Genomic DNA, 227,252 nt, shown 5'->3' with positions numbered 1-227,252 from the left:
GACGAGGAGGGCACGCGATGAACGCACCGCACAGCAAGAACTCTGGTGCGGTGGTCACGCGTCTGCACGACGTGGCGCTGCGGGCCAACGAGAAGTCCGGTGCCGTGAGCGGGCGGGGGTGCGCTCGCGGCACCGGGCGTCAGCACGCCGTGCACGCGGAGCGCCAGCCCCGCGTCGCCGTGTTCGACGCACTCCAGACCGGCCGGGGGACCACGGGGGACCTCCGCAACCGGGACGCGTACGGGGAGACGGGGGACCGGCCCGAGCAGACCGAGCGGGACGACGCCGAGGCGGCGTTCACCGCATACGTCCGCGAGCGCCGCGCCTCCCTGTACGCGACCGCCTACCACCTGACCGGCGACCGGTACGAGGCCGAGGACCTGCTGCAGAGCGCGCTGTTCTCCACCTACCGCGCCTGGCACCGGATCAGCGACAAGGCGGCCGTCGGCGGCTACCTCCGCCGCACCATGACCAACCTGCACATCAGCGCCTGGCGGCGCCGCAAGCTCAACGAGTACCCGACCGAGGAGCTGCCGGAGACGGCAGGCGACACGGACGCGATGCGCGGCACTGAACTCCGCGCCGTCCTGTGGCAGGCGCTCGCCCGGCTCCCCGAACTCCAGCGCACCATGCTGGTCCTGCGCTACTACGAGGGCCGCACGGACCCGGAGATCGCGGACATACTCGACATCAGTGTCGGCACGGTCAAGTCCAGCATCTGGCGCTCCCTGCGCCGGCTGCGCGACGACGAGGTCCTCAGCTTCGGCCGTGACCAGGAGGAGTCCTTCGGCGAACTCGTCGCGTGAAGGATCAGGCCCCGGGCAGCCGGGGCCGACGGGGGAAGAAGGCGGGCGGCCCACGGGGGACGTGGGGCAGCCCGAGGGGAAACGGGGCCGTTCACGATCGGGGGATCGGGGACGGGCCCTGACCAGGGGGGACACGGGGGACGCCAGGGCCGGGGGGCCTTGGCGGAACACGGGGGAACACGGGGGTCCGGGGGGATCACCGGAAGAGCGCGGGACCGGAGGGCCGGGGGGTCTGTCCGGTTCCGCGCTCGTCTTCTGCGGGCGGGGCGTCCTTTCGGGGGCGCCCCTTCTGTTTGCCCGCTCAGGCTTGGACCCGGTCCGTCAACAACTCCTCCCCGGCCCGGAACCGCTCCGTGCCGCCCTCTTCCCACGTGATCCTCACGAACAGGCCGCCCATCGCCCCGATGTCGGTCGTCGTCGCCCTGACCGTGCGCCACACGCCCGCGTAGCCGATCCGGTCGCCCGGGGCGACGAGGGCCGCCAGCTTGGTCGGGCTCGTGTCCGCGTCCTTGCTCACGTCCGGCCGCCGTTACGCAGGGCTGCCCCGCAACACGCTCATCGACTTCGGCCCGATGGAGCGCGACGAGGAGCCCCGCATCTTCACCCCTGAGCGGTTCGGGCGGCTCTTTGAGGACTTCCGCCACAGCGCCTGGCACTTGGAGATGCGCAAGCGCTACGCGGTGGACGAGGCCACGGACACCTACGCCCAGTTCGTCAGGGGCGAGGTGCCCACGTGGGACCTCGACACCCCGTGGAGCAGGGGTATTCGGGCCAAGACGGCGGACGGCGTGTACGTCGGGCGGGTGCGCATCGTGGACGACCCGGCGACCGAAGGGCAGCGGTATCTGCTCGCGCACGCGGAGAAGAACGCGGCCCTGGGCGAGGACGTCCGCACCATGTGGCGTGCGGACGCCGAGCGGGTCAACCTGCCGGACGAGGACTTCTGGATCTTCGACTCGCACATCGTCGCGGTGTGCCTCTTCGATCACGACGACCAGATGACGGGCGCCGAACTGATCACGGAACCTGCGCGGGTCAACCAGTACAACCGGCTGCGGGATGTGGCCCCGCACCACGCCACCCGGTTCAGGGAGTTCGTGGCGGAGCTGGCGGCGAAGGAGGAGTAGAGCGGGGATGTGCCGGTGAGTACCGACTACCAGCAGGCGCGCGAGGCGCTCGGGTCCGGCTCCGGGAGCTTCGGTTGTCCTGCCCGGACGGCCGGCTCACCGGCACCGAACCGGCGCGCAGGCTCGGGTGGCCCAACTTGAAGGTGTCGAAGTCGGAGTGGGGTAAGCAGACGGCAACCCGGGAGGACCTGCGGCAGTGGGCCGCCGCGTGCGGTCAGGCAGTACCGCGTCATTCTCTGGGAACCGGTCCTGCGTTCGCTGGTCTGTTCCCCCTCGGTACCGGCGGCCCAGCTCGACCGACTGAGCGGGGTTATCGGCATGGACGCTGTGGAACTCGGCATCGTCCCGCTCACCGCCTCGCTGAAGGCCCCGCCCGGCCTCGGGTTCTGGATCTACGACGACCGCCAACTGGTCACTGAGGCGTGGCACGCCGAACTGTGGCTCGACGACGCCGACAGCGTCGCCCTGCATCTGCGGACGTGGCGGGCCCTGCGCGAATCAGCCGTCCACGGCCCGGAAGCCCGCCGTCTCATCCGCACCGCCCGCCGCGCCTTGGATGTCGGCCAGGGGTACTGACCCGTGAGGTTGGGGACGCGGCTAGCGGGTCGCCTCCGAACCCGCGACCGGGCGGTCCCTCGCCCCCAGCGCGGTCACATGCCGCCCCGCCGCCGCTGCCGCAAGGCGGCACAGGGCCTCCTCCCGGGTGCAGGGGTGGGCGCCGAGGGCTGACTGGCGGGCGACGATGGCGCGCTCCGCGCGCATCAGGCGCCAGCCGCGGCGCAGCAGGACCGTCAGCGGCTTGCGGGCCTCGCGCAGGTCGCGGGCGAGGCGGCGGCGGAAGGTGACGGAGGGGCGGCCTCGCAGGCACAGGGCGTCGGCGAGGAGGCCGCGTTCGCGGCAGCGCTCGACCAGGTCGGCCGCGAAGATGCCCTCGGCGATGAAGAGCGGGGTGCGGTCGATGTCCAGGGTCGACTCGCCGACCCGGGCGCTGACCGCGATGTCGTAGACCGGGACCCGCGCGCGCCCCCGGCGGCAGAGCGCCTCGATGGCGTCCAGGGCCGCGTCGGAGTCCCAGGAGAGCGGGGAGTCCCAGTCGGTCTCGCCGGTCGCGGGGAGCAGGGGCAGCGTGGGGTCGCCGGCCTGCTTGTAGAAGTCGTCGAGTGCCAGCACCGGCAAGCCGGAGTGGGCGGCGAGCGAGGTCTTGCCGGAACCGGAAGGACCGGTCAGCAGGACCACGCGGGTCGGTATCGGACTGAGGCTGCTCACGGGAGAACAGTGTGGGGCATGCACCCGAAGGGTTCACCTTCCGGGGCGGGCTTTGGAACGCACGTCACGCCTCGACTACGCTGGGTGCCCGCACGCTCACGCATGTCCGCAACTCCCCCCAGGTGGCGCACCATGGCACGACACGCAGCACCCGCCCGCCCGACCGCCCCGCGCGCCCTGCTCCGCGCGGGCCTCACCCTCGGCGCCCTGGGCGCCGCGCTGACCGCCGGGGCGGGCGCCGCCCAGGCCGCCGAGCAGCAGCCGGGCGCCCAGGCGGCCGAGGCCCTGTCCGCCGTCACCGGCGCCGTCGGCATCACCGCCGGCACGCTGGACTCGGCGACGGCACACAGCCTGGGCCCGGTCAAGAACCTCCAGCTCAACCCGCTGGCGGGGACCGGGACCGACCCGCTGGACAACACCGTCGGCACCCAGGTCGCCGACTTCCGGCCGGTCTCCACCGAGGCGGTCACCGGGCCGCTCTCGGACGGCGGCTCGCTCACCGACCTGCCGCTGGTCGGCCAGGCCGCCGGGCTGCTGCCGGGCTGAGCCGGACGTACGCGGGCGGGCGGGGCGGGGTCGCACAGGACCCCGCCCCGCCCGCCCACGTACGCCGTGCGTCAGTACGCCGAGCCGGAGACGCCCAGCGAACCCGTCGGGTGCCAGACCGTCTTGGTCTCCAGGAACGGCGTCAGGCGGCGGGTGCCGGGGTCGGCGGCGAAGTCCTCGCCGTTGCCCTCGGCATCGGCCGGGCGCAGGACCCGCTTGAGGTTGTCGGCGGCGGCCCGCTCCAGCTCCACGGCGAGTTCGGCCGGGGCGCCGGTCAGGTCGATCGCGTTGACGTCCTGGTGGGCGGCGAGCGGGGCCGCCAGCTCCGCGGTGCGGCCGCTGAGGATGTTGACCGCGCCGCCGGGGACGTCCGAGGTGGCCAGGACCTCGCCGAGGGTCAGCGCGGGCAGCGGCCGCTCCTCGGAGGCGGTCACCACGGCGGTGCAGCCGGTGGCGAGCACCGGGGCGAGCACCGAGACCAGGCCGAGCAGCGAGGAGCGCTGCGGGGCGAGGACGGCGACGACTCCGGTCGGCTCGGGCGAGGAGAGGTTGAAGAAGGGGCCCGCGACCGGGTTGGCGCCGCCCGCGACCTGGGCGATCTTGTCGGTCCACCCGGCGTACCAGACCCAGCGGTCGACGGCAGCCGCCACCTGGGCGGCGGCCTTGGCGCGGGACAGGCCCTCCGCCTCGGCGACCTCGCGGGTGAACTGCTCCGCGCGCCCCTCCAGCATCTCCGCCACGCGGTACAGGACCTGGCCCCGGTTGTACGCGGTCGCGCCCGACCAGCCGCCGAACGCCTTGCGGGCGGCGACCACCGCGTCCCGGGCGTCCTTGCGGGAGCCCTGGGGGGCGTTGGCCAGCGGGCGGCCCTTGGAGTCGGTCACCTCGTACACCCGGCCGCTCTCGCTGCGGGGGAACTTCCCCCCGACGTACAGCTTGTAGGTCTTGAACACGGAGAGCCGCACCGACGGCTCCGGCTTATCGGACATCGAGGTACGCCTCCAGACCGTGCCGGCCGCCCTCGCGGCCGTGGCCCGACTCCTTGTAGCCGCCGAACGGCGACGTGGGGTCGAACTTGTTGAACGAGTTGGCCCACACCACGCCCGCGCGCAGCTTCTCGGCGACCGCGAGGATGCGTGAGCCCTTCTCCGACCAGATGCCGGCGGAGAGGCCGTACGGCGTGTTGTTGGCCTTGGCGACCGCCTCGGCCGGGGTGCGGAAGGTCAGCACCGACAGGACCGGGCCGAAGATCTCCTCGCGGGCGATCCGATGGGCCTGGGTGACCTGCGTGAAGACGGTCGGCGCGAACCAGTGGCCGGTGGACGGCAGCTCGCAGGGGGCGCTCCAGCGCTCGGCGCCCTCCGCCTCGCCCGCGTCGGTCAGCTCGGTGATCCGGGCCAGCTGCTCGGCGGAGTTGATCGCGCCGATGTCGGTGTTCTTGTCCAGCGGGTCCCCGAGGCGCAGCGTGGTCAGCCGCCGCTTGAGGGCGTCCACCACCTCCTCGGCCACCGACTCCTGCACCAGCAGGCGGGAGCCGGCGCAGCAGACCTGGCCCTGGTTGAAGAAGATGCCGTTGACGACGCCCTCGACGGCCTGGTCCAGCGGCGCGTCGTCGAAGACGATGTTGGCGCCCTTGCCGCCCAGCTCCAGGGTGAGCTTCTTGCGGGTGCCCGCGACCGTGCGGGCGATCTCCTTGCCGACGGCGGTCGAGCCGGTGAAGGCGACCTTGTCGACGTCCGGGTGGGCGGTCAGGGCCGCGCCCGCGTCGCCGTAGCCGGGGAGGATGTTGACGACGCCCTTGGGCAGGCCCGCGCTGCGGCAGATGTCGGCGAAGAAGAGCGCCGAGAGCGGCGTCGTCTCGGCCGGCTTCAGCACGACGGTGTTGCCCGCGGCCAGGGCCGGGGCGATCTTCCACGCCAGCATCAGCAGGGGGAAGTTCCACGGGATGACCTGCGCGGCCACGCCCAGCGGACGCGGGGCGGGGCCGAAACCGGCGTGCGCCAGCTTGTCCGCCCAGCCCGCGTAGTAGAAGAAGTGCGCGGCGACCAGCGGCAGGTCGCTGTCGCGGGTCTCCTTGATCGGCTTGCCGTTGTCCAGCGTCTCCAGGACGGCCAGTTCGCGGCTGCGCTCCTGGATGATCCGGGCGATCCGGAAGAGGTACTTGGCACGCTCGGCGCCGGGCAGCGCCGACCAGGGGCCGAACGCCCTGCGGGCCGCCCTGACGGCGCGGTCCACGTCCTCGGCGCCCGCGCGGGCCACCTCGGAGAGGACCTCCTCGGTCGACGGGGAGAGGGTCTTGAAGACCTGCCCGCCGGCCGCCTCGGTGAACTCGCCGTCGATGAAGAGCCCGTAGGAGGGGGCGATGTCCACCACCGCGCGGGACTCGGGCGCGGGCGCGTAGCGGAAGGGGCCGCCGAGGGCGTCCTCGGCCGCGCCGGTCGTCGTCTCGCTCATCTCGGCCATCTCAGTCCACCGTGACGTAGTCGGGGCCGGAGTAACGGCCGGTACGGAGCTTCTGGCGCTGCATCAGCAGGTCGCCGAGGAGGCTGGAGGCGCCGAAGCGGAACCAGTGGCTGTCCAGCCAGTCCGGGCCCGCCGTCTCGTTCACCAGCACCAGGAACTTCACGGCGTCCTTGGCCGTGCGGATGCCGCCCGCGGGCTTCACCCCGATCTGGACGCCGGTCCGGTCGCGGAAGTCGCGGACGGCCTGGAGCATCAGCAGGGTGTTGGCGGGGGTGGCGTTGACGCCCACCTTGCCGGTCGAGGTCTTGATGAAGTCGGCGCCGGCCAGCATCGCGAGCCACGAGGCGCGGCGGATGTTGTCGTACGTGGACAGCTCGCCGGTCTCGAAGATGACCTTCAGCCGGGCGTCGCCCGCGGCCTCCTTGACGGCGGTGATCTCCTCGTGGACCTTGCCGTAGTTCCCCGCGAGGAACGCGCCCCGGTCGATCACCATGTCGATCTCGTCGGCGCCCGCCGCGACCGCCTCGCGGGTGTCGGCCAGCTTCACGTCGAGCGCGACCCGCCCGGCAGGGAAGCCGGTCGCCACGGAGGCGACCTTCACCGGCGAACCGGCGACGGCGGCCTTGGCGGTGGCCACCATGTCGGGGTAGACGCAGACGGCCGCGACCTGGGGCGTCGAGCGGTCGGACGGATCGGGCAGGACGGCCTTGGCGCCGAGCGCCCGCACCTTCCCCGCCGTGTCCGACCCCTCCAGCGTGGTCAGATCGATCATGGAGACCGCCAGGTCCAGGGCGTACGCCTTGGCCGTGGTCTTGACGGACCTGGTCCCGAGCGCGGCGGCGCGGGCCTCCAGTCCTACCGGGTCGACGCCGGGCAGCCCGTGCAGGAACCGGCGGAGGCCGGTCTCCGTGGCGGTCACGTCGCCGAACTCACTCTTGAGTTCCTTCCTGGACATACTCACGCCGGTGAGCATATCTACGCGCGTAGGAAGGTGTACAGCCACGGGGGCCGGCAAACGGGGGCTCGGCCGCTCTCCCGGCGTGCGCGGGTGTGAGGAACAGGGCGCGCACGGGTGGCCGTACGGCGGGTGCGTGCGGGGCGTGGGGCAGAATCGCACTCATGAGCACCCCGCAGTCCTCCGCACCGGAGCCGAGAACCTACCGGTCCACCGCCTCCCTGGTGGCCGGCGCCCTGCTGCTGGCACTCGGCGCCTGGTTCGGCGTCGACGCGATCTGGCGCGGCAGCGGTCGCACCCCGTGGCTGGCCCTGTCCGCACTGGTGCTGCTGGTCCCGCTGGTCGTCGCCTACACGCTGCGCCCGGCCGTCCTCGCCGAGGAGGACCGGCTCACCGTCCGCAACCCCTTCCGCACCGTCACGCTGCCCTGGGCCGCCGTCGCCGAACTCCGGTCCGGCTTCACCAACGAGGTCCGCAGCGACGGCCGCACCTACCAGCTCTGGGCGCTCCCGGTCTCGCTCCGCGCCCGCAAGAAGGCCGCCCGCGCCCAGATGCGCGACGCCGTTGCCGACCCGCACGGCGCCACCCCGACCACCGTCTCCCAGCCCACCCGGAGCGACTCCGACCAGGCCGTGGAGGACCTGCGGGAGATCGCCGAACGGCGCGCCGCCGCGCCGAGCGCGCAGGGGCCGGCCGTGGTGCGCTGGGCGTACGAGATCATCGTGCCTGCCGTCGTGGGCGCGATCGCACTGGTGGTGCTGGTCGCCACCGGCTGAACCCGGATGGCCCGTACGCGCGTACCCACTGCGCCGCCCTCCCGGCCGGGAGGGCGGCGCAGTGGTGTTCAGAGCCCGGCGGCGGCGGCGAGGTCCGTCTCGACGGCGGCGAGCGTGCGGGCGGCGGCGGCCCGCGCCTCGGGCAGCCCCTCCGGACCGCCGACCGGCACGACCGCCTCCAGGTAGCACTTGAGCTTGGGCTCGGTGCCGCTCGGGCGGACCACGACGCGCGCCCCGTCCAGCGTGTACCGCAGGCCGTCGGTGGGCGGCAGCCCGGACGAGCCCGCGCTCAGGTCCTCGGTACGCACCACCGGCAGGCCGCCCAGGTGCTCCGGCGGAGCCGAGCGCAGCCGCTCCATGGCGCCGGCGATGACGCTCAGGTCGTCCACCCGCACGGAGAGCTGCGAGGTGGCGTGCACCCCGTGCAGGACCGCCAGTTCGTCCAGCAGGTCCAGCAGCGTCCGCCCGCTCTCCTTCAGCTCCGAGGCCAGCTCCGTCAGGAGCAGCGCAGCCGTGATGCCGTCCTTGTCGCGGACACCGGCCGGGTCGACGCAGTAGCCGAGCGCCTCCTCGTAGCCGTAGGCCAGCCCCTCGGCGCGGGAGATCCACTTGAAGCCGGTCAGCGTCTCCGTGTACCCGGCGCCCGCCGCCGCGGCGATCTTCGACAGCAGCGAGGAGGAGACGATCGAGGTGGCCAGGACCGCGCCCGCGGCGAGCCCCCGGCGGACCAGGTGGGCGGCGAGCAGCGCGCCCGTCTCGTCGCCCCGCAGCATCCGCCAGCCTCCCTCGGCCGAGGGGTCCGGGACGGCGGCGGCGAGCCGGTCGGCGTCCGGGTCGTTGGCGAGGACCAGGTCGGGGGAGTGGCGGCGGGCCGTGGCGAGCGCCAGGTCCATGGCGCCGGGCTCCTCCGGGTTGGGGAAGGCCACCGTGGGGAAGTCCGGGTCCGGCTCGGCCTGTTCGGCCACCGGCACCGGCGCCGGGAAGCCGGCCCGGGCGAAGGCGGCGGCCAGCGGGGCCGCGCCCACGCCGTGCAGGGCGGTGTGGACCGTCCTCGCCGTGCGGGCGGAGCCGGGGGCGAGGACACCGGCGGCCCGGTCCAGGTACGCCTCGACCACCGCCTCGTCGAGCACCGTGCCGCCGCCCTCGGTACGCGGTACGGAGTCCAGCGCGCCGACGGCCGCGATCCGGGCGGCGATCCGGGCGTCGGCGGGCTCCACGATCTGGCTGCCGTCGCCGAGGTAGACCTTGTAGCCGTTGTCCCGGGGCGGGTTGTGGCTGGCCGTGACCTCGACGCCCGCGACCGCGCCCAGGTGCCGGACGGCGAAGGCGAGGACCGGGGTGGGCAGCGGGCGCGGGAGCAGCAGGGCGGTGAGCCCCGCGCCCGCCATGACCTCGGCGGTGTCGCGGGCGAACCGCTCGGAGTTGTGCCGCGCGTCGTAGCCGATGACGACCGGGCCCGCCTCGGCCCGCCCGGTGTCGCGCAGGTAGGCGGCGAGCCCGGCGGCGGCCCGGATCACCACGGCCCGGTTCATCCGGGTGGGGCCCGCGCCGAGTTCCCCGCGCAGCCCCGCCGTGCCGAAGGTCAGCGTCCCCGCGAACCGCTCGGCCAGCGGCGCCGGGTCGCTCTCGGCGGCTCTGATCAGGGCGGCCAGTTCGGCGCGGGTCTCGGGGTCGGGGTCCTCGGCGAGCCAGGCGGCGGCCCGCCGGTTCAGGTCGTCGGACTGGGCGGACATGCGGTGCCTCTCTGCGGGCGGGACGGCGGGACGGCGGGCGTCGGGGAGGGCGCCCGGGACGCGGGCGGGGTCAGACCCGGCCGAGGACCTGGCGCAGGAGTGCTCCCATCCGGGTGGCGGAGTCGCGGCCGGCCTGGAGCACCTCCTCGTGGCTCAGCGGCTGGCCGGTCATCCCGGCGGCGAGGTTGGTGACCAGGGAGATGCCCAGCACCTCGGCGCCGGCCTCGCGGGCCGCGATGGCCTCCAGGGCGGTCGACATGCCGACCAGGTCGGCGCCGAGCGCACGGGCCATCCGGACCTCGGCGGGCGTCTCGTAGTGCGGCCCGGTGAACTGGGCGTAGACGCCCTCCTCCAGGCTCGGGTCGATCTCCTTGCACAGGGCGCGCAGCCGCGGCGAGTACAGGTCGGTCAGGTCGATGAAGTTGGCGCCGACGACCGGGGAGGAGGCGGTGAGGTTCAGGTGGTCGCTGATGAGGACCGGCTGGCCGGGGGCCATGCCCTCACGCAGGCCGCCGCAGCCGTTGGTCAGCACGATGGTCTTGCAGCCGGCGGCGACTGCCGTCCGCACCCCGTGCACGACCGCGGCGACGCCCCGGCCCTCGTAGAAGTGGGTGCGGCCGAGGAAGACCAGGGCCCGGCGGCCCTCGATGAGCTGGGAGCGGACGGTGCCGGCGTGGCCCTCGACGGCCGGGGGCGGGAAGCCGGGCAGCTCGGTGACGGGGAACTCGTGCTCCGCGGGGCCCAGCTGGTCGGCCGCGGGCAGCCAGCCCGAGCCCATCACCAGGGCGACGTCGTGGGTGTCGGCACCGGTCAGCGCGCGCAGCGTGGCGGCCGCGTCGTTCGCCGCGGTGTACGGGTCGCTGGGCAGGTGTCCGGGGATGGCAGATGCGTTCACGGGGGAGAGCGTAGCCGCTCGCTGCCTACGCGCGTAGACGGCAAGGGCGTTTCAGGTACGGACCAGCCGGTGGCCCGTCGCGGGTCAGCAGGGTCGTTTGCGCAGTTCCATCACGTAGTCGTGGGGGGCGCCGGCGGACTCGGCGGCGTCCGCGATCTCGCCGAGGTAGCGGGCGGAGGGCAGGCCGCCCTCGTAGCCGTTGAGGACGTAGACCCAGGCCGGTTCGGTGGCGTCCAGGGTGTCCACCCTCACCCGCATCCGGCGGTAGATGTCCAGGCCCACGCCCTCCCACCGGTCCATCGCGTCCTCGTCCATCGGCGCGATGTCGTACAGCGCCACGAAGACCTGCGAGCGGGGCGCCTCCACGATGGTGGCGAGCGCGCCTTCCCAGCCCAGGTGCTCGCCGCCGAACGTGAGCCGCCACCCGTTGAGCCAGCCGGTGGCGCGCAGCGGGGAGTGCGGGGCGCGGCGGGACATGAGCCGCGCGTCGAGGGTGCCGGCGTAGGCGGCGAAGAGCGACATGGTTCCGAGGGTACGGCAGGAGCGGCGGGCGTCCGGGTGTTACGGAAGCACAGCTCGCAGCGGCGCCGTACGCGCCGCACCCCGGACGGAGGGCCCCGGGGCGTGGCTCGTCCAGGCGTGCGGGACAATGGAGTACGTGACTCGGATCGTGATCATCGGTGGCGGACCTGGCGGCTACGAGGCGGCGCTGGTGGCCGCGCAACTCGGCGCGGAGGTGGCCGTCGTCGACTGCGACGGCCTGGGCGGGGCGTCGGTGCTGACCGACTGCGTCCCGTCCAAGACCCTCATCGCCACGGCCGAGGTGATGACGACCTTCGACTCCTCCTACGAGGAGCTGGGCATCATCGTCGCCGACGACACCCCGCACGCCGACTCACCCGCCCGGGTGGTCGGTGTCGACCTCGGCAAGGTCAACCGACGGGTGAAGCGGCTCGCGCTCGCCCAGTCCCACGACATCACCGCCTCGGTCACCCGGGCCGGCGCGCGGGTGCTGCGCGGTCGGGGCCGACTGGAGGGCCAGCAGGGGACCGACGGCTCGCGCACCGTCGTGGTGACCGCCGCCGACGGCACCGAGGAGCGGCTGACCGCCGACGCCGTGCTGCTGGCGACCGGCGGCCACCCGCGCGAGCTGCCCGACGCCCAGCCCGACGGCGAGCGCATCCTCAACTGGACCCAGGTCTACGACCTCGACGAGCTTCCCGAGGAGCTGATCGTGGTCGGCTCCGGCGTCACCGGCGCCGAGTTCGCCGGGGCGTACCAGGCACTCGGTTCCCGGGTCACGCTGGTCTCCAGCCGCGACCGGGTGCTGCCCGGCGAGGACCCGGACGCCGCCGCCGTCCTGGAGGACGTCTTCCGGCGCCGCGGCATGAACGTCATGGCCCGCTCCCGCGCCCAGTCCGCCAAGCGGGTCGGCGACCGCGTCGAGGTCACCCTCGCCGACGGCCGGGTCATCTCCGGCACCCACTGCCTGATGGCGGTCGGCGCCGTCCCCAACAGCCAGGGCATGGGCCTGGAGGAGGCGGGCGTACGCCTCAAGGAGTCCGGCCACATCTGGACCGACAAGGTCTCCCGCACCACCGCCCCCGGCGTCTACGCGGCCGGTGACGTGACCGGCGTCTTCGCCCTCGCCTCGGTCGCGGCCATGCAGGGCCGGATCGCCATGTACCACTTCCTGGGCGACGCGGTCGCGCCGCTCGACCTGAAGACGGTCTCCGGCAACATCTTCACCGACCCCGAGATCGCCACCGTCGGTTACACCCAGGCCGACGTGGACAAGGGCGTGATAGACGCCCGCGTCGTCAAGCTGCCGCTGCTGCGCAACCCGCGCGCCAAGATGCAGGGCATCCGGGACGGTTTCGTGAAGCTCTTCTGCCGTCCGGGCACCGGGATCGTGGTCGGCGGTGTCGTGGTGGCGCCGCGCGCCTCGGAACTGATCCACCCGATCTCCATCGCCGTGGACAACAACCTGACCGTCGAGCAGATCGCCAACACCTTCACGGTCTACCCCTCGCTCTCGGGTTCGATCGCCGAGGTGGCCCGTCAGCTGCACACCCGGAAGGTGACGTCCGGCTCCTGACACGGCGCGGCGCACGCCGCACCCCCTGGGCCCCGGCAGCCGCACCCGGCAGCCGGGGCCCAGGCGTATCGGGGGGAGCCGCGCAGGGCGGAGCCGGGGCGCGCGGGAGCGTTTCTGCTCAGTGGGCGGGGTCCGCGGGGCCTCGCGGGCGTTCCCGCAGGTGCTCCCGGGGCCGGCCAGTCGCATATACCACCTCGGCGGACCCGCTGCGAACAATTTCTGTTATCCGGCGCAAACTGCTGAAAGCAGACGGTCGTTGGCGTTACTGTCAGTTCTGTGTTCGCTGCAGAACGTCGCCAACTGATCCTTGAAATGGTGCGGGCCAACGGAGCTGTGTCGCTCCGGGAGCTCGCCCGCGTCGTCCAGACCTCCGAAGTGACCGTACGGCGGGACGTGCGGGCGCTGGAGGCGGAAGGACTCCTCGACCGCCGCCACGGCGGTGCCGTACTCCCGGGAGGTTTCACCCGCGAATCCGGGTTCCCGCAGAAATCCCACCTCGCCTCGGCGGAGAAGACCGCCATCGCCGACCTGGCCGCCGGGCTGGTCGGCGAGGGGGAGGCGGTGGTCGTCGGCGCCGGTACGACCACCCAGGAGCTGGCCCGCCGCCTCGCCCGGGTCCCCGGGCTGACCGTCGTCACCAACTCCCTGCTGGTCGCCCAGGCGCTCGCCCACGCCAACCGGGTGGAGGTCGTCATGACCGGTGGCACCCTGCGTGGCTCCAACTACGCCCTGGTCGGCAGCGGGGCCGAACAGTCCCTCCAAGGACTGCGGGTCTCCCGAGCCTTCCTCTCCGGCACCGGGCTGACCGCCGAACGCGGTCTGTCCACCTCCAACATGCTCTCCGCCAGCGTCGACCGGGCCCTGGTCCAGGCCGCCGCCGAAGTCGTCGTCCTCGCCGACCACACCAAGCTCGGCAGCGACACCATGTTCCAGACGGTCCCCACCGACCTCATCACCCGCCTGGTCACCGACGAGCCCCCGGCCCACGAGGAGCGCGCCGTCGGCGAACTCCAGGCCCTGGCCGACCAGGGGGTGCAGATCTCCTTGGCGGGCTCCCAGTCGCCGCCCGCCGAGGCGCCCCCGCCCCCGGCCGCCCCCGGCCGGGGCGGCGGCGGAGTGCGCCGCGAGACACCCCTGCCCGGCCAGCGCCGCACCGTCCACGGAGCGCCGCCCCCGGGCGGACCGCAGGTGCGCGGGGGCGCGGGGCCCGGCGTACTGGGGGAGCAGCAGCCGGGGGAGCGGGGGAGGATGGCGGACCTTCGGCGGAGGTGAGCGGTCGCGCGGCCCCGGGTCGGCCGGGGCCGGTCAGTCCGGGCGGATGCCGCGCAGGGTGAGGGAGAGCAGACGGTCGGCCAGCTCCGGCTCGTCCGGGGTGGCCTCGGCGGCCAGCGCGATGGCGTTGGTCAGCTGCAGCAGGTCGCCGATGGAGATGTCCTGGCGGACCGCCTCCGACTCCTGGGCGCGGGCCAGCAGGGCCGAACCGGCGTCCCGCATCGGGTCGCTGCACCGCGAGAGTTCCGAACCGGCCCCGCTTGAGGCCGACATGAGTGCTCCGGACAGGCCCTGATACTCACTCGCATGAGTGATCAGTGAACGGAGCCACTCGACCAGCGCCGCACACGGATGCTCCGCCTCCAGCAGTTCTCGCGCCCGCTCCAGCAGCTCTCCCACGGCGTCGGCGAAGACCGCGCTGAGCAGAGCCTCGCGGTGCGGGAAGTGGCGGTAGAGGGTGCCGATGCCGACGCCCGCGCGGCGGGCGATCTCCTCCAGCGAGGCGTCCGTGCCGTGCGCCGCGAAGGCGCGCCGGGCCTCGGTGAGCAGGCGCTCGCGATTGCGCCGCGCGTCGGCCCGCAGGGGACGCTGGTCCGTTTCGGTCGGCATGGGTTTCCCTCCCGGGGTGGGGCTGGGCCGCCCCTTGCTGCTCCTTCAGGATGCCACGGGGGCGGGGGCCGGGCCTTCGAGCGGGGCTGCCCGGAGCGCGGGCCGGGAGGGGCGCGTCAGGGCAGGAGGTCGTCGCTGCCGGACGGCTCGTCCCGCACCGTCAGCCCCGCCACCCACAAGGGCATCAGCAGGTGCACGGCCAGAACCGCGACGAGCACCGGCGCCGCGTACGCCGTGGCCGCCTCACCCTCGACCGCGCCGGCGATCAACAGACCGACGGTGGCGCCGGCCAGCACCAGGGCCATCACCCGGTGGGCGCGGGCCCGTACCCGGGCGCGTTCGGCGGATTGGCGTTCGTCCAACGCGCGTTCGCGCAGTTCGAGCAACCCCCGGGTGGCCCCGTTGATCGCCCCGGTCGCGATCATCCACGGCACCGACAGCACCGCCACGAGGCCGGCACCCCAGGGCGAGACCCCCTCCGCGCGCGTGGAGTAGGCCATCACCCCGCCGATGGCCAGGGTCAGCACCAGGTGTGCGGCGACCACGAGGCGTCGACGGGCGGCCGTGGCGTACAGCGGCAGCGCCCGCCGATCGTTCATGATCCGCGACATGGCGTGGTCGTAGCGGGTCAGCTCCGCCGACATGACGTCTTCCTCCCGTAGATCCGGTCCGTGCCCGGCCGGAACGGCCCCGAACGAGGGCCCCGCCCGCTCGGCGGGAGCCATGGCAAGCCTGTTGTGTACCTGCTCACTGATGTATAAGGACTACTACACATCGAACGGGTCCGACAAGTCTCGCTTCGCTCTTGGGGATTGGGGAGGAGAGAGCGGGAGTGTGGGGCGAGGGTGATGGTCTACCGGTTACGTGCCGGGCCGTGGGCCCCCGGGGAAGCCGCCGATGGCGAGAGGCGGGTGGGCGGGGGGTGAACCCCTCCGGGCCCTTCGGGGCTGAACCGCGGAGGACCTGGCTGCTCCAGCGGGACCAGAGCGGGAGTGGTCCGGCGCATGGATCTCGGACGAGCGAACGTGGGCGGTCCAGGCTTTGGCGGTCGGCGGTCAGTGTGGCCTGCTTGCGGCCCTGGAGACGAGAGCCTGAAATCGCGGGGTGTGCGGCGGAGTTCGGTACGTCTCCGACGGTTGCCGGTTCGGCTCTGCTCGGCCGGTGGCGCGTTGTTCCGGCGGGCGATCCGACGCGGAACGGGACTCCGGAACAGGACCAGGGAGGCGGCCTCGTCCGCCCGGGCGGGCAGCTTCCAGAGGCGGCCGGCCCGTGCGACGGCCCGGCGGATGGGCGGGACGGGCAGGAGTGGCGAGCCCAGGCGTGTATGGCACGCACCGGGCCGGCAGGGAGGGGGTCGTCGGCCGGTTCTCCTGTGGGCAGTGGCCGAGAGGCGGGGGAGGGAGTGCGCCACGGCACTGGAAGGGCCGGGCGGTACGGAGAACGGGCCCCGGCGAATGTGGCGCATTCCAGGGGCCCGTTCTCCGTGGCTGGAGATGGTCAGCCGGTCAGTCCTTGATCTCGCAGATGACGGCGCCAGAAGTGAGCGAGGCGCCGACCTCGGCGGCCAGGCCCTTGATGGTGCCGGAACGGTGGGCGTTCAGCGGCTGCTCCATCTTCATGGCCTCCAGGACGACGACGAGGTCGCCTTCCTTGACCTCCTGGCCCTCCTCCACCGCGATCTTGACGATCGTGCCCTGCATGGGGGAGGCGAGGCTGTCGCCGGAGGCGGCCGGGCCGGACTTCTTGGCGGCGCGGCGCTTCGGCTTGGCGCCGGCCGCGAGGCCGGTACGGGCCAGGGACATGCCCAGCGAGGACGGGAGGGAGACCTCCAGGCGCTTGCCGCCGACCTCCACCACGACCGTCTCGCGACCTGCCTCGTCCTCGGCGTCACCGTCGGCCGGGGCGTCGAACGGCTTGATCTCGTTGACGAACTCGGTCTCGATCCACCGGGTGTGGATGGTGAACGGCTCGCTGGACCCAGTGAGTTCGGGGGCGAAGGCCGGGTCGGCGACGACCGCCCGGTGGAACGGGATGGCCGTCGCCATGCCCTCCACGGTGAACTCCGCCAGCGCCCGGGCGGCGCGCTGGAGTGCCTGCTCGCGGGTGGCGCCGGTGACGATGAGCTTGGCCAGCAGGGAGTCCCAGGCCGGGCCGATCACGCTGCCCGACTCCACACCGGCGTCCAGGCGGACACCGGGGCCGGCCGGGGCGTCGAAGCGGGTGACGGTACCGGGCGCGGGCAGGAAGCCCCGGCCCGGGTCCTCGCCGTTGATACGGAACTCGAAGGAGTGGCCGCGCAGTACGGGGTCCCCGTAGCCCAGCTCCTCGCCGTCGGCGATCCGGAACATCTCGCGGACCAGGTCGATCCCCGCGACCTCCTCGGTGACCGGGTGCTCCACCTGCAGGCGGGTGTTGACCTCCAGGAAGGAGATCGTGCCGTCGTTGCCGACGAGGAACTCGACGGTGCCCGCGCCGACGTAACCGGCTTCCTTGAGGATGGCCTTGGACGCCGAGTACAGCTCCTCGACCTGGGCCTCGCTCAGGAAGGGGGCGGGGGCTTCCTCGACCAGCTTCTGGTGGCGGCGCTGGAGCGAGCAGTCACGGGTCGAGACGACGACGACGTTGCCGTGCTGGTCGGCCAGGCACTGCGTCTCGACGTGGCGCGGCTTGTCCAGGTAGCGCTCGACGAAGCACTCGCCCCGGCCGAAGGCCGCGACGGCCTCCCGCACGGCCGAGTCGTACAGCTCCGGCACCTCTTCCAGCGTGCGGGCCACCTTCAGTCCGCGCCCGCCACCGCCGAACGCCGCCTTGATCGCGATCGGCAGGCCGTGCTCCTCGGCGAAGGCCACCACCTCGTCGGAACCGGAGACCGGGTCCGGGGTACCGGCGACCAGGGGAGCTCCGGCGCGCTGCGCGATGTGACGGGCCGCCACCTTGTCGCCGAGGTCGCGGATGGCCTGCGGCGGGGGACCGATCCAGGTCAGCCCCGCGTCGATGACCGCCTGCGCGAACTCCGCGTTCTCGGAGAGGAAACCGTAGCCGGGGTGGATCGCGTCCGCGCCGGAGTCGGCGGCGGCCCGGAGCACCTTGGCGATGTCCAGATAGCTGGCCGCTGGCGTGTCACCGCCCAGGGCGAACGCCTCGTCGGCCGCGCGGACGTGCAGCGCGTCCCGGTCCGGGTCGGCGTAGACCGCTACGCTCTCGATCCCCGCGTCCCGGCAGGCCCTGGCAACGCGGACAGCGATTTCGCCTCGGTTGGCGATGAGCACCTTGCGCACGATGGCTCCCTCCTTGAAACAAGCTGAGTTTAGGGACTGCCCACACGGCTCCACGACCCGTCCCCAGAGGTGAGCTTGCCCACACGGAGTGTGATCCGAGGCTCACGAAGGTGGCTGCATCCCTTGTCGCACCAAGGTACGCGGGGAATCCCCCGGGGGCAGCAGGTCCTCGGTGTGGTCAAGGTCTCTGTGGTTGGACGCGTCCCGCACTCCAGGTTCTTTGTGGAATCCCTACGAAGGGCGTGGGATTTCTTTGCGGTCCGGCGAGTGTCGCCGGAGTCTTGTCCGGGGGTTTACCGGTAAGTAGCGTTCGCGCTGTCGCCGTACTGCGGGTAACCGTGTGCGGCGCCCCGTCGGCGCACCCAACCGGGCTGGCGCGCGGGCCGAGGTTCCGGTCGCCCGGCCGGACGGAGCAGGGGGTGGCGCGGTGGTGCGGAGAGTGGCGGCGATCGCGGCGGGAGTCGCGCTGATCGCGGAGGCGTTCGGCGTCTTCATGCTGTTGATGACGGTGGGCATCGTGGTGGAGAACCAGTCGATGTCCCTCGACGGGCTCGACCCGGCGCTGGTGTCCGACGGGGCGCTCGGCTTCGGAGTCTTCTCGGCGGTCCTCCTCGCCGGCTGCGGCCTGGTGCTGTTGCTCGCCGGAGGGCGTGACCGCGCACCGGCGCGCTTCGGCCGCGTCCTGCTCGTCATCGTCTCCGTCGTCCACGGCGTACTCGGAGCCCTCACGGTCGGCCTGGTCGGCTGGACGGCCTTCGCCGTACTGATGGCGGTGCTCGCGCTGATCGTGTTCACGCTGGTCGCCTACGGGGCCGGTGGCCGGTCGGAAGGGCCGGAGCCGGGGGAGGGCGCGCGCGAGGAGCAGGGCGAGGAGCGGACACAGGGTCAGGAGAGGGCCCAGGGAGAGGTGGGGTCGAAGCCTGTCGCCTAGGCGGGGGTGGGTGAGGCCGGTACGGGTTCCAGGGGGCACGAGGCTCCTCCTCTCTCTTCTCTCTGCTCGGCGTTTGCTGTCGTCTTGTCATCCCGGCCCGCCCTGGGGGCTCTTGTGGCCGCCGGGGCTTCGATTCGGGGCGGCCGATGCCCCGGCGGATGTCAGGGGCAGGTGCGCGCCAGAGGTCCGGCCGAGGGGGGCGAGGCTCTTCGCCGAGGCGCCGCGCGACCTGAACTCGTGTGCGAGGAAGTCTTGTCCGCTTCTCGCACCTTCTACGCTCCGTTGTCCGCATACCCCCCATTCGAGTGAACGGGGGCTTCAGGGCTGGGTGCTCGCACTCGCGATGATTACTCTCTGTAGTTGAAAGTGTGGCTCGCGACTCTGGAGGTTCGATGCGTGCATTCGTCCTGGCGGTGGTGACCGTCACCGCATCCCGGTACGCCGTTCTTCGACTTGCCGCTGGTGGCGTCGGCTTCGGGGGTGGTTGCTCCAGGCCGGACCACGCGCCCGGAAGCGCTTCGCCGGCGCACGAGGAGTCGCCGGACGCGGGGAGCTGGTCGGCCCGTAGTCACACCGGGCAACCAGCCGCCCGCCAGGCCGACTTCGCTCTGCACTCGGGAGGGCCGCCGCCGCCACGGGCGGCGGGGTGTACGCGTCCGCCCCGCGCACCGAGTCCTCAGGACCGAGGGCGGCGGGGCCGGGCCGAGCTACTCCCAGAAGTCGGTGATTGCCAGGCCGAGTTCGTCGAGGAGGCGGCGCAGCAGGGGCAGCGAGAGGCCGATGACGTTGCCGGGGTCGCCGTCGATACCGTCGATGAACGGCGCCGACCGGCCGTCCAGGGTGAACGCCCCGGCCACGTGCAGCGGTTCACCGCTCGCCACGTACGCGGCGATCTCCTCGTCGGAGGGTTCTCCGAAACGGACCGTGGTGGAGGCGGTGGCGGAGGCCCGGCGGCCGCTGGCCGTGTCGATGACGCAATGGCCGGTGCGCAGCACGCCGTTCCGCCCCCGCATCGCCTTCCAGCGGCCCGTGGCGTCCTCCGCGTCGACCGGCTTGCCGAGCGCCACCCCGTCCAGATCCAGCACCGAGTCGCAGCCGATCAGGACCGAACCCGCCGCCTCGGGTCTGGCCGCCACCGCGTCCGCCTTGGCCTCGGCGAGTACCAGCGCCAGCGCGCCTGGGGAATCGGCGGTCAGCGCGTCCTCGTCCACCCCGCTGACGATCACCTCGGGCACCAGCCCGGCCTGCCGCAGCAGGCCGAGGCGGGCGGGGGAGGCCGATGCCAGCACCACACGACGATTACTCATCCCCCGACCCTAACCGCCCGCCGACCGCCCTGCGGACCGGCCTCCGGGCGGGCCCGGGAAGGCGGGGCGCCCTGGTCAGCGCAGTCCCAGCACACACATCACGACCACCGCCGCCACCGCCAGCAGCACCCACGCGCGACGCAGCATCGCGTGCGCCTCGCGCGCGGCGCGGGGCACCTCTTCCTCACGTTCCATGGAGTCGGACCACAACATGAATCCGATCCTCCGCTCCGTACGCCGGAGGCGCTTGAGTACGGGTACTCAAGCGCCTCCCAGGCCACCGGCGGCCCCGGGCCCGTGCCCGCGCGGGGCAGCGGGGCCTACGACGGCCAGAACGTCCGCGCCCACGCGCGCGGGCCGGGCGCCGGCATCCGGGACCGGGCGATGCGCGCCGGGTCGGACCATCCCTCGGGCGTGCGCGGCCCCTCGTCGGAACCGCTCGCGGAGGCGGCCCGCGCCCGGACCACGGCGAGAGCGGCGGCCAGTTCCTCCGGCGTCGGGTTGCCCCGTACGACCTTGATCATCATCTCGGGCCTCCAGGCAGTGCCGAATCCGTCAGAGCGGGATGTTGCCGTGCTTCTTCGGCGGCAGGCTCTCCCGCTTGGTACGCAGTTGCCGCAGTCCCCGCACGATGTGGCTGCGGGTGTCGGACGGCATGATCACCGCGTCGATGTAGCCGCGCTCGGCCGCCGTGTAGGGGTTGAGCAGCGCCTCCTCGTACTCCTGGATCAGGCGCGCGCGGACTCCCTCCAGCCCGTCGGCGGGGGTCTGCGCCAGCGTGCGGCGGTGCAGGATGTTGACCGCGCCCTGCGCGCCCATCACGGCGATCTGCGCCGTCGGCCAGGCCAGGTTGAGGTCGGCTCCCAGGTGCTTGGAGCCCATCACGTCGTACGCCCCGCCGAACGCCTTGCGGGTGATCACGGTGATCAGCGGCACCGTCGCCTCGGCGTAGGCGTAGATCAGCTTGGCGCCGCGGCGGATGATGCCGGTGTGCTCCTGGTCGACGCCCGGCAGGAAGCCCGGCACGTCGACGAAGGTCAGGACCGGGATGTTGAAGGCGTCGCAGGTCCGTACGAAGCGGGCGGCCTTCTCACTCGCGTCGATGTCCAGGCAGCCGGCGAACTGCATCGGCTGGTTGGCGACGACGCCCACCGGGTGGCCCTCGACCCGGCCGAAGCCGGTGACGATGTTCGGCGCGAACAGGGCCTGCGTCTCCAGGAACTCCCCGTCGTCCACCACGTGCTCGATGACGCGCAGCATCTCGTACGGCTGGTTGGCGCTGTCCGGGACGATGACGTTCAGCTCGCGGTCCTCGTCGTTCACCTCCAGGTCGGCCTCCTCGGGGAAGACCGGGGCCTCGCTGAGGTTGTTCGACGGCAGGTAGGACAGCAGCGACTTGACGTACTCGATGGCGTCCTTCTCGTCGCCCGCCATGTGGTGCGCGACGCCCGAGGTGGCGTTGTGCGTCCGCGCACCGCCCAGCTCCTCGAAGCCGACGTCCTCACCGGTGACCGTCTTGATGACGTCCGGACCCGTGATGAACATGTGCGAGGTCTGGTCGACCATCACCGTGAAGTCGGTGATCGCCGGCGAGTACACCGCGCCGCCCGCGGCCGGGCCCACCACCAGGGAGATCTGCGGGATCACGCCGGAGGCATGGGTGTTGCGACGGAAGATCTCGCCGTACATGCCGAGGGCGCTCACGCCCTCCTGGATGCGTGCGCCGCCCGAGTCGTTGATACCGATGACCGGGCAGCCGTTCTTCAGCGCGAAGTCCATCACCTTGATGATCTTCTGCCCGAAGACCTCGCCGAGAGCCCCGCCGAAGACCGTGAAGTCCTGCGAGAAGACCGCCACCGGTCGGCCGTCGACCATGCCGTAGCCCGTCACGACGCCGTCCCCGTAGGGCCGGTTCGCCTCCAGGCCGAAGTTGGTGGAGCGGTGCCGGGCGAACTCGTCCAGCTCCACGAAGGAGCCCTCGTCGAGGAGGAGGTCGATGCGCTCACGCGCCGTCAGTTTGCCCTTGGCGTGCTGCTTCTCGACCGCACGCGCGGAACCGGCGTGAGTGGCCTCTTCGATCCGGCGCTGCAGGTCCGCGAGCTTGCCCGCGGTGGTGTGCAGCTCGGGGTTGGGCGGTGTGGTGGCGTTTTCCGGCGCGGACATCGGGATGCGGCTCCCTGCCTGGTCACGAGGGGTGGACGGTCGGTCTCCGGCACCGTGAGGGCGGCGGCCGGAGACCGGGACGGCGCAAGGCCGCTGAGCTACTGTGCCGTAGCGTATCGGCGCCGCTCCGCTTCGTCAGTGCGGTGTTTGCCACACACGTGTGCGCTTGCGCACGGAGTGAAGAGGGGCATTCCGGGGGAGACGACAGGGCCCGGCGGACGCTGTCGGTGTGCGGACACCGCCTCCCGGGAGCCCCCCACCGCGGGCCGGCTTGCGGGGTCGGCGTTGGCCAGGACCGCCCGGGGAGGGGCAGGCTGGGACCCATGACACCGACCGACCGCCCCGGGCGCCGAAACGGCCCCGCTCCCTGGTCCGACCTCAGCAGGCCGCCGCTGCACGAGTCCGCGCTGCGCCGCGCGCTCGTGCGGCCCGGCGGAATGTGGACCTCCCTCGACGTGGTCCAGGAGACCGGCTCCACCAACGCCGACCTCGCCGCCCGGGCCACGGAGCTGCCCGGGGGCACGGTCCTCGTGGCCGAGGAGCAGCTCGCCGGGCGCGGCCGGCTCGACCGCCGGTGGTCCGCTCCGGCGCGCTCCGGGATCTTCTTCTCGGTCCTGCTGCGCCCCACGGCTCCCGTCGAGAGGTGGGGCTGGCTGCCGCTGCTGACCGGCGTCGCCGTCGCTTCGGCCGTCTCCCGGATCGCGGGCGTCGACACCGGACTCAAGTGGCCCAACGACCTGATGGTCACCGTGGGCGACGAGGAGCGGAAGGCGGGCGGCATCCTCGCGGAGATGGCGGACGGCGGCATCGTGATCGGCGTCGGCGTCAACGTCAGCCTGCGCGCCGACGAGCTGCCCGTCCCCGCAGCCGGCTCGCTCGGCCTCGCGGGGGCCGCGGTCGCCGACCGGGACCCGCTGCTGCGCGCCGTACTGCGGTCGCTGGAGGAGTGGTACGGGCGTTGGCAGGAGGCGGACGGTGATGCCGTGGCCTGCGGGGTGCAGGCGGCCTACGCCGCGGGATGCGTGACCCTCGGCCGCGCCGTACGGGCAGAGCTGCCGGGCGGAGAGGCGCTCACCGGCGAGGCGGTCGCCCTCGACGGGGACGGGCGGCTGGTCCTCGCCACCGGGGACGGCGTGCAGCGTCCAGTGGGTGCCGGGGACATCGTCCACCTGCGGCCGGACGGTCCCCCGGAGGGCTCCCGTCAGGAGTGAGCCAGGGCACACTGCCGTATCGTTGGGCCCGGTCCACAGGCGACCGCCGCAGATCGGAAGGGCAGCTGGCAGTGACCGTCGACGACACGGGTTCCGGTACCGGGACGCCGCGCGGTCCCCACGGCCGGGACACCGGCGGCGGGGACGGGGCGTCCGACAGCGCTGCCCCTGACGGCGCCGCCCCCGACGGCTCCGCATCCGACAGCGCGGCCCCCGGTGGTGGGCACGGGTCAGGTTCCGGCGCCCCCGAGCGCGGTCTGCCCGATCTTCCCGACCGGCCCGAGCGCGGCGCGGAGCAGCAGGACGACGGCGGGCACGGCGAGCCCCGGCAGGACCCGCTGGCATTGCGTATCGAAGGGCTGATCCTCGGAGCGGAACGCCGGTACACGCCGTTCCAGGCCGCCCGGGCCGCCGGGGTCTCCATGGAGCTGGCCTCCCGCTTCTGGCGCGCCATGGGGTTCGCCGACATCGGGCAGGCCAAGGCGCTCACCGAGGCAGACGTCCTGGCGCTGCGGCGGCTGGCCGGTCTGGTCGAGGCGGGGCTGCTGAGCGAGGCGATGGCCGTCCAGGTGGCGCGGTCCACCGGGCAGACGACCGCGCGGCTGGCCGAGTGGCAGATCGACTCCTTCCTGGAAGGGCTCACCGAGCCGCCCGAGCCCGGGATGACGCGTACCGAGGTCACGTATCCGCTGATCGAGCTGCTCCTGCCCGAGCTGGAGGAGTTCCTCGTCTACGTGTGGCGACGGCAGCTGGCCGCCTCGACCGGGCGGGTCATCCAGGTGGCGGACGACGAGGAGATGGTCGACCGGCGGTTCGCCGTCGCCTTCGCGGACCTCGTCGGCTTCACCCGGCTGACCCGGCGGATGGAGGAGGAGGAACTCGGGGAGCTGGTCGAGGCGTTCGAGACCACCGCGGCCGACCTGGTCGCCGCACGCGGGGGGCGCCTGGTCAAGACCCTCGGGGACGAGGTGCTCTTCGCCGCGGACGACGCGGGGACGGCCGCCGAGATCGCCCTGTTGCTGATCGAGGCCATGGCGAACGACGGGAGCATGCCCGAACTGCGGGTGGGGATGACCTTCGGGACGATCACCACCCGGATGGGCGATGTGTTCGGGACGACCGTGAACCTCGCCTCCCGACTCACCTCCATAGCGCCCAAGAACGGGATTCTGGTGGACAGCGCGTTCGCGGCGGAGCTGGTGCGGACCGGGGAGGCGCCGGCCTCCGAGGCGGAGGCCGCGGCCGCGGAGGAGCCGGGGGAGTACCGGTTCGCCTTGCAGCCCATGCACCAGCGGCCGGTGCGAGGGCTGGGGTCGGTCGAGCCCTGGCTGCTCACTCGCCGGGACTGACCCTCGGAAGCGGTCGGGCCGCGGCTCCTTCCGCCTCGGCCTGCGGGCGGACCCGGTCCGGCGGTGCCGTGCCCGTCCCCCCGCGGGGTCGGCGGTGGCACCGAGCGTCGACCGGGCCCTGTCTGGCGTGCGGGGCCCCGACTAGGATCGGGGTAACGATCGTTAACCTCAGCCAGGAGCAGGCCATGCCGCAAACCGCAGAGCACCTCACGATCACCCGCCACGGCCACGTGGCGGAACTGGCCCTGAACCGCCCCGAGGCGATGAACGCCGTCTCCACCGACCTGGCGCGGCAACTGGCCGGCGCCTGCGAGGAACTGGCGCGCGACCGGGACGTGCGGGTCACCGTGCTGACCTCCACCCACCCCAAGGCGTTCTGCGTGGGAGCCGACCTGAAGGAGCGCAACCGCTTCACGGACGCCGATCTGGTCCGGCAGCGGCCCACGGCGAGGGCGGCGTACACGGGGGTGCTGGAGCTGCCGATGCCGACCATCGCGGCGGTGCACGGTTACGCCCTGGGGGGCGGGTACGAACTGGCGCTGGCCTGCGACCTGATCGTCGCCGACCCGACGGCGGTGGTGGGACTGCCCGAGGTCTCGGTGGGTGTGATCCCGGGCGGTGGCGGTACGCAGCTCCTGCCGCGCCGGGTGGGAGCGGCCCGAGCGGCGGAGTTGGTCTTCAGCGCCCGCCGGGTGGCGGGGGCGGAGGCGCTCGCCCTGGGGCTGGTCGACCGGCTGGCCGAGGAGGGGCAGGACCGCGCGGAGGCCCTGGAACTGGCGACGGCCATGGCCGCCCACTCCCCGGTCGGCCTGCGCAACGCCAAGCGCGCCCTGCGCCTCGGGCAGGGCCTGGACCTGCGGGCGGGCCTGGAGGTCGAGGACGCGGCCTGGCGCGCCACCGCCTTCTCCGGCGACCGCGCCGAAGGTGTCGCCGCGTTCAACGAGAAGCGCGCCCCGAAGTGGCCCGGCGAGTGACCGCACCCTCCGGCTCGCACGTGCCCAAAGCCGCCGTTCGCCGAGTCGTGGACTGACACCGCGCACCCCCGCCGCGCATACACGGCTCGGGTGTCCCCGTAGTCGACCGTCGGGGAAGAGCCCCCGGCCCTGAGGGGCCCGGGGAGTCCGCGCGGGTGACCGTGCGTGGGATGGGGGAGGGCCGGGGGCCGTGTTCCGTTCTGCGGTGTGCGGCCGGGCCTCGCAGGACGGCGCGTCGCGCGGAGCGGGGCGGGCGCGGGGTGGCCCTGGCAGGGCACAGCCCCCGGAAGGCGGCGGTCCGTCCGGTGAACGCCGTGGCCAGGGGCGCCACGGAGCCACCGCCGGGGCCGAGCGCCCGCCCGGCCCCGGGCGTCCCGGTCCCGCCCCGTAGCGCAGCAAAACGTCTCACCCGCTGCGATATGTCCCTAGCCTGGGGAGATGGGAGATGATCTCCGGCTCCGGGCCGTGGTGGGGCTGGCGCAGGCGATGGCGGCGGCTCAGGGGCCGCGGGAGGTGTGGCGGGGGGCAGCGCTCGGGGCCTGTCGGGCGCTCGGCGGGAGTTTCGCGGCGCTGTCGGTCTGGGAGCGGGAGCAGGGTCGGTTGCGGGTGCTGGTCAACGCGGGGCGGCTGGCGGCTGGGGAGGAGGAGTACCCGGAGGCGGAGACGTATCCGGTGCACCAGTTCCCGGAGATCACGGAGTTCCTGCACGAGCGGTGGGCGGGGGGCGGGGAGCCGGACGCCTGGGTGGAGACGGCCGACGGGCGGGCGGAGGGGCGGCCCGGCTACTGCCATCAGCGGGTCGCGGCCCTGCGGCGCCGGGGCCGGGGGTGTTGTGTGGTGGCGCCGATCGTGCTGCACGGGCATGCGTGGGGTGAGCTGTACGTGGCGCGGGAGCCGGGGGAGGTGGTGTTCGGCCGGGCCGACGCCGGCTTCGCGACGGTGCTGGCGGCGGTGGTGGCCGCCGGGATCGTGCAGTGCGAGCGGCTGGAGGAGGCGCGGCGGCTGGCGTACACGGACGCGCTCACGGGGCTGGCCAACCGGCGGGCGGTCGACGCGCGGCTCGACGAGGCGGTGGAGGCGCATCGGGCCGAGGGGGCGGTGGTGTCCCTGGTGGTCTGCGACGTGAACGGGCTGAAGCGGGTCAACGACACCCATGGCCACGCGGTCGGCGACCGGCTGCTGGAGCGGTTCGGCTCGCTGCTGTCGCTCTGCGGGGCGATGCTGCCGGGGACGCTGGCGGCCCGGCTCGGCGGGGACGAGTTCTGCCTGGTCAGCGTCGGCCCCGAGGCGGGCGAGGTGGTGGCGGTGGCCGAGGAGCTGTGCGAGCGGGCGTACGGGCTCGCGACGGGGGAGGGGGTGGCCTGCGGGGTCGCCTCGACGGGGGACCCGATCGGCGAGGTCCGGTCGGCGCGCCGGCTCTTCCGGCTGGCGGACGCCGCGCAGTACCGGGCGAAGGCGGTACGGGCCCGGGGGCCGGTCGTGGCCGGCCGCGAGGCCGAGCCGGAGACCGGCGCCGACGCGGTGCTGAAACTGGCCGACGCCCCACCGCCGGAGGGCGGCGAGCGGCGGCGCATCCGGGGGCGCAGGGAGGGGACCGGTGACCCGCGACGACCCGGCCGCACCAGGCGAAACCGGTAACGGGCTCTCCCGCCCACCACCCGTGACAGCGCGGGATTCACTGCGTACGCTCCTGAATATGGATATGCACACTGTGGTGGTGGGAACCTCCGGCACCAGCGCGGCCGACGTCGTCGCGGTGGCCCGTGACGGAGCCCGCGTCGCACTCTCCCCGGAAGCCCTGGCCGCGCTCGCCCACGCCAGGGAGGCGGTCGACGCGCTGGCCGCCAGGCCCGACCCGGTCTACGGGGTCTCCACCGGGTTCGGCGCCCTCGCCACCCGCCACATCGGCCCGGAGCTGCGTACCCAGCTCCAGCGCAACATCGTCCGGTCGCACGCGGCGGGCATGGGGCCGCGGGTGGAGCGCGAGGTGGTGCGGGCGCTGATGTTCCTGCGGCTGAAGACGCTCTGCTCCGGGTACACCGGCGTCCGCCCCGAGGTGGCGCAGACCGTCGCCGACGTGCTGAACGCCGGGATCACCCCGGTCGTCCATGAGTACGGCTCGCTGGGCTGCTCCGGCGACCTGGCACCGCTCAGCCACTGCGCGCTGGCGCTGATGGGCGAGGGGGACGCCGCAGGCCCCGACGGCGCCGTGCGGCCCGCCGCCGAGCTGCTGGCCGAGCACGGCATCATCCCCGTCGAGCTGCGCGAGAAGGAGGGGCTCGCGCTGCTCAACGGCACCGACGGCATGCTCGGCATGCTGGTCATGGCCCTCGCCGACCTCGACCGGCTCTACACCACGGCCGACATCACCGCCGCCCTCACCCTGGAGGCGCTGCTCGGCACGGACCGCGTCCTCGCCCCCGAGCTGCACGCCGTGCGCCCGCACCCCGGGCAGGCGGCCAGCGCCGCCAACATGGCAGCCGTGCTGGCCGGCTCCGGGCTGGTCGGCGGGCACCAGGACGACGCCCCGCGCGTGCAGGACGCGTACTCGGTTCGTTGTGCGCCGCAGGTCGCGGGGGCGGGCCGGGACACACTGGCGCACGCCCGGCTCGTGGCTGAGCGTGAGCTGGCTGCGGCTGTGGACAATCCGCTGGTCATCGGGGGGCGCGTGGAGTCCAACGGCAACTTCCACGGGGCGCCCGTCGCCTATGTGCTGGACTTCGTGGCCATCGCCGTCGCCGACCTCGCCTCGATCGCCGAGCGCCGCACCGACCGGCTCCTGGACAAGAACCGGTCGCACGGGCTGCCGCCCTTCCTCGCCGACGACCCGGGCGTCGACTCCGGCCTCATGATCGCCCAGTACACGCAGGCCGCCCTGGTCAGCGAGTTGAAGCGGCTCGCCGTCCCGGCCTCCGCCGACTCCATCCCGTCCTCCGCGATGCAGGAGGACCACGTCTCCATGGGCTGGGCCGCCGCCCGCAAGCTGCGGACCGCCGTGGACGCGCTGACCCGGGTGCTCGCGGTCGAGTTGTACGCGGCGACCCGCGCCATCGAGCTGCGGGCCGGCCTCACCCCGGCCCCGGCCTCCGCCGCCGTCGTCGCGGCGCTGCGGGCGGCCGGCGTCGAGGGGCCCGGGCCGGACCGGGTGCTCGCCCCGGATCTGGCTCTGACCACCGAGTTCGTGCGCTCGGGGCGTCCGGTCGTCGCCGCCGAGCAGCACACCGGGCCGCTGGCCTGAGTGACTGCCCCACCGGGTGACGGCGGGGTGGGGAGGAGCGCGGGCGCCGCCGTCCGGGAGGTGGGGAGGGGGTGGGGGCGCTCGTAAGAAAAGTGGTGGGGGTGTTCGCGCGGGAGTGTGCGCGGGGAGTGCCGGGGGAGTGGCTGATTGTCGCCGGTGGGGGGACGCGGGGGGTTGCGAAGGGGTGCCGCGGGGAAGCGGGGGCGGTCATGTGGCATGGAGCACGTGCCGTTTCCCGCGGCGGGAGGATCAGGTCAGTCCCGCGTCCTTCGCGAGCCACGGGCCGCGGCGGGCCGAGTAGGCCACGAAGCCCGCCCCGACCAGCAGGAACGCGGTTCCGCCGACGAGGTACGGGGTGGTGTCCACGCTGCCGGAGTCGGCGAGCAGGGGTTCCTCGCCGGCCGGTTCGGCGGCGGGGACGCCGACGCTGGTGGTCCCCTGTTCCTGGGAGGCGGCGCCGCTCGCCGTGCCCGAGGCGTTGGCCGACGGGACGAACCACAGCGCCCCCAGCAGGGTCGCGGCGGTGGTGGTGGTGAGAAGTGATCGTCGTGCGGTGGACGACACGGATTCGATCCCCCTTGTGGCGCTGGTGAATTGGCCGTGCGGGGTTGATCGTAGTGACCGCCGGGGGCGGGGGAAAGCAGAGGGGCGCGTATCGGGGCGGGGTACTGCCCGGCGGTACGAGTGTGCGACGGTTGAGCCAACGGTTCGTATGAGTTCGGGCGAATTGGGCAGGAGGCCACCGAGCGGGGAGTGGCCGAATCCGGCCGCCCCTGGTCGCCGATGGCGTGAGCTGCTAGAACGTCCCTGATGGGCGGTCGTGGTGTAGCTCACATCGGCGAGCGAAGGGGAACCGGACTTACCGGGCGGGTGTTGTAAACCTGTAGTGGGGACAGGCGTCCTTGGGGACGCGGTCCGGACCGCGTCAGGGGCCAGGCCGCCAGGACGTCCGGGGATCAGCAACGATGGAGAAGCGTGTGATGACGGACAGTAGGCGGCGCAAGGCTCTTGCGGCCGCGTCCGCACTGCTCGGCGGAGTGCTCGTGCTCACGGCGTGCGGTGGCGGCGACGGCGGGGGCGCGTCGGAGAGCGGCGAGAAGTCGCAGGCGGAGGTTGACGAGGCCGCGGCCAAGAAGACCTCGGCGGCTCGAATAAAGATCACGCCCAAGGACGGCTCGGACAACGCCAGCATCAACAACGACGCCGAGGTGGCCGTCGCCAAGGGCAAGCTGACCGACGTCAGCATGAAGTCCGCGGACGGCACCGACGTGCCGGGTACCTTCTCCGCCGACAAGACCTCCTGGAAGCCCGAGGGCCCGCTCCAGCGCGCCACGGTCTACAAGATCGCCGCCGAGGCGGCGGACGGCGAGGGCCGCAAGGCCCACGAGAACGCCTCCTTCACCACGGTCTCGCCGGACAACAGCTTCATCGGCAACTTCACGCCGGAGGACGGTTCGACCGTCGGCGTCGGCATGCCCGTCTCGATCAACTTCGACAAGGGCATCACCGACAAGGCCGCCGTGCAGAACGGCATCAAGGTCTCCAGCAGCAGCGGCCAGGAAGTCGTCGGCCACTGGTTCAACGACAAGCGGCTCGACTTCCGCCCCGAGGACTACTGGGCCGGCGACTCCACCGTCACCCTCAAGCTCGACCTCGACGGCGTCGAGGGCGCCGACGGCGTCTACGGCGTCCAGCAGAAGACGGTCACCTTCAAGATCGCCCGGAACCAGGTCAGCATCGTCGACGCCAATACCAAGACGATGAAGATCACCCGGGACGGCAAGACGGTCAAGACCATCCCGATCTCGGCCGGATCGCCCGACAACAAGACGTACGAAGGCCGGATGGTGATCTCCGAGAAGTTCAAGGAGACCCGGATGAACGGCGCCACCGTCGGCTTCACCGACGACGACGGCAAGGGCGAGTACGACATCAAGGACGTGCCGCACGCCATGCGGCTCTCGACCTCGGGCACCTTCATCCACGGCAACTACTGGGGCGACAAGTCCATCTTCGGCAGCGCCAACACCAGCCACGGCTGTGTCGGTCTCGCCGACGCCAAGGGCGCCAACGACGCCTCCACCCCCGGCGCCTGGTTCTACAACAACTCGATGGTCGGTGACGTGGTCGACGTCCGGAACACCGGCGACAAGACCATCGCCCCCGACAACGGCCTCAACGGCTGGAACATGGACTGGGCGCAGTGGAAGGCCGGCTCCGCCGTCTGACCCCACCCCTTCGTCCGGTCCCGCACCGGCCGTGAAGGGCCCCGCCTCCCTCCCCGGAGGCGGGGCCCTTTCGCCTTCCGCTCCCACCTGCGCCTTGACCACCCCTCATGGAGCGCTGCCCTGTCGCGGCGTGCTCCTCACCGACCTCCGGCGCGGACCACGGCGCCGCGGAAGGCAGCGCCGGTCGACGCACGGCACCAGCGCCACCGCCGACGCTTCCGGCCGCCTCGCCCCTCTCCGACCCCGCAGGTCGAAGCCCCCTGAAGCCACGGTTCCGGGGCGGCCGGCCCCCGCCCCGGAGCCGTTGGCCCCTGCACCGGCCGACGCCGTAGGGTCGGGAGGCTGAACACCCCCCGCACCACCTGGAGGTCACCCCTCATGACTCGGACGGTTTCCGCCTACGCGGTCCCCGCGCCCGGCGCACCCCTGGAGCGCACCACCATCGAGCGGCGCACCCCCGGCCCGCACGACGTGCTGATCGACATCGCCTACGCCGGCATCTGCCACAGCGACATCCACCAGGCCCGCGACGGCTGGGCCGAGGGCATCTTCCCGATGGTCCCCGGCCACGAGATCGCCGGTACCGTCGCCGCCGTCGGCGACGCCGTGACCCGCTTCCGTGTCGGCGACCGGGTCGGGGTCGGCTGCATGGTCGACTCCTGCCGTACCTGCGAGTTCTGCCTCGCGGGGCAGGAGCAGAACTGCGCGGGCGGCTCCACCGGCACCTACAACGCGATAGGCCGGGACGGAGAGCCCACCTACGGCGGCTACGCGACCCACGTCGTCGTCGACGAGAACTTCACCGTCCGCATCCCCGACAGCCTGCCGCTGGACGTGGCCGCGCCGCTGCTCTGCGCCGGCATCACCGTCTACTCCCCGCTGCGCCACTGGCAGGCCGGGCCCGGCAAGAAGGTCGCCATCGTCGGCCTCGGCGGCCTCGGGCACATGGGCGTCAAGATCGCCCACGCCCTCGGCGCCGAGGTGACCGTGCTCAGCCAGTCCCTGCGCAAGCGCGAGGACGGCCTGAAACTCGGCGCCGACCACTACTACGCCACCGCCGACGGCACGGTCTTCGACGAACTGGCCGGCACCTTCGACCTGATCGTCTCCACCGTCTCGGCGCCCCTGGACTTCGGCGGCTACCTCAAGCTGCTCCGCCCCGACGGCGCCCTCGTCAACGTCGGCGCCCCCGAAGAGCCGGTCTCGCTCAACCTCTTCTCGCTGATCGGCGGCCGCAAGACGCTGGCCGGCTCCAACATCGGCGGCATCCCCGAGACCCAGGAGGTGCTGGACTTCTGCGCCGAGCACGGCCTCGGCGCGGAGATCGAGGTGATCCGCGCCGACCAGATCAACGAGGCGTACGAGCGGGTCCTCGCCAGCGATGTGCGCTACCGCTTCGTCATCGACACCGCCACCATCTGACCGGCGCGCCCGCGGCCGTTCCTCGGACGCCGACGGCCCCGTCGATCCCCTCATGCAGGAGGTCGGCGTGGCCGTTGTGGCGGGCGTGGTCGTGGGTCAGGTGGAGCATGACCGCCCGCAGCGAGACCTCGGCCTCCCACCGCGCGACCAGGCCGTCGCGTCCAGGTACCCGCGCAACGACTCCCGCTCCCCGTCGGCCACCGGCGGCGGTACCCGCTCGGCCACGCCCTCCGCCCGCACCGCGATCCCGCTCATGCGAGCCCCCTGCCCACGCCGCCGACGGGAGCTCCCGCCCGGCCGGAGCGATCATGCCAGGCGGGGACGGGTCCCGTCCTCGGCGTTCGCGGCTCAGCTCCGCAGGGTCGCCGGGCTGCCCCCGTTGGCCTCGTACCCGCCGACCGCCAGTGCGCGGTAGACGGCGAACTGCGCGGCCGGGTCGGCCGACACGGTCCACGGCAGCGCCCCCACGTACCCGTCGACGCGGACGAGCTGGTGCATCGCCTCGCCCCACCGCTCCGAGCCGACCAGGAAGAAGACCAGCAGGTGCCGCACGTGCGGCAGCACCGGGTCGTCCTGGCGCGCCGACTGGGCGGCGAACTGGGCGCCCTCCAGGGCGCGGGTGAAGACCTGGCTCTGGAAGAAGTTACGGACCAGGTTCATCTCGGGCAGGTGCTCGTACAGGGAGAAGAGGGGCAGCGCCGACAGCAGCGAGCCGCCCGGCGCACGGGCGGCGGCCGCCTCGGCGAACTCCATCGACTGCTTCCGCGAGCCGTGCCACTTCTGAGACCAGTACGGCAGCGCCACCAGGTGCGCGCCCATGTGGGCCGGGGCGCGGTCCAGGATCTTCAGCCAGAGCTGGTCGAACTCCTGCGGGGCGTACCCGAGCCCGCGCGCGACGGCCAACTCGCTGATGTACGGCACCGGGTCGCCCGGCGCGAGCAGCGCGGCCCGCGCCACGGCCGACCTCGCCTCCTCCAGGATGATCCGGAAGTCGTCGCTCCCGGCCGCCGAGGAGCGCCACGCCTGCTGCACGAGGAACTCGGCGTGCACCGCGGCACCGCCCGCGTCCTTCGGCTCCTGCGCCCGCCAGTCGCGCAGCCACCGGCCGCCCTCGCCGGGGCGCTGCTGGAGCTCCAGCGAGGCGGCGCCGGCGAACGCCTGCACCCGCTGCCAGCGCAGCTCGCCGCGCTTGTCCGTGCCGGCCAGCAACTGGGAGGCGGCCCGCCAGTCCTGGGTGCGCTGGACGACGTCGAGGACGTCGAGGAGGTCCTGGTCCGGGCCGGGCAGGCGGATGTCGAGGGTCTCCTGGGGCCGGAAGCCGTACTGGGCGGGGTCGGCCGCCTCGGGAGTGCCGGGCAGCACCTGCCGTATCCCGCGGCGGCGCCGCAGGAGGACCGGTCCGAGGACCGCTCCGATCATGACCACTGCCGTCAGGGTCCACAGAATCACCATGGCCAGAACGGTACGACAGGCAGCGCCCTCGACGCCGGGCCCGCTGGCCAAGCCCCTCGGCACAAGCCACCGGTGGGGGCGCCGGGCCAGGGCAGTCGAGGTGCCGGACGAGTCGGGCCCGGCGCGGTCGCCGTGGATCACGAACCGGTCGTACTCCTCCCCAGGCCGGACCGCCTCGTCGCAGCGGGCTGCCGGCAGGCGCGGTCCTCGGCGCCGCTGTCCGGGCCGCACGGCCCGCCGCGCCGGTCGCAGACCCACCGGAGCATCATCGAGCTGCGCCGCATGAGGGTGAGCGTGCTCTACGGAGAGGGCGGGCTCCAGCCGAATCCACCTGGCGAGGGGCGGGATCATCCCTGGCACCTCGCCCTGGACGAGGTGGGAGCGTGCTGCTGGCGGAGGCCGCCAGCCAGCCCTCATGGCGGCTCCGCCCACCGCCCGCACGCGTCCGGCCGCAACGGGGAACGCGGAGATCCGCGCGCTGCCGCCGCACGAGGCGCCGTTCGCGGTGTGGGCGGAGGCCCGCGCGGCAGTCGCGGGGTACTAGGCTCGGGCCGCATGAGCGACAGGCAGAGTGACGGGCACGGCACGCACGGCTTCGAGACCGTGGCGATCCACGCCGGCAACACCCCCGATCCGATGACCGGGGCCGTGGTCCCGGCGATCTACCAGGTGTCCACGTACAAGCAGGACGGCGTGGGCGGGCTGCGCGGCGGCTACGAGTACAGCCGCAGCGGCAACCCGACCCGGACCGCGCTGGAGGAGAACCTCGCGGCGCTCGAAGGCGGCCGGCGTGGTCTCGCCTTCGCCTCGGGGCTCGCGGCCGAGGACTGCCTGCTGCGGACCCTGCTGTCCCCCGGCGACCACCTCGTCATCCCCGACGACGCCTACGGCGGCACCTTCCGGCTGATCTCCAAGGTCGTGGCCCGCTGGGGCGTCGACTACACCGTGGCCGACACCTCCGACCCGGCGGCCGTCCGGGAGGCCCTGACCGACCGCACCAAGGCGATCTGGGTCGAGACCCCCTCCAACCCGCTGCTCGGCGTCAGCGACATCGCGGCGCTCGCCGGGGTGGCGCGCGCCGCCGGTGTGCGCCTGGTGGTCGACAACACCTTCGCCTCGCCCTACCTCCAGCAGCCGCTGGCGCTCGGCGCGGACGTCGTCGTGCACTCCACCACCAAGTACATGGGCGGCCACTCCGACGTGGTCGGCGGCGCCCTGGTCACCGACGACCAGGAGCTGGCCGAGGAGTTGGCCTACCACCAGAACGCCATGGGCGCGGTGGCCGGCCCGTTCGACTCCTGGCTGGTGCTGCGCGGCATCAAGACGCTGGCGGTGCGGATGGACCGCCACTCGGCCAACGCCGAGCGGATCGTGGAGATGCTCAGCCGCCACCCCAAGGTCACCAAGGTCCTCTACCCGGGCCTCGCCGAGCACCCCGGCCACGAGGTCGCCGCCAAGCAGATGCGTTCCTTCGGCGGCATGGTCTCCTTCCAGGTCGCCGGCGGCGAGGAGGAGGCGGTCGCCGTCTGCGACCGGACCAAGGTCTTCACCCTCGGTGAGTCGCTCGGCGGCGTCGAGTCGCTCATCGAGCACCCCGGCCGGATGACGCACGCCTCGGTGGCCGGCTCCCAACTGGAGGTCCCCTCCGACCTGGTGCGCCTCTCCGTCGGCATCGAGAACGCCGAGGACCTGCTCGCCGACCTCCAGCAGGCACTGGGCTGAGCGGTACGCGGGCGTACGCCGGTACGCCGGTACGCCGGTACGCCGGTGAGCGCGGGGCCGGGGCCGTACGCGGGCCCGGCCCCGCGCCGTGTCACCAGCCGGTCAGCGGCGGCGTGACGGGCACCTCGGCGGCGGCCCACGGCCGGGTCAGCACCAGCCAGACGACGCCCCCGGCCACGGCTGCGGTGGCCGTCGCCCAGAGCAGCCGGAGCGCCCCGGCGCGCAGGCGGCGCAGCCGCTCGCCCCGGCGCACCGCCTCGGCCAGCAGCTCCGGAGGGACAGGCGGCGGTGGGGTGTCGAGCAGCCGCCGGACGTGTTCCTTCCGCCGGTCCTCGCCGCTCACCGGGCGGGCTCCGAGGCGTCCGGGCCGCCGCCGGGTGGCACCGCCAGCCGCACCGCGGCCCGCGCAGTCAGTGCCCTGATCCGCTCGACGGGCAGCCCCAGCAGCGCCGCCGCCTGCCCCTCGGGCACCCCCTCGTACAGCCGCAGGACCACCGCGACCCGTTCGTGCGGGGTGAGCGGGGCGAGCGGACCGGTGTCCGGCTCCCGGCCCGTCGCGCCGAGCCGGCGGTGCCAGGCGGCGCGGGCGTAGCGGGCGACCAGGTCCTGGCGGGCGCGGTCGTAGGGGTCGTCACCGCGCAGCGCATCCCAGTCGGCGTAGGCGCGGGCGAGCGCAGCGGTGAGCAGGCGGCGGGCGTACGGGGTGTCGCCGGGCGGTTCGCCGGTGAGCAGGGCGGCCAGGTGCAGCAGCCGGCCGCCGGCCCCGGCGGCGAAGGACGCGAACGCGCGGGCGCGCGCGGTGCGGGGGATCTCGTGGCGTGCGCTCACCGGGGGCCTCCTGCCGCCGCAGCGGTCCGGCCTCCCATCTGAGAGCAGGGGACGCGCGGGGTCAAGAGGCGCGGACGGATCAGCTCCCGGCAGGGGCGGAGCCCGGGGCGCCGCTCTGGGCGAGGCGGCTCTGGCGGGCCACGATCTCCTCGTTGAACCGGGTGAGCAGGCGGCAGAAGTCGGCCTGGTCGGCGCCGCTCCAGCCGTCGGTCAGCTCCTTGAGCAGCTCGCGGCGGCCGGCCCGTACCTCTTCGAGGCGGTTGCTGCCGAGCGCGGAGAGCTGGAGCACGACGGCGCGCCCGTCCTCGGGGTGACTGGTGCGGCTGACCAGCCCGCCGTCGACCAGCGGCGCGACCTGCCGGGTGACCGTGGAGGAGTCGATGCCCATGCTGGCGGCGAGCGCCTTCACCCCCATCGGGCCCTCCTTGTCGAGGTGGTTGAGGAGCAGATACGCCGCGCGGTCCATCGAGTTGCGCACGGCGCCCACCCCGCCGAGGCGGGTCTGTTCGGCGCGCCGCGCGAAGACGGCGACCTGGTGCTGGAGCGCGTCGAAGAGGGCGGAAGGTTCTTCGGGGGCTCCGGAGGGAACCGGATCGCCGGAAGCGGTGGTCGACATGTCCTCGGGCATGGGCATGGCCAGGGCTCACTTCGTGCGGGACGGACGGTTGGGGGACAGCGTACGCGGCTGCGGTGCGGACCGTACGGGGGCCGCCGTGGTTGCCCTCGGGGGGCGTGCGGACCCGGGTGGGGGGCGCGGCGCGCGGTGGCACGCGCTCCACCAGCCACACTGGGGTCATGACAGACAGCAAGGCCGTCCAACCACCCAGGGTGACGCTCGACGAGGTGCGGGGCGCGCGGGAGATGCTCGCCGGAGTGGCCCGGGTCACCATGATGGAGGGCAGCCGCCACCTCTCCGACCTGGTCGGCGCGCCGGTCCACCTCAAATGCGAGAACCTCCAGCGCACCGGTTCCTTCAAACTCCGCGGGGCGTACGTGCGGATCGCCCGGCTCTCCCCGGAGGAACGGGCCGCGGGCGTGGTCGCCGCCAGCGCGGGCAACCACGCGCAGGGCGTGGCCCTCGCCTCCGCCCTGCTCGGCGTGGGCTCCACGGTCTTCATGCCGGTCGGGGCGCCGCTGCCCAAGGTCGCGGCCACCCGGGAGTACGGCGCCGAGGTGCGGCTGCACGGCGAGGTGGTCGACGAGACGCTGGCGGCGGCCCAGGAGTACGCCGAGCGGACCGGCGCCGTCTTCATCCACCCCTTCGACCACCCCGACGTCATCGCGGGCCAGGGCACCTTGGGGCTGGAGATCCTGGAGCAGTGCCCCGAGGTGCGGACGATCGTCATGGGCATCGGCGGCGGCGGTCTGGCCGCGGGGATAGCGGTCGCCGTCAAGGCGGTCCGGCCCGACGTGCGGATCGTCGGTGTCCAGGCGGCGGGCGCCGCGGCCTACCCGCCGTCGCTGGCGGCGGGTAGGCCGGTGGCGGTCGAGCGGCCGTCGACGATGGCCGACGGGATCAAGGTGGGGCGGCCGGGTGACGTGCCGTTCCGGATCGTCGGGGAGCTGGTGGACGAGGTGGTCACGGTCACCGAGGACGCCCTCTCCAGCGGCCTGCTGCTCTGCCTGGAACGGGCCAAGCAGGTGGTGGAGCCGGCCGGGGCAAGCCCGGTCGCGGCCCTGCTGAGCAGGCCCGAGGCGTTCGAGGGGCCGGTGGTGGCGGTGCTCTCCGGCGGTAACGTCGACCCGCTGCTGATGCAGCGCGTCCTCACCCGCGGCATGGCGGCGGCCGGCCGGTACCTCTCGCTGCGGCTGCGCCTCACCGACAGCCCCGGCGCGCTCGCGACGCTGCTGGCGGTGCTCTCCGGCGCCGACGCCAACGTGCTCGACGTCAGCCACGTGCGGACCGATCCCCGACTGGGGCTCACCGAGGCGGAGGTGGAGGTCCACCTGGAGACGAAGGGGCCCGAGCACTGCACGAGCGTGGGAGCGGCGCTGCGGGGGGCCGGGTACCTCGTCATGGAGTGAGTGGCGCGCGGTCGGTGCGGGGCAGGGGCGGGCGCCCGGTTCGGGGCCCGCCCTTCGCGCGTGCAGGCGGAGGAGAGCGCTCCCCATTCCGTCGGGGTTCTGGTGCCGAATTCCATGGCGGTACGCGATACATCGCGTTATGGTGTGTCTCGCGTCGCTCTCCGCGATCGGAGTGGAGTGCGCCTCGCCTCACCCCTTCACGCCTGCGCCCCGTCCTCCGTCCGCGCGTCGCGAGCATCGCGGACATACCTGAGCAAACCTACTATTCCGCACAAAGCTCACGGCAGGAGATTCCCTATGCCAGGCGCCATCTACGCGGAAGGTCTCGTCAAGACCTTCGGCGACGTCAGAGCGCTGGACGGCGTCGACCTCGACGTCCCCGAGGGCACCGTTCTCGGCATGCTCGGCCCGAACGGCGCGGGCAAGACCACCGCCGTCCGCTGCCTCACCACCCTTCTCGTGCCCGACAGCGGCCGCGCCCTGGTCGCCGGGGTCGACGTGGCCGAGAACCCGGACGAGGTGCGCCGCGCCATCGGCCTCTCCGGCCAGTTCGCCGCCATCGACGAGTACCTGACCGGCCGCGAGAACCTCCAGATGGTCGGCCGCCTCTACCAGCTCTCCGCGCGGGAGGCGAAGGCCCGCGCCGGTGAGCTGCTGGAGCAGTTCGGCCTCGCCGCAGCGGGGGACCGCACCGCGAGGACCTATTCCGGGGGGATGCGCCGCCGCCTGGACCTCGCCGCGGCCCTCGTCGTCTCCCCGCCGGTGATGTTCATGGACGAGCCCACCACCGGCCTCGACCCGCGCAACCGGCAGGCGCTGTGGGACGTCATCCAGGAACTGGTCGAGGCCGGCACCACCCTGCTGCTCACCACCCAGTACCTGGAGGAGGCCGACCACCTCGCCGACGACATCTGCGTGGTGGACCACGGCCGGGTCATCGCCCGGGGCACCTCGGACGAGCTGAAGGCCCGCACCGGCGGAGAGCGCGTCGAGCTGGTCGTGCACGAGCGGGAGCGGATCGGCCACGCCGTGGAGGTCCTCACCCGCGTGGGGGAGGGCGCCCCGGCGGTCAGCGAGCACATCCGCAAGCTCACCGTCCCGGTCTCCGGCGGCGCCAAGCTCCTCGCCGAGGTCATCCGCGAGCTGGACGTGCGGAAGATCGAGATCGACGACATCGGGCTCCGCCGCCCCACCCTCGACGACGTCTTCATCTCCCTGACCGGCCACGCAGCCCAGGCGGCGGAGGGGGAGAACGGCGAGGACGGCGGGGACGGCGACAGCCCGGCGAACGGACAGCGCAGTGCGGCCGAGCGCCGCGCCCAGGCCATGAGAGAGGTCGACTGATGAGCACCGTCGCCCAGCACGCCGCCCGCCCCCAGCGGCGCGGGAGAGTGGCCCAGTCGGTCATGGACTCCCTGGTCATGGCCAAGCGGAACCTGATCAGGATGACCCGCATCCCCGAGGTCGTCCTCTTCGGGCTCATCCAGCCCGTCATGTTCGTGGTGCTCTTCACCTACGTCTTCGGAGGGTCCATCCAGGTCGGCGGCTCGCTCTCGCAGGCGGCCTACCGCGAGTTCCTCATGGCGGGCATCTTCGCGCAGACCGTCACCTTCGCCACCGCCGGCGCCAGCGCCGGCATCGCCGAGGACATGCACAAGGGGCTCGTCGACCGGTTCCGGTCGCTGCCCATGGCCCGGGGCGCGGTGCTCACCGGTCGGACCCTCGCCGACTTCGTGCAGACCGCCCTCACTCTGGTGGTGCTGACCGGCGTCGCACTCCTCATCGGCTGGCGCACCCACGAGAACTTCGGCAGCGTCCTCGCCGGCTTCGGCCTGCTCCTGCTGCTGGGCTACGCCTTCTCGTGGATCGGCGCACTCATCGGGCTGCTGGTCCGCACCCCGGAGGCGGCCACCTCGGGCGGCCTGATCTGGCTCTTCCCCCTGACCTTCATCTCCAACGCCTTCGTCGACTCCAACAGGCTGCCGACGGTCTTCCGCCACATCGCCGAGTGGAACCCGTTCAGCACCACCGTCCAGGCGTGCCGCGAGCTGTTCGGGAACCTGCCGCCCGACTTCGTGACCCCGGACGCCTGGCCGATGCGGCATCCGATCTGGGCCTCGGTCATCTGGTCGTTGCTGATCCTGGTGGTCTTCCGCACCCTGGCCGTCCGCAGATACCGCAGGTCCGCCGTCTGACGCGGTCGGGCGCCACCCCGGACGCGCACGGCGGGGCCCCGGCACCCGGACGCGAAAGGGCCCCCGGTTCCGGTTTCCGGAGCCGGGGGCACCCGGTGCAGCCGCTGACGGCCGACCCGCCCGGTGAAGGGGGAGGTCAGGACGTGTAGGGCTTGGCGGCGAGGATCTTCACCGAGGCGGACTTGCCGTTGGGCAGCTCGTACTCGGCGGTGTCTCCCACCTTCTTGCCGCTGACGCCCGTTCCCAGCGGCGACTGCGGTGAGTAGGTCTCGATGTCCGCGCTGGCGTACTCGCGCGAGGCCATCAGGAAGGTCAGCGTGTCGTCAGGGTCGCCGTCGAAGGCGATCGTGACGACCATGCCCGGCTCGACGATGCCGTCGTCGGCGGGCGGCTCACCAACCTTCGCCTGGGCCAGGAGCTGGGTCAGCTGGCGCACCCGGAGCTCCTGCTTGCCCTGCTCCTCCTTGGCCGCGTGGTACCCGCCGTTCTCGCGCAGGTCGCCCTCTTCGCGCGCCGCCTCGATCTTCTTCGCGATCTCGGTGCGTGCGGCACCAGACAGGTACTCCAGCTCGGCCTTGAGCTGGTTGTACGCCTCCTGGGTCAGCCAGGTGACGTTGTCGCTGGTCTGGGTCACAGGTGCTCCTCGTAGGTACTGGGATACAAAGCATCGCCCTACTCGGAAGGATGTTCCGTACCGGGTGGGCGAAACCACGAGCCTAACAATTCAGGCGCGAAAGGGGGAGGACGAATCTGGCGGGTGCGGCGTCGTCGCAGGTCGCGGCGGGTTCCGCGGCTCAGTCCGGCGGGCGTTGTCGCCTGCCGCGGCGCGTATCCAATCAGGCGGGCGAGCAGCCGACCAGCTCGACGGCGGTGGCCCGGGAGGTGGTCCGCAGCGAGATCACCTGGTCGACGCGGGCGGCGTCCTGGTCGAAGAGGGCGTCCTTGCGGCCGACCTCGGCGCCGTCCTCCGACAGGGCCCGCACGGTGCAGTAGCCGGCGCCGTCGCGGTCCTTGCGCACCTCCAGGTGCACCTTGGCCTCGTCGGCGGCGGACACGTCGAACTTGATCATCTCGCCGCTGATCGTGGTGCTGGTCACGTGCGACCAGCCGAACCAGACGATCATGGCGAGGAAGAGCGTTCCCAGCACGGCGCCGGTCACCTTCAGCCGGTGGTCCGTCCGCTCGTCGGCGGACCGGGCCCGTCCGTACCGGCCCTCGGGAAGGTCCTCGCGCACCGCGCTCATGATCAATCCTCTCGGGCTGGGGGCACCGGAATTTTCCGCCGTCCGGTTCGGTCACTATAGAAGCCGACCATCGCGCCGATGTACCGAGGGCGCCGTATACACGAGGATCAAGTCTTGACAGAGCAGCTGCGACTGATGGCCGTGCACGCCCACCCCGACGACGAGTCGAGCAAGGGCGCGGCAACCATGGCGAAGTATGTGTCCGAGGGGGTGGACGTGCTGGTCGTGACCTGCACCGGAGGCGAGCGCGGCTCCGTCCTCAACCCGAAACTCAAGGGCGACCCGTACATCGAGGAGAACATCCACGAGGTGCGGGCCAAGGAGATGGAGGAGGCCCGCCAGATCCTCGGCGTGCAGCAGGAGTGGCTGGGCTTCGTCGACTCCGGCCTGCCCGAGGGTGACCCGCTGCCGCCGCTGCCCGAGGGCTGCTTCGCACTGGAGGACGTCGAGGAGGCGGCCGGCCGCCTGGTGAAGTCGATCCGCGCCTTCCGCCCGCAGGTCATCACGACCTACGACGAGAACGGCGGCTACCCGCACCCCGACCACATCATGACCCACAAGATCACGATGGTCGCCTTCGAGGGCGCCGGGGACCCGGAGCGCTTCCCGGAGGACGAGTTCGGCAAGGTCTTCCAGCCGATGAAGCTCTACTACAACCAGGGCTTCAACCGTGCGCGCACCACCGCTCTGCACGAGGCGCTGCTCGCGCGCGGCATGGAGTCGCCGTACGGGGAGTGGCTGGCGCGGTGGCACGAGATGGAACAGGTCGAGCGCGAGCTGACCACCCACGTGCCCTGCGCGGACTTCTTCGAGATCCGTGACAAGGCGCTGGTCGCACACGCCACCCAGATCGACCCCGAGGGCGGCTGGTTCCGCATCCCGATGGAGCTCCAGAAGGAGGTCTGGCCCACCGAGGAGTACGAGCTGGCCAAGTCGCACGTCGCCACGTCCCTCCCCGAGCACGACCTCTTCGCGGGCATCCGCGACAATGGCTGACATGAGCGCTAGCGCAAACCTGGCAATGACGCACCTCGTTCCCCTCGCCAAGGAGCTGGACGAGAACAAGGTGACCCCGGGCGTCCTCGGGTTCATCGTGTTCGCCGTGATGGCCCTCGCCGTCTGGGCCCTGATGAAGTCCATGAACCGCCACATGGGCAAGGTCGACTTCAGCGAGCCCGAGGCAGCTCCGAGCGGCACCGCCGCCCAGGGCTCCACGGGCAAGTAGCCCCACCGGGCCACCGCCAGGCCCACACCGCCCCGGCCGCACACCGCGCGCCGGGGCTCTTCGGGGTCTCCGGGGCCCCGTCCACGCCCCCGGTGCGCTCCTGCACGCCCGCCCTCCGCAGGCGCCCCGGCGCGCATCCGGTCCGGGGCGCGGAGCACCTCGTCCCGGTTCCCGGCCCGCTTGACTCATACCGGCAGCCGGGCCGCCAGGGGCATCCTCTGTCCCGTGTCGTCCCAGGGCGCCCGCTCCCGCAGCGAGGCCCGCACGTACCGGCGGACCAGGTCGAGGTGGTCGAGGTCGTACGCCCACAACAGCCCGTGCCGGGTCTCGGCCCGGAACCACAGAGGTCTGCCGAAGCAGGGGCCGGTCGCCGGGCCGGCGGCACCGAGCGGGAACATCAGCGGCGTGCCGCCGTACCTCCGTGAAGCCCCGCAGACCAGCCGCCTCGCGGCGAAGAGATGCCGCCCCCTCCCTGACCGTCGTCGCCGGGAACCGGCACCACCCGTGCGGCCCGCATGCACCCCGGACACCGCACGAGCACGAGGCCGAGGAAGTCGTACAGGGTGGAGCGCGGGTCGCGGAAGCGGTCGGAGGGAGTGTCCATGCGGCGAGTATGCGAGGGGACGGCGGGGTGGGGCTCCTGGTTTTCGCCCGGAGCGGGGCCCGCCACCCCGCCCCCATCCGGGAGGTGAACCCGGGGGACCGCACAGCGTGGAGGAAGAGGGCGAATGGCCATGGCGCAGGCGCACTCGGAAGAGGACGAGCGGACCGCAGGGTGATGCCGGTCTGCGCGTGGCTCTTCGTGCCCGTCCGCGATGCTGTCCTGCTGTCCGTCGGCTACTGGTGCCAGTGAACTCGCGAACCCAGCAGTTGGGGCTGTGCTCACACTTCTTTGATGATCACGCGATTCCCGCAGAGCTTCGACCAGTCGTCACGGTCGGAAGTCAGAACGATCACGGGGGCCAGGACGCGGAGCGCGAGCGCGGCGACGAGGGCGTCGATCGCGTACTTGTGTCCATGCAGCCCGCCGGCGTCCCGGAGCAGTGCCACTGCTGTGAGGGAATCCTCCTGACTGACCGGTTCCACCCGCAGTCGGGAGAGCAGCCACTTCAGGCGCGCAAGATCGGTCTTCCCTTGCACGGCTTCAACAATGGTTAGTGCGGACACGAGGACGGGAACTCCAGCCCGCCGGGATGCCTCGATGAGAGCCGCCAGGCCGCGGTCGTTGCGCAGGAGTAGAGAGAGCGCCTCGGAGTCGAGTACCAGCGAGCGGGCTGGCTGCTCCTTCACGCGGCGCCCCGCTCGGCATTCTCGGCGTTCACGTCTCCGAACAGCTCGCGGCGAGCGGCTTCGATCTCCTGCTCCGTGAGCGCGCCGTGCTCTTCCTCGTGAAACGCCACGATCTCGGCGAGTCCGTCCATGGCGAGCTGGTGCCTGACGGCTTCGGTGATGTAGCTGGACAGCCCGCGGCGGCCGGTTCGGGAGCGGAGCTCGCTGACCAGCTCGGTGGGCATGGACACGGAGATGTTCTCGGTGGTTCCAGCGCGGGTTGACTTCATGCCCAAAGTGTAGGACAAGCTCTATTACATCGCGAGGGCTGTTCATGCGTGCGGTTGCTGTGAGTCGGAGTGGTGACCTCGCGTTTCATGATCAGGAGCCCCGGGCTAGTAGCCTCGACGAATCACACTTCGATATTCAGTTAAGACAGGTTCGGGGGACGACGTGGGCGCTGTACGGGCTTGGATGGTGCGCGCCGGAGCGGACGACGAGAGGGAGACTGAGCCCTTTCCAACCTGACGGTGCTGGCCGCGTGTTGGACGGATCGACGTAACGACGAAGCTCCTGGTAGACGGGTCACGACCAAGATCCGCCGTCTGCCAGGAGCTTCGTGTGCTTGTCTACCCGTCGTCGATCGACCTGTCCAGTCGCACTCTGCGATACCTGACCGGACGACTCGCTGTACGGCGAGGGGGGATCGGGACCCGGTGGCGGCGCCTTTCTGCCGGTCGCCAGGCTCTCCTCGCTCTGGCCCATCCGCGTTGCGGTGACACATACGCCCAGCTCCCTGCCGGGTTCGGTATCGGCATCGCGACCGCGTACCGCTACATACGCGAGGCCGTCGAGGTTCTGGCCGCTCTCGCGCCCACCCTGGCCCAGGCGATGCGCGTCGCGCGGACCAAGGCGTTCGTGATCCTGGACGGCACCCTGCTGCCGATCGACCGGATCGCTGCAAACACCCCGTACTACTCGGGCACACACAAGCGCCACGGCATGAACGTCCAGGTCCTCACCGATCCGTTCGGCCGCCTGCTGCGGGCCTCACCCGCGCTTCCCGGATCCACCCACGACCTGACCGCCGCCCGCACCCACGGCATCGTCGACGCACTCACCGACGCCGGGCTCAAGTGCTGGGCCGACAGTGATGATGGTTCATGGCGTCACCGACAGATCAAGGCATACCAGGGCGCCGGCAGCTCCATCCGGTGCCCTTCCACGGCCGTCGCCTCAAGCGGTGGCAGCGCCGCCACAACAGCACGCACGCCAAGACCCGCTGCCTCGGCGAGAGCAGGCCACGGCCGCCCTGAAGGGCCGGCGCCTCCTACGGAAGCTCTGCTGCAGCACCAACCGCATCACAACGATCGTCCAGGCCATCCTCGTCCTTCACCACGCTTCGGCGTGAGGTTGGAAAAGGCTCAGTTCCCGCAGCAGAGCTTCGCCGAACGCATGGATCGGGTTCGAAAGATCCGTAAACGAGACCATGCACTTCCACACGAGCGACGATGACCGCGCCAGTGCGGTCGAGGAGATCCAGGTCGCTCTGCAGATGCTCAAAACTGTTCAGCCGCAAGCCTGAGCGCACGGCAGGTCCGGTGCTGCCGCACCCTGGCCTGCTGTTCCGGGACGTCGAGCCGTCCGACCGAGCGGCCGTCGCTTCGGGCCGTTCTCGCAAGGGTTCAGCGTACGAGAATCAGCCCGCAGCTGTACGCCCGTGCGTGGCCGATGCCCTGGGCGAGGGCCGCGACGAAGGCCGTGGGGTCCGTGACCGTGAGGGTCCCCTTGATCTCCGCACGAGCGATGCGCAGGCCCTTATGAGGTGCCGGGCTCGAAACGGTCGGGAGCATATGTACGGCGATGCGATCGGTATCGGCGTTGGCTCCGATGCGGGTGACGCCGTCCGGGGCGATCGCGGGTTCGCCGGGCGGTTGGAGGCGGCGCACGAACCATCGCTTCACGTGTTCGGGGCGTGTGTGGGGAACGCGGGTACCTCGGGTCCTCGGGGGAGAGCCCGGTGGAGGCGGAACGCTGTGGACGGGATTGACGACTGTGCGGAAGGTGACCCTGTCGCCGAAGCGGAAGGTTCGATCGACGGCGAGGGGCTCCGGCCTCTCGGCCAGAGCCGCACGGGGAATGCCGCTCCAGTCAGCGGGGAGCGACGATTGGACCACCAGGTTGAGCTGCGCCTGCCGGAGATCGACGGTCCAGGTCGACAGGATGCCCATCTGGGCACGGGGATCCGGGCTGCCGTCGTTCACCCAGCCGGGGAAGCCGCTCATCACGGTTCGGTGCATGTCCTGTGCGTCGATGAGCGATTTGCCGACGAAAGGATGTCGGGCGTCCAGGGTCAGCAGAGTCTGCGCGGCGACGAATCTGGCAGCCCGGTCCGCGCCCGACGAAACGTCCGATGAGGTGGTGTTCGTATTCACAGGATGATGTCCCATCCACGGGCGTGTTCGGCGATAGTGATGCGGTGGCGGGTCTCCCAGCGGAGGCTGTGGGTCCCTCCGTCCGCCCCGAATTGCACGGGCTGGTCGGCCAGGGGGCCGACGCCGGGGAGCGGTCGTCTGCTTTCGATCCAGGCCCACGGGCGTATGCGCTGCGCGGCTGCCGAAGGCTCGGCTTCGGGACCGACGGCATCGGGAAGCAGGGAATGTGTCTCGAAGCCCTCCTTGAGCGAGCCCGAGGCGATACCGACGGCGAGGTCACCCGACGGCGGACAGGCTTTGCGGCCGAGCCAGAGCAGCCTCTTCGGGTACTCCAGGGCGTGGGCCACACGCTCCAGGAGACCCCTGTCCTGGTGCTCGAGACCGACGAGGAAGGCGGCGTCGGCGAGGTACCAGCGCTCTGTGATCAGACTGTGGCGGCGAACCTCTCCGGAGACGAGCACTCCTGACCTCGGGTCGGCGGCGACGTATTTCGGTGAGCCGTACCAGGCATGAAGCTCGGCACATCCGAACGGGCCGGGCTCCCGAGCGTCGTCCGGCGGTGGCACTGGCAACGAGTCCGTGGTTGCCTTGGCAGCTCGCTGGTGGTCGGTGATCAGGTCCCGCGGACGCAGCGGATACTTTCCGCCGCCGACCGTGTGGTAATCGCGAAGTGACGTGCCGGGTCGGTCGGCCCGCACTCCGAAGCGCACCTCGGCGAGTTCCCCGAGGGGTTCTTCCCTGGGCAGTCCAAGGGCCGCGGCGCACAGGCCGATCACGCCCGACTTCGTCGGACGGCTGCGTGTGTCGCGACGGGCGAACCTGCCGTCGATGCCCCAGGACTGCAGGGGGCCCGCCAACCGGATGAGGAGGACGTGCGAGTCGTTCGTGCCGCTCACGGTGTGAGGTCCTCGGCCCGCTCCACCACGGACAGCGACTCCGGCAGTTCCAGCTCTCCCAGGAGCAGATCGATCTCGGGGGCGTACGTGAGCAACCGCGTGGTGCGCAGATCGCTGCGACGGCGGCTGACGAAGGTGTGGTGGCGCAGCAGCCTGCGCACGGCGGCGGGTCCCGCCGGTCCTTCCCCGCCGGCCGACAAGAGCCCCTCGTCGACCGGCCTCTGAAAGGCGGACGCGTAGTTGTAGGGACGTTCCCCTTCGAAGGCGAGGACGAGCGCCGGCAGCGAGCCTGTGGACGCGGTGGAGTTCTTCTTCGCTTCCGGAAACGCCTCCACGAAGGCGTTCACAAACTCCTTCTCGGCCCCGTACGCCACCTGTTCGGCCTCGACCTCGCCCATTCCGGCTACTCTCAGATTGACGCGAAGCTGCGTACGGTCGAGGACTGCGTGTCGGTAAAAGGTGCCGGAGATCAGGGACTGGTACCCGGTCATACCCGCGCCCGCGTCGTCCGCGGCGTCGAGGAAATCGAGAGCATTGCGTTTGCGATCTAGCTTTGCGTCATCGGCAGCCGCGTAGAAATCTTCGATCTGTTCCGCTTCGTGCACCGTGAAGGCATGTCCCGTCTGGACGGCGCCGTCGACATTGGGCGAGTCGGGGATCTCGGCGAGGAACCGACCGTAAAGAGCGATGTCCACGGCGTCCCGAGGAGCGAGGGCCAGCAGAACGGCGTCGCGGGTGGTCTTGGGCAGCGGAGGCAGGGCGACGGCCCTGGCGGTTTCCGCGGGGGTCTTCTCCGCATCCGGTTCTGCCATGTCCTTGCGCCTCGCCCCGCGGCGTGTCTTCTTCGTCGCCTCGATACGAGCCTGGGCTTCGAGATACGCGTCGCGCCACTCCTCGACCTCCGCCGCCCGGTCGACGATGTGGCGCGCGATCTTCGCTCCGGCGTCGGACGGCGCGAAGATGAGCACCTTGGTCAGATTGGCCACGGTCTTCTTCTTCGGATCGCCGAATTTGAGACCGCTGGCTTCCATCACCGCGCGGGCCGTGACCAGGGCCCTGTCTCGGTCCCAGCCGTGGGCGGACTCGAGTTCACGGCCGGCCAGAAGGGCCCACTCCCGGGTACGGACGCCCATGCTTCGTCCCTTGAGCTCCCCCAAGCCAGCATTGGCCCGGTTGCGGGCGTGGACCCGCTCGGCGCGCCTGCGGGCCTGGCTCGTGATCATGTGGCGTTCCACACCGCCGAAGACCAGGGATTTGGGCTGCCCGTTCTCGTCGCGTACGGGAAGGACGGCAGCCAGGGTCTCGATGAGGTGCAAGGAGAGGAACTGGCTCCGAGTTGGCTCGGTCACGAGAGTGGTGTCCCTTCGAGTCGTCGGTGGCATCGCTGGTGGAGGAGTCGCTCGCGTCATGGGTTCGTTCCGCGCTTCCCTGCTGTTCCCGGAGGGGTGTGGAAGTGGACCGACCACTCGTAGGCGATGCGCGCCTTGCGGTCGTTCCACCGGATGAGGTCTTCGGTCAGGGTGGTCCAGGATGGTGGGGGCTGTTCGCAGGAACGGAGCCGAGTGATCGCGTGCTGGAGGTGTCGCCAGGGAACACGTCGGCTCGCGACGACACGGTCCAGAAGCCTCTGGGCGCCGGGATTGTCCGGCCCGCGCCCGATTCCGTCCCCGATCCTGCGGGCCGCGGTGCCGAGACTGCCGTAACCGTAGGAGGGGGCAGGGTGCCCCTGGTGGTAGATCGCGAACAGGAAGGCAACCCGCTCGAAGAGGTCCCGGTGGTCGTCGCCTCCGTACCAGCCCGCGCGGATGTGCGCGTTGGTGCGAACCCGGGACCGGCGTAGTTCGGCGAGCGTCCCGTACTCGCGGTTGCGGACGAGGGTGGTGAGCCAAGTGGTGAGTGCCGCGCTGTCGTGCGGAAAGCCGGGCGTCCCTGTACCGGCCGGCTGGTCCTGCTCAGTCAAGTGCTGTCTCCCCTCGGAGTTCGGCTGGGGCCCGGTCGCCGGACACAGCCTCCTCGAAAAGCCTTACGGCCCGAGCTCGCGCTCGGTTGTAGCGGTCGCCGGGTGGCAGGGTGTCGAGGAGCTGGAGCAACCGGGTGCGAGCAGTGATCATCAAACTCAGCGCGTAGGCGACCAAGGGAGCGGACACCGGGTCGTCGTCCTCGAACCCCCGGTCGACCACCTCATCCAGTAGTTCGAGGAAAGGGCCCTCGGCTGCGGGCCAGAAGTCGTACCGGGCATCGAGACGTGCCACCTGACCGGCTTCGTCCGCGGCCCTCATGGCGGGGAACGCCGTCTCCGCGGCTACGATCGCCGCGTTCTTGAGGGTCTGCGCCAGGTATTCGGCGATGTCCGAGCCGCGGCGGGACGCACGGTAGAGGTGCGTGGCCATGCCCGGGGCATAGGGGTAGGCGCCGTGGGTCCAGATGACGGGGAGTGTCTTGTTGGCCAGGAGGCCGACTGCCCAGAGATGGTACGGGGCGCCCTGCTGCGTTTCCGGGTCTGGCCCCTTCGGCTCCGGTCGCCGGTACGGGAGAAGGGACCGCAGCCGGGCGTACATCCCCCCCCGGCCGTCGTTGACGGCGCCGTACAGGGCATGGGCCTGTTGCCAGAGGGCTCGGCTGGGGGAGGGCCACAGGGGCTTGGACACGCCGTTCGTCGTCGTGCTGTACACGGCGTCCTGAAGATGACGTGCCGGGTCGAGATCCAGTACCTCACCGGCGCCGATCAGAACCCGGTCGACCATGAGCTGCCCGTGTGGGCCGCGTGCTGGGTGCAGCAGGATGGAACGCCCCAGGGTGCTGTGCAGATCCGCGGAGCTCCGCGGCGCCCGGGGCTTCCGCTTCTCTTCGAACCTGGGCTGCTCGAGGACGGACGTGGTCCAGGAGGTGTTGAGCGGCTTCCCCGGCCCGTCGGGCGGATAGAGGTTCAGGCGCAGCGTCTCTCCGAGCGTCCCCCCCAGGGCGACGATCCGGATACGGCCCGTCAGACGGCCCGCCGCGAGATTGGTGACCCTGGCGCCGAGTTCGCCCCCGGACATGCGTGCCCGTCCGTAAGGGCCGTATACGTGCTGTGTGAGGGTGGCGCGGAACGCGTCTGCTGCCGGGAGAGGGTTGTCGCCTTCGAGGTGATGGTGGTCGAAGTGCTGGTGGTAGTCACCGGAGTGCTCGATGATCAGCTGAGCGGTTCCGGTGCCGCTCGTGCGGAGGTCCTTCGCCAGGTCGGAGTTCTGGGCCAGGGGATGTGTGGGATGGAACAGGTCCCAGGAGTCCCCCGGTTGCTTCAACAGCCATTCGGCGGCCGGTGCGAGGGGCCTTTGGTCAAGAATCCAGGCATTCCAGTCCTGGTCGGAGGACGGACAGGTGCCGGAGGCGAAGCAGATGGCCAACAAGTACTCGATGACGGCGACAGTCTCGCCCGGCGAGGTGCAGTCGAGAGCAGCCAGGTCGTCGGCCCGGTTGAAGACCGCGCTCAGGGAGTGGTGCGCGGTCGCCCCGTCGAGGTCGACGGCGGGGATGCACGGCTGCAAGCGAGGATCCCAGCTGGCGCACTGTCCGGCGGGAATCTGCGGTCGGGCCTCGGGCAAGTCCGTGCCACCTCCTTCTGTTCAATAGCCGGAAAGTCAACAGGTGGCGGCTCGGGCGAGGGCAGTGCCCCCGCATCGAGCCGCAATCCGGTCCGGCCCGGGGGGACCGGAAGTGCGGGACGTCCCCGCCCACGCGGGGAAAGCCCATTTCAGGGCTCTGCAGGCTCCCGATGGGCCACTCCCGCGACGAGCGGGAAGCACTTCGCCAGCCTTGATGGTCTTCGTTGGTTCAAACATTCGATCACCCGGCCGGATGGCGTCTGCGCAAAGGTCTAAACTCGGGAATTGCCGATGTATCGGCGCCTCTGGCAGTCCCTCACCGGGAGACCGGCGAGATGTGAGTGGTTCCCGTCCCGTGTGCGCGGAACGGGAACCACTCACTGCTGGGGCCGGCCGTTCTCGACGCGCAGGTTGCGTCGAGAACGGTCATCTACCAGAGGTGGTCGACCACCTTGGCCATGACTGCGCTGACCACTCCGGCTACCACGATGAGGAACAGTTCCCCCTTGTGGCGGCCCAGCCACTTGCGTGCTGCCTCTCCCATGCCACTCCTTCCGTGTCGGGGCCTGCAGCTCGACGGTCGCAGAGCTGCAGGCCCCGACACGGCTTGAGCAGGGCAGCACACGGGATTCTCTCGGATAACTACCGTGCCCGATAGGTGATTTCAGGTCACCGACGCCGGTGAAGCAGCACTGCAGTCAAGTGCACTACACGCACCCGAGTTCCCGCTCAAGGCCACGAGCTTGTTCCACTTGAGCAGGGCCCGCCACAAGCGCCGGTGCGCGCGGTATCGGATGCATGCCCACACTCAACGCGGTCGTCGATGCACAAGGATGCTGAGCGTCGTCCGTGCGTCCTTGCGGCGATCCTGTGCGGAGGCGAAGACGGAGACGAGGGCCACGGCGAGCAGGGCGACCACATAGAGTAGACCGGCTGTCCCGCTCAAGAACAGTGTGTAGGGCAGGAGTTCGGGGAGCTGCGACATGGTACGTCCTTCTGTCGGGAGCCGGTTTCGGCTGCTGAGGTGATGGCTCCAGACTGACGGCGGCGGCCTTGTGCCGAGAAGTTGCGCCGACCATCGCACCACGGTTTCCGCAGGTCGAGAGCCTGAAGTCGTACGGCAGCAGCCGAGTTTTCCGCGCAGCGAACACGAATGGGAGTGGGCCGGTGAAGGGTTCAGCCAGACGCGCGAGGAACGAGCTGCGCAGAATGCTGCAGGAGGTGTGGCCCCCCGAGCTCCCTTATGGCGGTGTGGCCGAGGAGTTGGGCGTCCCTCGCTCGACGCTGCAGAACTGGATCGAGGGGAAGACGGTCCCCTCACCGGATCGATTGCGTGACTTCTTGGCCGTAACGGCCAGGTCGCGGAGTGGACACAGCACTCCGACGTACTCGGACGCCGAGTGGGAGGCCGCCTCGCGGGCGGCGAAGGAAGAGGCAACGAACGCGCAGTACGGGCAGATTTCCGTGAACCGGCGGAAGGCGGACCCTGGCCTTCGCTTCATCGGGTTGCACGGTTCGGTCCCCGAGGTCTCCGCGGCCGAGGTCCATGCACGGGCGAACGAGCGTGCGGAGATGAAGGCGTTTGTCCAGGACTCCCGTCCCGGGGCACCGTCCTACCTCTGCTGGCACTCCGACGGCCCTGTGGGCAAGACGACGCTGCTCGCCGGTTACGTCCGTCAGAAACCCCCGGCGGGTTGCGACATCCTGACCTTCTTCGTCTCCGCCGCCCACGCCACGGACACACGAGCCGCGTTCGAGAACGAGATCGCCGGCCAGATTGCCCACTTCCTCGACGGGTCCGGGAGTTCCGTCCCCAGGGGCACTCGGGCGTGGAACGCCCTTTTCGCCAAAGCCGCTGAGAAGAGCGCGAAGCACGAACGGAACCTCCTGCTCGTGGTCGACGGACTCGACGACGATGTGGCCTGGTCAGGCGACGTGGCAGGGCCGGGCCGGGCAGGCAAGGGCTCGGCTCCGAAGCCCGGGGGCCCCTTCGGGGTCGAACCCGATGAACCGGACCGAGGTGTACGGAGATCCGCGCGCGAGAGCATCGCCGCGCTTCTGCCCTCCCTCCCACCGCCCAACATGCGCGTCATCGTCTCTCTCCGCCGCTGCGCCCCTGTTCCCCGCGACGTTCCCGAGAAGCGGCATCCACTGCGTCAGAGCCGTCATCTGCGAACGCTCCTGCCCATCGCAGGGGTACCGAGGCTCCGACAGCCACCACCCGACGCCATCGCGCTGGGCGAACCGGTTGCGGGGCTGCTGGCCGTGGCGGACGGCGGCCTGCGGATCACGGACCTGGCAGAGCTGACCGGGCTCTCGGCAGACCATCTCGACCGCCTGGTCCAGGGCCCGACGGGGCGCGCCGTCGTGACCGAGGATCCGGTGCTCGGGACGTACGCCTTGGCGGACTACCGTCTCGTACGCGCGGTGCGCGAGGAAGTGGGTGGGGCTGCGGTCCTGCGGAACACCGAGAAACTGCTGCTCTGGTCGCGGGGGTGGCGCGCCGCCGGCTGGCCGGAGAACACTCCTCCGTACCCTTTGGCACATCAGCTCCGCCTGCTGACCAGTACCGCTGAACGCGCTTCGTATGTCCTCGACTTGCTCCGCCTGCGTCGACTTGCCCGCTCGGCCGGGCCGGACATCCCGCTCGCTCAGCTGGACGCCTTCGAGAAGGAGATCGGTGCGGCGGCGGACGTCACGTCCGCCGACCGTCTGGCGGCCCTCACCTCCCTCTACGGTGCGCGGTCCCTACTGCGCAGGGTGCACGACACAGACGTGCCCGACGGAGCCCCGGCTCTCTACGTCCGCCTCGGGGAAGCAGAACGCGCACGCGGCCTGGCCCGCTCCGCGCCCACGGCCGTCGACAGGGCCGTACACCTGGCGGACACGGCGGTGGAACTGGCGTACGCGGGACAACCCTCCGTGGGACAGACCCATCTGAATGTCGACGCCCTCGTGCGGGAGGCGGCGGAGTGGCTGGCTCGGGACCGTGCGCATCGAGGCTTTCCCGGTTCCTTCCGAGAACCCGAGCCGTACGTACGACTCCTCTGCGCCGCTGGGACGCTCGCCCATCTGAACGGTCTCGACGCCGCCCGGCCGATATTCCGCGCGGTGCTACAAGACTCGGCGGCCGGAACGGCGGCGATCACCGAGGCGGCAGGGAAACTGGGTGCCGTCATGACCTTGTACTCCCGAGCGGAGACGCTCAGCGCGGGAGACCTGCGCGCTCGGACCGCGGCAGTGGAACTCTACGGAGCTTTGGCGCAGGTGACGCCTTACCTTGGCCCGTACGCTGGCGATCGCGTCGAGGCCGTCTGCGAGGAACTCGGCGACACGGAAGGACTGGGAGCGGTCGACGTCCTGGCCACCGCGGCGTCGGTGCTTGTCGCTCTGCCCGCGAAGCGACACCGCCGAGCCGCCGAGCAGTTGCGGAGGGCCCGAGCCCGGACGCATCGGGCGATCGAGGCGCTGGGGGACTCCGACTCCCCGTCCGATGCCTTGTCCGAAACTGATCGCGCCCACCTGCGCCGCGAACTCGCCGGGACACTGGAGCGCCTGGCCGGGGCCGCAGTGGCCATGAAGGCGATGGGCGACCATGACGGTGTCAGACGCCAGATGGAGGCAGTACCGGAAGACCAGCGCATCGGGATTCTCGGAGACTCCTTGCTGGAACGGGCGCAATCGATCCTTGACGCAGCTGTGAACGAGAGGGCGCGACGGGCCGGCGAGGCGGCAAAGGAGGCCGCTGAGAAGAGCGAGACGGAGCGCAAGGCGAAGCGCAGGAAAGCTGACGCGGAGAGGGCGGCGCTGAACGAAGCGCGGGTGGCCCGCGGCGCTCAAGCCACCCGGGCACCACAGCCCACACCAACAGAACCCGAGGGTACGCGGCCCTCCCCCTCGTCCCGCCGCCCTGCCCCGCACCGGCGATCGACCGGCCTGCTGCGCCCCGGCGACGGCCCGTACCCCGATCGTCCGGAGCAGCCTCTCCTCCCACTGCTTCTGGAGGTGGACGACCAGGTGAGTGCGGGACGTCTCCTCCACGGAAGGAAACTTCTGGAGGAAGCCCTGCGGAGCCGACCTGCGGCACAGCCCGCGAGCACCCCGTATCTCTCTGAAGACTGGACTGCGGAACTCTGCCAGGCCATGGGCGCGGCAGGCGCATCGGACGAGGCTGAAGCGCTCGTGCGGCACCTGCCCGGCACACATGCCCGCGTGTGTCACCTGGCGGCTCTCTCCCTCGGCTGTTCCCTCGCCGGACACGACGATCCGGGCGCCCGTCACGCCCGGGCTGCGGCCCAGCTGCTGCCCGCCGAAGCCGCCCCCGATCTGGCCAACGCCGTGGCCCAAGCCCTCGCCCACGTGGGGGACGAGGTCGCGGCCACGGCGATGGTGACAGGAGACACCGTGCAACGGCTGCAGGCACTGACGGCCGTCGCCGCCGGTCTCGTACGGCACTGCCCGGAGGCGGCGGCACGCGTCGCTGAGCCGCTGGTGGAGGTCCTCGCACGGCGGATGGAGAGGGGCACCCCACGCGTGCCTCTCCCCGAGCTGGCGGCGCTGCTTCTTGCCTTCCCTGACGTCCGGAACCCGGCCCCCCGGCTGAGCGACACGCTCGGCCGGGCCGTGCTGCGCGTGGCCGCCCCCTCCATGGCTGCACCGGAACGATCGATGGCCGTCCTCGCCCTGTTGGAACAACTCCGGTGCCTTCCGGACGAAGCCGTGAACGCCGCCGAAAGTTCGGTCGGCAGATGGCGGCGCGCCCGTCGGCCGGGACCACAGTCCTCTGCGGAACTGGCGCTCCTGGCAGCGGTGAATCGCGACACCGCTGCCGTGTGGCGGCACGCCGACGCGGCGCGGACGCCGGACGACCGGGCGGCGGCGCTCTGTACCGCCGCCGCGCACCTGGCGGGCACTCAGGTGGCGCCGACCGCGGACAGCGGCGCCCACGACCGGGTGATCCGGACCTTCCTGGCGCTCGCGAGAGCCGCCGACCGCGACAGTCCCCCTGCCGAGGAGACGGCCCGGGACGTCGCGCTGGGACTCTTGCGATCCGACGCGTGGACTCGCACGATTCCGCTGCTTCCCTCACTTGCACCTGGGGCGTTGGGGCATCTGGGCGCCATGGCGAGGGACATGACCCGTCTCACGGAAGGGCCCGCTGATGGAGGCCGCCAACTCGAGGAGGCGCCTCTATGACGTTCGCCAATCCCGTGCTGTGGTCTTTTTTGGGGAGGTCCCATTCATGCGGTGAGGGTGGCGGTGTGGGTTCGGGACTCGGAGATGGTTCCGTCGCGGAGCATCGTGAACAGGACGCTGATGCGCTGGAGGGCGAGGCAGAGGAGGGCCTGGCCTGAAAGCGGAAAGGGATCTGTTCGTAGGACAGTTCCCAGAAGCGATGCTGTGCGAGAGACGAAGGTATGGGCCCTTCGAAGTCGCCCTGCGGGGAGAGGCTTCAAACCGCCTCATGCCGCGTTGGCTGAAGACCGTCCTGGTGAGCGATGAGGAAAGGCATCCAAGAAGTGGCAGGTGGGGACTGGGAAGGGCGGGCTTCTTCGGTATCCCAAGCCTACGGCCCAGGGGCAGTCGACACGCGACTGTCTCCCAGTACGCGACCGTCTCCGGTCGCGCGCACAAGGGTGCCCGGCTCTTCGGCGGCGGCACGGCCGGCCCTCTGAGAACCCATAGACGCGGTGTCTGTCTGGCTTCGCCGCATTGGACGTGCCTTCTCGGTTTCTCACAAGACCCCAAGGTCGACCATGACGGTGAATGGCGCGGTGGCCTTCACGGTGCCGGTGAACATCTCGCCGTCCCTGTAAGCCTTGGTGGCGGGGTCGAGAACGTAGGTGTACACGATAGGGACCCCGGTGGCGGCCTGCTCGACCCGCCAGTAGAAGGGGATGCCGGCCTTGGCGTACTGGTCGACCTTCACGATCCGGTCCGTCGTCTCCGAACCGGGCGACACGACCTCGACGACCAGGAGTACGTGCTCGGGGCGGGTGGGCGTGAGGTCGATGGTTTCCGCCCGGTAGACGGCGACGTCCGGTCGGCGGTTGGTGAGGGGAACGTCCTGCAGGCGGACGTCGAAGTCCGTGTCGGCGTTCCAGTCCGGGCCCGCGGCGGCGTCCAGGGCGTTGGCCAGGATGCGGGCCAGCCGGTTGTGGCGCTTGGAGGCGCTCGGGCTCACGACGACCATCCCGTCCACGATCTCGATGCCGGCGCACTGCTCCTCGGACCAGGAGTCGTACTGCTCCGCGCTGATCTGCGTATGCATCCACGCGGGCGCCACCATCTCGGCGGTCATGGAGTACCTCCTTCGAGGATGCGCTGCTGCTCGACTCAGCGTACTGCCCGCTTCCGTTCGGGCACCGGCTTTGGATCGAGGCAGAACTTTCAGCGTCCGTAGGGGTGACCTGAGCGCAAAAGGGGCGATGCGCCTTCACCCACGTGATGGCTCACAAGTGCAATTCGGCCAAGTGGGGCGGGCTCGTCAGCGATTCACTGGTCGCGCCAGGCGCTGTGAGAGGCTGGGTCTCATGAACCGGCTGGCTGGTGTGACCTCGCCTTATCTGCTTCAGCATGCCGACAATCCGGTCGACTGGTGGCCGTGGGGACCTGAGGCGTTCGAGGAAGCGAAACGGCGTGATGTCCCCGTCCTGCTCTCCGTCGGCTACTCCGCCTGCCACTGGTGCCACGTCATGGCGCACGAGAGTTTCGAGGACGAGGTGGTCGCGGCAGTGATGAACGCGCACTTCGTCAACATCAAGGTGGACCGGGAGGAGCGGCCCGACGTCGATGCCGTCTACATGGAGGCGGTGCAGGCGGCGACCGGGCAGGGGGGATGGCCGATGACCGTCTTCCTGACGCCGCAGGCCGAGCCGTTCTACTTCGGGACGTACTTTCCGCCGGAGCCCCGCCACGGCATGCCCGGCTTCCGGGAGGTCCTCGAAGGCGTGCGGGTCGCCTGGGCCGAGCGGCGCGGGGAGGTCGGGGAGGTGGCCGGGAAGATCGTGGCCGACCTGCGGGAGCGGCGGCTGACGCTGGGGGAGCCTCGGCTGCCCGGCGCCGAGGAGGCGGCGCGGGCGCTGCTCGGGCTCACCCGGGAGTACGACCCGGCGCACGGCGGGTTCGGCGGTGCGCCCAAGTTCCCGCCGTCCATGGTGCTGGAGTTCCTGCTGCGCCACCACGCCCGCACCGGCGCCGAGGGCGCGCTCCAGATGGCGGCCGACACCGCCGAGCGGATGGCCCGTGGCGGTATCTACGACCAGCTCGGCGGCGGCTTCGCCCGCTACTCCGTCGACCGGGAGTGGATCGTGCCGCACTTCGAGAAGATGTTGTACGACAACGCGCTGCTCTGTCGTTTCTACACCCACCTGTGGCGGTCGACCGGCTCGGAGCCGGCGCGGCGCGTGGCCCTGGAGACGGCCGAGTTCCTGGTGCGCGACCTCGCCACCCCGCAGGGCGGGTTCGCCTCGGCGCTCGACGCCGACAGTGCGGACGCGAGCGGGCGGATGGTGGAGGGCGCGTACTACGTGTGGACGCCCGCGCAGCTCATCGAGGTGCTCGGGGAGGAGGACGGGCGGATCGCCGCCGCCCACTTCGGTGTGACCGAGGAGGGGACCTTCGAGGAGGGCGCCTCGGTGCTGCGGCTGCCGCAGGAGGACGGCGCCGTGTGGGACGCGGGGCGGATCGCCGCGATCCGCGAGCGGCTGTACGAGGCCCGGCTGCGCCGGTCCGAGCCGGGGCGGGACGACAAGGTGGTGGCCGCCTGGAACGGGCTGGCTGTCGCCGCGCTCGCCGAGGCCGGGGCCTGCTTCGAGCGGCAGGACCTCGTCGACGCGGCCGTGACCGCCGCCGACCTGCTGGTCCGGGTCCACCTCGACGACCACGCCCGGCTCACCCGCACCTCCCGCGACGGCCACGCCTCCGGCAACGCCGGTGTCCTGGAGGACTACGCCGACGTCGCCGAGGGGTTCCTGGTGCTGGCCTCCGTGACCGGTGAGGGCGTCTGGCTGGACTTCGCCGGGCTGCTGCTCGACGGGGTCATCGACCGCTTCACCGACGAGAGCGGCGCCCTCTACGACACCGCCTCCGACGCCGAACAGCTCATCCGGCGCCCCCAGGACCCCACCGACAACGCCACCCCGTCCGGCTGGACCGCCGCCGCCGGTGCGCTGCTCGGCTACGCGGCGCAGACCGGTTCCGAGCCGCACCGCACCGCGGCCGAACGGGCGCTCGGTGTGGTGGCGGCGCTCGGCCCGAAGGTGCCGCGCTTCATGGGGCACGGCCTGGCCGTCACCGAGGCGCTGCTCGACGGTCCCCGCGAGGTGGCCGTGGTCGGCGACCCGGACGACCCGCGTACCGCCGGGCTGCACCGTACGGCGCTGCTCTCGGCGGCGCCCGGAGCCGTCGTCGCGGTCGGTCCGGCCGACGGCGAACTGCCGCTGCTGGCCGGGCGCGTGCCGGCCGACGGCGCGCCCACCGCGTATGTCTGCCGCGGCTTCGTCTGCGACGCGCCGACGACCGATCCGGCCCTGCTCGCCGCCCAGCTCGGCGGCTGACCGGGTGGGCCGGCCGGGGCGTCAGGCCCCGGCCGGCACCTTGCCGAACTCGCGGAGCGCCTGGCGGACGATGGTCTCCAGCCGGTCGTGGTGGGCACCGCGCCAGTAGACGCGCCCGCAGGTGTCGCACCGGGCGAAGACGTCGTACGTGGCCTTCGTGCCGCCTTCCAGATCGCGGGCGACCTCGTCCTTGTCGGCGTCGCGCAGTCCGCCGTTGCAGGCGGTGCACCGCGTCCACGGAGCCAGGGTGGGGGCGAACCTGCCGAGGACGTCCCGTAGTTGCTCGTCGGGTCTGTCGCTGTAGACGTACGCCCCGGCCCACAGTTCGCGGCGGCGCAGCAGGCCCCGGTCCCGGCTGAGCAGGACCCGCTGTTCGGCGGCGGAGCGGGCGGCCAGGGCGGGGTCGCCGAGGTCGTGGCTCTCGTAGGCGGTGTCGATGCCGAGCAGCCGCATCCGGCGCGCCAGGGTGCCCAGGTGCACGTCGAGGAGGAAGCGCGGCGGCGCGCCCTCGACCGGCTGGGGGCGTGCCACGGCTCCCACGGCGACGTGCTCCCCGGCGGCGGGCACGTGCCCGCGTGCCACCTGGCGGCCGTCGACGGTGAGCGAGCCCACCTCGGTGAGCGGGACGCCGAGCGACTCCACCACGTGGCCGAGGGTCGAGGCCCCGTCGGTGAGCACGGTGCTGGGACCCGTCCGGCGCTCGCGCGAGACGAACAGGCCCAGCTCGGGCGCGAAGGTGAGGAGGATCTCCGGTCCGTTCATCCGGCCAGGATGGCACGCGCCCGTACGGCCGGGGGGTCGCTTTCCGGTCCCGCGCCCTTTCCGGTACCCCTTCGCTTCACCTGGGTGGGTGAGACGGCCGGTGCGAGCGCGCGGTCCGGGGCGCGTGGGGCGCACGAGGTGTGGGGGAGCCGTCGACCGGACCAGGGCGGAGAAGCAAGCGGAACCCTGGCGGGGGAGCGGGGTGGCTGGATGAGCAGTGGAGAGGGCGTGGGGAAGCGTCGAAGCGGAGGGAGATCCGTGGGGTCGGAGCGGGAGAACCGCCGCCGTTTGTCAGAGCCGTATGTCACTCTCGGATGAAGTAGCGCTCACATGGAGTTACCTCGGCCGCGCGGGCGGCCGGGGGAGTGCGGGAGAGAGGGGACGCGGATGTACACGGATGCGAAGGGGATGCCCGGCGGGCGGCGCGGGCGGCGGGCGGAGGCGTTCGCACTGCTGGCGGCGGTGTCGTGCGTCGGGGGGTACGCGCTGCTGGGTGCGGCCGGGGTGCTCGGCGTCGTGCTGCTGGTGGTGGTCGGGCTCGCCGTGACGGTGGCCTCGGCGTCGAGACCGGCCGTCGCCGGGGGGCGCCGGCCGGCGCGGGTCAGTGCCGCCGAGTGCCGCGAGGCCCGGCGGGCGGTGCGTGCGCTGGTCCGGGCCGAGCAGGCGGCGGAGCGGGCCGGGCGCCAGGTCGCGCGGGGCCGCCCGGCCCAGCTCTCGCTGAGGGACGACGGGGCGGTGTCGGGCGATTCGGGGTGAGCGGGGCGCTCGTGCGTCAGGGGCGGCGGGCTCCGTGCCCGCCGCCCCTGGTGGCCTCAGTTCCGGGGCGCCGGTTCCGGAGCCCGTCCCGGTGTCGTCATCCGCGCTGGTAGGCGACGAACGAGATCCCGATGTAGTGGACGACGAAGGCCGCGAGGGTCAGCGAGTGGAAGACCTCGTGGAAACCGAAGTAGCGCGGGGAGGGGTTCGGGCGCTTGAGGCCGTAGATGATGCCGCCGGCGCTGTAGAGGAGGCCGCCCACCACGACGAGGACGAGGACGGCGACACCGCCCGCGCGCATGAAGTCGGGGAGGAAGAAGACGGCGGCCCAGCCCATCGCGATGTAGCAGGGGGTGTAGAGCCAGCGGGGCGCGCCCACCCAGAAGACGCGGAAGAGTATGCCGGCCAGCGCCGCGGCCCAGATGCCCCACAGCAGCCACCGCCCCTTGGCCTCGGGGAGCAGCAGCATCGTCAGGGGGGTGTAGGTGCCCGCGATGATCAGGAAGATGTTGGCGTGGTCGAGACGGCGCAGGACGGCCTCGCCGCGCGGCCCCCACGTGCCCCGGTGGTACAGGGCGCTGACGCCGAAGAGCAGGCAGGCGCTGAGGGCGTAGACCGCGCAGGCGATGCGCCCCCGGGTGGAATCGGTGAACGCGGTCAGGGTCAGACCCGCGATGACGACGGCCGGGAACATTCCGGCGTGCAGCCAGCCGCGGAGCTTGGGCTTGACGATGGCGGGGATCTCGGCCGCGAGCGTGGCCGCGGTCGGACCCTTCGACGGGGAGGTCGTCGCCTCGGGGGCGGGCTGAGTCATGTTCGGCATGGTAGCTACGGCTCCGTAGGTACCGAGTCAGCGGCCTCCCTCCCGAGGTGCCGCGCGGGCGCCCGGGGGCCGCCTTCGGACGCGCCGCCGAGTCCGCCGAGTGTGTCCGATACGTGGCGATGCTCACGTGGGCGGCCCCCTGGACATATGGGCGCGACAGGCGGATGATCAAATGAGTGCGGTCGGCACCGGATGAGCGGCTACGAAGCGTCCGGGTCGCGGCCCCCACGGGGCACTCACCTCTCTCACCCTCATTTAGGAGCGATCGTGGCGCGCGACATCGCGGCTCCCCCTGCCCCCACCGACCACCGGGAACTCGTCGCCTGGGTGGACGAGATCGCCGAACTGACGCAGCCGGACCGGGTGGTCTGGTGCGACGGTTCGCAGGCCGAGTACGAGCGTCTCGCCGAGGAACTGGTGGCCAAGGGCACCTTCACGAAGCTGGACCCGGTCAAGCGCCCCAACTCCTACTACGCCGCCTCCGACCCCTCGGACGTCGCCCGCGTCGAGGACCGCACCTTCATCTGCTCCGTCGAGGAGCAGGACGCGGGCCCGACCAACCACTGGAAGGACCCCGCCGAGATGCGGGAGGTCTTCGCCGGTGAGCAGGGCGTCTTCCGCGGCTCGATGCGTGGCCGCACGATGTACGTGGTGCCGTTCTGCATGGGCCCGGTCGGTTCGCCGCTCTCGGCCATGGGCGTCGAGATCACCGACTCCGCCTATGTCGCCGTCTCCATGCGCACCATGACCCGCATGGGCAGCGCCGTGCTCGAAGAGCTCGGTGAGGACGGCGACTTCGTCAAGGCCGTCCACACCCTCGGCGCGCCGCTCGCCGAGGGCGAGCAGGACGTCCCGTGGCCGTGCAACTCCACCAAGTACATCTCGCACTTCCCCGAGGACCGCGAGATCTGGTCCTACGGCTCCGGCTACGGCGGCAACGCCCTGCTCGGCAAGAAGTGCTACGCCCTGCGCATCGCCTCCGTGATGGCCCGCGACGAGGGCTGGCTCGCCGAGCACATGCTCATCCTCAAGCTCACCCCGCCGCGCGGCGAGGCCAAGTACGTCGCCGCCGCCTTCCCCTCGGCCTGCGGCAAGACCAACCTCGCCATGCTGGAGCCGACCATCTCCGGCTGGACCGTGGAGACCATCGGCGACGACATCGCCTGGATGCGCTTCGGCGAGGACGGCCGCCTCTACGCGATCAACCCGGAGGCCGGTTTCTTCGGCGTCGCGCCCGGCACCGGCGAGCACACCAACGCCAACGCCATGAAGACCATGTGGGGCAACTCCGTCTTCACCAACGTCGCGCTCACCGACGACGGCGACGTCTGGTGGGAGGGCATGACCGAGGAGCCGCCGGCCCACCTCACCGACTGGAAGGGCAACGACTGGACCCCCGAGTCCGCCACGCCCGCCGCCCACCCCAACGCCCGCTTCACCGTCCCGGCCGGCCAGTGCCCGATCATCGCGCCGGAGTGGGAGGACCCCAAGGGCGTGCCGATCTCGGCCATCCTCTTCGGTGGCCGCCGCGCCACCGCCGTGCCGCTGGTCACCGAGTCGCTCAGCTGGAACCACGGCGTCTTCCTGGGCGCCAACGTCGCCTCCGAGAAGACCGCCGCCGCCGAGGGCAAGGTCGGCGAGCTGCGCCGCGACCCCTTCGCGATGCTGCCCTTCTGCGGCTACAACATGGGCGACTACATGGCCCACTGGGTCAAGGTCGGCGCCGACAAGGACCAGGCGAAGCTGCCGAAGATCTACTACGTCAACTGGTTCCGCAAGAACGACGCGGGCAAGTTCGTCTGGCCCGGTTTCGGCGAGAACAGCCGCGTCCTGAAGTGGATCGTGGAGCGCCTGGACGGCACCGCCGAGGGCGTCGAGACGCCGATCGGCGTGCTGCCCACCAAGGAGTCGCTGGACACCGAGGGCCTGGACATCTCCGACACCGACCTCGACTTCCTGCTCACCGTCGACAAGGGCGCCTGGCGCGAGGAGGCCGCACTGGTCCCCGGCCACTTCAACACCTTCGGCGACCACACGCCCAAGGAGCTGTGGGACGAGCACCGCGCCCTGGTCGAGCGCCTGGGCTGAGCAGAGCCCGCCTGCCGCGTGGCGTGTCACGAGCGCCCACGCGGCAGGCGTACCCGCGTAACACGCGGAGGCCGACGGTGTACGAGCACCTGAGGCGTCCGCGTCGCACGCACCCTCCGCGCCCGGTGGTCCAGCCGGGGTACGCGGAAGGCCGGCCCCCGCACAACGGCGTGCGGGGGCCGGCCCTTTTCCGTGTCCGGATTCCCGTGTCCGGACCTCCGTCCCGGTCAGGCGGCGGTCGCGTACTCCCGGCGGCCGGCCTCGTGGGCGTCCATCCGGCGGGCCGCCAGGATGGCCGCCGCCGTGTCGGCGCGCGAGGCGGCGACGACCAGGGCCCGGCCCGCGAGGGCGTGGGCGCGCTGGTGGAGGGCGGCGAGCCGCGGCTCGTGGATGGCGGCGGCCACGGCGGACCTGACCGGCGGGCCGCCCCGGCGCAGCCGGGCGACGGTGCCGGAGAGCTGCTCGGCCGCGTCGTCCAGCGACGGGTCCGGGCGCAGGGTGCGCAGTTCGTCGGTGACGGCGAGCAGGGCCGAGAGGTGCCCCGCGAGCTGGATGTCCAGCTCCTCCTCGCGGCTGCGGTGCGGGAAGTCGGCGTCGTCCGGGAGGGTGTGCGCCGACGTGGTGCGGATCGGTTCGTACATGAGGACGGCCTCCAGCTTCGTGCTTGAGCGCCATCCTACATTGGAATCAGTCTAAAGTTGTCGCCGGTCTGGGGAGGGGTCCGGATCGGCTCGCTCCGCGGCCGGGAACGGGACAAGGAGCCCGAAGCGGGCTCCTTGTCGTCATGCGGTCGTGCGGTCGTGGGGGTGCCGGTCAGGGCTGGCTGTACCCGTCGAGGAAGTGCCCGATGCGGGTCACGGCCTCCTTGAGGTCCTCCGCCGCCGGCAGGGTCACGATGCGGAAGTGGTCGGGGTCGGGCCAGTTGAACCCGGTCCCCTGCACGCACATGATCCGCTCCTGGCGCAGCAGGTCGAAGATCATCTGCCGGTCGTCCTTGATCTTGTAGACCTTCGGGTCCAGGCGCGGGAAGAGGTAGAGGGCGCCCTTCGGCTTCACGCAGGTGACGCCGGGGATCTGGGTCAGCAGGTCGTACGCGGCGTCACGCTGCTCCAGGAGCCGGCCGCCGGGCAGGACCAGGTCCTGGACGGTCTGCCGTCCGGTGAGCGCGGCGACCACGCCGTGCTGGGCGGGCATGTTGGCGCAGAGCCGCATGTTGGAGAGGATGTTCAGGCCCTCGATGTACGACTGGGCGTGCGCCTTCGGGCCCGAGAGGGCCAGCCAGCCCGAGCGGTAACCGGCCACGCGGTACGCCTTCGACATGCCGTTGAAGGTCAGCGTCAGCAGGTCCGGGGCGATGGCGGCGGTCGGGGTGTGGGTGGCGCCGTCGTAGAGGATCTTGTCGTAGATCTCGTCGGAGCAGACCATCAGGTTGTGGCGCCGGGCGATGTCGGTGAGGGAGCGCAGCATCTCGTCGCTGTAGACGGCGCCGGTCGGGTTGTTCGGGTTGATGATGACCAGGGCCTTGGTGCGGTCGGTGATCTTCCGCTCGACGTCGGCCAGGTCCGGCATCCAGTCCGACTCCTCGTCGCACCGGTAGTGCACCGCCGTACCGCCCGCCAGGGCGACCGAGGCGGTCCACAGCGGGTAGTCGGGGGCCGGGACGAGGACCTCGTCGCCATCGTCGAGGAGGCCCTGCATCGCCATGGTGATCAGCTCGGAGACGCCGTTGCCCATGAAGACGTGCTCGACGTCGGTCTCCACGCCCAGCGTCTGGTAGTGCATCACCACCGCGCGCCGCGCCGCGAGCAGCCCCTTGGCGTCGCCGTACCCGTGGGCGGAGCCGACGTTGCGGAGGATGTCCTCCAGGATCTCGGGCGGGCACTCGAAACCGAACGCCGCCGGGTTGCCCGTGTTGAGCTTGAGGATGCGGTGGCCGGCTGCCTCCAGCCGCATCGCCTCCTCCAGCACCGGACCCCGGATCTCGTAGCAGACGTTGGCGAGCTTCGTGGACTGGATCACCTGCATGTCCGTGAGCTTACGACCGCGTTTCCCGGTCCGCTTCACGATTTGGGCCAAGCGATACGCCGGGAAAGTCAGTGAACACCCCCTTTGCGGGGTGGGTGCGGTGCAGGCCGCGAAACGCCCGCACCGGCCCATTCCCTGTCGGGACGGTCGGCGCGCCATCGTTCCCTCAGCCGGGGATGCGATTCCGCTTGCGATCCGATGGCGGGTGCGCGTAGGTGTCCGAGGCCGTGCGCGCTCCGGAAAAGGGAACGTGACCTTCGCCGCATCGGTGGCCCGGGAGGGTCCGTCCCGGGCGGGCCTCCGTCGAGAATGAGGCGGCCCGGGGCCCCGCCCGGGCGACCGCCGACCCGTACCGGAGCCCGCGTGCGTATCGTCTTCCCCCTCTTCGACGGCTTCACCGCCCTCGACCTCGTCGGCCCCTACGAGATCCTCCGGATGCTGCCGGGGGCGGAGATCGTCCTCGCCGGTGAGGGGGCGGGGGACGCGGTGCGCGACGGGGCGGGTGGTCTCAGCCTGCTCGCCACCCACGCCCGCGCCGACGTCCGTGAGGCAGACGTCCTGCTCGTGCCCGGCGGTCCCGGCGCCCGCCGCGATGTGGACGACCCCGCCCTGCTGGAGTGGATCACCGCCGTCCACTCCACCACCCGCTGGACCGCCTCCGTCTGCACCGGCGCCCTCCTCCTCGGCGCCGCCGGGCTGCTGGCCGGGAAGACCGCCACCACCCACTGGAACGCCGTCCGCGAACTGGAGTCCCACGGCGCGACCTACACGCCCGAGCGGGTCGTCGCCCACCCCGGCGACCGCCTGATCACCGGCGCCGGGGTCTCCGCCGGCATCGACCTGGCGATCACCCTGGCCGCCCGGCTCGCCTCGCCGGCCCACGCGCAGGCGTACCAGCTGGCGCTGGAGTACGACCCGCGCCCGCCCTACGGCGCGGGGTCGCTCGCGACGGCACCGGCGGAGGCGAAGGCGCTGCTCGGGGTGGCGGAGGGGTCCGAGGCGTAACGCCGTGGAAGGGGGCGCGATCTCCCGGGTGAGGTGGCGGCACCGCTACGGTTTCGCCGACTCCCCCTGCCCGTCGCACCGGGCGGCGGCGGGCTGGGAGCCGCCGCACGCGCCCGCGCTCTGGCAGCGGGGCTGAGCGGCCCCGCGCCGCCCGGTCCGCGTCAGCGCCCCCGGTACGGGGTGCGGCGGACCGAGCGGCCGGCCAGGACCTGGGTGCGGCGGCCGTCCTCGACGGTGAAGCGGCCGTCGACCAGGACGTGCGGGATGCCGGCCGGCGCGGTGCGCGGCGCGTCGAAGGTGGCACCGGAGGCGACCGTGTCCGGGTCGAAGAGGACCAGGTCGGCGCGGTATCCCGCGCGGACCAGGCCCCGGTCGGGCAGGCGCAGCCGGGCGGCGGGGCGGGCGGTGAGGTGGGCGACGCACTCCTCCAGGGAGAGCAGGCCCAGTTCGCGGACGTAGCGGCCGAGGTAGTGCGGGAAGGTGCCGTAGGCGCGCGGGTGGGGCTTGGCGCCCTGGAGGATGCCGTCCGAACCGCCGGTGTGGACGCGGTGGCGCATGATCGCTCGCACGTTCTCCTCGTGGCCGACGTGCTGGAGGATCGAGGTGCCGAGCCGGTCCTCGGTGAGCAGCCGCACCGCCGTCGTCCACGGCTCCTCGCCCCGCGCGGCGGCCGAGGCGGCGACGGTCCGGCCGACGTAGGGGGCGAGCGCGGGGTCGGCGGTGCCGGAGACCTCGATGGTCCGCCAGTCGACGGGGACGCCGTGGCAGCCGTCGGAGCCGGTCACCTCCAGATCGGCGCGTATCCGGGCGGCGGCCACCGGGTCGGCGAGCCGGGCCAGCAGCGCGTCCGGGCCGCCCTCCGCCGCCCAGGAGGGCAGCACGGCGACGAGGGTGGTGGCGCCCGGGGTGTACGGGTAGGTGTCCAGGCTGATGTCGGCCCCGGCCGCCAGCGCCCTGTCGAGCAGCGCGAGCAGGTCGCCCGCCCGGCCCGCGTTGACGCCGAAGTTCATCGTGGCGTGCGCCAGGTGCAGCGCGCACCCCGCCTCCCGGCTGAGCGCCACCATCTCCTCGTACGCCTCCAGCGCGCCCGCCCCGTAACTGCGGTGGTGCGGGCAGTAGTAGCCGCCGTACGAGGCCACCACCCGGCACAGTGCGGTGAGTTCGGCGTCGGAGGCGTACATGCCGGGGGTGTAGGTGAGGCCGGAGGAGAGGCCGACGGCGCCCTGTTCCAGGCCCTCGGCGACGAGGCGGCGCATGCGGTCCAGTTCGGCGGGGGTGGGGGCGCGGTCCTCCCAGCCCATCGCGTGCACGCGGACGGTGCCCTGAGGGACGAGGTAGGCGGCGTTGACCGCGATGCCCTCGCCGTCGTACCCGGCGCCCGCGAAGGCGGAGTCGAGGCGGTCGAGGTATGCGCCGACGGTGCGCCAGTCGAAGGCGATCCGGTCGTCGCCGGGGCCGCCGCCGTTCCAGCCGGCGATCTGGGTGCGGACCCCGGCGAGGGTGCGGTCGTCCACCGGCGCGTACGACAGGCCGTCCTGGCCCAGGACTTCGAGGGTGACGCCCTGCGCGGCCTTGGCGCTGTGGTCCGGGTCGCGCAACAGGGCCAGGTCGCTGTGGGCGTGCATGTCGATGAAGCCGGGGGCGAGGGCGAGGCCCGAGGCGTCGACGGCGCGGCGGGCGTCCGGGCGCGGACCGCCCGCCCCCGCGCGGTGGACGGCGGCGATCCGGCCGCCCGCGACGGCGACGTCGGCCCGGTAGGAGGGGCCGCCGGTGCCGTCGACGACGCGGGCGTCCCGCAGGACGAGATCCATGGGGGGCCTCTCGGTGGTGCGCGGTGGCTCAGAAGAAGGTGCGGACCAGCTCGGTGACGGTGCCGTCGGCCTCGGTGACCGGGATGAGCTGCCACTTGTCGAAGGAGGTGCACGGGTGGGAGAGGCCGAGGCCGACCCAGTCGCCGACCTCCAGTTCCGCCTCCGCCTCGGTGGCGAGCCAGCCGTGCTGGTCGGAGAGGCCGGTGAGGGTGATGCCGCGGGCGGGGCGGAGCGCGCCGGTGCGGGCGCAGCGGACCACCTGGGCCTCGGGCAGGTGCAGGTCGTAGGCGGCGTCGCGCTTGCCCGCGTTGACGAACGCCTGGTCCGCGCTCGGGCGGGAGACGACCTGCGCCCAGAGCCGGAAGGCGGGCCGCAGCGCGCCCTCCCCGGGGACCCGGTTGAACGGCGTGATGTGCCGGTAGTGCCCGTCGTCGTGCGAGACGTACGCGCCCGAGCGGAGCAGCTTCAGCACCGGCCTGGTGAGCGGCGGCAGTTCGGCGAAGACGTCGGCGACCGCGTCGAACCAGGCGCTGCCGCCCGCGCTCACCACGATCTGGTCGAGGTCGGCGAACCGGCCCTCGGCGTCGAAGGCCGCGGCGAGGGCAGTGAGCCGGCGCAGCCAGGCGCGGACCCGCTCCGGGTCGGCGTCCGGCACCTCCCCCTCGTACCCGGCGACGCCCGCGAGGCGCAGCGTGTCGCCGGCCTCGACCGCGTCGGCGACGGCGCGGCACCCCGCCTCGTCGCGGACGCCGGTCCGCGCGCCCTCGCCCGCCGCCAGCTCCACCACGACGTCCAGCGGGCGCTGGGCGCCCGCCGCGCGGCGGGCCCGGTCCATCAGCTCGACGCCGCGCACCGAGTCGACGTACACGAGGAGCTGGAACCCGGGATCGGCGTCGAGGTCGGCGGTGAGGGCGGTGAGGGCGGCGGTGTCGACCAGCTCGTTGGCGAGGAAGATCCGGCGGACCCCGAACTCGCGGGCCACCCGCGCCTGGTGGGGGACGGCGACGGTGATGCCCCAGGCGCCGTGGGCCAGCTGGCGGGCGAACAGCTCGGGGGCCATCGAGGTCTTGCCGTGCGGGGCGAAGGCGAGGCCGTGGCGCTCGGTGTAGCTCTCCAGCAGCGACAGGTTGTGGGCGAGGGAGGCCGCGTCGAGGGTGAGGACCGGGGTGGTGAAGCCGCCGGTGAACAGCGAGCGGCGCTCGGCCGCCAGCGCGCCCACGGTCAGGCCGTCGGCGTCCGGCGGCAGTCCCTTGAAGCGCGGGCCGATCCGCTCCTCGCCGAGGCGGGCGGCGCGCTCGGCGGCGACGCGGGCACCCTCCGGGTCGGCGAAGGCGTGCCCGGCGGCGCGGGCGGGCACGGAGGTGCCGTGCGGGGTGGCGGGCTGCTCGGCGGCGGACGGCAAGGGGGCCTCCCGGAGGGCGGTGGTGCGGGCGGGCGTATCGAGCGTGGCGGCTTGATGGCGCGCATGTTGCGTGGTGTGCAACGCTCGTTGCGGAGAACGCTCCGAGCTGTCTAACATCCCCGACGATGCCGGGTCAACGGTGCGCGAACCCGCCCCGGCCGCACCGCACCCGTCCGGCGCCACCCGGAGGCCACCCGGACGGTGGTGCGGGCGCCGCCGACCGACCCGCCGCCGACCGGGCGCCGGGAGGCCCACCGCAAGGAGCACGCCGTGACAGCAGCGGGAGACCCCGCCCCGCGCCCCACCGCCGACTGGGACGTCGTCTGCCTCGGCGAATCCATGGTCGCCTTCCTGCCCGACCGGCCGGGCCCCCTCGCCGACGTCCCCTCCTTCACCCGCGCCATCGGCGGCGCCGAGTCCAACGTCGCCTGCGCGCTCGCCGCCGCCGGGCACCGCGCCCGCTGGGTCAGCCGGGTCGGCACCGACGGCTTCGGCGACCACCTGCTCGCCGCCGTCGCCGCCTACGGCACCGACACCACCGCCGTCACCCGCGACCCCGACCGCCCCACCGGCCTCTACTTCCGCACCGCCGACGACCGGGGCGCCGCGGGCCACGAGGTCGCCTACTACCGGCACGGCTCGGCCGCCTCCGCGATGAGCCCGGACACCGTCCCGTACGCGCACCTCGCCGCCACCCGCGTCCTCCACCTCACCGGGATCACCGCCGCCCTCTCCGCCGGCTGCCTCGCCCTGCTCCGCGCGCTGACCGCCCCCCGCCCCGGCCGCCCCCTCGTCTCCTTCGACGTCAACCACCGCCCCCGGCTCTGGCGGGGGCGCACCGACGGGCCCGCCGTCCTCGCCGAACTGGCCGGGCGCGCCGACCTCGTCCTGGTCGGCGAGGACGAGGCGGCCGAGGTCTGGGGCCTGCGCACCCCCGAGGCGATCCGCGCCGCCCTGCCGGGCCCCCGTCACCTCGTCGTCAAACGCGCCGGGCGGGGCGCCCTCGCCTACGACGGACAGACGGTGACCGAGGAGCCGGCGCCCGCCGTCGACGTGGTCGCGCCCGTCGGCGCGGGCGACGCCTTCGCCGCCGGCTTCCTCTCCGCCCTGCTGCGCGGCCTGCCCGCCCGCGACCGGCTGCGCCACGGCCACCTCCTGGCCGCCGCCGCCCTCACCGTCCCCGGCGACCTCGCCGAGCCCCCGGCCCGCTCCCACGCCGACGGCCTGGCCGCGCTCGACGAGGCGGCGTGGGGGAGACTGCGCCTTGGCCCCGGCTGGACCCGGGCGGGGGCCGCCGAGGAGGTACGCGTCCCATGAGCCAGACCGTCGACCGCGCGCTCAGCATCCTGCCGCTGCTCGCCGAGGGCCCCGCCGACCTCGGCAAGGTCGCCGACCGGCTCGGCGTCCACAAGTCCACCGCGCTGCGGCTGCTGCGCACCCTGCATGAGCACGGCCTCGTCCACCGCCAGGCCGATCAGCGCTACCGGCTCGGTGCCCGCCTCTTCACGCTGGCCCAGGAGGCGGTGGAGAACCTCGACGTGCGCGAGATCGCCCACCCGCACCTGGTCGCCCTCAACGACCGCTGCGGCCACACCGTGCACCTAGCCGTCCACGAGGACCACGAGGTCCTCTACATCGACAAGGTGGACAGCCGCTACCCGGTCCGGATGTACTCCCGGATCGGCAAGCCCGTCGCCCTCACGGTGGCCGCCGTCGCCAAACTGATCCTCGCCGACCTCCCCGAGACCGAGCGCCGCACCCTCGCCGAACGCCTCGACTACCCCCAGTACACGCCCCGTTCGACACCCGACGCCGCCGCCTTCCTCAAGGAGCTGGCGCTCGTGCGCGAACAGGGCTGGGCCACCGACCTCGGCGGCCACGAGGAGTCGATCAACTGCGTGGCCGCGCCCGTCCGGGGCCCCGACGGCCGGGTGGTGGCCGCCATGTCGGTCTCCGCCCCCAACGTCGTCGTCACCGCCGAGGAACTCCTCGCGCTGCTCCCGCTGGTCCGCCGCACCGCCGACGCGATCAGCCGCGAGTACTCGGGCAGCGCCCCCGTCCCGGCCGAGCAGGACCCCACCGAGTAGCAACGGAAAGAGACCATGAGCGACGCCACCACGCCCCTCACCAAGACCGCCTTCACCCCGGCCACCCACACCACGCCGCCCGCGCGGTTCTCGCACGGGGTGCGCAAGGGCAACATCCTCCAGGTCGCCGGCCAGGTCGGCTTCCTGCCCGCCGTCGAAGGCCGGGCGCCGACCCCGGCCGGGCCGACGCTGCGCGAGCAGACCCTCCAGACCCTCGCCAACGTCAAGGCGATCCTGGAGGAGGCCGGCGCGGGCTGGGACGACGTCATGATGATGCGCGTCTACCTCACCGACACCGGCCACTTCGCGGAGCTGAACGAGATCTACGACCAGTACTTCGCGGAGCAGGACCTCCAGGCCCCGCCGGCCGCCCGCACCACCGTCTACGTCGGCCTCCCCGAGGGCCTCCTCGTCGAGATCGACGCCCTCGCCGTCCTGGGCTGACTCTCCGGACCGCCCGCCCGGCGCCCCCGCCCCTCCCCCCCCGGCGCGCGGGGGCGCCGGCCTGCCGGGGATGTGTGCGGGGGCGCGCGCTGAAACGCCGTACGCCCGCCGGGTGGGTGACGGGAGGGCTGTCCGCCCCGTCCGTGGGGGATGGGGTCCGGCGAGCCAGACGGATGCGGAGAGGCCGGACGACGATGGGCGACAGGACCACCCGTACGGAGAGCGGCAGCGCGTCCGGCGGGGCGGACGGGGCGGCCCCCCGCGCGGGCGACGCGGGCCCGGACCCCGGTGACGACGGCGCCTGGTGTACCGGCGGCGGGGTGTGCCGCCCCGCCGTCCCGGCCCGTCCGCTCCCGGCCGCGCCCCGCCGGCGCGCGACGCCGGAGTGCCGTACCTCCCTCCGCGCCGCGGTCGCCGCCGGAGCCACCGCCCTGCTGGTGGTGCTGTTGCTCGGCGGGGTGGCCGGGCGTGCGGGCGGCGTCGCCGGGATCGCCCTGGGACTCGCCCTGTTCGGCGCCCTGGTGGCCGCCGCACGCCCCTGGCGGTACGTCCTGCCGCACTTCCTCGCGGGACTCTGGATCATCGGCTTCGCCTCCGTCGCCTTCCAGGACGCCCTGTTGCTGACGCGCGGCGAATGGGTCTCCGCCGTCGTCACCCGCGACCTGCGCGCCCGCACCGGACCCCGCTGCGATCTCGCCGACCTCCGGGGCCGCCCCCTGCCGCCCACCACCTCCGGCTGCCGCACGCACCACGTGGGCGACCGGGTACGCGTCCTCGCCGACCCCCTGCTCCTGGTCCCCAGCCGCTTCGAGAGCCCGCCGGTCCGCGACGCCTGCCTGACCTGGGGCGCGGCCGGGACCGTCCACGTGGCGGCGGGGGCCGCAGCCGGGTACGGGGTCCGGCGGGGCGAGCGCGGCGCGGGCCGCCGACCGGGCGGAGGCCGGACGGGCCGCGCCAACTCCCCTGCGTAGGACGGGGGGTGGGGGGCCGCGTCCCGCCTCCACGCGGCCGTACGGCGGGAGCCCGTCCATGCCGCCCGAGATCAGCCCGCAGCCGCCGGACCCCGCCTTCCCCCACAGGCGCGGGCCGACGCGGGGGCCGCGTACGCCGGATGGGCGCCGGTCGACGGGAGGCCGCGAACCCGACGCCGCCGGGCCGCCTTCCGCCCCTCGGTGACGGCTTCCACCGGGACGGCGCCGAGGACGGAGACGACGGCCCGCCCACCCCGAACTGCGGGCGGCGGCCGGGGCGGTGCGCTACGCCTCCCCTGCTCGGCCCGGCCTCCACGGACGACCTGATCGCCGAGTCCCACCGGATGGCGGAGACCGCCGCGCCGCTGCTCGCCGAGGACCCAGGGGGACCGCTACCGCCCGCGCCAAGGGCGCCGCCCAACCCGACGGCGTCCAGGTGGGCCGGTCCGCGCCGAGGACCGCCTCCTCAGCGACGTCACCGGGCCGGAGAAGGTCCCGCCGGGCCACCTTGCCGCAGGTCCGTCCCCGCCGACGGCCGGCCCCCCCTGTGCGCCCCCATTTGTGCGCCAACCCTTGTGAGGGGCCCGGCTTTACGGTTTCTTGATCTCCTCGTACCGAACGCCGGCCGCGCCCCGGGCGCGGCCACGACAGCGGGGAGCAGGCGGATGACCGAGACGGACGGCGCGGCAGCGGCGCCACGGGCGGCGGACCCGGGGCCGAGCGGACCGAGGTGGAAGTACATCGGCCCGGGCATCGTGGTGGCCGCCACCGGCGTCGGCGCGGGCGACCTGGTGGCGACGCTCATCGCGGGCAGCAAGTTCGGCTACACGCTGCTGTGGGCGGCGGTCATCGGCTGCCTGGTGAAGATCTCGCTGGCCGAGGCGACCGGCCGCTGGCACCTGGCCACCGGCCGCACCATCTTCGAGGGCTGGCGCGGCCTGGGCCGCTGGACCACCTGGTACTTCGCGGTGTACATCGTGGTCTGGGGCTTCGTCTACGGCGCCACCGCGATGTCCTCCTCGGCGCTGCCGGTCGTGGCGCTCTTCCCCGACGGGCCCGGTCTGAAGGTGTGGGCCGCGATCACCGGCGTCCTCGGCCTGGTCTTCGTCTGGTTCAACCGGTACGCGGTCTTCGAGAAGGTCATGACCGCGATGATCGGCGTGATGTTCGTCGTGGTCGTCTACGTCGCCGTCCGTGTCGGCCCGAGCCTGCCGAAGAGCCTCGCGGGCCTGGCGCCGGCGCTGCCCGACGGCTCGCTCCTGTACACGCTGGGCATCGTCGGCGGCGTCGGCGGCACCATCACCATGGCGGCCTACGGCTACTGGGTGAACGCCAAGGGGTGGACCACCAGCGGCTGGATGAAGGTGATGCGCCTGGACAACCGGGCCGCCTACGTCACCACCGGCATCTTCGTCGTCGCCATGCTGGTCATCGGCGCCGAACTGCTGCACTCCACCAACACCGTGCTGACCTCCGGGGACAAGGGCCTGGTCGATCTCGGCGACGTCCTGGAGCAGCGGTTCGGCTCCACCACCGCCACCCTCTTCCTGGTCGGCTTCTTCGCCACCTCCTTCTCCTCTCTGATCGGGGTCTGGCACGGCGTCAGCCTGATGTTCGCCGACTTCGTCGAGCGGCTGCGCAAGGAGGCCGTCCGCGCCGAGGCCGTCGAGGAGGGCGGTGCCGCCGAGGTCGCCAAGGGCGAGCGCGAGACGTCCCTGCCCTTCCGCGCGTACCTGCTGTGGCTGACCTTCCCGCCGATGGCGCTGCTCTTCCTGGACCAGCCGTTCGGGCTGGTCCTCGTCTACGGCGTGCTCGGCGCCTTCTTCATGCCGTTCCTCGCCTTCACCCTGATCGCCCTGCTCAACTCCCGGCGTACGCCCGAGGAATGGCGCAACGGCTGGCTCAGCAACACCATGCTGGCCGCCGCCGGACTGCTCTTCGTGGTCCTGTGCGTCCAGCAGATCACCGAACTGCTCTGACCCGCCGCGAGAACCGTCCCGGGCCCTCTCGGAAGAGCCCCCTGGACGGCCCGGGACGGGGTCGTGGCCGGGCGTACGCCTCCGGGCCGGACCCCGCTCCCGGCGCGGCGGAGAGCGGCCCCCCTGGAGGCGCCGGCGAGTTGGACGTATCTCTCCTGACCTGGGCTTTCGTCTGTTCCGCAGGTAATTTCTCCCTCTCGCGAGGAGAGGGGGCCTTGATGGAGCACACCGGTGCGACGGGCGGCACGTACGGCACGGACGAGGCGGGGCGGCGGGGGCGCGAGGTGCGGACGGCGGAGGACGTGCTGCGGCTGCTGGACGGGCTGTTCGCGGAAGGCGTCGACCGCTGGACGGCCGCGGCCGACAAGCACTGGGACGGGTTCTACGCCGACCGTGAGCGGCCCGTCCCCTTCTTCGTGGCGAAGCCCGACGCCAACCTCGCCCGCCACCTCGACGAGGGGCTGCTCGAACCCGGCGCCCGCGTCCTCGACCTGGGCTGCGGGCCCGGCCGCAACGCGCTGCACCTCGCCGCCCGCGGGTACCGGGTCGACGCCGTGGACCTGTCGCCGGCCGCCGTCGACTGGGCCCGCGAGCGCGCCCGCGCGGCCGGCGCCGAGATCCGCTTCCACCTCGGCGACGCCTTCGCCCCCGACGCGGCCGGGCTCGACGGCCCCTACGACCTGATCCACGACTCGGGGTGCTTCCACCATCTGCCGCCGCACCGCCGCGTCAGCTACCTCGCCCTGCTCGACCGCCTGCTCGCCCCCGGCGGCCACCTGGTCCTCAACTGCTTCGCGGCGGGCGAGGAGGGCTCCGGTACGTCGGCCCCGGACGCCGAGCTGTACCGGCACCCCGAGCGGCTGGCCGGCGGCCTCGGCTACACCGCCGAGCAGCTGCGGTGGGTCTTCTCGGGGCTGGAGGAGGCCGAGCTGCGCCGGATGGACGAGGAGCCGGAGGACTCGCCGTACTTCGGCGTGCCGTTCCTGTGGAGCGGGCTCTTCCGCAGGCCGGCAGGCTGATCCGGCACGGCCCGCGACGCACCGCGGCGCCGCCGCGGTGCGCGGGGAGAGCGGACGCGAGGGCCGGCTCCTCGGTTACGGCAGGTCGTCGACGTGCGGGCCGACCACGTTCGACCAGGCGTTGCCGCTGTCGGCGTCCCAGTTGGTCGACCAGGTCATGGCGCCGCGCAGCGACGGGTAGGTCTTCTCCGGCTTGAACGAGCCGCAGTGGGTGCCCCGGGTCAGGCAGTCCAGCGCGTCGTTGACCACGGACGGCTCGACGTAGCCGCCCCCGGCCGCCTTCGGGGAGGCGGGGACTCCGAGGCCGACCTGGGAGGCGTCGAGGCCGTTCTCCAGCTGGACGCAGGCGAGCGCGGTGAGGAAGTCGACGGTGCCCTGGGCGTAGACCTGGCCGTCGCAGCCGAGCATCGAACCGCTGTTGTAGTACTGCGTGTTGACGACGGTCAGGAAGTCCTTCACCGCCAGCGCCGTCTTGAAGTACTCGTTCTGCGGTGACTGCATGTCGATGGTCTGCGGCGCCATGGTGAGGACCAGCCCGTCCCCGGCCTTCTGGTGGAGCTTGGTGAGCGCCTCGGTCATGTAGGTGGAGTCGAGGCCGTTCTCCAGGTCGATGTCGACCCCGTCGAAGCCGTACTCCTCCATCAGCGCGTACGTGCTGTCGGCGAACCGCTGCGCGGAGGCGCTGTCGTCGACGGCGACCGCGCCCTTCTCGCCGCCGACCGAGATGATCACCGACTTGCCGTCGGCCCGCTTGGCGGCGAGGTCGGCGCGGAACTGCTCGTCGGTGTAGCCGCCGAGCCCGGCCGAGTCGAGGGTGAAGGTGATCTCGCCCGGGTTCGCCGTGGCGTCGGCGAAGGAGACGGCGATGATGTCGTAGGCGTCCGGCACGTCGGCGAGGGTCTGCACGGTCGCGCCGTTGTTGAAGTTCTGCCAGTAGCCGGTGACCGCGTGCGCCGGTACGGCGGCCGGGGCGGGGGAGGCCCCGGCGGCGGTCGCGGGCCCGGCGAGGGCGAGCCCGGTGGCGCCGAGGACGGCCGCGGTGAGGGCGGCGGTCAGCCGGGCCCGGCGGTGGAGACCGGGCGCGGAGGGGCGCCGGCCGGGGTGGGTGAGGGGGAAGGTGCGTGCCACTGCTGCCTCCGGTGGGGGAGTCACGGACGTGGGGGGACGCGCCGACGGGGCTCGCCACCGGTGAGGGGGCGGGAGGCCGGCGCGCGGTGGCCACCGCGATGAGCACCAAAATGGTCCAGACCAATGGGGTTGTCAAGGGTTCCGGCAGGAGTGGGGCGCCGGGGGTGCGCAGTGGGCCGCCCGGGGCAGCCCTGGGCGGCAGCGTTCCGCGCCAACCGGTCAACTTCGTCGATTCTCCGCACGATTTTGGCCAAGTTGGCGGATCGGTGCCGGTCGGCCCCCCGGTGGCGTGATCCCGTCTGATCCGGACGAACCCGGTGGTGGCGCGGGGGGAACCGGCGGGCACGGGCGTACATGCGGCGGGGTGAACGACGGGAACGCGTCACCCGCGGCGGACGAACACCCTTGACCGGAGCGGAAGATACCGAAGGAGACCCACCAACACCGGTGTGGCGGAACAGTTTTGTGGCGATGATGAGGGGCGTCGGGCCCGGGTGGCCGGGCGGCCGGACCGTTCCCGCCGAGGCGGGCGGACGGACGGCGGGCGACCGCCGGACAAGCACGGAGGCGGCCGGGGCCGCCGAGGGGATCGGGGGTGTCCTGGATGCCGACCGCCGTCGCGGTCACCAGTCCTGAACTGGTGCTGCCCCCACCCGACCGGCACACCCCGCCCGCCGCCATCCTCCAGTCCGCCGAACCGGGGGAGCGCGGCGGTGGCCTCGACCGCACCCTCGCCGAGATCCACACCCTCGTCGAGCACCACGGCCACCTCCTCGTGGTCCACCCCGCCGCCGCCCCGCCCGCCCTCGTCCACCGGCTGCACGCGGCCCGCGCCGCCCTGGAGACCGACCGGCTCGCCCTGGTCGGCGTCGACCTGCCGCCGCTCGGCACCGCCCTGCTCGCCCTCCAGCTGCGCCAGCTGTCCATCTGCGACTTCTCCCCGGGCGTCCTCGCCAGCGCGGCCCGGCTCCTCGCCCACTACCTGCACGCCGGGGCGGTCCTCGGCTCCGTCGCCCGCCTCGACCAGGTCCCCGTCGGTCTCAAGGCGCATGCCAAGTCGTGGCTGCCGGGCAGCCAGTTCGCCGTCGTCGCCCGCCCCGAACCCCAGCTCGTACGGCTTGCCGGCGACCAGGACCCCGGGCTGAAGGGCCCCGGCTTCCCCACCCGCCTGGTCGTCGCGGAGGGCGGACTGCCCGCCGAGGGGGTGACCGGCGCCCTCGCCCGCGCCTGGCGGGTCCGCGAGGTCACCCACACCAAGCTGCCCGCCGAGTCGGCCGACTGGTGGGGCACCGGGAAACTCACCGAGTTCGCCGCCGCCATCCCCGACATCTCCGTCCTCTACCAGCTCGTCTCCTCCGTCCGTCGCGAGGAGTGCCACTGGTGCGGCCTCGAACTCATCGGCGACCGCTGCGCCTTCTGCGCCGCCCCCCTCCCGCCCCCGGGCGAACGAGGCCGCCGCGCCCTGCCCGCCACCCGCCCGGCCCCCGGCCGCCTGCGTGGCCGCGAACGCGCCCCCGCCCTCACCCGGCCCGCCCCGGCCCCCGCCGAGCGCGCCCTGCCGGCCGCCCGGGACCCCCGCCTCGCCCCGGCCCTCGACGCCGGGGTCACCCCGCCCGCCGGCGGCCCCCGGATACCCGCCGGGCCCACCGGCGGCCCCGTCACCGGCGTCCACGCCCTGCGCCCCGCCCGGCGCGCGGCCCCCGCCGACTGGGGGCCGGGACGGCCACCGCCCGCCGACCCCCGCCCGTACGAGGGCACCCACCAGCCCCCGCCGCCGTCCCGATCAAGGAATCCCCGCTCATGAACGCACGCCAGCGTCGAGGTGTTCTGCTGCTGGTCCTGTCGGTGCTCTGCGCCGTCGGAGCCTTCGCCGGAGTGCTCTCGGTCGTCCGGGACGTCAACGCCAAGGTCGGTCCGGAGGTCCCCGCCTACCGGCTCAAGACCGACGTCGCCCCCTACAAGGAGCTGAGCGCCGACCAGTTCGAGAAGGTGTCGATGCCCGAGCGGTGGCGCTCCGAGAACGCCGTCACCGACCTGCGCCAGATACGCGGCAAGATCGCCGTCACCACCCTGCGCGAGGGCTCCCTGCTCCAGACCGACATGATCGTCGCCCGCCCCGAGGTCCGCCCCGGCCAGCAGGAGATCGCCATCATGATCGACGCGGCCACCGGTGTCGCCGGCAAGATCACCCCGGGCTCGGAGGTCAACATCTACGCCACCTTCAAGGCCGAGAACGACGGCGAGAAGGACCAGTCCCGGATCATCGTGGAGAACGCCCGCGTCATCGACGTCGGCAAGCTCACCGCCCTCGAACCCGACCAGGACGACCGGCGCCGCCAGCCCGTCGACGCCGTCCCCATCACCTTCGCCCTCTCCGCCGCCGACGCCCAGCGCGTCGCCTACGCCGAGTCGTTCGCCGCCCACGTCCGCCTCGCCCTCGTCGGGCCCGGCAGCGACGAGGGGCTGCGCCGCGGCGACCGTACGTACACCCTCGACGAGGACAAGTGAGAGGCGGCCGATGACGCTGCGCATTCTCCCCGCCGCCGGTGACCAGGACGCCGCCCGCGCCCTCGCCACCCTGCTCGCCCAGCTCCCGGACGCGGAGCCGGCCCAGGCGCTCCCCGACTCGACCGCGCTGCTCGACACCCTCGCCGCGCTCGCCGCCGAGTCCCTCGACGAACTGCCCGAGGTCGTCCTCGTCCATGAGCGGATGGGCCCGGCCCCCGCGCTCGACGTGGTCCGCGAGGTCACCCGGCGCTTCCCCTCGGTCGGTGTCGTCCTGCTCACCACCGACACCGGCACCGCCGTCATCACCGCCGCGATGGACGCCGGGGCGCGCGGCATCGTCGCCCTGCCGATGAGCTACGAGGCGCTCGCCGAACGCGTCCAGGCCGCCGCGGTCTGGTCCCTCGACATGCGCCGCCACCTCGCCACCGGTACCGGCCGCGAACTCCTCGCCACGGGCGGCGGCGGTCGCGTCGTCACCGTCTCCGGCGCCAAGGGCGGTGTCGGCACCACTCTCACCGCCGTCCAACTCGCCCTCGCCGCACAGGCGTCCGGCCGCTCCACCGCCCTGCTCGACCTCGACCTCCAGTCCGGCGACACCGCCTCCTACCTCGATGTGCAGTTCCGCCGCTCCGTCGCCGACCTCGCCGCCATCCGCGACGTCACCCCGCGCGTCCTGGCCGACGTGGTCTTCACCCACGAGAGCGGCCTCGCCGTCATCCCCGCCCCCGCCGAGGGCGAACGCGGCGAGGACGTCACCGACCGCACCGCCCGCCAGGTCGTCACCGTCCTGCGCGGCCGCTACGACGTGGTCGTCGTCGACTGCGGCACCCAGATGGCCGCCGCCAACGCCGCCGCCGTCGAACTCGCCGACGACGCCCTGCTCGTCCTCACCCCCGACGTGGTCGCCGTCCGCGCCGCCAAACGCCAGATCCGTCTCTGGGACCGCCTCCAGATCCGCAAGGCCGAGGAGACCACCACCGTCGTCAACCGGTACGGCAAGGGCACCGAGATCACCCCCGCCCTGGTCGCCCGCATCACCGGTACCCGCGTCGCCCGCACCACCGTCCCCGCCCACTACCGCGAACTCCAGTCGGCCCTCGACGCCGGACGCGTCCAGGACCTCGACGCCAAGAGCACCGTCAGACAAGCCCTCTGGGGCCTCGCCGGCGAACTGGGCCTCGGCCCTCGCGAACCCGACCGCCCGGCCGGCCGCAGGCGCCGGGCCGCCCACGGCGACCGGGGCGCCGTCACCCTGGAGTTCGCCGGGATCTTCCCCCTCGTCCTCGTCGTCCTCGCCCTGCTCTGGCAGTGCGCCCTGTACGGCTACACCTACAGCCTCGCCGGAAACGCCGCCGACGAAGGCGCCCGCGCCGCCACCGCCGCCCACGCCGCCGGCGACTCCGGCCCCGACGCCTGCCGCACCGCCGCCACCCGCCACCTCCCCTCAGCCTGGTCCGGCGCCACCGTCACCTGCACCGACGCCGGCTCGGTCTGGCAGGCCACCGTCAAAGCCGACGTGCCGCTGTTCTTCCCCGGGGTCACCCCCGGGTGGAAGGTGACGGGGCGGGCGGGCGCGGCGTACGAGGGGGAGCGGTGAGGGGGCGGGGGGCCCGCCCGGAACGCGGCGCCGACGCGGGGCGACGGCCGCCCGCCCTGCTGCGGAAGGGCGGTCCCCGCGCCTGCGGGGGTGGCCCGTGCGTCGAGTACCCGGCGAAGGCGCCGAACAGACGCGCCCCGCGCGGGCGGGGGTGCCACCATGCCGCAGTTCCCGCGCCCCTGGCGCTCCGTGCCCTCCCCACGCACGCGGGGGCGTACCCGGCTGTCGGCCCGCGCCGGTCGTGGTCGCGCCGACGCCCGCACCGCCACGACCGAGGCGCCGCCATCCTGGAATTCGCCGGCTTCCTCCCGGTCCTCCTGCTGATCGGCCTCGCCGCCATCCAGCTCGGCCTGGTCGGGTACGCGGCCAACCAGGCCGGGTCGGCCGCGCGGGCCGCCGCCCGGGTCGCCTCGCAGGAGGACACCGGGGCCGGGGCGGCGGCCGGGCGGGCGGCCGTCGGCGCCGGGATCGACGTCCGCTTCAGCTGGGGCGGCGGCGACGGCACCACCAAGGCCACCGCGGCCGTCAAGGTGCCGACCCTGCTGCCCTTCGTCGGCGACGGCTGGACCGTGACCCGCTCGGCCACCATGCCCGACGACGAGGACCGGTGACCCCGCCCGCCGCGCCCCGGCCCACCCCCGCCCCTGCTCCGGCCGATCCAGGCCACCCGACCCCCGCCCGAGGAGGCGACACCGGATGAGCCTCAGGTCACGTATCACCGGCCCCGAGGAGCAGGGCGCCGCCCGGCCCGGGCGTCAGGACGGGCACCTCGTCGCGCTGTTCCGGGCCAAGCTGCTGGAGGAGATCGACCTCGCCGAGATGTCCTCGCTGGCCGCCGCCGACCGGCGGGCCCGGCTGGAGCGCGTCCTCGGCCACATCATCAGCCGCGAGGGACCGGTCCTCTCCGGCGCCGAACGCACCCAGCTCATCCGCCGGGTGGTCGACGAGGCACTCGGCCTCGGCGTCCTCGAACCGCTCCTCGAAGACCCCTCCATCACCGAGATCATGGTCAACGGGCCCGACGCGATCTTCGTCGAACGGGCCGGCCGCGTCGAGCAGTTGCCGATGCGGTTCGCCTCGCACGAGCAGCTCATGCAGACCATCGAGCGCATCGTCTCCACCGTCAACCGCCGCGTGGACGAGTCCCACCCCATGGTCGACGCCCGGCTCCCCTCCGGCGAACGCGTCAACGTCATCATCCCGCCGCTCTCCCTGACCGGCGCCACCCTCACCATCCGCCGCTTCCCGCGCGCCTACACCCTGCCCGAACTGATCCAGCTCGGCTCCCTCGACGAACACCTGCTGATGCTGCTCGCCGCCTTCGTGCGGGCCCGCCTCAACGTCATCGTCTCCGGCGGCACCGGCAGCGGGAAGACCACCCTGCTCAACGCCCTCTCCGGCCTCATCCCCGGCCACGAGCGCATCATCACCATCGAGGACTCCGCCGAACTCCAACTCCAGCAGGCCCACGTGGTCCGCCTGGAGTCCCGCCCCGCCAACGTCGAGGGCAAGGGCACCATCACCATCCGCGACCTGGTCCGCAACTCCCTGCGCATGCGCCCCGACCGCATCATCGTCGGCGAGGTCCGCGGCGGCGAGACCCTCGACATGCTGCAGGCCATGTCCACCGGCCACGACGGCTCGCTCGCCACCGTCCACGCCAACAGCGCCGAGGACGCCCTCATGCGGCTCCAGACCCTCGGCTCCATGGCCGAGGTGCAGATCCCCTTCGAAGCGCTCCGCGACCAGATCAACTCCGCCGTCGACGTCGTCGTCCAGCTCAGCCGCGCCGCCGACGGCTCGCGCCGGCTCGCCGAGATCGCCGTCCTCGTCTCGCACGGCCGCGAACCCTTCCGCATCGCCACCGTCTCCCGCCACCACCCCGCTCCGCCCGGGCCCGACCGCGCCGCCCCCGGCTGGTTCGAACACCTCCCCCTGCCCCGCCCCGTCGCCGACCGCCTCCACCTCGCCGGGGAAGGCGTACCCCCCGCCTTCGGCGTCACCGACACCGCCGACCCCGCCCACGTCCGAGAGGCGCTCGCATGACCGACCCCACCCGCCTCGCCCTCGGCGCCTGCCTGCTCTGCCTGCTGCTCGCCGTGGCCGGCGTCCACGTGTACGCCTCCGGGCGCGCCCAGCGCCAGGCGCTCGTGGACCGGCTCTCCGCCACCGCCACGCCCCCCGCCGGACGCGGCCGACGCTTCACCGCGCTCGACCGCCGGGTCCGCCGCACCCGGCCCGGCCGGGAACTCTCGCTGAGGCTCTCGGCCACCGGACTCGACGTCACCGTCGGCGAGTTCACCGTGTACGCGTTCGCGGCCACCGCCGCCCTGTGGCTCATCGCCTCCGCCGCGCTCGCCCCCTTCTTCGGGCCGATCGCCGCCTTCGCCGCCGCCTGGGGCGCCGTCGTCTTCCTCAACTGGCAGCGGCAGAAGCGCATCGAGGCGTTCATCAACCAGCTCCCCGACGTGGCCCGGCTCCTCGCCAACGCGACCGCCGCCGGCCTCGCCCTGCGCACCGCGCTGGCCATGGCCGCCGAGGAACTGGAGGCCCCGGCGGGCGAGGAGCTGTCGCGCGTGGCGGACCAGCTGGCGCTCGGCCGCTCCGTCGACGCCGCCCTCGGCGAACTCGCCGAACGGCTCCCCTCCCGCGAACTGGTCGTCCTCGTCACCACCCTGGTCCTCTCCAACCAGGCCGGCGGCACCGTCGTCTCCTCGCTGCGCAACCTCACCGCCACCCTGGAGGAGCGCAAGGAGACCCGCCGCGAGGTCCGCACCATGCTCTCCGAGGTGCACGCCACCGCGCTGACCGTGCCGGCCCTCGGCCTCGGTTCGCTGCTGCTCATCAACTCCCAGAACGAGGGCGCCCTCGCCCGCGTCACCGGCTCCGCCCTCGGCCAGATCCTCATCCTGATCGCGCTCGGCCTGTACGCCGTCGGCTTCCTCGTCATCCGCCGCCTCGGAAAGATCGAGGTCTGACCGTGCCCACCCTCGCCACCGGCCTCACCCTCCAGTCGCCGCTACTGGCGCTCGGCCTCGCCCTCCTCGCCGCCGCCGCGGTCGCCGCCGCCCTCGGCGCCCTGCGCCTGCTGCGCGGCGAGGCGAGACTCCCCGACGACCTCGCCGTCGCCCTGGAGGTGGGCGCCGCCCGTGTCTCGACCGCCGAGTCCGCCGTCGACCGGCTCGGCATCCGCTTCGCCCCGCTCGTCCTCAAGCTGATGGGCCCGCGCCGCGTCGACGCCAAACGCCGCCGTATCGACATGGCCGGCAACCCCGGCGGACTCACCCTCGACCGGTACGCCGCCCGCCGCTTCGTCTACGGCGTCTTCGGCCTCGTCCTCGGCCTGGTCTTCCTCACCAACGACTCGCTCCTCTTCGCCCTGCTGACCTTCGCCTTCGGCCTCACCGCCGCCGACGGCCTGATCTGGCAGGCGGTCCGCGACCGGCGCGAGGTCATCGACCGCACCCTCCCCGACTTCCTCGACGTCCTCGCCGTCGTCGTCAGCTCCGGCCTCGGCTTCCGCCAGGCCCTGGACCGCGTCGCCGAACGCTACGAGGGCCCGTGGGCCGACGAACTCCGCATCACCCTGCGCCAGATGGACATGGGCGTCTCCCGCCGCCAGGCCTTCGACGAACTGCGCCGCCGCAACTCCTCCGAGCAGGTCGCCCAGTTCGTCTCCGCCCTCCAGCAGGGCGAGGAACTCGGCTCCCCCATCGCCGACACCCTCATCCAGATCGCCACCGACATGCGCCGCACCGACGCCCAGAACTCCCGGCGCCGCGCCGCCAAGACCATCCCCAAGGCCACCATGGTGACCCTCGTCTTCCTGCTCCCCGCCACGATGATCCTCATCGCCGCCGGCATGTTCCTCGGCTCGGGCTCCGACCTGGGCTCGATCCTCGGCGGATGACCGGCGAACGGGGCCCCGGAGCCGCCCGCGAGACGGCCGGGGGGAACACGGGGCCGGGGAGCCGGCCAGACGCGGCCCGCGGAGGCGGACCCGGGGAGGGCCGGCCGGCCCTCCCCGGGGGCCGTACGGAACCCTCGCGCGCGACCGGCGCCCGCCGGCCCGCCCCGCCGACCCTGTACGCGGGCCACGACGCTCACCCCGGCCCCGCCGCCTCCGCCCTCGCCGACGACGTCCCCGCCCCCAGCCCCCGCGTCCAGCTCAACGCCCTCCAGGCCCTCTGCCGCCAGGTCTTCGGCGTCCGCCTCGCCCTGATCGCCCTCGGCGCCCCCTTCGCCCTGCAGAACGCCGCCGACGGCGCCGCCCGCCACCTCGTCCTCGGCGCCGCCGTCACCGGCTTCATGGCCTCGTACGCGATGCTCCGCGACTGGGAGCGGTTCGGCCCCCTCGTCCTGCGCCACCCCGCGCTGCTCGGCCTCGACCTGCTCATCGGTGCCGTCCTCCTCCTCACCGCCTCTCCCGCCTCCCCCCTCGGCTACGCCGCCGCCTGCACCCCGCTCCTCGCCGGGCTGCTCTACGGCTGGCGCGGCGCCGGTGTCCTCACCGGCTGCCAGCTCGTCGTCCTCCTCGTCGCCCACCGCGCCTGGGCCGAGACGCTCACCAGCGGCGCCAGCACCCTTCTCGTCGCCGGGTTCTGCGTCGCGGCCGGGATCACCGGGGTGACCCTGCGCAACCTCATGTTCCGCTTCGGAGCCGCCACCACCGCCCTCGCCGAGGCCAACGCCCGCCTCGCCGTCGCCGGCGCCGTCGAGGCCGAACGCGCCCGCCTCGCCCGCGACCTCCACGACTCCCTCGCCAAGACCCTGCACGGCCTCGCCCTCACCGCCGACGCCCTCGCCGAAGGCACCGGGCACCTGCCACCCGACACCCTCCGCCTACGCGCCGTCCAGGTCGCCGAGGCCGCCCGCCGCGCCGCCGCCGACTCCCGCGACCTGCTGACCGGACTGCGCCACGACGCGGCCGGGCCCACCGACCCCGTCGACCTCGCCGCGACCCTGCGGACGGGACTGCCGCCCGGTACGCCCCTCAGCGCGCCCGCGCCGCTGCCGCCCGTACCCCACGCCGTCGCCCAGCACCTGCTGGCCATCGCCGCCGAAGCCGTGGAGAACGCCCACCGCCACGCCACCGGCGTCCCCCGGGCCGCCCTCACCACCACCGGCACCTCCCTGCGCCTGGCCGTCACCGACGACGGCCCGGGCCTCCCCGCCGGCCTCACCCTCCGATCGGCCTCCGCCGACGGCCGCTTCGGCCTCGTCGGCATGGCCGAACGCGCCACCGCGATCGGCGGCGCACTGCGGGTGGGCCCCGCCGGGGACGCGGCCACGGGCCCGGGCACGGAGGTACGGGTGGAACTGCCACTCGCCGTACTGGACGCGGCACCCCCGGCCCCGCCCCGCCCACCGGGCCCACCCGCACCAGGAACGCGGCCTTCCACCCGAGAGGAACACCTATCCGGCCAAAACCCACCCACGAGGGCCCCGGACTGAGGAGACTCTTCACGCGGGCACCGCACCCGCACCCGCACGGCGTACCACCGACCCCGCCCCGAGAGGAGGCCACCATGCCGGACGCATCCCGTTCCGAGGCACACGGCCGAACCGCCGCGCCCGAACCGCGCACCACGCGCACCCGCCCGGACCCGCCCCCGGCCCCTCTCCGCCCGCACCACGCCCCGGCCCGGGGTCGCACCCTGCGGGTCGTCGTCGCCGACGACAACCAGGTGGTCCGCGCCGGACTCAGTGCCCTGCTCCGCGCGCGTCCCGGCATCCACGTCGTCGCCGAGGCCGGCGACGGCCACCGCGCCCTCGCCGCCACCCGCCACCACCGCCCCGACGTGGTCCTCCTGGACGTCCGCATGCCAGGCGTCGACGGCCTCACCGCCCTGCCCCACCTGGCCCGCGTCGCCCCCGTCCTGATGCTCACCTACAGCCGCGAACGCGACACCGTCCAGCGGGCGTTGGGCCTGGGCGCCACCGGCTACCTCGTCCACGGGGAGTTCACCGCCGAACAACTGGCCCGCGCCGTACGCGACGCCCACGAGGGCCACGCGCACCTCACCCCGTCCGCCAGGAACGCCCTCCTCGCCCACCTTGTCGCACCAGCCAACCCTCACCGGCCACCCGTCTCGAATCCGCCAACCTCCGGCGAAACTCCTTCGCGACTGCAATCCGCTGTGGCAGAGTCGAACAGGGCTGTGCACGGGCTGAGTTCACGGGAGGTCGAGGTCATGGAGCTGATCGCCTCGGGCATGAGCAACCAGCAGATAGCGGCCACCTGCTTCATCAGCGAAAAGACGGTCAAGAACCACATCAACCGCATCTTCGCCAAGCTCCACGCCCCCAACCGCAGCGCCGCCATCGCCACGTGGCTGGGCACCACCACCTCATCCCCCCGGACGGCCCCGCGATGACCCGCCCGGCCCCGAACCCCCCGCGCCACCAGCGCCCTTGGGCCCCACCCTGGGCCCCCGGACCCTCCTCCGTCCCCCGCACCACCTCGTACCGTCCCCGAACCACCCTCGATCAAGGAGGCCCCCACCATGAGCCACATCACCTTGCGGGCAGCACTGGCCCTGCACCGGGCGGCCCAGACCTGGACAACCCGCGCCACGACCCGAGCCACCGACAGGGCGAGGCGCGACCGGGGGGCGGGGTTCGTGGAGTACGCGGGGTTGATGATCCTGATTGCGGGGATTTTTACGTTGATCGATCAGTTGGGGTTGAACGGTCGCATTTCTCAGGCGATCGGAGATGCGGTCGACAGGGTGATCGGCGCCTGAATCAGCTTAGCGATTCGGGGAGCGCCCTACCCCTCTTCGTGTGGATCACGGGTGCAGTGTTGTTTTCCGCCTTTGCCTTCTTCGCCTTCGCGCAAGCTGCAGTCGCTCGCAACGGAGCACAGTCTGCAGCCGACGCTGCCGCCCTCGCTGCAGCGCAAGAGGCCAGAGCGGAGTTGATCGACGGGCTGGGCGAGGCAATCTCGTCGGATGACGATTGGCAATACTGGTTGCGTGGCGAGAATCTCGAAGATGGAGCATTTGCGGTCGAAGCTGAAAGGCTTGCGAAACATAACCGCGCTCGGTTGGTTCAGATAGATTCCGATGTTCAGCGCCTTGAGTTCAAGGTGCATGTGAGGAGTGGCGACCCCCTCGGTGAGTCCGTTATTCCGGGGACAGAGGGGAAGCGGGCTGAGGCGCAGGCTACAGCCGTTGTTGAGCCCAGGTGTGAACCGGCCGCCGATGATGCAGTGGAGGATGTCGCATTCGATTGCTTGGACGGCGAAAGTTTCGAGTTGGACCCGGAGGATTTTGACCTCGACGATTTCCCTGAGGCGTCGAAGCTGTTCTCTGTCCATCTGGTTGGGTGATGTCAAGTGGAAGGTTTTCGGGTGTCAATCCTTGTTCGTGGCCGCCTCGAAAGGGCCCTTAGGGCTGCAGTGATTGCGCTCGGTGCCACACTTCTGGTGGCCGGATGCGGCGCCGACGATGAGCCCGACTCGAAGCCCAATACGCCGCAGTCGACCGAGGTGTCGAAGAGTGCCGAGTCGCCTCCCGAACCCTCTGGCAACTCGTCGCCTATGGCCTCTGTGAACAGTAACGGCATTGAGATGGTGATTGTTTCAGCTCTGGCGGATGAGGGTGGTTTCGTCACGGTTTCCGGGAAGGTGACGAATAATACCTCGGGCCGCTGGATGGGAGCAGAATGGATTGGCGACGAGCGAGAACTGGAGGAGAACGGTGGCTCACTCGCTGGCGCCAGCTTGATGGATGGAACCGGCAAGAAGAGGTACATGATTCTGCGTGATACCGAGGGGCGGTGCCTGTGCACCAAGTTCCAAGGGGGAGTTGGTCGCGGCAGCACGGTTGAGTGGTTCGCCCAGTTCCCCGCTCCGCCCTCGGGTACGAGGAAGGTCCAGCTCCAAGTCCCCACCATGCCCCCCGCCACCATCCAAATCTCCGAGGGGTGACCCCCGATGAAACCAGCACGCCACGTCGCCCTGGCCGCCCTTGCCTGTTCGCTGGTTCTCTCGTTCGCTCTGCCCCTGCACGTGGCCCACGCCGACGATGACGCCCCCGGCGTGCCGCCAGGCAGCACGACCAGTTCTCCGCCCCCGGAGATCTCCGAGGACAGCGCGGGGTTGAAGCTGGCCGACGGGGCGAAGCTGGCGCCGCCGAAGGTGTTGGACATCAAGTCGGTCGTGGAGGACCTGGGAGGCGAGGAGCGCCGGGAGGACACCAACACGGATGTGAAGTTCGCGCTCCAGGCCGAGGTGCTGTTCGGCAAGGACAGCGCCAAGCTGAACCCGGACGCGCGCGGCCGCATCCAGTCCATCGCCGAGGAGGCGCAGGCGCAACAGGCCAACAAGGTCCGGGTGTTCGGGTTCACCGACGATCTCGGGTCGTACGAGCACGGGAAGAAGCTGTCGAAGAACCGGGCCGACGCCGTCCACGAGGAACTGGCGAAGGCCCTCGGCCCGAACGTCACCTACGAGGTGCGCGGCTACAGCGAGGACTACCCGATCGCCGACAACTCCACGGAGGCCGGCCGGATGAAGAACCGCCGAGTGGAGGTGTCGTTCCCGCGCGGCGCGACCGCCCCCCAGCCGCAGCGGTCGAACACCCTGTAGCCCCTCGAACTCCACCCCCCACCCTCACCGAGAACCACCCGCCAACGCCCCAACACCTCGGCCACTCGCAAAGCCGCCACGCGACCGCAGGCGCAGGTCGGCCAAGTCACTACGCAGGCGCCTCCACTCCAAGGAACGTGCGGCGCTGAGGAACGAAGCCGCCGCCCCCGTCACCACCCCACCGCACGCCCGCTCGACGGCGCGGTCGCCCGAGGCCCTCGCTGTCATCGCTGGGGGAAGGCGGAACGGTCAGCGCCGTCGAGCGACCTGGGGCGTGTAGGCGTAGAAGTAGGGGAGGCCGGTGAGGGTTGGCGATGCTGCGGCGGACCAGCGGGTGGGGGCGAGGGGCGAGGGTGGCGACCAGTCCATCTCGATGCCGGCCGCGACGCCCGCCGGGCCTGGTCCAGGGCGGCAGCGATCTTGGTGCGGAAGGCGGAGTGTCGGACCAGGGCAGCCTGTTCGCCCTGCTTGAGGTCCTTCCGCGCCTGGCGGCCGGAGAAGAAGCGGGCGGGCCACGAGAAGGCTGCGGGAAGCTGATCGCTTGACGGCCGCCTGTTCCTCGCGGCCGTCAGGCGGGACCTTCCTCTTCGGTCCCCGGCTGTTCCGCGACGAACGAGCCCTTGCCGCGCACGGTGACGACGAGTCCTCGCTCGCGGAGCTCTCGTGCCGCGCGACGGGCGGTAAGTCGCGCAACGCCGTACTGCTCGGCGAGGTGGTTCTCCGAGGGGATCGGCCTGTCGGGAGCCAGTTCCCCGGAGCTGATCTTGCTGGTGATGATGTCCGCCAACTGGATGTAGAGCGGCTTCGCGCTCATCGGGTCCAGGCTGGTTTCTACGGAATCCGCATCGCTCATACGTCCAACGTAGAGAGCGACCTCCCTGCCCGCTCCGGCAGATCCCTCTGTACTTGTATGCAGAGGGCTGTGGCGGGATGCAGCCTTTGCCTCAAGAAGGACCCCGGCGAGGTGGCTAGACCTCCCGGGGCACGGCCAACGCTTACTGAGGAGCGTCGACATGTACGACCCTATCCGCAGGATCACCGCATGGTTGCTGGAGCTGATCCTCGGACCTGGCACCGGTTGCCACCGGGTCGGTACCGGACGCCGCCGTGCAGTCCATGTCCCTGCGTGCTCGGCGGCGGTTCCCGCCCCGGCCCGTACCGGGTGGACCCCTGGCCCCCTCCCCGTCGCCCTACGGGGTGGAGCACCCCCTGGACGGCGCGGCGAGCGCGCTCGTGCGTCCGTACCTTCCCGCCGAGGACCGGGGAGGGGTGCGGCGAAGGCGACGGCTCGCGCTCGTGCCGGCCGCCGACTTCGGGGTGGACCTCGATCCGCACGTGATCGGTGCGTCGGACGTGGCGGCCTGATGGACATCGCGCCCGACGTCGAAGCGCAGCCCGGCGCGGTGACCGCCGCCTCGCCCGCCACCCCGCCCCGCCTGCTCCCCTGGCCGTCGCCCGGGGGCGCCCCGTGCTACCTCGTCGCGGAGGACGGGAGCAGCCGCCTCTCCCGGCTGGCCGACGAGATGGAGGAGGCCCCACTGGAGACGGGGGCCACGATCCTCGAACACGCCCGCGCAGTACTGAAGGACAGCATGTCCCCGTACACCGAGGTGCGGTACACCGGGATCAGGCTTGCCGAATGCCTTGGTGACGCGTTGCGGGTCGCCGAGTCGCGCGGGATGCGCCTGCCGTACGTACCGGACCGGACCGAGACCGGGACCGAGGACGAAGCCGGGGAAGTGCCCGACGGCGCGTAGCCGCCCGGACGCCCCTGCTGTGGCCGTGTCCCCGCACAGGGACGGCGCGGGGGCGTCCGCTTCATCCGCCACGGCGAAGCCCCTGGGTGTTCGGGCGGCGCGTGGTTGTGCCCTGGGGGTGAGGTTCTGCCGAAGCAAGGTGCTCGCTTCGAGCGGGGTGACGTACCCGTACCCGGGGTGCTTGCGGAGCCGGGTGTGGTTGAACTCCAGCTCTGAGTCCATCACCCGGCCGACCCGCCGGGAAGCCGCCCGTGCAGCTGCCATTGCAGCCCTCCGCTGCCGGCGGTGGTCGAGATGCCGAGGCGTGCGGCAAATACGTCGCCGCTCACTGTGCTGACTGCCTGTTCGATAAAGTTTCCCACGGCGGTGGTTGCTACTTCGCGCCGTCAACGCGACGTAGTGGAACAGTAGTTGGCGCACACGGCCGCTCGACCCGCAACGCTGCCCGGCCCACACCCACCCCCACACCCACCCCCACGCCCGCCCGGCACCCCCGCATCCCACATCCCCTACCTCGCCCGGAAAGGCCCCCGTGCCCGACCTCCGGCTCATGGCCCTCCCGCCCCCGGCCCGCGCCCGCCTCCTCGCCCGCTTCGGGCCCGCCGCCGACGCCTGGTGCGAGGCGTTGCCGGGCCAGGTGGCGGCGCTCGCCGAGCGGTGGGGGCTGGAGCCGCTGGCGGCAGGGGGTGGCGGGACCTCGCGCGTGTTCCGGTGCCGGCGGTACGCGGACGGCAGGGCGGTCTGGCTGAAGGTGACGCCCGACCCCCGGATCGCCGCAGAGGAGGCCGAGGCGCTGGCCGGGTGGGAGCGGACGCCGTCGGTGGTCGCGCTCCTCGCGGCCGACCCCGGCGCCGGGGCGCTGCTGCTGGACGAGGTGGAGCCGGGGACGCCGGTACGCGGCCAGGAGTGGGAGCCGGTCCAGGTGGCGGCGCTGCTGCGCGAACTCCGGGAGAGCGGCCCGGCCGAAGGGCCCGGCGAGGGCTCGGCCCTGCGGCCGCTCGCGCACCGGGTGTGCTTCCTGTTCGACCTGGCGTTGCGGCGGGCCGGGCCGGACGGGCCCGCCGCCGAGATCCGGCTCCGCCGGGCCCGCGTCCAGGCGCTGGAACTGGCCGCCTCCGCATCCGAGCCCCGCCTCGTCCACGGGGACCTGCACGCGGCGAACGCGCTGGACGGGCCCGGCGGCCGCCTGGTCGCCATCGACCCGAGGCCGGCCTGGGGCGACCCCGACTTCGACGCGGTCGACTGGGTGCTCGACGGGGTGAGCCGCGCCGAGGTGCTGGAGGAGCGGGCCGCGGCTCTCGCCGACCTCGTCCCCGGGCTCTCGGCCGACCGGGTACGCGCCTGGGCGCACGCCCTCGGCGCCCTCCTCGCCGCCTCCGCCGCCCGCGCGGGCCGCGACGACGCCCGTACCCGCTTCCTGCTGGGCCTGGGTGGCTAGCCCCCCACCCGCGCCCGCTCACGCCGCCCGCTCCCCGCACCACGCCCTCCTCGCACCCGCCGACCCGCTCCCGCCGGGGTCCGCCCCGCCCGGGCGCCCCGCCCGATTGCGGCGACTGGCGGCGTACGGTGCGGGCGCCGTGGGGCAGGGACGCTCCGGTACGTACGCGGGGGCGTGGACCCGCGGCCGGTGCTCCGGCGCACGCACCCGTAGGGGCTCCCTGACCTCTCAACCGGGGGGCACCCCCATGGATCGGCGCGGCCGGGGGACTTACGGTCGAAGGAGGCCGGAAAGGGGCCGGCTCACGCGCCCGGGGGGACTTGGCGCGCCGACCACGACCAGGCGCCACCGCGCGTACGAGCGCGCCCACGCGTACGACCAGAGGGGGACCCACCATGCGCCGCACCCGCCGCAGTTCGCCCACCGGCGCGGCCGTGCTCGCCGCCGTGCTCGTGCTGGCCCTGGGCGGACTCACCGCCTGCGGCCTCGCCCGGGCCGACGAGGCCCGCGACGACCAGCGGGTGAGGGGTGAGGTCAGCTCGGTCCGGCTCGACTCGGTCGCCGGTGCCGTCACCCTGCGCGGGGACCGCGCCGCCACCTCGGTCCGGGTCCAGCGCGCCCTGCGCTACCAGGGGCAGCGGCCCGAGGGAGCCACCCACCGGGTCGAGGGCGGTGTGCTCACGCTCTCCGGCTGCGGGCCGGACTGCTCGGTGACGTACACCGTCGACCTGCCGGCCGGGGTCCCCGTCAGCGGCAGCGCCGGCTCCGGGCACGTCACCCTGGCCAACGTGGGCGCGGTGGACGTCTCCACCACCGAGGGCGCGGTCGAGGTGACCGGTGCCACCGGCAAGGTCGCGGTCCGCACCGGCGACGGCCGGGTCAAGGGGCGCGACCTGTACGGCGACGGGATCAGCGTCCGCACCACGGGCGGCGTCGTCGACGTCGTCCCCGCCACCGCCCAGGACGTCAGCGCCACCACGGCCGACGGCTCCATCATCGTCTCGGCCCCGCCCGCCGCCTACCGCATCGCCGCCGTCACCGCCCACGGCACCAAGGCCGTCACTCTCGCCGACGACCCACACGGCGAGTACCACCTGGACCTGCGCACCGCGGGCGGCACGATCACGGTCCGGCCGTCCTGACCGGTTACGGCGCACCCGTGGACGTGCCCGGAGCGTGGAGTGCGGCACCGATCGAGGACGTACGAAGAGGGGGGGGCGACGAACTCATGGTGCGGAAGAGGCGGTTGGAGGCGTGCGTCTGGTGAGCGAGTGCGCGGACGCTGCTGGGCCCGCCGGCGCTGACCGGTCCGGGCGCCTTCGCGGCGGGGGTGTCGTGGGAGCGGAAGTCTGCCGGGGAGGCGTGGCCGGCGCCGGCGGAGGAATGCGGACAGACCCCCGAGGCGGAGCCAGTGATTCCGCATCGTTATCGAACGAGGCTCGTGGGGCGGTCGGTGCTCACGTAGGTTCAGGCCAACGCGCTTCGCGGCGGCGCGAAACGTGGCTCCGTGTCGCTGCCGGAGCCCGTGGCCGGCGCGGATCACGGGCCGGAGTGCCGCGCGGTGGAGGGGGCCGCGCGGCACACCCGCCCCGCCCGGCCTGCGTTCTGGATGCGTCAAGCCGAGGGCCGCGGCCGACGTAACCCGTGCGGGTGGATCACGTCCCGCCCGCCGCGTGCGCCCCATGCGCCCCGTGGGCCGGAGAAACCGCCGGTGAGAGGCGTTTCGTCACCCCGGACAGGGCTCCCCGGTGCGTCGCTGGGCAACTCCGGAGCGTAGTTTTTCTGCCGGAATGTACGCGGCATCACTTACGAAGGGTTATGGTGGAAACCCCCCCTCGGGCCGGTCCGTACCCCCCCCCACGGACCGGCCCGCTTTCTTGGGTACGGCGCGCCCCGCCCGTACCGCCGAGGGCGTCTCTCCCCGAAGGACTCGGTGGAGAGGCGCCCTCGGCGCTGTGCTCAGCCCCGGTCGGCCCAGATGTTGGTGCCCGGTGTCGAGACGGCGAACGAGTCGATCTCCCGCAGCTCCTCGGCGGTGAGCGGCGGTCCGGAGAGCGCGGCCACGTTCTGCTCCACCTGGTGCGGGCTGGAGGCGCCGATCAGCGCCGAGGTCATCCGCGGGTCCCGCAGCACCCAGCACAGCGCCAGCTGCGCCAGCGACTGGCCGCGGCGGGCGGCGATGTCGTTGAGGCCGTTGAGGCGGCGGGTGACCTCCTCGGAGAGGAGGTTCGGGTCGAGGGACTTGCCCTGGGTGGCGCGCGAACCCGCCGGGATGCCCTTCAGGTACTTGTCCGTCAGCAGCCCCTGCGCCAGCGGCACGAAGGAGATGCAGCCCATGCCGGCCGCCTCCAACGTGTCCAGCAGGCCGTCGTCCTCGGTCCAGCGGTTGATCATGGAGTACGAGGGCTGGTGGATCAGCGGGCGCACCCCCATCTCGCGCAGGATGCGGGCGGCCTCGGCGGTCTGCTCGCTGTTGTAGGAGGAGACGCCGACGTAGAGCGCCTTGCCCTGCTGCACCGCGCTGGCCAGCGCGCCCATCGTCTCCTCCAGAGGAGTGTCCGGGTCGAAGCGGTGCGAGTAGAAGATGTCGACGTAGTCGGTGCCCATCCGCTTCAGCGAGGCGTCGAGCGAGGACAGCAGGTACTTGCGGGAGCCCCACTCGCCGTACGGGCCGGGGTGCATGAGGTAGCCGGCCTTGGTGGAGAGGACCAGCTCGTCGCGGTAGGGAGCGAAGTCCCGCGCGAGCAGCTTGCCGAAGTTCAGCTCCGCCGAACCGGGCGGCGGGCCGTAGTTGTTGGCCAGGTCGAAGTGGGTGATGCCCAGGTCGAAGGCGCGGCGCAGGATCGCGCGCTGGGAGTCGAGGGAGCGGTCGTCGCCGAAGTTGTGCCACAGGCCCAGGGAGATGGCCGGAAGCTTGAGGCCGCTGTGACCCGTGCGCCGGTACTCCATGGAGTCGTAGCGGTCGGCCGCAGCCGTGTAAGCAGACGTGTCGGTCATGCTCACGAAACTACGTCAGGGCGGCCGGTTCTTCCGAAGGCGCTCCTTCCACTTGCCGGAAGGGCCAGTTGGGGCCGCCGCCTGGGGCCGCCGACCCCAGGTGCCCCCAAGGTGCGGTGCTATCGTCTTCACGGCGAACCCGGCGCATCCCGACACGGCCACGCACCGTGCGGAGCGAGAAGCAGGCCCGCGCCACCTCTCCGGAACGTCCCCCCACTCTCCGTGTGCGGAGTCGTATCCGCCGGGACGAGCAGTCCGCTCCCGCGAGCAGGAGCGGCGACCGACCCGACCACGGACCAGGCCGGCGCAGCGATAGTGTGGCGGCTTCGGTGACCGGTCGATCCCAGGAGGGGCTGAACAGACGTGAATCTGCGCGACCTGGTGTACAAACTCTACGCACGCCGGGTGGAAGGCCGCCTCGACCACGACCAGGTCCCCGGACACATCGGGGTCATCCTCGACGGCAACCGGCGCTGGGCCAAGGCGTCCGGCGGCACCACGGCGCAGGGCCACCGGGCGGGCGCCGACAAGATCACCGAGTTCCTGGGCTGGTGCGCCGAGAGCAAGGTGCGCGTCGTCACGCTGTGGATGCTCTCCACCGACAACTTCGACCGGCCCGAGTCCGAGCTGACCCCGCTCCTCGGGATCATCGAGGACGCGGTGCGCGGCCTCGCCGCCGACGGCCGCTGGCGCGTCCACCACGTCGGCACCCTGGACATGCTCCCCGACCGGACCCGCATCGTCCTCAAGGAGGCGGAGGAGGCCACCGCCGCCAACCAGGGAATACTGGTCAACGTCGCCGTCGGCTACGGCGGGCGCCAGGAGATCGCCGACGCCGTCCGCTCGTTGATCCTCGACCACGCCGAGCGCGGCACCTCCTTCGAGGAACTGGCCGAGACCGTCTCCATCGACTCGATCTCCGAGCACCTCTACACCCGCGGGCAGCCCGACCCCGACCTCGTCATCCGCACCAGCGGCGAGCAGCGCCTCTCCGGCTTCATGCTCTGGCAGAGCGCCCACTCCGAGTACTACTTCTGCGAGGTCTTCTGGCCCGCATTCCGCAAGGTCGACTTCCTGCGGGCGCTGCGCGACTACGCCTACCGCAACCGCCGCTTCGGCGGCTGACGCTCCCGCACCTCTACCTGACGCACCGGGACTCCCGGTACCGGACACCCCTCCGGTACCGGGAGTTCATCCGTGTGCGTGACGCCGCCACGCATGGTGCGGCGGCAAGGAGGGAATATCACTGCCAGGCCGGCGCCCGGGCAGTGCAGGGGCGGGCGCCGGAGCTCAGCGGGCGGCCCGGCCGTCCGCCCGGGAGGCCCTTTGCACCACCTCGACCGAGCCCTGGGCACGGACGGAGCGGAGGGCCGGAGCCCGGCCCGCGCAGGGGCCGCGCCCGGCCCGACCTCCTCCCCGGGACACCTCCGTCCCCGGGGAGGCCCCCGCGACCCCGTCGCACCCCGACCTCATCCGAGGGGGTACGTCCTTCCGTGGTGACCAGCTCAAAGCGCCGCATGCCCGACAGGCGCACCTACGTTCTCGACACCAGCGTGCTGCTGGCCGATCCGAACGCCATGATCCGCTTCGACGAGCACGAAGTGGTGCTCCCGATCGTCGTGGTCACGGAACTGGAGGCCAAGAGGCACCACCCGGAACTCGGCTACTTCGCCCGCCAGGCGCTGCGCCTGCTGGACGACTTCCGGGTCCGCTACGGCCGGCTCGACGCCCCCGTTCCGCTCGGGGACCTCGGGGGCAGCCTCCGTGTCGAGCTGAACCACTCCGACCCGGGAGTCCTGCCCGCCGGATACCGCCTGGGGGACAACGACTCACGCATCCTCGCCGTCGCCCGCAACCTCCAGGCCGAGGGGTTCGACGTCACCGTCGTCTCCAAGGACCTGCCGCTGCGCATCAAGGCGTCGTCGGTGGGCCTGCTCGCCGAGGAGTACCGGGCGGAGCTGGCCATCACCGACTCCGGCTGGACCGGGATGGCCGAGCTGCCCCTCTCCGGGGAGCAGGTCGACCTGCTCTTCGAGCAGGAGACCCTGCTCGTCCCGGAGGCCGCCGAGTTGCCGGTGCACACCGGGCTCACCATCCAGTCCGAGCGCGGCAAGGCGCTCGGGCGGGTCACCGAGACCGGTGAGGTGCGCCTGGTCAGGGGCGATCGGGAGGCGTTCGGCATCCACGGCCGCAGCGCCGAGCAGCGCATCGCGCTGGACCTCCTCCTCGACCCGGAGATCGGCATCATCTCCATGGGCGGCCGGGCCGGCACCGGCAAGTCGGCGCTGGCGCTCTGCGCCGGACTGGAGGCGGTGCTGGAGCGCGGCCAGCACAAGAAGGTGATGGTCTTCCGGCCGCTGTACGCCGTGGGCGGCCAGGAACTCGGCTTCCTGCCGGGCAGCGAGGCCGAGAAGATGGGCCCCTGGGCGCAGGCGGTCTTCGACACTCTCTCGGCCGTCACCACCCGCGAGGTCATCGAGGAGGTCGTGGCCCGCGGCATGCTGGAGGTGCTGCCGCTCACCCACATCCGCGGCCGCTCCCTGCACGACGCCTTCGTCATCGTCGACGAGGCACAGTCGCTGGAGCGGAACGTCCTGCTGACCGTGCTCTCCCGGATCGGTGCCGACTCCCGGGTCGTCCTCACCCACGACGTGGCCCAGCGCGACAACCTGCGGGTGGGCCGGTACGACGGCGTGGTGGCCGTGGTGGAGAAGCTGAAGGGGCACCCGCTCTTCGCTCACGTGACGCTGACCCGCTCCGAGCGCTCCCGGATCGCCGCCCTGGTGACCGAGATGCTGGAGGACGGCCAGCTCTGAGCAGGGCCGACCAGGTGACCGAAGCCTTCCGGACCGGGGCGAGTTGGCCCCTCGGCCCGCGCATTCGTAGGCCATTTGATCGGTACGTCTGAAAAGTATGACTGGTGGTACAAAGTGCCGTCGGGGAGGGCCAAGCAGCCTAGCTCGACGGCACTTTGCTGTGCGCACGTTTCCAGGAACCCCATGGGGCAAACAACGTGTGAGCTTAAACACGCGGGAGAGAATTGCCTTGCGGCGGGGGCGTCCGGCAGAGTCTTGCTCCTGTCAGGCCCCGCATACGGCAACGCGGTACCCCTAGCAGTACCAAGTAGGTCCAGAACTCCATAGAGACGCCGTATGCCACCCGAGCTGAACGGGGCGGTCCCCGCATCCGCGGGGTAGCCCTTTCGGGTCCGTGCTTCCCGTGACCACGTTCGAGAGGAAGCCAGCGCCAAGGGCACGATTGCGTCCGCGAGGTCACCCATGCGGACGACGCTGGAAGGAAACCGTGTGAGCCGGATCTCGGTCCGGGGATTCGCTGTGGCATCGGCTACGGCGGTCACCACTGTCGGTGCTGTCGTAGGCGTTGCCTCCGGCGGTGCCCAGCAGCCCGCGAACGACTTCGAGGCAGCCGCAGGCGAGGCGACCCTCCTCGCGGACATCCCGGCGGGCCAGCAGGCCCAGGTGCAGACCGCGTCGCTGGCCCAGCAGGCCGACGCGCAGTCGATCGCCGCGGATGCCGTGACCAAGAAGGCCGTGGAGGAAGCGGCCCGCAAGGCGGCCGCCGAGGCGGCGACGGAGAAGAAGGCCGCCGCCGAGAAGGCGGCGGAGGAGGCCGAGCGCAAGGCCGAGGAGCGCAAGGAGGCCCAGGAGAAGGCCAGCCGCTCCGAGACCCGCGACGCCACCAGCTTCGCCACCCAGTCCTCGTACACGGTCGCCCAGGTGCAGGCCATGGCGCGGCAGATGGTCCCGGCCGACCAGTTCCAGTGCTTCAGCAACATCGTGAACCACGAGTCCACGTGGAACTACCGGGCCACCAACCCGTCCTCCGGCGCCTACGGCCTCGTCCAGGCACTGCCCGGCACCAAGATGGCCTCGGCCGGAGCCGACTGGCAGACCAACCCGGCCACACAGATCAAGTGGGGCCTCAACTACATGGACCAGCGCTACGGTTCGCCGTGCGGCGCCTGGAGCTTCTGGCAGGCCAACAACTGGTACTAGAAGGCCCGGCCGTCGGACGCCTCACAAGGTGCCCGCTTCCGTCAACCTTGCCCGGCCCCTCACCGTCCCTACGGTGAGGGGCCGTTGCCATGTACGGTCGACTCCGCGTCGCCGGAGCGCTCCGGGGTACCGGAGCACCCGACGCGGAACGGGGACGAGGAACGGGGACGGAAGACGATGTCACGACTGCCAGGGTGGCTGGAGCGCGCCGGCGCCGAGCTGACGCGGATGGGTGCGGCGCTCGAGAAGCGCCGGGCGCGCGCCGAGACGTCCGAGGACGCGGCCGCCGCCGGTGCCCCCCGGGTGCCGGAACGTCCCTCCTACCCGCCCCGGCCGGCGGTCTCCCCGGCCCCGGGTGCCGCCCCGCTCGTCAAGGCCCCTCCGGAGGGCGAGCAGGAAGCCGCCCACGTACCTCCGCCGCCCGCCTACGCGCCGGCCGTCTCCGCGCGCCCCGACCCGGTCGACGCCGTGCCGTGGGGGGTGCGGGTGGCCGCCGAGGTGGGGTGGCGGCTGCTGGTGCTCGCCGGGACCCTCTGGGTCCTGATGAAGATCATCACCTCGGTCCAGCTGGTCGTCTTCGCCTTCGTCGCCGCGCTGCTGGTGACCGCGCTCCTGCAGCCGACCGTCACCGCGCTGCGGCGGATGGGGATGCCCAGGGGGGCGGCGACCGCCGTCACCGCCGTGCTCGGCTTCGTCATCATGGGGCTGGTCGGCTGGTTCGTGGTCTGGCAGGTGATGGAGAACGTCGACACCCTCGCCAGTCAGGTCCAGGACGGCATCGACGAGTTGCGTGGCTGGCTGCTGAAGAGCCCGTTCCACGTCACCGAGGACCAGATCAACGACATCGCCAAGACCCTGCGCGACGCCGTCGGCAAGAACACCGAGGAGCTGACCTCGGCGGGGCTGGAGGGCGTCACCGTCCTGCTGGAGGTCCTCACCGGCATGGTGCTGGCGATGTTCTCCACCCTCTTCCTCCTCTACGACGGCAAGCGCATCTGGCGCTGGTCCCTCCACCTGGTCCCCGCGCAGGCGCGGCCGGGCATCGCCGGGGCCGGGCCGCGCGCCTGGCGGACCCTCACCGCGTACGTGCGCGGCACGGTGATGGTGGCCCTCATCGACGCGATCTTCATCGGCCTCGGTCTCTGGTTCCTCGATGTGCCGATGGCGGTGCCGCTGGCCGTCTTCATCTTCCTCTTCGCCTTCATCCCGATGGTCGGCGCCGTCGTCTCCGGCGCGCTCGCGGTCGTCGTCGCGCTGGTGACGCAGGGCGTCTTCACCGCGCTGATGGTGCTGATCGTGGTGCTCGCCGTGCAGCAGATCGAGGGCCACATCCTCCAGCCGTTCATCCTCGGCCGCGCGGTGCGCGTCCACCCGCTCGGGGTGGTCCTCGCGGTCGCGGCCGGCGGGATGGTCGGAGGGATCGGCGGTGCCGTGGTCGCCGTGCCGCTGGTCGCCGTCATCAACACGGTCGTGGGATATCTGCGCGCCTACAGCCGCGAGACCGCCCTCAGGACCGCGCCGGGCCCGCACGGGGCCACCGCGCTGCCCGTCGCCCCCGTCGGCGGGGACGGCCCGGACCGCGCGGCGGCGCCCGTGCCGGCCGGTACCGCCTCCTCGGACGAGGCGGGGAAGGCCGGCCGCGACGCGGGGGCCGGGGAGGACCCGCCGGGCGGGAAGTGAGGCGGTCGCCCCGCCGGGCGTTCAGCTCTCCCGGAGGCGGACCGGTAGCGGGCGCAGCGCCTCGCGCAGGGCGGCGGCCAGTTCCTCGTACTCGTGGGTGCGGGCCGCGCCCGAGCGGAGCACCAGGCCCACCCGGCGGCTCGGGGCGGGGTCGGTGAAGGTGCCGGTGAGCAGCTGGGAGCTGCGGCCCGCCTCGACCTTCAGGGCGGTGCGGGGCAGCAGCGTGACGCCCAGTCCGCCCGCGACCAGCTGGACCAGGGTGGCGAGCCCGGCGGCGCTGGTGGTCACCGGGCGGTCGGCGCGACCGGCTTCGCGGCAGACGTCCAGGGCCTGGTCGCGCAGGCAGTGCCCCTCGTCCAGGAGGAGCAGGTCGACCTCGCGCAGTGCCTCGCGGGGGACGCCCTCGCGGCCGCCGAGCGGGTGGCCGAGCGGGGTGAGCAGGACGAAGTCCTCGTCGAAGAGGGGAAGTTCGGTCAGGCCGGGGAAGCCGAGCGGGGTGGCGAGCAGCAGCAGGTCGAGGCGTCCGGCGAGCAGGCCCTCGACCAGGGAGGCGGTCTGCTCCTCGTGGACCTGGAGGTCCAGCTTCGGGTAGGCGGAGCGGACCAGGCGCAGCACGGTCGGCAGCAGGTAGGGCGCGACGGTGGGGATGACGCCGAGCCGGACGGTGCCCGTGAAGGGGGCGCGGACCGCCTCCGCCTCCTCCAGCAGCGAGCCGACCTCGGTGAGGACGGCCTTGGCGCGCGGGGCGAGCCGCTCTCCGGCGGGGGAGAGGAGGACGCGGCGGGTGGTGCGCTCCAGCAGGGTGACGCCGAGGATCTCCTCCAGGGTGGCGACGGCGCCGGAGAGCGCGGGCTGGCTCACTCCGAGGGCGGACGCCGCGTCCCGGAAGTGCAGGTGTTCGGCGACGGCGGCGAAGGCGCGGAGCTGGGCGAGGGTGGGCCCCTTGGTGGCGCGGCCGGGGCGGGCCGAGGTGGGGCTGTGTTGCATGGGGCTCAAGTTCTCCGGCCGGTGCTGCTGGGGGTGGCGTCGACGGTCCGCCGCCACGTCTCCAGCCTACGGGCGCGGGCGGCCGGGACGCCGGTGACGCCTGCCACCCCTCCCCGGGCGGGCCGTCCGGGGAGGGACGGCAGGGCCGCTCGGCCCTTTTCGATGCGGAGGGTGAGCGTTACCGGTGGCACTCAGGGCATGGAATGATGCGTTCCGATCAATCGCGGACCGAGTTCCGCCGCCGGCCGCCGAGGGCGCGTCGCTCCGGGCCGAGTGCGAGACGTCCGGCACCATCGGGGAAAACCACTGGTGACACGCGGGCGACTGATTTGCTCCACCTATCGGTGGAAGGGGACTGATCGATTTCTCGACATGATCCCCCGTGTGGCACGCTGGGCCTTAGTCCAACCCCTCAGTACTACCGGAGGACCACAGTGCTCACTGTCGGTGACAAGTTCCCCGAGTTCGACCTCACGGCCTGCGTCTCGCTGGAGAAGGGCAAGGAGTTCGAGCAGATCGACCACAAGACCTACGAGGGCAAGTGGAAGATCGTCTTCGCGTGGCCGAAGGACTTCACCTTCGTCTGCCCGACCGAGATCGCCGCGTTCGGCAAGCTGAACGAGGAGTTCGCCGACCGTGACGCCCAGATCCTCGGCTTCTCCGGCGACTCGGAGTTCGTGCACCACGCCTGGCGCAAGGACCACCCGGACCTGACCGACCTGCCCTTCCCGATGCTGGCCGACTCGAAGCACGAGCTCATGCGTGACCTCGGCATCGAGGGCGAGGACGGCTTCGCGCAGCGCGCCGTCTTCATCGTCGACCAGAACAACGAGATCCAGTTCACGATGGTGACCGCCGGCTCCGTCGGCCGTAACCCGAAGGAGGTCCTCCGGGTCCTCGACGCCCTCCAGACGGACGAGCTCTGCCCGTGCAACTGGAGCAAGGGCGACGAGACCCTGGACCCGGTCGCGCTCCTCTCGGGCGAGTGAGGTAGCTCCATGGCTCTCGACGAACTCAAGTCCGCGATACCGGACTTCGCCAAGGACCTGAAGCTCAACCTGGGCTCCGTCATCGGCAACAGCCCCCTCCCGCAGCAGCAGCTGTGGGGCACCGTACTGGCCTGCGCGATCGCCTCGCGCTCGCCGAAGGTGCTCAGCGAGCTGGAGCCGGAGGCCAAGGCCAACCTGTCGCCCGAGGCGTACCAGGCCGCCAAGTCCGCCGCCGCCATCATGGCGATGAACAACGTCTTCTACCGGACCCGGCACCTGCTGTCGGACCCCGAGTACGGGACGATGCGGGCCGGTCTGCGGATGAACGTCATCGGCAACCCGGGTGTGGAGAAGGTCGACTTCGAGCTCTGGTCGCTCGCGGTCTCCGCGATCAACGGCTGCGGCCAGTGCCTCGACTCGCACGAGCAGGTGCTGCGCAAGGCCGGGACCGACCGCGAGACGATCCAGGAGGCCGTGAAGATCGCCGCCGTCCTCCAGGCCGTCGGCGCGACCCTCGACTCCGAGGCGGTCCTGGCGGGCGCGTGACGCGCTCCCGGTGACCCGGATCAGTACGGGAGCCCCCACCATGACCGGTGGGGGCTCCCGCGCGTCTCGGGCGACCTTGCGCGTCACTCGGTCCGCAGGCCCTCCGGCCGGGTCATCCGCAGCAGCGGCGGCAGCGAGGCCAGCGTGATCAGCAGGACCACCCCGGCACCCGTCAGCGCGTACGGCCAGAAGACCCACCAGGACTGGACGGGCTTGTCGATCACCCCGGCCATCGCCCGCCCGAGGCCGAGCCCGCCCACCACGGCCACACCGATGCCGAGGACGACGGGGACGGCGGTCTGCCACAGCGTGGACCAGGCCAGCATCCGGCGCGGGGTGCCGAAGGCGACCAGGGCGGCCAGCACCCGGCGGCGCTCCCGCAGCTGCTCGATCGTCGACACCAGCAGTGAGGCCGCGATCAGCACCAGCAGCACCGAGGCGCCGACCATCAGCGCGGTCTGGGCGCTGGCGTAGTTGCGGTCCCGGGTGACGGTGACGAAGTTGGTGACCCGCATCGTCGGGTCGATGGCGGCGGCGGTGTTGCGCACGTGCTCCACGCCGTCCGGGACCGTGGGGTCCAGCTTGACCAAGGCGGTGGTCATCGCCGGGGCGCGGCCCAGCTCGTCGCCGATGGCGCCCGGGGTGACGTAGATCCCGTCACGGTGGTTGCCGCCCGGGTCGGGCCGGGTGCGGACCACGGGGCTGTCGGCGGGCAGGGTCCAGAGGATCTCGCCGACCGGCTCGTGGCCGGGTAGCCCGGCGTCCTCGGGGCTGTCGCCGAGGTTGACCGGCTTGCCGGGCCTGGCCGACTCGTCGACCCAGTCGTTCATGTCCTCGTCCGGGCTGTGCGCGACGAAGGTGTCGCCGTCCGCGCACCGGTCGATCCGGGCCAGTTCGCGCAGGGTCGCGCAGTCGGCGATGTGCACCTCGGTGGTGGGGCGGATGTCGCCCTCGTACGGGCCGGGCCGGGTCGCGTAGACGTTGACCGTGCCGATGACCTTCCGGACGCCCTCGGTGGCACGGAACTCGGCGATCATGCGCTGGGCCAGCTCGCCGTCGGCTTGGTCGGCGGCGATGCCGACCTCGGCCCGGGACGGGTCCTGGCCGGTGAGCCGGGTGAAGTCCTCGTGCATCGAGCCGAGGAGCATCTGGATGGCGATGGCCCCCGCCACGGCCACCGTGATCCCGCCCACCGCCCGGGAGACCGACCCGCTCTCCAGCTGGAGGCGGCGGGTGGCGAGCTGCCAGGAGGGCGGGCCGCCGCGCAGCCGCCGTACCGCCGCCTCGACCGCCCAGGGAAGCAGGGCGGTCAGGCCGATCAGCACGAGGGCGCTGCCCGCGCCGATCACGTACTCGCTGTACATGACGGTGTGGACGTTGACGTCCCCGCCGAACGGGAGCATCAGCGCGCCGCCCAGGACCGGCAGCAGCAGGCGCCACCACAGGCGGCGACGGTGCGGCTTGGCGTGGCGGACCACCCCGAGCGGTTCGATCGCCACCGACCGCAGCGAGACGAGGGTGACCAGCACCGCCGCGAGCGGCACCCCGAGGACGACCACCAGGCCGAGCAGCGGGTCCGGCACCAGGTCGCCCGCGAAGACCCCGACGTCCCACACCTCGACGTACTGGGCGAGGGGGCGCAGGGCCAGGAAGAGGGCGGCGCCGACGACGAGGCCGAGCAGGGCGCCGCCCAGTGCCTCACCGGCCGCGATCCGCCTCACGGTCGGCCGGTCGGCGCCGACCAGGCGCAGCGCGGCGAGCCGCCGGTCGCGCCGGTCGCCGCCGAAGCGCACGGCGGTGGCGATGAAGACCGCCACAGGGGTCAGCAGGACCACGCACATCAGGGTGATCAGGATGACCAGCGAGGGCGCCAGCTCCTCGGCCTCGGTGGCCAGGCCGAACCCCTCGGTGCGCTCGGCGTCCTGGGCGGTGAGCGCGGAGCGGCCCGCGTAGAAGGTGAGTTCGCGCGGGTTGACCAGCCCCTCGTCGCCGATGGCGCCGACGATCTCCTGCGGCAGGCGCTCGCGGAGCAGGGCGCCCTCCTCGGTGCCCAGCAGGTCGCGCAGGGCGGGCGAGGCGTACATCTCACCGTCGGCCGGGATCTCGGGCAGGCCCGGCGGCAGAGCCGGGTCCTTCCCCTCGGCCTTGAGGTACGTGCCCCGGACGGTCTCGGCGCGGTAGTCGGACTCCGTGACGGAGTGGAGCAGGGAGGAGTCGGAGCGCTCGGCGCCCCCCGGGTCGCGCACCGCCGAGGCGGTACGGGCCTCGCCGCGCGCGGCGCGTTCGGCCAGCAGGTGCGGGGTACTGGCGGCACCGAGCAGCACGGCGACGGCGGCGCCGACCCCGGCCGCGGTCAGCAGGGTGCGCGACCAGCCCTCCCGGCCGCCGCCGAAGGCGAACCGCAGGCCGGTCAGCAGGTCCTGGAACCATCCGCTGCGGCCGGAGCCGCGCGGGGCGGACGGGAGCGGCGGCGCGGGGGCCGCCTGCGGTGCGGTGGTCGTCACGCGTACCGCTCCATGTCCCGGCAGCGGCCGTCGCGGACGACGATCTCGCGGTCGGAGTAGGCGGCCACCCGGTTCTCGTGGGTGACCAGGACGACAGCGGTGCCCGCGGCCCGGGCCGCCTCGGTGAGCAGTTCCATGACCCGCTCGCCGTTGAGGGAGTCGAGCGCGCCGGTCGGCTCGTCGGCGAAGAGCACGCGCGGCCCGGTGACCAGGGCGCGGGCCACCGCGACCCGCTGGCCCTGGCCGCCGGAGACCTCGCCGGGGCGGTGGTCGCCGACGTCGTCCACCTCCAGCCGCTCCAGCCAGGAGGTGGCGGCGGCCTCGGCGGCCCTGCGCCGTACACCGTTCAGCCTCAGCGGCAGTGCCACGTTCTCCACGCAGGTCAGCTCGGGGACGAGCTGGCCGAACTGGAAGACGAAGCCGAACTCGCTGCGGCGCAGGGCGCTGAGGCGCCGGTCGGGCAGGCGGCTCAGTTCGGCGTCCTGGTAGGTGAGGGAGCCGCTGTCCGGGCGGACGATGCCGGCCAGGCAGTGCAGCAGGGTGGACTTGCCGGAGCCGGAGGGCCCCATGACGGCGACCACCTCACCGGCGTGGATGGAGAAGTCGGCGCCGTCCAGCGCGGTGGTCTGCCCGTACGCCTTGCGCAACCCGCTGGCGGCGAGCAGCGACCCGGAGGGGGCGGCGGAGGCAGGGGCCTCGGGGGAGGGGGCACTCACGCGCCGACCGCCTTTCCGAGCGCGCCGAGGCGGGCCGCGGTCAGCTCCAGCCAGCGCAGGTCCGCCTCCAGGTGGAAGAGGGCGTGGTCGCAGATGAGCTGGTCGGCGAGGTCGCCCTGGCGCTTGCGGGCGGTCAGGGCGCGCATCAGCCGCAGGTGTTCGGTGCGCTGGGTGTCGAGCAGGTCACCGGCGTCGCGGCCGGTGAGCAGGGCGAGGACGATCTTGGTGTACAGGGTCGACTGGAGGTAGGGCTCCGGCTTCTCGGGGGTGGCGAGCCAGGTGGCGACATCGGTGATGCCCGCCTCCGTGATGGCGTACCGCTTCCGTTCGGGGCCGGCGCCCGTCTCCACGCCGTCGACCTCCACGAGGCCGTTCTTCAGCAGGCGGGACATGGTGGCGTAGACCTGGCCGTAGTGCAGCGGTCGGTCGTGGCCGAACTTGTCGTCGAAGGCGCGCTTGAGGTCGTAGCCGTGGCGGGGGCCGGACTCCAGCAGGCCGAGCAGGGTGTGACCGATGGACATGGCGAGCACTGTACATGGCATGTATACCCGCGATGAATAGTGGGGGAGGGGGGTTCGGAGGCGCCCCGAGCCGGGTGGGCCGAAGGCGGCCCACCCGGCTCGGGGTGGTGTCGTGCGCGGTGGCGGTCAGTCCCCCGCCTCGGGCTCCTCGCGGCGGGGCGGGCGGCCCCGGCGCGGCAGGGGGCCGGTGGCGCCGGGGAGGCGGCCCGCCTCCGAGAGGGCGCGGCGGAGGAGGAACTCGATCTGCGCGTTGGTGCTGCGCAGGTCGTCGGCGGCCCAGCGGGCGAGGGCGTCGTGGACGAGCGGGTCGAGCCGCAGCAGGACCTGCTTGCGTTGCTGCCGGGGCCGTCGCGGCCGGCCGGTCGCTCCTTCCTCCGTCGCTCCGGTCACTGGTAGAGCGTGCCCGTGTTGACGACCGGCTGGGCGGACCGGTCGCCGCAGAGGACCACCATCAGGTTGCTGACCATGGCGGCCTTGCGGTCGGAGTCGAGCTCCACGATGTCGTCCTCCTGGATGCGGGAGAGCGCCTGCTCGACCATGCCCACCGCGCCCTCGACGATCAGGCGGCGGGCGGCGACGACGGCGCCGGCCTGCTGGCGCTGGAGCATCGCCGAGGCGATCTCCGGGGCGTAGGCGAGGTGCGTGAAGCGGGACTCGACGATCTTGACGCCCGCCGCCTCGACCCGGGCGTGCAGCTCCACGGCGAGCTTCTCGGTGATCTCCTCGGCGTTGCCGCGCAGGGAGAGGCCGCCCTCGTCGTGGGCGTCGTAGGGGTACTCGATGGCGATGTGGCGGACCGCGGCCTCGGTCTGGGTGGAGACGAACTCCAGGAAGTCGTCCACCTCGAAGACGGCGCGGGCGGTGTCCTCGACCTTCCAGACGACGACGGCGGCCAGCTCGATCGGGTTGCCGTAGGCGTCGTTGACCTTGAGGACGGCCGTCTCGTGGTTGCGCACCCGGGTGGAGATCTTCTCGCGGGTGGTCAGCGGGTTGACCCAGCGCAGGCCGTCGGTGCGGATGGTGCCGCGGTACCGGCCGAAGAGCTGGACGACGCGGGCCTCGCCCGGGGCCACCATGTTCAGCCCGCACATCGCGAGGAAGGCGCCGATCGCTACCAGGACGCCGACGGTGATCAGCACGGCCTTGACGGCATCGGTCTCGGCCGCCGCGCCGAAGGCGATGAGGCCGGCGCCGGCGACCAGGCCGACCAGGCCCAGCAGCAGAGCCATCGCCCCGCCGATGCTGTGCGCCTTGAACTCGCGGACGGACGGCTGCGGCATGGCGGGCAGGTCCGGCGTGGGGTCGACGGCTGGGGTGTGGGAGGAGGTGGTCACGGAGTCCCCGTTTCTGTGGTCGTGTTGCTCGCACTGGCCAATCAAACTGATATCACTTTAACGGAGTGGCGGTGCTCACGCCAGTCCCGCTTCCGCGCCGTTCCCTGGCCGGAAACAGGCGGTGCCGGCAACCCTCGGGCGCGTTCGTGAGTCGGTTCCCTTGGTCGCGGGTGCTCATTCTCACGTCCGGAAAAGGTCGGATCGGCAACCGTTTGTCCCCGGTCGCGGTGTTAGCTTTCAAAGCTGACCGGACGGGTGTGGCCGCAGGGCGCGGGTAGTAGCCGAACGCGGGTGTCCGGGCCGGCCGGGCGGGATCAGACCCGTACACCCCGGGGTTCTCGGAGCGGAAAGAAGCGGAGCGACTCACCATGAGCCGATCGGACGAAGGACGGGCGGGACGGGGCGGCATACGCCGCTTCTTCACGCTCAGGAAACTCCTCGGCGCCTTCTTCGCCGTCTGCCTGCTCGGCATGCTGGGATTCGTCGGCCTGTACCTCGCCGTCGACGTTCCCGAGGGCAACGCCGACGCCAAGCGCCAGAGCAACGTCTACAAGTACGCCGACGGCTCCCCGATCACCCACACCGGGTCCGTCAACCGCGAGATCGTCGGCCTCGACCGGATACCCAAGAACGTGCAGCGCACGTTCGTGGCAGCCGAGAACAAGACGTTCTACACCGACGGCGGCATCGACCTGAAGGGCACCGCCCGGGGCCTGATCAACACCGTCTCCGGCAAGGGCAAGCAGGGTGGCTCCACCATCACCCAGCAGTACGTGAAGAACTACTACCTCACCTCCGACCAGACGGTCAGCCGCAAGGTGAAGGAACTGGTCATCGCGCTCAAGGTCGACCAGCGGATGAGCAAGGACGACATCCTCGCCGGCTACATCAACACCAGCTACTACGGCCGCGGCGCGCACGGCATCCAGGCCGCCGCCCAGTCCTACTACGGCGTCGACGCCGACGACCTCACCGTCTCCCAGGGCGCTTACCTCGCCGCCCTCCTCCAGGCCCCCAGCCAGTACGACTGGGCCGTCGCCTCGGACCGGGGCAAGCAGCTCGTCAAGGAGCGCTGGCGGTACGTCCTGGACAACATGGTCGACCAGGGCTGGCTCGACGGGGCGAGCGCCGCCGGGCAGAAGTTCCCGGTGCCGGACGAGCCCAAGCCCGCCCCCGGCCTCGCGGGCCAGAAGGGCTACCTGGTCAACGCCGCCAACAACGCCCTGCGCAAGCAGCTGATGGCCGAGGGCGCCAGCGCCGAGGAGGCGCAGACCTCCGTCGAGGCCGGCGGCTGGACCATGACGCTCAACATCGACAAGAAGAAGCAGCGCGAACTGGAGCGTTCCGTCGACAGCTCCCTCAACGACAAGCTCGACCCGAAGGCCCGCGAGGTCGACGCCCGCGTCCAGACCGGCGCCGCCTCCGTCGACCCGCGCAACGGCAAGGTCCTCGCCCTCTACGGCGGCCGTGACTACCTAGAGCACCAGCTCTCCAACGCCACCCGCCGCGACTACCAGGCCGCCTCCACCTTCAAGCCGCTGATCCTCGCCTCCGCCCTGGAGAACGGCGCGAAGACCCAGGACGGCCAGCCCGTCACCGCCGGCACCGTCTACGACGGCACCAGCGAGCGGCCCCTGGAGGGCTCGCCCACGCCGTACGCGCCCCCCAACGAGGACGACATCGACTACGGGCCGGTCACCGTCCAGAAGGCGATGAACAAGTCCATCAACTCCGTCTTCGCGCAGATGGGCGTCGACGTCGGCATGGACCAGGTGATGAAGACCGCCGACGACCTCGGCATGGACGTCGAGGGCCTGGAGGCGGTCCCCGCCCAGACGCTCGGCTCGATGGGCGCCAGCCCGCTGGAGATGGCCGGGGTCTACGCCACCTTCGCCAACCACGGCAAGCTGGTCTCCCCGGCCGTGCTGAAGAGCGCCGAGCACCGTGACCGCTCCGTCGACCTGCCGAAGGCCATCGGGGAGCAGGTGGTCAAGCGCTCCACCGCCGACGCCGTCACCTCCGTCCTCACCGGCGTGGTCGACGACGGCACCGGCTCCGCCGTCCGCAACCCCGCCCAGGACGTGGCCGGCAAGACCGGCACCTCGGACGACAACAAGTCCGCCTGGTTCACCGGCTTCACCCCGAAGCTCGTCACCTCCGTCGGCCTCTTCGGCGAGGACATGGAGAAGAAGGGCCAGCAGGTCTCCCTGTACGGGGCGGCAGACGGCGGCCGGGTCAACGGCGGCGGCTTCCCCGCGCAGATCTGGGCCGACTACACCTTCAAGGTGATGGGCACCCCGGTCGGCTTCGACCTCGCCACCGACATGGGCGCGGGCGTCGCCCCGCCGCCGGAGCCCGAGGAGAGCACGCCGCCGGAGCCGGAGGAGAGCGCGTCCGGGGAGCCGAGCACTCCGCCCGAGCCCAGCGAGGAACCGACCAGCGAGGAGCCGACCGACCCCGCGCCCTCGGACGAGCCCTCCGGCGGCCCGTCGATCCCCGAGCCGCCGGAGGAGACCCCGCCCGGCCCGGAGCTGCCCAGCGTCGGGCCCGGCGTGCCGGGCGTGGAGCAGTAGGCGGCGGCACACGACCAGGCCCGGCCCCCCTCCCGCACGGGACGGGGGCCGGGCTTTTTCCGGTCCGGGAGGTCAGCCCGCCTCGACCTCGCGGGCCACCGTGTCGCCGAGGTCCTGGTCGACGTTGCGCCAGTAGGCCAGCGCCCGCTCCAGCACCGGGCGGGTCACGCCGTCCAGCAGGTGGCCCGCGATGTTCGAGGCCAGCCGCTCACGGGCCGCGTCGTCCAGCACGTCGCGGACCATCGTGCCCGCCTGGCCCCAGTCGCTGTCGTCCCGTCGCAGCGCGTACGCCTCGTGGACCATCTCCCCGGCCGAGTACCAGCCGGCCGCCTCGCCGAACCGGGCCGTGTCCGCGTCGGGGCCGCCGTACGAGTTGGGCGCGTACACCGCGTCGACCCGGGCCGGTTCGTACCGCATCGGGCCGTCCTTGGCGTAGGAGGCGATCGGCGAGCGCGGGCGGTTCGGCGGGAGCTGGGCGTAGTTCGGGCCGATCCGGTACCGGTGGGTGTCCGGGTACGAGAAGAGGCGGCCCAGCAGCATCTTGTCCGGGGACGGGCCGATGCCCGGCACCAGGCTGGACGGCTCGAACGACGCCTGCTCGATGTGGATGAACCAGTCCTCGGGGTTCTCGTCCAGCGTCATCCGGCCGACCTCGATCAACGGGTAGTCGCCGTACGGCCACACCTTGGTCAGGTCGAAGGGGTTGAAGCGGTAGTCCGCCGCGTCCTCGAACGGCATGATCTGCGCGTACATCGTCCACGTCGGGTGCTCGCCGCGCCTGATCGCCTCGAAGAGGTCGCGGCGGTGGACGTCGGCGTCCTCGCCGGCGACCCGGTCCGCCTCCTCCTGGGTGTAGAACGCGATGCCCTGGTCGGTCTTGAAGCGGTACTTCACCCAGAACCGCTCGCCGCCCTCGTTGACCCACAGGTAGGTGTGCGAGCTGAAGCCGTCCATGTTCCGGTAGGTGCGCGGGATGCCCCGGTCGCCCATCAGCCACGTCACCATGTGCGCCGACTCCGGCGAGAGCGTCCAGAAGTCCCACTGCATGTCGTGGTCGCGCAGCGCGTTGTCCGGACGGCGCTTCTGCGAGCGGATGAAGTCCTGGAACTTCATCGGGTCGCGGACGAAGAAGACCGGCGTGTTGTTGCCGACCATGTCGTAGTTGCCCTGCTCGGTGTAGAACTTCAGCGCGAAGCCGCGCGGGTCGCGCCAGGTGTCGGGCGACCCCTGCTCCCCGGCCACCGTCGAGAACCGGGCCAGCATGGGCGTGCGCCTGCCCGGCTGGAACAGGTCGGCCTTGGTGAACTGGCTGACGTCGTTGGTCACCTCGAAGAAGCCGTACGCTCCCGTCCCCTTCGCGTGCACCACCCGCTCGGGTACCCGCTCGCGGTTGAACTGCGCCATCTTCTCGATGAGGTAGTGGTCCTGGAGCAGGATCGGCCCGTCCCGGCCCACGGTCAGCGAGTGCTCGTCGCTCTCCACCGGGATGCCGGCGTTGTCGGTGGTGTACGGGGCCTGCTGCGGTGCGTCGGACACGGGGTCCTCCCATCGGTGCGGGTCTCACGGGCGCGGGCGGTGCAACCGCCCACCCCGGGGCCCCTCCGCGCTCCACCCCCGCAGTCAAAGTCGCCGACGGCGTGTCGGCAACCCGGGTGAGCCGTCCGGTGCCGTACCGCCCTGCCGACGCCGGGGCAGGGCGGACCCCGCGCACCTCGTCCGTACCGCGACCCGCCTGCCCCGGCGCCACCCGGGCACGCCCCGGCCCCGCCCGCACCGGCTGGACCGGGGCGGGCGGGGCCGGGGCGTGTCCGGCGGACGGGCCTCCGCTCAGGGCATCGACAGCTCGAACCAGACGACCTTGCCGTTGCTCAGCCGGGTCGCGTCCCAGCGCCGGGCCACCTTGTTGACCAGGTACAGGCCGCGCCCGCCCTCGTCGGTGGCGCGGGCCTGTCGCAGCCTCGGCAGTTGGGGCACGTCGTCGCCGACCTCCACCCGCAGCACGTCGGTGCGCAGCAGCCGCAGTGTCACCGGACGCGAGGCGTACCGGACCGCGTTGGTCACCACCTCGCTGACCAGCAACTCCACCGAGTCCGTCAGCTCCTCCAGGCCCCACCGCGCCAGCGCCGCGCGGGCCAGGCGCCGGGCGCGGCCGGGCGCCGCCGGGTCGGGGTCCAGGAACCAGTACGCCACGTCGCTCGGCGCGATCCCGTCGAAGCGGGCCGCGAGCAGCGCGATGTCGTCGTCCCGGTCGCCCGGACCCAGCATGTCCAGCACGTCGTCGCAGAGCGCCTCCAGCGGCGGCGGATGGTCGGAACCGGTCAGCCGGGCCGTCGCCGCCAGTCGCTCCCGCAGCTGCTCGATGCCGGTCCACACGTCCCGCAGCCGCGACTCCACCAGCCCGTCGGTGTACAGCAGCAGCGTCGCCCCGGCCGGCGCCTCCAGCTCCACCGCCTCGAAGTCGACCCCGCCGACCCCGATCGGCGCGCCCGGCGGCACCCGCAGCACCTCCGCGCGGCCGCCCAGGTGGAGCAGGACCGGCGGCGGATGCCCGGCGTTGGCCACCGTGATGCGGTGCGCCACCGGGTCGTAGACCGCGTAGACGCAGGTCGCCATCCGGTCCGAACCCAGCCGCTGCGCCTGCTCGTCGAGGTGGTGCAGCACCTCCTGCGGCGGCAGGTCGAGACCGGCCAGTGTCTGCGCGGTGGTCCGCAGCTGCCCCATGATCGCGGCCGAGGTCATCGAGTGGCCCATCACGTCGCCGACCACCAGCGCCACCCGCGAACCCGGCAGCGGGATCGCGTCGTACCAGTCGCCGCCGACCCGGGCCGTCTCGGCGGCCGGCAGGTAGCGGCTGGCCAGCCGGACCCCGGTGGCCTTCGGCAGGGTCTCCGGGAGCATGGTGCGCTGCAACTCGTCGGCGATGTACGCCTCGCGGCCGTACAGCACCGCCTTGTCGATGCCGAGCGCGCTGTGCGTCGCCAGCTGGGCCGCCACCAGCAGGTCGTCCTGCTCGAAGGCGGGCCGGTCCGGGCTGCGCAGGAAGACGGCCGCGCCGATCACCCGGCGACGGCCGCGCAACGGCGCCAGGATGGTACGCATCCCGCCGGGCACCGTCCGCCCCTCACCCAGCAGTTCGGCCAGCGCGGCCTGGGCCGAGGGCGCCTCGGAGAAGACCGGGCGCACCCCGCGCAGCACCTCGGCGAGCGGACCGCCCAGGCGCACCTCGCACAGCTCGGGCGAGAGCAGCGCCTCCGGGGAGAGCGGTATCTGCGCGGCGAGCGAGCGGTCGCCCTCCTCCTCGGCCTCCCCGAGGTGGCGCAGCCGGTCGGTACGGCGCAGCCGCAGCACCAGCGGCCCCGTCGGCCGCTCGTCGCCGACCAGCAGCGGATCGCTGAGGTAGACGAGGATGGCGTCGGAGAAGGTCGGCACCGTCGCCCGGCACAGGCCCATCACGATCTCGTCCGGGTCGATGCCCCGGGCGATGCGCCGGGTCGCCGCGCCGACGAACCTCAGCCGGTCACCGTCGCGTCGCGCCGTGCCCGGCAGCTGGCCCGGCACCTGTCCGCCGTCGCCGAGGCCACCGCCGCGCGCCGGCTCCTCGCGGGAACCGCGGGCCGCGCCGAGGCCGGCCTGTGCGGGCGTCGCGCCGTGCTCGACGGGCGCGTCGGGCGCGCCCCGGCCGGAGCGCGCGGAGCGGCGGCGTCCGGAGCGGGAGCCCTTGGCGGGGGCGGGGGAGTCCTGTGCGGGTAAGGCCGCGGCCCGCCGGGAGCCGCCTTTGCGGCGCCGCCGCCCTTTGGCCTGCGGCGGCACGGGGGCGTCCTTGGCGCGCCCCCGTGCCGGTGGACCCGCCCGCTCCGGGCTCTCCGGCGCTTCGGCCGGATCGGGGGTACGCGGGCGCGCCCCGCGCCGTTCGGCGGGGGCGGTCGGGCCGGCAGCTCGCGGCTGCCGGCCCTCGTGGGAGGTGGGGTGCTCCGTCACGCGTGTCGAATCCGTCCGTCCGGGGCTGCGCCGTGTCAGTCGCGCCGGCAGTTCAGGAAGAGCTGGTACTCGGGTGGGGCGTCGGTGCTGGCCGGCGCGTACGCGTAGTCGTCCTCGCCGAGGATCTCGAAGCCCGCCTCGGTCACCACGCGGCGCAGCTCCTCCCGAAGGTAGCCGGAGACCCGCAGGGTGTGGCCGAGGAAGGGGATGCCCGCGTCGTTCAGGTCGGCCTCGACCATCGACAGGGCGAGGTGGCCGCCGGGCACCAGCAGCGAGCGGAGCAGCCGCAGCGCGTGGGGGATCTCCTCGCGCGGCAGCATCAGCAGGGTGAAGAAACAGGTGACGGCGTCGAACCGGCCGAGCCCGTCCGGCCCTTCGGCGCTCAGCGAGGCCAGGTCGCGGTGGTGGAACTCGGCACCGGGGACGTTGGCCCGGGCCAGCTCCAGCATCCCGGCGGAGAGGTCGACACCGGTCACCCGGTGGCCGGCGTCGACGAACTGGCCGACGGTCGGCAGGCCGGTGCCGCAGCCGACGTCCAGGACCCGGGCCCGGGCCGGGAGTTCGGTGAGCAGCCGCCGCACAGCGGCGATCTGGCCCTCCTTGTGCGGGAACGCCTCGTCGTACCGCCTGCCTATGGCGTCGAACGCCTCGGCCTGCCCGGTGCGGTCCACGACCAGGCCCGCGGCGTAGCCGCCCGCCGTCGCGCCGTTCTCCCGCTGCCCTGGACCCTCGTTCACGTCGTGTTCCGCCCCTCGGTGCCTGTCTGCCTGACGTGTGCTCGTGCGTTGCGATCGTGCGGCGGCGGGTGGCCCGTCCGGTGGGGGGCCGGCCGTCGCCGTGTCGTGCGGTGCGGCCCACCGGTACCGGCCCGGCGGCTGCTGTGTCCTTGCGGACGACGATCCTACGTTTGGAGTACGGCCCTGTAGCAAGGGTCTCACGGTCCCACTGACACACCCGTGCGATCCCAGTCCTCCGGAAGAACCGGAACCGGCCACCCGGGGTCCGGCCGCCACTCGGGCCAGCCGCCGCTGAACGGCGCCCCCCACGCGGTGATCCGCTCGATGGCCCGGGCGCCCGCCTCGCGTACCGCGCGGGCCTGGTCCGCCGTCATCAGGCCGACCGCCTGGGCCTCGGCGAACTCGTCCTCGTCCAGCCAGCGCCAGCTGCGGTCGGGGGCCACCGCGATGTCCAGGAAGTGGTCCTGGGAGTCGACGCCGCCCGACCATCTCCGCAGCGGCTGCTCCAGGTTGACGTACCAGTTCTTGAACCGCCAGCCCGGCTCCCAGAAGAGCCATACCGACCACGGTTCGCCCGGGTGGGCCAGTTTCAGCACCCCGGTGCCGAACCAGCGGTCCCGGCGGACCGCGCGGGGCTTGGTGTAACGCGTCGTCAGCGGCTCGCGGTGGAGCGGGGTGCCGTCGGCGAGGACCGGGCGGACCACCTCGGTGCCGGGCGCCATCCACACCGCGAGCAGGTCGGCGGTGTCGTGGACCACCGTGACCGGGCGGCAGATGTGGAACCGCTCGCCGGCGTTCTCCCGGTACCGCCACAGGATCGGCGTGCCCGGTGCCCACCGCCCGCCCCGCGCCGCCGCACCGCCCGCCGCACTCTCCGTCTGTGCCATGGCCAGATATTAGGGGGTGCCGGGCGGGCGGGTCGGCCGCCCGGAGGGGGCGACGGGGTGCCCCCGCCGCCCCGTCGCAGGTCAGGGGCGGGTCATCCGCAGGACGTCCAGTGCCTCGTCGAGCTGTTCCAGCGTCAGGTCGCCGCGCTCCACGTACCCCCCGTCGAGGACCACCTCGCGGATGGTGCGCCGCTCGGCCAGCGACCGCTTGGCGATCTTCGCCGCCTCCTCGTAGCCGAGGTACTTGTTGAGCGGGGTGACCACCGAGGGCGAGGACTCGGCGTACTCGCGGGCCCGTTCCGCGTTGGCGGTGATGCCGTCCACCGTCCGGTCGGCCAGCAGCCGGGAGACGTTCGCGAGCAGGCGGACCGACTCCAGGACGTTCTTGGCGATGACCGGGAGCATCACGTTCAGCTCGAAGTTGCCCGCCGCGCCGGCCGTGGCGACGGTCGCGTCGTTGCCGGTCACCTGGGCCGCCACCATCAGCACCGCCTCCGGGATCACCGGGTTGACCTTGCCCGGCATGATCGAGGAGCCCGGCTGGAGGTCGGGCAGCTGGATCTCGGCCAGACCGGTGCGCGGACCCGAGGCCATCCACCGCAGGTCGTTGGCGATCTTGGTCAGCCCGACCGCGATCGTCCGCAGCTGCCCGCTGGTCTCCACCACGCCGTCCCGGGCGCCCTGCGCCTCGAAGTGGTCGCGGGCCTCGGTCAGTTCGAGCCCGGTGGTCCGCGCCACCTCGGCGATCACCGCGGGCGAGAACCCCTCGGGCGTGTTGATCCCGGTGCCCACCGCCGTCCCGCCCAGCGGCAGTTCGGCCAGCCGGGGCAGCGAGGCACGCAGCCGCTCCACGCCGTACGACACCTGGGCCGCGTAGCCGCCGAACTCCTGGCCGAGGGTGACCGGGGTGGCGTCCATCAGGTGGGTGCGGCCGGACTTCACCACGTCCGCGAACTCCTCGGACTTGCGCCGCAGCGCCGCCGCCAGGTGCTCCAGGGCCGGGATCAGGTCGCGGGTGACGGCGGCGGTGGCCGCGATGTGGATCGAGGAGGGGAAGACGTCGTTGGACGACTGGGAGGCGTTGACGTGGTCGTTGGGGTGGACCGGGCGGCCGAGGCGCTCGGTGGCCAGGGTGGCCAGCACCTCGTTCATGTTCATGTTGGACGAGGTGCCCGAGCCGGTCTGGAAGACGTCCACCGGGAACTCGCCGTCCCACCGGCCGGCGGCCACCTCCTCGGCGGCCGACGCGACGGCCCCGGCGATCTCCTCGTCCAGCACGCCGAGCCGGGCGTTGACCGTGGCGGCCGCGCCCTTGATCCGGGCCAGCGCCTCGATGTGGGCCCGCTCCAGGCGCTGCCCCGAGACGGGGAAGTTCTCCACCGCCCGCTGCGTCTGGGCCCGCCACTTGGCGCCGGCCGGGACGCGCACCTCGCCCATCGAGTCGTGCTCGACGCGGAAGCCGCCGGCCGCCGCGTCCGTACGGGAAGCGTCACTCGTCATGTCGTCCTACCTCCGAGAACCGGTGGGCGAGAGGAGGCGCCGGGGGCGGGGAAAAGGGCCTCCGGCGCACGGGCCCGCCTGAACAGTTGAGCGATTGTCCGGTTCGACGTATTCCCCTGACCGCTACCGACCAGTAAAAACCCTCGGTAGCACCCGGTACCCGCAACGTCACCGAAGCCATGGGGATGCCCGGTACGGACACCCCCATGGGCCACCTGCGCCCCTTGGAGACGCCATGAAGCGCACCCGCACCGCCGAAGAGCCGTACGCACCCCGCAGACCGCGCCGCGCGGCCGCCGCGCTCGCCGCGTCCGCCGCCGTTCTCGCCGCCCTGCTCACCCCGGCCACCGCGAGCGCGGCCCCCGCCACGGCCGCCGCCCCGCTCCCCGCCGAGCTGGAGGCGATCCGCGCCGCCGAGGCCACCGCCCTCTACGGCGACCCGGCCGAACGCCCCCTGGACCAGCGCAAGACCTCCCTCGTCTCGCTCGGCGACAGCCAGATCTCGGGCGAGGGCGTCGGCAACTACGAACCGGGCACCGACGGGCCCACCAACTGGTGCCACCGCTCCAAGGACGCCGCCGTCCACCGCACCAGCATCCCCGCCGACGTCACGTACAACGTCTCCTGCTCCGGCGCGAACTCCACCAACATCCGCATCGGCGGCAGCCGCCAGTACGCCGACGAGCTGGTCCAGAGCGACAATCTCGCCGTCAAGGCCCGCAACACCCGCGTCAAGCAGCTCCTGGTGGTCGCCGGGGCCAACGACGACCTCCAGTTCGGCCCGGTCATGACCGACTGCGTCACCCGCTACCTGCTCCTCCAGGGGGCCTGCAACCCGAAGTACGACCCCGGCTGGCAGGGCCGCGTGGACGGCCTGATCCCCAAGGTCACCGCCACCCTCGGCGACCTCAGGAAGGTCATGGCCGACGCCGGGTACGCCGACGGCTCCTACGAGCTCGTCCTGATGAGCTACTCCAGCCCCATCAGCCCGGACGTCCGCGACAACCCGAAGTTCCCCGGCAAGCTCCCCGGCGGCTGCGTGGGCTACGACGCGGACGCCCGCTGGGGGCGCGACACCGCCGTGCCCGCCTTCCAGAAGGGGCTGCGCACCGCCGCCCGCCAGGCCGGTGCCACCTACCTCGACGGCTCCCGCCTCTTCCAGGGCCACGAGGTCTGCACCGACAACACCTGGGTCCGCGGCCTGACCGTCGACCTCTCCCACCCCATCCCGCCGGACGCCAACTCCGTCCGCCAGTCCTTCCACCCCAACGCCCGCGGCCACGCCGCCTTCGCCGCCTGCCTCAGCGCCCTGCACGGCACCGGGCTGCGTGAGGCCAGCTGCGCCGACCCCGGCTCCACCGGCCAGGCCGTCCTGCGCGCCGGCGCCTGGGACGACGCGTTCGAGCCACTGCGCGCCGGCACCGGCGTCTGCCTCGACGCCGAGAGCGGCGCCACCCGCAACGACACCGCCCTGATCGGCTGGGACTGCACCGGCGCCCGCAACCAGGGCTGGTGGCTGAGCCCCGACACTGGCACCGTCCACGTCGAGGCCACCCACGACCGCTGCCTCGACGTCCCCGGCGCCGACTACAGCGCCGGCCGCGCCCTGGTCCTCTACGACTGCGCCGGCCAGCCCAACCAGAAGTTCACCCGCACCGGCACCACCCTGCGCCCCACCGCTGACCAGGACCTCTGCGTCACCCTGACCGCCAAGAGCACCCCGGCCCGCCTGGAGACCTGCGACGGCTCGGCCGCGCAGAGCCTGGCGTGAGGTCCGGCCCGCGCTGAGTCTTCGTACCGAAGCGTGTGGCCCCGTCCCGCCGGAGTCCGGCAGGACGGGGCCACACGTCCGTGCGAGAGGCGGCTACGCCAGCCCCGGCCCCCGCACCGGAATCGACGTGAAGGTCGGCGAAGGCGCCGGCTCGGTGAAGAAGTCGTTGCCCTTGTCGTCGACGACGACGAAGGCGGGGAAGTCCTCGACCTCGATGCGCCAGACGGCCTCCATGCCCAGCTCCTCGTACTCCAGGACCTCGACCTTCTTGATGCAGTCCTGGGCGAGGCGGGCGGCGGGGCCGCCGATGGAGCCGAGGTAGAAGCCGCCGTGGGCGTCGCAGGCTTCGGTGACCTGGCGGGAGCGGTTGCCCTTGGCCAGCATCACCTTGGAGCCGCCGGCGGCCTGGAACTGCTCGACGTAGGAGTCCATGCGGCCGGCCGTGGTCGGGCCGAAGGAGCCGGAGGCGTAGCCCTCGGGGGTCTTGGCGGGGCCGGCGTAGTAGACCGGGTGGTCCTTGAGGTACTGCGGCATGTCCTCGCCGGCGTCCAGCCGCTCCTTGATCTTGGCGTGGGCGATGTCGCGGGCGACGACCAGCGGGCCGGTCAGCGAGAGGCGGGTCTTGACCGGGTACTTGGTCAGCTCGGCGAGGATCTCGTCCATCGGGCGGTTGAGGTCGATCTTGACGACGTCGCCCGACTCGTCGAGGTGCTCGTCGGTGGTCTCGGGGAGGAAGCGCGCCGGGTCGGTCTCCAACTGCTCCAGGAAGACGCCCTCGGCGGTGATCTTGGCGACGGCCTGGCGGTCGGCCGAGCAGGAGACGGCGATGGCGACCGGGCAGGAGGCGCCGTGGCGCGGCAGGCGGACCACGCGGACGTCGTGGCAGAAGTACTTGCCGCCGAACTGCGCGCCGATGCCGATCTTCTGGGTCAGCTCGAAGACCTTCTCCTCCAGCTCCTTGTCCCGGAAGCCGTTGCCCAGTGGGGAGCCCTCGGCGGGCAGCTCGTCCAGGTAGTGCGCGGAGGCGTACTTGGCGGTCTTCAGCGCGAACTCGGCCGAGGTGCCGCCGACCACGATCGCCAGGTGGTACGGCGGGCAGGCGGCCGTGCCGAGCGAGCGGATCTTCTCCTCCAGGAACTTCATCATGGAGGACTCGTTGAGGACGGCCTTGGTCTCCTGGTACAGGAAGGACTTGTTGGCCGAGCCGCCGCCCTTGGCCATGAAGAGGAACTTGTAGGCGCCGCCGTCCGTCGCGTACAGCTCGATCTGCGCGGGGAGGTTCGAGCCGGTGTTCTTCTCGTCCCACATGGTCAGCGGGGCCATCTGCGAGTAGCGCAGGTTGAGCTGGGTGTACGCGTCGTAGATGCCGCGCGAGAGGGCGGCCTCGTCGCCGCCCTCGGTGAGGACGTTCTGGCCGCGCTTGCCCATCACGATCGCGGTGCCGGTGTCCTGGCACATGGGCAGCACGCCGGCGGCGGCGATGTTGGCGTTCTTCAGCAGGTCCAGCGCGACGAACTTGTCGTTGGAGGACGCCTCGGGGTCGTCGATGATCTTGCGGAGCTGGGCGAGGTGGGCCGGGCGCAGGTAGTGCTGGATGTCCTTGATCGCCTCGGCGGCCAGCTTGCGCAGCGCCTCGGGCTCGACCTTGAGGAAGGTGCGCCCGTCGGCCTCGAAGGTCGAGACACCCTCGGAGGTGACCAGCCGGTAGGGCGTGGTGTCCTCTCCGGTCGGCAGCAGATCCGTGTACGCAAACTCCGGCATTTCGCCCATTCCTCACTCAAGGGTCGCTGGCTGTCCTCCCTCGGGCAGCATTCACCAGCGTAAGACGCGCCGGAGACCCCGGTCCTGTGAGGTAAGGCTCACTTGGGGCGCGTCCGCCCCTTCCGCCCCAGGCGGGCCGGTGTCCGGGCGGTCGCGGCCTCCCGCCGGGGGGCACCGAGGCGAGCGCTGCCCCGCCCCGCCCGCGGGTGCTCCGTCCGCTTACTCCTCACGAACATGGCGGGCCGTCTAATGTGGCCTGGGCCAAGGGAGTTCACAGGGGGACGTATGCGCGACGAGGGCAGATCCGGCCAGGCCGACGAGGGAGCCGGGCAGCAGACTCCCCATGCCGTGATCGACGGCCGCTACGAGCTGCGGGAGCCGGTCGGCAGCGGCGGGATGGGCGAGGTCTGGAAGGCGTACGACCTGAGGCTGCGCCGGTTCGTCGCGGTGAAGGGGCTCCTCGACCGCACCGCCGTGACCGCCGAGACGCAGAAGGCGGCGATGCAGCGCGCGCGGCGCGAGGCCGAGGCCATCGCCAAGATCGAGCACCAGAACGTGGTGACCGTCCACGACCAGGTCGAGACCGACAACCAGGTCTGGATCGTGATGAAGCTGCTCGAAGCGCGGTCGCTGGCCGACCTGCTGCGCCGCGAGCGGGTCCTGGGCGTGCCCCGGGCCGCCGACATCGGCCTCCAGATCCTCCAGGGCCTGCGGGCGGTCCACCGGGCCGAGGTCCTGCACCGCGACGTGAAGCCGGGCAACGTCCTGGTCCGCGAGGACGGCCTGGCGATCCTGGTGGACTTCGGCATCGCCACCTTCGCGGGCGCGGACCGGGTCACCCGGCACGGCAGCGTCATCGGCACCCCCGCCTACATGGCGCCCGAACTCTTCGCCACCGCCTCCCCCGGCCCGACCCCCGCCTCCGACCTGTGGGCCCTGGGGGTGACCCTGTACGAGATGGCCGAGGGGCGCCTGCCCTTCCAGGGCCGCGAGGTCTGGGAGGTCCAGGAGAGCATCCGCAGCACCCCCGAGCCTCCCTACCGGTACGCCGGCCCGCTCGCCCCCGTCATCCAGGGGCTGCTGGCCCCGACGAAGGGCGAGCGCCTGGACGCCGCCATGGCCGAGGCGATGCTCCGCGAGGTCCTGCGCGAGCCCGACGTGCCGGACGCCGCCGTGGCCGCCCCGCCCACGCAGGTCGACACGCCGGACACGCCGGACCCGGAGGTCCCCTTCGTGTTCGCCGAGGAGAAGCATCCGGCGGCGGAGGCGCAGGGCCGGGGCCGGGGGCGGGGCTGGAAGGCGGCGGTGGCCGTGGTGGTGGCCGCCCTGCTGGCCGGTGGGGGCTGGCTTCTCTCGCAGGGCGCAGGAGGGGGCGACCCGGCTGGTCCGACGCCGGGCGGCGCCGGGGGGAAGGGTGGCCAGGCCGCGCAAGAGCAGTGGGAGCAGTGGCGGAAGGAGCACCGCATACTCAAGATCGGAGTCAAGTACGACCAGCCAGGAGTGGGCTTCCGTGACGGGAAGCGGTACCGGGGCTTCGACATCGACATGGCCTACGCGATCGCCGATGCGATGGGGTACGGGAGGAACGAGGTGAAGCTCTTCCCGGTGACCACGTGGAACCGCAGCAGCCTACTCACTGCCGTCGACCTGGTCATCGCCTCGTACACCATCACCGAGAAGCGCATGAAGGGCGAGAAGGTCGAGTTCGTCGGGCCCTACTACACGGCCGGCCGCACCTTCCTGGTCCGAAAGCATTCCCAGAAGTACGAACTCGAAGAAGCCGCCGACCTGAAGGAGCACAAGGTCGAGGTGTGCACCGCGCAGGGGTCGACCTACGAGAACCTGGGCGAGGAGGGCTTCACCATGCGTCCCAGTCAGCCCGCCACGTACCGGAAGTGTGTGGACGAACTGCTGGACCCCGGGTCCGGTGTGTACGCGGTCGCGTCGGACGACGTCGTCCTCGCCGGGTTGGCCGACGGCAGGCAGGGCGAGGTGAAGTTGCTGGAGAACGGCAGGGGCACCGAGGACTACGGCATCGCGATGCGCAAAGGGGAGGAGATCCTGCGGAACGAGGTGTGCCTCGCGCTCCAGCAGGTCCTCTCCACGGACGCGTGGGACGTCATGTACGAGAAGCACCTGGCCCCGCTGATGAAGGGCAGGCCGAAGCCGCGCCAGCCGGAGTCGCCGAATTGCGCGAGCAAGTGACGTACGGTCCGGCCGGGTCCGGCTCTGCCGGATTGCACCGGTGCCACCCCTGGTCGCGATCTATCGCGTCTGGGTACCCTGGCGGGGTGGACCTCCAGAAGCAGCCCCAGGGCTCACCCGAAGCGACCCCGCCCCCCGCCCCGGCCGCGGCGGAGGCCGAGCTGCGCGCCTCGGACGCCGACCGCGACCGTATCGCCGACCTCCTGCGCGACGCCCTCGCCGAGGGCCGCCTCACCGCCGAGGAGCACTCCGAGCGCATCGACCGGGTGTACGCGGCCCGCACCCTCGGCGAACTGGAGCCCCTCGTCCGGGACTTGCCCGGCGCCCGGCCCGCCCAGGCCCCCGTCCCCGGCCCGGGCGCGGTCCCGGCGGAGCCGGACGAGAACCTGGTGGCCGTCTTCTCCAGCGCCGTCCGCAAGGGCCGCTGGCGCCCGGGCCGCCGCACCCACGCGTACGCGGTCTTCGGGAACGTCGAGATCGACCTCAGCGAGGCCGTGTTCGAGTACCAGCACATCGTGGTCAAGGCGTTCTCCGTCTTCGGGAACGTCGAGGTGACGGTCCCCGAGAACGTCACCCTGCGCGGCTCCGGCAGCGGCGTCCTCGGCAACTTCGAGATCGACCACCTGGAGTCCGGCGAGCCCGGTGCCCCGGTCGTGCAGATCACCGGTGTCGCCGTCCTCGGGAACGTCGAGGCCAAGCCGAAGCGCGGCTCGGTCCTGCGCGACCTGCACCACAAGTTGCGCAAGTACCTGGGGAGTTGAGCCCGGCGCCCGGTCCGGGTGTCCGCTGACCGGGCGGACACGTCCTGACGGCGGTGCGTGCCAACGCAGTGCATAGGCCCGCGCACAGCGGGTATTGCTTGGTGCATCGCCGCTCGCTCGCGAAGCCGTCGTCAGGAGTAGACCGTGCAGCATCCGCCGCATCAGTCCCTGGTCGCCACCGTGCCGCCCCAGCGGGTGCCCGCGCGGGAGCGCGACCAGGACACCCCATGGCATACGGATGCCGTCTGCCGCAGGGATGAAGCGGGCCTCTTCTTCGCCCCGTCCAAGGAGCCCACCGCGGCCCGCCTCGCCCGTGAGGAGGCCGCCAAACGGGTGTGTGCCCAGTGTCCCGTCATGATCCAGTGCCGGGAGCACGCCCTGCTCCAGCCCGAGCCCTACGGCGTCTGGGGCGGCCTCACCGCCGCCGAGCGCCGTGTGGTCCTGGCCCGGCGCAGGCGCCGTGACCTCGACCTGGCCTCCGGCCCGATAGCCGCCGCGGGCTGACGCCCGCGCCGACGGGGCGCCCCTCCGGCCGGGGGCGCCCCGTCGACGCGGGCGGGCGGCGGGAGCGGGGGCCGCCGCACACGGCGCCCCGCTCCGTGGTGCTACTTCGCCCGGTCGAAGTCGACCGCGCTGTAGGCGCGCAGCTTGGACAGGCGGTGGGTGGAGTCGATCCGGCGGATCGTGCCCGACTTGGAGCGCATCACCAGCGAGGAGGTGGTGGCCGAGCCGGCGCCGTAGCGCACGCCCGGCAGCAGCTCGCCGTCGGTGATGCCGGTGGCGACGAAGAACACGTTCTCGCCGCTGACCAGGTCGTCGGTGGACAGGACGCGGTCCAGGTCGTGCCCGGCCTCCAGGGCGCGGGCGCGCTCCGCGTCGTCCTTGGGCCAGAGCTTGCCCTGGATGGTGCCGCCGAGGCACTTGATGGCGCAGGCCGAGATGATGCCCTCGGGGGTGCCGCCGATACCGAGGAGCATGTCGACGCCGCTGCCCTCGCGCACCGCCATGACCGACCCGGCCACGTCGCCGTCGGTGATCAGCTTGATCCGGGCGCCGGTCTCCCGGATCTCCCGGATGATCCCCTGGTGGCGCGGCCGGTCCAGGATGACGACGGTGACGTCCTCGGGCGTGGCGCTCTTGGCCCTGGCGACCCGCCGGATGTTCACCGAGACGGGCGCGTCGATGTCCACGTAGTCGGCCGCGGCCGGACCGGTGACCAGCTTGTCCATGTAGAAGACGGCCGACGGGTCGAACATCGTGCCGCGGTCGGCGGCGGCCAGCACCGCGACGGCGTTCGGCTGGCCCTTGGCGGTGAGCGAGGTGCCGTCGATCGGGTCGACGGCGATGTCGCACTCGGCGCCGGTCCCGTCGCCGACGCGCTCCCCGTTGAAGAGCATCGGGGCTTCGTCCTTCTCGCCCTCGCCGATGACGACGACGCCGTTCATCGAGACGGTGGAGACGAGGGTGCGCATGGCCTTCACCGCCGCGCCGTCGGCGCCGTTCTTCTCACCGCGGCCGACCCATCGGCCGGCGGCCATGGCGGCGGCCTCGGTGACCCGCACGAGTTCCAGCGCGAGGTTGCGGTCGGGGGCCTCCGGAGAGACCTCTAGGGGGGCGGGCAGATGGTGCTCGGACACCGGGCGCACCTTTCTGTACGACGGCCGGATGAGGGTGATGAAGGGACTCTATCGGCAGGCCGACAATATGAGCAGACCGGGGCGCGAATGAGCAGATCGTCAGGTTCTATGACTGGCGAAATGCGGAAGCCGCTGCTCAGGGCGGGTGGGTCGGGGTGGGGGCGGGGTGGTCCGGGGCACCTGCGACGATGGATGCGTGGCAGGTATGAAAGGCAAGCAGACGGTCAAGGACATGATCCTCTCGATGGCCGCCATCGGCATCGTGGTCGCGGGGATCTACGTCTTCATCCCGCACGACGACACCGAGAGGCCCCCGGAGGCGATCAGCTACGACGTGGAGCTGAGCACCGCCCGCCGCGCGGCCTCGTACCCGGTCGCGGCCCCGGTCGGGCTGCCGGACGACTGGCGCGCCACCACCGTGCGCTACAAGGGTGCCGACGGCGAGCGCTGGCACCTCGGCCTCTACACGCCGGACGGCAAGTACGTCGGGGTGGAGCAGTCGGTCGACGAGCCGGAGCGCTTCATCAAGGAGGCCACGCAGAACGCGGAGGCCACCGAGATCACCCAGACCATCAAGGGCGAGCCCTGGAAGCGGTACGAGGGCGAGCGGTACAACGCCCTGGTCCGCCGGGACGGCGACGCCACCACGGTCGTCACGGGCAGCGCCTCGATCGGCCAGCTCGGCAAGGTCGCGGCGGCGCTGGAGGCGGCCCCGCCGGACGAGGCGGGCCAGGCTTCCTGAGCCCGCCCGCGCCGCGTGCGCCCGTGCGAAAGGCTCCGTCCCCCTGAGGTGGGGAGCGGAGCCTTTCGCGTACGCCGCCCCGTCGCGAGGCGGGCGGGAGGTCGTCAGACCGTGGTGACGACGTCCTCGTAGTCCAGGCGCGGGGAGCGCGGGAACCAGGCGTCCTCGCCGGGCTTGCCGATGTTGACGATCATCAGCGGGGTGTGGTCGGCGTCGAGGAACTCCTTCTGGACGCCGGCGAAGTCGAAGCCGGTCATCGGGCCCGCGGCCAGGCCGGCGGCGCGGACGCCGACGATGAAGTAACCGGCCTGGAGCGCGGCGTTCATGGAGCCGGAGGCCTCGCGGACCGGGCGCTCGGAGAAGAAGGTCTCGGCGAGGCCCGGGGCGTGCGGCATGAGCTTGGGGAGCTCCTCGTGGAACTCGTGGTCCGTGGAGAGGATGGCGACCAGCGGGGCCGTGGCGGTCTTCGGGCGGTTGCCCTCGGCCATGTGCGGGAGCAGGCGCTCGCGGGCCTCCGCCGAGCGGACCAGGGTGATGCGCAGCGGGCTCTGGTTGAACGCGGTCGGGCCGTACTTGACCAGGTCGTAGACGGCCTGGACCTGCTCGTCGGTCACCGGCTCGTCGGTGAAGGTGTTCGCGGTGCGGGCTTCGCGGAACAGCAGGTCCTGGGCGGCGGAGTCAAGGACGAGAGACATGCGTGGGGAACCTCTTCGTGTGGTGCGGTGGTGTGCGCGACCGACCGTACGACGGAGACGTTTAAAGTTCAACAAAGGTCGGGGTGCCTGTGAGGCGGCTCACTCGATCCGGCCCTTGCCCGGCCGGTCCTTTACCGGCCCTTGGGGATCAAGGGTGTCCAGCCTCACGCCTCCCCGGCCTCCTCCGGCTCCCGCGCCTCCTCGGCCAGGGCCGCGTCCAAGCGGGCGCGGGCGCCGTCCAGCCAGCGGCGGCACACCTTCGCCAGCTCCTCGCCGCGCTCCCAGAGCGCCAGCGAATCCTCCAGCGTGGTGCCGCCCGCCTCCAGCTTGCGGACCACCTCGATCAGCTCGTCGCGCGCCTGCTCGTAGCCGAGCGCGGCCTCGCCGGGGGTGGGTGTCGTGGTCATCGTGTACGTCCTTCTCCTCTGCCCGCCGGTCGGCCGGCCCCTCGTCGTCCCGGCGGCCTCGCCGCCGCCCTGTCCCGTCCGCCCCGCCGGGCGCCCGCCTCACCCCCCGGCGGCCTCGGCCCCCTCCTCGGCGCTCTCCACCCGGCGCACCACCAGCTCGCCCTCCGCGACCCGGGCCCGCAGCTCCGCCCCGTACGCCACCTCGTCCGGGGTCCGCACCACGGCGCCCTCGGCCGTCTGGAGGACCGCGTACCCGCGCTGGAGCGTCGCGGCGGGGGAGAGGGCCACCACCCGGGCGCGGGTGTGGGCCAGCTCGGAGTCGGCGCGGTCCAGGAGGTGGCCCACGGTCCGCCGGGAGCGGTCCAGCAGGGCCGAGACCCGCTCCTCGCGCTCCTCGACCATGCGGTGCGGGTGCTGTATCGAGGGGCGGGCCAGCGCGTGGGCCAGACCCCGCTCCTCGCGGTCGAGGAGGCCGTGCGCGGCGCGCCGGGCCCGGTCGCGGAGCTGGCGTACCCGCTCGTGCTCCTCGCCCACGTCGGGGACCACCTTCTTGGCGGCGTCCGTCGGGGTGGAGGCGCGCAGGTCGGCCACCAGGTCCAGCAGTGGGGTGTCCGGCTCGTGGCCGATCGCGGAGACCACCGGGGTGCGGCAGCCGGAGACGGTACGGATCAGCTCCTCGTCCGAGAAGGGCAGCAGGTCCTCCACGCTGCCGCCGCCGCGCGCCACCACGATGACGTCGACCTCCGGGTGGGCGTCCAGCTCGCGGACCGCCTCCGTCACCTGCGCGACCGCGTGCACGCCCTGCACCGCGACGTTGCGCACCTCGAAGCGGACGGCCGGCCAGCGGTGCCGGGCGTTCTCCAGGACGTCCCGCTCGGCGGCCGAGGCCCGGCCGCAGACCAGGCCGATCAGCTGCGGCAGGAACGGCAGCGGCCGCTTGCGCTCCAGCCCGAACAGCCCCTCCGCCGCCAGCGCCTTGCGCCGCTGCTCCAGCCGGACCAGCAGCTCGCCCACGCCGACCGGGCGGATCTCGGCGGCCCGCAGCGACAGCTGCCCCCGGGGCGCGTACCACTCGGGCTTGGCGTGGACGACGACGCGGGCGCCCTCGGTGACCACGTCCGCCACCGCGTCGAAGACCTTGCGGTAGCAGGTCACGCCCACCGAGATGTCGTGCGCCGGGTCGCGGAGCGTCAGGAAGACCACGCCCGCCCCCGGCCGCCGCGAGAGCTGCGTGATCTGCCCCTCGACCCAGACCGCGCCCAGCCGGTCGATCCATCCCCCGATCAGCCGGGAGACGGCTCCGACGGGCAGCGGCGCGTCCGCAGACGTATTCACACCCATGCGCCCGAGCGTAACGGCCACCGCCGACACCCCGGCCGGAACCGGTGAAGCCCGGTTCGGAGCCCGCCGACGCCTACCCTTCGATGCCGCGCCCGCGCTGCACGCAGAGCACCGCCAGCCCCACCGCCAGCCACACCAGGCCCACCACCTGCCCGGCCCCCGACGCCTCCACGATCACCGCGACCGTCACCGCCGCGCCCACCACCGGCAGCACCAGGTGCCGCCACCAGCTCACCCGTCCGCCCTCGCCGCCGCGCCTGACCACGAACCAGCCGACGACCGAGGCGTGCAGCAGTGTGAAGGCGGTCAGCGCGCCGATGTCCACCACCGAGACCAGGTGGTCGAGCCCCTCAGCCTGGCCGGCCGCCCAGACCGCCGCCGCCATCGTCACCAGCGCCGCGCTCAGCAGCGCCACCCGCGGCACCCCGGAGTCCGTCCGCGACAGCGCCTTCGGCAGCCGCCGCTCGCGCGCCATCGCGAAGAGCAGCCGCCCCGCCGCCGCCTGCCCCGCCAGCGCCGCGAAGGCCGCGCCGACCGCCTTGCTCACCGCCACCAGGTCGTGCAGCCAGGTCCCCACCGAGGCGTCCACCGCGTCGTAGAAGGCCGGGCCCTGCTTCTCGGGCCGCTCCGCCAACTCGGCCGAGGCGGCCGGCTCCAGCAGCGCCACCAGGTACGTCTGCACCACGAACAGCGTCCCCGCCAGCACCAGGCAGAACAGCACCGCCCGCGCCACCCGCCGCGAACCCCCGGTGACCTCCTCGGCGAACGAGGCGATGGCGTCGAACCCCAGGTAGGAGAGGACCGCCACCGACACCGCGCCGACCACCGCCGCCAGGGAGAAGCCGCCCTGCGTCCCGTCCCCGGTCAGCGGCGAGAGCCAGTCCCGCGCGGCGCCGTCCCGCACCAGCACCACCACGGCCGCCACCACGAAGACCAGCAGCACCGCGATCTCCATCGCCAGCACCGCGAAGCCGACCCGCGCCGCCGCCCGCACCCCCCACAGGTTCAGCAGCGTCGTCACGACCACCGCCAGCGCCGTCCAGACCCATGAGGGGACCGACGGCACCAGCGCGTTCATCGCGACGCCCGAGAAGAGGTACGCCACCGCCGGGATCAGCAGGTAGTCGAGCATCGCCATCCACCCGGCGACGAACCCCGTCCCCTTGCCGAGACCGGCCCGCGCGTAGGCGAAGACCGACCCGGCGCGCGGCACCACCCGCACCATCTGGGCGTAGCTGTACGCGGTGAACGCCATCGCGACCGTGGCGCAGAGGTAGACGAGCGCCACCGCGCCGTGCGAGCGGGCGTCCAGCGCCCCGTACACGCCGACCGGGGCCATCGGCGCGATGAAGAGCAGGCCGTACACCACCAGGTCGCGGAAGCCCAGCGTCCGCCGCAGGCCGTCGCGCTCCGTCCCGGCCGATGCCCCCGGTCCGCTTCCGTCCGCACTCGTCGTCATCGGGCCGCACGCCTCTCGCCTGGCTGCCCCGCGCACCAGGAGGTGTCCGCGGGCCGGAACTCCCCCCTCCACCGGCATCAGTCTCACCGGACGGGGCGTCCCCCGGGCCGTCCGACACGGCCTTACGATGGGCTCATGACTGCTACGCCCAGCCCGTCGCCCACCGTCAAGCGTGTCCTGCTCGCCGCTCCCCGGGGGTACTGCGCGGGCGTGGACCGTGCCGTGATCGCCGTCGAGAAGGCCCTGGAGCAGTACGGCTCGCCGATCTACGTCCGGCACGAGATCGTGCACAACAAGTACGTCGTCCAGACCCTGGAGCGGAAGGGCGCGATCTTCGTCGAGGAGACCGCCGAGGTCCCCGAGGGCTCGATCGTCATGTTCTCCGCCCACGGCGTCGCACCGACCGTCCACGCCGAGGCCGCCGAGCGCAAGCTCGCCACCATCGACGCCACCTGCCCGCTGGTCACCAAGGTCCACAAGGAAGCCGTCCGCTTCGCCCAGGACGACTACGACATCCTCCTCATCGGCCACGAGGGCCACGAGGAGGTCATCGGCACCTCCGGCGAGGCCCCCGACCACATCACCCTGGTGGACGGCCCCGAGGACGTCGAGAACGTCGAGGTCCGCGACGACTCCAAGGTCGTCTGGCTCTCCCAGACCACCCTCTCCGTGGACGAGACGATGGAGACCGTCGACCGGCTCAAGGAGAAGTTCCCGAAGCTCGTCTCCCCGCCGAGCGACGACATCTGCTACGCCACGCAGAACCGCCAGATCGCCGTCAAGCAGATGGGCGGCCAGGCGGACCTCGTCATCGTCGTCGGCTCCAAGAACTCCTCCAACTCCGTGCGCCTGGTCGAGGTCGCCCTCGGCGCCGGCGCCCGCGACGCCCACCTGGTCGACTTCGCCGAGGAGATCGACGAGGCATGGCTGGAGGGGGTCAGCACGGTCGGCGTCACCTCCGGCGCCTCGGTGCCGGACGTCCTGGTCGAGGGCGTACTCGAATGGCTCAGCACCCGGGGCTTCGCGGACGTCGAGCTGGTCAAGGCGGCCGAGGAGTCCATCACCTTCTCGCTGCCCAAGGAACTCCGCCGCGATCTGCGGGCCGAGGCCGCCGCGCTCGGCTCGGCCGAGTAGCACCCGCCCGCACTGCGCACGCCCGCACCGGGCGCCCCGGCGCCCGGTGACGGAGCGTGTTTCGCCGTACCGTGGAGGGTATGCAGATCTTCGGCGTGGACATCGGCGGTTCCGGCATCAAGGGAGCCCCAGTGGACCTGGAACGCGGGGACCTGGCCCGGGAACGGCACAAGGTACCGACCCCGCGGCCGGCCACCCCGGACGGCGTGGCGGACGGCGTCCGCGAGGTCGTGCGGCACTTCGGCTGGACGGGGCCGGTCGGCGTCACCTTCCCCGGCGTCGTCACCGGCGGGAGGACCGTGCGCACCGCCGCCAACGTCGACAAGGAGTGGATCGGCGTGGACGCCGCCGCCCTCCTCTCCGAGCGCCTCGACGGCCTGCCGGTCACCGTCCTCAACGACGCCGACGCCGCCGGCGTGGCCGAAATGCGCAGGGGAGCCGGACGGGGCCGTACCGGGACGGTCGTCATGCTGACCTTCGGCACCGGTATCGGCAGCGCCCTGTTCACCGGCGGCCACCTCGTCCCCAACACCGAGCTGGGCCACCTGGAGCTGCACGGCCACGACGCCGAGAAGCGCGCCTCCACCAAGGCCAAGGAGGACCACGACCTCAGCTGGGAGCACTGGGCCCACCGCGTCCAGAAGTACCTGACCCACGTCGAGATGCTCTTCTCGCCGGAACTGTTCATCATCGGCGGCGGCATCAGCCGCAAGGCCCACAAGTTCCTGCCGCTCATCGAGGGGGTCCGCGCCGAGATGGTCCCCGCGGAGCTGCGCAACAACGCCGGCATCGTCGGAGCCGCCATGGCCGCCTCCGCCGCCGGCGCGGCCCCGGTCCCGGCCATGGCCGAGACGACGGAGGGCTGGGCCGAGCCGGAGGGTCTGGCATGACCACCCGAGCCGGAGGTCTCCAGGGCCTACGGACCTACGGGGCTACGCGGCTGCCCGCGGCCCGCCGGCCGCCTTCTCCGCTTTCCGGGGCGGTACGGGGTTCGGCCGCCCGGGCGGCGGGCCGTCCCGGTGCGGCTGCACGGCCCTTCCGCCGAGCCGCGCCCATCGCCCGCACCTTCCGCACGGTCGCGATCACCCCGGCGACCAGCGTTCCGCCGTAGAGCCATCCCGCGTTCAGCGCCAGGGTCGTCACCAGCCCCATCACCTGTCCGATGAAGCCCCCGCCACCCTCGGCCACCGGCAGTACGCCGACCGCGTACGCCAGCGGGACCACCACCGGCCCCATCGCCAGGTCGGCCGGGCGCACCCACAGCGCGGTGAGCGCGCAGACCGGCAGGAACAGCACCCCGAACACCACGGTCTGCGCCCCGGCGGGCAGCAGCCACGCCAGCGCCCCGGCGACCACCATGGCCGCCGTCGACAGCAGCCCCGCCCCGAGCCCGGTCAGCCGCGGCCGGGGCATCCGCCGTACTCCGGCCCGGGCACGCGCGGCGGGGCCGAGGCCGGGGCGCTCCGGCCGGGTGGGGCGCGGACGTACGGCACGCGGCGCCTCCTGTCCCCTGCGGGGGCCCGGGGCCGCGGGCGGGCGGGAATCGGCCGGGGCGCCCTGCGCGGGCAGGGGTGCGGGGCGGCGGGTCTGCTGGGCGGGCGTGCTGGGTTGCTCCACCGGGACAAGGTAGGTGGCCCGCCGCCGCGGCCCGCGCCAGGAACACGCGTTTCGGCCGAGCTTGCCCGCACCTGGCGGGCACGGGACAACCGGTACGGCGTACCCCCTTCCCCCGTCCGGGCGCCACCCCGGTGGCGGACCGGCCCTCGGCGGTCCGCCGTAGACTGGGCAATCGGTCCGGCGCCGGACGCCGTACGCCGTCTCGTACCAACGTCACTCCACACACCCTGGGAAGTCGCCACCGTGTCGCTCACGATCGGAATCGTCGGCCTGCCGAATGTCGGTAAGTCGACCCTGTTCAACGCCCTGACCAAGAACGACGTGCTGGCGGCCAACTACCCGTTCGCCACCATCGAGCCCAACGTCGGCGTCGTCGGCGTCCCCGACCCGCGCCTGGCCAAGCTCGCCGAGATCTTCGGCTCGGGCAAGATCCTCCCGGCCACCGTCGACTTCGTCGACATCGCCGGCATCGTGCGCGGCGCCAGCGAGGGCGAGGGCCTGGGCAACAAGTTCCTCGCCAACATCCGCGAGTCGGACGCGATCTGCCAGGTCATCCGCGCGTTCAAGGACGAGAACGTCGTCCACGTCGACGGCAAGATCTCGCCCAAGAGCGACATCGAGACGATCAACACCGAGCTGATCCTCGCCGACCTCCAGACCATCGAGAAGGTCCTCCCGCGCCTGGCGAAGGAGTCCCGGGTCAAGAAGGACGTCCAGCCGAAGGTCAAGGCCATCGAGGAGGCCAAGGAGATCCTGGAGACCGGCCAGACCCTCTTCGCCGCCGGCATCGTCCAGGGCACCGAGAAGGCCGAGCCCCTCCACGACCTCCACCTCCTCACCACCAAGCCCTTCCTCTACGTCTTCAACGTCGACGAGGACGAGCTGACCGACGACGCCTTCAAGGCCGAGCAGCGCGCCCTGGTCGCCCCCGCCGAGGCGATCTTCCTCAACGCCAAGCTTGAGGCCGACCTCGCCGAACTCGACGACGACGAGGCCCTCGAACTCCTCCAGTCCGTCGGCCAGGAGGAGCCCGGCCTCGCCACCCTCGCCCACGTCGGCTTCAACACCCTCGGCCTCCAGACTTACCTCACCGCAGGCCCCAAGGAGACCCGGGCCTGGACCATCAAGAAGGGCGCCACCGCCCCCGAGGCCGCCGGAGTCATCCACACCGACTTCCAGAAGGGCTTCATCAAGGCGGAGGTCATCTCCTTCGAGGACCTGGTGGAAACCGGTTCCGTCGCCGAGGCCCGGTCGGCCGGGAAGGCCCGCATGGAGGGCAAGGAGTACGTGATGCGGGACGGGGACGTGGTGGAGTTCCGGTTCAACGTGTAGCGGCGTTTTGAGGGCGTGACCCGGTCGGGGCAGGGATTCCGCCGGGGGAGCGCCAGGTGGGCGGTGGCTCCCCTGCCGCAGTGCGGTGGGGGAGCCCGGGGCTGCCGGTCGCTGCTCAGTTCGGGTTCTCGTCCTCCTCCTTCCGCGCCTGGTCTGCGGCGGGACGGTACGGGCTGTGCCAGGTCTTCCAGGACGGGGGCGGCTCGGGGGCTTCGTTCGTCTCGTGCCGGCCTTGGTTCCGTTCTCCCGTTTCGTCTTCGGCCGCTCCAGTTGTCGGTGAGCCGGCCGACGGGGTGGTGAAGGGTGAGTCGGCCGGGGCTCGAAAGCCGGGGGAGTTCGGGCCCGGGGTGTCGTCCTCGCCAGGAGGCCCCTCCATCGGCCCGCAGCCGTCGTCCGTGTCCGGCATTTTGAGAACGTTTCGCCTGATCTCCTCGGCGGCATCGTGCTGCCCGGTCATTTCCATGCTTCGCACCATGCGGTGGATCAGGACCGTCCACTCGTCCGTGCCGGGTTTCAGGCCCACCGCGTCGAGGAACAGGAGCAGCCCGTCCGAGGGGGCGACGTCTTCCTCGCGGGTGAACATTTCTTCGCGTCCCTGGTCGTGCTCGTCCCAGAGCGGTCCGCCGGCCACCGTGGCCTCACCTTGTGCACCCGTGGGAGGGGCGAGGAGGTGCCGGAAGAGCTCGGGTACCTCCTCGTCGTTGGCCGCGGCCGAGATCTGGGCGAGCGGGCCGATCATGTCGACGGCCTTCTCGATCTCGTCCTCGTGTCGGGCGAGCCACCAGCCCACCGCGCTGCCGGGGCTCTTGAGCACGTCGTCACCGAGGTAGCGCCGCTTGTTGCGCTCGTGCTGACGCTCGCGCTCCCAGAGCTCCTCGTCCTTGCGAAGGTCGTTCAGCTTTCGCAGCCGCTCGCGGTCGGCGCGGGCGAGCCCGAGTCTCACGTCGGCCGCGAGGGCCGTGACCCGTCCACTCCGGTCCGGGAGGGCGACGCTCAACTCACCCTCCAACACGTACCGCGCGAAGCTCTCCCGGCCGGGCTTCTCGTGGCGCACGACCTGCAGTGCCCGGCTGACGATGGAAGAGGCGGCGAGGGCCGGGGCGGCACCGTCGGACATGTCGACCCCGTCCGGGAGCGGCCTCCACCACACGCTGGCGGAGAGCAGGAAGTCGTAGCCGTCCACCGCGCTCGGCAGCGCGGCGTCGACCACCCGCGTCTCCTGGTACGGCAGCTCGGCCGGTGCTGCGGGCGCTTCCTGCTGGGGCTCATCCCGGTCGGCCGGTGCGCGGCCACCACTGAGCACCGTCATCGCGAGCAGCAGCGAGCCGGAGGCCGTGACCACGCACATGAAGCCCCAGAGCAGCGCCGGCCAGTGCAGGAGCGTTCCGAGCAGCGCCGGTGTGACGGTGCAGAGGGCGACGAACAGCAGGCGGGAATTGCGGTGCTTCATCATCACTCTTCCGTGTTCCGTGGTCCTGGTTCCGTACGCCCTGGTCTCTGAGTGGGGGCATGCTGCGCCTCGTCGATGTACTGCCAGAGGAGGGCGGCGACGGCGGTCCGGCCGGGGGCGGTCCCCGCCCAGGCGCAGCCGATGGTGTAGAGGCGGTGGAGCGCGTCCGGGTGCGGGCGCGCCGCCCGGACCATCACCTTCAGTGCCGTCTCCGAAGTACGTTCATCGGCTGCGGCGTTCAGCCAGCTGGTCACCAGCGGGGTCCAGAGCGCGGTCGGCGGCCGGGAGAAGACCGTCTCCAGCCCGCGGAAGAGGTCCGGCCACGGCGGTGGGGCCGGTGCCCGCCCGCTCCGCAACAGCTCGGTGAGCAGACGCAGGTGGGGCTCCGCCCGGCGCGGATTCCCGAGCGCCCGGTCCTTCAGGCGGCCGAGCAGCAGCCGGTGACCCCGACGGTCGTGGGCGACCAGGTCGAGAAGGGACTCTCGGGCCTCAGCCGCCGCCTCCCCCTGCCGTACGGCGAGGTGGTGGAGCCGCACCACCGCCTGATCCGGGTGTGTCGGGGCGAGGCTCTGCCGGCAGGCGATGGTCAGGACGCGGGTGAGCCCCTCCGACAACGGTCCCGACCTCGCGCAGTCGTAGGTCCGCCTGCGGAACCATCCGCCCAGCACCTCGTGGCTGAGACCGAGTTCGAGGGCGGCCACCGCTCGCGGGTCGCAGAACGCCTCCCTTGCGCTGTCCGCCCAGCGGACCACCAGGTCGAAGAGATGCTCGGGGCGCCCGACAGCCAGGGAGCGCTCACCGAAGCGGACCACGGCGTTCACCTGCTCCTCCGTGGTCAGTCCACGGAGCCCGGCGGCGTGGCTGATCCAGTCCCGCAGGTCATCGCGCAGCCCGGGGAAGTTGGCCCAGAAGTACGTCCGTACCGCTTCGGCGTAGGCCAGTTGCCCGAAACGGAGCCGGTCGTCGGGGCCCCGTTCGATCCCGAGGGCGCCGAAGCGCTGCGAGAAGTCGGTCTGCGCGAGCTCGGTCGTCCCGTCCTCTGGGTGCCTCACCGCCCTCATCAAGCTGTGCCACGCCTCGTAGACGGTGTCCGCGTGAGCCTCCTCGAACACCGCTGCCGCGAGCAGCAGGGCCCGTTCCGGGGTGGAGTTGACCTCGGCGACCTGTCGGCCCACCTCCCCGGCGCGATCGGACACCGCGTGCATCGCCTGGTCGAGCCAGCCGGCGAAGTCGGTACCGAACCGGCCGCTGTCGCGTGCGGCCCGCACCAGCCCCGCGAGGCGCGCCAGTTCCCGCATCGGGGAGCGGTCGTACAGGAGTTGGAGGTCGGCGCTCTGAAGGTCGGCGGGACCGAAGACCATCTTGTCCATACGGAGGTACCGGGTGATGACGGCGATGCCCCGGGGGCGGCCCAGTGGCACCCGGTGCGGTTCGAGGTCCGGGGCGTGCGCGTGCTCCATGCGCGCCGGCAGGACCACGACCATGTGGGCTCCTGCCTCCTGTACCTGGGACCGGCGCAGGGCCAGGGTGCGTTGGGCCCTGGCGTACGCCTCCTCCTCGGTGACACCGGAGAGGTCGAGGAGGAAGCGGTCGCCCGCACCGGGGGCCGGCGGGCTGTCGTCCTGGTCCGTGGCGGGGAGTTCCTCGAAACGGGTCTGCTCGGCGCCGGTGTCCCCGGCCTCGTCGAGCTCGTGCAGCAGCATGATGGCCGCGGCACGCCGACCGCTGCCGGGCGGAGCGTCCAGCAGCACCACCGATCCGGGCTTCGCCAAGCGGCCGGCGGCGTCGCGGTAGCCCGCCGGTGGGGCGAACCGGTCGGCAAGGTACTCCCGGTCCTCGCGGGCGATCCTGAGGTAGTCGACCCCCCTGCGGGCCATCCAGTCCTTGCCGGCGCCGTAGAAGACGTACTGCGGCCCCTCGCCGTTGTTCACCGGGCCACGCGGGTCGTTGACGGTGACGCGGTCCTGCTCCGTCATCGTCCGTCGTCCGAGCGTCGGCGCTCCCGCTCGAAGCGCTGGTGGACCGTACCGCTGTTGTCGCCCGCCGTGAACTGGACCCCGGTGTTGTCGCCCTCGAAATGGGGCGCGTTGTACTGGTGTCCACGGCCGGTGTTCACGGGGCCGTGCGGTTCGTTGACGAACGTGTCCAGGTCTCCGACAAGGTTTCCGATGCCACCGCGTACGCGCTGGCTGACGTCACGTGCCCGCATCCTGGTGGGCCCGGCGTCCTGGGCCGGCTGCCGACGGGGCCTCGCCTCCGTCCGTTCCCGCTCCGCTCGGGTGTCGCGGTCCGAGGCGCCCAGTCCGGGCAGCAGCCGGGCCAGGTCGTCGCCGAGCGCCGTCAGGTCCGACTCGGCGTTGCGGTGGTCGAACCGGCGGTACTGGCGGTCCGCCAACTCGCGCAGGCCCTCGGGCAGCACGGCGGGGTCGATGCGCGTGGCCTTCCCCACGAGTACGGGAATCACCAGGGCCCCGCGGTCGAGCGCGGTCTGGATCTCGCGGCGGGTCCAGTCGTGGTCCGCCGCGAGGGCGGGGCGGCCGTCGGCCCCCGGCACCTGCGCCCAGCGCGGGCCGATCACGGCGAGGAGCGCCTCGCACCCCTCCACCGCCCGGACCAGTTCCTCCGGGAAGCGGTGTCCGGGCTGGATCGAGTTGCTGGCGAAGAAGATCCGCTCCGCGCCGAACCGCCGGGCGAGCTCCCGGGCGATCATGGTCGCGGCGGATTCCTCGTCGCCCGTGCGGTAGTTGACGAAGACGTCAGGCATGAAGGTTCCCTTCGATGGAGGAATGGGGACACGCAGAGGCCCTCGGAGCGCGGCTCGGAGGGGTGACCGGTTCAGGCCGTGAGCCCCGGCCGTGTGAGGGCCCGACGGCTGCCGCCGCCGGGCGCGGAAGGGGACGGGCCGCCCGGCACGTGACCGGTCGGGGCAGCCCGAAGAAGCCGACGGGGGTACCCGCCGGGAACGGAGGAGGCAAGGCGACCGGCGCGGGGCGGCAGCCTGGGGCCGGAGGCCCGGGTGCATGGCGTCGGTCGTACGGCTGGCGTCAGTCGTACGAGGGGGCGAGTACCCGTGCCAGGGCCGGCTGGAGATCGCGTACGGCCCGGCTGCTCCGGAACCTGGAGAGTTCCCGCGACAGCCGCCGGATGTCGCTGTTCACCGTCGCCGACGGCACCGCCGGCATCATCCCCAGGAGCTCCCCGGCGATGGCGCAGGCGTGCTCGACCTCGCCGGAGGCGGCGTGCGCCAACGACCTGCGGAAGCCGTACCGGGCGCGGGTCCGCAACGCCTGCGGCGGCAGACGGCGGTACTCCCGGTCGAGGGCCTCGGCGGCTGCCTGGGGGCGACCGAGGTCGTACAGGCACCAGCCGGTCGTCATCGCGGCCGGGTCGCTCACGTGCGTGGTGCCGATGACCGGTTCGGTGCTGTCGCGGGCGTCGTCGGCGGCGAGGAGTTCGCGCGCCTTGTCGAGGCTGTGAAGGCAGTCGCGCTCGTCGCCGGCGAGCGCGTGTCCCTGCGCCTCCCGCTGGGCGGCCAGACCCCGGATGCGCGGAGTGAGGCCGCCGTGCTGGGCACGGCGTGCCAGAGCGACGGTGGCTGCGGCGTCCCCGTCGTAGAACGTGACCAGGGCACGGCGTACGAGAGCGTAGGAACCGAGGTGGTGGTCGCCCCCGGCGCGCGCCAGCTCGACGGCCTCACCGGTCCAGCCGAGGGCCGTGCCGTTGTCCCCGGCCTCCTGGGCCATCCAGCCGGTGAACTCCGCGAACCGTGAGGCGAGAAGGAGAACGCGGGAACGGCTCGCCGAGGGGGCGTCGGCGGCCAGTCCGGCCACGGTACGCGTCTGTGTCTCCAGGAGCGGGAGCAGAACCCTCGGCGCGGTGGACTGGCCCAGCTTGCGCAACTGGTCGAGCTGCGCGACGAGGGAGGGGAGGAGAGGGCTCGCGGCGGAGGGCGCCCGGCCGCCGCGTTGCAGGCCGAGGTCGATCAGCGCTCCCGTGCCCGAGGCGAGGACCGCTCTGCGTCCGATACTCCAAGTGCTCGGCGAGGAGGGGGACTCAGAGGACTCCGACTCGTTCTCGGGACTCAGGGCCAAGCGATGCAGTTCACCATGGGCGCCCAGGAAGGCGTCGCAGCGCCGGGCGAGTTCGGGGGAGGCGGGCCGCTTACCCCGCTCCACCTTGCTGAGGTGCCCCTTGTCGTAGCTGAGCGCCGCCGAGAACTCGGTCAGACTCAGTCCGGCCTCCTGCCGTAGACGGCGAAGTTCCGGGCCGAAGCGTAAGTTCGTACTCACCATTGACCTCCCCTGAACAGTGACCGTGCGGGAGCCGTGCACCCTCACGGAGAGCTTTCGTTCGACTTTCACTGGCAGATGCACGGAAAACGACGAACACCCTTCGTGACTGCGCCGTCTCGCTTCGCATCCGGGAGTGAGTTTGACACGAGGTGTGCCGCGAGAATCGAGGTTCAGCAGGGTTGCCCGTTGCCTCTTCACGCCTGCCGGTGTCCGGCGCTCGCCGGTTGCCGGGTGGAAGGGCGTCCGGGGCGAAGGGGCCCAGGCGCCCCGTTCCCCTGCCTCCGCTCCCCCCGAGTCCCGGACCGAAGCCCCCGTTTCCCGCCAGGAACCGCAGATCGCACAGGGTGCACGGCGAGTGGGGTGTCGAGGCGTCCCACGGCTACCGCACTGTCTTCGCCGCCGGGCGGTGGAGTGGCGAGCCGGAGAACCGGGAGCCGGGGAAGCGCGACGGGTGTGCCGGGGGAGTTCGTGCCGGGGTCGGCCGACGCGCTCGGGGGAGTTCCTGCGGGGCGGGGGCGGTGCCGGTTTCGGCAGGTCGAGCGGGAGCGGGCGGCTGGGTGGGTGCGAGGGTGACCGGTGCGTGGGCCGGTGTGATGATGGAGGTGAAGTACGAGAGGTACGGCGAAAGGTCCCGCATGGCACCGCGCATCCTGTTGGCCCGGCACGGACAGACCGCGTGGTCGCGGTCGGGGCAGCACACGGGACTGACCGACATCCCGCTGCTCGACGAGGGGCGGGCCGACGCCGGGCTGCTCGGCGGGCGGCTGGAGGCCGAGCCGTTCGCGGGGCTGCCGCGGGCCGAGGTGCGGACCAGCCCGCTGGTACGGGCCCGGGAGACGGCCGAGCTGGCCGGGTTCGGGGGACGGGCCACGCCCTGGGACGCGCTCGTCGAGTGGCGGTACGGGGAGTACGAAGGGCTGACGCCGGACGAGATCCAGGCCCGGCAGCCGGGCTGGCTGGTGTGGCGGGACGGGGCGCCCGGCGGCGAGAGCCCGCAGGAGGTCGGGGAGCGGGCGGACGAGGTGGTGGACTGGGCCAGGTCCGCCGACCGGGACGTGCTGGTCTTCGCCCACGGCCACATCCTGCGCGCCCTCGGCGCCCGCTGGCTCGGTCTGCCCGTCTCCTTCGGCGCCCGTATCCGGCTCGCCCCCGCCTCGCTCTCGGTGCTCGGCTGGTCGTACGGCGAACCGGCGCTGATCTCCTGGAACGACACGGGACACCTCGCGGCCTGAGGCGGGCCCAACCCGGCGGCGTCACACCGCCAAGGTCTCGTGGCGCTCCAGGAAGGCGTCCACAGGGCGGTGGCGACGGTGCGGGCCGAGCAGCTCGGCGGTGGCCGCCAACTTCGACTGGACCCGGCTGGACTGCACCTCGTCGAGGAGGGCCAGGACGCGCGTGGCGGCGCCGGCGGCCTCGTCGGGGCGGCCGGCGCGGGCGAGCCCGGAGGCCAGCTCGGAGGTGTACAGGGCGATGTTGCGCGTCAGGTGCGGGGTGCGGGCCACCGCCTGCGAGGCGGCGCGTCCGGCGTGGCCGGCGGCCCGGGTGTGGTCGCCGAGCGCCCCCCAGCACTGCGCCTGGAGCATCTCCAGCTCGGCCTCGCCGAAGAAGGACATCCACTCCGGGTCGGCGTCGCACTCCCCCCGGCCGAACAGCTCCCCGGCCCGCGCCACCGCGCCCTCGCAGCCGCTGCGGTCGCCGAGCCCGGCCCAGCCGCCCGCCTCGCGCAACGTCAGCAGCGCCAGCAGGCGGGGCGAGCCCAGCTTGGCGGCGGCGCGCTGGGCGGCCTGGGCGGCGCGGACGGCCTCGCGGTAGCGGCCGGTGTCGCGGGCGAGGAAGGCGGTGTTGCAGAAGGCGTGGGCCTCCAGGGCCGCGTCGCCGGACATCCGGGCGGTGGCGAGGGCCTCGGCGTAGTGCGAGCGGGCCTCCTGCTGGCGCCCCGAGTCGTGGGCCAGCCAGCCCACCGAGATGGCCAGCTCGCCGGCGCCCGCGTGCAGCCGGTCGGCGGTGGACTGGCGGGTGGTGCCCGCGTCGAGCAGGGCGTAGGCGGTACGGAGCTGGCGGGCGGCCCTGCGGTACAGGCCGTCGGCGCCGTGCCGGTCGTCCAGGGTGCGGATCAGGCGCACGGCGTGCTCGACGGCGCCCGCCTCGGCCTCCCCGACGCGTTGGTGCGGAATGGTGCCGTCGTCGCCGGTGAGGGCGCCGAGCGCCCCCAGGGAGGCCGCCGCCACCGTGGCGGTCGAACCGGTCATGAACGCGCGCCGTTGCACGTCGCTCTCCTCGCGCATCTGTCTCCCGGGGGCCGGGGGTGAGCCCGGACGGGCCGGGGGGATCGGGTACTCGGACGGGGTGTCCGCAGGAGAGTGCGCGCCGCGCGAGGCGGCTCTGCCCCGTACGGCCTGGCGCGGGGTGAAGCCGAGCGCGGTGAGGTCCCGACCGGGGAACATGTGCCGGAACACTCGCTCGTAGGCGTAGTTGGGGCAGCGGATCTCCCCTGCCTCGACCCGGCCCACGTACCGGGCGTCGCAGCTCACCCTCTCGCCGATCTCGCGGCCCGCCCTGCGGACCGTGGCGGCGAACTCGGCCGGTGAGAGCTGTCCGCGCAGTTCCCTGAAGACCGTGTTGGGCTTCGGGGGGTGCGCGGAGGATGCCACCGGTGACGACGTCATGGCCGACCCCTCTCCTGCGGATCATGCCGGAACGGTGACCGCCGGCTGCGGACCGGGTCCCGACGGAGCAGCAACGTACCTTCTGTGACCGGTCCGGTACGCAGGGTTTGACTACAAAAGGGATATCTCCCCCGCGATCTGCCATGAAGTGCCATCCTTTGCGGCCACCGATCGCCGTAGCCGTTGACGCTCCGTCGCGTTGGGTCTGGCGGAGGGGCGCGAAGTGGCTGCCTCTCCGCGAGGAGGGATTTCCTTGTTGAACGCCGGAACGGACACCCGAGAGCCCCGGACGCCCGCGGCGGGCGGCCAGGCCGCCGACCGCCGACCCTGTGACCTGGTCACCGTCCCCGCCCGCCAGGGACTGGAGGCCGTCGACATCCTCCGCCGGGGCGCCGAACCGGCCGTCGGCCCTGTCCTGCTCGTCGGCCGCTGCGACACCCTCGGCTTCCTGGTGCCACCGGGCACCGCCGACCGGTGGGACGTCCCGGGCAGCGCGTGTACGACCGCCGGGCGCCGTCCCGGCGGGGCGCCCGCCGTCGCCGGTACCGGCTGGCTGCTGCCGCCCGGCGACGGTGGCTCCGTCACCGACCCGGCGATGCTCCGGGCGGCCCTGGACGAGGCGGCCCGGCTCATCGCCGCCGCCGACGGCTCGCACTGACCCCGGCCGGGGCGGCGCCGAGCGGCCCCCGCAGAATGGGGCCATGGCACGAGGCAGGGCGGGCAGAGGGCGCGACGGAGCCGAGGGGCGGCGGCGCGGCGGGCGGGAGTCCGTGGTGGAGCCCGTGGACGGCGGCACCGCCGAACTGCGGCCCGACCCCGAGCGGCCCGAGGGATGGTCCCTGCTGATCGACGGGGCGCCGCAGTCGCACGTCGACCTCGCCGACCCCGCCCACCTGTCCTTCCCCTACCAGCGGCGGCTCGGCCACGTCATCGACCTGGCCGCGCCCGCAGGGCGGCCGTTGCGGGCACTGCACCTCGGCGGGGGCGCGCTGACGCTCGCGCGGTACGTCGGCGTGACCCGGCCGCGCTCCACCCAACAGGTGATCGAGAAGGACGCGGCGCTGGTCCGGCTGGTCCGGCGGGTCCTCCCGGTTGATCCGCAGGCCCGGATCAAGGTTCGCGAGGGGGACGCGCGCGAAGGGCTCGGGCGGGTGGCCGACGGGTGGGCGGACCTCGTCGTGGCCGACGTCTTCAGCGGGGCGCGGACTCCGGCACACCTCACCAGCACGGAGTTCCTCACGGAGGTGCGGAGGGTGCTGGCACCGGACGGCTGGTACGCGGCCAACCTGGCCGACGGGCCGCCGCTGGCGCATCTGCGGGGGCAGGTCGCCACCGCCGCGGCCGTCTTCCCCGAACTGGCGCTCGCCGCCGATCCGGTGGTGTGGCGCGGGAAGCGCTTCGGGAACGCGGTGCTGGTGGCTGCGGGGCAGCCGTTGCCCGTGGGGGAGTTCACCCGGCGGGTGGCGGGGGACCCGCATCCCGGGCGGGTGGAGCACGGGGCCGGACTGCGGGACTTCACCGGGGGCGCGGGGGCGGTCTGCGACGCCGTGGCCAAGGCGTCTCCGGCGCCGCCGGCGGGGGTGTTCGACTGAGGCCAGGCGTCGCCGGGCCGGGTTCTGGCTGCTCGTCGTCGAGCGTGCCGGCCAAGGACGGCCTCAAGCGCCGACCGGGCTGGGGGATGCGCGGGCCGGGCCGCGCACCCCCTCGCGAGACCCGGCGGAGAAAAAAGTTCTGCCCGCGGGGGAATCCCCGCCGCTCCCCCGGGGTACACGGGCGGTACCCCACGGGATACCGGAGTAACACTCCCCCCACAGGAAAGACCGTGCCCCGGCCGGGCAACAACCCCCCACCCCGGCCGGGGCACGACCCTGTTCCGGGTCCGCAGACCCTTCCGCGCGGCGACGCGGAGAAGGGGCGGGCGGTGGCGCGGGGTCAGAACCCGTGCCACCGCCCGCCCCGGTACCGGGAGGATCAGCCCGCGTCCGGCTCCGGGCGGAAGTCCGCCGGGGGCAGCACCCCGTCCCGCGCCGCCCGCGCGTACCAGTGGGCGCTCGACCTGGGTGTGCGCACCTGCGTGTCGTAGTCCACGTGGACCGCGCCGAACCGCTTGCCGTAGCCGTAGGACCACTCGAAGTTGTCCAGCAGCGACCAGAGGTAGTAGCCGCGCACGTCGGCGCCGTCGCGGATCGCGTCCAGCACCGCCGAGAGGTGGCCGTGCAGGTAGCGGATGCGGTCCGGGTCGTGGAAGCGGCCCTCGGCGTCGGGCGCGTCCGGGTAGGCCGCGCCGTTCTCGGTGACCAGCAGCGGCACGCCCGGCGCCTCGGCGGAGTACTTCACCAGCAGGTCGTACAGGCCGGTCGGGTCCACGCCCCAGCCCATGTCGGTGCGCTCGCCCTCGGCCTGGTGGAAGGTCACGTCGTCGGCGGCCGGCCACGGCGAGTGGGAGCTGGCCCCGTGCCCGTCGTCGCGCGGCCCGTCCACCCGGCCGCCGGAGACGATCGCCGGCGCGTAGTAGTTGATGCCCAGCAGGTCCAGCGGCTGGGCCGCCGTCCGGGCGTCGCCGTCCCGCACGAACGACCAGTCGGTGAGCCGCGCGGTGTCCGCGAACAGGTCCTCCGGGTACGCGCCGTGCAGCATCGGCCCGGTGAAGACCCGGTTGGCCAGCGCGTCGACGCGGCGCCGTGCCTCCTCGTCCTCCGGCGCGGCCGTACGGGCCCGCACCGCGCTCGGGTTGAGGCTCACCGCGATCTTCGGGGTGCGCCCGGCCGGCACCGAGGCCCGCAGTGCCTGCGCGCCCAGGCCGTGCGCCAGGTTGAGGTGGTGGGCGGCGCGCAGCGCGTCGACCGGGTCGGTGCGGCCGGGGGCGTGCACCCCGGAGCCGTAGCCGAGGAAGGCGCTGCACCACGGCTCGTTGAGCGTGGTGAACAACTCCACCCGGTCCCCGAGCGCCTCGCCGACCAGGGCCGCGTACTCGGCGAACCGCTGGGCGGTGTCCCGCTCGGGCCAGCCCCCGGCGTCCTCCAGCTCCTGCGGCAGGTCCCAGTGGTACAGGGTCACCATCGGCTTGACCCCGCGCGCCAGCAGGTCGTCGACGAGCCGCCGGTAGAAGTCCAGGCCGCGCCGCTCGGCGGGGCCGCGCCCGGTCGGCTGCACCCGGGACCAGGAGACGGAGAAGCGGTAGGTGGTGAGGCCGAGCCCGGCCAGCAGCGCCACGTCCTCGGCGCTGCGGTGGTAGTGGTCGACGGCGATGTCACCGGTGTCGCCGTTCTCCGTCCTGCCCGGGGTGTGGCTGAAGGTGTCCCAGATCGACGGCGTGCGGCCGTCCTCGGCCACCGCCCCCTCGATCTGGTACGAGGCGGTCGCCGCGCCCCAGAGGAAGTCGGTGGGGAACCTGCCCTGCCGGGCCAGGGCGGCCGCCTCCCCTGCGGCGGGTGCGGCGGAGGTGGCTGCGGTGGGGACTGAGGTCAAGACGTACTCCCGTTCTCGCTTGGGTTGGGGGAAGGGCGGGGCGGGCGGCGGGTGGTCGGCCCGCCGCCCGGGGTCAGGGCTGCTCAGCCCTTCACCGCGCCCTGCATGATGCCGCCGACGATCTGCTTGCCGAACACCACGAAGGCGATCAGCAGCGGCAGCGTGCCGAGCAGCGCGCCGGCCATGATCACCGACTGGTCGGGGATGTAGCCCCGTCCCAGACCGGTGAGGGCCACCTGCACGGTGGGGCTGCCGTTCTGGGTCAGCGCGATGATCGGCCAGAAGAAGTCGTTCCAGGACTGCACGAAGGTCAGCATCCCGAGCACCGCCATCGCGGGCCGGGCCACCGGGAACACCACGTGCCACAGGACGCGCAGACTGTTGGCGCCGTCCACCCGGGCCGCCTCGATGATCTCGGTGGGCAGCGCCTGGAGCAGGTACTGCCGCATGAAGAAGACACCGAAGGCGGTGACCAGGGTCGGCAGGATCACCGCCTGGAGCTGGTCGGACCAGGAGAGCTTCGCCACCATCATGTACAGCGGCACCACGCTGAGCTGCGGCGGCACCATCATCGTGCCGATCACCAGCAGCAGCATGGCGTTCTTGAACCGGAACCGCAGCTTGGCGAAGGCGAACCCGGCCAGGGTCGAGAAGAGCACCGTGCCGATCGAGACGGTACCGGCCACCACCAGGGTGTTCAGCAGGGCCGAGCCCATGTTGGCGTCGGTCCAGGCGATCTCCAGGTTCTTGAAGAGGTTCCCGCCGAACCAGAAGGGCGGCGGCGTCTCGGCCAGTCGCGTGTTGTTCCGCGAGGCCGCGATCGCCGTCCACACCAGCGGGAACAGCGAGATGAAGGTGACCACGCCGAGGATGGCGTACGTGATGCGGCCGCCGTGCAGCTGGCGCCCGGCCCCGCTGCGGCGCCGGCGGCGGCCCGGCTTGGCGGGCGGAGTGGCCGCGGAGCGGGGAGCGGACTCCTCGCGGGCGGGCGATGGTGCGATGCTCATGCTTTCCCCTCGCCTCGGCGCAGCCACCGGGTGACCGCGAGAGAGACCAGCCCGATCACGATCAGCAGCAGGAACATGGCCCAGGCGATGGCGGACGCCCGGCCCAGGTGGAGGTTGGTCCAGCCCTGCTCGTACAGGTACAGGCCGAGGGTCTGGAACTGGTGCTCGGAGCCGCCGGTCGCCCCGCCGCCGCCGTTGAACAGCATCGGCTCGCCGAAGAGCTGGATGGCGCCGATGGTCGAGACGACCACGGTGAACAGGATGGTCGGCCGCAGCGAGGGCAGCGTCACGTGCAGGAACTGCTGCCAGCGCGAGGCACCGTCCAGCGCCGCCGACTCGTACAGGTCGGCGGGGATGGACTGCATCGCGGCCAGGTAGATCAGCGCGTTGTACCCCGTCCACCGCCACACGACGATGGAGGAGACGGCCAGCTGCGAGGTGAACGAGCCGTTCTGCCAGTCGATGTGCTCGAAACCGGCGAGCGAAAGGAACCAGTTGATCATCCCGTAGTCGCGTCCGAAGAGCATGACGAAGACCAGGGTCGCCGCTGCCACCGAGGTCGCGTACGGGGTGAGTGCCGCCACCCGGAAGAACATCGAGCCGCGCAGCCGGTAGTTGAGCAGGTGGGCGATGCCCAGCGCCATCAGCAGCTGCGGCACCGTGGAGAGGATGCCGATGGTGAAGGTGTTCTGGAGCGCGTTCCAGAAGAACTCGTCGTCGAGCAGGCGCGTGTAGTTGCGCAGCCCGATCCACTCCATGTCGTTGGGGGCCGTCAGCTCCACCCGGTGGAGCGAGGCCCACCCGGTGTAGAGCAGCGGGAAGAGGCCGAAGGCCGCGAAGAAGAGGAAGAACGGCGCGATGAACGCGTACGGACTCCACTTCACGTCCCGCCGGTACCAGCGCGAGCGCCGTTCGCGCCGCCGCCGGTCGGCTGCCTGACTGCCGGGGTCCAGGGGCGGCCCCGCGGCCGCCGCCACCCCGTTCGCGGGGGCCGCCACGCCCTCCTCCACCGAGGAGGGCGTGGCCGCCGAGAATTCACTCGCCATCGCGGGTCACTGGTCCAGGGCGTTGTCGATCGCCTTGACCGCGGCCTTCCAGCCCTCCTCGGAGGACTTGCCCTTCTGGTCGACCTGGAGCATGCCCACGTCGGCCAGGTTCTGCGCGATCACCAGGTCCTTCGGGCCGAGGATCTGCACCGGGGCGTCCTCGGCGGCCTGGGCGAAGATCTTGCCGATCGGCGCGTCGCCGAAGTACTCGTGCTTGGCGCCGGCGATCTCCGGCAGGTCGTAGGCGGCCTGCGCGCTCGGGAAGGAACCGCGCTCGACGAAGAACTTCGCCTGCTGCTCGGGGGCGGTCAGCCAGGCGGCGAGCTTGGCCGCCTCCTCCTTGTTCTTGCCCGCGGAGGGCACGGTCAGGAAGGCGCCACCCCAGTTGCTGGGCTTCGGCGCCTGGGCGACGTCCCACTTGCCGGCGGCCTTCTCGCCGCCCTTGTCCTGGATGAAGCCGAGCATCCACGCCGGGCAGGAGACCGTGGCGAAGGTCCCGTTGGAGAAGCCCTGCTCCCAGCTGGGGGTGTACTGCTGGAGCTTGGCGGTCAGCCCCTCGGAGGCGAACTCGGCAGCCAGGTCCCAGGCTTCCTTCACCGCCGGGTTCGACTTGTAGACGACCTCGCCCTTGTCGTCGTAGAAGCGGTTGGCACTGCTGCCGGTCGCCGCCGCCATCACTCCGGGAGCACCGTCCACGAAGTTGGTGCCCTCGGGGGCGTTCTTCTGGAACTTCTTTCCTGCGGCCAGGTACTTGTCCCAGTCGCCCGCCCACAACTTGCCGACCTCCTCGCGGTCGGTCGGCAGACCGGCCTTCTCGAAGAGGTCCTTGCGGTAGCAGATGCCCTGCGGCCCGATGTCCGTGCCGAGCGCCACGGTCTTTCCGGCCTGGGTGGTGCCCTGGTCCCACTTCCACTTCAGGAAGGCGGACTCGTCGACGCCGGGGGCCTTGGAGAGGTCCTCCAGCTTGTCGCCCTGGGTCTGGACGACTTCGGTGATGTTGTTGACCTCGACGGCCTGGATGTCGGCGAGGCCGCTGCCGGTGCCCAGGTGGGTCAGGAGCTGCGGGTAGTAGTTCTCGTTCCGCTCGATGGACGTCTGCTTGATGACGACGTCCTTGTTCTCCTTCATGTACTGGTCGTAGAGCCCGGCCTCCTTGAGGCCGAACGCACCGAAGACCCCGACCGTCAGTACGGTCTTCCCCTTCTCCGACCCGGCCGCGCCTCCCGCGGCCTTGGGATCGTCGTCCGACGCGCAGCCCGCGAGCAGGCTGGCCCCCAGGGCGGCGACGGCCGCCATGACCGCCGCCTTGCGGGCCGTACGGGTACTCGTACGCATGGTCTCCTCCTGACGCCGGTCCGGTCCCGGCCCGTCAACCGCCGTACAGGCGGCTGAAGTCGGCTCCTCCGGGTCGAACCAGGGAATGTACGGGTGTTGGAGTGGCAGCTAGGGTGGGAGCGCTCCCACTCTTGATGTCGTGAAGAGTCGCGGCTACGGGCAGGAGTGTCAAGACACCGGACGCCGCCATGTCCGGTCGGTTATCGGGCTGTTACGGTCTCCTCCGATCCTGGGGCACGACACGGGCACGTGCCCACTACGGGGAGGCAACGGATGAGGGCAGGTCGGAGCAACGGGCGCAGCGGGGGCCGCCCCACCCTCGAAGAGGTCGCCGCCCGCGCCGGGGTCGGCCGCGGCACGGTCTCCCGCGTCATCAACGGCTCCCCCCGCGTCAGCGAGACGACCCGCGCCGCCGTCGAGGCCGCCGTCGCCGAACTCGGTTACGTCCCGAACACCGCGGCCCGCGCGCTGGCCGCCAACCGCACCGACGCCATCGCCCTGGTCGTCCCCGAACCCGAGACCCGCTTCTTCACCGAGCCCTACTTCTCCGACATCCTCAGCGGCATCGGAGCCGCCCTCGGCCCGACCGACCTCCAGCTCCTCCTCACCTTCGCCGACGGCGCCCGCGAACGCCGCCGCCTCGCCCAGTACCTCGCCGCGCACCGCGTGGACGGCGTCCTGCTGGTCTCCGTCCACGCCGACGACCCGCTGCCCGACCTCCTCTCCCAGCTGGAGATCCCCGCCGTCATCAGCGGCCGCCGCAGCGAGGACGAGCCGCTGGCCTCCGTCGACAGCGACAACTACTCCGGCGCCCGCGCCGCCGTCACCCACCTGCTGGAGCGGGGCCGCACCACCATCGCCACCATCAGCGGCCGCCTCGACGTCTACGGTGCCCAACGCCGCCTCGACGGCTACCACTCCGCCCTCGACGACGCCGGCCGCCCCTCCGAGGAGAGCCTCGTGGCCGCCGGGGACTTCACCGAGGAGGGGGGCCGCCGGGCCATGCGCCTGCTCCTCGACCGCCACCCCGGTCTCGACGCCGTCTTCGCCTGCTCCGACGTGATGGCGGCCGGCGCCCTCCAGGTCCTGCGCGAGGCGGGCCGCCGCATCCCCGACGACGTCGCCCTGGTCGGCTTCGACGACTCCGCCGTCGCCCGCCTGATGGACCCTCCGCTCACCTCCGTCCGCCAGCCCACCGCCGCCATGGGCCGCGCCATGACCGAGGCCCTCCTCGCCGAGATCGCCGAGGGCAGGCCGGGCACGCCCCGCCCGCGCGCGCCGCGGCAGATCGTCCTGGACACGGAACTGGTGGTGCGCGCCTCGTCCTGAGGGAATGGGGGTCCGCGGGCGGGTGCGGCCCTGCTCACCGGCGGCCCGGGGCGCCCGGAACCACACCCCCGAGCCTCCCGCTCCGGGCGCACCCCCCGCCGTACCATCCCCGGGTGGAACTCCCCGACTACCTGATCAGGCTTCAGCGCTCCGCCGACGACGAGGGGCGGCGACTCGAGCGCCTCGACGAGGACGAGCGGGACGCGCAGCGGCGCGTCCACTTCAACGCCGCCGCCGAGGTCGAGGTGGCCGTACGCGACTTCGCCGCCTCCGCCGGGCTCGACCGGCACACCGTGGAGAAGGAACTGCGCCAGCGGGCCCGGCATCCCCGCGCGGAGTGAGCGGCGGCCACTGTCGTACCCCGGACGTACGGTCGTCGCCATGGACACCCGTACGGACACCTCGCCCCGCCCCGCCGCCGTGGTCAACGCCGAGATCCGCGCCCTCCTCATGCCCCGTGGCGGCCTGACCGGCACCGAGCGCGCGGCGTACGAGGAACTGCTCGTGGAGTGGGCCCGGGCCGTCCGCACCGAGGTGGTCGTCGCCGCCTGACCCTTCCGCAACCGGCCCGCCCTCCCCTCTCGTCATGATCGACAACGGTCAGCGAGAGAGAGGTCCCCCCATGAGCAGGCGCAACCGCCGATTCCGTGCCGCCCCGGTCGTCCCCGTCCTCCTGGCGGCGTCCGCGCTGCTGGTCACCGGATGCGACAGCCACTCCGACGCGCCGGACGCCAAGGAGTCGCCGGCCCCCGCCGACGGCCCCCACCCCGGCCTCGAAGCCTTCCACGCCGAGGACTGCCCCGAGCTGACCACGGGCGAGAAGGAGAACGGCAACCTCATCACCCTCACCCACGACCAGCCGGAGAAGGGCGTCGCCGTCCGCCCCGGTGGCGCCCCCGCCACCGTCCTCGTCAAACTCTGCAACACCACGGACAGGCCCCTCCCCGGCATCGCCCTCTCCACCCAGCTGGAGTGGAGCGACGCCGGGGAGCGGAGCCCCGGGCTGAAGGCGGAGCGCCGGGAGGCCCCCGACGGCACCTGGCGGGCGGCCGAGCTGGTCGTGGCCAACGACCACCAGCCGCTCACGGGCGCCGACGCGCCCCGCGACCTGGCCCCCGGTGCGACCCGGGTCGTCGAGTACCGGTTCCGCGCGGCCGAGGACGCCCCGGCCGGCGCGCGGCCCCTCACGATCCACGCCGTCCGGGCCGACGCGGACCCCGGCGACAACGAGGAAATGCGCGGCGGCGGCACCAGCAGCCTCCCGCTCCGCGTCCTGCCCCGAGACTGACCCCGGGCGCCGCCGGAGCCGTACGCTCGCCGCCCGTGGCCCTCGGCCGCCGCTGCCGCCGCGTGCACGAGCCGCGCTGCCCTCCGCGCCTGCCTGACCCTCTTGGCCCCCTACGGCTTCCAGGCCGCCTGCCACCACCTGCCCCCGGCGCCCGCCTCCCCGCCGACCTGGTCCGCGGGCAGGGCGCGCCCTGGCCCGGGCCGTGGGGGAACCGCGTCAGGCGCGGCGGCTCCGGCTCCCCGACGCCCTCGCCCAACCCAACCCGACCCGGCGCCGCGCCGAGAAGGCCCTCCGGAGCACGGGCCCGGGGGCGCCGCCCCGCCGAGGTGGTGCGCGCTCTGCTGCCCGCCGCCCGGCTGACGTGCCCCCTGTGGGCGGGACCGGGCCGGGCGTCGCGCCCTGGCGCACCGGCCATCACCGGCACCCGCTCCGTGCCCGCTGGGGCCCGCGCCGACCGCCGGCGGCAGGAGTGGTGCCGTACGGCGGCCCCGGCCGGCCTGAGGAGGGCTGAGCGATGTCAGCCCGCGTGCTCCAGCACGTCGTCGGCGACCTTCTTCTCCAGCGCGGCCCGGACCAGCGCGGCGGCGAGGACGGCGGGGCCCGCCTCCCCGGCGAGCCGCGTGAGGCGCTTCGGGTCCCGGGGCAGGCCCAGGCGTTCCGCGCCCTGGAGGGCCTTGCCGTCGAAGCGGGGCGCGTACTCGGGCCAGACGGACTGGGCCTCGCGCAGGAAGATGTCGGCACCCGTCGGGCCCACGCCCGGCGTCTCCCGCAGGCCCGAGACGAGCGCCCGCTCGTCGCCGTCCGCCTCCTCGCGCACCTGCCGCAGATCGCCGTGGTGCTCCTCCAGCAGCCGTTCCGCCCCCTCGCCGAGCTGGGTCGCGGTCCGTTCGTCGTAGCGCCGGTAGCCGCCCTCGCCGAGCGCGTCCACCCGCTCCTGCCAGGTCGCGTCGGCCATGGTGCGCGGGTTGCGCATCCCGTCGCGGAAGAGGGCGCGGGCGGCGGCCACCGCGACCGGGGCCCGGATGCGGGCGCTGAGCAGGGAACTGAGGACCAGCAGTTGGTAGAGCGGCTGCGGGGTGTCCTTGAGGGTGATCCCCGCCTCCCGCGCGTAGGTGGTGCCGTGCCGGTCGAGGAGCGTGGCGGCGACGGCGGACTGGGATGCGCTCACGTCCGGTCTCCCTCCGACGGAGGCGTACGTAGGTGCTTCCCACTGTGGCGCGGATCGGGCGCGGACGCGCGGGGAGGGGGAACCGGCGCGTCCGGACGACGAAGAGACCCCCTACCCGTGTCTCCACAGATAGGGGGTCTCTCCCACAGGGTGAGTGACGGGACTTGAACCCGCGGCCACCTGGACCACAACCAGGTGCTCTACCAACTGAGCTACACCCACCGCGTCCGCTCGTTTCCGACCGGCCGAGAAAAAGTGTACAGGGTCCGAGGGGGTGCTCGTGCACACCTTTTCCCGGGGGCCGCGCGGGGCCTTATTCCGTGGTCAGGACGTGCTGGGCGGCGATGGCCTTGGCGGTGTCGGAATCGGGTCCGGGCTGCGGCACGAAGATCGCCTCGCGGTAGTAGCGCAGCTCGGCGATGGACTCGCGGATGTCGGCGAGTGCCCGGTGGTTGCCGTTCTTGTCCGGACTGTTGAAGTAGGCCCGCGGGTACCACCGGCGGGCCAGCTCCTTCACCGAGGAGACGTCCACGATGCGGTAGTGGAGGTACCCCTCCAGCGCCGCCATGTCCCGTGCGAGGAAGTTGCGGTCGGTGCCGACCGTGTTCCCGCACAACGGAGCCTTTCCGGGCTCCTTGACGTGTTCACGGACGTACGCGAGGACCTGGGCCTCCGCGTCGGCCAGCGTGGTGCCGCCCGCCAGCTCGGCGAGGAGCCCCGAGGTGGTGTGCATCTTGCGCACCACCTCGGGCATGGTCTCCAGCGCCTCGTCCGGCGGACGGATCACGATGTCCACACCGTCGCCGAGCACGTTCAGTTCCGAGTCGGTGACCAGTGCGGCCACCTCGATGAGTGCGTCGTCCGCCAGCGAGAGCCCGGTCATCTCGCAGTCGATCCACACCATGCGGTCGTTCATACGGGTCAGCCTACGGGGCGCTCCCGCTGCCCCGGGAGTGCCGTGCGCCCTTGGAGGTAGGCGTCCGGCCCGCCTCTGCCCGGCTCACCGTGGTGGGCACCCACTCCCTGCGGGGTCCGGCGCAGCTGCGGCGGGAGCGGCCCGTCGAAGACCTGCACCGGCTGCGTGGGCTGCGCCGGCTCGGGCCGCTGCTCCTGCTGCGGACGGCGGGCGCGGTAGGCGGCCCGGTACGCGGCGGGGGAGGAACCGAGCTGGCGGCGGAAGTGCCCGCGCAGGGCGACCGGCGACCGGAAGCCGCAGCGGCCGGCGACCTCGTCCACCGAGTAGTCGGAGGTCTCCAGCAGACGCTGGGCCTGCAGGACGCGCTGGGTGATCAGCCACTGGAGCGGGGCGCTGCCGGTGAGCGAGCGGAAACGCCGGTCGAAGGTCCGGCGGCTCATGTACGCGCGCGCGGCCAGCGTCTCCACGTCGAACTGCTCGTGGAGGTGCTCCAGCGCCCAGGCGACGACCTCGGCCAGCGGGTCGGCGCCGATCTCCTCCGGTAAAGACCTGTCGAGGTAGCGCTCCTGCCCGCCCGCCCGTCGCGGCGGCACGACCAGGCGGCGCGCCAGGGCGCCCGCGGCCTCGCTGCCGTGGTCGGTGCGGACGATGTGCAGGCAGAGGTCGATGCCGGCGGCGGTGCCCGCGGAGGTGAGCACGTCCCCGTCGTCGACGAACAGCTCCCGCGGGTCGACGTGGACCGAGGGGTAGCGCTTGGCCAGCGTCGGCGCGTACATCCAGTGCGTGGTCGCGGGCCTGCCGTCGAGCAGCCCGGCGGCGGCCAGGACGAACGCGCCGGTGCACAGCCCGACGATGCGCGCGCCTTCCTCGTGCGCCCGGCGCAGGGCGTCCAGCGCGGCGGCGGGCGGCGGTGAGGTGATGGACCGCCAGGCGGGCACCACCACCGTCCCCGCCCGGGCGAGGGCCTCCAGGCCCTGGGGCGCCGTCAGTTCGAGCCCGCCGGTGGTCCGCAGCGGTCCGTCCTCGCCGGCGCACACCATCAGCCGGTAGCGCGGCACGCCGGCGTCCTGGCGGTCGATGCCGAAGACGGAGAGCGGGATGGAACTCTCGAAGATGGGGCCGCCGCTGAAGAGGAGAACCGCGACGATCTCCTTGCGGCGCCGTCCGGAGAGTTTGCGGCCCGCGAGGTCCGCCGTGACGGTGGAGTCGTGGCTCATGTCGCTAAGCCCCCCTCGGTGGCCGTGTCACTCCAGTCCTGTCGGATCTGTCGCTCCTGCACGTTTCCCCTCGGTCCTGCGCGTGTCCCCCGCCATAAGACAGTCATGATCGAATCTACTGTGTCCCGTGGTGCCACTGTGACCAGTTGAGCAGACGTCGGAATGTCGACAAGGCAACGTGGCGTGAAGCATTCGATCACGAAGCGTCGCACTCCAGGGCGCGACTGGGAAGTGCGTCTGCGGCGGGTGGCCGGTCCCCGTAGGGTGCGGACGCGGCACGCGGTCCTGTCGTCGCAGGTCGTTGCAGGGGTGGAGGGGGTCCACCCACCCCGGTGCAACGGTTCGTCAACTTGGCTGAAAACATACGGGCGCGTGCGTGCGAACCGGTCAGCTCTCCGGTGTAGGGGAAACGCGCCCCCTGACCGCCCCCGTGCGCCCCTCTCCCGTCACCTGGGAACGTCCCCCCGTCACGTACCGGGCGCCCCCCGCTTCCCGCTCCGGTCGACGCAACAGCGGCCGACCGATCCCGGTCACCGTGGCCGGGCCCGGCGCCACCCCCGTCACCCCGTCCGCCGACGCCCCGCGGGCGGCCCGGACCACCGGCGCCGACGCGGCCGAAGGCGGCCCACGGCGAGGCCGCGCCCACCGGGGCCTCCCCGGCACCCCGTGCCGCCGAGGAGGCGCCGGGCGCGCGGGCCGCCCGCGAGCCGCGCCCCGGTGTCCGCGCGGGCGAGGGGCGGGGAGGGCCGGCGGGGGCCGGGCCGAAGGCGCGGGGGACGGGCACGAGGGGCTCCCGGGGTGGGCGGTACACCCGTTCAACGCCCGGCCCGCTTCCGGGTCACCCCCGGCCTCCCGGGGGCCGCGGAGGGCGGGTCGGCCCGGAGGTCCCATGTGTCCCGGGTGGCGGGGTCGTTGGGCCGTTGCGATCGGGGCGCCGCTCGGGCATGCTCCGTCCAGCGCGTCGCCCGGCGGTGGCGTCCGGGCGGCCGTATCGGGCCGGTTCGGGCCCTTGTGGGACCTTCCGCCGGGGCGGTGCGCGCCGGTCCGTGAGAACGGCGCATGGGGGAGCCCTCTTCTGGGTACGGGCCGTGCGAGGTCCGAACGCGGGAGAAGTGGCGCCGTACCCTTGGGACGAGTGGTTGGGAAGATGCTTCCCGGACACAGCGGGCCGGTCCGACCGGCCGGTCGTCGTCCCTCCGGGCGCCGTCGGCACCGTCGTTCGGCCTGCGGCCCCGGGGTTCCCCCGGAGCCGTGCACACTCCGTCAGCCGTCCCTTCGTCCCTTCCCCACGAGGACCTTCCCGCCGAGACACCGATGGCCGGTCACGAATCCTTTGAACCAGCGGACCGCAAGCGGCAGGTGGCCGATCCCTCGGCCCAGCCCCTGGCGGCGGAAGAAACACGTCAGCCCTGCGATCCGGCCTTCCGGCACGGCGTCGTCGTCGGCTTCGACGGCTCGACCTCCAGCGAGCGCGCCCTCGCCTACGCGATCGGCATGGCCCGCCGCTCGGGTTCGGGCCTGATCATCGTCCACGTGGCCAACCGGCTGCCCACCACGGTGTGGGCCGGCTGCGAGCCACCCGTCTTCGTCGACGTGCCCGACCACCGCACCGAGGTGCTGGGGCTGGAGCTGGCCTGCGCCGAGTACCTCGGGGACGTTCCGTGGGTCCTGGTGGAGCGCGGCGGCGACATCTGCCACGAACTGGAGGAGGTCGGCACCGAGTACGAGGCCGACGCCATCGTGGTCGGCTCCAGCCAGGGCGTGGTCGGGCGGCTCTTCGGCTCGGTCGCGGGCCGGCTGGCCCGCCGGGCGCGGCGCCCGGTCGTCGTCATCCCCTGAGCCCGGCCGGGCTCAGGGGATGACGACCTGGCCGACTACTCGACCGTGACGGACTTCGCCAGGTTGCGCGGCTTGTCGATGTCGCGGCCGAGCTTCAACGCGGTGTGGTAAGCCAGCAGTTGGAGCGGGATGCCCATCAGGATCGGGTCCAGCTCGTCCTCGTTCTTCGGCACGACGATGGTGTGGTCGGCCTTCTCCTGCTCGCGGTGGGCGACGGCGAGGATCTTGCCCTCACGGGCCTTGATCTCCTCCAGTGCCGCCCGGTTCTTCTCCAGCAGGTCGTCGTCGGGGACGATCGCCACCGTCGGCATGGCCGGCTCGATCAGCGCGAGCGGGCCGTGCTTCAGCTCGGAGGCCGGGTACGCCTCGGCGTGGATGTACGAGACCTCCTTGAGCTTCAGCGACGCCTCGCGGGCCACCGGGTAGCCCCGCACCCGGCCGATGAAGAGCATCGAGCGGGCCTCGGTGAACTCCTCGGCCAGCTTCTCGATCTCGTCCTCGCGGGAGAGGATGTCGGCGATCTGCTCGGGCAGCTTGCGCAGGCCCGCGATGATCCGCTTGCCGTCCGCCACCGACAGGTCGCGGGTGCGGCCCAGGTGCAGGGCGAGCAGGCCGAAGGCGACCACGGTGTTGGTGAAGCACTTGGTGGAGACCACGCACACCTCGGGCCCGGCGTGCACGTACAGCCCGCCGTCGGCCTCGCGGGCGATGGCCGAGCCGACGACGTTGACCACGCCCAGGACGCGGGCGCCCTTGCGCTTCAGCTCCTGCACGGCGGCGAGCACGTCGTAGGTCTCGCCGGACTGGGAGACGGCGATGTACAGCGTGTCCGGGTCGACCACCGGGTTGCGGTAGCGGAACTCGGAGGCCGGCTCGGCGTCGGCGGGGATGCGGGCCAGCTCCTCGATGAGCTGCGCGCCGATCTGCCCGGCGTGGTACGAGGTGCCGCAGCCGAGGATCTTGATGCGGCGGACCCCGCGCGCCTCGCGGGCGTCGAGGTTGAGGCCGCCGAGGTGCACGGTGGAGAACCGGTCGTCGATCCGGCCGCGCAGCACCCGGTCGACCGCCTCGGCCTGCTCGAAGATCTCCTTGTGCATGTACGTGTCGTGGCCGCCCATGTCCCAGGACTCGGCCTCGTACTCCACGGTGGTGGGCGTGGCGGAGGTGCGCGAGCCCTCGGTGGTGTACGTGCGGAAGTCGTCGGCCTTCAGGGTGGCCATCTCGCCGTCGTCCAGGGTGACGACCTGGCGGGTGTGGGAGACCAGCGCGGCGACGTCGGAGGCGACGAACATCTCCTTCTCGCCGATGCCCAGGACGACCGGCGAGCCGTTGCGGGCGACGACGATCCGGTCCGGGAAGTCGGCGTGCAGCACGGCGATGCCGTAGGTGCCCTCGATCTGGCCGACGGCCTCGCGGACCTTGCCCTCCAGGGTGTCGGCCTCGGAGCGGCCGATGAGGTGGGCGAGGACCTCGGTGTCGGTCTCGGAGAGGAAGACCACGCCGTCGGCGGTGAGCCGGGCGCGCAGGTCGGAGGCGTTGTCGAAGATGCCGTTGTGGACGACGGCGACCTTGGACTCGGCGTCCAGGTGCGGGTGGGCGTTCTCGTCGTTGGGGGCGCCGTGGGTGGCCCAGCGGGTGTGCGCGATGCCGACGCTGCCCTTGAAGCGGGCGGGGACCTTGGCCTCCAGGTCGCGGACGCGGCCCTTGGCCTTGACCGACTTCAGCCCGGTCGACCTGGTGCCGGACTTGCCGTGGATGGCGATGCCGGCCGAGTCGTAGCCCCGGTACTCCAGGCGCTGGAGGCCCTCCAGCAGCAGCGGCGCGACGTCGTCGCGACGGCCGATGTATCCCACGATTCCGCACATAAGGTGTTACCCCTCCGAGACGTGTGCCGGCGGGCCGGTGGGCCCGCTCGGGTGCTCGACGGTCCGGCGCGAGGGTGCCGGGGCCGCCGGGATGCCGGTCAGCCGTAGACGATGCGCCGCAGCTGGCGCAGGGAGAGCGACGGGGGCGCCACGGCCCTGCGCGGCAGCTCCTCGGCGATCCGCTCGAAGATCTCCGCGTTGCCCAGGCCCTGGGCCTGGAGTTCGCGGTGGCGGCGCCGGACGCACTCCTCGGTCGTCTCGTCGAAGTACGCCAGGACGTCCATGACCACGCGGCCGGCCTCGCCGCGGCTCAGCGGCGTGGTGCGGACCAGGTGGTCGACCAGGTCGTCATGGTTCGTACGGCGTTCGAGCACGGATCGATACTGGTCCGCGCGGCGCGGTTCCGCAACATTCCTGCCCGATATCGGGCACGGAAGTGGGGGAAGTGGGTCGGAATGAGGCATTCCGCGACGGCCTCGGGAGCCGCGCCCCCGCCACCTTCCTCACAGCCGTCGCAGCACCGCCTGCTTGGCGAGGCTGAACTCCTCGTCCGTGAGCACGCCCTCCCGGTGCAGTTCACCCAGCTCCCGCAGCCGCCGCAGCAGCGCGTCCGGATCGTCGGCGGCGGCCTGCGGGGCCGGCGTGGGCGGCAGCTCCAAGGGCGCTTCGGCTTCGTCGAGCGCGCCGGGCGACCGTTCGGGCTCGCCCCGGGCCGCCAGCGCCACCAGGACCGCCGCCGCCACCAGGACCGCCGTGTGCTCCTTCTTGGACAGGCCCCACAGGTCGAGGGCGTGCGGGTCGTGCTCGGGCGCCACCGCCTTGCCGCCGCCGGAGCGGGTGAGGAGGCGCAGGTGGCCGTTCTCCAGGCCCTGGGCGGGCACCCAGGTGACCCCGGTGAGGCTGGTGAGGGGCAGGGTGACCGGGCCGCCGGAGGTCTTCGCCTCCTTTGCCTTCCAGCTCCAGGTCAGCCGCACCTCGTGCCCGTCGAAGGCGGCCGTGCCGTCCCCGCCGCCGCCCGACACCGGCAGGGAGGGGCCGGGCAGCAGGAACCGCTCCACCGGGCCCTCGGGGACCTGCTCCAGCAGCAGCGCCTGGCGCACCTCCGCCACGAAGTACTCGGCCAGGTCCTCCCGGCCCGCCTCGACCATCAGCCGGTACGGGTCGGCGCCCTCGGGCAGCCGTCCCTCGGCGGCCCGCAGCACCGGGCAGGCCCCGTCCCGCAGCCGCAGCCTGAGCCGCCCGCCCTTGCGGTCCCGCTCGAAGGTGACCCCGGCGACCGCCACGAGCGGAACCACCACCTCGCCGAGCACCTGCCGCACGGGATGGGCCTTGGCGCCCGGCACGATCCGTATGCGCCCCTCGTCGTAGCTCCAGCTGCCGTCCCGCTGTGTGATCTCCGCCATGCGGTCATTGTTCCAGCCCGAGAAGGACGGCGGGCGCCGCCCGGGGACCGTACCCGGGCGGCGCCCGCCGTGGCGCGGGGCGGGCGTCAGCGGCCCGCGAGCGGGTTGACCAGGTCACCGGCGAGCTGGAGGGCGCCCGAGGGGTCGGCCAGGTCGACCATCTGCTGGTTGTCGCGCAGTTGGAGCCGGTTCAGGCAGGAGAGCGCGAAGGTCGGCGCGAACATGTCGTACTGGGCGAACCTGTCCGCCAGCTGCGGCACGGACTCCTGGTACGCCCGCACGCTCGCCGCCGCCGTCCGCCAGAAGGTGTCCTCGTCGAGGACGCCCTCGCCGGCCAGGGTGGCGTTGAGGAAGCGCAGGTAGCAGTCGAAGACGTCGGTGAAGATCGAGAGGATCTTCAACTCCTCCGGTACCTCGGCCCTGATGCGCTCCACGGCAGGTGGCAGCACCGCGTCCGGGTCCATGACGCAGATCTCCTCGGCGATGTCCTTGAAGATCACCCGGTCCACCGCGCCGTCCTCGATGACGAGGATGACGTTCTCGCCGTGCGGCATGTACACCAGGTCGTACTGGTAGAAGGAGTGCAGCACCGGGGTGAGGTACGCGTCCAGGTAGCGGCGCAGCCACACCTCGGGCGCCAGGCCCGACTCGGCGATCAGCGCGCCCGCCAGCGAGGCGCCCTCGGCGTCGGTGTGCAGCAGCGAGGCCATGGTCGCCAGCCGCTGCCCCTCGCCGAGCGTCGGCACCGGGCTCTCGCGCCAGAGCGCGGCCAGCATCTTGCGGTACGGCGAGTACCGGTCGGTGGCCCGCTCGTACTGGCGGTGGTGGTAGCCGATCGCGGCCCGCTCGCGGATGATCGAGAAGCGTGCGGCCCGGAAGACCTCGTCGCCCGCGATGAGCTGCGCCAGCCAGTCGTTGATCGCCGGGGTCGCCGCCATGTAGGCGGCCGACAGGCCCCGCATGAAGCCCATGTTCAGCACCGACAACGCGGTCTTCACGTAGTGCTTGCCGGGGTGGCTGGTGTTGAAGAAGGTGCGGATCGACTGCTGCGCGAGGTACGTGTCGTCGCCCTCGCCGAGCAGGACCAGGCGCTGCTGGGCCACCTCGGCGGCGAAGGTGACGGAGAGCTTGTTCCACCACTGCCAGGGGTGGACCGGCAGCAGGTGGTAGTCGGCCAGGTCCAGCCCCTGCCCGGCGAGGGTGGCGGCGAACCGCGCGAGCGTCGCCGGGTCCAGCTCGCCCTTGACCAGGGTGTCGTAGTCCAGTCCGGCGTCGCTGGTGAAGGTCGAGCGGTCGCGGCGGGCGGCCAGCCAGAGCAGCCGGACCGGGGAGGCGGCCTCGGGGGCGTACTGGTGGTACTCGCGGACGTCGAAGCCGATCCGTCCGTTGTTGGCGACGAAGCAGGGGTGGCCCTCGGTCATCCCCGTCTCGATGGCCTGGAAGTCGGCGCGGGCCAGCTCGGCGGCGCTCGGGCGGGCCTGGGCCAGTTTCCAGGCGGCGCCGGAGAGGGTGGCGGAGACCTCCTCCAGGTAGACCGGGAGGACGGCGTCGCCGATGCCCAGCGCGGTCCGCGTGTCGAGAATGAAGTCGAGTGCGTCCAGGGGAAGTTCGGCGCCGTTCTCGCCGTGCCGGGTGATCGAGTCGGCGGCGATGTCCCAGTGGTCCAGGGTCAGCACCCTCGCCGCGAAGCGGTACTCGCTCACGCCGTCGTCGGCCACGACGCGGTAGGCGGTGCGGCCCTCGGCGTCGGGCCCGGAGCCGGGCAGCGGCTCGGGCGTCAGCAGCCGCTCGTGCGAGAACTCGGCGAGGCCCTTGCGGACCAGGTGGCGCCCGGCGGCGGCCCACAGCTGGGGGGTGAGGTGCGCGGTGGGGGCGGCCAGTCGGCCGGTCGGCGTGGTCTCACTCATCGTCCGGACTCCTTCTTCTTCTCGTTCCCCGCGTGTGCCTTCCTCGCCGCCTCGAAGGCGTCCCGGGTGCAGACGCTCAGGTACGCCTCCTTCTCGGGCTTGGCGATCTTCCGGACGACCTCGAAGCCGACGGCCTCGTTGAGCGCGTGCACGGCCGTGTTGCGCACGTCGGGTTCGACCACCACGCGGACGGTGGCCGGGTCGGCGAAGAGGTACTCCATGACGGCGAAGATGACCGCGCGGGTGAAGCCGTGCAGCGGAGTGTCGGCCGGCGCGCAGAGGAAGTGCATGCCGACGTCGCCGGGGTGCGCCTCGTACAGCCCGGCCAGCTCCACGCGGGCGGGGTCGTACCGCTCCATCAGGAAGGCCGGGGAGTCCTCGTACAGCCCGATGAAGGCGTCGTGGTGCGGGTGGTCCGCGATCGCCGCGTACTCGCCGCGGACCTCGTCCGCGCTGAGCCCCTGCATCAGCCAGAAGGCCGCTTTCGGGTGGGTGACCCAGCCGTGCACCAGGGCGGCGTCGGCGTCGGGGTCCAGCGGGCGTATCGCGAGCTGGTCGGGGCGGACCGCCGCGGTGCGGGGGGTGGTCATACGGCGAACTCCTGGAAGGCGATCGACTTCTCCACCGGGTAGGGGGCGGTGCCCAGCAGCTCGCGCAGGATGACGGAGTTGCGGTAGGCGCCCATGCCCAGGTCGGGGGAGGTGAGGGCGTGGGTGTGGACGCCGGCGTTCTGTACGAAGATGCCGCGCCCGGTGGTGTCGATGCTGTAGTTGCGGGCGATGTCGAACCGGCCGTGGCCGTCCCAGCGGATGCGGTCGCGGACCGGCTCCAGGAAGTCGGGGGTGCGGTACTGGTAGCCGGTGGCCAGGACCAGGCCCTCGGTGGCCAGCTCGAAGTCCTTGCCCTGCTCCTCCTGGCGCAGCCCGAGGGTGTACGTCCCCTCGGCCTCGTCCCAGGCGGCGGAGTCCAGCGCGGTGTTGGTGAGCAGCCGGGTGGGGACGGGGCCGCGCACGTTCTTCTCGTAGAGCAGGTCGAAGATGGCGTTGATGAGTTCGCCGTCGATGCCCTTGAAGAGGTTCTTCTGCTTCTGCTCCAGGCCGTACCGGGTGTCCTCGGGCAGCGCGTGGAAGTAGTCGATGTACTCCGGGGAGGTCATCTCCAGCGTGAGCTTGGTGTACTCCAGCGGGAAGAACCGGGGCGAGCGGGTGACCCAGTTGAGCTGGTAGCCGTGGACGTCGATCTCGCCGAGCAGGTCGTAGTAGATCTCCGCCGCGCTCTGGCCGCTGCCGATCAGGGTGATCGACTTCTTGGCCTGGAGAGCCGCCTTGTGCTCCAGGTAGCGGGAGTTGTGCAGCACGTCGCCACCCAGGCCCTGGCAGGACTCGGGTATGTGCGGCGGGGTGCCGGTGCCGAGGACCAGGTGGCGGGCGCGGTAGGTGTCGCCCTGGTCGGTGGTGACGGTGTGGAGCGCGCTGTCCTCGTCGTACGTCACCTCGGTGACGGTGGTCGAGAAGCGGACCGAGCCGAGGCGGGCGGCGGCCCAGCGGCAGTAGTCGTTGTACTCGGTCCGCAGCGGGTAGAAGTTCTCCCGGATGTAGAAGGAGTACAGCCGCCCGGACTCCTTGAGGTAGTTGAGGAAGGAGTACGGCGAGGTCGGGTCGGCCAGGGTGACCAGGTCGGACATGAACGGCGTCTGGAGGTGGGCGCCGTCCAGGAACATGCCGGAGTGCCAGTCGAAGTCCGGCTTCGTCTCCAGGAAGAGCGCGTCGATCCCGTCCAGTGGCTCGGCGAGGCAGGCCAGGGAGAGGTTGAACGGGCCCAGGCCGATGCCGAGCAGGTCGAGCGGCTCGGTGCGGTCGGCGGAGGCGGGGCGGGACGATCGCTCAAGAGGCGTGGACAAGGGACTCTCCCAGGTACTGCTCGGCGTGGCCGGCGATGAGGTCGAGGACGGCGGCGATGTCGGACGCCTTCGTCTCGGGGTTGAGGAGGGTGAACTTGAGGTAGTGCCGCCCGTCCACCTTGGTGCCCGCCACGACGGCGTCGCCGGAGGCGAACAGGGCCTTGCGGGCGTACAGGTTGGCGCGGTCGGTCCGCGCCGGGTCGGCGGGCTGCTCCGGCAGGTAGCGGAAGACCAGGGTGGAGAGCGAGGGCTCCACGACGACGTCGAAGCGCGGGTCGGCGACGAGCAGCTTCCAGCCCTCGCCCGCGAGGTCGCAGACCTCGTCGAAGAGCTGGCCGACGCCGTCGGCGCCCATCACGCGCAGCGTCATCCACAGTTTGAGGGCGTCGAAGCGGCGGGTGGTCTGGAGCGACTTGTCCACCTGGTTGGGGATGCGCTCCTCGGCGGCCCGTCGCGGGTTGAGGTACTCCGCGTGGTAGGTGGCGTGCCGCAGCGTGGCGCCGTCGCGGACCAGCAGTGCGGAGGAACTCACGGGCTGGAAGAAGGACTTGTGGTAGTCCACGGTGACCGAGTCGGCGTGCTCGATGCCGGTGAGCAGTGCGCGCCGGGTGGGTGAGGCGAGCAGGCCGCAGCCGTACGCGGCGTCCACGTGCATCCACGTGCCGTGGCGGGCGCACAGCTCGGCGATCCCGGGCAGCGGGTCGATCGAGCCGAAGTCGGTGGTGCCGGCGGTGGCGACGACCGCCATCGGGACCAGGCCCTCGCTCTCGCAGCGGCGCAGCTCGGCGGCGAGCACCTCGACCCGCATGCGGCGCTCGCGGTCGGTGGGGATGGTCACCACCGCGTCCGGACCGAGGCCGAGCAGCGTGGCCGACTTGCGGACGCTGAAGTGGCTGACGTCGGAGGCGAAGACGCGCAGCTGGGTGGGGTGCGCGGCCTCGGCCTCCTCGCGGGCGAGCAGCATGGCCTGGAGGTTGGACTGCGAACCGCCGCTGGTGAAGACGCCGTCGGCGCCCTCGCCGAGCCCGATCCGGTCGGCGGTCCAGTCGACGAGGCGCCGCTCGATGAGAGTGGCGCCCGCCGACTGGTCCCAGGTGTCCAGGGAGGAGTTGACCGCCGAGAGGACGGCCTCGCCGAGCACGGCCGGGATGACGACCGGGCAGTTGAGGTGGGCGAGGTAGCGCGGGTGGTGGAAGTAGACCGCGTCGCGCAGGTAGACCTCGGTCAGCTCGTCCAGCGCGGCTGCGGTGTCGCCGAGCGGGCGGTCGAGGTCGACCGCGTCGACGACGGGGGCGAGCGCGGCCGGGGTGACGCCGGTGAACGGGCCGGTGGCACCTGTCAGCGACGCGGCCACGCGCTCGACACCTTCGGTGACGGAGCGGCGGTACGCCTCCACGTTCAGGTCGTTCAGCAGATGAGACCTGGGCGCGAGGAGACTCATGAGCGGTCCTCCCGGTGAGGGGGCAGGTGATGCTCCTGGGGGTGAGCACCAGACGAGGGCGGTGAACTTAGGTGAGCCTAACCTAATGCCCGCCCGTCGCGGTCCGCGGGGGGAATTCTCTGTCAACTGTGGCCGGATGTGCGGCGATTGACTGTGACGCGTTCGCGCGGCGGCGAGGTGCGAGGCGGGTATGCCCGTTCTCGTACGCCTTGTTCGAGTGGTTGGAGTTTGCGGTGGATGCGCAGGGAGGGCGGCATATCTGACGGCCCGTCAGCTCGCGGGCCGGTAAACAGCCCCGCCCGCCCTCTTCGGGCGCGCGGGGCCGGGGCTCAGGTCGTACGCCGCTTCCCCGCCGTCAGCGACTCCGTGCGCAGCTGCTCCTCGCTCGCTCCCTCGCGCCAGTACCCGACGAAGGTCACCGCGCGCCGGTCGAAGCCGCGCTCGCCCACCAGGTGGCGGCGGAGCGTCCGCATCCGGCCTGCCTCCCCGGCGATCCACGCGTACGGCTCGCCCGTCGGCAACTCGGCGGCCCGGATCGCGTCGGCCGCCGACGGGGCGCCCTCGTCCGCGACCAGCCAGGTGATCCGGGCGTCCGCGGCGGTGGCCAGGTCGCGCCGGTCGTCGGCGTGCGGCACCTCGATCCACAGCCGCACCGGGAACCCGGCGGGCAGCCACTCCAGGATCGCCTCGGCGGCCGGCAGGGAGGTCAGGTCCGCCCACATCAGCGCCCACGCGGCCGACTCGGGCGGCTGGAACCGCACCGACGCGTTCTCCGTCACCGCCGGACCCAGCACCGCGACCCGGTCCCCGGGCAGCGCCCGCGCCGCCCACCGGCAGGCCGGGCCGTTGTCGCCGTGCAGTGCGAAGTCCACGTCGAACTCGGTCGCCCCGTCGTCGGCCCGGCGCTGCGCCCGCACCGTGTACGAGCGCATCACCGCGCGCTCCTCCTCGGGTATCGCCCGGTACGCCGCCCACCAGTCGTCGCCCGCCTCGACGGGCACGCGCGGCTCGCGCTGTCCGGGGTGCGGCAGGAACAGGGAGCAACTCTGGTCCCGCCCGCCCGACTCGAAGAGCGCCAGCTCCTCGCCACCGAAGGTGAGCCGCACCATCGAGGGCGAGAGGCGGCGGGCGCCGCGCACCTCCACGCCGAAGAACCGGAAGGGCGATCGGGTGGGAGCTGTGGGCGTGGTGGTCATGAGGCGGGCCTTCCCTCGGCGTCGAATGGCGCTGAGGCAAGCCTAACCTCACCGAGGGGTGATGGGGAGGGGGGAGGGGGCGGTGCGCGGTGGTTCCGGCCGGGATCAGCGGGGCAGGCCCGCCGCCGCGATGGCCAGGACCTCGGTGATGACCTCGCCCGGGGCCCTCGTGCTCTCTTCGTCGTTCCAGGCCCACTCCTCGACGGCCACGCGCAGCGCGCTGTTGAGCAGGGCGGCCTGGACCCGGGGTTCGAGGGCGTCCGGCGCCAGGCCGGTGCGGGCGGCGAAGACGCGGGCGAAAACCGGTTCGGCCGCGTGGTGGAGCTGGAGCCAGACCGCGCGCAGCCCCGGTTCGGTGCGGGCCAGGCGGACCAGGTCGCGCAGGGCCCGCTCGTCGTCGGCGGGGGCGGTGGCCGAACGGCCGGACGGATGCTCGCTGATGCCGTCGGTCAGGGTGCGCTCGCGCGGCCAGGAGGTGAGCCGTTCGGCGGCCGCGTCCAGGGCGGTGGTCAGCAGCGGGCTGACGCACTCCTCCTTCGAGGAGCAGTACCGCCACAGGGTGCGCGGGGAGATCCCGGCGGCCGCCGCGATCTCGTCGGCGGTGGTGGCCGCGACGCCCTGGGCGGCGAAGAGGCGCACGGCCTCGCGGGCGATCTCCAGCCGGGTCGCCGCCTTGCGCCGTTCGGTCAGCGGCGGCCGGCCGATCCGGGCGCCCGGTCCGTCGTCCTCGTCTGCCGCCACGCTCTCACCCCGTCCCGTCTCCCGGTCGTCACCTGCGGTGATCCTACGTCCGGGGTCCGGTCGTACGCCTTGATGGCGCGTCCCGCCTTCATGGCGCACCGCGCCACAAAGAAGTACCGTCGATCGTGCACACCCTCTGAACCCAGGAGTACCCCATGAGCACCACCACCGGCCTCGCGGGCCGCGCCGTCGTCGTCACCGGAGCCGGCTCCGGCATCGGCAGGGCCGCCGCCCTGCGCTTCGCCTCCGAAGGCGCCAAGGTCCTGATCGCCGACCTGAACGGCGAGGCCGCCGAGGCCGTCGCCCGGGAGATCACCGAGGCCGGCGGTACCGCCGCCACCGTCGTCGGGGACCTCAGCGACCAGGCGGTCGTGGACCAGGTCGTCGCCACCGCCGTCGAGCGGTTCGGCTCCCTCGACGTCCTCGTCAACAACGCCGGGATCATGGACCGCATGTCGGCCGCCGGTGACACCGAGGACGCCGAGTGGGAGCGGGTCATCCGGGTCAACCTCACCGCCCCGTTCCTGCTGACCCGCGCCGCGCTGCCGCACCTGCTCGCCACCGGCAGGGGTGCGGTCGTCTTCACCGCCTCCGAGGCGTCCCTGCGCGGCAGCGCCGCCGGCGCCGCGTACACCGCCGCCAAGCACGGCGTCGCCGGTCTCACCAAGTCCGTCGCCGTGATGTACCGCGAGAAGGGGCTGCGCGCCAACGCCATCGCCCCCGGCGGCACCGCCACCAACATCCAGGTCGACGCCGACCGCGAGGCCCACGGCCCGGCCGTCGTCGGCTCCTACATGCGCAACGTCGGCACCCCGTCCCAGGCCGAGGAGCAGGCCGCCGCCATCGTCTTCCTCGCCTCCGACGCCGCCAGCAACATCAACGGGGCGATCCTCCCGGTCGACGGCGGCTGGGCCGCCGTCTGATCCTCCGTCTCCCGTACGGTCCGCCCTGGTGAGGTCGGTGCTCCGGACCCGGGTCCGGAGCACCGCGACGGGGAGCGGATCCGCTTGGTCGGGGGCCTCCGCCGGGGGCCGCCGCGACCTGGCCGGGGCCGTCCGCGACCACCCGACAGACCGGGATGTTCGACCGCCGCCGCCCCCTGCCCGCCCGCGAACGCGGGCGGGCAGGGGGCGGCGCGGGTTTCCCCGCCCCCGCCCCCGCCCCCGGACCCGGCCCGTCCGGGACGGGCGCGTGCGACGTCCGTCAGCCGTCCCCGGGGCGCGGCGCGGCCGTGCCGGGGGAGTGGCGGTCCGGGGTGCGCCCGGAGCGGCTCACTTGCCGCCAGGCTCCTCGGCCGCCGACGGCGCCGTCAGCCCGGCCAGGATGAAGGCGACCACCGTCGCGGTCGCGGGGAAGGGCGCGTTCTGTGCCGGACCCTTGCCCATCGGGCGCCCGTAGGTCTCCATCACCAGCGTGAACGCCAGGGCGCACCGCTCACTGACCTCCTGCGGTGCCAGCTCCGGCAGGGCGCGGCCGACGCGTACCTCGAAGGGGGCCGGGGTGAAGGCCGTCGGGGCGTTCGGGAGCTGGCCCGAGGGGAGAGCCGTACGGGCCAGGAGATGGCACAGGACCCGACCGTCGCGCGTGGTGACCAGGTCGGCGAAGGGCTCGACCAGCCCCTCCACCAGGCGGCGGATCTCCGGCTTCCCGGCGGCCTGCCCGCGCTCCTGGGCCCAGTGGACGTTCAGGATCGGGCCCAGCTCCTGTTCCAGCAGGGCGGTCACCAGGCCCTCGCGGGAGCCGAAGTGGTAGTGGACCGCGCCCGGGTTGAGTCCCGCCGCGGCGTTGACGGCGCGCAGGGAGACCTGGTCGGCCCCCTTCTCCAGGAAGAGCTGCTTGGCCGCCGCCAGGAGGCGCTGGCGGGTCGAGGCGTCCGTTGGGGTCACGCCGCACATTCCATCACGGCCGGGCCGTGTCCCCGCCTCTCGTTCAATCAGTGATTGAATTATGTTTGGAAGGGGCGGGTCGCGGCACGAGGCCCGGCACCGGCCAGACACCACGCAAGGAGCACGACATGGGTACGTACGCGGTCACCGGAAGCGCCTCGGGCATGGGGGCCGCCAGCGCGGCCCGGCTGCGGGAGGCGGGGCACCGGGTCATCGGTATCGACCTGCGCGACGCGGACGTCACCGCCGACCTCGGCACCGCCCAGGGGCGCCGCCACGCCGTCGACGAGGTGCTGCGGCTGAGCGGCGGGGTCCTGGACGGCGTCGCCGCGGTGGCCGGCGTCGGCCCGAACATGCCCAGCGCGGCAGCCGTGGCCTCGATCAACTACTTCGGCCCCGTCGCCCTGCTGGACGGCCTGCGCCCCGCCCTGGAGCGGGACGGCGGCGGCCGTGCGGTCGTCATCGGCTCCAACTCGGCGACCACGGTGCCGATGATCGACGACCGCCTCGTCGACCTGCTCCTCGCCGGCGACGAGGACGGCGCCCGCGCCCACGCGGCCGGCGCGCAGGGTTCGCTCCCCGCCGAACTCGCCGCCACCAGCCCCAGCATCAGCGCCTACGCCACCTCGAAGTTCGCCCTGGCCCGCTGGGTGCGGCGGACCGCCGTCACCCCCGAGTGGGCCCGCCGCGGCATCACCCTCAACACCATCGCCCCCGGCGCCGTCGTCACCCCGCTGATGACCGGCTCCACCATGTCCGAGGACGACCTCGACCCGGACGCCTTCCCCACCCCGATGCCGCGCGGGATCTTCGGACGCCCGGCCGACATCGCCTTCTGGGTCGCCCAGTTCCTCAGCCCGGAGGCCGGTTTCACCACGGGCGCGATCCTCACCGTCGACGGCGGCACGGACGCCGCCATGCGCCCTGACGCCCAGCCCACGGCCATGACCCGCTGACCCGGCTCCAGCTGACCGGGGCGGGTGCCGTCCGCCGCGGGGCCCTTCGTACGCTGGGCGCCCCGCCGCCCCGCGCACCCGCCCCGGTCAGCACAGGAGCCCCGCCATGGACCAGCCAGGCCAGCAGACCCCGCCCCCGGGCACGCCCGCCGTGGACCTCTCCGTCACGTACCGCGAGGACCCGCCCCGCGCCTGGACCCGGATCTGCCTCGCCGGGTACGCCGCCTGGGCCGTCTACCAGGCGCTCCAGCTCCTCCCGGACGAGCTCACCGCCTGGCTGGTGGTCTGCGCCATGTCCCTGCTCCTTCTCCTGTGCCTGACCGCGGTCCCGCTCTCCAAGCGCCTCTACCACCGCATCCGCCTGGCCGACGGCGAACTGCGGGTCGGCCGCGAACGCCTGGCCGTCGCCTCCCTCGCCCCCGTCTCCCTCGCGGCGGCCACCCGTGAACCGGGCCGGGCCGGAATGCGGGAGTACCGCGCCTCACTCACACCCGAACAGCTCGGGGAAGCCCGCCGCCGCACCAACGCCCTCACCCGGCCGCGGCTGGTGGGCGGGGCGTGGGCGGTACCGATGGGGATGGAGGAGCTGGTGGTGGAGACGGTGGAGGGCGCGTCGTTGCTCATCGCCACGCGCGACCGGGCCGGGCTGCTGGGGGCGCTGGGGCGGGCGCGGGGGTCTGCTTCCGTCGGGGGCGGATCGTAGCCGGCCCCGACGGCCGGTTGAGGAGCAGGGGAGGCGAGGGCGTCCGCCCCCGGCGCAACCGGGTGGGTGCGGGCCGACGCGAGGACGGGCCCTGCGGTTCCAGGTGGCCGACCGCGCGTACGGCCGGCCCACGGCACCGGCGTCGGCCCTGGCCCGGGGACGGCGTGGAGAGCGAGGTCCGCCGTCCGCGTGGCGGGCGGGGCCGGCGGGCGGTGACCGTCCAGGGGCCGCCCGCCGCCACCGGCCTGGCCTGGCGGTTGTGCTGTGCGGGGCGACCCCCGCGACCTGACGAGGGGCGGAGCGGTACGCGCGCTCTTCGCCAGGTCGGGTCGATCTGCTGGACGCCTCCCCGGCCCAGGGCATACGGCCAGGGGCCGGGACCGAGGTCGCCGGCCCCGGCCCCGCCGGGCGCGCAAGGGCTCAGCCCCGCCCCCCGCCCACCCCCAACTCCCGGGCGATCAGCATCCGCTGGACCTCGCTGGTGCCCTCGCCGATCTCCAGGATCTTGGAGTCGCGCCACATGCGGGCGACGGGGTACTCGTTCATGAAGCCGTAGCCGCCGTGGATCTGGGTGGCGTCGCGGGCGTTGTCGACGGCGACCGTGGAGGAGTAGAGCTTGGCGGCGGCAGCCTGCTTCTTGAAGGGTTCGCCGGCCACCAGGCGGCTGGCGGCGTCGCGCCAGGCGAGTCGGGCGGTGTAGGCGCGGGTGTCCATGTCGGCGATCTTGAACTGGATGGCCTGGTTGGCGCCGATGGGCTTGCCGAAGGCGTGGCGTTCGGCGGCGTACTTGACCGACTCGTCCACGCAGCCCTGGGCGAGGCCGGTGCCGAGGGCGGCGATGGCGATGCGGCCCTCGTCGAGGATGCGCAGGAACTGGGCGTAGCCGCGGCCCTGTTCGCCGAGGAGGTTGGCGGCGGGGACGCGGACCTCGTCGAAGGACAGCTCGCGGGTGTCGGAGGCGTTCCAGCCGACCTTGGAGTAGGGCGGCGCCACGGTGAAGCCGGGCGTGCCGGACGGCACGATGATCGCGGAGATCAGCGGGGAGCCGTCGGGCTTGCGGCCGGTGACGGCGGTGACGGTGACCAGGCCGGTGATGTCGGTGCCGGAGTTGGTGATGAAGCACTTGCCGCCGTTGACGACCCACTCGTTCGTCGCCTCGTCGAGGCGGGCGGTGGTGCGGGTGCCGCCCGCGTCGGAGCCGGCGCCGGGCTCGGTGAGGCCGAAGGCGCCGAGGATCTCACCGGAGCACAGGCGCGGCAGCCACGCGCGCTTCTGCTCCTCGGTGCCGAAGAGGTGGATCGGCATGGCGCCCAGCGAGACGCCCGCCTCCAGGGTGATGGCCACCGAGGAGTCGACGCGGGCCAGCTCCTCCAGGGCGATGCCGAGGGCGAGGTAGTCGCCGCCCATGCCGCCGTACTCCTCGGGGAAGGGCAGGCCGAACAGGCCCATGCGGCCCATCTCGCGGACGATCTCGTAGGGGAACGCGTGGCGCTCGTAGAGGTCGCCGATCTTGGGGGCGACGACGTCGTGGGCGAACTCCTCGACGGTACGGCGGAGTTCCTCGTGTTCGGCGGAGAGCCGGTGGTCCAGGGACATCGGGTACGACTCCTAGTGAGCTGCGGCGGGGTACGGCGGCAGGGCGGGAAGAGCGCTACTCCTGGTGGGAGAGGGCGCGGACGGTGCGGGACGGGCTGGGGCGGCCCAGCCGGGTGGCGAGCCAGTCGCTGGTGGCGACGAGCGCGCCCAGGTCGGTGCCGGTGTCGATGCCGAGGCCGTGCAGCATCCACACGAGGTCCTCGGTGGCGAGGTTGCCGGTGGCGCTCTCGGCGTACGGGCAGCCGCCGAGGCCCCCGGCGGAGGCGTCCACCACGGTGACGCCGTGCTGGAGCGCGGCAAGGGTGTTGGAGAGGGCCTGGCCGTAGGTGTCGTGGAAGTGGACGGCGAGGCTGCCGGGGCCGACGCCCGCCGCGTGCAGGGCGCGCAGCAGGGAGCCGACCTGGCCCGGGGTAGCGACGCCGATGGTGTCGCCGAGGGAGAGTTCGTCGCAGCCCATGGCGTGCAGGGCGGTGGCGGCCTGGACCACCTGGGACTCGGGGACCGGGCCCTCCCAGGGGTCGCCGAAGCACATCGAGAGGTAGCCGCGCACCCGCACGCCCTCGGCCTTGGCGCGGGTGACGACCGGCTCGAACATGGCCAGGGACTCGGCCACGGTCCGGTTGAGGTTGCGGCGGGCGAAGGTCTCGGTGGCGGAGGCGAAGACGGCGACGTGGCGGGCGCCGAGGGCCAGCGCCCGGTCCAGCCCCCGGGCGTTGGGGACCAGGACGGGCAGGTCGGTGCCGGCCTCGCGCAGGTCGTCCAGCATCGGGAAGAGCTGTTCGGCGTCGGCGAGTTGGGGCACCCACTCGGGGCGGACGAAGCTGGTTGCCTCGACCGTGCTGAGCCCTGCGGCGGCGAGCCGCCGCACGAACTCCGCCTTCACCTCGGTCGGGACGACCGCCTTCTCGTTCTGGAGCCCGTCGCGCGGTCCGACCTCGTGGATGCGGACCCGGGAGGGTAGCCCGTCGGCGCGGACCACCATGGGCAGGCCCTCGTCGCCGGGCGCGGTGGCGGGGGAGTCCGTCATGCCTGGGCCTCCTCGGCGGGGGCGGCGGGGGCGGCGGGGGCGGCGGGGGCCTGCCGTACGACGGCGGGTTCGGCGGGGGCCGCGTCGGCCGGCGCCTCGGGGGTCTCCGGCGGGGTGACGACGGCGAGGACCTGGTCCATGGCGACCGTCGTCCCCGGGGAGACGTCCAGCTCGGTGACGGTGCCCGCGTGCGGGGCGCGGATGAGGTGCTCCATCTTCATCGCCTCCACCACCAGCAGGCCCTGCCCCTCCTCGACCTCCTCGCCGACGGCGACCTTGACCAGCGTCACCGTGCCCGGCATGGGCGCGGTCAGCGCCTTGGCCCCGGCCGCCCGGTCCGCCCCGGCCAGCGCCTCGGCGACCGGGTCGACGTCGGTGACCTGCCAGGCGTCGCCCTCGCGGGCCAGCCACTGCCCGGCCCGGCGGAAGCAGTGGCGTACGCCGTCGAGGGTGACCGCGACCGTGTCGTCGGTGACCCGGTGGGTGCCGCGCGCCTCGGCGGTGTACGCCACCGTCTCCTGGCCGGGGACGCGCAGGTGGTGGACGACCGGTGCGGGCGGGCCCGCCAGCCGCCAGCCGTCGGTGGCGGCGAACGGGTCGCTCCAGCCCTGCGCGTCGGGGTCGGGGGCCAGCGCCGCGAGGCGTACGGCGGCTGCGGCCTCGTACACCTCCGGCGGGACGCCCGGGTCGGCCAGGGCGTCGGCCTCGCGGGCGACCAGGCCGGTGTCGAGGGCGCCCGCGACCACGTCCGGGTGGGCCAGCAGGCGGCGCAGGAAACCGGCGTTGGTGGGGACGCCGAGGGTGACGGTGCCGGCGAGGGCGGCGCGCAGGCGGCGCAGGGCGGTGGGGCGGTCGGGGCCGTGGGCGATGACCTTGGCGAGCATCGGGTCGTAGACGCTGGTGACCTCGGTGCCCTCGCTCAGGCCCGAGTCGGTGCGTACGCCCGGGCCGGTCGGCTCGGTGAGGGCGAGGACGGTGCCGCCGGAGGGGAGGAAGCCCCGGGCGGGGTCCTCGGCGCACAGGCGGGCCTCGACGGCGTGGCCGGTGAGGGTGATGGAGTCCTGGGTGAAGGGGAGCGGGTCGCCGGCCGCCACCCGCAGCTGCCACTCGACCAGGTCGATGCCGGTGATCAGCTCGGTGACGGGGTGCTCGACCTGGAGGCGGGTGTTCATCTCCATGAAGCAGTACCCGGCCGGGTCGTCGCCGGGGACGATGAACTCGACCGTGCCCGCGCCGGTGTAGCCGCAGGAGCGGGCGGCTTGGACGGCGGCCTCGCCCATCGCCGCCCGGGTCGCCTCGTCCAGCAGGACGCTCGGCGCCTCCTCGACGATCTTCTGGTGGCGGCGCTGGAGCGAGCACTCGCGTTCGCCGAGGTGGACGACGTTGCCGTGGCCGTCGGCGAGGACCTGGATCTCGATGTGCCGGGGCCGGTCGATCCACCGCTCGACCAGCAGCGTGTCGTCGCCGAACGAGGCGCGGGCCTCGCGCCGGGCGGCGGCGATCTCCTCGGCGAGCGCCGCCTCCTCGCGGACCAGCCGCATGCCCTTGCCGCCGCCGCCCGCCGAGGGCTTCAGCAGGACGGGCATGCCGATCTCGCGGGCGGCGGCGGCCAGCTCGGCGTCGGTCAGGCCGCTGCCCGAGGAGCCGGGGACGACCGGGACGCCGGCCGCGCGGACCGTCTCCTTGGCGCGGATCTTGTCGCCCATCAGCGCGATGGCGTCGGCGGGCGGCCCGACGAAGACCAGCTCCTCGTCGGCGCAGGCCCGCGCGAAGGCGGCGTTCTCGGCGAGGAAGCCGTACCCGGGATGGACCGCCTGGGCGCCGGTGCGGCGGGCCGCCGCCAGCAGGCGGGGGATGTGCAGGTAGCTCTCGGCGGCGGACGCCGGGCCGATGCGTACGGCCGTGTCGGCCTCGCGGACGTGCCGGGCGTCGGCATCGGCGTCGCTGTACACCGCGACCGAGCGGACCCCCAGTTCGCGCAGGGTGCGGATGACGCGGACCGCGATCTCGCCCCGGTTGGCGACGAGCACCGTGTCGAACATGGTTCTGGCTCCTCCTGTGGCGCTGCGTGCTGCCTTCTCGGTGGCCATGCCGCTCACATCCGGAAGACGCCGAAGCCCTGGGCCTCGGAGTCGCGTGCGGGGACCGGCGCCTGGGCGCAGGCGGTCAGGGCCAGGCCGACGACGCGGCGGGTCTCCAGCGGGTCGATGACGCCGTCGTCCCAGAGGCGGGCGGTGGCGTAGTAGGCGTCGCCCTGCGTCTCGTACTGGGCCCGCACCGGCGCCTTGAACTCCTCCTCGGCCTCGGCGGACCACTCCTCCCCGCGTGCCTCCAGCTGGTCCCGCTTGACGGTGGCGAGGACCGAGGCGGCCTGCTCGCCGCCCATCACGGAGATCTTGGCGTTGGGCCACATCCACAGGAAGCGGGGGCTGTAGGCCCGGCCGCACATCGAGTAGTTCCCCGCGCCGTACGAGCCGCCGATGACGACGGTGAGCTTGGGGACGCGGGCGCAGGCGACGGCGGTGACCATCTTGGCGCCGTGCTTGGCGATGCCGCCCGCCTCGTAGGTACGGCCGACCATGAAGCCGGAGATGTTCTGGAGGAAGAGCAGCGGGATGGAGCGCTGGTCGCACAGCTCGATGAAGTGCGCGCCCTTCTGGGCCGACTCCGAGAAGAGGATGCCGTTGTTGGCGACGATGCCGACCGGGTGGCCGTGGATGTGCGCGAACCCGGTGACCAGGGTCTGCCCGTACTCCTGCTTGAACTCCGCGAACCGCGAGCCGTCCACGATCCGCCCGATGACCTCGCGCACGTCGTACGGGGTGCGCGAGTCGGCCGGGACGGCGCCGTAGAGGCCGGCCGGGTCCAGGGCCGGTTCCTCGACGGGGAGCAGCTCCCAGCCGGGCTCGGGGGCGGGCGGCAGGGTGGCGACGATGGAGCGGACGATGCGCAGGGCGTGCGCGTCGTCCTCGGCGAGGTGGTCGGTGACGCCGGAGATGCGCGAGTGGACCTCGCCGCCGCCCAGCTCCTCGGCGGTGACGACCTCACCGGTGGCCGCCTTCACCAGCGGCGGCCCGCCGAGGAAGATCGTGCCCTGGTTCCGCACGATGACGGCCTCGTCGCTCATCGCCGGGACGTACGCGCCGCCCGCCGTGCAGGAGCCGAGGACGGCCGCGATCTGCGCGATGCCGGAGCCCGACAGCCGCGCCTGGTTGTAGAAGATCCGGCCGAAGTGGTCCCGGTCGGGGAAGACCTCGTCCTGCATGGGCAGGAAGGCGCCGCCGGAGTCGACCAGGTAGAGGCAGGGCAGCCGGTTCTCCAGCGCCACCTCCTGGGCGCGCAGGTGCTTCTTGACCGTCATCGGGTAGTACGTGCCGCCCTTGACCGTGGCGTCGTTGGCCACGATCACGCAGAGCCGGCCCGAGACCCGCCCGATCCCGGCGATCACCCCGGCGGCCGGGGCGCCCCCGCCGTACATCCCGTCGGCCGCCAGGGGGGCCAGCTCCAGGAAGGGCGAGCCGGCGTCGAGCAGGGCGTCGACCCGGTCGCGGGGGAGGAGTTTGCCGCGGGCCACGTGCCGGGCCCGGGAGCGCTCGCCGCCGCCGAGGCGGGCCTCGGCCAGCTTCTCGCGCAGCCGCGCGGCGAGCTCGGTGTGCGCCTCTTCGTTGGTCCGCCAGGTGTCGGACGCCGGATCGGCGGCGCTCCCCAGCACTGGTGCCTCTCGCATGGCCTGTGGCTCCCTTGCCGTGACCGGGGCGGGCCCCACGGGAGGACCGCTCCGGCGTTAATGACCGTTAACGCGTTGCGGACAGGTTAACGACCGCTAACGACCCTGTCTAGAATGAGTTCCATGACTCCCACCGCCAACCCCACCCGTCGCGAGCAGATCCTGAAGGAGGCCGCCCGCCTCTTCGCCGAGCGCGGCTTCCACGGGGTCGGCGTGGACGAGATAGGAGCCGCCGTCGGCATCAGCGGGCCCGGCCTCTACCGTCACTTCGCGGGCAAGGACGCGATGCTCGCCGAACTGCTCGTCGGCATCTCCGAACAGCTCCTGGAGGGCGGCAGGCGGCGCACCGAGGGGGCCGACCGGGCCGCTCCCGAGGCCGTCCTCGACTCGCTCATCGCGGGCCACATCGACTTCGCCCTCGACGACCGCCCCCTGATCACCCTCCACGACCGCGAGCTGGACCGCCTGCGCGACGCCGACCGCAAGCGGGTCCGCCGCCTCCAGCGCCAGTACGTCGAACTCTGGGTCGAGGCCGTCCGCCGCCTCTATCCGGAGTTCGACGAGCCCGCCGCCCGCGCCTGCGTCCACGCGGTGTTCGGCCTGCTCAACTCCACCCCGCACCTCGGCCGCCCGGGCGCCCTGCCGGGCCGGGCCGGTACGGCGGAGCTGCTGCACCGCCTCGCCCGGGGCGCCTTCGCGGCCGGCGCCGGGGTGCCGGCGCGGGGCTGACGGGCCGGGCGGTGCAGGGCTCCACCCGAGTGACGCGTACCGGGCTCAAGGCCCCGCGTGACGGCCGTCGCACACCCTGGACAGTCACCGGAACCGCCGGGTAACTTGCGTCTGAGCAAGCGCTTAGCCGGGTGGTCGGCGAGTCGTGCTTGCGCGCCCATGGCCGGACCGGAGACGCGGCCCGGACGAGAGTGGGCCGACCGCCCGAGGCGGCCGGCCACGAGCCGATCTAGGAGCATCACCATGCGTCGTACGGTGTACAACGAGGACCACGAGGCGTTCCGCGACACCCTCCGGTCCTTCATCGAGGCCGAGGTCGTCCCGGTCTACGACGAGTGGCTCGCCGCCGGCCAGGCCCCGCGCGAGTTCTACGACAACCTCGGCGAACTGGGCATCTTCGGCATCGAGGTGCCCGAGGAGTTCGGCGGCGCCGGCGAGGAGTCCTTCAAGTACCAGGCGATCATCTCCGAGGAGTGCGCCCGCGCCGGTGTCTCCTTCGGCGGCTCCGGCGTCCACGTCGCGCTCTGCCTGCCCTACCTCAAGGCGTACGCCACCGAGGACCAGAAGAAGCGCTGGCTGCCCGACTTCGTCACCGGCGCCACCATGTACGCCATCGCCATGACCGAGCCCGGCACCGGCTCCGACCTCGCCGGCATGAAGACCACCGCCAAGCTCTCGGATGACGGCACGCACTACGTGCTCAACGGCGCCAAGACCTTCATCACCGGCGGCGTCCACGCCGACCGCGTGATCGTCTGCGCCCGCACCGCCGCCCCGACCCCCGAGGACCGCCGCTTCGGCATCTCCCTCTTCGTGGTCGACACCACGTCCGAGGGGTACGCCGTCGGCCGCAAGCTCGACAAGCTGGGCCTGCGCACCTCCGACACCGCCGAGCTGTCCTTCACCGACGTCAAGGTCCCCGTCCAGGACCTCCTCGGTGAGGAGAACAAGGGCTTCGCCTACCTCGGCCAGAACCTCCCCCAGGAGCGCCTGGGCATCGCCGTCGCCGCCTACGCGCAGGCCGCCGCCGCGATCCGGTTCGCCAAGGAGTACGTCCAGGACCGCACGGTCTTCGGCAAGACGGTCGCCTCCTTCCAGAACACCAAGTTCGAGCTGGCCGCCTGCCAGGCCGAGGTGGACGCCGCCGAGGCCGTCTGCGACCGCGCCCTGGAGGCCCACGACGCCGGTGAGCTGAGTGCCGCCGAGGCCGCCTCCGCCAAGCTCTTCTGCACCGAGGTCGCCTCCCGCGTCATCGACCGCTGCCTCCAGCTGCACGGAGGCTACGGCTACATGAACGAGTACCCGATCGCCCGCCTGTACGCCGACAACCGCGTCAACCGCATCTACGGCGGCACCAGCGAGGTCATGAAGATGATCATCGCCAAGAACATGGGGCTCTGAGCCCCGGACCCGGCAGCAGCCCTGAGCCGGCAGTCCGTCCAGCCCCGACCGGAAGCGGAGCCACCCTCACGTGAACGACGCACTGGCCGGACTGCTGGTCCTGCTCGACCTGGAGCGGATCGAGCGGGACATCTTCCGAGGACAGTCCCGCTCGGCCGCCATCCCCCGCGTCTTCGGCGGCCAGGTCGCCGCCCAGGCGCTGGCGGCGGCCGGGCGGACCGTCCCGGACGACCGGCACCCCCACTCCCTGCACGCGTACTTCCTGCGCCTCGGGGACCCGGGCGCGCCCATCGTCTACACCGTCGACCGCATCCGCGACGGCCGCTCCTTCACCACCCGGCGGGTCGTCGCCGTCCAGCACGGCCGGCCGATCTTCCACCTCTCGGCCTCCTTCCAGACCTGGGAGGAGGGCCTGGACCACCAGGAGCCGATGCCGCCCGCGCCGGACCCGGAGACCCTCGCCACCACCGAGGAGACGGTCCCGCGCCACGCCGCCGCCTTCACCGACCCGGGCGTCGCCGACCGCGTGATCGAGGCCCGCGCCGCCATCGACCTGCGGTACGTCCACGAGCCCCCGTACGCCACCCGAGGCACCCCGCGCGAACCCCGCTCCCAGGTCTGGTTCCGCGTCAACGGCAAGCTCGGCGACGTCGACCCGCTCACCCATGCCTGCCTGACCACGTACGTCTCGGACATGACGCTGCTCGACTCGGTCCTGCTCGCGCACGGCCGGGGCGGCTGGACCACCGGCGACATCACCGGCGCCAGCCTCGACCACGCCATGTGGTTCCACCGCCCGCTGCGCGCCGACGACTGGCTCCTCTACGACCAGCACTCCCCGTCGGCCTCCGGCGGGCGCGGACTCGGCCAGGGCCGCATCTACACGCGCGAGGGGAAGCTCGCGGTGACGGTGGTTCAGGAGGGGGTCATGCGCGTCCCGCGCTGAGGGGCCTTCGCCGCGGTCGGCCCGCCTCTCCGGGGAGGGGCGGGCCGTGGCGTTGTCCGCTCGGTTACCTCAGTGAGCCCTGCTTCAGGGCGGTGACGAGGGTGTTCAGTGCGTCGTAGGGGAGGAGGAGGGCCGGGCCGGTGGGGGTCTTGCTGTCGCGGAGGGCGGCGATGCGGTGGTGGGGGTCGAGGACGGCGCATTCGACGCAGTCGCTCTGGGCGTGCGAAGCACTGGACTTCCGCCAGGTGACGGCCAGCGTGGTCGAATCGGCAACGTGGGTCATGTCTGCTTCCTTGCTTCTGCGATGAGGTCGAGCGAACGCTCGGCCGGGTGTGCCGCAGCACGCAGCCGCTCGAACGCCTCCGCGTAGGTGGCGACTTGCGGCCCGTCCTCGACATACAGCGCGTTGGTCAGCGACTCCAGGTGCACCACATCGAGATCGGAGTGGCCGCCGAAGCCAAGGATGGTGAACGATCCGGTCTGGCCAACATGGGGCGGGGTCTCGGACGGCATGACCTGAATGGTGACGTTCGGCAGGGATGCCATCCGGCCCAGTCGGGACAACTGCTCGCGCATGACGGCTGGTTCGGCCGTGCGCGTGTGCAGTGCGGTCTCGGAGATGATCGCCCAGAGGTTCAACGGCTCCAGGCGATTGGTGAGCACGGACTGCCGGGCCAGCCTGATCTCCACCAGGGCGGAGACGCGGTCGGCTATGGCGCTGGACATCGCCGTGCTGGTGATCGTCTCACCCGCGTATTCCGCTGTCTGGAGCAGCCCCGGCACCGTGGCCACCTGCCAGGTGCGAATCGTGGAAGCCTCGGCTTCGAGGCTGATGAGGTCCTCGTACACGGGGGTCAGAACGCCTCGGTAGGAGTGCCACCAGCCCCGCTTCGCCCCTTCGCGGCTGAGCGTCACCAGGGCGGACCGCAGTTCCGCGTCAACCTTTCGGCCGAGGCGGGCGTAGAGATCGAGAAGGTCCTCCACGTCTTTCTGCTTCGCGGCCGACTTCGCTGTCTCCAGCCGTGAAAGCTTGGCCACGTTGAAGCGGCCCCCGGAGGCTTCCACCACATGATCAAGGGTCAGGTCGCCCCGTAGTCCGCGCATCTTGGCGCCGAGTCGGCGACGACGAACTGTAGGCGCGCTCACGGGTGTCCCTCTCTGCTCTTCATCGTCCTGACAGTCTGCCGTGCGGCGTCTCGGCATGTCACCCGGCTTCCCAGCTGCACGAACAAGTTTCCGGATGGGTCTGTAAAATTACATCTCTTCGCGTAAAGCGCCGTCATTGACGGTGAGTTTCGGGCAGCCTGCTCTGTGAGCGGCGGTCGCTCAGGTGTCATTGCGTACCGCCGGGTTGCCGTTGCAGGTACCCCCCGTGGAGGAGAGTCATGGTCGACTACCCGTCAGGTCTGATTCAGGGCTGCTGTGAACCGCCGAGTGGCCCGCCATTCACGTTGCTGCTCGTCAGCGAACCCCAGTCCGCCCGCGCGGCCCGCCGGTTCGTACGTGAGTACCTGGGGTACCACCTTCCGGGGGCGTCCGAGGAGCACGTCGAGACCGTCGCTCTCGTCACCTGCGAACTGGTCACCAACGCGATCCGCTACGGCACCGAGCCGGGGGACTCCCTCCGAGTCGTGCTCCACGCGGACGAGTACCGCACCCGTGTGGAGGTGCACGATCCCGTGCGTCGTCATCCCAGGCGTAGGCCCCGGTCGGACGAACGGGCGCGCGGGCGTGGGCTGTTCCTGCTCGACGCCCTGTGCCCGCAGGGCTGGGGCGTGAGCGACATCCCGTTCGGCAAGGCGGTCTGGGGGGAGGTGCCTGTGAAGCCCTCTCGGTGAGGGGCCCGAGACGTACGCCGGGTCAGCCTCCCTCGTGCCGCTCCCTCTCCAGGCGCTGGACCTCGTCCGCCGGGGTCCGGCTCATGTACCAGCCGTCCACGCGCGGGCAGACCCAGTCGTCGGGCCAGCCGGCCAGGTCGACGGCGGCGGCGTACACGGCGTCGCCGAAGGTGACGATGGAGCGGATCGGGTCCGGGGTCTGGAGGAGGGCGGGCCAGGGGAGTTGGACCAGGCCCGCGTCCGGGTTCCAGGTGGCGCCGGGGACGCCCCAGTCGCGGGAGCCGAGGCCGTCCGGCTGGGGCCAGATGTAGGCGTACAGGCCGGGGTGCGGCGAGTCGGCGCTGCCGAAGGAGAAGCCGACGGAGACGTACGCGTGGAGTTCGGCGTTCTGCTGGAAGGCGGGGCGGCCCGGGGTGGGGGTGGTGCGCTGGGGGCGCCAGCGGGTCGCGGAGAGGTCGAAGCCGCCCCACATCACGCCGACGCGGGGGCGGTGGCCGAGGTAGGGGGCCTGCCACGCCTCCAGGCCGGCGGCGGCGAGGTTCCACGCGGCGCACATCAGCCGGGCCGCGTCGGGGTCCCAGGTGCGGGGGGCGCGGTCCTCCTCGAAGGTCGCGGGGGCGCCGGGGATCTCGCAGATCAGCGGGGAGGCGGGCGGGTCGACGCCGAGGTCGCGCGCGGCGTCGCAGAACGCGGTGTAGAAGGACGCGACCGAATCGTGGCGCAGGGAGAGGGCGCGCGTACCCCGGTCGGACTCGATCCGCACGTCGCCGTCGAGCATCCCGTAGTGGACCTGGAAGGCGGTGCCGGGGCGCCGGAAGGTCCGGGTGGCGAGGCCGCGTGGGGTGACGTCCAGGACGACGTCGCCCCAGCCGACCTCGAAGGGCTGGTCCAGGGTGATACTTGCCCCCGACCTGCACCACCCGGTTCACGTAGTCGGCGGTGGGTGCCAGGTGCTCGTAGTCGAGGTCGGGGCGTGCGGTGCCGCGTTCGCTCATGACGGGGGCCTCCCCGGGTGCGGGTGCAGGGCCGAAACGGGTCGGTTCGTCCCATGGTCGCAGCGCCGCCGCGCTCCGGCACGTCCTACGGGGTGAGCCCCGCCGCGCCCAGCAGGTACGCCGTCATCGGGTCGTAGAAGCGCGGGTCCAGGACGTGGTCGTCCAGGGGGACGGTGACCTGCATGGTGCCCTCGGCCTCGCCGATGAACAGGGCGGGGTCGTTGCAGTCGGCGTAGCCGAGCGAGTCGAGGCCGCGCTGGGCCGCGCAGCCCGCCCAGCCGTGGTCGGCGACGACCAGGTCGGGCAGCGGGCTGCCCTCGTGCTCCAGGCCGTCGAGGATGACGCTCATCGGCTCGGGGGAGTGGGTGTGCCAGAGGGTGGCGCCGCGCTCCAGCATCGCCACGTCGGCGAACTGGAACACCATGCCCTCGGAGGTGCGCAGCCCGCCGGGGATGACGACGATGTCGCAGCCCGCGGCGCGCAGCGCGGCGGCCGTCGCGCGGTGGACGTCGAGGAGGCCGCCGGGGTGGCCGGTGGCGAAGAGGACGCGCTCCCGGCCTTCGGCTGCCTTGCGCAGGCGGGCCGCCATGCGGTCCAGGCCGTCGACGGTCAGCTCCGGGTCGATGGTGTCCTGGCCGTGCCGGTGCTCGGGGTCGTCGCTGACGCCGCACCGCTCGGCCATGACCGCCAGTACGTCCTGCTCGTCGGCCCAGCGGTCGCCCAGCTCCAGGCCCAGCCAGTAGTGGCGGTCGCCGTTGGCGAGCCTGCGGTAGTGGTCGAGGTTGTTGTCGCGGGGCGTGGCGACGTCGCCGGCGATCCGGGCGCGGACGAGATGCTCGACGAGGGTGGCGCGACTGGGTATCGACATGGAGACCATTGTGCCCGGCGGGTGCGCCGCCGGGGGCGGCTCGCGAGGGTTGGCCGTGCCCGGTCGTCCCCGGCGCGGGGGACCGAGAGCATCAGGTGGCCCTGGGGGCGGACCGGCTCCGCAGGTACTGCCCCTTGCCGCCCGTCAGGGGCAGGGGAACCGCAGGCGTGGCCCGGCGGGAACAGCGGGATGCGGTGCCAGGGTTCCCCGGCTTCTCCGCGAGCGGGACCGCGCCCACCAGGCGGGCGAAACCCGGGCTTCACCCGGGCCCGTGGCCGACCTAGGGTCGAGCCACGCCCACACCCCGGGCGACCCGCACTTCCCCGTGCCCTGGGCCGTACCCCGCCCCAGGCCCGGGGCTCACGGAAGGACCCGCGCCCATGACCGCATCCGCCTCCACCCCCCGCCCCGAGCCGCGCGGCCCCGTCGACTCCTCGCGCGTCCCGCGCTTCGCCGGGCCCGCCACCTTCGCGCGGCTGCCGCGGCTGGACGAGGTCGGCTCCGCCGACATCGCCGTGGTCGGCGTCCCCTTCGACACCGGTGTCTCCTACCGGCCCGGCGCCCGCTTCGGCGGCAACGCCATCCGCGAGGCGTCCCGGCTGCTGCGGCCCTACAACCCGGCGCAGGACGCCTCCCCGTTCGCCCTCGCCCAGGTCGCCGACGCGGGGGACATCGCGGCCAACCCCTTCCACATCGAGGAGGCCGTGGAGAGCATCGAGGCCGCCGCCGACGACCTCCTGGCCACCGGCGCCCGCCTCATGACGCTGGGCGGCGACCACACCATCGCCCTGCCGCTGCTCCGCTCGGTCGCCAAGGTGCACGGGCCCGTCGCCCTGCTCCACTTCGACGCCCACCTCGACACCTGGGACACCTACTTCGGGGCCCAGTACACGCACGGCACGCCCTTCCGGCGGGCCGTCGAGGAGGGCATCCTCGACACCTCCGCCCTCTCCCACGTCGGCACCCGCGGCCCGCTCTACGGCAAGCAGGACCTCGACGACGACGAGAAGCTCGGCTTCGGGATCGTGACCAGCGCCGACGTGATGCGGCGCGGCGTCGACGAGATCACCGACCAACTGCGCCAGCGGATCGGGGACCGCCCCCTCTACGTCTCCGTGGACATCGACGTCCTCGACCCCGCGCACGCGCCCGGCACCGGGACGCCCGAGGCCGGGGGGCTCACCTCGCGTGAGCTGCTGGAGATCATCCGGGGGCTGGCCTCGTGCCGGCTCGTCTCGGCCGACCTGGTCGAGGTCGCGCCGGCCTACGACCATGCCGAGATCACGGCGGTGGCCGCCAGCCACACGGCGTACGAGCTGACCACGATCATGGCGCGCCAGATTGTGGGCTGACGGGCCGCACTCCCCGGCGGGGGTCTGCGGGGGCCGGGCTCTGCCCGGCCCCCGGCCTGGGGCGGCCTCAGACGCCGGCCGGGCTCCTTGGCCTCAAACGCCGGCCGGGCAGTATTCGGCTGAGCGCTCAGCCACACGACAGCCTGGCCGGCGATCGGGGCCGCAGGCCGGGCAGACCTCCCGTCCCGGCCCCCCGAGCCCGGTGACCCCCGAGCCCCGGCAAGCCCGATGGCACCATGGCAACCCCCACCCCCTGACCCGGACACGAGGCCACGCGCACCATGCCCCACGACCACCACGGCCCCGAGCTGATCCCCACCCCCGCCCAGACCGCGGCGGCCCTGTCCCCTCCGCCGGGGCGTACCGGCGGGGACCTGGTCATGGAGACCCTGTACGGCCTCGGCGCGACCACCGTCTTCGGGCTTCCGGGCCAGCACGCGCTGGGCATGTTCGACGCGCTGCGCCGCGCCCCCATGGAGTACGTGGGCCTGCGCGTCGAGAACAACGCCGGATTCGCCGCCGACGCGTACGGCCGGGTGACCGGTGAGGCGGCCCCGCTGCTGCTGTCCACCGGCCCCGGCGCCCTCACCTCCCTGGCCGCGCTCCAGGAGGCCGCCGCCGCCAGTGCCCCGGTGCTGGCGATCTCCAGCCAGATCCCGGTGGCGGGGCTCGGCGGCGGGCGGCACGGGTATCTGCACGAGCTGCGCGACCAGCAGGCGTCGTTCCGGGACGTGGTGAAGTCCGTGCACACGGTGCGCACCGCCTCGCAGATCCCCACCGCCGTGGCCGAGGCGTGGCAGAGCGCCCTGACCGCGCCGCACGGCCCGGTGTGGGTGGAGATCCCGGCCGACGTCCTCAGCGCGGAGACCACGGTGCCGCAGGTCACCGCCCCGGACGCGACCCCGCAGGAGCCGGCGCCGCGCCCTGAGCTGACCGCCGTGGCCGCCGACTGGCTGGGCCGTGCCGAACGGCCGGTGATCATCGCGGGCGGCGGCGTGGTCCGCGCGGACGCCACGGGCAAGCTGACCGCGCTGGCCGAGCGGCTGCGGGCTCCGGTGGTCACCACCTTCGGCGGCAAGGGCGCCTTCGCCTGGGACCACCCGCTCTCGCTCCGGTCGTGGATGGAGGACCGGCACACCACGGCCTTCCTGGAGGAGGCCGACGTGGTCCTGGTCGTCGGCTCCGGCCTCGGCGAACTCTCCTCCCACTACGGGACGTTCGCCCCGCGCGGCCGGATCATCCAGATCGATGCCGACCTCGGCAAGCTGGAGGCCAACCACCCTGCCCTCGGCATCCACGCCGACGCCCGCCTCGCGCTGACCGCCCTGCTGGAGACCGTCCCGGAGCGGGAGGACCCGGACGCCCCCGACCGGGTCGCCGCCACCCTCGCCGCGATCCGCGACCGGATCGACGGACAGGGGCTCGACACCGAGCAGCGCGTGCTGGCCGCCGTCCGCGAGGCGCTGCCCGACACCGCGCCGAGCTTCTGGGACATGACGATCCTCGCCTACTGGGCCTGGTCCGCCTTCGATCCCCGCCAGGGTGCCTTCCACTCCGCCCAGGGCGCGGGCGGCCTCGGCTACGCCTACCCGGCCGCACTCGGCGCCGCGGTGGCCGACCCGACCCGCCCGGTGCTCGCCGTCTCCGGCGACGGCGGCGCCCTGTACTCGATCGCGGAGTTGGCCACCGCCCGCCAGCACGACCTGAACGTCACCTGGCTCATCGTGGACGACGGCGGCTACGGCATCCTCCGCGAGTACCTGCACGACGCCTTCGGCGCCACCACCGCCACCGAGCTGAGCCGCCCGGACTACGCGGCCCTCGCCGCCGCCTTCCACATCCCGGCCACCACCACCTCGGTGGAGACCCTCGCCACCGACCTGGCCGAGGCGCTCGCCGCCCCCGGCCCGTCGGTGGTCGTCCTCCCGGTCCGCCTGCGGATGTTCGCCGCGACCCACGAGGAGAACGGCGAGGCGTGACGACGTGCCCCTCCTGTGCTGGAGTGCTCCCGTCGCGGGGCACTCCGGCCGGGAGCGGCCCGTCCCGCCCGCGCGGCCACGGCGTGAGGAGCCGATCATGGACGTACGGCGGGTCGTACCGAACCTGCGGACCGAGGACCCCGGGGCGTGCGGCGCGTTCTACGCCCGGATCGGCCTCAGCCCGGCGATGGAGCTGGGCCGGATCACCACGCTGACCGGCACCGGTGGCGGCACCGACTCCTCGACGGCCCAGCTCAGCCTGATGACGGAGGATCTGACCGGCCCGGTCGTCCCCGACCTCAGCATCGAGGTCGACGACGTCGACGCGGCGTACGAGGCGATGCGGGCGGCCGGTGCCGACCTCCTCTTCCCGGTCCGCGACGAGGAGTGGGGCGTGCGCCGCTTCTTCGTCCGCGATCCGGACGGCCGGGTCGTCAACGTCCTCGGCCACCGCTGACCGGCCCCGGCCCACTCCGAGCGCCCCCGAGGCTCCCCTCGCACACCCGTGCGCCCCGCCCGGTTCGTTGCGGCGGGATGAAAACTCCCGCGCCGGACGTTGGCGCTGGCGGTAGGGGCACGACTCGGGACGACGGAAGGACCACGGGTGGCGGGCGCGCGGCAGCACCAGGGGCAGGGGGAGCGGGGGCGTGTCCCGGCGCACCAGGAGGCGGGCGCCGGGCCGGAGGCGGCCGTCGAGGACCGGGGCTGGGCCAAGCGGCTCACCGCGTACGCCTGGCGGCACCCCAAGGACGTGATCCTCTCGCTCGGCGCCTCGCTCGCCGGGATGGGCGTCATGGCCCTGGTGCCGCTGATCACCAAGGTCGTCATCGACGACGTGATCGGCGGCAGCCGCTCGCTCGCCGTGTGGACCGGGCTGCTGATCGCGGCAGCCCTGGTCGTCTACGGGCTGACGTACATCCGGCGCTACTACGGCGGGCGGCTCGCCCTGGACGTGCAGCACGAGCTGCGCACCGACATGTTCGCCACCATCACCCGGCTCGACGGCAGACGGCAGGACGAACTCTCCACCGGCCAGGTCGTCGGCCGTGCCACCAGCGACCTCCAGCTCATCCAGAGCCTGCTGTTCATGCTGCCGATGACCATCGGCAACGTCCTCCTCTTCCTGATGTCCCTGGCGATCATGGCGTGGCTCTCGCCGCCGCTGACCCTGGTCGTCGTCGCCGTCGCGCCCGCCCTGTGGTGGATCGCCCGCCGCAGCCGCACCCGGCTCCACCCCGCCACCTGGTACGCCCAGGGGCAGGCCGCCGCCGTCGCCGGAGTGGTCGACGGGGCCGTCTCCGGCGTGCGCGTCGTCAAGGGGTTCGGCCAGGAGGACCAGGAGACCGGCAAGGTCCGCGAGGTCAGCCGCCGCCTGTTCGCCGGCCGCCTGCGCACCGTCAAGCTCAACGCCCGCTACACCCCCGCCCTCCAGGCCGTCCCCATGCTCGGCCAGGTCGCGATGCTCGCCCTCGGCGGCTGGCTGGCGGTGCGCGGGCAGATCACGCTGGGCACCTTCGTCGCCTTCTCCACCTACCTCGCGCAACTGGTCGGCCCGGTCCGGATGCTCGCCATGGTCCTCACCGTCGGCCAGCAGGCCCGGGCGGGTGCCGAACGCGTCCTGGAGCTGATCGACACCGAACCCTCGATCGCCGACGGCACCCGCGAACTGCCCGCCGACGCCCCCGCCACCGTCGAGTTCGACGCCGTCACCTTCGGCTACGGCGACGGGCGGCCCGTCCTCGACGGCTTCAGCATGGAGATCCGCGAGGGCGAGACCCTGGCCCTGGTCGGCGCCTCCGGCAGCGGCAAGTCCACCGTCGCCACGCTGCTGCCCCGCTCCTACGACGTGAGTGCGGGCGCCGTCCTCGTCGGCGGCCACGACGTGCGCGAACTGACCCTCGACTCGCTGCGCGCCGCCATCGGCCCGGTCCCCGAGGACAGCTTCCTCTTCTCCGACACCATCCGCGCCAACCTCGCCTACGGCCGCCCCGACGCCACCGACGAGCAGATCACCGCCGCCGCCCGGGTCGCCCGCGCCGACCGCTTCATCGACGAACTCCCCGACGGCTACGACACGGCCGTCGGCGAGCACGGCCTGACCCTCTCCGGCGGCCAGCGCCAGCGCCTGGCCCTGGCCCGCGCCCTGCTCACCGACCCCCGGCTGCTCGTCCTGGACGACGCCACCTCGGCCGTCGACGCCCGCGTCGAGCACGAGATCCACGAGGCCCTCGCCGAGGTCATGGCGGGCCGCACCACGCTGCTCATCGCCCACCGCCGCTCCACCCTCGGCCTCGCCGACCGCATCGCCGTCCTCGACGAGGGCCGCGTCAGCGCCGTCGGCACCCACGAGGAGCTGGAGCGCACCTCCCCGCTCTACCGCCGCCTGCTCACCGACCCCGAAGCCCTCGGCGGCCCCTCGCCCGGCCACACCCCCGAGCAGCCCCCGCTCTCCGCCCTCCTTGAGGAGGAGACGCTCACCGACGAGCTGCGGGACGAGCTGGACGCCGAGTTCGATGCCGAACGCGGCGTCACCCCGGCCCTGTGGGTCCGCGACAAGGAGGCCCGCGACCCGGCCGCCGCCCTCGCCGGAATGCCCGCCACCCCTGAACTCCTCGCCCAGGTCGAGGCGTTGCCCCCGGCCGACGAGAAGCCCCGGGTGGACGAGGCCCGCGCCGTCGCCCCGGAGGACTCCTACGACCTGCGGCGGCTGCTGCGCGGCTTCGGTCGGCCGCTCGCCGTCGCCTTCCTCTTCGTCGCCGCCGACGCGGGCCTGGGCCTGCTGCTGCCGGTGCTGATCCGGCACGGCATCGACGAGGGCGTCAACCAGCTGGCGCTCGGCGCCGTCTGGACGGCGGCCGGGCTCGCCCTGCTCGCCGTGATCGCCCAGTGGGCCTCCCAGGCCGCCGAGATCCGCAAGACCGGCCGCACCGGCGAGCGGGTCCTGTACGCGCTCCGGCTGAAGATCTTCGCTCAGCTCCAGCGGCTCGGCCTGGACTTCTACGAGCGCGAGCTGACCGGCCGGATCATGACCCGGATGACCACCGACGTCGACGCGCTCTCCACCTTCCTCCAGACCGGCCTGGTCACCGCCTTCGTCTCGGCCGTCACCTTCTTCGGCATCATGGGCGTGCTGCTCGCCATCGACCTCCAGCTGGCGCTGGTCGTCTTCGCGACGCTGCCCGTGCTGATCGTCGGCACGTACTTCTTCCGCAAGAGCAGCGTCAAGGCGTACGAGCTGGCCCGTGAGCGGGTCTCCGGGGTCAACGCCGACCTCCAGGAGAACGTCGCCGGGCTCAGGATCGTGCAGGCGTTCCGCCGCGAGCCCACCGCCACCCGCCACTTCGCCGAGCGCAGCGACTCCTACCGGCGCGCGCGGCTCAAGGGCCAGTGGCTGATCTCGGTCTACTTCCCCTTCGTGCAGCTGCTCGCCTCGGTGGCAGCCGCCGCCGTCCTCATCGTCGGGGCCGGCCGGATCGAGGCCGGCACGCTCACCACGGGCGCGCTGGTCGCGTACCTGCTCTACATCGACCTGTTCTTCGCCCCGGTCCAGCAGCTCTCGCAGGTCTTCGACGGCTACCAGCAGGCCACCGTCTCGCTCGGCCGCATCCAGCAGCTCCTGCGGGAGAAGCCCTCCACCGGGCGGGCCGCCGACCCCCGCGACGTGCTCTCGCTGCGCGGCGAGATCGCCTTCGAGGACACCGCCTTCGCCTACCGCCCGGCCGACGGCGACGGCCAGGCCGAGGAGGCGCTGACCGGCGTCGACCTCAGGATCGCGCCCGGTGAGACGGTCGCCTTCGTCGGCGAGACCGGCGCGGGCAAGTCGACCCTGGTCAAGCTGGTCGCCCGGTTCTACGACCCGACCGGCGGCCGGGTCACCGTGGACGGCACCGACCTGCGCGAGCTGGACCTGACCTCCTACCGGCACCGGCTCGGCGTCGTCCCGCAGGAGGCGTACCTCTTCGAGGGCACCGTCCGGGACGCCATCGCCTACGGGCGGCCCGAGGCGAGCGACGCCGAGGTGGAGGCGGCGGCCCGCGCGGTCGGCGCGCACGACATGATCGCCCGGCTGGAGGGCGGCTACCTGCACGCCGTCGCCGAACGCGGCCGCAACCTCTCCGCCGGGCAGCGCCAACTGATCGCGCTGGCCCGGGCCGAGCTGGTCGACCCGGACATCCTGCTGCTCGACGAGGCGACCGCCGCCCTCGACCTGGCCACGGAAGCCCTGGTCAACCAGGCCACCGAGCGGGTCGCCGGGCGCCGCACCACCCTGGTCGTCGCCCACCGCCTGACCACCGCCGCCCGCGCCGACCGCGTCGTCGTCATGGACCACGGCCGGGTCGCCGAGGTCGGGACCCACGACGAACTCCTCGCCAAGGGCGGCGCGTACGCCGCCCTGTGGGACGCCTTCGTCGGCGCCCCGGCCGCCTGACCTCCGGCCTGACCGACTCCGGGCCCGCACCCCGCGCCCCCCTGCCCCAGCCCGGGACAGGGGGGCGCGGGGCGGCCCTAGCCGGGGCCTTCGGGCGACACACCGCCACCCCCAGGAGCAGGCCGTCTGGTGGAGCGGCCGTCACTGGGCTAAGTTCCGGCGGGCCGGGACGCGCCCGGAGTGACGATCGGAACAGGGGAGGGCTCATGCGCACGGTGTTGCGCTGGTTGCTGTCGCTCGTGGTCCTGGCGGGGGCCGTCACGGTCCAGGCCGGCAGTGCGGCGGCCGACCAGGAACCGGCACGCGACGGCCGGGACATCCTTCAGCGGCTGCTCGCCGTCGAGGGCGTCGAACTGATCGAGGAGAAGCCGTACGACGGCTACCGGTACTTCGTCCTCACCTACACCCAGCCGGTCGACCACCGGCACCCGAAGCGGGGCACGTTCGAGCAGCGGTTCACCGTGCTGCACAAGGACACCTCCCGCCCCACCGTCCTCCACACCTCCGGCTACGGCGTCTCCACCAGCCCCGGCCGCAGCGAGCCGACCCGGATCATCGACGGCAACCAGATCTCCCTGGAGTACCGCTACTTCACCCCCTCGCGGCCCGAACCCGCCGACTGGTCGAAGCTGACGATCTGGCAGGCCGCCAGCGACCAGCACCGCCTCTTCACCGCCCTCAAGCCCGTCTACGGCAAGAAGTGGCTGGCCACCGGCGGCTCCAAGGGCGGCATGACCGCCACCTACTACGAGCGGTTCTACCCCCGCGACATGGACGCCGTCGTCGCCTACGTCGCCCCCAACGACGTGGTCGACGACGAGGACTCCGCCTACGACCGCTTCCTCGGCCAGGTCGGCACCGCCGAGTGCCGCGACGCCCTGCACGCCGTCCAGCGCGAGGCCCTGCTGCGCCGCGCCCCCCTCAGCGAGCGGTACGCGGAACTGGCGGAGAAGGCCGGTGCCACCTTCACCACCGTCGGCAGCCTCGACAAGGCGTTCGAGGCCGTCGTGATGGACCTGGCCTGGGGCTTCTGGCAGTACGCCGACGAGGCCGACTGCGCCCGGGTCCCCGAGGCCCGCACCGCGAGCGACGCCGAACTCTTCGCCTACGTCGACGAGATCTCCGGCTGGTCCTTCTACACCGACCAGGGCCTCGCCCCGTACACGCCGTACTACTACCAGGCCGGCACCCAGCTCGGCTCGCCCGGCATCGCCCAGCCGCACCTCGCCGACCTCAGCCGCTACGGCTACCAGGCGCCCCGCGCGTTCGTGCCGCGCTCCATCCCCATGCGGTTCGAGCGGCACGCGATGCGCGACGTCGACACCTGGGTCCGCCACCACGCCCGGCGCATGATGTTCGTCTACGGCGAGAACGACCCGTGGAGCGCCGAGCCGTTCCGCCTCGGCACCGGCGCCCGCGACTCGTACGTGCTGACCGCGCCGGGCGCCAACCACGGCGCCAACGTCGCCGGGCTCGTCCCCGAGGAGCGCGCCCGCGCCACCGCACGCATCCAGCAGTGGGCCGGCGTCGCCCCGGCGACCGCCCAGGCCGACCCCGAGTCCGCCAGGCCGCTCGCCGCCTACGACGACACCCTGGACTCGCTCGACGAGCGGCTGCTCCGAAAGCACCGGGGCGGCGGGCTCTGACCTGACCCGGCCCGCACACCGGAAGGCGCCGCCCGCCCCGTGATCCACGGGGCGGGCGGCGCCGTTCGCCCGCCCGTCAGTACCGCAGGCCGTACCCGACCGGCAGCAGCTCCTTCGACGGGTCGTCCGCCCGCTGCACCGGCACCGGCAGCTTCCCGCGCGCGCTCGCCCGGCCGGCCAGCACCCGCACGGCCGCCCGCAGCTCCACATCCGTCCACGAGTAGGTGGCGAGCACCGCGTCCGCCTCGGGCAGGTGCGCCACGTCGTACGGGTTGCGGATGGCCAGCGCCACCACCGGCACCCCGGTCGCCGCCAGCGCCCGCACCAGCTTCTGCTGCGCGCTGCCCGCCGCCACGTTGTACGTCCCGACGATCACCGCGTCCTTGCCCTCGGCCGCCGCCACCGCCGCGTCGACGGCCGCCTGGCCGGGCGCCGTCCCGGTCGGCAGCGTCGTCACCCGGAAGCCGAGCCCCGTCAGCTCCTCGGTGATCGTGGTGGTCGGCGGACCCGTGGTGCCCGACGGGGAGGCCGGGTCGGCGCCGACGACCAGGAGGTCCCGGTGGGTGCGGCGGCTCAGCGGGAGCAGGCCGCCGCGGTGGGCGAGCAGGGTCGTGGTGCGCTCCGCGATCCGGTCCGCCTCCGCCAGGTGCGGGCGGATGCCGACGGTCCGGTCGACGTCCCGCCGCGTCACGTACGGGTCCTCGAACAGGCCGCGCCTCGCCTTCAGTTCGAGGATGCGCAGCACCGAGGTGTCGATCCGATCCTCGGTCAGCTCCCCGTCGCGCACCGCCGCCAGCACCGCGTCGTACGCCACCTTGATGCTCGGCGGGTTGAGCAGCTGGTCGACCCCGGCGAGCAGGGCGAGAACCGGTACCCGGTCGTCGCCGTACTTGGTGCGGACCCCCTCCATGCCGAGCGAGTCGGTGACGACCACCCCGTCGTACCCCAGCTCCTCGCGGAGGATGCCGGTCAGGATCGGGCGGGAGAGCGTCGCCGGGTCCTCGGCCGGGTCGAGGGAGGGCACCACGATGTGCGCCGTCATGATCGAGTCGATGCCCGCCGCGATCGCCGCCCGGAACGGCGGCGCGTCCAGCCGCTCCCACTCCTCGCGGGTGTGGTGGATGGTGGGCAGCGCCTCGTGGCTGTCGGTGGTGGTGTCGCCGTGGCCGGGGAAGTGCTTGGCGCAGGAGGCGACCCCGGCCCCCTGGTACCCCTTCACCTGCGCGGCCACCAGCTCCGCCACCGCCTCGGGGTCGGAGCTGAAGGAGCGGACGCCGATCACCGGGTTGGCCGGGTTGACGTTGACGTCGGCGTCGGGCGCGTAGTTCTGGAGGATGCCGAGGGCGGCCAGCTCGGCCCCGGCGAGGTGCGCGGCCCGCCGGGTGTCGGTGCGGCTGCCGCCCGCGCCCAGCGCCATCGCGCCCGGCAGCAGGGAGGCGGGGGCGCCGACCCGGCAGACGATGCCGTGCTCCTGGTCGGTGGAGACCAGCACGGGCACGCCGTTCCCGCGCCCCAGCGACGCGCGCTGGATGCCGTTGGAGAGTTCGGCGATCTGGTGCGGGTCGCGGGTGTTGTTGGCCCAGGTGAAGTAGATGATGCCGCCGACGTGATACGTCGAGATCAGCTCGGCGGCGTCGCGGACACCCAGCTCCTTGAGGTTGGCGTCGACGTCCGCCTGGTCCGGGCCGGTCGCGGTGTGGCCGTACACCCGCGTCACGAAGAGCTGGCCGACCTTCTCCTCCAGGCTCATCCGGGAGAGCAGCCCGCGCAGCTGCTCTCGGGTGGGTCTGCGCGCGGCGGGCACGGCGTCCGCCGGCCCTTGGGGGCCGGCGGCGGAGGCCGCCGTGCTGACGGTGGCCGCGGCGGCGGCTCCCGCGCCCGCCGCGAGCACGGCGCGGCGGGAGGTGCCGGGGGATCGGTGGTGCACGTGCGCTCCTTCCGGTGGGAGGGGCGCCGGGCGGGTGCGCGCTGCCCGTGCCGCCTCGACGGGCAGCTCCTGAAGGAAACTGCCAGGAATCACGGATAGCCCGAAGATTTCTGCCAGTCAAGGGGCGGGGCGCGTGTTGCGGCGGAGGCACGCGCCGCTTGTCCGGCTTTGCCTCGGCTGGGGCACCCCCGCACGACATTCGAGGGGCCCGGTCCATGGACCGGGCCCCTCGTGTTTCCCCCCGGAGGTTCCCCCCTCCAGCTCAGAACTCCCTGAATCCCCCCCCGGGAATCCCCCCGGAAGTCCTGACGCCACGTAAGACGGGCGGGTCCCGCCCGGGGTTGTACGGAAAGCGCGAGCAGTCGCGAGAAGTTTCCGGGGCCGCCGGGACCGTCCCCGGTACGGCGTACCGTCGGGGCCATGGCCAGCACTCCCCAGAACGGGCCCCGCCCCGCCCTCTCCGTCCTGGAAGCCGTCCTCGAACGGATCACCTACGCCAACGAGGAGAACGGCTACACCGTCGCCCGGGTCGACACCGGGCGTGGCGGCGGCGACCTGCTCACCGTGGTCGGGGCGCTGCTCGGGGCGCAGCCGGGGGAGTCGTTGCGGATGGAGGGGCGGTGGGGCTCGCATCCGCAGTACGGCAAGCAGTTCACCGTGGAGAACTACACGACCGTGCTCCCCGCCACCGTCCAGGGCATCCGCCGCTATCTCGGCTCCGGCCTCATCAAGGGCATCGGGCCGCGCATCGCCGACCGGATCACCGAGCACTTCGGCGTCGACACCCTGGACGTGATCGAGGCCGACGCGGGGCGGCTGGTCGAGGTCCCCGGGCTCGGCCCCAAGCGGACCAAGCTGATCGCCGCGGCCTGGGAGGAGCAGAAGGCGATCAAGGAGGTGATGGTCTTCCTCCAGGGTGTCGGCGTCAGCACCTCCATCGCGGTACGCATCTACAAGAAGTACGGCGACGCCTCCATCTCCGTCGTCCGCAACCAGCCCTACCGGCTCGCCGCAGACGTCTGGGGCATCGGCTTCCTCACCGCCGACCGGATCGCCCAGGCCGTCGGCATCCCGCACGACAGCCCGGACCGCGTCAAGGCCGGCCTCCAGTACGCCCTCTCCCAGTCCAGCGACCAGGGCCACGTCTACCTCCCCGAGGACCGGCTCATCGCCGACGCCGTCACACTCCTCCAGGTCGACACCGGCCTGGTCATCGACTGCCTCGGCGAACTCGCCGCCGAGGAGGAGGGCGTGGTCCGCGAGAAGGTGCCGGGACCCGACGGCGAACCCGTCACCGCCGTCTACCTGGTCCCCTTCCACCGGGCCGAGGTCTCCCTCGCCGCCCAGCTGCTGCGCCTCCTGCGCGCCGCCGACGACCGGATGCCCGCCTTCCAGGACGTGGACTGGGAGAAAGCGCTCGGCTGGCTCGCCCGCCGCACCGGTACCGAACTCGCCCCCGAGCAGCGGGACGCGGTCCGGCTCGCCCTCACCGAGAAGGCGGCCGTGCTCACCGGCGGGCCCGGCTGCGGCAAGTCGTTCACCGTCCGCTCGGTGGTCGAACTGGCCCGCGCCAAGGGCGCCAAGGTGGTCCTCGCCGCCCCCACCGGGCGCGCCGCCAAACGCCTCGCGGAACTGACCGGAGCCGAAGCCTCCACCGTCCACCGCCTGCTGGAGCTGCGCCCCGGCGGGGACGCCGCCTACGACCGGGAGCGGCCGCTCGACGCCGACCTGGTGGTGGTCGACGAGGCGTCCATGCTCGACGTGCTGCTCGCCAACAAGCTGGTCAAGGCGGTCGCCCCCGGCGCCCACCTGCTCTTCGTCGGCGACGTCGACCAGCTGCCGAGCGTCGGCGCCGGCGAGGTGCTGCGCGACCTGCTCGCCGACGGCGGCCCGATCCCCTCCGTCCGCCTCACCCGGATCTTCCGCCAGGCCCAGCGCTCCGGCGTCGTCACCAACGCCCACCGCATCAACGCCGGCACCCCGCCGCTCACGCAGGGGCTCGACGACTTCTTCCTCTTCGTGGAGGACGACACCGAGGAGGTCGGCCGTCTCACCGTCGACGTCGCCGCCCGGCGCGTCCCGGCCCGCTTCGGTCTCGACCCGCGCCGCGACATCCAGGTCCTCGCCCCCATGCACCGCGGCCCGGCCGGCGCGGGCGCCCTGAACGCCCTCCTCCAGCAGGCGATCACCCCGGCCCGGCCCGACCTCCCCGAGAAGCGGTTCGGCGGCCGGGTCTTCCGCGTCGGGGACAAAGTCACCCAGATCCGTAACAATTACGAGAAAGGGCTCAACGGCGTCTTCAACGGGACCGTCGGCGTCGTCACCGCCCTGAACGCCGAGGAGCAGCGGCTGACCGTACGCACCGACGAGGACGAGGAGGTCCCGTACGACTTCGACGAGCTGGACGAGCTGGCGCACGCCTACGCCGTGACCATCCACCGCTCGCAGGGCAGCGAGTACCCCGCGGTGGTGGTGCCCGTGACCACCAGCGCCTGGATGATGCTCCAGCGGAACCTGCTCTACACCGCCGTCACCCGGGCCAAGAAGCTGGTCGTCCTGGTGGGGTCGCGGAAGGCGATCGGCCAGGCGGTGCGCACCGTCTCCGCGGGCAGGAGGGGCACCGCGCTCGACCACCGGCTGCTCTCCGGGGCGCCCGGCCGGGCGTTCGGCCAGAAATGATCGATCAAATCGGTGGGATACGTCACGCAGCCCTTCCGGAACCGGCGAGAGAGGGGCAGGATGAACAGGTTGGCGGCACTGAGTGCCGCCAAAGGGCCGAAGGGTCGACCCCGAGTGCACTCTCCTGAGCCAAGTGGGGGATGGTAGAGACAGTCAGGGCACCTCGAAGATGAGGCACTACGTCGGTGAGGGAAAGACGTGAGCGACAACTCTGTAGTACTGCGGTTCGGCGACAGTGAGCACACCTACCCGGTGATCGACTCCACCGTCGGCGACAAGGGCTTCGACATCGGGAAGCTTCGCGCCCAGACGGGTCTGGTGACCCTCGACAGCGGCTATGGCAACACCGCGGCGTACAAATCCGGGATCACCTATCTCGACGGCGAGCAGGGCATCCTTCGCTATCGCGGGTACCCGATCGAGCAGCTGGCGGAGAGCTCCACCTTCACGGAGGTGGCGTACCTGCTGATCAACGGTGAGCTGCCGAACGTCGACCAGCTGGCGGGGTTCAAGAACGAGATCACGCAGCACACGCTCCTCCACGAGGACGTGAAGCGGTTCTTCGACGGCTTCCCGCGCGACGCGCACCCGATGGCGATGCTGTCGTCCGTGGTGAGCGCGCTGTCGACGTTCTACCAGGACAGCCACAACCCGTTCGACGAGGAGCAGCGCCACCTCTCGACGATCCGCCTCCTGGCCAAGCTGCCGACCATCGCGGCCTACGCCTACAAGAAGTCGATCGGCCAGCCCTTCGTCTACCCGCGCAACGACCTGGGCTACGTCGAGAACTTCCTGCGGATGACCTTCTCGGTCCCCGCCCAGGAGTACGAGCCCGACCCGGTCGTCGTCTCCGCGCTGGACAAGCTCTTCATCCTGCACGCCGACCACGAGCAGAACTGCTCCACGTCCACCGTGCGCCTGGTCGGCTCCTCGCAGGCCAACATGTTCGCCTCCATCTCCGCCGGCATCTCCGCGCTGTGGGGCCCGCTGCACGGCGGCGCCAACCAGTCGGTGCTGGAGATGCTGGAAGGCATCCAGGCCGACGGCGGCGACGTCGACGCCTTCATCCGCAAGGTGAAGAACAAGGAGGACGGCGTCCGGCTGATGGGCTTCGGCCACCGCGTCTACAAGAGCTTCGACCCGCGGGCGAAGATCATCAAGGCGGCGGCGCACGACGTCCTCTCCGCGCTCGGCAAGTCCGACGAGCTGCTGGACATCGCGCTCAAGCTGGAGGAGCACGCGCTCTCCGACGACTACTTCGTCTCGCGGAACCTCTACCCGAACGTGGACTTCTACACCGGGCTGATCTACCGCGCCATGGGCTTCCCGACCGAGATGTTCACGGTGCTCTTCGCGCTGGGCCGGCTGCCCGGCTGGATCGCCCAGTGGACCGAGATGATCAAGGAGCCCGGATCGCGCATCGGGCGCCCGCGCCAGATCTACACCGGCGAGGTCCTGCGCGACTTCGTCCCGGTCGAGGCCCGCTGACCGAGGCGGACGCCTCGGGAGTTCTCGGGGGTACGCCCCACTTGGCCCGTCCTTTCCCCGCTGTGCGGCGGGGGAGGGGCGGGCTTTCGGCTTGGGTGCGACCCGTCGTGTGGCCGCTGCCGAAGCCGGCCTCAAGCGTCGGCCGGGCTGAACGGGGCAAGTAGAAAGCGCCCCGGCACCAGTCCCCCCACGGGCCGATGCTCGGGGCGCTTTCCTGTGTCCCGAGCGGATTCCCCCCACGGGATCCGGTCGGGCGTCTGTGCGGTCTGCCAGGACACGTACGTACGGGAGGGCCGCTCAAAGCTCCCCGGTGCACGTGCCCCGGCCTACACGGTCGAAGGACGTCCCCCAAGACGCCCTCCCGATTCCGGAAACGTCCCCCAAGACATTTCCGGTATCGCCTTCTTAGACTCACGAGCCCCCCACTTGGTTACGTTGCGGGGAGTGTGATCTGCGTCTCTCGCACGACCTGAATCCTGCTGCGAGAGCCCCCGGGGTTCGGGGTCCAAGAGTAAGGGTAGTGCGTCAACTATGTGAAGGACTTGAGGCGAAGACTGTTGGTGATGACGAAGACCGAGGAGAAGGCCATCGCGGCCCCCGCGATCATCGGGTTCAGCAGTCCCGCGGCGGCCAGCGGAAGCGCCGCCACGTTGTAGCCGAAGGCCCAGCAGAGGTTGCCCTTGATGGTGGCCAGCGTGCGCCGGGAGAGCCGGATCGCGTCGGCCGCCGCCCGCAGGTCCCCGCGGACGAGGGTGAGATCCCCGGCCTCGATCGCCGCGTCCGTCCCGGTGCCCATGGCGAGCCCCAGGTCGGCGGTGGCCAGCGCGGCCGCGTCGTTGACGCCGTCGCCCACCATGGCCACCGTACGGCCTTGCGCGCGCAGCCGCTCGACCTCGGCGACCTTGCCCTCGGGCAGCACCCCGGCCACCACCCGCTCGATGCCGACCGCGCGGGCCACCTCGGCGGCCACGGCGGCGTTGTCGCCGGTCAGCAGAACGGGCGTGAGTCCGAGAGCGCGCAGGTCGCGGACGGCCTCGGCGCTGGTCTCCCGGAGCGCGTCGGCGAGCGTCAGCAGTCCACGCGCGGCCCCGTCCCAGCCGACCGCGACCACGGTCCGCCCGCGCGCCTCGGCGTCCGCCAGGGCCCGTTCCAGCTCCGAGGAGAGCGGCATGCCCGCCTCGGCCAGGAGCCGGGGGCGGCCGGCGACGGCCCGGTGGCCCTCGACGGTGCCGCGCACGCCGAGTCCGGAGGTGCTGGCGAAGTCGGAGACGGGCGGCAGCGGACCGTGGCGTTCCGCGGCGGCGCTCGCCAGGGCGCGGGCGACCGGGTGTTCCGAGGCGTGCTCCAGGGCGCCCGCGAGCCGCAGCAGCTCGGCCTCGCCGGTGCCGGTGGCGGGCAGGACCTCGGTCAGCTCCATGCGCCCGGTGGTGAGCGTGCCGGTCTTGTCGAGGACGACGGTGTCCACGCGGCGGGTGTTCTCCAGCACCTCGGGGCCCCGGATGAGGATGCCGAGCTGCGCGCCGCGCCCGGTGCCGACCAGCAGGGCGGTGGGCGTGGCGAGGCCGAGCGCGCACGGGCAGGCGATGATCAGGACGGCCACGGCGGCGGTGAAGGCGGCGGTGGTGTCGCCGGTGGCGAGGAGCCAGCCCACCAGCGTGCCGACGGCGATCACCAGTACCACCGGGACGAAGACCGCCGAGACCCGGTCGGCCAGCCGTTGTACGGCCGCCTTGCCGTTCTGGGCCTGCTCGACCAGGCGTGCCATCCGGGCCAGCTGGGTGTCGGCGCCGATCCGGGTGGCCTCCACGGTGAGACGGCCGCCGGTGTTGACCGTGGCGCCGGTGACCTGGTCGCCGGGGGCCACGTCGACCGGTACCGACTCGCCGGTCAGCAAGGAGGTGTCGACGGCGGAGCGGCCCTCGACGACCGTGCCGTCGGTGGCGATCGTCTCGCCGGGCCGGACCGTGAACCGGTCGCCGACCACCAGCCGCGCCACCGGGACCCGCACCTCGCGCCCGTCCCGCACCACGGTGGCCTCGCGCGCCCCCAGCTCCAGCAGGGCCCGCAGGGCGGCGCCCGCCCTGCGCTTGGCGCGCGCCTCCAGCCAGCGGCCGAGGAGCAGGAAGGCGACGACGCCGGCCGCCACCTCCAGGTAGATCATCGAGGAGGCGTCGGTGCGGGAGGCGGTCAGGTCGAAGCCGTGCCGCATCCCGGTCGCCCCGGCGTGACCGAGGAAGAGGGCCCAGAGCGACCAGCCGAAGGCGGCGAGGGTACCGACCGAGACGAGGGTGTCCATGGTGGTCGCGCCGTGCCGCAGGTTGGTCCAGGCCGCCCGGTGGAAGGGCAGGCCGCCCCAGACGACGACGGGCGCGGTCAGCGTCAGGCAGAGCCACTGCCAGTGGTCGAACTGGAGTGCCGGGATCATCGACAGCACGACGACCGGGGCGGCGAGCAGCGCGGAGACGGTGAACCGCTGCCGCAGGGCGTCGGTCTCGGCGTCGGCGGGCGGACCGGAAACCTGAGGGGCGTCCGCGGGCGGCTCGGGTTCCGGCGGGCGGATCTCCTCGGCGGTGTAGCCGGTGCGGACCACCGTGGCGATCAGGTCGGCGACGCCGAGGTCCTCGCCCGGCTCGTAGGCGACCTTCGCCTTCTCGGTCGCGTAGTTGACGGTGGCGGTGACGCCGGGCATGCGGTTGAGCTTCTTCTCGACCCGGGCGGCGCAGGAGGCGCAGGTCATGCCGCCGACGCTCAGCTCGACCTCGGTGGGCGGGGATGCTGCCGGCCGCTCGGGGGCCGTGCTGCTGGTCATGGTCTGGCGGTCTCCGGTACGGGACTGTGGGGCTGGGGGAGTGGCGCGGGCGGGCACCGGGCGGGCCCGGGCCCTTCCACGGTGCGGCCCCGCCCGGGCGCCGGGCGGGGCGGGGCGGGGGTCAGGCGCGGCCGGTCAGCTCGTACCCGGCCTCGTCGACGGCGGCGCGGACGGCCTCCTCGTCGAGCGGGGCGGCGGAGGTGACGGTGACCTTGCCGGTGGCGGCCTCGGCCTTGACGGAGGAGACGCCCGGCAGTGCGGAGATCTCCTCGGAGACGGCGCCCTCGCAGTGGCCGCAGGTCATGCCGGTGACCGCGTAGACCGTGGTGACGGCACCGCTGTCCGCGCAGCCGCCGGAGGAGGCGGCGGAGCCGGAGCAGCAGGAGCCGGTGGTCTGCGTCTGGGCCTGGGTGTCGCTGGTCATGGTGTCCTCCTGAAGGGCCGTCCCGTTCGGGCGGGTCCGGTCGTGATGGTGCGGATGGTCGTGATGTCCAGGATGGTGCAGTGGTGGTGCGTGTGGTGCCGGTGGGGCGGGCGTGCGGACCGGGACTGCCGGGGCAGGCGGGGTCCGAGGTGCGTCCGTCGAGGCCGACCGTACGGTCAGAGTATACCCCTAGGGGGTATGGATTCCTCGTGGGGCGGCGCAGCGAGCCGCGCGGCCCGTCCTCGGTGCCGACCCCGGCCTCACCGGCCTGGCCGTCTCTCGCCCGGTCGTCTCTCGCCCGGTCGGCGTTCGAGGCTGCCCTTGACCGGCACCCCGGCGGGGGCCGAGCCGTCGTGCCTACCCCGCCACGGGGGCGAGGTGGGGTGGCCTCAAGCGCCGGCCGGGCTGGAGACGGGGGCCGGGCTGGAGACGGCGGGCGGGGCTGGAGACGGCGGCCGGGCTGGAGGCGGCCGGGTGGGCTCGGGGTGGCCGGGTGGGCCGGAGTTCCGGTCCAGGTGCCCAGTGCTCCCAGGCGTCCGGAGCGGGGCGGGCCGTGCGGGTCCGGGAGTGCGGGCGGCGTTGCGAACCGGCCGTGACGAGGGTGTGGCGGGGCGGGGCGGGGCGCGCGCCGGACGGCGGAGCCCCGTTCACCCTTCCAGGTACGACTCCAGCAGTGCCCGCGTCCGCCGTGCCACCGGCAGCGGGCGGTCCGGCGGGCACGGGTACATGTCCTGTTCGACGATGGCGAAGAGGTCGACGCCGAGGGGGCGGGCGGCTGCCAGTACGGGTTCCAGGGCGGGTACGCCGAGCGGCGGCTCGCACATGACGCCCTGGGCGACCGCCGGGCCGAACGGCAGGTCCTCCGCGCGCACCCGGGCCAGCACCTCGGGGTCGACCTGCTTGAGGTGGAGGTAGCCGAGCCGTTCGCCGTAGGTCTCGATCAGGCGGACGCTGTCGCCGCCGCAGTAGGCGTAGTGGCCGGTGTCCAGGCAGAGTTCGACCAGGCCGGGGTCGGTGGTGTCGAGGAGGCGGACCACGTGCTCCTCGGTGTCGACGTGGGTGTCGGCGTGCGGGTGGACCACCGTGCGCAGCCCGTACTCCTCGCGGACCCGGTGGGCCAGGCGCTCGGTCAGCCGGGCCAGGTCGTGCCAGGCGGCCGGGGTCAGCTCGCGGTCCTCCAGCACCTCGCCGGTCTTGTCGTCGCGCCAGAAGGCGGGGATCGCCACCAGGTACCCGGCGCCCGCCGCGCGGGTCAGCTCCGCCACCCTCGCGACGTGCGCCCAGGTCTTTTCCCAGACCGCCTCGCCCCGGTGCAGCCCGGTGAAGACGGTGCCCGCCGACACGCTCAGCCCGCGCCGCGCCGTCTCGTCGCGCAGCCGTACCGGGTCGGTGGGGAGGTAGCCGAACGGGCCCAGCTCGATCCACGGGTAGCCCGCCTCGGCCACCTCGTCCAGGAACCGTTCCCAGCCGATCTGCCGCGGGTCCTCGGGGAACCAGACCCCCCAGGAGTCGGGCGCCGACCCGATCCGCAGCCGGGAGGCCAGGGGCGCGGGCTCGTTCGTGCGGTCCATCAGCTGTCCGCCTTCCGGTCGCCGTCCGGGGCGGCGCGGTGCCGCCCGCCCTCCCCGGCCAGCCTGCCCGACCCGGGCGTGAAGGTTCGTCCGAATGTCCGGACAAAATGTTGACAGGGTTCCGCGCCGCCGACTAGACCTGGGCACGCCCCGGGTCCGTACCGGCACCACGGGGAGCACCGCCGCCGCAACGACGCAGCGAGGGGGAGGCCGTGACGGGCGCACAGCCGGGACACGGGAGTGGGCAGCGGCCCCCCGGACCGCCGCACCGGGGGGCGTACGACGTGATCGCCCTCGGGCGGCTCGGCGTGGATCTCTATCCGCTGCGGACCGGGGTTCCCCTGGCCGAGGTGGACACCTTCGGGAAGTTCCTCGGCGGGTCGCCCGCCAACGTCGCCGTCGCCGCGGCCCGGCTCGGGCGGCGTACCGCCCTCGTCAGCCGCACCGGTGACGACCCGTTCGGCGCCTACCTGCGGTCCGAGCTGGAGGAGTTCGGCGTCGACGCGCGCTGGGTGACGGCCGTGCCCGGCCTGCCCACCCCCGTCACCTTCTGCGAGGTCTTCCCGCCCGACGACTTCCCGCTCTACTTCTACCGGCGGCCCGAAGCCCCCGACCTCAGGATCACCGCCGGCTCCCTCGACCTCGACGCGATCGGCGCCGCCCGCGTCCTGTGGGCCACCGGCACCGGCCTGAGTGCCGAACCGAGCCGCACCGCCACCCTCGCCGCCCTCGCCCACCGGCGCCGCGCCGCCCACACCGTCCTCGACCTCGACTGGCGGCCCACGCTCTGGGACGAGGCCGCGCGCCCGCGCGCCCGCGCCCACTACGCCGCCGCCCTCGCCCACGCCACCGTCGCCGTCGGCAACCTCGCCGAGTGCGAACAGGCCACCGGCCACCGCGAACCGGACGCCGCCGCCGACGCCCTGCTGGCCGCCGGAGTCACCCTCGCCGTCGTCAAACAGGGGCCCGAAGGCGTCCTCGCCGCCCACCGCGACGGCAGCCGCGTCACCGTCCCGCCCGTCCCCGTCGAGGTGGTCAACGGCCTCGGCGCCGGGGACGCCTTCGGCGGCGCCCTCTGCCACGGCCTGCTCGCCGACTGGCCGCTGGAGACCACGATCCGGTACGCCAACGCCGCCGGGGCCCTGGTCGCGTCCCGCCTCGCCTGCTCCTCCGCGATGCCCCGCGCCGAGGAGATCGACGCGCTGCTCGGCGGCGCGGGGTGAACGGCGCCCACGCCGTCGACACGGCCGCCCTCGCCGGGCTGCGGGCCCACCGGCCCGAGGCGGTCGCCGAGGCCGCCGCCCGCCGGGTCCGCCGCACGCTGCTGGGTGGCGACGGACGGCTTCTGGTCCTCGCCGCCGACCACCCGGCGCGCGGCGCCCTCGGCGCGGGCCACGGCGACCGCGCCATGGCCGATCGCGCCGGACTCCTGGCCCGGCTGCGGCTGGGCCTCTCCCGCCCCGGCGTCGACGGGGTGCTCGCCAGCGCCGACGTCCTGGACGACCTGCTGCTGCTCGGCGCGTTGGAGGGCAAGGCCGTCATCGGCTCGATGAACCGGGGCGGCCTCGCCGGGGCCGCCTTCGAACTCGACGACCGCTTCACCGGGTTCCGCCCCGAGGACCTCGCCCGCTCCCGCTACGACGCCGGGAAGCTCCTGCTCCGCCTCGACTACGACGACCCCGGCTCCCTCACCACCCTGCACGCGGCGGCCCGCGCCGTGGACGCCATGGCCGCGCTGCGGCTGCCCGTCTTCGTCGAGCCGTTCCTCTGCCGCCGGGTCGGCGGTGAACTCCGCAGCGACCTGGGCGCCGCAGCCGTCACCACCTCGCTGGCCGTCGCCTCCGGCCTCGGCGGCACCTCCGCGTACACCTGGCTCAAGGTGCCGGTCACCGAGGACCCCGACGACATGGCGCGGGTCACGGCCGCCTCCACGCTGCCCGTCGTCCTGCTCGGCGGCCCGGTCGGCGCGGCGCGCGGGGAGGCCACGTACGAGCGGTGGCGGCGCGCCCTGGCCCTGCCCACGGTGCGCGGCCTCGTCGCCGGCCGCGCCCTGCTCTACCCGCCCGACGGCGACGTGGCCGCCGCCGTCGACACCGCCGCCGCCCTCGTCCACGGCGACGCCCGGCACGAGGCGGCCCGTACCCCGCCCGGCCCGTCGCGCGGCCTCCCCGCCCCGCGCGGGGTAGGTGATGAGCCATGACGACGACGCCCCGCACCGGCCCGCACCCGCTCCACCTGCGGCCGGGCGCCACCCCGTCCCCCGGCCGCCCTTACCGGCTCACCGCCGGGCCCGCCCAGGGCCTGCGCCACACCGCCCTGCGCATCCTGGAACTGGCCCGGGGCGACACCCACACCTTCGCCACCGGCGGTGCCGAGTGGATCGTGCTGCCGCTCTCCGGTGGCGGTACGGTCCGGGTGCGGCCCGACGATCCCCAACAGGACGGAGGAGCCGCCGAGTTCACCCTCCACGGACGTCCGGACGTCTTCGCCGGGCCCACCGACTTCGCGTACGTCCCCCGGGACGCGCGCGTCGAGATCACCTCCGGCGCCGCCGGCCGGTTCGCTCTGGCAGGAGCGAAGTGCGGGCGCCGACTCCCCGCCCGCCGAGGCCCGGCGCCGGAGGTACCCGTGGAGGAGCGGGGCAGCGGGACGTGCGCGCGGCAGGTGCGCAACTTCGCCGCCGCCGACACCTTCGCCTGCGACCGCCTCATCGCCGTCGAGGTGCTCACCCCGCCCGGCCACTGGTCCTCGTACCCGCCGCACAAACACGACGAGCACCGGCCGGGGGAGGAGAGCGAACTGGAGGAGATCTACTGGTTCGCCCTCGACGGGCCCACCCCGGCCATCCACCGGGTGGCGCCCTCCCGGCCCGGCGGCGCCGACCTGCTCGCCGAGGTGCGGGACGGGGAGGCGGTGCTGGTCCCGGACGGCTGGCACGGCCCGTCCGTCGCCCCGCCCGGCCACCCGCTCTACTACCTCAACGTCATGGCGGGCCCCGGCCCCGGCCGCGAATGGCGCGTCACCTTCCACCCCGACCACGCGGAGGGCTACCGGTGAGGCTCACCACCGCCCAGGCACTGATCCGCTTCCTCTCCGTCCAGTACAGCGAGCGGGACGGCGAGCGGCAGCGGCTGATCCCCGCCCTCTGGTCCGTCTTCGGCCACGGCAACGTCGCCGGGATCGGCCAGGCCCTCGCCGAACACACCGCCCGGCGGCCCGAGGGGGCCGGCGTCCTCCGCTTCCACCAGGGCCGCAGCGAGCAGGCCATGGTGCACGCCGCCACCGGCTTCGCCCGCCAGAGCCGCCGCCTCGCCACCCACGCCGTCACCACCTCCATCGGGCCCGGCGCCACCAACCTCGTCACCGGTGCCGCCCTCGCCACCGTCAACCGGCTGCCCGTCCTGCTGCTCCCCGGCGACACCTTCGCCACCCGCCCCGCCGACCCCGTCCTCCAGCAACTGGAGGTCCCCTACGCCGGGGACGTCACCGTCAACGACTGCCTGCGGCCCGTCTCCCGCCACTTCGACCGCCTCACCCGGCCCGAGGCGCTGATCCCCGCCGCCCTCACCGCGATGCGCGTCCTCACCGACCCGGCCGCCACCGGCGCCGTCACCCTCGCCCTGCCGCAGGACGTGCAGGCCGAGGCGTACGACTGGCCCGAGGAGTTCTTCGCCGAGCGGACCTGGCACATCCGCCGCCCCGCCCCCGACACCGCCTCCCTCACCGAGGCCGCCGCCCTGCTCCGCCAAGCCCGCCGCCCCCTCGTCGTGGCCGGCGGCGGGGTCAAGTACGCCGGGGCCGAGGCCGCGCTCGACGCCTTCGCCCGCGCCACCGCCATCCCGGTCGCCGCCACCCAGGCCGGCAAGGGCGCCCTGCCCCACGACCACCCCCAGGACGTCGGCGCGCTCGGCCACACCGGCACCGCCACCGCCGACGACCTGGCCCGCACCGCCGACCTCGTCCTCGCCGTCGGCACCCGCCTCACCGACTTCACCACCGCCTCCGGCACCCTCTTCGCCGCCGACGGGGTCCGCTTCGCCCACCTCAACCTCGACCCCGCCGACGCCCACAAACTCGCCGCGCACGCGGTGGTCGGCGACGCCCGGGAAGGGCTCACCGCCCTGACCCGGCTCCTCGAAGGCCACCGCCTCCCCGCCCCGCACGTCACGGCGTACACCGCCGCCAAGGCCGACTGGGAGGCCCGGGTCGACGCCGCCTACGCCGCCCCCGACCCGGCCGCCCGCCCCACCCAGACCCAACTGCTCGGCGCCCTCGACGCCCTGGTCACCGGCGAGGACGTCCTCGTCAACGCCGCCGGCTCCCTCCCCGGTGACCTGCACCGCCTCTGGCGGGCCCGCTCGGCGGACCAGTACCACGTCGAGTACGGCTACTCCTGCATGGGCTACGAGATCCCCGGCGCCCTCGGCGTCCTCCTCGCCGAGCCGCGCCGCCCCGTCTGGGCCCTGGTCGGCGACGGCACGTACCTGATGAACACGACCGAACTGGTCACCGCCGTCCAGGAGTCGCTGCCGCTCAAACTGGTCCTCATCGACAACCACGGGTACGCCTCCATCGGCGGCCTCTCCCGCGCCGTCGGCGCCGAGGGCTTCGGCACCGCCTACCGGATGCCCGGCCCCGGCGGGCTCCTCGACGGGGAGCCGCTGCCGCTGGACCTCGCCGCCAACGCCGCCTCCCTCGGCGTCCGCATGCTCCGCGCCGACACCGTCGCGGAACTGCGCGAGGCCCTCGCCGAGGTGCGGGCCGCCACCGTCCCCACGGGTGTCTACGTGCGGACCGAAACGCCCGACACAGTGTCCAGCCCGACGCCCGCACAGGCGTGGTGGGATGTTCCCGTGGCCCGGACCGCGCACCGCGAGGAGGCGGCCCGAGCCCGGCAGGAGTACGACCGGAACGTCGCGGCCCGGCGCCGTCATCTGTGAAGGAGCGACACCGCATGAAGACCGTGAACCACTGGATCGGCGGCCAGGCCGCAGTCGGCGCCTCGGGCAGCTTCGGCCCCGTCACGGACCCCGCCACCGGCGAGGTCACCACCCAGGTCGCGCTCGCCTCCGCCGACGAGGTGGACGCCGCCGTCGCCGCCGCCAAGGCCGCCTACGCGGGCTGGGGCACCTCCTCGCTCGCCCAGCGCACCACCGTGCTCTTCACGTTCCGCGCCCTGCTCGACCAGCACCGCGAGGAGATCGCCCGGCTGATCACCGCCGAGCACGGCAAGGTCCACGACGACGCCCTCGGCGAGGTCGCCCGCGGCCTGGAGATCGTCGACCTGGCCTGCGGCATCACCGTGCAGCTCAAGGGCGAGCTGTCCACCCAGGTCGCCAGCCGCGTCGACGTCGCCTCGATCCGCCAGCCGCTCGGCGTGGTCGCCGGCATCACGCCGTTCAACTTCCCGGCCATGGTGCCGATGTGGATGTTCCCGCTCGCCATCGCCTGCGGCAACACCTTCGTCCTCAAGCCCAGCGAGAAGGACCCCTCGGCCGCCCTGCGACTGGCCGAACTCTTCGCCGAGGCCGGGCTGCCGGACGGCGTCCTCAACGTCGTCAACGGCGACAAGGTCGCCGTCGACCGCCTCCTGGAGCACCCGGACGTCGCCGCCGTCTCCTTCGTCGGCTCCACCCCGATCGCCCGCCACATCCACGCCACCGCCTCGGCCCACGGCAAGCGCGTGCAGGCCCTGGGCGGCGCCAAGAACCACATGCTGGTCCTGCCCGACGCCGACCTCGACGCCGCCGCCGACGCCGCCGTCTCCGCCGCGTACGGCTCGGCGGGCGAGCGGTGCATGGCCGTCTCCGCCGTCGTCGCCGTCGGCGGAATCGGCGACGAACTGGTCGCCAAGATCAAGGAGCGGGCCGAGAAGATCACCATCGGCCCCGGCCACGACCCCGCCTCCGAGATGGGCCCGCTCATCACCGCCGCCCACCGCGACAAGGTCGCCGGGTACGTCGCCGGCGCCGCCGCGCAGGGCGCGGAGGTGGTCCTCGACGGCACCGGATTCACCGTCGAGGGGTACGAGAAGGGCCACTGGATCGGCCTCTCCCTCCTCGACAAGGTCTCCACCGACTCCGACGCCTACCGCGACGAGATCTTCGGCCCGGTCCTGTGCGTCCTGCGCGCCGAGACCTACGAGGAGGGCCTCGCCCTCATCAACGCCTCCCCGTACGGCAACGGCACCGCCGTCTTCACCCGCGACGGCGGCGCCGCCCGCCGCTTCCAGCTGGAGGTCGAGGCGGGCATGGTCGGCGTCAACGTCCCGATCCCGGTCCCCGTCGGCTACCACTCCTTCGGCGGCTGGAAGGACTCCCTCTTCGGCGACCACCACATCTACGGCAACGACGGCACGCACTTCTACACTCGCGGCAAGGTCGTCACCACCCGCTGGCCCGACCCGGCCGACGCCCCCACCGGCGTCGACCTGGGCTTCCCGCGCAACCACTGACGCCCGCCCCACCCCCGCACGCCCCCGGCGCCCTCCCGCGAGTGCCGGGGGCGTGCTACACCCACGGGATGATCAGCCGACTGCCCCTGGACGGACAACTCCCCGCCCTCCGCACCACCTTGTCCCGCAACCCCACCCTCCTCACCGTCCTCGACCGCGCCGCCACCCTCGCCCTCCCCGGCTGGTACCTCACCGCCGGCTGCCTCTTCCAGACCGTCTGGAACGTCACCACCGGCCGCCCACCCGAACAGGGCATCAAGGACTACGACCTCTTCTACTACGACCCCACCGACCTCTCCTACGAGGCCGAGGACCGCGCCATCCGCACCGCCCGCACCCTCTTCGCCGACCTCCCCGCCGAGGTCGAACTCCGCAACCAGGCCCGAGTCCACCTCTGGTACGAGGCGAAATTCGGCACCCCCTGCCCGCCCCACCCCTCCACCGAGGCGGCCATCGACACCTTCGCCGCCACCACCTGCTGCCTCGGCATCCGCCTCGAACCCGGCCACCACTGGCGCGTCTACGCCCCGCACGGTCTGGCCGACGTCTTCAACCTGGTACTCCGGCCCAACCCGGTACTGGCTCCCCGGGAGGTGTACGAGGCGAAGGCGGAGAGGTGGCGCAGGCAGTGGCCGGAGCTGCGGGTCCTGGGGTGGCCGAGTGAGAGCTGAGGACTCCCGGTCAAGCGCCGCCCTCGTCCCTCTCGTTCACCCACTGCTGAGCCTGCGCGAGGTTCCTCGCCGTCCACCTGCGGTTCGAAACGCTCCTGCCCGAGATGACCAGCCCGCTTGACTTCAGGATCGCGTTGGCCCGCCGTTGTTCCCTGCCCTCAGAACCAGCCAACCGACCGTCCACGAAACCCGGGGCTTGACAGTCGACGGCGTCAGACGCCGGGCACTTCTCATGCCACCTTGATGACAACCTTGCCCGAGGCGTGACCGTTCTCGACGGTGGCGAGGGCGGCCGGGGCGTCGGAGAGCGGGTGAACCGCGGTGATTACGGGTGCGAGGAGTCCGTCGAGGGCCAGCCGGGCCGACCGCTCCAGGTTCTCGCGGTCGAGGCGACGCTCGACGAAACGCCCACCGAGATCGGGCACGGACATATCACCCACAGCGATAACGTTGCGGGGATCTTGGGCCAGCGGAGCGACCGTCCGCAGCGAGGTGCCTCCGGCCAGGTCGACGATCCCGTCGAAGCCGTCCGGAACCAGCTCGCGTGCCGCGGCGGCGACGTCCTCGGCGGTGTAGTCGATGAACCGCACCCCGAGGGCCTCGGCGTGCTCGCGTTTGGCGGTGCTCCCGGTGCCGATCACACACAGCTCGCGCCCGATAGCCAGCCGGGCGACGGCGAGGCCGACCCCGCCCCCGACTCCGTTGACCAGGACCGTGGCACCGGCCGGGAGGCTGAGCTGGTCGAGCACGTCCACCGCGGTCGTCCCGGCTACGGGCAGCGTTGCCGCCACAGTCGCGGACAGACCCTCCGGGATGCGCGCGGTGTTCGGCGCGGACAGCACCGTCGTTTCGGCGTACGTGCCGCCACCGGTGAGTGCGAAGCCGAAGACCGCGTCACCCACCTCGAGCCCGTTGACGTCCTCGCCCCGGGCGAGAACGGTTCCGGCTGCCTCCATGCCCAGCACGAAGGGAAACGGACGCCCGCCGTCGAGCCCGTCAACCAGACCCGAGCGCAGAAGGTGGTCGAGGGGGTTCACGCCGGCGACGTCGACCTGGATCAGCACCTCGCCCCGGCCGGGGACGGGATCGGGACGATCGAAGAACTCCTGTACCTCGGGCCCGCCATGCCTGCCGAAACCCCACGCCTGCCCCATCTTTGGCCGCCTCTCGTATGACCGACCCGGTGATTCCGGGCGTAGTCGCCATCCTCACCTGTGACATTGATGTGAGGGGCAACCGGCTGAGATGCAGATCACAGCATCAGGCTGACTGCGCCACCGGTTCCGGAGTCGTGGACAGCTCCGCCCGGTGTCGGCTGTTGGCCCTGATCAGCACGTCTAGTGCATCTCGGGTCTCGATCAGGTGCGCGACGTCGGCATCGATCCGGTCGCGCTCGCGCATCATCGCCGTGAACGTCTCCTCGGCGATCCCCAGGTCACCCGGGACGTCCACACACGGCAGCACAGTCGCGATCACCCTGCTGGACATACCCGCGTCGAACAGCTGCCGGATGAGTGACACGCGCTGGACCGCGGCATCGGAATAGTGACGCTGCCCCGCGTCGGAGCGTGAGCTGGTCAGCAGCCCCTGCTCTTCGTAGTACCGCAGTGAGCGCGGACTCACGCCCGTGCGCTTGGACAACTCGCCTATCCGCATCCCCGAGAGCCTACGCCCGCGTGCTCCAGGTTCAGACCGCCGTCGAGTCATGGACGCTCGCGGACGGGCCTTGACCCCGAATGCCGAACTCCCACCCCAGCATCGCGAACCGCCCCTCACTCACCGCCCCGCCGACCGATAAGCCGCCAGCGCCGCCCTGTTCCCCGGCTCCACCCGACCCACACGCCCCGGCAGCCCGTTCGCGGGCCAGCTCGGCCAGAGCCTCGACGAGGGCCCGGCCGATGCCCTGGTGCCGGTGTGCGGGAGCGACCGCCCGTTCGTAGAGGAGCATTCCGGGGCCTTTGCCGGGGCGGGTGGTCTCCGTGCCGGAGATGAAGCCCACAGGTTCGCCGGTGGCCTACCCGAGGAAGAGGTGATGCCCCTCGCGTTCGAGGAAGTCGAGGGCGTGGGAGGGGTGGGCCGGAGCGTCGAACAGGGGGCCGGTGGCGAGGAGTTCGGCACGCTGCGAGTTGGGAGGATGTCCGGCGGGGGCGAGAGCCGCGTCATGGGCAGGGCCTACCACGGACGCGGTACGCGGCACGCGGGTATACGCCTCGCGCAGCACGTCAGGGTCCCCCTGGAGGGGGCATGGAGCACCCTTCGGGCGCCCGTACCGTGGGGCCATGCGTCTCAACAAGCACGGACCGCCCCGGTGGCGGGCAGCCCTCGCCTCGGCGGGTGTCCTGGCCGCCCTGCTCGTCCCGGCGGGCTCCGCCTCGGCGGCTGAGGGCAGCGGTGGCGGGGTGAAGCGGCAGGACCAGATCCTGCGGACCGGTGGCGGGGTCCGGATCGACACCTCGTTCTTCACCGCGGGCGGCGAGGGGCGCCGGCCCGCCGTGCTGCTCGCCCACGGGTTCGGCGGCAGCAAGGCCGACCTGAAGCAGCAGGCCGGGAGACTGGCCGAGAGCGGGTACGCCGTCCTCACCTGGACCGCGCGCGGCTTCGGGAAGTCGACCGGGAAGATCGGACTCAACGACCCGGAGGGCGAGGTCGCCGACGCGCGCAAGCTCATCGACTGGCTCGCCGAGCGGCCCGAGGTGCAGCTGGACGGTGAGGGCGACCCGCGCGTCGGCATGACCGGCGCCTCCTACGGCGGCGCCGTCTCCCTGCTCACCGCCGGGCACGACGAGCGGGTCGACGCCATCGCGCCGCTCATCACCTGGTGGGACCTGCCCGAGGCGCTCTTCCCGAACGGCGTCTTCAAGAAGCTGTGGACCGGCATGTTCCTGTCCACCGGCGGCGGCTGCGAGCGGTTCGAGGCGGAGCTGTGCGCGATGTACAACCGTGTCGCCGTCTCCGGCAAGGCCGACGCGAAGGCCGACGAGCTGCTCGCCGCGCGCTCCCCGAAGGCGGTCGCCGACCGCATCAAGGTGCCCGCCCTCTTCGTCCAGGGCCAGCAGGACTCGCTCTTCCCGCTCTCCCACACCGACCAGGCCGCCAAGGCGCTGAGGAAGAACGGCCAGCCCGTCGCCGTCGACTGGATGGCCGGCGGCCACGACGGGGGCAACCCCGAGGCGGCCCGCGTCGAGCGGCGCGTCACCGACTGGTTCGACCGCTACCTGAAGCAGGACGAGAGCGCCGACCCCGGCCCCGCCTTCCGCGTCACCCGCACCGGCGGCGTCGACTCCACCAACGGCGCCGCCGAACTGCGCGGCGCCACCGGCTCCAGCTACCCCGGCCTCGGCCACGACCCGGTCCGCATCCCGCTGACCGGCCGCGAGCAGAAGGTCGACAACCCGGCCGGAGCCGTCCCGCCCTCCATCTCCACCCTGCCGGGTCTCGGCGGCGGCGGACCGGGCGGCGGCGAGAGCGCCGACCAGGGCAGCGGCCTCGCCCAGCTCTCCTCGCTCGGCATCGGCGTCTCCTTCGACTTCCCCGGCCAGCACGCCCGGTTCGACTCGGCCCCGCTGGAGAAGGACCTCAGGATCACCGGCTCCCCGACGGTCCGCGTCAAGGTCTCCGCCGACACGAAGGACGCCGTCCTCTTCGGCAAGGTCTACGACGTCGGCCCCGGCGGCCGGAGCCAGATCCTCCCCGGCCAGCTGGTCTCCCCGGTCCGGGTCACCGGCGCCGACCAGGGACGCACCCTCACCCTGAAGCTCCCGGCCATCGACCACGAGGTGCGCAAGGGGCACTCGCTGCGCGTCGTCCTCGCCGCCACCGACCTCGGCTACGCCTCGCCCGCCGAACCCGCCACCTACCGGATCTCCGCCGAGGGCGACCTGAACGTGCCGACCGCCCCGGCTGTCCGCACCGCGGCGACCCCGCTGCCCACCTGGGTGTGGGCGCTGCCGCTCGGCGCGGCCGTGATCGCCGCCGGGCTGCTCCTCCTGGGCCGCCGCCGCACCAGCGCGCCCCCGGCCGACCCGGAGCTGGCCGACGTACCGCTGAGGATCACCGGCCTCGGCAAGAAGTACGCCGGCTCCACCGACCGGTACGCCGTCCGCGACCTGTCCTTCGGGGTCGAGCGCGGCCAGGTGCTCGGCCTGCTCGGGCCCAACGGCGCGGGCAAGACCACCACCCTGCGCATGCTGATGGGCCTCATCCGGCCCGACGAGGGCGAGATCCGGGTCTTCGGCCAGGCCATCCGGCCCGGCGCGCCCGTCCTCTCCCGCGTCGGCGCCTTCGTGGAGGGCGCCGGGTTCCTGCCGCACCTCAGCGGTCGCGCCAACCTCGACCTGTACTGGCAGGCCACCGGCCGCCCGGCCGAGGACGCCCACCTCGCGCAGGCCCTGGAGATCGCCGGGCTCGGCGGCGCCCTGGAACGCGCGGTACGCACCTACTCGCAGGGCATGCGGCAGCGGCTCGCCATCGCCCAGGCCATGCTGGGCCTGCCCGACCTGCTGATCCTGGACGAGCCCACCAACGGGCTCGACCCGCCCCAGATCCGCGAGATGCGCGAGGTGATGATCCGGTACGCCGAGGCCGGGCGCACCGTCATCGTCTCCAGCCACCTGCTCGCCGAGGTCGAGCAGACCTGCACGCACCTGGTCGTCATGGACCAGGGACGGCTGGTGCAGGCCGGGCCGGTCGCGGAGATCGTCGGCAGCGGCGACACCCTGCACGTCGGGCTCGCCGCCCCCGTGGACGCGCCGCTCGCCGACAAGGTCGCGGCTCTCGACGGCGTCGCCGCCGTCGACCCGACCGAGAACGGCCTGCTCGTCCGGCTCGACGGCATCGGCGCCGACCAGCTCGTCGTCGAACTCGTCCGCCTCGGCGTGCCGGTGGCCTCGGTCATGCCGCACCGCCGCCTGGAGGACGCCTTCCTCACCCTGATCGGAGGTACCGGATGAGCACCCCCGGCACCCTCACCGACCCCGCCCGCACCGACCCCACCGCCCCCGGCTACCGGCCCGGCCGGACCCTGCCGCTGCGCGTCGAGGCCGTCCGCCAGCTGCGCCGCCGCCGCACCCAGGTGATGGCGGCCGTACTGGCGCTGCTGCCGGTCGTCATGGTCGTCGCCTTCGCCGTCGGCGGCGAGCCCGAGCGGCGCGGCCGGGTCAACCTGATGGACACCGCCACCGCCTCCGGGCTCAACTTCGCGGCGGTCTGCCTCTTCGTCTCCGCCGGGTTCCTGCTGGTCGTCCCGGTCGCCCTGTTCTGCGGCGACACGGTGGCGAGCGAGGCGGGCTGGTCCTCGCTCAGGTACCTGCTGGCGGCGCCCGTGCCCCGGGCCCGCCTGCTGTGGAGCAAGCTCGTCGTCGCGCTGGCCCTCAGCGCCGCCGCGATGGTGCTGCTGCCCCTGGTCGGCCTGGTCGTCGGCGGCCTCGCCTACGGCTGGGGGCCGCTCCAGATCCCCACCGGCGGCGCCCTCCCGGCGGGCGAGGCCCTGGGCCGGCTGGCCGTGGTGGTGGCGTACGTGTACGTGTCGCAGCTGGTCACCGCCGGTCTGGCGTTCTGGCTCTCGACCCGTACCGACGCCCCGCTCGGCGCGGTCGGCGGCGCGGTCGGGCTGACCATCGTCGGCAACGTCCTGGACGCCGTGACCGCCCTCGGCGACTGGCGCGCCTTCCTCCCCGCCCACTGGCAGTTCGCCTGGGCCGACGCCCTCCAGACGGAGATCGCCTGGTCCGGCATGCTCCAGGGCGCCTCGGTCTCCGTCAGCTACGCCCTGGTCCTCTTCGCGCTGGCCTTCCGGGGCTTCGCGGGCAAGGACATCGTGTCCTGACCCGGGGGCCGGCGAGCGGCCGTCCGCCTCCCCGGCAGCCGGGAGCGGGCGGCCACTGCCGCTCCCGGCCGGGCCGTTTCGGATAATGGCCGTATGGGACAAGCGACACCGACCGCCGAGCGGGCCTACGAGCACGTGAAGGACCTGATCCTCGACGGCACCTACGGCAGCGGTGAACTCCTCTCCGAGGGGCAGGTCGCCACCGAGCTGGGCATCTCCCGCACCCCGGTCCGCGAGGCGTTCCTGCGGCTGCGCTCCGACGGCTTCCTGGAGCTGTACCCCAAGCGCGGCGCCCTCGTCGTACCCGTCTCCATCGGGGAGGGGCGGGACATCATGCAGGCCCGGCTGCTGCTGGAGAGCTTCGCGCTCGACACCCTCGCGGCGCACGGGCCCGAGGCGCTGCGCCGCGTCGGCGACGACCTGGCCGCCCGCTGCGGGCCCGCCGCCACCCCGCGCGAGGCGCGCGACGCCGGGCACGCCTACCACGCGGCGCTGGTCGCCGCCGCGGGCAACCGCACCGTCGCCGGGCTCTTCGAGACGCTCTGGCACCAGCACCAGCGGTTCACCGCCGCCGCCCTCCTCGGCCGCCAGGAGGTCGCCGACGACACCGCCGAGCACCTGGCGCTGGCCCGCGCCTTCCAGGACGGCGACGCGGTGGCCGCCAAGGGCCTGCTGCACCGCCACATCGGCTCCATCCTGCGCCGCGCCGGGGCCGACGGCGACAGCCTGGCCCTCCCGGACCCGGTCGCCTGAACCCGACGCAGGGCGGCCCGACAGCCGGGTGCGAGCCGCCTGTGCGCTCCGGGAGGTGGGCCCGGCGGGCGGCGCCGCGGGGCCGAACGGCACGACGGCCCCCGCCGCTTCGTCCGGCGCCGCGACCGGCAGCGCCCCCGCCCCCGGCCTGCCGCCGTGAGGCGGCGGGAGGGCGCGACCGTGAGCGGCCCACCGGCTCGCCACCGCAGGCGGGGGCCCCTTCGCCTACGCCAAGGCGCCGCTCCCGGCCCCCTTGCCTCCCCGGCGGTGGCCCCCTGGACGCGGGCGTGGCAGTCGGCCCCGCGCAAGCGCACCGGGCAGCCGCTCGCGGAGCCCGGTTTCAGCGCCGCCCGCCCGCCACCACGTACGCCGTGATCGCGTCGCAGCCCTGCTCGGCGCGGGCCACCCGGCGCTCCAGGACCGGGAAGCGGCCGGGGTCCCGGTGCGGTTCGGCGCCCGCCGTGTCCAGGGCCTGGCGGGCCTCGGACAGGCGGCGGTAGGCGGTACGGCGCAGCTGGTGCCGCTCGTCGGGGGAGGCGGCCGGGGCCCGCCGGTCGTAGCGGCGCCAGGCGCGGTCGGCGGCGGCCACGCGCAGCTCGGCCCTGACCCGCCACGAGTCGGGGCGGGTCAGGAAGTGCGCGGTGAGGACCAGGGCCGCGGCGATCACCGTCTCCAGCACCCGGGAGGGCAGCAGCTGCCGGTCGTCGCCGAGGAAGTCGATGAAGACGAAGACGATCACGGTCAGGCCGAAGGTGGAGAGCGCGTAGTGGTAGCGCACGCCCGCCGCCATCACCGCGCCGAACACGGCCGCCACCAGTGTCAGCGCCCACGCGTCGGTGACCAGCCACGCCACCACCGCGACCATGCCGACCCCGGCCACCGTGCCGAGGCAGCGGTTGAGGGCCCGCCCGAAGACCGGGCCGAGGTCCGGCTTGTAGAGGAAGGCCACCGTCATCGGCAGCCAGTAGCCGCGCGGCCCGTGCAGCAGGTACGCCACGACGGCCGCCGCCAGCGTGCACCCGCCCAGCAGCAGCGCGAACCGGAACCGCTCGGCGAGGCGCGGCCCCGCGTACGCGGGCGGATCGGGCAGCAGGGTCAGCGAGCGCCCCGGTGCCCGGTACACCTCGGCCAGCGCGCGCAGCCCCGGGGTGTCCGCGGTGAACGGCGGCTCCGGCTCCCGCTCCCGCTCCGGGGCGGGGCCCGCCCCGTCCGGCGCCGGACGCCCGGCGCGTACCGGCGGGACCACCCGGGCGGCCAGCAGCGACGGCACCCGGACCACCGCCGGGGGCAGCGGACGGCCCTCCACCATGAGCGCGGTGGCCGCCTCGACCAGCTGGACCGCCGCCCGGAACGCCGTGATCAGCCCGCCGATGGGGGTCTGCCGCTCGGCGTGCCTGCGGGAGCTGTGCACGGCGAGCAGGTCCTGGGCGGTGTTGAGGGCCAGCGTCATCCGCGCCCTGGCCTCGGTCGCCCCCGGGGTGCCCGCCCGCGACAGGGCCCGCTCGGCGGCGTCGAAGACGGCGATGACCGCCTCCCGCTCGGGGCTGTGGCGCCGCCAGAGCCAGGGCAGGCAGGTCAGCGTCAGCGCGAACAGGGCACCGCCCAGCAGCTCCACCGGCCCCGCCCACCAGGGGCCGGGCACGGGGATGCCGGTGCCGACGGTCGCCCCCAGCAGCAGGTGCATCCCGGCCACCGAGGCGAGCGGGCCCCCGACACTCACCCACCCCGACACCAGCCCCGCCACCCCCAGCAACGCCGCGATCACCGCCGCGTCGCCGTAGGTGAGCGCCATCGCCCCGGCCAGCAGCCCGACCGCCGCCGACCCGCCGAGCGCCGCGATCCGCAGGGCCCGCGCCTTGTACGGGGCGGCACTGTCCTGCCCCACCGACCACAGCCCGCCGAGCCCCACGACGACGCCCGCCACGGGATGCCCGGCCAGCAGCCCCACCATCAACGGCACCGAGACCGCCAGCGCCCCCCGCACCGCCGCCGCGCGCGGGAACGGTGCCCGGGCGGCGCGCAGCGACCGCCCGAGCCACCCGGGTACGGCGGTGCGCAACGCGACCACCCGCGCCTCCAGCCCGCTGGGCTCACCCATCACTGTCCTCCGTCCGCTCGACCGGCCCCTTCTGCTCCACCCCCGGGCAGCACCGACCGGAGGGACGTTGGATACAAGGATAGATGCAACAGATGCCGAACGTGTTGCCCGAGGATTTCGGCCGGCCGAACGGCGTCCGGCTCACCTCTCCCCGGGCGCCGCCCGGAAGGACACCCGGCACAGGCGCCGCCCGGTACGGATCACCAGCGGCGCCCCCGGCACCGCACCCTCGGCGGCACTCCCCGCCACGTGCACGGCACAGGCCACCAGCACCGGGTCGAGCCGGGCCCGGGCGGCCCCCCAGGGCCGGTCCGCCACGGCCTCCCACACGCGCCCGTCGCGCACCCGCACCAGGCACCGGTCGGTGTCCAGCGCGGCCCCCACCACGCTCAGCCCCGGCAGCCGCCGGAACGCCTCCGCCGCCCACACCGTCGGCGCCGCCGCCGCGTCCACCAGGGTCCGCGCCAGCACGTCGGCGCTCTGCGGCCAGAGCGGATGGGTCTCCTCGTCGGTCACCGCGTAGAACCCGCGCGGCTCGACGTCGTGCCGCGGCGCCAGCGGATGCCGCCGCACCTCCACGGTCCCGTCCGCGCCGATCCGGCCGGTCACGTCGAAGGCGGTCGGCGCCCGGTGCGCCAGCGGCTTCGGGTCGGGCACCGGCTCCGGCTCGGGGGTCGCCGCGGGCGTCCCCACCCCGGCCGGGGCGAGCAGCCCGTACAGCAGGTCCTGGGTCAGCGCCGTCGACTTGTCCGGCGCCTCCCACTGGTCGTCGACCACCGGCCCCAGCCGCTCGGGGTCGTGCTCGGCGTCGGCCCGCAGCAACTGGGCGTACAGATCCCCGGCGACGTCCAGGCGCGGCGCGCGGCGGGCGAACGCGGCGGTGGGCGAGGCCGCGTCCAGCTCGTCCAGGCCCGTCGCGGCGAGCAGCACCGTCCGGTCGAGCGCCGCCGAGTACAGCGAGGTGCTGCCGTGGTCCCCGACCACCCAGTCCCCGGCGACGACCGCCGCCCGCCACCCCTCCTCGGGCGGGATCACCAGCAGCCCGGCGTCCATCGCCCGCTCCAGCCGCTCCAGCACGCCGCGCCTGCTGTGCCGCGCCCACACGTTCGGGTGCAGCACGGCGGCGACCGCGTACTCGTCCGCGGGGAGCGAGGTGACCAGCTCCAGCGGCAGCTGCGGATGGGTGCCCAGCAGGGAGTGGCTGGACCAGGTGGAGTGGAGCACCACCAGACGTCGCCCGTCGACCGCGCCGAGCAGCGCCCGGTAGCGGTCGCGCAACGGCAGGCTGCGGCGGATGCGGTCCAGGCAGATGTCGCCCACGACCGCCGCCCGCTCCACCGCCTCCGGGCACGTCCCCGCGAGCCGCCCCAGCTGCTCCGAGTGCGACACCCCGATCGCGGCCGGAACCACCTTGCCGCGCCACGTCAGCTCCCGGCGGGAGAGCCCGGCGGGCGCCGTGGCGTCCCCGGTGGTCTCGGTGACCAGCCGGTTGTACCCGGCGCCGTGCGGCAGCACCACCAGCGGCGCGTCGAGCTGCCGCATCGAGGCGTTGACCGTGCACGCCACCGCCAGGTCGAAGGGGCGCCGCGTCGCCTCCGCCCAGCTCAGCAGTCGGTCGCCGACCCCCAGCGAGGTGAAGTAGGCGTGCAGCCCCTCCGCGAACGCCGACCCCGGATTCACGGTGTAGTACGTCTCTATGCCGTCCTCGCGCCGCAGCAGCGGCAGGACGTCCAGCAGCCGCGTCGCCGAGGTCAGCGTCCGCGCCACGCACAGGACGCGGGCCCGGGGCGCCTCCCAGGTGTCCCAGCGGTCACGGCCCGGCCGCCGGTCCTGGCCGGGGAGCGGGCGCCCGGGACGGCGCGTCCGGGGCAGCCCGGGCAGGCGGAACCCCACGGATCACGCACCCCCGGCCCGGCCGCCCGGCCCCCGCAGCTCGGCGAGACGGCGCTCGCAGCTGGCGGCCAGCGCGGTGTCCCCGGTGCGGCCGGCGAGTTCCGCGAGCAGTTCCAGCGCCTCCCGGACCTTGGACGTCAGCCCCCGCGCGCCGGCCCGTTCCGCGGCGTCGGTGGCGGCGGCGACCGCCTCCGCCACCTGTCCGGCGTCCGCGTGCACCCGCGCCGTCAGCAGGGTCAGCTTCGGGACCATCGCCTCGTCCCCGGTCTCCCGGGCCAGCCGCAGCGCCCCGGACAGCAGGCGCCGGGCCTCACCGTGGTCGCCGTCGGCCCGTACGGCGTCGGCCAGGTGGTAGCTCTGCACCACGACGCCGTGCTGGTCCCCGCGCTCGGTGTTGGCGGCAAGGGAGGCGGTGAACCGGTCGCGGGCGTCGGCGGTGCGGCCCTGGGCGAGCGCCACCAGGCCCCCGGTCTCCGCCAGCATGCCGTGCAGCCGGGCGTCCTCGACCCGCTCCAGCAGGGGTTCCCCGGCGCGCAGTTCGGCCGCCGCCCGGTCCAGGTCGCCGAGAGCGCGGTGGGCCCGGGCCAGCTGGTTGCGCATCCGGATCTCGGCGTCGGGCCGGTTCTCCCAGCGGGCCGCCTCGATGCCCAGCGGGTGCGCCTCCAGGGAGTCGGCGTACCGGGCCCGCTCGTGGAAGAGCGGCCACAGCGACTCGCAGATCCGCCAGACCGCGTCGTGCAGCCCCTCGCGGGCGGCGGCCCGCACCACCGCGAGGACGTTGCCACGCTCCGCGTCGAGCCAGTCCAGCGCCTGCCCCTCACCGCTGAACGCCCCGTCGGCGAAGCCCAGTCCGGTCAGCGGGCGGGCGGGCGGGGCCTGGAGGCGGAAGCGGTCGCCGAGCGCCCGGTCGGCGTGCGCGACGGCCTCGGTGTAGAAGGCGGTGACGGTGCGGAGCAGGGACCGGGCCGCCTCGCCGGGCAGCGCGGCGGCCTCCCCGGCGGCGTGCGCCCGCGCCAGGTCGTGCATCCGGAACCGGTGCGGCGGCCCGGCCGGGGCCGCGCCGTCCCGCCCGGGGCCTACGGAGACGACGAGGTGGCTGGTCATCAGGTCGCCGAGGGCCGCCTCGACCCGGGGCAGTCCGGCCGCGCGGGGGAGCGCGGCGGGGAAGGTGGTGCCGGGCAGCGCCCCCAGGAAGCGGTACAGGGCCCGCGTGTGGTCGGGCATCTGCCGCAGCACCGAGTCGAAGACCTGCTCCATCACGTCCACCGTCCCTTCGTCGGCCCCGCCCCCCGCCACCGTGCCCCGCACCGGACCCCGTCCGCCGGGCCCCGGCGCCAGCGAGCGCACCGCGTCGTCCAGCCCCAACTGGGGCCGCTCCACCAGCCATTCGCCGACCGCCCGCAGCGCCAGCGGCAGCCCGCCGCACCGCCGGACCAACTCGGCGGCGGCCGGCCCGTCGGCCTGCGCCACCGGCCAGCCGCGCACGATCCCGATCGCCTCCCGCTCCTCCAGCGGGTCGACCACCAGGTGCACCGCGCCGTCCATCCGCAGCGCGGGCAGCATGGTACGGCTCGTCGCCACCTGGAGCCCGTCCCCGGGGGTGAGGGCCCGGATCTCCGGCGCCTGCCGGACGTTGTCGATCACCACCAGGACCCGCTTGCCCGTGGTGACCGTACGGAACAGGTCGGCACGGGCTCCCAGCCCGGCCGGCTGGTGGGCGTAGGGCACCCCGAAGGCGTGCAGCCACTCGCCGAGCACCCCCGCCACGTCCACGGCACCGTCCCGGCGGAGGTCGGCGAGGTCCACGTACACCTGCCCGTCGGGAAAGAGGACGTGCAGGTCGCTGTGGACACAGTGCGCGATCAACTGGGTCTTGCCGACCCCGCCCAGCCCCGTCACCACCACGGTCCGGACCCCTTCCCCGGCGGCGGCCTCGGCCAGCTCCCGCAGCGTCCGACGCTCCCGGGTCCGGTTGACGAACCCCGGCAGCGGACGCGGAAGCTGACGCG

General features: G+C 73.0%; 194 protein-coding genes, 1 tRNA gene and 3 pseudogenes (1 of these 198 cut by a window edge). 96 read left to right on the top strand and 102 right to left on the bottom strand.

Annotated features, from left to right (window positions below):
* The first annotated feature begins 17 nt into the window (after window positions 1-17).
* Window positions 18-806, top strand: a complete 789-nt coding sequence (locus tag ACSLIC_RS08535) for a SigE family RNA polymerase sigma factor (protein ID WP_436737085.1) — start codon at window positions 18-20, stop codon at window positions 804-806.
* Between the two features lie 301 nt (window positions 807-1,107).
* On the opposite strand, the gene ACSLIC_RS08530 is transcribed toward ACSLIC_RS08535, so the two are convergent.
* Window positions 1,108-1,323 carry a hypothetical protein gene (locus tag ACSLIC_RS08530; protein ID WP_436737084.1) on the bottom strand — a complete coding sequence of 72 codons (216 nt, stop codon included), beginning with the start codon at window positions 1,321-1,323 and terminating at the stop codon, window positions 1,108-1,110.
* On the opposite strand from ACSLIC_RS08530, the gene ACSLIC_RS08525 reads away from it, so the two are divergent.
* Window positions 1,304-1,933, top strand: a complete 630-nt coding sequence (locus tag ACSLIC_RS08525) for a DUF6879 family protein (protein ID WP_436737083.1) — start codon at window positions 1,304-1,306, stop codon at window positions 1,931-1,933. The genes ACSLIC_RS08530 and ACSLIC_RS08525 overlap by 20 nt on opposite strands.
* A gap of 15 nt (window positions 1,934-1,948) precedes the next feature.
* A pseudogene (locus ACSLIC_RS08520) lies at window positions 1,949-2,509 on the top strand (Scr1 family TA system antitoxin-like transcriptional regulator).
* 21 nt (window positions 2,510-2,530) lie between these two features.
* Here the strand turns inward: ACSLIC_RS08520 and ACSLIC_RS08515 are convergent.
* On the bottom strand, window positions 2,531-3,199 hold the full coding sequence (locus ACSLIC_RS08515) for a uridine kinase family protein (protein WP_436737082.1): 669 nt from the start codon (window positions 3,197-3,199) through the stop codon (window positions 2,531-2,533).
* A 132-nt stretch (window positions 3,200-3,331) separates the two neighbouring features.
* Here ACSLIC_RS08515 and ACSLIC_RS08510 point away from each other — a divergent pair, with 132 nt between their 5' ends.
* On the top strand, window positions 3,332-3,745 hold the full coding sequence (locus ACSLIC_RS08510) for a hypothetical protein (RefSeq protein ID WP_436737081.1): 414 nt from the start codon (window positions 3,332-3,334) through the stop codon (window positions 3,743-3,745).
* Window positions 3,746-3,816: 71 nt separating this feature from the next.
* Here the strand turns inward: ACSLIC_RS08510 and ACSLIC_RS08505 are convergent, their stop codons facing one another.
* The 3 genes from ACSLIC_RS08505 to deoC are packed head-to-tail and all read right to left on the bottom strand — an operon-like array spanning window position 3,817 to window position 7,163.
* Window positions 3,817-4,734, bottom strand: coding sequence for an aldehyde dehydrogenase family protein (locus tag ACSLIC_RS08505; protein WP_436737080.1), 918 nt, complete (start codon window positions 4,732-4,734; stop codon window positions 3,817-3,819).
* Window positions 4,724-6,199 (bottom strand): aldehyde dehydrogenase family protein, encoded by a 1,476-nt coding sequence (locus tag ACSLIC_RS08500; RefSeq protein ID WP_436737079.1) that lies wholly within the window; start codon window positions 6,197-6,199, stop codon window positions 4,724-4,726. Before ACSLIC_RS08500 ends, ACSLIC_RS08505 begins: the two co-directional genes overlap by 11 nt.
* Window positions 6,200-6,209: 10 nt before the next feature.
* Entirely contained in the window at window positions 6,210-7,163 is a 954-nt protein-coding gene (gene deoC / locus ACSLIC_RS08495) for a deoxyribose-phosphate aldolase (protein WP_436740316.1), read from the bottom strand.
* Between the two features lie 164 nt (window positions 7,164-7,327).
* On the opposite strand from deoC, the gene ACSLIC_RS08490 reads away from it, so the two are divergent.
* Window positions 7,328-7,939 (top strand): PH domain-containing protein, encoded by a 612-nt coding sequence (locus ACSLIC_RS08490; RefSeq protein WP_436737078.1) that lies wholly within the window; start codon window positions 7,328-7,330, stop codon window positions 7,937-7,939.
* Between the two features lie 68 nt (window positions 7,940-8,007).
* On the opposite strand, the gene ACSLIC_RS08485 is transcribed toward ACSLIC_RS08490, so the two are convergent.
* The 3 genes from ACSLIC_RS08485 to ACSLIC_RS08475 form a co-directional block, all read right to left on the bottom strand.
* A complete protein-coding gene (locus tag ACSLIC_RS08485) occupies window positions 8,008-9,672 on the bottom strand; it encodes a phospho-sugar mutase (protein WP_436737077.1) in 1,665 nt (554 codons plus the stop codon).
* Window positions 9,673-9,742: 70 nt separating this feature from the next.
* Window positions 9,743-10,567 carry a purine-nucleoside phosphorylase gene (locus ACSLIC_RS08480; RefSeq protein WP_436737076.1) on the bottom strand — a complete coding sequence of 275 codons (825 nt, stop codon included), beginning with the start codon at window positions 10,565-10,567 and terminating at the stop codon, window positions 9,743-9,745.
* An 84-nt stretch (window positions 10,568-10,651) separates the two neighbouring features.
* Window positions 10,652-11,089 (bottom strand): gamma-glutamylcyclotransferase, encoded by a 438-nt coding sequence (locus ACSLIC_RS08475; protein WP_030698930.1) that lies wholly within the window; start codon window positions 11,087-11,089, stop codon window positions 10,652-10,654.
* 127 nt (window positions 11,090-11,216) lie between these two features.
* Between ACSLIC_RS08475 and ACSLIC_RS08470 the strand changes: the two genes are divergently transcribed.
* The gene (locus ACSLIC_RS08470; protein WP_436737075.1) at window positions 11,217-12,665 is read left to right on the top strand and encodes an NAD(P)H-quinone dehydrogenase; all 1,449 of its coding nucleotides are present in this window, start codon (window positions 11,217-11,219) and stop codon (window positions 12,663-12,665) included.
* 312 nt (window positions 12,666-12,977) lie between these two features.
* Window positions 12,978-13,937, top strand: coding sequence for a DeoR/GlpR family DNA-binding transcription regulator (locus ACSLIC_RS08465; RefSeq protein ID WP_436740315.1), 960 nt, complete (start codon window positions 12,978-12,980; stop codon window positions 13,935-13,937).
* Window positions 13,938-13,970: 33 nt separating this feature from the next.
* Here ACSLIC_RS08465 and ACSLIC_RS08460 read toward each other — a convergent pair whose 3' ends face one another.
* The 3 genes from ACSLIC_RS08460 to ACSLIC_RS08450 all read right to left on the bottom strand — a co-directional run bounded on the left by ACSLIC_RS08460 (window position 13,971) and on the right by ACSLIC_RS08450 (window position 17,824).
* Window positions 13,971-14,546, bottom strand: a complete 576-nt coding sequence (locus ACSLIC_RS08460; protein WP_436737074.1) for a TetR/AcrR family transcriptional regulator — start codon at window positions 14,544-14,546, stop codon at window positions 13,971-13,973.
* 116 nt (window positions 14,547-14,662) lie between these two features.
* Window positions 14,663-15,190 carry a hypothetical protein gene (locus ACSLIC_RS08455; protein ID WP_436737073.1) on the bottom strand — a complete coding sequence of 176 codons (528 nt, stop codon included), beginning with the start codon at window positions 15,188-15,190 and terminating at the stop codon, window positions 14,663-14,665.
* 861 nt (window positions 15,191-16,051) lie between these two features.
* Entirely contained in the window at window positions 16,052-17,824 is a 1,773-nt protein-coding gene (locus tag ACSLIC_RS08450) for an acetyl/propionyl/methylcrotonyl-CoA carboxylase subunit alpha (protein ID WP_436737072.1), read from the bottom strand.
* Window positions 17,825-18,263: 439 nt separating this feature from the next.
* Here ACSLIC_RS08450 and ACSLIC_RS08445 point away from each other — a divergent pair, with 439 nt between their 5' ends.
* Entirely contained in the window at window positions 18,264-18,755 is a 492-nt protein-coding gene (locus ACSLIC_RS08445; protein WP_436737071.1) for a hypothetical protein, read from the top strand.
* A gap of 707 nt (window positions 18,756-19,462) precedes the next feature.
* On the opposite strand, the gene ACSLIC_RS08440 is transcribed toward ACSLIC_RS08445, so the two are convergent.
* From ACSLIC_RS08440 to ACSLIC_RS08425, 4 genes are all read right to left on the bottom strand, one after another.
* Window positions 19,463-20,062: a Maf family protein gene (locus ACSLIC_RS08440; protein ID WP_436737070.1), complete on the bottom strand. Its 600-nt coding sequence runs from the start codon at window positions 20,060-20,062 to the stop codon at window positions 19,463-19,465.
* Window positions 20,063-20,137: 75 nt separating this feature from the next.
* Entirely contained in the window at window positions 20,138-20,275 is a 138-nt protein-coding gene (gene mmpB / locus ACSLIC_RS08435; RefSeq protein ID WP_436737069.1) for a morphogenic membrane protein MmpB, read from the bottom strand.
* Window positions 20,276-20,382: 107 nt separating this feature from the next.
* Window positions 20,383-20,586 (bottom strand): acyl-CoA carboxylase subunit epsilon, encoded by a 204-nt coding sequence (locus ACSLIC_RS08430; protein WP_436740314.1) that lies wholly within the window; start codon window positions 20,584-20,586, stop codon window positions 20,383-20,385.
* A gap of 31 nt (window positions 20,587-20,617) precedes the next feature.
* Window positions 20,618-22,225 carry an acyl-CoA carboxylase subunit beta gene (locus ACSLIC_RS08425; RefSeq protein ID WP_436737068.1) on the bottom strand — a complete coding sequence of 536 codons (1,608 nt, stop codon included), beginning with the start codon at window positions 22,223-22,225 and terminating at the stop codon, window positions 20,618-20,620.
* Window positions 22,226-22,548: 323 nt separating this feature from the next.
* Here ACSLIC_RS08425 and ACSLIC_RS08420 point away from each other — a divergent pair, with 323 nt between their 5' ends.
* From ACSLIC_RS08420 to hutH, 5 genes are all read left to right on the top strand, one after another.
* Complete coding sequence (locus ACSLIC_RS08420; protein ID WP_436737067.1) at window positions 22,549-23,436, top strand: biotin--[acetyl-CoA-carboxylase] ligase; 888 nt, start codon at window positions 22,549-22,551, stop codon at window positions 23,434-23,436.
* 71 nt (window positions 23,437-23,507) lie between these two features.
* Window positions 23,508-24,785 (top strand): adenylate/guanylate cyclase domain-containing protein, encoded by a 1,278-nt coding sequence (locus tag ACSLIC_RS08415; protein WP_436737066.1) that lies wholly within the window; start codon window positions 23,508-23,510, stop codon window positions 24,783-24,785.
* 185 nt (window positions 24,786-24,970) lie between these two features.
* Window positions 24,971-25,759 carry an enoyl-CoA hydratase/isomerase family protein gene (locus ACSLIC_RS08410; RefSeq protein WP_436737065.1) on the top strand — a complete coding sequence of 263 codons (789 nt, stop codon included), beginning with the start codon at window positions 24,971-24,973 and terminating at the stop codon, window positions 25,757-25,759.
* 438 nt (window positions 25,760-26,197) lie between these two features.
* Entirely contained in the window at window positions 26,198-27,397 is a 1,200-nt protein-coding gene (locus ACSLIC_RS08405) for a diguanylate cyclase domain-containing protein (protein ID WP_436737064.1), read from the top strand.
* 58 nt (window positions 27,398-27,455) lie between these two features.
* Window positions 27,456-28,997 carry a histidine ammonia-lyase gene (gene hutH / locus ACSLIC_RS08400; protein ID WP_436737063.1) on the top strand — a complete coding sequence of 514 codons (1,542 nt, stop codon included), beginning with the start codon at window positions 27,456-27,458 and terminating at the stop codon, window positions 28,995-28,997.
* A 249-nt stretch (window positions 28,998-29,246) separates the two neighbouring features.
* Here the strand turns inward: hutH and ACSLIC_RS08395 are convergent, their stop codons facing one another.
* Entirely contained in the window at window positions 29,247-29,561 is a 315-nt protein-coding gene (locus ACSLIC_RS08395; protein ID WP_436737062.1) for a hypothetical protein, read from the bottom strand.
* 416 nt (window positions 29,562-29,977) lie between these two features.
* Between ACSLIC_RS08395 and ACSLIC_RS08390 the strand changes: the two genes are divergently transcribed.
* The gene (locus tag ACSLIC_RS08390; protein WP_436737061.1) at window positions 29,978-31,225 is read left to right on the top strand and encodes a L,D-transpeptidase; all 1,248 of its coding nucleotides are present in this window, start codon (window positions 29,978-29,980) and stop codon (window positions 31,223-31,225) included.
* Window positions 31,226-31,603: 378 nt separating this feature from the next.
* Entirely contained in the window at window positions 31,604-32,647 is a 1,044-nt protein-coding gene (locus ACSLIC_RS08385) for an NAD(P)-dependent alcohol dehydrogenase (protein ID WP_436737060.1), read from the top strand.
* Here the strand turns inward: ACSLIC_RS08385 and ACSLIC_RS08380 are convergent.
* Both ACSLIC_RS08380 and ACSLIC_RS08375 read right to left on the bottom strand, forming a co-directional pair.
* Window positions 32,625-32,756 carry a hypothetical protein gene (locus tag ACSLIC_RS08380; RefSeq protein WP_436737059.1) on the bottom strand — a complete coding sequence of 44 codons (132 nt, stop codon included), beginning with the start codon at window positions 32,754-32,756 and terminating at the stop codon, window positions 32,625-32,627. The genes ACSLIC_RS08385 and ACSLIC_RS08380 overlap by 23 nt on opposite strands.
* A 239-nt stretch (window positions 32,757-32,995) precedes the next feature.
* Entirely contained in the window at window positions 32,996-34,099 is a 1,104-nt protein-coding gene (locus ACSLIC_RS08375) for a hypothetical protein (RefSeq protein ID WP_436737058.1), read from the bottom strand.
* Window positions 34,100-34,654: 555 nt separating this feature from the next.
* Here ACSLIC_RS08375 and ACSLIC_RS08370 point away from each other — a divergent pair.
* Window positions 34,655-35,821, top strand: a complete 1,167-nt coding sequence (locus tag ACSLIC_RS08370; protein ID WP_436737057.1) for a cystathionine gamma-synthase — start codon at window positions 34,655-34,657, stop codon at window positions 35,819-35,821.
* A 91-nt stretch (window positions 35,822-35,912) separates the two neighbouring features.
* Here ACSLIC_RS08370 and ACSLIC_RS08365 read toward each other — a convergent pair whose 3' ends face one another.
* The 3 genes from ACSLIC_RS08365 to ACSLIC_RS08355 all read right to left on the bottom strand — a co-directional run bounded on the left by ACSLIC_RS08365 (window position 35,913) and on the right by ACSLIC_RS08355 (window position 37,265).
* A complete protein-coding gene (locus ACSLIC_RS08365) occupies window positions 35,913-36,164 on the bottom strand; it encodes a hypothetical protein (RefSeq protein WP_436737056.1) in 252 nt (83 codons plus the stop codon).
* Complete coding sequence (locus ACSLIC_RS08360; RefSeq protein WP_436737055.1) at window positions 36,161-36,649, bottom strand: sigma factor-like helix-turn-helix DNA-binding protein; 489 nt, start codon at window positions 36,647-36,649, stop codon at window positions 36,161-36,163. The genes ACSLIC_RS08365 and ACSLIC_RS08360 overlap by 4 nt, the downstream gene beginning before the upstream one ends.
* Before the next feature lie 79 nt (window positions 36,650-36,728).
* A complete protein-coding gene (locus tag ACSLIC_RS08355; protein WP_436740313.1) occupies window positions 36,729-37,265 on the bottom strand; it encodes a MarR family winged helix-turn-helix transcriptional regulator in 537 nt (178 codons plus the stop codon).
* A 179-nt stretch (window positions 37,266-37,444) separates the two neighbouring features.
* On the opposite strand from ACSLIC_RS08355, the gene ilvA reads away from it, so the two are divergent.
* The 3 genes from ilvA (at window position 37,445) to ACSLIC_RS08340 (ending at window position 40,869) form a co-directional block, all read left to right on the top strand.
* Complete coding sequence (gene ilvA / locus ACSLIC_RS08350) at window positions 37,445-38,674, top strand: threonine ammonia-lyase (protein WP_436737054.1); 1,230 nt, start codon at window positions 37,445-37,447, stop codon at window positions 38,672-38,674.
* Between the two features lie 297 nt (window positions 38,675-38,971).
* The gene (locus tag ACSLIC_RS08345) at window positions 38,972-40,018 is read left to right on the top strand and encodes an ATP-binding cassette domain-containing protein (protein WP_436737053.1); all 1,047 of its coding nucleotides are present in this window, start codon (window positions 38,972-38,974) and stop codon (window positions 40,016-40,018) included.
* Window positions 40,018-40,869 (top strand): ABC transporter permease, encoded by an 852-nt coding sequence (locus ACSLIC_RS08340; protein ID WP_436737052.1) that lies wholly within the window; start codon window positions 40,018-40,020, stop codon window positions 40,867-40,869. Before ACSLIC_RS08345 ends, ACSLIC_RS08340 begins: the two co-directional genes overlap by 1 nt.
* A 136-nt stretch (window positions 40,870-41,005) precedes the next feature.
* Here ACSLIC_RS08340 and greA read toward each other — a convergent pair whose 3' ends face one another.
* Window positions 41,006-41,503: a transcription elongation factor GreA gene (gene greA / locus ACSLIC_RS08335; RefSeq protein WP_436737051.1), complete on the bottom strand. Its 498-nt coding sequence runs from the start codon at window positions 41,501-41,503 to the stop codon at window positions 41,006-41,008.
* Between the two features lie 202 nt (window positions 41,504-41,705).
* On the bottom strand, window positions 41,706-42,113 hold the full coding sequence (locus ACSLIC_RS08330) for a DUF4307 domain-containing protein (RefSeq protein ID WP_436737050.1): 408 nt from the start codon (window positions 42,111-42,113) through the stop codon (window positions 41,706-41,708).
* 114 nt (window positions 42,114-42,227) lie between these two features.
* Between ACSLIC_RS08330 and mca the strand changes: the two genes are divergently transcribed.
* Both mca and ACSLIC_RS08320 read left to right on the top strand, forming a co-directional pair.
* On the top strand, window positions 42,228-43,109 hold the full coding sequence (mca, locus tag ACSLIC_RS08325; RefSeq protein WP_436737049.1) for a mycothiol conjugate amidase Mca: 882 nt from the start codon (window positions 42,228-42,230) through the stop codon (window positions 43,107-43,109).
* Window positions 43,102-43,338: a hypothetical protein gene (locus ACSLIC_RS08320; RefSeq protein WP_436737048.1), complete on the top strand. Its 237-nt coding sequence runs from the start codon at window positions 43,102-43,104 to the stop codon at window positions 43,336-43,338. Before mca ends, ACSLIC_RS08320 begins: the two co-directional genes overlap by 8 nt.
* A gap of 95 nt (window positions 43,339-43,433) precedes the next feature.
* On the opposite strand, the pseudogene ACSLIC_RS08315 reads toward ACSLIC_RS08320, so the two are convergent.
* The 3 genes and pseudogenes from ACSLIC_RS08315 to ACSLIC_RS08305 all read right to left on the bottom strand — a co-directional run.
* Window positions 43,434-43,942 (bottom strand): annotated as a pseudogene (locus ACSLIC_RS08315) (hypothetical protein); the annotation flags it as partial.
* A 278-nt stretch (window positions 43,943-44,220) separates the two neighbouring features.
* Window positions 44,221-44,628 (bottom strand): PIN domain-containing protein, encoded by a 408-nt coding sequence (locus ACSLIC_RS08310; RefSeq protein ID WP_436737047.1) that lies wholly within the window; start codon window positions 44,626-44,628, stop codon window positions 44,221-44,223.
* Window positions 44,625-44,897, bottom strand: a complete 273-nt coding sequence (locus ACSLIC_RS08305) for a hypothetical protein (RefSeq protein WP_436737046.1) — start codon at window positions 44,895-44,897, stop codon at window positions 44,625-44,627. Before ACSLIC_RS08305 ends, ACSLIC_RS08310 begins: the two co-directional genes overlap by 4 nt.
* Before the next feature lie 331 nt (window positions 44,898-45,228).
* On the opposite strand from ACSLIC_RS08305, the pseudogene ACSLIC_RS08300 reads away from it, so the two are divergent.
* Window positions 45,229-46,018: pseudogene (locus ACSLIC_RS08300) on the top strand (transposase family protein).
* A gap of 274 nt (window positions 46,019-46,292) precedes the next feature.
* Here the strand turns inward: ACSLIC_RS08300 and ACSLIC_RS08295 are convergent.
* The 6 genes from ACSLIC_RS08295 to ACSLIC_RS08270 form a co-directional block, all read right to left on the bottom strand.
* Window positions 46,293-47,042: a type I-E CRISPR-associated protein Cas6/Cse3/CasE gene (locus ACSLIC_RS08295; protein WP_436737045.1), complete on the bottom strand. Its 750-nt coding sequence runs from the start codon at window positions 47,040-47,042 to the stop codon at window positions 46,293-46,295.
* Window positions 47,039-47,938, bottom strand: a complete 900-nt coding sequence (cas5e, locus tag ACSLIC_RS08290; RefSeq protein ID WP_436737044.1) for a type I-E CRISPR-associated protein Cas5/CasD — start codon at window positions 47,936-47,938, stop codon at window positions 47,039-47,041. Before cas5e ends, ACSLIC_RS08295 begins: the two co-directional genes overlap by 4 nt.
* Window positions 47,935-49,287, bottom strand: a complete 1,353-nt coding sequence (locus tag ACSLIC_RS08285; protein WP_436737043.1) for a type I-E CRISPR-associated protein Cas7/Cse4/CasC — start codon at window positions 49,285-49,287, stop codon at window positions 47,935-47,937. Before ACSLIC_RS08285 ends, cas5e begins: the two co-directional genes overlap by 4 nt.
* A 56-nt stretch (window positions 49,288-49,343) precedes the next feature.
* On the bottom strand, window positions 49,344-49,898 hold the full coding sequence (gene casB / locus ACSLIC_RS08280) for a type I-E CRISPR-associated protein Cse2/CasB (protein WP_436737042.1): 555 nt from the start codon (window positions 49,896-49,898) through the stop codon (window positions 49,344-49,346).
* Window positions 49,891-51,522 (bottom strand): type I-E CRISPR-associated protein Cse1/CasA, encoded by a 1,632-nt coding sequence (locus tag ACSLIC_RS08275; RefSeq protein WP_436737041.1) that lies wholly within the window; start codon window positions 51,520-51,522, stop codon window positions 49,891-49,893. The genes casB and ACSLIC_RS08275 overlap by 8 nt, the downstream gene beginning before the upstream one ends.
* A gap of 808 nt (window positions 51,523-52,330) precedes the next feature.
* Complete coding sequence (locus ACSLIC_RS08270) at window positions 52,331-52,507, bottom strand: hypothetical protein (protein WP_436737040.1); 177 nt, start codon at window positions 52,505-52,507, stop codon at window positions 52,331-52,333.
* A gap of 224 nt (window positions 52,508-52,731) precedes the next feature.
* Between ACSLIC_RS08270 and ACSLIC_RS08265 the strand changes: the two genes are divergently transcribed.
* Window positions 52,732-56,718, top strand: a complete 3,987-nt coding sequence (locus tag ACSLIC_RS08265) for a hypothetical protein (protein ID WP_436737039.1) — start codon at window positions 52,732-52,734, stop codon at window positions 56,716-56,718.
* 538 nt (window positions 56,719-57,256) lie between these two features.
* On the opposite strand, the gene ACSLIC_RS08260 is transcribed toward ACSLIC_RS08265, so the two are convergent.
* Window positions 57,257-57,823, bottom strand: a complete 567-nt coding sequence (locus tag ACSLIC_RS08260; protein ID WP_436737038.1) for a Uma2 family endonuclease — start codon at window positions 57,821-57,823, stop codon at window positions 57,257-57,259.
* Window positions 57,824-58,055: 232 nt separating this feature from the next.
* Here ACSLIC_RS08260 and ACSLIC_RS08255 point away from each other — a divergent pair, with 232 nt between their 5' ends.
* Complete coding sequence (locus ACSLIC_RS08255; RefSeq protein ID WP_436737037.1) at window positions 58,056-60,080, top strand: thioredoxin domain-containing protein; 2,025 nt, start codon at window positions 58,056-58,058, stop codon at window positions 60,078-60,080.
* Window positions 60,081-60,101: 21 nt separating this feature from the next.
* On the opposite strand, the gene ACSLIC_RS08250 is transcribed toward ACSLIC_RS08255, so the two are convergent.
* Window positions 60,102-60,842, bottom strand: a complete 741-nt coding sequence (locus ACSLIC_RS08250) for a Mut7-C RNAse domain-containing protein (protein WP_436737036.1) — start codon at window positions 60,840-60,842, stop codon at window positions 60,102-60,104.
* Window positions 60,843-61,229: 387 nt separating this feature from the next.
* Between ACSLIC_RS08250 and ACSLIC_RS08245 the strand changes: the two genes are divergently transcribed.
* Window positions 61,230-61,598, top strand: a complete 369-nt coding sequence (locus ACSLIC_RS08245; RefSeq protein WP_436737035.1) for a hypothetical protein — start codon at window positions 61,230-61,232, stop codon at window positions 61,596-61,598.
* A gap of 97 nt (window positions 61,599-61,695) precedes the next feature.
* On the opposite strand, the gene trhA is transcribed toward ACSLIC_RS08245, so the two are convergent.
* Entirely contained in the window at window positions 61,696-62,421 is a 726-nt protein-coding gene (gene trhA, locus ACSLIC_RS08240; protein ID WP_436737034.1) for a PAQR family membrane homeostasis protein TrhA, read from the bottom strand.
* Window positions 62,422-62,688: 267 nt separating this feature from the next.
* Between trhA and ACSLIC_RS08235 the strand changes: the two genes are divergently transcribed.
* Window positions 62,689-64,509, top strand: a complete 1,821-nt coding sequence (locus tag ACSLIC_RS08235) for a phosphoenolpyruvate carboxykinase (GTP) (RefSeq protein ID WP_436737033.1) — start codon at window positions 62,689-62,691, stop codon at window positions 64,507-64,509.
* Between the two features lie 227 nt (window positions 64,510-64,736).
* On the opposite strand, the gene ACSLIC_RS08230 is transcribed toward ACSLIC_RS08235, so the two are convergent.
* Both ACSLIC_RS08230 and ACSLIC_RS08225 read right to left on the bottom strand, forming a co-directional pair.
* On the bottom strand, window positions 64,737-65,150 hold the full coding sequence (locus ACSLIC_RS08230) for a hypothetical protein (RefSeq protein WP_436737032.1): 414 nt from the start codon (window positions 65,148-65,150) through the stop codon (window positions 64,737-64,739).
* A 172-nt stretch (window positions 65,151-65,322) separates the two neighbouring features.
* On the bottom strand, window positions 65,323-66,534 hold the full coding sequence (locus ACSLIC_RS08225) for a pyridoxal phosphate-dependent aminotransferase (RefSeq protein WP_436737031.1): 1,212 nt from the start codon (window positions 66,532-66,534) through the stop codon (window positions 65,323-65,325).
* Between the two features lie 363 nt (window positions 66,535-66,897).
* Between ACSLIC_RS08225 and ACSLIC_RS08220 the strand changes: the two genes are divergently transcribed.
* Window positions 66,898-67,539: a DJ-1/PfpI family protein gene (locus ACSLIC_RS08220; protein WP_436737030.1), complete on the top strand. Its 642-nt coding sequence runs from the start codon at window positions 66,898-66,900 to the stop codon at window positions 67,537-67,539.
* Between the two features lie 161 nt (window positions 67,540-67,700).
* Here the strand turns inward: ACSLIC_RS08220 and ACSLIC_RS08215 are convergent, their stop codons facing one another.
* Together ACSLIC_RS08215 and ACSLIC_RS08210 are read right to left on the bottom strand one after the other, a co-directional pair.
* Window positions 67,701-69,350, bottom strand: a complete 1,650-nt coding sequence (locus ACSLIC_RS08215) for an N-acyl-D-amino-acid deacylase family protein (protein WP_436737029.1) — start codon at window positions 69,348-69,350, stop codon at window positions 67,701-67,703.
* Between the two features lie 28 nt (window positions 69,351-69,378).
* On the bottom strand, window positions 69,379-70,752 hold the full coding sequence (locus ACSLIC_RS08210) for an alanine racemase (protein WP_436737028.1): 1,374 nt from the start codon (window positions 70,750-70,752) through the stop codon (window positions 69,379-69,381).
* A 339-nt stretch (window positions 70,753-71,091) separates the two neighbouring features.
* On the opposite strand from ACSLIC_RS08210, the gene ACSLIC_RS08205 reads away from it, so the two are divergent.
* The 6 genes from ACSLIC_RS08205 (at window position 71,092) to ACSLIC_RS08180 (ending at window position 77,252) form a co-directional block, all read left to right on the top strand.
* Window positions 71,092-72,069 (top strand): sugar kinase, encoded by a 978-nt coding sequence (locus ACSLIC_RS08205; protein ID WP_436740312.1) that lies wholly within the window; start codon window positions 71,092-71,094, stop codon window positions 72,067-72,069.
* Window positions 72,066-72,839: an IclR family transcriptional regulator gene (locus ACSLIC_RS08200; RefSeq protein ID WP_436737027.1), complete on the top strand. Its 774-nt coding sequence runs from the start codon at window positions 72,066-72,068 to the stop codon at window positions 72,837-72,839. The genes ACSLIC_RS08205 and ACSLIC_RS08200 overlap by 4 nt, the downstream gene beginning before the upstream one ends.
* A gap of 15 nt (window positions 72,840-72,854) precedes the next feature.
* Window positions 72,855-73,283: a RidA family protein gene (locus ACSLIC_RS08195; RefSeq protein WP_436737026.1), complete on the top strand. Its 429-nt coding sequence runs from the start codon at window positions 72,855-72,857 to the stop codon at window positions 73,281-73,283.
* Between the two features lie 194 nt (window positions 73,284-73,477).
* Entirely contained in the window at window positions 73,478-74,254 is a 777-nt protein-coding gene (locus tag ACSLIC_RS08190; RefSeq protein ID WP_436737025.1) for a hypothetical protein, read from the top strand.
* A 665-nt stretch (window positions 74,255-74,919) separates the two neighbouring features.
* On the top strand, window positions 74,920-76,233 hold the full coding sequence (locus ACSLIC_RS08185; RefSeq protein WP_436737024.1) for an Nramp family divalent metal transporter: 1,314 nt from the start codon (window positions 74,920-74,922) through the stop codon (window positions 76,231-76,233).
* 218 nt (window positions 76,234-76,451) lie between these two features.
* The gene (locus tag ACSLIC_RS08180) at window positions 76,452-77,252 is read left to right on the top strand and encodes an SAM-dependent methyltransferase (protein WP_436737023.1); all 801 of its coding nucleotides are present in this window, start codon (window positions 76,452-76,454) and stop codon (window positions 77,250-77,252) included.
* A 75-nt stretch (window positions 77,253-77,327) separates the two neighbouring features.
* On the opposite strand, the gene ACSLIC_RS08175 is transcribed toward ACSLIC_RS08180, so the two are convergent.
* Window positions 77,328-78,380 (bottom strand): chitinase, encoded by a 1,053-nt coding sequence (locus ACSLIC_RS08175; protein ID WP_436737022.1) that lies wholly within the window; start codon window positions 78,378-78,380, stop codon window positions 77,328-77,330.
* Window positions 78,381-78,984: 604 nt separating this feature from the next.
* Here ACSLIC_RS08175 and ACSLIC_RS08170 point away from each other — a divergent pair.
* The 13 genes from ACSLIC_RS08170 (at window position 78,985) to ACSLIC_RS08110 (ending at window position 91,078) form a co-directional block, all read left to right on the top strand.
* A complete protein-coding gene (locus ACSLIC_RS08170) occupies window positions 78,985-80,184 on the top strand; it encodes a hypothetical protein (RefSeq protein ID WP_436737021.1) in 1,200 nt (399 codons plus the stop codon).
* Window positions 80,181-80,888 carry a Flp pilus assembly protein CpaB gene (cpaB, locus tag ACSLIC_RS08165; protein ID WP_436737020.1) on the top strand — a complete coding sequence of 236 codons (708 nt, stop codon included), beginning with the start codon at window positions 80,181-80,183 and terminating at the stop codon, window positions 80,886-80,888. Before ACSLIC_RS08170 ends, cpaB begins: the two co-directional genes overlap by 4 nt.
* Window positions 80,889-80,898: 10 nt before the next feature.
* The gene (locus ACSLIC_RS08160) at window positions 80,899-82,485 is read left to right on the top strand and encodes an AAA family ATPase (RefSeq protein ID WP_436737019.1); all 1,587 of its coding nucleotides are present in this window, start codon (window positions 80,899-80,901) and stop codon (window positions 82,483-82,485) included.
* Between the two features lie 284 nt (window positions 82,486-82,769).
* Window positions 82,770-83,096, top strand: a complete 327-nt coding sequence (locus tag ACSLIC_RS08155) for a TadE/TadG family type IV pilus assembly protein (RefSeq protein WP_436740311.1) — start codon at window positions 82,770-82,772, stop codon at window positions 83,094-83,096.
* An 85-nt stretch (window positions 83,097-83,181) separates the two neighbouring features.
* Window positions 83,182-84,531 carry a CpaF family protein gene (locus ACSLIC_RS08150; RefSeq protein ID WP_436737018.1) on the top strand — a complete coding sequence of 450 codons (1,350 nt, stop codon included), beginning with the start codon at window positions 83,182-83,184 and terminating at the stop codon, window positions 84,529-84,531.
* The gene (locus ACSLIC_RS08145) at window positions 84,528-85,463 is read left to right on the top strand and encodes a type II secretion system F family protein (RefSeq protein ID WP_436737017.1); all 936 of its coding nucleotides are present in this window, start codon (window positions 84,528-84,530) and stop codon (window positions 85,461-85,463) included. Before ACSLIC_RS08150 ends, ACSLIC_RS08145 begins: the two co-directional genes overlap by 4 nt.
* 2 nt (window positions 85,464-85,465) lie before the next feature.
* Entirely contained in the window at window positions 85,466-86,395 is a 930-nt protein-coding gene (locus ACSLIC_RS08140) for a DUF5936 domain-containing protein (RefSeq protein WP_436737016.1), read from the top strand.
* Window positions 86,392-87,939, top strand: coding sequence for a sensor histidine kinase (locus ACSLIC_RS08135; RefSeq protein WP_436737015.1), 1,548 nt, complete (start codon window positions 86,392-86,394; stop codon window positions 87,937-87,939). Before ACSLIC_RS08140 ends, ACSLIC_RS08135 begins: the two co-directional genes overlap by 4 nt.
* Window positions 87,940-88,013: 74 nt before the next feature.
* Window positions 88,014-88,862, top strand: coding sequence for a response regulator (locus tag ACSLIC_RS08130; RefSeq protein WP_436737014.1), 849 nt, complete (start codon window positions 88,014-88,016; stop codon window positions 88,860-88,862).
* Window positions 88,863-88,991: 129 nt separating this feature from the next.
* Entirely contained in the window at window positions 88,992-89,231 is a 240-nt protein-coding gene (locus ACSLIC_RS08125) for a hypothetical protein (RefSeq protein ID WP_436737013.1), read from the top strand.
* Window positions 89,228-89,818: a pilus assembly protein TadG-related protein gene (locus ACSLIC_RS08120; protein ID WP_436740310.1), complete on the top strand. Its 591-nt coding sequence runs from the start codon at window positions 89,228-89,230 to the stop codon at window positions 89,816-89,818. The genes ACSLIC_RS08125 and ACSLIC_RS08120 overlap by 4 nt, the downstream gene beginning before the upstream one ends.
* A 21-nt stretch (window positions 89,819-89,839) precedes the next feature.
* On the top strand, window positions 89,840-90,418 hold the full coding sequence (locus ACSLIC_RS08115) for a hypothetical protein (RefSeq protein ID WP_436737012.1): 579 nt from the start codon (window positions 89,840-89,842) through the stop codon (window positions 90,416-90,418).
* A gap of 6 nt (window positions 90,419-90,424) precedes the next feature.
* Window positions 90,425-91,078, top strand: coding sequence for an OmpA family protein (locus tag ACSLIC_RS08110; RefSeq protein ID WP_436737011.1), 654 nt, complete (start codon window positions 90,425-90,427; stop codon window positions 91,076-91,078).
* Between the two features lie 568 nt (window positions 91,079-91,646).
* Here ACSLIC_RS08110 and ACSLIC_RS08105 read toward each other — a convergent pair.
* Window positions 91,647-91,931, bottom strand: a complete 285-nt coding sequence (locus ACSLIC_RS08105) for a GntR family transcriptional regulator (protein ID WP_436737010.1) — start codon at window positions 91,929-91,931, stop codon at window positions 91,647-91,649.
* A gap of 344 nt (window positions 91,932-92,275) precedes the next feature.
* Here ACSLIC_RS08105 and ACSLIC_RS08100 point away from each other — a divergent pair, with 344 nt between their 5' ends.
* From ACSLIC_RS08100 to ACSLIC_RS08085, 4 genes are all read left to right on the top strand, one after another.
* On the top strand, window positions 92,276-92,443 hold the full coding sequence (locus tag ACSLIC_RS08100; RefSeq protein WP_436737009.1) for a hypothetical protein: 168 nt from the start codon (window positions 92,276-92,278) through the stop codon (window positions 92,441-92,443).
* Complete coding sequence (locus tag ACSLIC_RS08095) at window positions 92,443-92,835, top strand: hypothetical protein (protein ID WP_436737008.1); 393 nt, start codon at window positions 92,443-92,445, stop codon at window positions 92,833-92,835. Before ACSLIC_RS08100 ends, ACSLIC_RS08095 begins: the two co-directional genes overlap by 1 nt.
* A gap of 532 nt (window positions 92,836-93,367) precedes the next feature.
* Window positions 93,368-94,273: an aminoglycoside phosphotransferase family protein gene (locus tag ACSLIC_RS08090; RefSeq protein WP_436737007.1), complete on the top strand. Its 906-nt coding sequence runs from the start codon at window positions 93,368-93,370 to the stop codon at window positions 94,271-94,273.
* A 395-nt stretch (window positions 94,274-94,668) separates the two neighbouring features.
* Window positions 94,669-95,415, top strand: a complete 747-nt coding sequence (locus tag ACSLIC_RS08085) for a DUF4097 family beta strand repeat-containing protein (RefSeq protein ID WP_436737006.1) — start codon at window positions 94,669-94,671, stop codon at window positions 95,413-95,415.
* 817 nt (window positions 95,416-96,232) lie between these two features.
* Here ACSLIC_RS08085 and mgrA read toward each other — a convergent pair.
* Entirely contained in the window at window positions 96,233-97,270 is a 1,038-nt protein-coding gene (gene mgrA, locus ACSLIC_RS08080; protein ID WP_436737005.1) for an L-glyceraldehyde 3-phosphate reductase, read from the bottom strand.
* Window positions 97,271-97,633: 363 nt separating this feature from the next.
* On the opposite strand from mgrA, the gene ACSLIC_RS08075 reads away from it, so the two are divergent.
* The 4 genes from ACSLIC_RS08075 (at window position 97,634) to ACSLIC_RS08060 (ending at window position 102,966) form a co-directional block, all read left to right on the top strand.
* Window positions 97,634-98,395, top strand: a complete 762-nt coding sequence (locus ACSLIC_RS08075) for an isoprenyl transferase (protein ID WP_436737004.1) — start codon at window positions 97,634-97,636, stop codon at window positions 98,393-98,395.
* Window positions 98,396-98,763: 368 nt separating this feature from the next.
* Complete coding sequence (locus tag ACSLIC_RS08070) at window positions 98,764-100,086, top strand: PhoH family protein (protein ID WP_436737003.1); 1,323 nt, start codon at window positions 98,764-98,766, stop codon at window positions 100,084-100,086.
* Between the two features lie 489 nt (window positions 100,087-100,575).
* The gene (locus tag ACSLIC_RS08065; RefSeq protein ID WP_436737002.1) at window positions 100,576-101,286 is read left to right on the top strand and encodes a transglycosylase SLT domain-containing protein; all 711 of its coding nucleotides are present in this window, start codon (window positions 100,576-100,578) and stop codon (window positions 101,284-101,286) included.
* 177 nt (window positions 101,287-101,463) lie between these two features.
* Window positions 101,464-102,966 (top strand): AI-2E family transporter, encoded by a 1,503-nt coding sequence (locus ACSLIC_RS08060; protein ID WP_436737001.1) that lies wholly within the window; start codon window positions 101,464-101,466, stop codon window positions 102,964-102,966.
* A 21-nt stretch (window positions 102,967-102,987) separates the two neighbouring features.
* Here ACSLIC_RS08060 and ACSLIC_RS08055 read toward each other — a convergent pair whose 3' ends face one another.
* The gene (locus ACSLIC_RS08055; protein ID WP_436737000.1) at window positions 102,988-103,953 is read right to left on the bottom strand and encodes a LysR substrate-binding domain-containing protein; all 966 of its coding nucleotides are present in this window, start codon (window positions 103,951-103,953) and stop codon (window positions 102,988-102,990) included.
* Between the two features lie 434 nt (window positions 103,954-104,387).
* Between ACSLIC_RS08055 and ACSLIC_RS08050 the strand changes: the two genes are divergently transcribed.
* Window positions 104,388-104,942, top strand: coding sequence for a peroxiredoxin (locus ACSLIC_RS08050; protein ID WP_436736999.1), 555 nt, complete (start codon window positions 104,388-104,390; stop codon window positions 104,940-104,942).
* 9 nt (window positions 104,943-104,951) lie between these two features.
* Complete coding sequence (locus ACSLIC_RS08045) at window positions 104,952-105,488, top strand: alkyl hydroperoxide reductase (protein WP_436736998.1); 537 nt, start codon at window positions 104,952-104,954, stop codon at window positions 105,486-105,488.
* 83 nt (window positions 105,489-105,571) lie between these two features.
* Here ACSLIC_RS08045 and ACSLIC_RS08040 read toward each other — a convergent pair whose 3' ends face one another.
* The 5 genes from ACSLIC_RS08040 to ACSLIC_RS08020 form a co-directional block, all read right to left on the bottom strand.
* Window positions 105,572-107,992 (bottom strand): FtsX-like permease family protein, encoded by a 2,421-nt coding sequence (locus ACSLIC_RS08040; RefSeq protein ID WP_436736997.1) that lies wholly within the window; start codon window positions 107,990-107,992, stop codon window positions 105,572-105,574.
* Entirely contained in the window at window positions 107,989-108,708 is a 720-nt protein-coding gene (locus ACSLIC_RS08035) for an ABC transporter ATP-binding protein (protein ID WP_436736996.1), read from the bottom strand. Before ACSLIC_RS08035 ends, ACSLIC_RS08040 begins: the two co-directional genes overlap by 4 nt.
* Complete coding sequence (locus tag ACSLIC_RS08030) at window positions 108,705-109,229, bottom strand: PadR family transcriptional regulator (protein WP_436736995.1); 525 nt, start codon at window positions 109,227-109,229, stop codon at window positions 108,705-108,707. Before ACSLIC_RS08030 ends, ACSLIC_RS08035 begins: the two co-directional genes overlap by 4 nt.
* A gap of 126 nt (window positions 109,230-109,355) precedes the next feature.
* Window positions 109,356-109,619, bottom strand: a complete 264-nt coding sequence (locus ACSLIC_RS08025) for a hypothetical protein (protein ID WP_436736994.1) — start codon at window positions 109,617-109,619, stop codon at window positions 109,356-109,358.
* Window positions 109,616-110,605, bottom strand: coding sequence for an SPFH domain-containing protein (locus tag ACSLIC_RS08020; protein WP_436740309.1), 990 nt, complete (start codon window positions 110,603-110,605; stop codon window positions 109,616-109,618). The genes ACSLIC_RS08025 and ACSLIC_RS08020 overlap by 4 nt, the downstream gene beginning before the upstream one ends.
* Before the next feature lie 326 nt (window positions 110,606-110,931).
* On the opposite strand from ACSLIC_RS08020, the gene ACSLIC_RS08015 reads away from it, so the two are divergent.
* On the top strand, window positions 110,932-113,136 hold the full coding sequence (locus ACSLIC_RS08015; RefSeq protein ID WP_436736993.1) for a transglycosylase domain-containing protein: 2,205 nt from the start codon (window positions 110,932-110,934) through the stop codon (window positions 113,134-113,136).
* Window positions 113,137-113,208: 72 nt separating this feature from the next.
* Here the strand turns inward: ACSLIC_RS08015 and ACSLIC_RS08010 are convergent, their stop codons facing one another.
* The 5 genes from ACSLIC_RS08010 to ACSLIC_RS07990 form a co-directional block, all read right to left on the bottom strand.
* Window positions 113,209-114,672: a catalase gene (locus tag ACSLIC_RS08010; RefSeq protein ID WP_436736992.1), complete on the bottom strand. Its 1,464-nt coding sequence runs from the start codon at window positions 114,670-114,672 to the stop codon at window positions 113,209-113,211.
* A 291-nt stretch (window positions 114,673-114,963) separates the two neighbouring features.
* The gene (locus tag ACSLIC_RS08005; RefSeq protein WP_436736991.1) at window positions 114,964-117,114 is read right to left on the bottom strand and encodes a SpoIIE family protein phosphatase; all 2,151 of its coding nucleotides are present in this window, start codon (window positions 117,112-117,114) and stop codon (window positions 114,964-114,966) included.
* Window positions 117,115-117,149: 35 nt separating this feature from the next.
* A complete protein-coding gene (locus ACSLIC_RS08000) occupies window positions 117,150-117,851 on the bottom strand; it encodes a class I SAM-dependent DNA methyltransferase (protein ID WP_436736990.1) in 702 nt (233 codons plus the stop codon).
* 197 nt (window positions 117,852-118,048) lie between these two features.
* Window positions 118,049-118,738, bottom strand: a complete 690-nt coding sequence (gene fomD / locus ACSLIC_RS07995; RefSeq protein ID WP_436736989.1) for a cytidylyl-2-hydroxypropylphosphonate hydrolase — start codon at window positions 118,736-118,738, stop codon at window positions 118,049-118,051.
* A gap of 81 nt (window positions 118,739-118,819) precedes the next feature.
* Window positions 118,820-120,238 (bottom strand): class II fumarate hydratase, encoded by a 1,419-nt coding sequence (locus ACSLIC_RS07990; protein WP_436736988.1) that lies wholly within the window; start codon window positions 120,236-120,238, stop codon window positions 118,820-118,822.
* 235 nt (window positions 120,239-120,473) lie between these two features.
* Here ACSLIC_RS07990 and ACSLIC_RS07985 point away from each other — a divergent pair, with 235 nt between their 5' ends.
* Entirely contained in the window at window positions 120,474-122,009 is a 1,536-nt protein-coding gene (locus ACSLIC_RS07985) for a ricin-type beta-trefoil lectin domain protein (protein WP_436736987.1), read from the top strand.
* 93 nt (window positions 122,010-122,102) lie between these two features.
* Here ACSLIC_RS07985 and ACSLIC_RS07980 read toward each other — a convergent pair whose 3' ends face one another.
* Window positions 122,103-123,770, bottom strand: coding sequence for a fumarate hydratase (locus ACSLIC_RS07980; protein WP_436736986.1), 1,668 nt, complete (start codon window positions 123,768-123,770; stop codon window positions 122,103-122,105).
* A gap of 285 nt (window positions 123,771-124,055) precedes the next feature.
* Here ACSLIC_RS07980 and ACSLIC_RS07975 point away from each other — a divergent pair, with 285 nt between their 5' ends.
* The 3 genes from ACSLIC_RS07975 (at window position 124,056) to ACSLIC_RS07965 (ending at window position 127,240) form a co-directional block, all read left to right on the top strand.
* Entirely contained in the window at window positions 124,056-125,975 is a 1,920-nt protein-coding gene (locus tag ACSLIC_RS07975; protein WP_436736985.1) for a serine/threonine-protein kinase, read from the top strand.
* Between the two features lie 86 nt (window positions 125,976-126,061).
* Window positions 126,062-126,736 carry a DUF1707 SHOCT-like domain-containing protein gene (locus ACSLIC_RS07970; RefSeq protein ID WP_436736984.1) on the top strand — a complete coding sequence of 225 codons (675 nt, stop codon included), beginning with the start codon at window positions 126,062-126,064 and terminating at the stop codon, window positions 126,734-126,736.
* 144 nt (window positions 126,737-126,880) lie between these two features.
* Window positions 126,881-127,240, top strand: a complete 360-nt coding sequence (locus tag ACSLIC_RS07965) for a WhiB family transcriptional regulator (RefSeq protein WP_436736983.1) — start codon at window positions 126,881-126,883, stop codon at window positions 127,238-127,240.
* A gap of 101 nt (window positions 127,241-127,341) precedes the next feature.
* Here the strand turns inward: ACSLIC_RS07965 and glpX are convergent, their stop codons facing one another.
* The gene (gene glpX / locus ACSLIC_RS07960) at window positions 127,342-128,373 is read right to left on the bottom strand and encodes a class II fructose-bisphosphatase (RefSeq protein WP_436736982.1); all 1,032 of its coding nucleotides are present in this window, start codon (window positions 128,371-128,373) and stop codon (window positions 127,342-127,344) included.
* A gap of 205 nt (window positions 128,374-128,578) precedes the next feature.
* On the opposite strand from glpX, the gene ACSLIC_RS07955 reads away from it, so the two are divergent.
* Window positions 128,579-129,115: a DUF4245 domain-containing protein gene (locus ACSLIC_RS07955; protein ID WP_436740308.1), complete on the top strand. Its 537-nt coding sequence runs from the start codon at window positions 128,579-128,581 to the stop codon at window positions 129,113-129,115.
* Window positions 129,116-129,219: 104 nt separating this feature from the next.
* On the opposite strand, the gene ACSLIC_RS07950 is transcribed toward ACSLIC_RS07955, so the two are convergent.
* From ACSLIC_RS07950 to ACSLIC_RS07935, 4 genes are all read right to left on the bottom strand, one after another.
* Window positions 129,220-129,810: a malonic semialdehyde reductase gene (locus tag ACSLIC_RS07950; protein ID WP_436736981.1), complete on the bottom strand. Its 591-nt coding sequence runs from the start codon at window positions 129,808-129,810 to the stop codon at window positions 129,220-129,222.
* A gap of 164 nt (window positions 129,811-129,974) precedes the next feature.
* The gene (locus ACSLIC_RS07945; RefSeq protein WP_436736980.1) at window positions 129,975-130,217 is read right to left on the bottom strand and encodes an exodeoxyribonuclease VII small subunit; all 243 of its coding nucleotides are present in this window, start codon (window positions 130,215-130,217) and stop codon (window positions 129,975-129,977) included.
* Window positions 130,218-130,316: 99 nt separating this feature from the next.
* On the bottom strand, window positions 130,317-131,558 hold the full coding sequence (gene xseA, locus ACSLIC_RS07940) for an exodeoxyribonuclease VII large subunit (protein WP_436736979.1): 1,242 nt from the start codon (window positions 131,556-131,558) through the stop codon (window positions 130,317-130,319).
* 73 nt (window positions 131,559-131,631) lie between these two features.
* Window positions 131,632-133,017: an APC family permease gene (locus tag ACSLIC_RS07935; protein WP_436736978.1), complete on the bottom strand. Its 1,386-nt coding sequence runs from the start codon at window positions 133,015-133,017 to the stop codon at window positions 131,632-131,634.
* 135 nt (window positions 133,018-133,152) lie between these two features.
* Between ACSLIC_RS07935 and ACSLIC_RS07930 the strand changes: the two genes are divergently transcribed.
* Both ACSLIC_RS07930 and ppgK read left to right on the top strand, forming a co-directional pair.
* A complete protein-coding gene (locus tag ACSLIC_RS07930) occupies window positions 133,153-134,151 on the top strand; it encodes a 4-hydroxy-3-methylbut-2-enyl diphosphate reductase (RefSeq protein WP_436736977.1) in 999 nt (332 codons plus the stop codon).
* An 80-nt stretch (window positions 134,152-134,231) separates the two neighbouring features.
* Complete coding sequence (gene ppgK, locus ACSLIC_RS07925; RefSeq protein ID WP_436736976.1) at window positions 134,232-135,041, top strand: polyphosphate--glucose phosphotransferase; 810 nt, start codon at window positions 134,232-134,234, stop codon at window positions 135,039-135,041.
* 34 nt (window positions 135,042-135,075) lie between these two features.
* Here ppgK and ACSLIC_RS07920 read toward each other — a convergent pair whose 3' ends face one another.
* The gene (locus tag ACSLIC_RS07920; RefSeq protein ID WP_436736975.1) at window positions 135,076-135,768 is read right to left on the bottom strand and encodes a DUF6542 domain-containing protein; all 693 of its coding nucleotides are present in this window, start codon (window positions 135,766-135,768) and stop codon (window positions 135,076-135,078) included.
* A gap of 243 nt (window positions 135,769-136,011) precedes the next feature.
* On the opposite strand from ACSLIC_RS07920, the gene ychF reads away from it, so the two are divergent.
* Complete coding sequence (ychF, locus tag ACSLIC_RS07915) at window positions 136,012-137,100, top strand: redox-regulated ATPase YchF (protein WP_436736974.1); 1,089 nt, start codon at window positions 136,012-136,014, stop codon at window positions 137,098-137,100.
* A 115-nt stretch (window positions 137,101-137,215) separates the two neighbouring features.
* Here ychF and ACSLIC_RS07910 read toward each other — a convergent pair whose 3' ends face one another.
* From ACSLIC_RS07910 to ACSLIC_RS07895, 4 genes are all read right to left on the bottom strand, one after another.
* A complete protein-coding gene (locus ACSLIC_RS07910) occupies window positions 137,216-138,550 on the bottom strand; it encodes a hypothetical protein (RefSeq protein WP_436736973.1) in 1,335 nt (444 codons plus the stop codon).
* Window positions 138,551-138,552: 2 nt separating this feature from the next.
* The gene (locus tag ACSLIC_RS07905) at window positions 138,553-140,526 is read right to left on the bottom strand and encodes a hypothetical protein (protein WP_436736972.1); all 1,974 of its coding nucleotides are present in this window, start codon (window positions 140,524-140,526) and stop codon (window positions 138,553-138,555) included.
* Window positions 140,523-141,314 (bottom strand): toll/interleukin-1 receptor domain-containing protein, encoded by a 792-nt coding sequence (locus tag ACSLIC_RS07900; protein ID WP_436736971.1) that lies wholly within the window; start codon window positions 141,312-141,314, stop codon window positions 140,523-140,525. Before ACSLIC_RS07900 ends, ACSLIC_RS07905 begins: the two co-directional genes overlap by 4 nt.
* A gap of 280 nt (window positions 141,315-141,594) precedes the next feature.
* Window positions 141,595-142,842 (bottom strand): helix-turn-helix domain-containing protein, encoded by a 1,248-nt coding sequence (locus tag ACSLIC_RS07895; RefSeq protein ID WP_436736970.1) that lies wholly within the window; start codon window positions 142,840-142,842, stop codon window positions 141,595-141,597.
* 635 nt (window positions 142,843-143,477) lie between these two features.
* On the opposite strand from ACSLIC_RS07895, the gene ACSLIC_RS07890 reads away from it, so the two are divergent.
* Window positions 143,478-144,074, top strand: coding sequence for a histidine phosphatase family protein (locus tag ACSLIC_RS07890; RefSeq protein ID WP_436736969.1), 597 nt, complete (start codon window positions 143,478-143,480; stop codon window positions 144,072-144,074).
* A 21-nt stretch (window positions 144,075-144,095) separates the two neighbouring features.
* On the opposite strand, the gene ACSLIC_RS07885 is transcribed toward ACSLIC_RS07890, so the two are convergent.
* A complete protein-coding gene (locus tag ACSLIC_RS07885) occupies window positions 144,096-145,508 on the bottom strand; it encodes a hypothetical protein (RefSeq protein WP_436736968.1) in 1,413 nt (470 codons plus the stop codon).
* A gap of 256 nt (window positions 145,509-145,764) precedes the next feature.
* On the opposite strand from ACSLIC_RS07885, the gene ACSLIC_RS07880 reads away from it, so the two are divergent.
* The gene (locus ACSLIC_RS07880) at window positions 145,765-146,166 is read left to right on the top strand and encodes a hypothetical protein (protein WP_436736967.1); all 402 of its coding nucleotides are present in this window, start codon (window positions 145,765-145,767) and stop codon (window positions 146,164-146,166) included.
* Between the two features lie 43 nt (window positions 146,167-146,209).
* On the top strand, window positions 146,210-147,100 hold the full coding sequence (locus tag ACSLIC_RS07875) for a spermidine synthase (protein WP_436736966.1): 891 nt from the start codon (window positions 146,210-146,212) through the stop codon (window positions 147,098-147,100).
* A 379-nt stretch (window positions 147,101-147,479) separates the two neighbouring features.
* Here the strand turns inward: ACSLIC_RS07875 and ACSLIC_RS07870 are convergent, their stop codons facing one another.
* The 4 genes from ACSLIC_RS07870 to ACSLIC_RS07855 form a co-directional block, all read right to left on the bottom strand.
* The gene (locus tag ACSLIC_RS07870) at window positions 147,480-148,976 is read right to left on the bottom strand and encodes a GH1 family beta-glucosidase (protein ID WP_436736965.1); all 1,497 of its coding nucleotides are present in this window, start codon (window positions 148,974-148,976) and stop codon (window positions 147,480-147,482) included.
* Window positions 148,977-149,059: 83 nt separating this feature from the next.
* Window positions 149,060-149,983 carry a carbohydrate ABC transporter permease gene (locus ACSLIC_RS07865; RefSeq protein ID WP_436736964.1) on the bottom strand — a complete coding sequence of 308 codons (924 nt, stop codon included), beginning with the start codon at window positions 149,981-149,983 and terminating at the stop codon, window positions 149,060-149,062.
* A complete protein-coding gene (locus ACSLIC_RS07860; RefSeq protein WP_436736963.1) occupies window positions 149,980-151,029 on the bottom strand; it encodes a carbohydrate ABC transporter permease in 1,050 nt (349 codons plus the stop codon). The genes ACSLIC_RS07865 and ACSLIC_RS07860 overlap by 4 nt, the downstream gene beginning before the upstream one ends.
* A 6-nt stretch (window positions 151,030-151,035) precedes the next feature.
* The gene (locus ACSLIC_RS07855) at window positions 151,036-152,364 is read right to left on the bottom strand and encodes an ABC transporter substrate-binding protein (protein ID WP_436736962.1); all 1,329 of its coding nucleotides are present in this window, start codon (window positions 152,362-152,364) and stop codon (window positions 151,036-151,038) included.
* A gap of 273 nt (window positions 152,365-152,637) precedes the next feature.
* Here ACSLIC_RS07855 and ACSLIC_RS07850 point away from each other — a divergent pair, with 273 nt between their 5' ends.
* From ACSLIC_RS07850 to ACSLIC_RS07835, 4 genes are all read left to right on the top strand, one after another.
* Window positions 152,638-153,693: a LacI family DNA-binding transcriptional regulator gene (locus tag ACSLIC_RS07850; RefSeq protein ID WP_436736961.1), complete on the top strand. Its 1,056-nt coding sequence runs from the start codon at window positions 152,638-152,640 to the stop codon at window positions 153,691-153,693.
* Between the two features lie 113 nt (window positions 153,694-153,806).
* Entirely contained in the window at window positions 153,807-154,034 is a 228-nt protein-coding gene (locus tag ACSLIC_RS07845) for a hypothetical protein (protein ID WP_436736960.1), read from the top strand.
* 40 nt (window positions 154,035-154,074) lie between these two features.
* Window positions 154,075-154,245 carry a hypothetical protein gene (locus ACSLIC_RS07840; RefSeq protein ID WP_436736959.1) on the top strand — a complete coding sequence of 57 codons (171 nt, stop codon included), beginning with the start codon at window positions 154,075-154,077 and terminating at the stop codon, window positions 154,243-154,245.
* A gap of 70 nt (window positions 154,246-154,315) precedes the next feature.
* Window positions 154,316-154,981 (top strand): hypothetical protein, encoded by a 666-nt coding sequence (locus ACSLIC_RS07835; RefSeq protein ID WP_436736958.1) that lies wholly within the window; start codon window positions 154,316-154,318, stop codon window positions 154,979-154,981.
* A gap of 517 nt (window positions 154,982-155,498) precedes the next feature.
* Here the strand turns inward: ACSLIC_RS07835 and ACSLIC_RS07830 are convergent.
* The 4 genes from ACSLIC_RS07830 to ACSLIC_RS07815 all read right to left on the bottom strand — a co-directional run bounded on the left by ACSLIC_RS07830 (window position 155,499) and on the right by ACSLIC_RS07815 (window position 158,282).
* Window positions 155,499-156,149 carry an endonuclease gene (locus ACSLIC_RS07830; RefSeq protein ID WP_436736957.1) on the bottom strand — a complete coding sequence of 217 codons (651 nt, stop codon included), beginning with the start codon at window positions 156,147-156,149 and terminating at the stop codon, window positions 155,499-155,501.
* Window positions 156,150-156,298: 149 nt separating this feature from the next.
* A tRNA-His gene (locus ACSLIC_RS07825) sits at window positions 156,299-156,371 on the bottom strand.
* A gap of 91 nt (window positions 156,372-156,462) precedes the next feature.
* Complete coding sequence (orn, locus tag ACSLIC_RS07820) at window positions 156,463-157,065, bottom strand: oligoribonuclease (RefSeq protein WP_436736956.1); 603 nt, start codon at window positions 157,063-157,065, stop codon at window positions 156,463-156,465.
* A gap of 5 nt (window positions 157,066-157,070) precedes the next feature.
* The gene (locus ACSLIC_RS07815; protein ID WP_436736955.1) at window positions 157,071-158,282 is read right to left on the bottom strand and encodes a helix-turn-helix domain-containing protein; all 1,212 of its coding nucleotides are present in this window, start codon (window positions 158,280-158,282) and stop codon (window positions 157,071-157,073) included.
* Between the two features lie 1,314 nt (window positions 158,283-159,596).
* Here ACSLIC_RS07815 and ACSLIC_RS07810 point away from each other — a divergent pair.
* Window positions 159,597-160,121, top strand: coding sequence for a universal stress protein (locus ACSLIC_RS07810; protein WP_436736954.1), 525 nt, complete (start codon window positions 159,597-159,599; stop codon window positions 160,119-160,121).
* Window positions 160,122-160,156: 35 nt separating this feature from the next.
* Here the strand turns inward: ACSLIC_RS07810 and glmS are convergent, their stop codons facing one another.
* The 9 genes from glmS to ACSLIC_RS07765 form a co-directional block, all read right to left on the bottom strand.
* The gene (gene glmS / locus ACSLIC_RS07805) at window positions 160,157-161,986 is read right to left on the bottom strand and encodes a glutamine--fructose-6-phosphate transaminase (isomerizing) (RefSeq protein ID WP_436736953.1); all 1,830 of its coding nucleotides are present in this window, start codon (window positions 161,984-161,986) and stop codon (window positions 160,157-160,159) included.
* Window positions 161,987-162,084: 98 nt separating this feature from the next.
* The gene (locus tag ACSLIC_RS07800) at window positions 162,085-162,360 is read right to left on the bottom strand and encodes a hypothetical protein (protein ID WP_436736952.1); all 276 of its coding nucleotides are present in this window, start codon (window positions 162,358-162,360) and stop codon (window positions 162,085-162,087) included.
* A 129-nt stretch (window positions 162,361-162,489) separates the two neighbouring features.
* The gene (locus ACSLIC_RS07795) at window positions 162,490-163,389 is read right to left on the bottom strand and encodes a DUF4429 domain-containing protein (RefSeq protein WP_436736951.1); all 900 of its coding nucleotides are present in this window, start codon (window positions 163,387-163,389) and stop codon (window positions 162,490-162,492) included.
* 86 nt (window positions 163,390-163,475) lie between these two features.
* On the bottom strand, window positions 163,476-165,296 hold the full coding sequence (locus ACSLIC_RS07790) for an IucA/IucC family protein (RefSeq protein WP_436736950.1): 1,821 nt from the start codon (window positions 165,294-165,296) through the stop codon (window positions 163,476-163,478).
* Window positions 165,293-165,886: a GNAT family N-acetyltransferase gene (locus ACSLIC_RS07785; protein WP_436736949.1), complete on the bottom strand. Its 594-nt coding sequence runs from the start codon at window positions 165,884-165,886 to the stop codon at window positions 165,293-165,295. Before ACSLIC_RS07785 ends, ACSLIC_RS07790 begins: the two co-directional genes overlap by 4 nt.
* The gene (locus ACSLIC_RS07780) at window positions 165,883-167,196 is read right to left on the bottom strand and encodes a lysine N(6)-hydroxylase/L-ornithine N(5)-oxygenase family protein (protein ID WP_436736948.1); all 1,314 of its coding nucleotides are present in this window, start codon (window positions 167,194-167,196) and stop codon (window positions 165,883-165,885) included. Before ACSLIC_RS07780 ends, ACSLIC_RS07785 begins: the two co-directional genes overlap by 4 nt.
* The gene (locus ACSLIC_RS07775; RefSeq protein ID WP_436736947.1) at window positions 167,180-168,637 is read right to left on the bottom strand and encodes a pyridoxal phosphate-dependent decarboxylase family protein; all 1,458 of its coding nucleotides are present in this window, start codon (window positions 168,635-168,637) and stop codon (window positions 167,180-167,182) included. The genes ACSLIC_RS07780 and ACSLIC_RS07775 overlap by 17 nt, the downstream gene beginning before the upstream one ends.
* Before the next feature lie 329 nt (window positions 168,638-168,966).
* Entirely contained in the window at window positions 168,967-169,833 is an 867-nt protein-coding gene (locus ACSLIC_RS07770) for a siderophore-interacting protein (protein WP_436736946.1), read from the bottom strand.
* A gap of 105 nt (window positions 169,834-169,938) precedes the next feature.
* Complete coding sequence (locus ACSLIC_RS07765; RefSeq protein WP_436736945.1) at window positions 169,939-170,574, bottom strand: TetR/AcrR family transcriptional regulator; 636 nt, start codon at window positions 170,572-170,574, stop codon at window positions 169,939-169,941.
* Window positions 170,575-170,729: 155 nt separating this feature from the next.
* Here ACSLIC_RS07765 and ACSLIC_RS07760 point away from each other — a divergent pair, with 155 nt between their 5' ends.
* A complete protein-coding gene (locus tag ACSLIC_RS07760; protein WP_436736944.1) occupies window positions 170,730-171,497 on the top strand; it encodes an SDR family NAD(P)-dependent oxidoreductase in 768 nt (255 codons plus the stop codon).
* A gap of 348 nt (window positions 171,498-171,845) precedes the next feature.
* Here ACSLIC_RS07760 and ACSLIC_RS07755 read toward each other — a convergent pair whose 3' ends face one another.
* On the bottom strand, window positions 171,846-172,460 hold the full coding sequence (locus tag ACSLIC_RS07755) for a TetR/AcrR family transcriptional regulator (protein WP_436736943.1): 615 nt from the start codon (window positions 172,458-172,460) through the stop codon (window positions 171,846-171,848).
* A gap of 128 nt (window positions 172,461-172,588) precedes the next feature.
* Here ACSLIC_RS07755 and ACSLIC_RS07750 point away from each other — a divergent pair, with 128 nt between their 5' ends.
* Together ACSLIC_RS07750 and ACSLIC_RS07745 are read left to right on the top strand one after the other, a co-directional pair.
* Complete coding sequence (locus tag ACSLIC_RS07750; protein WP_436736942.1) at window positions 172,589-173,416, top strand: SDR family oxidoreductase; 828 nt, start codon at window positions 172,589-172,591, stop codon at window positions 173,414-173,416.
* Window positions 173,417-173,522: 106 nt separating this feature from the next.
* Window positions 173,523-174,119, top strand: a complete 597-nt coding sequence (locus ACSLIC_RS07745) for a hypothetical protein (protein ID WP_436736941.1) — start codon at window positions 173,523-173,525, stop codon at window positions 174,117-174,119.
* Between the two features lie 420 nt (window positions 174,120-174,539).
* On the opposite strand, the gene ACSLIC_RS07740 is transcribed toward ACSLIC_RS07745, so the two are convergent.
* The 4 genes from ACSLIC_RS07740 to ACSLIC_RS07725 all read right to left on the bottom strand — a co-directional run bounded on the left by ACSLIC_RS07740 (window position 174,540) and on the right by ACSLIC_RS07725 (window position 180,469).
* A complete protein-coding gene (locus ACSLIC_RS07740) occupies window positions 174,540-175,709 on the bottom strand; it encodes an acyl-CoA dehydrogenase family protein (protein ID WP_436740307.1) in 1,170 nt (389 codons plus the stop codon).
* Window positions 175,710-175,770: 61 nt separating this feature from the next.
* Complete coding sequence (locus ACSLIC_RS07735) at window positions 175,771-176,742, bottom strand: hydroxymethylglutaryl-CoA lyase (protein ID WP_436736940.1); 972 nt, start codon at window positions 176,740-176,742, stop codon at window positions 175,771-175,773.
* Window positions 176,739-178,784 carry an acetyl-CoA carboxylase biotin carboxylase subunit gene (locus ACSLIC_RS07730; RefSeq protein WP_436736939.1) on the bottom strand — a complete coding sequence of 682 codons (2,046 nt, stop codon included), beginning with the start codon at window positions 178,782-178,784 and terminating at the stop codon, window positions 176,739-176,741. The genes ACSLIC_RS07735 and ACSLIC_RS07730 overlap by 4 nt, the downstream gene beginning before the upstream one ends.
* Window positions 178,785-178,837: 53 nt before the next feature.
* Window positions 178,838-180,469: a carboxyl transferase domain-containing protein gene (locus tag ACSLIC_RS07725; protein ID WP_436736938.1), complete on the bottom strand. Its 1,632-nt coding sequence runs from the start codon at window positions 180,467-180,469 to the stop codon at window positions 178,838-178,840.
* 123 nt (window positions 180,470-180,592) lie between these two features.
* Here ACSLIC_RS07725 and ACSLIC_RS07720 point away from each other — a divergent pair, with 123 nt between their 5' ends.
* The 3 genes from ACSLIC_RS07720 to tesB all read left to right on the top strand — a co-directional run bounded on the left by ACSLIC_RS07720 (window position 180,593) and on the right by tesB (window position 183,545).
* A complete protein-coding gene (locus ACSLIC_RS07720; RefSeq protein ID WP_436736937.1) occupies window positions 180,593-181,198 on the top strand; it encodes an SACE_7040 family transcriptional regulator in 606 nt (201 codons plus the stop codon).
* A 243-nt stretch (window positions 181,199-181,441) separates the two neighbouring features.
* On the top strand, window positions 181,442-182,599 hold the full coding sequence (locus ACSLIC_RS07715) for an acyl-CoA dehydrogenase family protein (RefSeq protein WP_436736936.1): 1,158 nt from the start codon (window positions 181,442-181,444) through the stop codon (window positions 182,597-182,599).
* Between the two features lie 70 nt (window positions 182,600-182,669).
* Window positions 182,670-183,545: an acyl-CoA thioesterase II gene (gene tesB, locus ACSLIC_RS07710; protein WP_436736935.1), complete on the top strand. Its 876-nt coding sequence runs from the start codon at window positions 182,670-182,672 to the stop codon at window positions 183,543-183,545.
* 64 nt (window positions 183,546-183,609) lie between these two features.
* On the opposite strand, the gene ACSLIC_RS07705 is transcribed toward tesB, so the two are convergent.
* Together ACSLIC_RS07705 and ACSLIC_RS07700 are read right to left on the bottom strand one after the other, a co-directional pair.
* Complete coding sequence (locus ACSLIC_RS07705; RefSeq protein ID WP_436736934.1) at window positions 183,610-183,828, bottom strand: DUF397 domain-containing protein; 219 nt, start codon at window positions 183,826-183,828, stop codon at window positions 183,610-183,612.
* The gene (locus ACSLIC_RS07700; RefSeq protein ID WP_436736933.1) at window positions 183,825-184,691 is read right to left on the bottom strand and encodes a DUF5753 domain-containing protein; all 867 of its coding nucleotides are present in this window, start codon (window positions 184,689-184,691) and stop codon (window positions 183,825-183,827) included. The genes ACSLIC_RS07705 and ACSLIC_RS07700 overlap by 4 nt, the downstream gene beginning before the upstream one ends.
* A 239-nt stretch (window positions 184,692-184,930) precedes the next feature.
* Here ACSLIC_RS07700 and ACSLIC_RS07695 point away from each other — a divergent pair, with 239 nt between their 5' ends.
* Entirely contained in the window at window positions 184,931-185,383 is a 453-nt protein-coding gene (locus ACSLIC_RS07695) for an ATP-binding protein (RefSeq protein ID WP_436736932.1), read from the top strand.
* A 22-nt stretch (window positions 185,384-185,405) separates the two neighbouring features.
* Here ACSLIC_RS07695 and ACSLIC_RS07690 read toward each other — a convergent pair whose 3' ends face one another.
* Window positions 185,406-186,236: a DUF5996 family protein gene (locus ACSLIC_RS07690; RefSeq protein ID WP_436740306.1), complete on the bottom strand. Its 831-nt coding sequence runs from the start codon at window positions 186,234-186,236 to the stop codon at window positions 185,406-185,408.
* 227 nt (window positions 186,237-186,463) lie between these two features.
* The gene (locus ACSLIC_RS07685; RefSeq protein WP_436736931.1) at window positions 186,464-187,246 is read right to left on the bottom strand and encodes a phosphatase; all 783 of its coding nucleotides are present in this window, start codon (window positions 187,244-187,246) and stop codon (window positions 186,464-186,466) included.
* A 380-nt stretch (window positions 187,247-187,626) separates the two neighbouring features.
* Between ACSLIC_RS07685 and speB the strand changes: the two genes are divergently transcribed.
* The 5 genes from speB (at window position 187,627) to ACSLIC_RS07660 (ending at window position 196,652) form a co-directional block, all read left to right on the top strand.
* A complete protein-coding gene (speB, locus tag ACSLIC_RS07680; protein ID WP_436736930.1) occupies window positions 187,627-188,598 on the top strand; it encodes an agmatinase in 972 nt (323 codons plus the stop codon).
* A 281-nt stretch (window positions 188,599-188,879) separates the two neighbouring features.
* The gene (locus ACSLIC_RS07675; protein ID WP_436736929.1) at window positions 188,880-190,577 is read left to right on the top strand and encodes a thiamine pyrophosphate-binding protein; all 1,698 of its coding nucleotides are present in this window, start codon (window positions 188,880-188,882) and stop codon (window positions 190,575-190,577) included.
* Between the two features lie 97 nt (window positions 190,578-190,674).
* Window positions 190,675-191,034, top strand: a complete 360-nt coding sequence (locus tag ACSLIC_RS07670; protein WP_436736928.1) for a VOC family protein — start codon at window positions 190,675-190,677, stop codon at window positions 191,032-191,034.
* Between the two features lie 147 nt (window positions 191,035-191,181).
* Window positions 191,182-195,006 carry an ABC transporter ATP-binding protein gene (locus tag ACSLIC_RS07665; RefSeq protein ID WP_436736927.1) on the top strand — a complete coding sequence of 1,275 codons (3,825 nt, stop codon included), beginning with the start codon at window positions 191,182-191,184 and terminating at the stop codon, window positions 195,004-195,006.
* Between the two features lie 206 nt (window positions 195,007-195,212).
* Window positions 195,213-196,652, top strand: coding sequence for a S28 family serine protease (locus ACSLIC_RS07660; protein ID WP_436736926.1), 1,440 nt, complete (start codon window positions 195,213-195,215; stop codon window positions 196,650-196,652).
* 76 nt (window positions 196,653-196,728) lie between these two features.
* Here the strand turns inward: ACSLIC_RS07660 and ACSLIC_RS07655 are convergent, their stop codons facing one another.
* Window positions 196,729-198,579, bottom strand: coding sequence for a glycoside hydrolase family 3 protein (locus ACSLIC_RS07655; RefSeq protein WP_436736925.1), 1,851 nt, complete (start codon window positions 198,577-198,579; stop codon window positions 196,729-196,731).
* A 420-nt stretch (window positions 198,580-198,999) separates the two neighbouring features.
* On the opposite strand from ACSLIC_RS07655, the gene recD2 reads away from it, so the two are divergent.
* Window positions 199,000-201,258, top strand: a complete 2,259-nt coding sequence (gene recD2, locus ACSLIC_RS07650; RefSeq protein WP_436736924.1) for an SF1B family DNA helicase RecD2 — start codon at window positions 199,000-199,002, stop codon at window positions 201,256-201,258.
* Window positions 201,259-201,456: 198 nt separating this feature from the next.
* Complete coding sequence (locus ACSLIC_RS07645) at window positions 201,457-202,746, top strand: citrate synthase (protein ID WP_436736923.1); 1,290 nt, start codon at window positions 201,457-201,459, stop codon at window positions 202,744-202,746.
* Between the two features lie 529 nt (window positions 202,747-203,275).
* On the opposite strand, the gene ACSLIC_RS07640 is transcribed toward ACSLIC_RS07645, so the two are convergent.
* The 3 genes from ACSLIC_RS07640 to ACSLIC_RS07630 form a co-directional block, all read right to left on the bottom strand.
* Window positions 203,276-205,555 (bottom strand): heavy metal translocating P-type ATPase, encoded by a 2,280-nt coding sequence (locus tag ACSLIC_RS07640; RefSeq protein ID WP_436736922.1) that lies wholly within the window; start codon window positions 205,553-205,555, stop codon window positions 203,276-203,278.
* A 121-nt stretch (window positions 205,556-205,676) separates the two neighbouring features.
* Window positions 205,677-205,979 (bottom strand): heavy-metal-associated domain-containing protein, encoded by a 303-nt coding sequence (locus ACSLIC_RS07635; RefSeq protein ID WP_436736921.1) that lies wholly within the window; start codon window positions 205,977-205,979, stop codon window positions 205,677-205,679.
* Window positions 205,980-206,626: 647 nt separating this feature from the next.
* Window positions 206,627-207,550 carry a sugar phosphate isomerase/epimerase family protein gene (locus ACSLIC_RS07630; protein WP_436736920.1) on the bottom strand — a complete coding sequence of 308 codons (924 nt, stop codon included), beginning with the start codon at window positions 207,548-207,550 and terminating at the stop codon, window positions 206,627-206,629.
* A 284-nt stretch (window positions 207,551-207,834) separates the two neighbouring features.
* On the opposite strand from ACSLIC_RS07630, the gene iolC reads away from it, so the two are divergent.
* The 6 genes from iolC to ACSLIC_RS07600 all read left to right on the top strand — a co-directional run bounded on the left by iolC (window position 207,835) and on the right by ACSLIC_RS07600 (window position 214,675).
* Entirely contained in the window at window positions 207,835-208,773 is a 939-nt protein-coding gene (gene iolC, locus ACSLIC_RS07625; protein ID WP_436736919.1) for a 5-dehydro-2-deoxygluconokinase, read from the top strand.
* Window positions 208,770-209,750, top strand: coding sequence for a Cgl0159 family (beta/alpha)8-fold protein (locus ACSLIC_RS07620; RefSeq protein WP_436736918.1), 981 nt, complete (start codon window positions 208,770-208,772; stop codon window positions 209,748-209,750). Before iolC ends, ACSLIC_RS07620 begins: the two co-directional genes overlap by 4 nt.
* The gene (iolB, locus tag ACSLIC_RS07615) at window positions 209,747-210,607 is read left to right on the top strand and encodes a 5-deoxy-glucuronate isomerase (protein WP_436736917.1); all 861 of its coding nucleotides are present in this window, start codon (window positions 209,747-209,749) and stop codon (window positions 210,605-210,607) included. Before ACSLIC_RS07620 ends, iolB begins: the two co-directional genes overlap by 4 nt.
* Window positions 210,604-212,490 carry a 3D-(3,5/4)-trihydroxycyclohexane-1,2-dione acylhydrolase (decyclizing) gene (gene iolD, locus ACSLIC_RS07610; RefSeq protein WP_436736916.1) on the top strand — a complete coding sequence of 629 codons (1,887 nt, stop codon included), beginning with the start codon at window positions 210,604-210,606 and terminating at the stop codon, window positions 212,488-212,490. The genes iolB and iolD overlap by 4 nt, the downstream gene beginning before the upstream one ends.
* Window positions 212,491-212,504: 14 nt before the next feature.
* Complete coding sequence (locus ACSLIC_RS07605; RefSeq protein ID WP_436736915.1) at window positions 212,505-214,004, top strand: CoA-acylating methylmalonate-semialdehyde dehydrogenase; 1,500 nt, start codon at window positions 212,505-212,507, stop codon at window positions 214,002-214,004.
* 68 nt (window positions 214,005-214,072) lie between these two features.
* On the top strand, window positions 214,073-214,675 hold the full coding sequence (locus ACSLIC_RS07600) for a nucleotidyltransferase family protein (RefSeq protein WP_436736914.1): 603 nt from the start codon (window positions 214,073-214,075) through the stop codon (window positions 214,673-214,675).
* A 230-nt stretch (window positions 214,676-214,905) separates the two neighbouring features.
* On the opposite strand, the gene ACSLIC_RS07595 is transcribed toward ACSLIC_RS07600, so the two are convergent.
* The 4 genes from ACSLIC_RS07595 to ACSLIC_RS07580 form a co-directional block, all read right to left on the bottom strand.
* A complete protein-coding gene (locus ACSLIC_RS07595) occupies window positions 214,906-215,739 on the bottom strand; it encodes a zinc-binding dehydrogenase (RefSeq protein WP_436736913.1) in 834 nt (277 codons plus the stop codon).
* Between the two features lie 196 nt (window positions 215,740-215,935).
* Window positions 215,936-216,331: a MerR family transcriptional regulator gene (locus tag ACSLIC_RS07590; RefSeq protein WP_436736912.1), complete on the bottom strand. Its 396-nt coding sequence runs from the start codon at window positions 216,329-216,331 to the stop codon at window positions 215,936-215,938.
* Between the two features lie 31 nt (window positions 216,332-216,362).
* Window positions 216,363-216,674: a GNAT family N-acetyltransferase gene (locus ACSLIC_RS07585; RefSeq protein WP_436736911.1), complete on the bottom strand. Its 312-nt coding sequence runs from the start codon at window positions 216,672-216,674 to the stop codon at window positions 216,363-216,365.
* Window positions 216,675-216,689: 15 nt separating this feature from the next.
* Complete coding sequence (locus ACSLIC_RS07580; protein ID WP_436736910.1) at window positions 216,690-216,872, bottom strand: hypothetical protein; 183 nt, start codon at window positions 216,870-216,872, stop codon at window positions 216,690-216,692.
* A gap of 82 nt (window positions 216,873-216,954) precedes the next feature.
* Between ACSLIC_RS07580 and ACSLIC_RS07575 the strand changes: the two genes are divergently transcribed.
* From ACSLIC_RS07575 to ACSLIC_RS07565, 3 genes are all read left to right on the top strand, one after another.
* Complete coding sequence (locus ACSLIC_RS07575) at window positions 216,955-219,624, top strand: alpha/beta fold hydrolase (protein ID WP_436736909.1); 2,670 nt, start codon at window positions 216,955-216,957, stop codon at window positions 219,622-219,624.
* Complete coding sequence (locus ACSLIC_RS07570) at window positions 219,621-220,499, top strand: ABC transporter permease (RefSeq protein WP_436736908.1); 879 nt, start codon at window positions 219,621-219,623, stop codon at window positions 220,497-220,499. Before ACSLIC_RS07575 ends, ACSLIC_RS07570 begins: the two co-directional genes overlap by 4 nt.
* Window positions 220,500-220,592: 93 nt before the next feature.
* A complete protein-coding gene (locus ACSLIC_RS07565; protein ID WP_436736907.1) occupies window positions 220,593-221,252 on the top strand; it encodes a GntR family transcriptional regulator in 660 nt (219 codons plus the stop codon).
* A gap of 340 nt (window positions 221,253-221,592) precedes the next feature.
* Here ACSLIC_RS07565 and ACSLIC_RS07560 read toward each other — a convergent pair whose 3' ends face one another.
* The 3 genes from ACSLIC_RS07560 to ACSLIC_RS07550 all read right to left on the bottom strand — a co-directional run.
* A complete protein-coding gene (locus ACSLIC_RS07560) occupies window positions 221,593-223,350 on the bottom strand; it encodes an FUSC family protein (RefSeq protein ID WP_436736906.1) in 1,758 nt (585 codons plus the stop codon).
* 141 nt (window positions 223,351-223,491) lie between these two features.
* A complete protein-coding gene (locus ACSLIC_RS07555; protein ID WP_436736905.1) occupies window positions 223,492-225,243 on the bottom strand; it encodes a hypothetical protein in 1,752 nt (583 codons plus the stop codon).
* Window positions 225,244-225,246: 3 nt separating this feature from the next.
* Window positions 225,247-227,252, bottom strand: the 3' portion of a protein-coding gene (locus ACSLIC_RS07550; protein ID WP_436736904.1) for an NB-ARC domain-containing protein. The gene runs 133 nt beyond the window's last position; only the last 2,006 of its 2,139 coding nucleotides appear in the window; its start codon lies off the right edge, out of view; its stop codon occupies window positions 225,247-225,249.

Origin of the sequence: Streptomyces sp. BBFR102 (assembly GCF_051397025.1) — a bacterium.
Taxonomy (GTDB): domain Bacteria; phylum Actinomycetota; class Actinomycetes; order Streptomycetales; family Streptomycetaceae; genus Streptomyces.
This window is presented reverse-complemented; position numbering and strand designations above follow the sequence as displayed.

What these genes read in the sequence shown, in the direction of transcription:
- ACSLIC_RS08535 (WP_436737085.1), top strand. Translation starts at nt 18, where the DNA reads ATGAACGCACCGCACAGCAAGAACTCTGGTGCGGTGGTCACGCGTCTG.
- ACSLIC_RS08510 (WP_436737081.1), top strand. Translation starts at nt 3,332, where the DNA reads ATGGCACGACACGCAGCACCCGCCCGCCCGACCGCCCCGCGCGCCCTG.
- ACSLIC_RS08505 (WP_436737080.1), bottom strand. Translation starts at nt 4,734, where the DNA reads ATGTCCGATAAGCCGGAGCCGTCGGTGCGGCTCTCCGTGTTCAAGACC.
- ACSLIC_RS08500 (WP_436737079.1), bottom strand. Translation starts at nt 6,199, where the DNA reads ATGAGCGAGACGACGACCGGCGCGGCCGAGGACGCCCTCGGCGGCCCC.
- deoC (WP_436740316.1), bottom strand. Translation starts at nt 7,163, where the DNA reads ATGTCCAGGAAGGAACTCAAGAGTGAGTTCGGCGACGTGACCGCCACG.
- ACSLIC_RS08490 (WP_436737078.1), top strand. Translation starts at nt 7,328, where the DNA reads ATGAGCACCCCGCAGTCCTCCGCACCGGAGCCGAGAACCTACCGGTCC.
- ACSLIC_RS08485 (WP_436737077.1), bottom strand. Translation starts at nt 9,672, where the DNA reads ATGTCCGCCCAGTCCGACGACCTGAACCGGCGGGCCGCCGCCTGGCTC.
- ACSLIC_RS08475 (WP_030698930.1), bottom strand. Translation starts at nt 11,089, where the DNA reads ATGTCGCTCTTCGCCGCCTACGCCGGCACCCTCGACGCGCGGCTCATG.
- ACSLIC_RS08470 (WP_436737075.1), top strand. Translation starts at nt 11,217, where the DNA reads ATGGAGTACGTGACTCGGATCGTGATCATCGGTGGCGGACCTGGCGGC.
- ACSLIC_RS08465 (WP_436740315.1), top strand. Translation starts at nt 12,978, where the DNA reads ATGGTGCGGGCCAACGGAGCTGTGTCGCTCCGGGAGCTCGCCCGCGTC.
- ACSLIC_RS08460 (WP_436737074.1), bottom strand. Translation starts at nt 14,546, where the DNA reads ATGCCGACCGAAACGGACCAGCGTCCCCTGCGGGCCGACGCGCGGCGC.
- ACSLIC_RS08455 (WP_436737073.1), bottom strand. Translation starts at nt 15,190, where the DNA reads ATGTCGGCGGAGCTGACCCGCTACGACCACGCCATGTCGCGGATCATG.
- ACSLIC_RS08440 (WP_436737070.1), bottom strand. Translation starts at nt 20,062, where the DNA reads ATGAGTAATCGTCGTGTGGTGCTGGCATCGGCCTCCCCCGCCCGCCTC.
- mmpB (WP_436737069.1), bottom strand. Translation starts at nt 20,275, where the DNA reads ATGTTGTGGTCCGACTCCATGGAACGTGAGGAAGAGGTGCCCCGCGCC.
- ACSLIC_RS08430 (WP_436740314.1), bottom strand. Translation starts at nt 20,586, where the DNA reads ATGATCAAGGTCGTACGGGGCAACCCGACGCCGGAGGAACTGGCCGCC.
- ACSLIC_RS08425 (WP_436737068.1), bottom strand. Translation starts at nt 22,225, where the DNA reads ATGTCCGCGCCGGAAAACGCCACCACACCGCCCAACCCCGAGCTGCAC.
- ACSLIC_RS08420 (WP_436737067.1), top strand. Translation starts at nt 22,549, where the DNA reads ATGACACCGACCGACCGCCCCGGGCGCCGAAACGGCCCCGCTCCCTGG.
- ACSLIC_RS08410 (WP_436737065.1), top strand. Translation starts at nt 24,971, where the DNA reads ATGCCGCAAACCGCAGAGCACCTCACGATCACCCGCCACGGCCACGTG.
- ACSLIC_RS08405 (WP_436737064.1), top strand. Translation starts at nt 26,198, where the DNA reads ATGGGAGATGATCTCCGGCTCCGGGCCGTGGTGGGGCTGGCGCAGGCG.
- hutH (WP_436737063.1), top strand. Translation starts at nt 27,456, where the DNA reads ATGGATATGCACACTGTGGTGGTGGGAACCTCCGGCACCAGCGCGGCC.
- ACSLIC_RS08390 (WP_436737061.1), top strand. Translation starts at nt 29,978, where the DNA reads ATGACGGACAGTAGGCGGCGCAAGGCTCTTGCGGCCGCGTCCGCACTG.
- ACSLIC_RS08385 (WP_436737060.1), top strand. Translation starts at nt 31,604, where the DNA reads ATGACTCGGACGGTTTCCGCCTACGCGGTCCCCGCGCCCGGCGCACCC.
- ACSLIC_RS08380 (WP_436737059.1), bottom strand. Translation starts at nt 32,756, where the DNA reads ATGCTCCACCTGACCCACGACCACGCCCGCCACAACGGCCACGCCGAC.
- ACSLIC_RS08375 (WP_436737058.1), bottom strand. Translation starts at nt 34,099, where the DNA reads ATGGTGATTCTGTGGACCCTGACGGCAGTGGTCATGATCGGAGCGGTC.
- ACSLIC_RS08370 (WP_436737057.1), top strand. Translation starts at nt 34,655, where the DNA reads ATGAGCGACAGGCAGAGTGACGGGCACGGCACGCACGGCTTCGAGACC.
- ACSLIC_RS08355 (WP_436740313.1), bottom strand. Translation starts at nt 37,265, where the DNA reads ATGTCGACCACCGCTTCCGGCGATCCGGTTCCCTCCGGAGCCCCCGAA.
- ilvA (WP_436737054.1), top strand. Translation starts at nt 37,445, where the DNA reads ATGACAGACAGCAAGGCCGTCCAACCACCCAGGGTGACGCTCGACGAG.
- ACSLIC_RS08345 (WP_436737053.1), top strand. Translation starts at nt 38,972, where the DNA reads ATGCCAGGCGCCATCTACGCGGAAGGTCTCGTCAAGACCTTCGGCGAC.
- ACSLIC_RS08340 (WP_436737052.1), top strand. Translation starts at nt 40,018, where the DNA reads ATGAGCACCGTCGCCCAGCACGCCGCCCGCCCCCAGCGGCGCGGGAGA.
- ACSLIC_RS08330 (WP_436737050.1), bottom strand. Translation starts at nt 42,113, where the DNA reads ATGAGCGCGGTGCGCGAGGACCTTCCCGAGGGCCGGTACGGACGGGCC.
- ACSLIC_RS08320 (WP_436737048.1), top strand. Translation starts at nt 43,102, where the DNA reads ATGGCTGACATGAGCGCTAGCGCAAACCTGGCAATGACGCACCTCGTT.
- ACSLIC_RS08305 (WP_436737046.1), bottom strand. Translation starts at nt 44,897, where the DNA reads ATGAAGTCAACCCGCGCTGGAACCACCGAGAACATCTCCGTGTCCATG.
- ACSLIC_RS08270 (WP_436737040.1), bottom strand. Translation starts at nt 52,507, where the DNA reads ATGTCGCAGCTCCCCGAACTCCTGCCCTACACACTGTTCTTGAGCGGG.
- ACSLIC_RS08265 (WP_436737039.1), top strand. Translation starts at nt 52,732, where the DNA reads ATGCTGCAGGAGGTGTGGCCCCCCGAGCTCCCTTATGGCGGTGTGGCC.
- ACSLIC_RS08260 (WP_436737038.1), bottom strand. Translation starts at nt 57,823, where the DNA reads ATGACCGCCGAGATGGTGGCGCCCGCGTGGATGCATACGCAGATCAGC.
- ACSLIC_RS08255 (WP_436737037.1), top strand. Translation starts at nt 58,056, where the DNA reads ATGAACCGGCTGGCTGGTGTGACCTCGCCTTATCTGCTTCAGCATGCC.
- ACSLIC_RS08250 (WP_436737036.1), bottom strand. Translation starts at nt 60,842, where the DNA reads ATGAACGGACCGGAGATCCTCCTCACCTTCGCGCCCGAGCTGGGCCTG.
- ACSLIC_RS08245 (WP_436737035.1), top strand. Translation starts at nt 61,230, where the DNA reads ATGTACACGGATGCGAAGGGGATGCCCGGCGGGCGGCGCGGGCGGCGG.
- trhA (WP_436737034.1), bottom strand. Translation starts at nt 62,421, where the DNA reads ATGCCGAACATGACTCAGCCCGCCCCCGAGGCGACGACCTCCCCGTCG.
- ACSLIC_RS08230 (WP_436737032.1), bottom strand. Translation starts at nt 65,150, where the DNA reads ATGTACGAACCGATCCGCACCACGTCGGCGCACACCCTCCCGGACGAC.
- ACSLIC_RS08225 (WP_436737031.1), bottom strand. Translation starts at nt 66,534, where the DNA reads ATGCAGGTGATCCAGTCCACGAAGCTCGCCAACGTCTGCTACGAGATC.
- ACSLIC_RS08215 (WP_436737029.1), bottom strand. Translation starts at nt 69,350, where the DNA reads ATGGATCTCGTCCTGCGGGACGCCCGCGTCGTCGACGGCACCGGCGGC.
- ACSLIC_RS08205 (WP_436740312.1), top strand. Translation starts at nt 71,092, where the DNA reads ATGGTCGCCTTCCTGCCCGACCGGCCGGGCCCCCTCGCCGACGTCCCC.
- ACSLIC_RS08200 (WP_436737027.1), top strand. Translation starts at nt 72,066, where the DNA reads ATGAGCCAGACCGTCGACCGCGCGCTCAGCATCCTGCCGCTGCTCGCC.
- ACSLIC_RS08195 (WP_436737026.1), top strand. Translation starts at nt 72,855, where the DNA reads ATGAGCGACGCCACCACGCCCCTCACCAAGACCGCCTTCACCCCGGCC.
- ACSLIC_RS08190 (WP_436737025.1), top strand. Translation starts at nt 73,478, where the DNA reads ATGGGCGACAGGACCACCCGTACGGAGAGCGGCAGCGCGTCCGGCGGG.
- ACSLIC_RS08185 (WP_436737024.1), top strand. Translation starts at nt 74,920, where the DNA reads ATGACCGAGACGGACGGCGCGGCAGCGGCGCCACGGGCGGCGGACCCG.
- ACSLIC_RS08180 (WP_436737023.1), top strand. Translation starts at nt 76,452, where the DNA reads ATGGAGCACACCGGTGCGACGGGCGGCACGTACGGCACGGACGAGGCG.
- ACSLIC_RS08170 (WP_436737021.1), top strand. Translation starts at nt 78,985, where the DNA reads ATGCCGACCGCCGTCGCGGTCACCAGTCCTGAACTGGTGCTGCCCCCA.
- cpaB (WP_436737020.1), top strand. Translation starts at nt 80,181, where the DNA reads ATGAACGCACGCCAGCGTCGAGGTGTTCTGCTGCTGGTCCTGTCGGTG.
- ACSLIC_RS08160 (WP_436737019.1), top strand. Translation starts at nt 80,899, where the DNA reads ATGACGCTGCGCATTCTCCCCGCCGCCGGTGACCAGGACGCCGCCCGC.
- ACSLIC_RS08150 (WP_436737018.1), top strand. Translation starts at nt 83,182, where the DNA reads ATGAGCCTCAGGTCACGTATCACCGGCCCCGAGGAGCAGGGCGCCGCC.
- ACSLIC_RS08145 (WP_436737017.1), top strand. Translation starts at nt 84,528, where the DNA reads ATGACCGACCCCACCCGCCTCGCCCTCGGCGCCTGCCTGCTCTGCCTG.
- ACSLIC_RS08135 (WP_436737015.1), top strand. Translation starts at nt 86,392, where the DNA reads ATGACCGGCGAACGGGGCCCCGGAGCCGCCCGCGAGACGGCCGGGGGG.
- ACSLIC_RS08130 (WP_436737014.1), top strand. Translation starts at nt 88,014, where the DNA reads ATGCCGGACGCATCCCGTTCCGAGGCACACGGCCGAACCGCCGCGCCC.
- ACSLIC_RS08125 (WP_436737013.1), top strand. Translation starts at nt 88,992, where the DNA reads ATGAGCCACATCACCTTGCGGGCAGCACTGGCCCTGCACCGGGCGGCC.
- ACSLIC_RS08110 (WP_436737011.1), top strand. Translation starts at nt 90,425, where the DNA reads ATGAAACCAGCACGCCACGTCGCCCTGGCCGCCCTTGCCTGTTCGCTG.
- ACSLIC_RS08105 (WP_436737010.1), bottom strand. Translation starts at nt 91,931, where the DNA reads ATGAGCGATGCGGATTCCGTAGAAACCAGCCTGGACCCGATGAGCGCG.
- ACSLIC_RS08095 (WP_436737008.1), top strand. Translation starts at nt 92,443, where the DNA reads ATGGACATCGCGCCCGACGTCGAAGCGCAGCCCGGCGCGGTGACCGCC.
- ACSLIC_RS08085 (WP_436737006.1), top strand. Translation starts at nt 94,669, where the DNA reads ATGCGCCGCACCCGCCGCAGTTCGCCCACCGGCGCGGCCGTGCTCGCC.
- mgrA (WP_436737005.1), bottom strand. Translation starts at nt 97,270, where the DNA reads ATGACCGACACGTCTGCTTACACGGCTGCGGCCGACCGCTACGACTCC.
- ACSLIC_RS08060 (WP_436737001.1), top strand. Translation starts at nt 101,464, where the DNA reads ATGTCACGACTGCCAGGGTGGCTGGAGCGCGCCGGCGCCGAGCTGACG.
- ACSLIC_RS08055 (WP_436737000.1), bottom strand. Translation starts at nt 103,953, where the DNA reads ATGCAACACAGCCCCACCTCGGCCCGCCCCGGCCGCGCCACCAAGGGG.
- ACSLIC_RS08045 (WP_436736998.1), top strand. Translation starts at nt 104,952, where the DNA reads ATGGCTCTCGACGAACTCAAGTCCGCGATACCGGACTTCGCCAAGGAC.
- ACSLIC_RS08030 (WP_436736995.1), bottom strand. Translation starts at nt 109,229, where the DNA reads ATGTCCATCGGTCACACCCTGCTCGGCCTGCTGGAGTCCGGCCCCCGC.
- ACSLIC_RS08015 (WP_436736993.1), top strand. Translation starts at nt 110,932, where the DNA reads ATGAGCCGATCGGACGAAGGACGGGCGGGACGGGGCGGCATACGCCGC.
- fomD (WP_436736989.1), bottom strand. Translation starts at nt 118,738, where the DNA reads ATGGCACAGACGGAGAGTGCGGCGGGCGGTGCGGCGGCGCGGGGCGGG.
- ACSLIC_RS07990 (WP_436736988.1), bottom strand. Translation starts at nt 120,238, where the DNA reads ATGACGAGTGACGCTTCCCGTACGGACGCGGCGGCCGGCGGCTTCCGC.
- ACSLIC_RS07985 (WP_436736987.1), top strand. Translation starts at nt 120,474, where the DNA reads ATGAAGCGCACCCGCACCGCCGAAGAGCCGTACGCACCCCGCAGACCG.
- ACSLIC_RS07980 (WP_436736986.1), bottom strand. Translation starts at nt 123,770, where the DNA reads ATGCCGGAGTTTGCGTACACGGATCTGCTGCCGACCGGAGAGGACACC.
- ACSLIC_RS07975 (WP_436736985.1), top strand. Translation starts at nt 124,056, where the DNA reads ATGCGCGACGAGGGCAGATCCGGCCAGGCCGACGAGGGAGCCGGGCAG.
- ACSLIC_RS07955 (WP_436740308.1), top strand. Translation starts at nt 128,579, where the DNA reads ATGAAAGGCAAGCAGACGGTCAAGGACATGATCCTCTCGATGGCCGCC.
- ACSLIC_RS07950 (WP_436736981.1), bottom strand. Translation starts at nt 129,810, where the DNA reads ATGTCTCTCGTCCTTGACTCCGCCGCCCAGGACCTGCTGTTCCGCGAA.
- ACSLIC_RS07945 (WP_436736980.1), bottom strand. Translation starts at nt 130,217, where the DNA reads ATGACCACGACACCCACCCCCGGCGAGGCCGCGCTCGGCTACGAGCAG.
- xseA (WP_436736979.1), bottom strand. Translation starts at nt 131,558, where the DNA reads ATGGGTGTGAATACGTCTGCGGACGCGCCGCTGCCCGTCGGAGCCGTC.
- ACSLIC_RS07935 (WP_436736978.1), bottom strand. Translation starts at nt 133,017, where the DNA reads ATGACGACGAGTGCGGACGGAAGCGGACCGGGGGCATCGGCCGGGACG.
- ACSLIC_RS07930 (WP_436736977.1), top strand. Translation starts at nt 133,153, where the DNA reads ATGACTGCTACGCCCAGCCCGTCGCCCACCGTCAAGCGTGTCCTGCTC.
- ppgK (WP_436736976.1), top strand. Translation starts at nt 134,232, where the DNA reads ATGCAGATCTTCGGCGTGGACATCGGCGGTTCCGGCATCAAGGGAGCC.
- ACSLIC_RS07910 (WP_436736973.1), bottom strand. Translation starts at nt 138,550, where the DNA reads ATGAAGCACCGCAATTCCCGCCTGCTGTTCGTCGCCCTCTGCACCGTC.
- ACSLIC_RS07905 (WP_436736972.1), bottom strand. Translation starts at nt 140,526, where the DNA reads ATGACGGAGCAGGACCGCGTCACCGTCAACGACCCGCGTGGCCCGGTG.
- ACSLIC_RS07900 (WP_436736971.1), bottom strand. Translation starts at nt 141,314, where the DNA reads ATGCCTGACGTCTTCGTCAACTACCGCACGGGCGACGAGGAATCCGCC.
- ACSLIC_RS07895 (WP_436736970.1), bottom strand. Translation starts at nt 142,842, where the DNA reads ATGGTGAGTACGAACTTACGCTTCGGCCCGGAACTTCGCCGTCTACGG.
- ACSLIC_RS07890 (WP_436736969.1), top strand. Translation starts at nt 143,478, where the DNA reads ATGGCACCGCGCATCCTGTTGGCCCGGCACGGACAGACCGCGTGGTCG.
- ACSLIC_RS07885 (WP_436736968.1), bottom strand. Translation starts at nt 145,508, where the DNA reads ATGACGTCGTCACCGGTGGCATCCTCCGCGCACCCCCCGAAGCCCAAC.
- ACSLIC_RS07875 (WP_436736966.1), top strand. Translation starts at nt 146,210, where the DNA reads ATGGCACGAGGCAGGGCGGGCAGAGGGCGCGACGGAGCCGAGGGGCGG.
- ACSLIC_RS07865 (WP_436736964.1), bottom strand. Translation starts at nt 149,983, where the DNA reads ATGAGCATCGCACCATCGCCCGCCCGCGAGGAGTCCGCTCCCCGCTCC.
- ACSLIC_RS07860 (WP_436736963.1), bottom strand. Translation starts at nt 151,029, where the DNA reads ATGGCGAGTGAATTCTCGGCGGCCACGCCCTCCTCGGTGGAGGAGGGC.
- ACSLIC_RS07855 (WP_436736962.1), bottom strand. Translation starts at nt 152,364, where the DNA reads ATGCGTACGAGTACCCGTACGGCCCGCAAGGCGGCGGTCATGGCGGCC.
- ACSLIC_RS07850 (WP_436736961.1), top strand. Translation starts at nt 152,638, where the DNA reads ATGAGGGCAGGTCGGAGCAACGGGCGCAGCGGGGGCCGCCCCACCCTC.
- ACSLIC_RS07840 (WP_436736959.1), top strand. Translation starts at nt 154,075, where the DNA reads ATGGACACCCGTACGGACACCTCGCCCCGCCCCGCCGCCGTGGTCAAC.
- ACSLIC_RS07835 (WP_436736958.1), top strand. Translation starts at nt 154,316, where the DNA reads ATGAGCAGGCGCAACCGCCGATTCCGTGCCGCCCCGGTCGTCCCCGTC.
- orn (WP_436736956.1), bottom strand. Translation starts at nt 157,065, where the DNA reads ATGAACGACCGCATGGTGTGGATCGACTGCGAGATGACCGGGCTCTCG.
- ACSLIC_RS07815 (WP_436736955.1), bottom strand. Translation starts at nt 158,282, where the DNA reads ATGAGCCACGACTCCACCGTCACGGCGGACCTCGCGGGCCGCAAACTC.
- ACSLIC_RS07810 (WP_436736954.1), top strand. Translation starts at nt 159,597, where the DNA reads ATGGCCGGTCACGAATCCTTTGAACCAGCGGACCGCAAGCGGCAGGTG.
- glmS (WP_436736953.1), bottom strand. Translation starts at nt 161,986, where the DNA reads ATGTGCGGAATCGTGGGATACATCGGCCGTCGCGACGACGTCGCGCCG.
- ACSLIC_RS07795 (WP_436736951.1), bottom strand. Translation starts at nt 163,389, where the DNA reads ATGGCGGAGATCACACAGCGGGACGGCAGCTGGAGCTACGACGAGGGG.
- ACSLIC_RS07790 (WP_436736950.1), bottom strand. Translation starts at nt 165,296, where the DNA reads ATGAGTGAGACCACGCCGACCGGCCGACTGGCCGCCCCCACCGCGCAC.
- ACSLIC_RS07785 (WP_436736949.1), bottom strand. Translation starts at nt 165,886, where the DNA reads ATGACCACCCCCCGCACCGCGGCGGTCCGCCCCGACCAGCTCGCGATA.
- ACSLIC_RS07775 (WP_436736947.1), bottom strand. Translation starts at nt 168,637, where the DNA reads ATGAGTCTCCTCGCGCCCAGGTCTCATCTGCTGAACGACCTGAACGTG.
- ACSLIC_RS07770 (WP_436736946.1), bottom strand. Translation starts at nt 169,833, where the DNA reads ATGACCACCACGCCCACAGCTCCCACCCGATCGCCCTTCCGGTTCTTC.
- ACSLIC_RS07760 (WP_436736944.1), top strand. Translation starts at nt 170,730, where the DNA reads ATGAGCACCACCACCGGCCTCGCGGGCCGCGCCGTCGTCGTCACCGGA.
- ACSLIC_RS07750 (WP_436736942.1), top strand. Translation starts at nt 172,589, where the DNA reads ATGGGTACGTACGCGGTCACCGGAAGCGCCTCGGGCATGGGGGCCGCC.
- ACSLIC_RS07745 (WP_436736941.1), top strand. Translation starts at nt 173,523, where the DNA reads ATGGACCAGCCAGGCCAGCAGACCCCGCCCCCGGGCACGCCCGCCGTG.
- ACSLIC_RS07735 (WP_436736940.1), bottom strand. Translation starts at nt 176,742, where the DNA reads ATGACGGACTCCCCCGCCACCGCGCCCGGCGACGAGGGCCTGCCCATG.
- ACSLIC_RS07730 (WP_436736939.1), bottom strand. Translation starts at nt 178,784, where the DNA reads ATGTTCGACACGGTGCTCGTCGCCAACCGGGGCGAGATCGCGGTCCGC.
- ACSLIC_RS07725 (WP_436736938.1), bottom strand. Translation starts at nt 180,469, where the DNA reads ATGCGAGAGGCACCAGTGCTGGGGAGCGCCGCCGATCCGGCGTCCGAC.
- ACSLIC_RS07720 (WP_436736937.1), top strand. Translation starts at nt 180,593, where the DNA reads ATGACTCCCACCGCCAACCCCACCCGTCGCGAGCAGATCCTGAAGGAG.
- ACSLIC_RS07715 (WP_436736936.1), top strand. Translation starts at nt 181,442, where the DNA reads ATGCGTCGTACGGTGTACAACGAGGACCACGAGGCGTTCCGCGACACC.
- ACSLIC_RS07705 (WP_436736934.1), bottom strand. Translation starts at nt 183,828, where the DNA reads ATGACCCACGTTGCCGATTCGACCACGCTGGCCGTCACCTGGCGGAAG.
- ACSLIC_RS07695 (WP_436736932.1), top strand. Translation starts at nt 184,931, where the DNA reads ATGGTCGACTACCCGTCAGGTCTGATTCAGGGCTGCTGTGAACCGCCG.
- ACSLIC_RS07685 (WP_436736931.1), bottom strand. Translation starts at nt 187,246, where the DNA reads ATGTCGATACCCAGTCGCGCCACCCTCGTCGAGCATCTCGTCCGCGCC.
- speB (WP_436736930.1), top strand. Translation starts at nt 187,627, where the DNA reads ATGACCGCATCCGCCTCCACCCCCCGCCCCGAGCCGCGCGGCCCCGTC.
- ACSLIC_RS07675 (WP_436736929.1), top strand. Translation starts at nt 188,880, where the DNA reads ATGCCCCACGACCACCACGGCCCCGAGCTGATCCCCACCCCCGCCCAG.
- ACSLIC_RS07670 (WP_436736928.1), top strand. Translation starts at nt 190,675, where the DNA reads ATGGACGTACGGCGGGTCGTACCGAACCTGCGGACCGAGGACCCCGGG.
- ACSLIC_RS07660 (WP_436736926.1), top strand. Translation starts at nt 195,213, where the DNA reads ATGCGCACGGTGTTGCGCTGGTTGCTGTCGCTCGTGGTCCTGGCGGGG.
- recD2 (WP_436736924.1), top strand. Translation starts at nt 199,000, where the DNA reads ATGGCCAGCACTCCCCAGAACGGGCCCCGCCCCGCCCTCTCCGTCCTG.
- ACSLIC_RS07640 (WP_436736922.1), bottom strand. Translation starts at nt 205,555, where the DNA reads ATGACCAGCAGCACGGCCCCCGAGCGGCCGGCAGCATCCCCGCCCACC.
- ACSLIC_RS07635 (WP_436736921.1), bottom strand. Translation starts at nt 205,979, where the DNA reads ATGACCAGCGACACCCAGGCCCAGACGCAGACCACCGGCTCCTGCTGC.
- ACSLIC_RS07630 (WP_436736920.1), bottom strand. Translation starts at nt 207,550, where the DNA reads ATGGACCGCACGAACGAGCCCGCGCCCCTGGCCTCCCGGCTGCGGATC.
- iolB (WP_436736917.1), top strand. Translation starts at nt 209,747, where the DNA reads ATGACGACGACGCCCCGCACCGGCCCGCACCCGCTCCACCTGCGGCCG.
- ACSLIC_RS07605 (WP_436736915.1), top strand. Translation starts at nt 212,505, where the DNA reads ATGAAGACCGTGAACCACTGGATCGGCGGCCAGGCCGCAGTCGGCGCC.
- ACSLIC_RS07600 (WP_436736914.1), top strand. Translation starts at nt 214,073, where the DNA reads ATGATCAGCCGACTGCCCCTGGACGGACAACTCCCCGCCCTCCGCACC.
- ACSLIC_RS07590 (WP_436736912.1), bottom strand. Translation starts at nt 216,331, where the DNA reads ATGCGGATAGGCGAGTTGTCCAAGCGCACGGGCGTGAGTCCGCGCTCA.
- ACSLIC_RS07575 (WP_436736909.1), top strand. Translation starts at nt 216,955, where the DNA reads ATGCGTCTCAACAAGCACGGACCGCCCCGGTGGCGGGCAGCCCTCGCC.
- ACSLIC_RS07570 (WP_436736908.1), top strand. Translation starts at nt 219,621, where the DNA reads ATGAGCACCCCCGGCACCCTCACCGACCCCGCCCGCACCGACCCCACC.
- ACSLIC_RS07565 (WP_436736907.1), top strand. Translation starts at nt 220,593, where the DNA reads ATGGGACAAGCGACACCGACCGCCGAGCGGGCCTACGAGCACGTGAAG.
- ACSLIC_RS07560 (WP_436736906.1), bottom strand. Translation starts at nt 223,350, where the DNA reads ATGGGTGAGCCCAGCGGGCTGGAGGCGCGGGTGGTCGCGTTGCGCACC.